The following is a 226,688-nucleotide window of genomic DNA, read 5'->3' as shown; positions in this document are numbered from 1 at the left end:
CGTCGCTGTCTGGCGCGGTGCCACTGCTCCGGACGGTGGGCAGGTCCGGCTCCGTGCACCTGCTCCCTGACGGGATGGCAGGGTCCAGTAGCATGCACCCCACTAATTGAACGTGCTCAAATCCTGGGGGCTTTGGTGGGGGAAGAAACGACGGGCCGCCGGCTCGCCGTCGTGCTGTGGTCGGCGCTCGCGGTGGAGGTCGCGGGGCTGGTGGGGACGTTCGCTTTGGCGGACACCACCAGGCTGGTGCCGGATTTCGACGGGACTCTCGTCTTGGTGTGCGCAATGCTCCTCGCCATGACCCTGGCGGTCCTGCCGATCGTGGTCGTGGTGCTGACGCTGCGCAATGCCCGGAACACCACTGCCGTCTGGCGGGCAGCCGCCTCGTGGATCCTCGCGCTCGCACTCCTGGTCATGCTGGTCAGGGCGGGCTCGGGGCCCTGGGTCGTCTGGTGCGCCGTCGCGATGGCCGCCTCGAGCGCGGCCACTGTCCTGTGCACCGGCAGCCCGACGGGGCTGTCGATCCAGCCGCCCCGCGCCGCAGTCGCAATCGCCGTCGTCGTGCTGGTGGCGTCGGTCTGCGGCTCCTACTCCGGGCCGTACACGGACTATCCGGGAGTGTGGACCGCCTCGAACGACGCTGCGTCTCTGACCCTGGCCGGGCAGATGGAGCACGGGGAGGGTGGTGAGTACACCCTGCGGGTCGGGACGTGCACGGAGCAGGGCAGATGGGTCTTCGACTACCCGCAGATGTCGACTTCGGTCCAGCTGTGGCTACACCGCGAGGGCGCGCTCGCGTGCATCCCGGGCGGACCTGCGACCCAGGTGCACATCGTCGACGGCAACCGGGCGGCTCCGGTCATCGCGCTTCCCGGGCTGCTTCTGACGAAGCAGTGAGCGGGCCGCTCGGGCGGCCCCCGGCCACGGGGCGCGGCGTGGGGGCCGGGTTGCCGATCGGATCAGCGGCGAACCGGCCGAAGCGGGAAACCTGGTCATCAAAGAGGACTGGCAGAACCGGAACGGAGAACCCCTGACCTGGCAATACAGCCCCAGTCACCGAACCGGTATCAAGCTCGCGGATCTACCGCCAAAACCCGGCCGGATCCTCCCCGGGGCCGCTGCGGCGGCCCCCGATGTGCACGGGACCACCTGACTGATGACTCGCGGCTGAGTAACCGGTTGGCCAGGCTGGCCAACTACGAGGTTCTGACCGCTCTTCCGGACGCTGTTGGTGATCTTAGGTGGGCAGGTTGCGGCAGAGCTGCTGGAAGCGGCTCCTCGGCCGCGCTTTGCTGGGCGGTGCGATGCCCGGTGAGAGGTAGCCGCTGAGTCGGATGATGTTCGTTCCGGCTGCCGTCAGCACGTGTTGGACGTGGGTTCTGGCCATGCCGCGGTAGCGGCAGTTCCGCAGGCCGTGGGCATGAACGGTTTCGGACACGGTGGCCTCGCAGCCTGCGCGGATCGCGTATCTCCGGCGCCACTCGGTTGTCGTCTGGTCGGCCCTGTTCTGCGTCTGGATCTCCTGGAGAGGTTGTGGCATCAGGAAGACGTGCCGGCCCTTGCCTTCGACGTTGCCGGTGCATTTGAGCCGGTCGGCGCATTCGCGGCAGGCCTTGCGTGGGAAGAGCACAGAGAGCCGGGGGTGGCCGTCGCCGAGCGTGGGCTTCCATGGCGGACTCGTCACGCCGTTGGGGCAGGTCAGGGTGCGGGCTTGCCAGTCGATGTGAAAGTCCTGCTTGGCGAATCCGGGCCGTTTGCCGGCCTGCGGGTCGTCACGGACTGGTCCGAAGAGAGTGATGTCCCACTGCCGGGCGGCGTGGTGGATGCTGTCCGGCGAGATGTAGCCGCTGTCAACGACGTGTTCGGTGGGCTGGAACCCCTGCGTGGTCAGTCCCAGGTGGATCCGGTCGAGGGCGTCGATGTCCTGCTCGGGCGCCGGCCGAGTGGTGACCTGGACGATCACGTTCGGGCCGGTCTCGTCGCAGGTCTCGGTCTGGTGGTCGCGGTAGCCGATCCAGTCCTGCTGTCCGGCGGCGGTGACTTTCTGGCTGTATCGGGCCTCGGGATCGTGCGGGGTGACGATCTCGAGGCCCGACCATGGCACTCGCGCCGAAGCGGGATCGGGTCTGCCGTCCGCTGATGCCTTGCCCGTGTTGCGACGTTCGGTTGTCCTGCGGCTTGCCCGGTCCCGGCTGGATTTCGGTCCCCGCCAGCACAGTCGTCCGTCCTCGTCGAGCCAGTACTGCTGGACCCAGACCTGCCGCAGAACCTCAACAGCGGGCAATGCACGCAGTCTGGGTGGGGCATCGGCATCATGGACGGCTCGCAGGATGTGCATGCCGTCCCCGCCGACCCGCAGGACGTAGGCGATCAGGGCATCTCCTCCGCGGGGAAGCCGGTCATAGCGGACTGGGCGGCCGTAGCGGTCACCCCAGTCCGCAGTGACGAGCCCAGCCAGCCATTCCTCGCCGTGTGCAACGAGCTCGTCCAGAGCCGCCCGCAGTGTCTCGGCGACCAGTTCACCCCGATTGAGCCGGCGTACTGCCGCCAGCACGTGGGTCGAGTCGGTGCGGACCCGGCCACGGCGTTTGACCAGGCCCGCAGCCGCAAGACGTTCGACCATCACAGCCAGCAGCCGGTCTGCGCGGTCCTCTTCGGCCAGCCGGTCACGGAACTCGCTCAGCACCGAGAAGTCGAAGCCCGCATCGTCCAGCTCCAGGCCCAGGCAGTACTTCCAGTCCAGGCGGCACCGGACGGCCTCTGCCGCCTGCCGGTCGGTCAGATTCTCCGTGTATTGCAGCACCGATACCAGCGCGAGCCGAGCCGGCGACAGACCCCGGCGCCCGTCCGCCGGATACCAAGCAGCGAAGTCCTCGTCGACGAACAACTCGTCCAGGCGGTCACGTATCCACATCGCTGCCGTGCCCCGCGGATTGCTCGCCCGGGCCATCTTCACCGTCAGCGGCGGAATCACCCGACCGGAACCACACCCCATTGCCATCCCGGCCCCCTCCGACCGGCAGAACTACCCCGCTCGACAACAGCAGCACACCAACCGCCAGCACGAAAGCACGTCGAAGGGGGTTCACCCCACCGAGCGAAGATCACCAACAGCATCCGGAAGAGCGGTCAGAACCAACTACGACGCTCCTTACCTTGTTGGCGGGTTGATTCCGGTCCTTCGTACGATCGGGAGACCCAGGGGCCTGGGTGTGGCTGGACGGCGCTCCTGCCGAAGGTGTGGCTTTGACTGATTGGCCGCCCAGTGCCCCGCGACGACACGGCCACTCATTGGGATGAGCGAACAGAGATCGCTTCGTAAGGACACGTCGGCGTGGTCGTCTGCAGGGACCAGTCAACCGATCGACGAGGGAGGCTCGGGTGCCCGAGCTCTGGGCGGGGACGGATGCCGGCAAGGCCGCGCATCACTGCACCGTGATCGACGCGGACGGGACGAAGGTGCTCTCGCGCCGGGTGCCCAACAATGAGCCCGAGCTCCTGGAGCTGCTCGGCGATGTGCTGGCACTGGCTGAGGACGGCCCGGTTACGTGGGCCGTCGACCTGAACGCCGGTGGGGGCGCTCTGCTGATCGCCCTCCTGACCAGCCACGGACAGCGACTCCTGTACATCCCTGGCCGAACCGTCCACCACGCTTCCCGTGGCTACCGCGGGGACGGCAAGACCGATGCGAAGGACGCCTACGTCATCGCCGACCAGGCGCGGATGCGCCGGGACCTGCAGCCTTTGCAGGAGTGGGACGAGATCGCGGTGGACCTGAAGATCCTCACCGCCCGCCGCTACGACCTCGCCGCCGATCGGACCCGCGCCATCAACCGGATGCGTGCCCAGCTCCTGGAGTACTTCCCCGCCCTGGAACGGACCTTCGACTACGCCGCCTCCAAATCCGCACTCATCCTGCTGACCGGCTATCAGACCCCGGCTGGCCTCCGCCGGGTCGGCCCGAGCCGACTCGCGACCTGGCTGAAGAACCGCAAGGTCCGTGGCGCCCAGGCCATGGCCGATGCAGCCGTCGCCGCAGCGCAGGCCCAGCACACCGCCGTGGCCGGGGAGAGCACAGCCGCAGCCGTGGTGAACACGCTGGCCCGGTCGGTCCTGGCTCTGGACGAAGAGATCGCCGCCGTGGATGCAAGGATCGCGGCACGCTTCCGAGAGCACCGGGATGCCGAGGTGATCCTCAGCATGCCTGGCATGGGCCCGTTGCTGGGGGCGGAGTTCGTCGCTTGCACCGGCGGGGACATGGACGCCTTCGGAACCGCAGGCCGACTCGCCGGAGTCGCTGGTCTGGCACCTGTCCCACGAGACTCAGGCCGGATCAGCGGCAACATGCGCCGGCCGCACCGCTACCACCGCCGACTCCTGCGCGTTTTCTACCTATCCGCCCAGATCGCAGCCCGCTTCTGCCTGACCTCGAAGACCTTCTACGACCGCAAACGGGCCGAGGGAAAGAGTCATAAGACGTCGTTTCTTATGGCGTGATCGTTCGTTGAACCGTGCATGACGGACTTGGTTGAGCGGCTGGTGCCGGATGAGTTGTGGGTCCTGTTTCGGCGGGTGGTGCCGCCGACTGAGGTGATACGCCCGCAGGGCGGGGGCCGACGGCGGGCGGGTGACCGCGAGGCGCTGGCGGCAATCATCTTCGTGGCGACGTCGGGCTGCACGTGGCGGCAGCTCCCGCCGGTGTTCGGCCCGAGCTGGCAGACGGTCTACCGACGCTTCGCCCAGTGGAGCAGGGCCCGTGTCTGGGCTCGGCTCCACCGAGTGATCCTCGACGAACTCGGAGCTCGAGGCGATCTGGACTGGTCGCGGTGCGCGATCGACTCGGTCAGTCTCAGGGCTGCAAAAGGGGGCCACTGACAGGACCGAATCCGACCGACCGCGGCAAGCCGGGATCGAAAATCCACCTGATCACCGACCGGAATGGACTGCCGATCTCGCTGGGGATCTCGAGCGCCAACATGCACGACAGTCTCGGCCTTGAACCGCTCGTGCGCGGGATCCCGCCCATCCGGTCCCGCCGCGGCCCACGGCGACGAAGGCCGGCGAAGTTGCACGCCGACAAGGGTTACGACTATCCCCATCTGCGTCGATGGCTACGCAAACGCGGCATCCGCCATCGCATCGCGCGCAAGGGGATCGAGTCCTCAAAGCGGCTCGGCCGACACCGCTGGGTCGTTGAGAGAACCGTGTCCTGGCTCGCCGGCTGCCGTCGGCTCCACCGCCGATACGAGCGCAAGGCCGAACACTTCCTCGCCTTTGTTGGCATCGCCGCTGCCCTGATCTGCCACCGCCGCCTCACCAAATGAAACGATGTCTAAACAGGCGATCCTCGCCCTCGCCCGACGACGCCTCGACGTCCTATGGGCCCTCATACGCGATCAGCGAACCTTCGAGGCTCAGCCTCCCCAACGGGGTCTCGCTGCGGCCTGAGCCTCAGACTGTGAAGAGCGGCTCGTAGGGGTGCCCCTCCGGCGTGTAGATCAAAACGAAGTCTTTCCCCAGCTGAGTGGTCACCTCCCTCAAGCGAGCCAGGATCTCGGCCTGACCCGGAAGATCGAGGCCAAGGGCCGCGGCAGCACGGTCCCTCCTGGCCGCGAGGTCCGGCATGTCCTCCAGATACTCAGCCTCAAGCTCGCGACTCTCCTCGTCCGTGAACGCCTGGCAGTCTTGCCACCACGGGACGACCAGCAGAAGCCGCACCAGCTCGTGCAGGCCGATGGCAACCAGAGCCGCACCTCCTTCGGAGTCGGCATAGAGGATCGGACGTTCCTCGCCGCCTTCACCGCAGAAGAAGAACGTGCCGCCGGCACCGTCGCCGGCGAACCCCTCAAGTGCGGTGCCCGAGGCGAGGTGTACTTCCTCGACATGATCGCCTCGGTCAAGGTCGAAGTCACCCGGCCAAGCGAGAAAACGGGCAGCTTCTTCCTGCTCACGGACTGCAGCGATCAACGATTCCATGGGCCGCAGCCTACGTCCCGCTGCTTGACAACCATCATTGGGAATCAGTCACAGGCGGGCTGCGTCTGCACCACCAACGCGATCGAGTCCGTGAACGCCAGGATCCGGCGGGCGGTCAAGGCCCGCGGACACTTCCCGAATGAGACCGCAGCGTTGAAGTGCGTCTACATGGCGATCATGTCGCTTGACCCCACCGGCAAGGGCCAGGCTCGCTGGACCATGCGCTGGAAGACCGCCCTGAACGCCTTCGACATCACCTTCGACGGCCGACTCTCCGCAGCCCGCCAGTAACCCCAACCACCCTCGATACACCGTTCGATTGACAGACCCGCTTGACATCCTGATTGGGAAGTTATTTGGCGATGATTGCGACCGGGGCGTCCCAGGTGCTGCGGTCGACGGTGAGGGTGACGCCGCCGCGGGTTTCGGTGCTGTTGGCTGCGTACTGGTGGGCGCGGCGGTGGCCGGTGTACAGGTTCGGGTCCCAGCGCCAGTCGTCGGTGGTTGTCTCGTTCTTGTCCCACAGGGCGTACCAGAGAATGGCGGGGAGGTCTCGGCGGTCCGAGGCGTTCGCCACTGCGGCGGCGCTGCTGCTGGTGAACCCGTACATGCCCGGCCAGTAGCGCTGTGTGCGGACAGCTTTGTCCCAGGCACGGACATAGGTGAGGACGGCGTCGAGGCAGGGGGCGTCGGAGAGGTTGAAGGGTTCCATGTCCAGGTAGAGGGCGCTGCCTGGCTTCATGCCCAGGGCCGAGGCCTTGGCGACGGCGTCACTGCCGTTCGCGGTGCCGACGGCGGCGGCATCGGCTGTGGTGAACCGTTCCGGATTGCTGCCGGTCTGGCATGGTGGCTGGGCGCCGACGTAGAGCGGCACGAGCTTCCAGCCGGCTGCGTCCACTGACTTCACCCAGGAAGCGGTCAGTTGCGGCTGGGCGCAGCCTCGGTTCTTCCCTCCGATGTAGACAGCCGCGCCACCGTAGAACTGGTCGGAGCGCCATGCCTTCATCGCGGTGAGGGAGGGTGCGGTGCAGGTGTCGAACACACGCCCTGCGTAGAGGGAAGGAGTCAGGAGGCCGCGCCCGACCACAGCGCCGCGGAAGGTCAAGGCGTTGGCGCTGACTGCCGTCGTCGCGGCAAGTGTCAGCCCTGCGGCCATCCAAATCAGGATGCGGGCGCGCCGTGATCGGCGGTGCTCGGACATGGATGCCCCCAGGTGCTTCGAATCGTTGGTGCCGCAGGCCGTGCCATGCCGACCCACCTTGTTCGGAAGACAGGGGGCCCTGCGGCGAGGTGATCCTAGCGCCACAGGAAGCGGACGGATGCGCGGGGCGGTTCTGTCGCCTCGGGCCGGCGCGCTTGCCTGTCTGCTGCAGGGCATGGCTGTCGTTGTCGTAGTGAGGTGCATTCCGTTTACCGCGACGTTGGAAGCTGTGACGCCGGAAGCCGCGGCGCCTGGCCGGACGACGGCTCAGGGTGGAGCAGCACGTCGGGGGCCATAGGGCGCCCCGCGAACGGTGGGGTGGCCACGCACTTCGAACAGAGGCGGACGGGCATCGCTCCCGCGCATCGTCTCGGCATGCAGGAGGTTCCGCTTCACAGCTCACCTTTACGTAACGCTTAGCGAGTCCGATGTCGGATAGCTAATGGTTCGTCTGTTTAGACGGGCTATGGCCCACGCTATGTTCTGCCTGCGCTAGATGATCTTCAAGCGCTCACGAAATACATCCCATGGGGGGATTGTGTATTTGCGCAGCAGATCGGGGACGTCATGGAGACGTTCCCGTTCGGTGACAGGCACTCCAGGCAGACTCGGAGTGATTGCGGCGGGGCTGGCCGTGGTGATGTCGGTTTCGGTGCTTCAGGGCTCCGACCCGGCGATCGCCGCGCCTCAGCTCGAGCCGCAGGGCCAGGCTGGAGCCGCTACGGCGACCACCGCCGCCGACATACCCTCCGCGCGAGTGGCCGCCCGCCTGTCGGGCAAGCGGGTCGAGGCTCTGTCCGAACGGACCGAGACGTCCACGACGTGGGCCAACAAGGACGGGTCGCTTACCACCGAGGTGTCCGCCGGCCCGATCCGTTTCAGGGATCCCCAAGGGCAGTGGCGCGATGTGGATGTGAATCTGACCAGCGCCGCTGACGGCTCGGTCGTGTCCAAAGCGCACCCGCAGGGGCTGCGGCTGTCGGGCAAGAAGGGTACGAAGGCTCAGTCGCTGGCGGCAGCCCAATCCGCCACCGCCACCGACCTCGTCACGCTGGGGCAGGGCGACGACGCCATTACGCTGCAGTGGCGTGGCGGGCTGCCGGCACCGGTGCTGGACGGCACCCGGGCCACCTACACCGATGCCGTGCCGGGCGCTGACGTGGTCGTCGAGGCCACGCGTACCGGGTTCGAGCAGTTCGTCGAGGTCAAGGCGAAGCCTTCGGCGGGCTTCTCGTACACGCTGCCGCTGAAGACCAAGGGGCTGAAGGTCGAGCAGCAGGCCGACGGCAGCGTGCTGTTCACCGACAAGAAGTCGAAGAAGACGGCGACGATGCCCGCGCCCGTCATGTGGGACGCGACGGTCGATCCGGTCTCCGGGGAGCACACCCGTCGGGCGAAGGTCGGCTTGAAGGTCGTCAAGACCAAGGACGGCGTCGACCTGGTCGTCACGCCCGATGCGGGCTTCCTTGCGGACGCGGCGACGAAGTACCCGGTGACCGTCGACCCGTCGACCTCCTCGCTGGGCAACCTGTTCGACACCTACGTCCAGCAGGGCGAGACCGTCGACTGGTCCAACGACACCGAGCTCGACCTCGGCAACCCGGGCACCAAGAACGCCGACGGCAGCTGGCGCACCGCCCGCTCCTTCATCACCTGGAACACCGCGCCGGTCGCCGACGCGCTGGTCTCCAACGCCCAGCTGTCGCTGTGGAACTTCCACTCCGGCAACACCGACTGCACCGCCCAGCCCTGGGAGGCGTGGACCGCCAACAACGCCTCGACCGCCTCGCGCTGGACGAACCAGCCGGCGATGGTCACCAAGATGGCCACGTCCACCGAGACCAAGGGCAACCCCGGCTGCGCCTCTGCTCCCGACGGCTGGATCAACTCGGACGTCACGAGCCTGGTCCAGCACTGGGCGAACAACAAGTGGGCCTTCTCCGGCATGGGCCTGCGGGCCACCGACGAGAACAACATCAAGCAGTGGAAGCGGGTCAACTCCGCCAACGCGGCCTCGAACCCGCCGAAGCTGACCGTCACCTACAACTACCGGCCCCGTACCGGTACGAAGCAGGAGGCGGGCGCGCCGTTCTTCTCCTACGGCGGCGCCTACGTGGTCAATTCGGTCACGCCCGTCCTGCGGGACACTTTCGTGGACGCGAACGGTGACAAGGTCAATGGCACCTTCCAGATCTTCGACTCCGCCACCGACACCCAAGTCGGCAACGTGCTGGTCTCCCCGTACGTGCCGTCGGGACAGGTCGCCTCGGTGACCGTCCCTGCGGGTGTGCTGACGAACGGCAAGACGTACAAGTTCCGCACCAGCCCGTACGACGGCAGCCACTACAACCTCGGCTGGTCGGCGTGGAAGACCTTCACGGTCGACACCTCCGCCCCGTCCGCCCCGTCCGCCGTCACCTCCACCGACTACCCGTCGAACGGCTGGGTCAAGGGCGCAGGCCAAGCCGGAACCTTCAGCATCACCCCGCCCGCGGCCGACCACAACTGGCTGGAATGGTCCCTGGACGGCGAGACCTGGACCAAGGTCCCCACCGATGGCGCCTCCGGCGCCAAGGCCATCTCCGTCACCCCGCCCAAGGACGGCACCCACACCCTTGAGGTACGGGCCGTCGACAAGGCGGACAACAAGTCCGAGCCGGTCGCGTACACCTTCCACGCGGGCCCGGGCGGTTTCGTCCAGCCCGGCGCCGGCGACCGTACCGCCCGCCGGTTGCCGCTGCTCGCCGAGGCGGACGGCGCCAAGTACGACAAGGCGTCCTTCTCCTGGCGGCGTTCCGAGGCCGACGCGTGGACGCAGATCCCTCCGGGCCACGTCACCACCGGCGGCACGCCGCTTACGGCCTGGCCCGTCCCGCTCACGGGCGGCAAGACCGCGCCGCTGGTGTGGAACGCCACCGACACGGTGGATCCGGACGGCAGCGTCCAGATCAAGGCAGACTTCACCGGACCCAACGCGGCCACCGGAGCGACGGAGCCGCTGACCGCGGTCGTGGACCGCAACGCCTCCGGCGCGACGTCCTCCGAGGCCGGACCCGGCTCGGTGAACCTGCTCACCGGCAACTTCGGTCTATCCGCCGATGACGCCTCGGCCTTCGGCCTCTCCGTCTCCCGCACCGCCTCCTCCCGCACCCCGGACAAGGGCGCCACGCAGGAGGGACAGGCGCCCATCTTCGGCAAGGAATGGGTGGCCGGCACGGTCGCCGAGGTCGGCACCGCCGACTACTCGCACATCCGGCGGATCTCCGACACCTCGGTTGCCGTGATCGACTCCAAGGGCGACGAACTGCACTTCACCGCCAACGCGGCGAAGAACGGCTGGATCCCCGAGCCGGGCGCGGAGGGTCTCGTCCTCACGGGCAGCGTCACCGGGACCTTCACCCTGTCCGACAGCCAGGGCACGGTGACGGCCTTCACCAAGCCCGATCCCGCGGTGCCGACCTGGCAGGTGTCCTCGACCCTGCGGGACGGACTGACGAACACCGAGACCAAGATCGTCTCAGGCAAGACCACCTACCAGGGCAAGGCCGTCGCCTTCCCGCAGTGGATCATCGCGCCCACCTCGGCGGCCCAGGCCGCCACCTGCGCCGCCACGCCGGCGACCAAAGGCTGCCGGATGCTGGAGTTCGTCTACCCCGCCTCCACCACCGCCACCACCTTCACCCTCGGTGACGTCCTCGGCCAGGTGAAGAGCGTCCGCCTGTGGGCCACCGCGCCCGGCGCCAACGCGTCCACCGCCCAGGAGGTCGCCGCTTACGCGTACGACAGCTCCGGGCGGCTCCGCGAAGCATGGAACCCGCAGATCACTCCGACGCTGAAGACCGCCTACGAGTACGACTCCGCAGGCCATGTCACCCGGCTGACCCCGCCCGGTGAACTGCCGTGGACCTTCACCTACGGCAAGGCCGGCAACACCTCCACCGCCGGAGACGGAATGCTCCTCAAGGCGGCCCGGTCCGGCCTGAAGCAGGCCACCGCCGACGTCGAGGAAGGCACCGCGGCAACCGCCGTGGTCTACGACGTACCGCTGACCGGCCCCGCCGCGCCCTACGGTATGGGCACCGCCGACGTGAAGGCCTGGGGGCAGCTCGACGCCCCGACCGACGCCACCGCGGTCTTCCCCGCGGACGCCGTCCCGGCGTCCAACGACGGCGGTTCCTTGACGGCAGCCGCCTACAAGCGGGCCACCGTGCACTACATGGGAGTCTCCGGCCGGGAGTCCAACCTCGCCGCCCCCGGCGGCTATATCTCGACCACCGAGTACGACCGCTTCGGCAACCCGGTCCGTGAACTCAGCGCCGGCAATCGGGCCATCGCCCTCGGCAGCGACTCCACAGCACAGGCCACCCGCGCCGACCTCGGCATCGAAGGGCTCACCACGGCTGAGCGGGCCGACTTGCTGGCCAACCGCACGGTCTATAACGACGCCGGCACCCGCCAGTTGGAGGAGTTCGGTCCGCTGCGCCGGATCGACCTGACCGCCGACCTGAAGTCAGGCACCACGGTGCTCGTCCCCGTCGGCTCCTCGGTGACCGCGCGCTCCTGGACCGTCACCGAGTACGACGCGGGCCGGCCCACGAACGGCACCGCGAAGGTCAGCGACCAGGTCACGAAGGTAACCACCGGTGCGCAGGTGCGTGAGTACCCGACCGTGCAGGGCGAGACGCGCGCGGTAGAGACCGTGTACGACTGGGCCAAGGGCCTGCCCATCCAGACGATCAAGGACCCGGGCGGGCTCGCGATCACCGAGACCACGGAGTACGACGCCCAGGGCCGCGTCACTAAGCAGCTCCTGCCCGGTGCCACCGGCACGGACGCCGCGACCCGAGTGACCGCTTACTGGTCCGCGACCGGTTCCGGCACCTGCCAGGGCCGCCCCGAGTGGGCCGACCAGGTGTGCTCCACCGGACCGGCCGGCACGGTGACGGGCAGCGGCTCCCAGCCCACCCAACTGCCGACCACGACCACCGAGTACGACTGGTACGGCAATCCGGCCAAGACCATCGACACGGCGAACGGCTCCACCCGGACCTCGACCACCACCTTCGACGGCGCCGGCCGCGCGACCAAGGTCGCCATCACCGGCGGGGTCGGCCAGGCGGTCCCGGACATCACCACCGAATACGACCCGGTCACCGGCCGGGCCGTGAAGACCACCTCGGCGACCGGTGGGTCGGTCACCAAGGCGTTTGACAAGCTCGGCCGCCTCATCTCCTACACCGACGCCGACGGCGGCGTCACCACCACCGAGTACGACCTGCTCAACCGGCCGGTCAAGGTCGCCGACAGCGCGCCCTCGACGGTCACGTACACCTACGACCACACCGCCGAGCCTCGCGGCCTGCCGACTGCGGTCTCCGACTCCGTCGCCGGTACCTTCCAGGCCGTCTACGGACCGAACGGCTCCGTGGCCACCGAGAAGTTGCCCGGCGGGTACACGGCCACGGTCAGGCAGGACCCGACCGGGGCAGCCGTGGCCCGCACCTATACCCGTGACAGCGACGGAACCGCCGTCTACTCCGACACGGTGACCGAGACGGTCCACGGCCAGGCCGCATCCCACGCGGGCTGGTCCACCCAGGACTACCGCTACGACAACATCGGCCGCCTGACCGGTGTCGACGACACCTCCGACACCCTGTGCACGCGCCGCGGCTACACCTTTGACGCACGCGCCAACCGCAAGTCCCTGACCACTGCCACCGGGGCCCCCGGAGCGGGCTGCCCCACCACTGGAGGCACCACCACCAACAGCACCCACGACAGCGCCGACCGGCTGGTCGACACCGGGTACACCTACGACGCGTTCGGCCGCACCACGGCTCTGCCCGGCAGCACGCTCGGCTACTACGCCAACGACCTCGCGTACCAGCAGACGGTGAACGGCACTCGTCAGACCTGGGCGCTCGATCCCGCCCTGCGGTTCCGTTCCTGGACGGTGGAGACGAACAACGGCTCGACGTGGACCCAGACCGCGTCCAAGCTCAACCACTACTCCGCAGACGGCGACAATCCCCGGTGGATCGTGGAGAACGTCTCCACCGGCGCCCTGACCCGCAACGTCGACGGCATCGCGGGAGGACTCGCGGCCACCACGGGCAAGAGCGGAAGCATCGTCCTGCAGCTGACCAACGTCCACGGCGACGTGGCCCTGCAGCTGCCCCTGGACGCGGGCCAGGCCCCCGTTGCCCTCGACCACGACGAGTACGGCAACGCCCGGGCCGACCAGGCGGCCACCCGCTATGGCTGGCTGGGCGCCAACCAGCGCTCCACCGAGACCGCCGGCGGACTCACCCTCATGGGCGTCCGGCTCTACAGCCCGGCCGTCGGCCGCTTCCTGTCGATCGACCCGATCGCGGGCGGCAGCTGCAACCGGTACGAGTACGCCTGCGCCGACCCGCGTAACAAGTTCGACCTGGGCGGCACCTACCTGATGGAGCGCGTCCAGACGGACTGCAACTCCTTCAACTGCGTCCGTATGCGCCGCATCTGCGAGAGCTCGTCGCACAAGTGCTCGCTGCAGTGGGACATGTGGTTCCGCAGGGCTTGGAGCGGCGCCTCTATCGAAGCCGGCTGGCGCTGGGAGCTGTCAGTCGGCGGGCACAGGGTTACTTCCAGCAGCTACAACCACACTGAAGTGGGCTGGTACAACTTCCACGGGTACTGGTATGGCAACGGAGCCCGAGGCAAGCACAGCTGTTGGGGCTTCACGTGCTGGAACGATCCGGGTGACTCCGTACAGTTCCATGCCCAGGGCATCGCCAGGTTCGGCTACACCAGATATTGGTGGGACCGGTTCCAGAATTTCGGTGGCGGAGGCAGCTACCGCTAACCACCCGCACTGAGACGCGCTGATCCCTGCTGAGCCGCCCTGGCGACTCCACAGGGAACCCTCGCCTCGCTTTCTCCTCGGATCGCGCGGCGTCGTACCACGTCGGCTGGCCCGGCCGGAGCATCCGGCCGGGTCAGCCGACTCGTTTATCATCGAGAGGTGGAGAATCACATTGGCTGACAGCGAGCTCGAGCGCCGCCACGAACAGGCCTTCGAGCAGTGGCTGAAACGCGTCGAAGGCGAACTGGGCTGGGAAGTCGTCCAGAGCGGGCGGGTCGACTGGATTCGGGACGTCTACCACGAGCACGGGGACCTGCCTGCACACCGATTCGCGCGGATCGCGTTCGAACGGAAGGCGCGGTCCGTCCTAGACGTGCTTCTGCCGTTGACTGGATCCATAGAGCGGGAGACGGACCTCCGCATCGATACCCGACCGGAATTCATCCATCCGTCGACCGATTTTCCCGGGGGGATCGTGACGGTGGCTGGGTCGGCCATCCAATCGTTCGATCCTGTCGGGGTACTCGCTGAAGTCGCCGACGCCATCCAGACCTACCTCGCGGATCGCTACGGACGGCTATGGCCGCTCTGCCCCGAACACGGGACGGGTTTGCATGCCATCACACACGAAGGCGAAGCGCTCTGGTGGTGCAAGGCGAAGGACCACCCGAGCATCCGTATCCTGCTCGGATAGCCATCCCCTACATTTCCCCGCACGCGGACTACCTGGAGCCGATCGTCCTACTGACCTTTCCGTTGAGTTGTCGCGTTGAGCGAGAGGCCGGTTTCGGCGAGGTACCCCTCGATGAGGTGGGGTTGTCGTTGGATGCGACGCAGACCGCTGCGGACTGCTTGGACGAGGTGGTCGCGGTCGGTAAAGACCACGTTGGCGGTAGTGCTGCGTCGGAGCAACGACCAGATGCCTTCGACCGGATTGAGGTCAGGCGCATAGCTGGGCAGCTGGACGACAGTGAGCCAGTCATGCTCCGCCGCGTACTCACGTAATCGACTGCAGCGGTGAACATTCAGATTGTCCCAGATCACCACGACGGGACCGCCGAGCTGAAGGTGAGCTCGCACGAGAAGATCACGGTAGTCCTGCCAGGTGAAGCCTCGGCGGGCACCTCGGTGATGGCCCTGGATGCGAGGACGGTAGATCAGGCGGCTGCGTTCGCCGGCCTTGAAGCACACCAGCGCGGCCATCGAGATGCGGCCGCGGGAAGCGCCGTTGAACCGCACCACGGGCGTGCCCCCTCTGGGCGCCCAGGTGCGTGAGCGGTGCGACGTCATCGAGACGGCGGCCTCGTCCTCGAAGACCAGCCATGCCCCGAGCGCCGCCGCGGTGGCTTTGCCTGGGGCCAGGTCTCCTTCACCCAGCCGGCCACCGCCGCATCGTCCCGTTCCACTGCCCGCCGCGCAGGCTGCTGACACGACCAGCCGTGCCGCCGCAGCAACTCCCACACTCCGCGGATCGACAACGACACCCCCAGCTGGTCCGCGATCAGCATGCGCACCCTTGAGAGCGTCCACCGCTCATCCGCCCAGCCCTCGGCCATCGCGCCATCCAGCAGGAGCGGCTCGAGCACGGCGAAATCACTGTCGTCGACCTTCGGCCGCCCGGCTGGGCCCGAAATGCACAGTGCCTGCCGTCCTCCCTCCCGCCAGGACCGGCGCCACCGTTCCACCGACCGCACACTGACCCGAAGCCGTTTGGCTATCACCACGTTCTTCTCATCCCGCGCAAAGTCGTCGGCGGCGAGCATGCGCACCCGCTCCCGCGCGGCCTGCCTCTGCGGAGTGAGACCACCACCCTGGGCATACCTCATGGTCACGAACTACCGCAGGGATCATGCGATGTCACCCCCGACAACTCAACGGAAAAGTCAGTAGGTCATGTTCCGCCCGGCCGGAGCCCCAGGAACAGGTTCCGATGGCCGGACAGAACAACAGCAGGACAGCCCAACAGGGCGTCAGTCAGACCCTGAGCCACGACCACCGGAACCCGCTACGAGTATCAATGTCAGACCGGCCTCGTAACGTCGAGACGAAAGCTCGGATTGACCGGGTATGTGAGGACGAGGGGAGCAGGCCATGGGCGAGATCCGTGTCGACAAGCAGCACCTTGACCGGCTGCTGGCCGACAGCGCTGGTACGTACGGAGCTCCCTATCAGCGAGCCTTCGCCGCGCTCGCCGAGGCGCATCGAGACCAGCCCGTCGCCAAGATCCTGCCGCTCCTCCGACATGCCGCCAACGAAGCGCTGCTCGGCTTCACGGACGCTGACCTACAGGAACAGGCACGAGCCATCAGCACAGGCGAGCCGTACGTCCTGCGTGTCACCGTCACCTGAACCACGCAGCCGGCCTGAAGGTTCCCAGCAGGGATGAGGTCGTGGTGCGGCGGACCGCCCGAAGCGTTCCCCCGTCGGGCTGTTCGCCGTGGCATCAAGTGCCTGTGTGCGGTAATCCACGCACGAATACCGCGTGGGAACTGACGGCGCTCCCACCGGCGAGAGCGCGGCGCGGCCCTGGCCGGGCTGAGCGAGACGTAGGATCTCGCGGTGGCAATCGAACTGACCGACGAACTCATTCGGCTTCGCCGTACTGCAGACGCAGCCCGGGCCCGTGCGACGGCCAGCCCCTACAGCGTGGAGGGATGGCGGCCGTGGCTTGAGGCTGCGGCCGCGGTACACGATGCGGTCACCGAGCACGCGAAAGCGCCCGGGCAGAACCGCTACGAAGTGGAAAAGGCGCTGGTGACGGCGGCCAAGAGCGCGGAGGCTCCGCACGAGGGCTGACTCGTGGCATCACTCTGGATCTCTGCACAGCCACGCCAGCAGGCAGTCTGACAGCTCCATTATTGACCAGGGGCCAGTTAGCGGCGATATGGCTGGTCGATACGTGGGTTGAGGGTTGCCGCGCCGTTGACACTGTGGTCCGCCCCGTGCGAAAAAGGGCATCTGGCAGTCCGCTTGCCCGAGGGCACCTGGCCGGAGTGCGGGGGCTGTCCGTGCTCTCGCCGCGCCGCCTCCGGCTGAGGCGAGCGCCTTCCCCACGCCGACTTCCGCAGCCGCATCAGCGCTCTTGAGTCATCTGAACGACGACGACGGGAATGCCGACTTGACCCTCATGCCCGGTTCGCGTGTGCCCGGACGGACCTGGTCTGTCCGGCTCACCGGCCATGCCGACCACACCGTGTCCGTCACCTGCAGCACCGAGGCCTGCCGCATGCCGCCACGGTCGAAGGACACCACGACCCTGCGGCGCTTCGCCGCCGAACACGTCAAAGCCCACGCCCGGCTCGCCGTGGTCCGCCCCAACGCCGCCTGCTCCTGCCACGCCGCACAGTGCGCGTTCCACGAGACCAACGTCCAGTGCAGCGGACCCACACTCCTCGTCCTCGTACACAACCCGTCCGTGGGACAGGTCTGGACCCTGGCCGAGGTATGCCAGACCTGCGCCTCGCAGATCCCCCACATCTCCATCCTCGCGCGAGCGCAGAACCCGGCCCGCCCAGGCGCGTCACCGGCCAACGCGACCACGCCGCCAGCAGCCCGGTCGGCGGTGCCGAGCGGGTTCTCCTCCCCACAGGCCGCTCCCGAGGAGCCCATAGGCCGACGCCGACCCCGCCGTCCTGGGCCACGTCGCGTGGCCTGAAAGGCGCCCGCGCCCCTGGGGCCCGCCAGCCTCCCGACCGCTGATGTGGCAGCCGCGGCTTTGAGGCGGGCCTGCGGTCTCGGGCCGTCCAGGACTCGTTGTCAGTGCCGGGCGCGAGGCTGTGACCTGCGGCTGTGTTGCCGTCGAGTGGGGCAGCGAGTGAAGGAGAGACCGTGGCGCTGGTGAACTACCGGGTGAAGTGGGTGCGCCGCCAGGACGGCAAGCGAATGGTTTCCGGGGTCAGCTACGACCTGCCTAGCGCCGAGGACCGGAAGGCGGAGCTGGGGGCCGAGGGCGCTTCGGAGATCGAAATCGTGAAGGTGAAGCCCGGCCAGTAGGCCGGGCCCGTATCGCCAGGGCGGTCGGCAGAAAGAGCCGTGGCGCGCACGGTGGTGCAGCCGCGAACCCCGATCTGATGGCAGCGGTGCCAAACGTTCGTACGGCGGGTCACGGCGCCCGACCTTGACGCCGCCGCGCACGGCGTAGACCGGCCCCGCCACCAGTCAGGCCTTGTGCCGGCCGCGGCCGGTGTGGGCGAGGGCGTCGGCGAGCTGGTCGTGGTTCATGGATGAGCGGCCCGGGATGCCGGCCGCGGCAGCCTTCTCGTACAGCTCGGCCTTCGTCAGTGCCATCAGCTCCTGGCCCTTGGCAGCGGCTCCGGAGCGCGCCCGCTTCTTCGGAGCCGAGGTCTTCTGCCCGCGCGCCGCCCGCGCGCCGCCCGCGCGCCGCCCGCGCGCCGCCCGCGCGCCGCCCGCGCGCCGCCCGCGCGCCGCCCGCGCGCCGCCCGCGCGCCGCCCGCGCGCCGCCCGCGCGCCGCCCGCGCGCCGCCCGCGCGCCGCCCGCGCGCCGGGGGAGGCGGCCCGCGCAGGGCTTCCATGAGGTCGAGGGCGCCGGTGGGCTCCGCCGCCGGTTCGGCCTTCTCCACGGTCTCCCCGGTGGCCTTCGTCTTCACCAGGGCCTCGACCTTCTCGCGGAAGGAGTCGTGGAACGACTCCGGGTCCCACTCCATGGCCAAGGCGTCGATCAGCTGCATGGCCATCTTCACCTCAGCCGCCGTCGCCTCGACCTTTCCCGGCAGGTCGGGCACCTCGGCGTGCGGATCGCGCAGCTCGTCGGCCCAGTGAAGGGTGTGGATCGTGAGCAGGCCCTCCGTTTCCTCAGCTTTCAGCGCGACCAGGTACTCCCGCCCGCGCATCACGAACGTGGCGATGCCCGCCTGTTCGACTCGGCCAGCGCCCGCTCCAGCAGGGCGTACACCTTCCCGTACTGGGCTCCCCGGGGTCCGAGGAAATACGTTTTGTCGAAGAAGACCGGGTTGACGGTGTCCAGGTCGACGAAGCCGGCGATGTCGATCGAACGGGACCGGCCGGGAGCGATCTCGTCGAGCTCCTGCGGCTCGACGCTCACGTACTCGGCGCCGGTGTCGTAGCCCTTCACGATGTCCGAGAGGTCCACTTCGTCGCCGGTGCGTTCGTTCACGCGCCGGTTCCGGATCCGGTCCGCCGTCCGCGCTGGAGCTGGTGGAAGCGGATCGTGTGCTGTCGGTGGCCGTGTAGAGGCCCACGGGCAGGCTTATCTAGATCCCGCGCCTATCTGCCCAGGTCAGAGCGATGTGGATGACTGAGGGACGTGAGGTCAGTCTCGTCAACGCAGACGGTCAACCGAGTGCAGTCTGTCTTCAGGTTGGTTTGTGGTGAGAACCCCGGCCTGCGTTGATCCACAGCCCCGGGGGAGCCCCGTCCCGGGCCGGCTGAACACCGCAAGCGTATTGCTTCTCGGATTCTGTACGGGTCGAACGCTGGGTTGGGGGGCCGGGTCATGGTCGAGAGTGGCCGACTGCCCCAGCGCCTGACACGAGCGGCGTACAACGACAGGTGGTCGGTTGCCCGGGGCGGTCTACTGGGCAGGGCACCAAAACTGGGCGATCTCGGAAGACGCGGCGCCGGGCGAGGTAAGGAGCAGTGCATGATTCTCCAAGTTGTCAGAGCATCGATCAAGCCGGAGCGGCGTGACCACTGGCTCGAGGTGGTTCGCGGCAACGCGGCTCGGACCCGTGCTGAGGAGGGCTGCGAGGGCTATCAGGTCGCCGAAGATCTCGAAGCGCCGAATACCTTCGTGATCATCGAGCAGTGGGCCAACCTCGACGCCGTATACAGGCACTTCCGGAATGAATTTGAGGCGCTCATGGCCGCTTTGGGTGACGTCTTCGCAGCACCGCCTGAGGCCTGGATCCACGACCTGGCCTCGACGCTGACTCTCGATGAAGTTCTTGCGAAAGCTGGACTGAACCGGTAGTCGAGCAAACCAGCGGGCAGCGCGGGCCCGTCTGGGCCAGACCTGCTTCGTGTCTGCCCAGGTCATGGGGGGTGTGACGGTGTGAGGGACGTGAAGTCAGGGCCGTCAACGTCGGGCGTCAACTCTCCGCGTGGACCCTTTCGCTGCTGCCCGCGCCCAAGGTGCTCTCCGCGATCACCCCGGCCGTTCGCCAAAGCCTGCCGGTCCCGCCCCGGTTCAGGAGTCGAGCCCATTGCCCCCGGGGAGAGCCGAAGCGGGAGAAGCGAAAGGGGCTGCATTGGTCGGGTGCGCTGCCTGGTGCCATGGTGGGAGGAGCCGATGTGACCGGTCGCCGCCGCGTCCAGCCCGCGCGGGAGGCACCCTGGTGCGGTGTGTGCCGAGCCAGGGGGCGTATCTCGCAGGCCGTGGCGAGAACGCCTTCCAGCGCGCACTGACTGTCGCGCCGTGTCGACCTCGGTAGCGCACAGGGAGGTGTCGGGTATGGCGATCGACAACGGTGGCGCCCAGGCCAAGACCCGGGGGCAGCGTGTGGCTGACAGTCGCGCCATGGAGGTTGCCTCCAGGGTCGGGCTCTGTGCCCGGGGAGTGATCTACGTTCTGGTCGGGCTCCTCGCCGTGCGGATCGGTTTCGGTGGCGGCAGCGGCAAGGAGGCCGACCGGTCCGGGGCGGTGCGGACCATCGGTGAGCAGTCGTACGGCCAGGTGCTGCTGTGGGCGCTGGTGGTGGGGCTGGCGGCGATGGCGCTGTGGCGCCTTTCCGAGGCCGCCTTCGGGCAGGCGACGGAAGGCGGTGACAAGTGGACCCGCCGCCTGGGCTCCCTGGGGCTGGCCGTCTTCTACCTGGTGATCTGTATCGGCGTGGTGCAGACCGCGCTGGTCGGTGGGTCCGGCGGGGCCCGCGGCGGTGACGAGTCGTCGAAGGACTACACCGCGAGAGTGCTGGAACTGCCCTATGGCCGGGTACTCGTCGGCGTGTTCGGGGCCGTGCTGGCCATCGTGGGCGTGGTGATCGTGGTGCGCAGCCTGATGCGGAAGTTCGAGAAGAACCTCCGCACGGAGCGAATGAGCCGGACGACGCGGCGTATCGTCGCGGGTCTGGGCATCATCGGCGGCGTGGCGTGCGGGGTGGTCGCGGTGGCGACCGGCCTGTTCATTCTCCTGGCCGCGGTGCGCTTCGACGCCGGCGAGGCAAAGGGCCTGGACGAGACGCTGCGCTCGTTCGCTGACACGCCGGCCGGGCCCGTGCTGCTGATCGCCGCCGCGGTGGGCCTTCTGTTGTTCGGCCTCTACTCCTTCTGCGAAGCCCGCTGGCGCATAGCCCCTGACCACGACGCCCCGGCAGAGCAGCAGGTCAGGAGCCGCGGTGCAGGCTGACAGGCCCGTGCGTGGCCATGGCGAGTGTCGTATGGCCATTTGGCCGGTACGGATAACCCGCCCCAACCGTGGCCACCACCAGCGCCATGACGTGGCCCCCTGGCCGGGCCTGCTACGTCCTCACACCGCGCTGAGCATGATGCGTGACTCCCCTCGCCGCCAAGCTGGAAGGCGTCTCCCGAGCGGCCTCACCCCCCGCTGAAGAGCACGCTGTGCTCGTTCACCACACGTCCGGCCGGGACCGACGCTCTGACGTCGTTTACCGCGTCAGTGCACCGCTCCCCCCTTGCGGTGGCCGCGGCTTTTGGCCCCGAGACACCCCCCGGGCCTCGCCGTAGCCTCCCACCAACGCCGTGCCGGTTCCGGTTCACTGCGGCCGCCGGGCTGTGTTTGAGGGGTCAGGTGGTGGGTGCGCCCTGTGCGGTGCACAGGGGGCGGACGACCTCGGCGGCGTGGATGATGCGCTCCCTCGGTGTCGTGGCGCGTAACCTGCGCGACCGGTTCGCCGCGCGGCTCCCTCTCTCCGACAGCGGCGTCTACGACGAGGTCCTGAGCAGTCAGCGCCTGGTGCTGGCCGCGGATGGCGGGCAGGGGCAGCGGGGCCTCGCCCCAGTGACGAACCGCGGCGACACCATCGGTGTCCTGGAGCTGTTCCTCACCGAAGTAGTCACCCCGGACGTGCTCGCCCAGGTCGGGGAGGCCGCGCACGCGCTGGCGTACATCATCGTCACCGACCGCCGCTTCACCGACCTCTACCCCTGGGGCAACCGCACCACCGCCGTCAGCCTGGCCGCAGAGATCCAGCGCCGACTCCTGCCTTCCGCTGCCTCCTGCGAAGCCCCTCAGTTCACGCTCGCGGGCGCCCTGGTCCCAGCCGCCGCCATCGTCGGCGACATTTACGACTACAGCCTCGACACCCACAACCTGCACCTGTCGATCACCGACGCCATGGGTCACGACACAAGCGCTTCCCTCATGGCCACCCTCCTCATCAATGCCTCCCGCGGCGTCCGCCGTGCCGGGACCGACCTTGCCGAACAGGCCCGCCAGACCCACCAGGCCCTCCTCGACCACGGCAACCGCACCTTCGCCACCGGCCAGCTCCGGGGCATCGCCCTCGACGGAAGCGGCGCTCAGCTCGTCAACGCCGGCCACCCCTGGCCGCTGCGGATGCGCGATGGCGCGGTCACCGAATGGCTCTGACCGTGGACATGCCCTTCGGCGTACACAGCCTTGCTTACCTCAGGCCGGGAGAGCATTTCGCCGCACAGCAGGACGGGCGCGGGGCGCTCAGCCCGCCGGCGTAGCACCGGCTGCTTCGGGCAGGCGCCCGGTGAGGCAAGGCAGACCTCGGGGTGGGGGTCGGTATCAGCCGTCACTCATGCCGTAGCGGGGGTGTGGCCGAGCCCACCGCCGACGCCCGGCGGCGTGTGGAGGAGCGGTGCGCTCCTTGCGTCGCCAGGCGGCGAGTGCCTCAGACATGGACTTGGCCCCCACTACGCCACTGAGGGGTGCTGCGATGAGACGCATCGCGACGATCGGCGTCTACGGCTTCACACGGGTGTGAGTGGGGGTGAGACTGACTTACGTGACCGCTGACACTTGCTCGCGGCGGCTTCGCCTCAGCGGCAACGCCGTGTCGGCGGGGGCTGGCATCCGGTCGCCGGGAGTGGGAACGAAGGGGCGGGGCCGAGGCGTACGTCGATTCCGTCATCCCGGGTATACGCGGTATGGGGAGCGCCACCCGCGTGCCGGGTGGAGCCCCGGGTAGGCACCCTTGCCGTGGCCTGCTCTTCTGTCCGGCGGAACGGAAAGTGGCTTATGATCATGAATTCCTCCCAGACGGTGCGTCCCCCTCCCGGACGGGCGGATACGGGGAGCGACTTCGCCCGGCTCTCCCGGAAGATCCAGAAGGCCGGGCTCATGGCGCGGCGCCCCGGCTACTACGCACTGCGCATGGCGGCAGTGGCGGCCCTGTACGCCGCCGGGTGGACGGCGTTCGTTTCGATCGCCGACAGCTGGTGGACGCTGCTGGTGGCCGGCTTTCTGGCCTTCGTCTTCGGGCAGGTGGCGCTGCTCGCGCACGACGTCGCCCACCGGCAGGTCTTCCGGCTGCGCAAGGGCAGCGAGGTGTCCGGGCGCGTCGCCGGCAACCTCGGTATCGGCATGGGGTACGGCTGGTGGCAGGACAAGCACACCCGCCACCATGCCAATCCCAACCACGAGGACCTCGATCCCGACCTCGACCCGGACATCCTCGTCTGGACGCAGGACCAGGCCCGCGCGGCCAGGGGACTGCCGCGGCTGCTCGGCCGCTCGCAGGCGTTCCTCTTCTTCCCGCTGCTCACGCTGGAGGGGTTCAACCTGCACGTGTCCGGGGTGCGGTCGCTGTTCGACCGCTCGCTCAAGCACCGCATGTGGGAAGGGGCCCTGCTCACTGCGCACCTCGCCGCCTACCTCGGCACGCTGTTCCTGGTGCTACCGCCCGGCAAGGCGGTCGTCTTCCTCCTCGTCCACCAATGCCTCTTCGGCGTCTACCTCGGCTCGATCTTCGCCCCGAACCACAAGGGCATGCCGATCCTGCGAGGCGCCGACCGTCCCGACTTCCTGAGGCGCCAGGTCCTGACCTCCCGCAACGTGCGCGGAGGCCGGTTGACCGACATCGTCCTCGGCGGTCTCAACTACCAGATCGAGCACCACCTCTTCCCGAGCATGCCCAGCCCGCACCTGCGCAGGGCCCGGAGCATCGTCCGCGGGTATTGCCAGGAGCTCGGGGTCAGCTACGCGGAGACCAGCCTGATCAACTCCTACCGGCAGACCCTCGCCAGCCTCCACGCGGCTGGAGCCCCCCTGAGAAGGCCGCGGACCACCTGACGCCACCACCCAGCCGTGGCACGCGGGAAGCCAGCCGGTACGTGGGACACCGGCCGGAGTCAGGGGTGCGACCGCCGACGCGGGTCGGACCGGGCGCAGCGGACACAGGTGGGTAATGGCCGTACCGGGATAATTCCCATGCGGCGCCAACGGGCCGCGGTTCCCGATTCGGTGACGCAGGCCAGGATCGGGCGTCGAGCGTGTCCCGGGACAGGACCGCGAGCTGGACGCACTGACGCTGCCCGGCCTGCGCCGACCTACCGGAGCGTGTCTGAAAGATCGTGTAAGTCCGTGATGTGACAGCCTGGCCCGGGGCTCGGCCTCGGGCCTGTGGGCCAGGCGGATCGGACGAGTCATGGCAGACAAAGACGAAGCGGCCGCGTCCGTGGCCGGCGACAAGACGGTCGACGAGGTGGTCGAGCGGCTGCTCGACAAAGCTGACTCCTCGGGAGCGGCCCTGCTCGGCGAGGGCGGGCTCCTGACGGAGATCACCAAGGCTGTTCTGGAGCGGGCTCTGGAAGCCGAGATGAGTGAACACCTCGGCTACGAACGCGGAGATTCCGCAGGTCACGGCTCTGGAAACTCCCGGAACGGGACGTCGCCCAAGACGGTCCTGACCGATGCCGGCGCCGTCACTTTGGCGGTGCCCAGAGACCGCAACGGTGAGTTCGAGCCGCGTCTGGTCCCGAAGAACGCCCGCCGGCTGGCGGGATTCAACGACCGGATCCTCTCGCTCTACGCGCGCGGGATGAGCGTGCGCGACATCCGCTCCCACCTCGCCCAGATCTACGGAGTCGAGGTCAGCCCAGACCTGATCAGCAAGGTCACCGACGCCGTGATCGACGAGCTCGTGACCTGGCAGAACCGGCCCCTCGACGCGGTCTGGCCGATCATCTACATCGACGCATTGTGGGTGAAGATCCGTTCTGGCTCGGTGACATCGAAGCCGGTCTACCTGGCCGTCGGCGTCGACATGGACGGCCGCAAAGACGTCCTCGGCTTGTGGGTTGGAGCCGAGGGTGAAGGCGCGACCACGTGGATGGCGGTGCTGTCGGAACTGCGGAACCGGGGTATCGAGGACGTGTGCATCGTCGTCTGCGATGGTCTGAAGGGCCTGCCCGACGCCGTCACCGCGACCTGGCCCAAGGCCACGGTCCAGACGTGCGTGATTCACCTGACCAGGGCCTCGCTCAGACTGTCGTCCGTGCGGGACCACCCGAAGCTGGTGCCGGCTCTGAGAGCGATCTACACAGCGCCGACCGAGACGGCCGCCGAACAGGCCCTTGACGCGTTCGAGGCCTCTGACCTGGGCGAACGCTACCCGGCGATCGTGCGGACCTGGCGGTCGGCCTGGCCGGAGTTCACTCCCTACCTGGCGTTCCCACCGGCCATAAGGACGGTGGTCTACTCCACGAACATGGTCGAATCGATCAACTCGCGGCTCCGCAAAGCCACCCGCAACCGCGGCCATTTCCCCTCGGAACAGGCAGCGTTGAAGGTCCTCTACCTCGCAGTCCGCGAGCAGATCAACCCCAAAGCGCGCGATGCCAACCACGTCGCCCCACACTGGAAGGAAGCGCTGAACCAGTTCTCACTCTTCTTCGAGGACCGGCTCAGCATCCAATGACACCAACCGACTTACACAAGATCGCTGACACGCCCACCTACCGTCGCCGGTTACTGACTTCCGCTCGTTGGGGTGAACCGTTGTGAAGTCCCTGATGGGTGTGGGTGGGTGCCTGTATCCGTGGTGTGTGAGATATGCGGATGGGGGCGGGCTGACACCTGCGGGGCGTCAGCGCCGGGAGACGGTACGGATGCAAGCGGCCGAACTGTTCGAGCAGCAGATCGCGGTGTCGGAAGTCGCACGTAGGCTGCGGGTGAGCGTGAAGTCGGCGTATCAGTGGCACCAGTTGTGGCGGGATGGTGGCGTTGAGGCTCTGGCCTCCCGGGGGCCGAGCGGGTCACGGTGCCGCCTGTCCCCGCGGTGCCTCGAAAAGCTGGCGGGGTTCTTGGAGGAAGGTCCGGCCGCGCATGGCTGGGTGGAGGACCAGGTGTGGACCGCATCAAGGGTGGCGATCTTGATCGGCAGGAAGTTCCACGTCTCCTACAGCGTCTCCGGTGCCACCCGGTTGATGCACCGGCTCGGCTTCAGCCCTCAAGTCCCCGCCCGGCGGGTCGCTGAGCGCGATGAGCAGGCCGTGACCGCGTGGAAGGTGGCGACCTGGGCGGAGGTAAAAGGGTCCGGGCGGCCTGCGGGGGCTACGTCTGCTTCGAGGATGAAGCCGGCTTCACCCGACGGTCGCCCCGGGGAGGGACCTGGGGCCGGCGGGGCCGCACTCCGGTCGTGACGGTCAGCGGCCGGCGTTCGGGACGGCTGTCGGTGGCCGGGCTGATCGCGATGCGGCCGGGTTCGAGAACCCGTCTGTGTCACCGCCTCCAGACTCACCCAGCCGGCAAAGGAACACGTCGCAGTATGAGCGAGCGGGACTTCATCGCGCTCGTCGACGGAACCCATCACCTGGTCAGGGCGCCGATCGTGCTGGTCTGGGACCGGCTCAACACCCATGTCTCCCGCGGGATGCGGGAACTCATCGCCGAACGCGAGTGGCTGACGGTGTTCCTGCTGCCCGCCTACTCACCCGACCTGAATCCCGTCGAAGGCGTCTGGGCCCACGTCAAGCGCAGCCTCGCCAACCTCGCTGTCATGGCCCTCGACCGACTCGAAGCCCTGGTCCATAACCGGCTCAAACGCCTTCAATACCGGCCCCACACCCTCAACGGCTTCATAGCCGGCACCGGCCTCACCCTCGACACCCCAGCCTCACCTTGAAACGCCGAAGTCAGTAGCGGGTCCAGCGGGGGAGGAGGGCGCGTACGGTTTTGCCGCCTTCGGGCCTGGGGGTGACGACGGTGGCGCGGGCGAGGTCGTTGACCATGTGCCGGCCGAATCCGCTGCTGCCGCCGTCGACGTCGCGGTGTGCATGCGTGGCGGGTGGGGGCTGAGATCGTCGACGGCGATCTCGATGGTGTGGGGGTGGGCGGCCAGGCGGAGCGTGTAGGTGCCGCCGCCGTGGCGCAGGGCGTTGGTCACGAGTTCGGAGACGACCAGGACGACGGTGTGGGCGTGCTCCGGGTCGATGGCCGGCTGCCCGAGGGTTTCGAGGAAGGCCCGGGTGGCCTGGCGCGCCTCGGCGACGGCAGACAGAGAAAGAAGGGGGGCTGTGTGCTCGGCGCTCATCGTGGTCTTCTGGCCCTTGGGGTCCCGTGATGTGAAGTCCGGCTCTGCCTGCCCGGTCGTGGTGCCCCCGCCCACAGCCGTTCAACCCGCCAGCACCCGATTACCTCAGGAGCGGGAACCTGAAAATCTATGTTGGCCCGAGTAGACATTGGGCGGTGGCGTGGATATGGTTTCTCTCGTAGCCCAGAGAGACAGCAGGGCCCGGCAGAGACGAACTGCCGGGCAGTAGTACTCGCAGTAAAGGTAGTTGCAGTTGTTGGACGGTCCGGTGGTGGAGTGTCGAAGCCAGGGTTGTTGCAGGACGGCGACGGGGCTGACGACCGGACCGGGTGGCCCGCAGTGATCAGGGGCCGCCGTGAGCAGTACCGCAGTCAACGCAGTGGTGAAGTTGGCAGTACCCAGCAGTGAAGTGAATGAGCAGTACCTCGGTGAAGGCGTCGGCTGCGGGCGCGCGCGCCGGGAAGTTCGGCAGTGGGGTTCTAAGCCAGAGCAGACGCAGGATGGGCAACGGGGCTGGCTGCCGGAGTCGTGACGCTTGGCCAGGTCGCGAGCAGTCCAAGCAGTTCGCACACCAGCAGTACCAGAAGTAATGAGTGGAGCAGTACCCGCAGTTCGCAGTACCAGCAGTACAGCAGTTCCCGCAGGTAGGCAGTTGTTCACCAGAGGGAAGAACGGAGGAGTTGAGGCGCCATCAGGATCGCCCGGACGCCACGCGAGTCCGGGTACCGCAGGACATCGATAGTGAGGTGGTCTCCGGTCAAGCACCGCGATCCCCGCACCACTCGTCCCCGTTCGGACGGGTAAGCGGATACAGAAGGCCGGCGCAGCATTAGGGCCGGCAGATGGTGTAGCAGTTCCTTCGGGGCCCGGATGCCAGCAGGCATCCGGGCCCCTCCATGCGTTCCACAGAGAGGTGCAATGAGCGCAGACGACATGCTTGACCGTCTCGACGACGACGACTACCCCGCCTATACGATGGGCCGGGCTGCCGAGATGCTCGGCACCACCCAGGGTTTCCTCCGCGCGATCGGCGAAGCCCGCCTGATCACCCCGCTCCGTTCGGCGGGCGGTCACCGCCGTTACTCCCGCTACCAGCTGCGTATCGCTGCCCGTGCCCGCGAGCTCGTCGACAGGGGCACCCCTATCGAGGCCGCGTGCCGCATCCTGGTCCTCGAGGACCAGCTCGAAGAGGCCCAGCGCATCAATGCCAAATACCGCGCCGCACAATCGCCGGATTCCGCGGCCGCGGCTTGAACTCGGGCGCGTGTGCCGGTCTACCAGCGTCGACACCTCCATCGACCGGGGCGGCGTCTACCGGCACCCGATCCGGTGCGTACGCCTGCGCCTGGCGCGAGCATGGAGGACGTGCCCCAGTTCGGCGGGGGCCCGGCCACGCCCGCCGGGTGAGCCGCACGGCCGGACGCGCGTCGTGCGGTCGGCTAGCCTCGCGCTTTCAGCAGAGTGCGACGTCTGCTCATGGAGCGCTCCTCCGACCTGGGAGGATCGGGTATTCCGATGAATCTTCTTGCCTCAAGCTGGGGGCACTTGTCAGGTGATGGAGCCCGGGGTGTCTCCGCGATGCTCCCAGGCTGGGCGGAACGGCCCATGGATCTCAGGTGAGAGCGAGGAGCACTTCGTCGATCTCACCGCCGCGTGCTTGGCCGAAGCCCCTGCCATGCCCGGTGATCACAAAGCCACACTTTTCCAGTACGCGGATCGAGCCTGCGTTATCGGCTGCTGCGTGGGCGTGCAACGGCCGGGTTCTGACGAGATCGACCAGCACCGTGAGCGCCGCTGTGGCGATGCCGCGGCCCCAGTGATTGCGGCCGATCCAGTAGGTGACCTCGCGTTCGTTCGGCGGCCCGTACACCGCAGCATGGCCGACCACCTCATCGTCGGCGAGCACAGTGCGCATCAGGACATCGGGGTTGGAACGGATCCTGGCCCAGTAGCTGTCGAAGAGCGCCCTGTCGTAGTGGTACTTCCTGGTGACTGCGGCCACGTGCTGCGCCTCGGGATCAGAGAGGTGCTCCCAAAATGTGGGCAGATCACTATCGAGTACTTCGCGGAGGGAGATCATTTCGGTGGTGGCTCCTGCGGCTGGTCGAGGACGTGGTACTTCGTCGAGTGCGGCGTCCGATAGCTGATCAAATTCAGTGAGTGTACTCCTGGCCTGGGAGGATGGCACGTGTCGAAGGCTCTGTCCGCAGGAGGAACTAGGCGCGCTCCAGGTGAAGAAGAGTTGCGGGTGCTATCCGTCTGTCCGTGTCGAGGGCAACGGCCGCGGGGTGGTCTCGCAGGCCGGGGCGGCGCTGCTGGTCGAGACGGTCCGCAAGTCCGGGCTGGACGGTGCGATATCGGCGGCATTGGCGCCGTGGCGCAAGAGTCGGGCGGTGCACGACCCGGGCAAGATCCTCCTCGATGTCGCGCTCGCGACGGCGCTGGGCGGAGACTGCCTGGCGGACGCGGCGATGCTGCGGGCCGAGCCCGAAGTGTTCGGCCCGGTGGCCTCCGACCCGACCATCTCCCGACCGGCCGCCGTCCACGCCTGCCGCGGCCGTCTTCTGGCTCGGCGTGCACTTGGTCCCGCTCGTCGACGTCGCCCTCAGTGTCGCCGTCGTACGGCCCGAAGGGCCCGATCTCCCCGGCGGTGTGGGCGCCCAGCAGGAGGGCGGCCCCTTCATGCGGCGGGCCCGAGGACCCGAAGGACGCGCACGGGGTCCTGCTACTGAAGGCGGCCGACGTGGCCTCGGCCGAGCTGATTCTAAAGTGCACTTGAGATCAAGGCGAGGAGGAGACCGTGGGGGTCGAGCTCGAACTGCATTCCGGGCGGCCGGCGCGGAACGACTGGGACAAGTCCAGGGCGACCTTGCTCCGGGGCTCGTACGAGCACGGCAAGGGGCTGGCGCAGGCGCTGGACCGGCTCGCGCCGAACAGTCCGGGCAAGCTGTGGTGGGTGGACCCGTACGGGAACACGGTGTTCAACGAGCAGGAGGCGGAGGCCGCGCTGCGGGAGATCGACGGCTTGCTGGAGAAGTGCAGCAGTCAGGTGCAGAGGGACGCTGTGAAGGATCTTGCGGTGCTGTTGAGGTGCTGTGCGGCGACGCCCGGGAGCTATCTGTGGTTCATCGGGGACTAGCACCGACCAGGGTCGCTGATGTCGTTGGTCGCAAAAGTGTCAGCAGATTGGTCATGAGGAATGTCAGTGCGGCGCCCCCCGGCACGGGATTGGACACTGTTGGCCAATTCGGGCTCTGCATGACGTCGGCTCCCACTGGTAGCCCACCACGCCCAGCAGCCTGAGGGGCCCGCCCCCAGGGGCTTGGCGGCGGCAGTCGGTGAGCCCTGCTAGCTTCCGAGCATGGCAGATTTCACCAACAGGCGACAGATCACTTCGGTGGCGCAGCTCACTCCCATCCAGGCCGAGCAGATCGCGCTCTGCGGTGCCGCCTACGACGATGAGGATCTCCCGGCCGACCGGCGCCTCTCCTCGGACCCCGAGGACGAATCGGTGCTGAGCTTCTGCGAGCTCTGGGACGTGGTGGCCGACCAATCGCCCGTCTACGAGGCCTGGTTCTACCAGTCGGACAGCGGGTCGATTTTCCTGGCCGGGACCACCGAGATGGTCGCGCAGATCATGCAGTGCGGCCTGGAGTGCGACGACGAGGAGCGCGAGCTGGAGCTCGGCGCGGCGATGGTGCGGGCTGGCCTGCTACCGTCAGGGGACTCGGAGTTCGAGCGGTTCTGCCGGGCCGCCGACGAGACCCTGTAGGCCGTCGTCCCGTCCGGAGGCCGACACAGGCTCTGTTGCTTCGCTGACAACGTCAGATCCCAGGACCACAACCGGGTCTACGTAGGGGCTTGGCAGTTGAGCCTCCGGACGGCAGAGCCCGGCACCCGTTTCGCCGCGTCCCGGCCGGTCGTGGAGTCGGGAACCTCGGCAGCCACGTGGACACTCTGGGTGTCCAGGACCACCAGGGTCGGATCCTCTACTGAGCATTTCGGGTTGTCGTCGGGTGGTGACGGTTCATGATCCCTAGGGTATGCCGGTGGTATGCGTTATCCGGAGGGTGGGGGCCTGACCGCTGAGCGTCGGGCGTTTCGTGAGGGGATCCGGGGTCAGGCCGGCGAGCGGTTCGCTGCGGGTGAGAAGACCGCGGTGATCGCGAAGGATCTGCGGGTGAGTGTGCGGTCGGTGGAACGCTGGCGTCGTGCCTGGCGCGAGGGCGGCATGGAGGCACTGCGTTCCGCGGGCCCGGCCAACTCCCCGACCGTAACCGATGACCAGTTCGCCGTGCTCGAGGAGGAACTCGGCAAGGGCCCGGCAGCGCACGGCTTCGACGACGAACGCTGGACTCTGGCCCGGGTTCAGACGGTGATCCGCCGTCGTCTGAAGCTGAGCCTGTCGGTGGCCACGGTGTGGCGGCTGCTGAAACGGCACGGCTGGTCCTGGCAGGCACCCGCCCGCAGAGCACTCGAGCGTGATGAGCACGCCGTAGAGCTGTGGAAGAAGGAGGTGTGGCCGCGGGTAAAAGGCTCGCGGCGGCGTGCGGCGGCTGGATCGTCTTCGAGGACGAGGCCGGATTCTCCATGACGCCGCCGGTCGCCCGCACCTGGGGCCGGCGCGGACACACACCCGTCATCCGCGTCCGCGGCAGGTCCCGCCGACGGACCTCGGTCGCCGCCCTGTGCTGCTACGAACCCGGTGAGAACAGCCGTCTCATCCACCGGCCTCGCAACCATCTCCTGCTCAAGGGGGCCCGCAAAAGCTTCTCCTGGCAGGACTACCGCGACCTGCTGGTGAGGGCCTGTATCCAGCTCGGCGGCCCCATCCTGGTGGTCTGGGACTGTGACACTGGATGGCCACTGGCAGCCGGTCCGGTCCTGGTAGAGGATCGCGTTCACGATCTCCCGCATCGCGTAGGCGCCCTGGTGGCCGCTGACCGAGCGGTGTCGGTTCTTCCACGCCGTGATCACCGGCTCGATCAACGACCACTGCCCGTCCGATAAGTCACTCGGGTACGGCTTGCGTTCAGTCACTTCATCACACCAGCAGATCAGCGACTGCGGACCAGAGAATTCAGCCCGCACCCACACCATCAGGTGACGACAGAACCATCCCAAGAGTCACGAACCGCCCTCTGAGGCGGGTCACAACCTGGGCTGGCGCTCTCAGCTGGCTCTGTTGGGCCGGCCTGCTTGTTCCGCCTCGACGTTGCGGGTCATGCGTTCCAGGACGGAGACCGTGGTGCGGTACTCGTCGGGGGATATGCCAGCCGTTGACAGTTCGCGGAACGCATCGACCCGCCGGGCGGCGTCGGTCAGGCGCCGACGGCTGCCGTCGGTGAGGTCGAGCCTGCCCGGTGCGGGGCGGCGGAGCCAGCCGTCGGTGAGGAGCGTGTCGATGGCGGATGTCAGGGCGGGCACGTCGGCGTTCGCGGAGAGGACCGACAGGACGTCGGTGTCGGCGGCCTCGTGGGTGTCGTCGACCACGTTGAGTACCTGCCAGGCGAGGCGGGTGAGGCCGAAGTCAGCCAGTGCAGCGTTCATGGCGCCGGTCAGGGCTTCGTCGGTGCGGTTTAGCCAGTAGCCAATGGGCTTCATCGGATTTCTCCGGGAGAGTGAGGGACACAGGTGGTGCCCGAGAGTGCGTGGGGTCGCAGGTAAAGGCGGCAGAGGTCCGTACAAGTCAGACGGCGGCGGGCTCGGCAGCGTGCGCAGCGGCAGGCGCGGGCGCGGACAAGAGGGCCGACCAGTCCTGGGCGGCGGTCCAGTTGGCGAAGGACTGCCAGCCGACTTCTGGGAATTCGCGGCGCAGCGAGGGCACGTCGACGTCGAGGCCGACCTGGTTGAAGTATGCGAACATCGCGGCCAGGTCGGTCGAATACCGGCGGATGACATCCAGTGGAACATGCTGGTGCGTGATGGGGCGCCCGGCCGCGGCTGCGATGGCCGCCGCGATGCGGGTGGGGTCGAGCTCGTCGGAGGCGATGTCGATGCGGCGCCAGGCGAAGAGGTCGCGCCGCTCCAGCGCGAGGGCGGCGAAGGCGCCGATGTCGCGGGCGGAGATGAGGGTCAGTGGCCGGTCGGCCGGCATGGGCCAGGCGAATGAGCCCTCGCGCAGGCCGTGGAGGGACCAGCCGCTGGCGTAGTTGTCCATGAAGGCGGCGGGGCCGATCACGGTCCAGGTCATGCCGGAGGCGTAGAGGTGCTGCTCGATGAGGAACTTGCTGTCGTAGTGCGGGATGCCGGTGCCGCGGTCGGCGTGTGCGGCGGAGGTGAACACGACGTGCCCGAGGCGCGCGGCCGCGGCGGCGTCGACCAGGGCCCGGCCTTGGCGGACCTCGGAGTCGATGTCGGTGCCGAACGGCGTGGTGACGGCGAACAGGGAGTCCGAGCCGGCGAGCGCGGCATCGAGGGAGGCGCGGTCGTCGAAGTCCGCGCGGCGGACGTCGGCGCCAAGGGCGCGCAGCGCCTCGGCGGCGGGGCTGGCGGGCTGCCGTGTGAGGGCGCGGACAGTGTGGCCGGCGGCGAGCAGGGCGCGGGCGGTGGCCCCGCCCTGAGCGCCGGTGGCGCCAGTGACAGCGATGGTGGACATGGGACTCCTGGGATGAGGGACGAGCAGTCTTCTGCGTGGCGCACTATCTGCGTCACGCAGTAAGAATAGAGAAGATCTCTGCGCCGCGCAACAATCTGAGCACCGCGGCGTGGTCGACAGCTCCGGCCGGAGCAGCCACCTCGAACGTGCGGCTCTCCACCTCCCTGCATGACGCTGCAGCAGTGAAAGTAAGGAGAAGAGCGCCACTGGCCGACCGAGGCCTGGCCTACGCCGTCGTTTCTCATGGCGCGATCGTTCGCTGAACCGTTCATGACGGATCTCATCGAGCGTCTGGTGCCTGACGAGTTGTGGGTACCGTTGCGGCGGGCGGTGCCGCCGACAGAGGTGATACGCCCGCGCGGCGGGAGCCGGCGTCGGGCAGGTGACCGCGAGGTCCTGGCCGCGATCACCTGCGGGCCACCTCAGGCTGCACGTGGCGACAGTTGCCACCGGACGCATCGTTTTGGGCCCCTGATTTCCCACCGGTCGGGTCCGTTGTGAGAGGGCGGTTCGTAAGTGTTCGGATGGTTCTGTCGTCCCCTGATGGTGTGGGTGCGGACTGAATCCTTGGGTCCGTGGTCGCCGATCTGGTGGTGTGATGAGGTGACTGAACGCAAGCCGTACCCGAGTGACTTATCGGACGGGCAGTGGGCGCTGATCGAGCCGGTGATCACGGCGTGGAAGAACCGACACCGCTCGGTCAGCGGCCACCAGGGCGCCTACGCGATGCGGGAGATCGTGAACGCGATCCTCTACCAGGACCGGACCGGCTGCCAGTGGGCATACCTCCCGAACGACCATCCGCCCAAGAGCGCGACGTACTACTACTTCGCCGTCTGGCGGGATGACGGAACCGACGAGGTCATCCACGAGCTCCTGCGCTGCCAGGTTCGTGAGCGGGCCCGCCGATTAGAGGACCCGACCCTGGTCGTGCTGGACACGCAGAGTGTCCACGTGGCTGCCGGGGTCCCTGCCTCCACGACCGGCCGTGACGACGCGAAACGGGTCCCGGGCCGCAAGCGGGGCCTGGCCGTGAACGTGCTGGGCCTGGTCATCGCAGTCGTCGTCCTCGCGGCGAGCGCGCACGACAACGCCGCCGGCATCGCTCTGCTCGGTCAGGTTGCCGAGACCACCGGCAAGACCGTCGAGAAAGCCCTGGTCGACCAGGGCTTCAAGACCGCCGTGGTCGTCCACGGTGCCACGCTCGGGATCGACGTGGAGATTGTCGAACGCAACCCGCAGGACATCGGTTTCGTCCCGCAGCCGAAGCGGTGGAGGGTCGAGCAGACCTACGGAATCCTGATATTGCACCGGCGCCTGGTCCGCGACTACGAGCACTGCCCGGCCTCCTCGGCCTCCCGCGTCTACTGGGCCATGACCCACGTGATGGCCCGCCGGCTCACCGGAGAGAACGCTCGCACCTGGCGCGACCCGCGAGCGGTAACCGCGTGAACCTGCAGCCCCTCCTCGATGCCCTCGGCATCCAGGAAGACGCCGCCCGGGGCCTGGCGGACGACCTTCGCGGACAGATCGCCGAACTGCAGAACCGTCTCCGGGAAGCCGAGACTCACCTCGAACACCTCGCGATCACCCGGAAGACCGTCACCGCCCTCGCCGACCGGCTCTCGACGGGCCCACCGGACCTGCCCGAGCACCTGGACTACCCCCGCATCCTTAGCGTGTTCAACGATGCGACCGGGCCTCTACGGGCGCGGGACATCTGCGAAGCCCTTGACCTCGAACTGCTGCCGAAGAACATCGAGGGCACCCGCGCAAAGCTGAAACGCCTGGTCAAGCTCGACATCCTCACCGAAGCCGACGTCGGCAGCTTCACCAGGAAGCAGTAGCCGCGAAACCCCGAGACCAGCAACCCGCACCAGCCTCATCAGGAAACGGACATCACATTACGAACCGCCCTCTGAGAGCTGGGCTGGGGAGATCGAGCGTGTCTGAAAGATCGTGTAAGTCCGTGATGTGGCAGCCTGGCCCGGGGCTCGGCCTCGGGCCTGTGGGCCAGGCGGATCGGACGAGTCATGGCGGACAAAGAAGAGGCGGCCGCGTCCGTGGCCGGTGAAAAGATGTGCAGTTTGCGCCGACCAGCAGCCCTCGGGCCAGCTCCGGGATGGGCAGACCGGGTGACAGATGTCCTGGACGTGGTCAGTGGTCGTCGTTGAGCCAGTCGCCCGGGATCAGGTCACGAACGCGGTCGAGGTCTCCTTCCGTCCGGCCACGGGCCAGGACGCCCATGCCCTCGTCGTCGCGGGCTCCCGCGGCTGCTGCCAGAAGGCGCAGGACTCGATGTCACACCCTGCGTATAGCGTCTGGGTTACTGGCATGAGGTGAGGGGTTTTCGGGTGGGGAACATCGAGTTGGCCGCGCTTGCGTCCGCGTACCGTTTGGCGGAGCCGTCGACGGCCGACGTGTTGGTCCGGCGTCTGCGGGGTGAGACGCTCGATCTCCTGCGTCACTGGTGGCGCCTGCCCCGGCGCCTCGTGGACGCGGTACTCGCCTCCGGCGACCGTGAATTGCTCGTGACGCTGGCGCGGAACGCGACGCCCGGTCAGAGTCTGCGCCTGGCGCGGCTGGGCGATCCCGAGGTGGGCCGTGCGCTGTATGAGGCCGAGCGGTGGTCCCGTAGATGCGGGGACAGCGTACGGGCGGCCGTACTGATGGCCGCGGACCCGTCCGACCCGGCATGGCGGGCGCCGGGCGGGCTGGTCGACGAACTGCTCGGCGAGACCTGGTTTGCGCAACTCTCTCCCGCACTCTGCGCGCCCTTCCCCGAGCTGGTGCTGCATGCCCTGCGTCTCTGCGGTCACGACGCACCGCCGCCGATGGTGCTGCGAGCCGCTCGCACCCTGCTCGAGCACGGCGGCCCGGAGCAGCTGGCGGCACTGGCCGCACTCGCCGAGGCGGAGGGCGGGCTGAGCCACCCGGGCCTCGCCGCCCTGCTGCGCCGCGCTGCGGCGGCGCCCGATCCCGGTGCGCTCCTCAACGGCGACATCTCGCCCACCGACGAACTCATGTACTTCGTCCGTCTCCACAGCGGCCGGAAGACACCGGCAGGGGTCCTTCCGGACTGGGATCTGGTCCGCGCCGAGCACGGCAGGCGCCCTTTCGACGCCTCCGCGGTCATGGATCTCAACCAGTTGCCGGGCTGCCCGCAGGAACTGGCTGTCGAGGGATTGCGTGCGGATCCCCGGACGACGCTGGTGCGGGGCAGAGGCCCGCTGCCGCTGTCCGCGCTCACCGGGCCCGAGATCGCGGACGAGCGGTCCTACGTACCCGATGTCCTGCGGCGCGGCCTCGCCGAGGGCTGGCTGTCGGCCGAGCAGGTGTTGACCGACGTGACGCCCGCCGCCGAGGCCCTTCAATGCCTGCCACAGGGCGAGGAACCGGTCCGCAAGGCCGTTAGGGAACTGACGGCCCCGATGGGCGCCGACCCCGCGGCCTGGCTCGCCCTCTATCGGCGGATCAGCCGGTTCGAAGGGACGGCCACCGCACTCGTGGCGGCGGCCTGCGCCGACGCCGCGCGCAGCAGCCGGGCCCCGTCATGGCCCCGTGCGACCGGCGCAGCCTTCCCCTCCCGGGAGCCGGAGGGCCCTCGCGGGCTCTTCCAGCGGTTGTTCGAGTATGCCGAGGAGGAGGCGCAGGAAGCCCTGGTGCCCTACCTGGACGGTCGGGCCGTCCAGCACCTGCTCGTCTTCGGCGCTCCCTCACCGCGGTTGCGCGCACGCATCATCGCCGTCCACGGCAGGTCCGCCCACCTGGCCAACGCCTCCCGCTGGGACCTGCCCGGCGAGATCGTCGAGGAACTCCTGGAACTCGACGATCCGGAGGTCAACGAGAAGCTCTACCTCTACGGTGCCATCGCCTGGCAGGAGCGGGCACGGATCCTGGCGGGCCGGGGGCGGCGGGGCGGCCATGTGCCCGTCACCGACGGACTCCTGGACGAACTCGGCTGGATCGACCTCCGGCACCACCGGAACTGGTTGAGTGCCGGCCTGCTGTCCGGCGACCCCCGGGTGCTGCGGGTGGTGCTGGCCAGGATCAGGACCCATACGGAAGGCGGCCGGCTGCGCATGCTGATCCGGCTGTGGGAGCAGCACGGTCCGCGGGCGGTCCTGTCACTCATGGAGGAGGAGCAGTTCCCCGGCCGCACCAGCGGCGCCAAGCATCCGCTGCCCGCGGCCACGCACAAGACCGTGCACCAAGCTCTGGCCGCGCCCGACGGACTCGCGCTGCTCCGGGCCCGCCTGGCCGCCGAGGAGCAACCCGGACGGCTGGTGTCCCTGCTGCGTCGCACGGCCCCCAAATCGGTTGCCGAACGGGTTCGTCACCTCGCGGACGAGGGAACCACCCTGCCCTGGCCGCAGCTGCTGCAGGCCCACGCCGACGAACCGCTGTCGGCGGACCTGCTGTGCGCCCTCGCCCAGCAGGACGACTGCCCACGGCCGCTCCTCCTGGCCGCGCTGGGCGCCAGGCCCGTGGACGGCGACGCCGACGGCATGCCATGGCTGGCCCGGGCGCTTCAGGACGGCCGCCTGTCTGCCGTCGACGTCGTGCGGCGATGCCGCCCGGCCCCCGGCGTCGTCTCCTTCCTCGTCAGCCTGCACTCGCACCCGTCCGAGGTGGAGCGTCCTTCGTGGCGTCCGCTGTACTGCGCGGCCCGGAGGCTGGCCCGGGAGGAGCTGGGCACCGACCCGGAGGCCTGGGCGACGGCACTCCTCCTGCTCCCGGACTTCACCGGCTCCCTCACCGAACTCCTGTCGACCGCGGCTGCTGTGACTGCCTGACCGCCGACGCTTCCGGCGGCCGGGCGGGCCGGCGCGGCTCCTCCAACAGTCGGCCTTTGGGCGCCGGCAGCGGCTGCCTGTTCAGGAACCGCTCGCTTGCACCGGCCGTTCCTTCATCGGGGGAACCCGGGCGAACCACAGCGTGCGAGTACGCGGAGGCGCACCGCGGGGGCTGGGGCGGAGCCCCCAGGCAGCCGTGGTCTGCGGGAGCTCGTTGCGCTACGGGCTGTCCTGCACCGCCAGCTGCTCCCGGACCTCCGGAGTGTCCGGGTAAACGCGCCATTGGACGACCTTGCCGTTTCGGATCGTGGCGGTCCAGAGGGCCGGCCCGGCGAGGCTTGGTTCCGAGCACAGCGAGTGCCCGACGGCCGTGACGACGTCGCCCCGTGCGGTGAGCTAGGCGAAGACGTTCCGGTCGTCCGGGAACGACTCGAAGAAGCCACGCCATGCACCGAGGCAGTCTTGCTTACCCGAAACGAATCTCCCCTGTGAGTCGATGCCGCTCTGCCGAAGTACAAAGGCGGGCGGCCCCGAATCTTCACGCTGCCCGAGCGCCGCGAGATCAAGAAGACCGCGAAGTCCAAGCCGGCCGAACACGGCCTGCCGTTCTCGACCTGGAGCCTGGTCAAGCTGGCCGACTTCCTGATCGCCGAGGGGGTTGTGAGCGTTCAGAGAATTCCCCACGATCGAGGCCTTGAGCGTTACGTAATTCCCCAGGCGGAGGCTCCTATGGCGGGCCTCCGCTTGCGGGGCCTTGGAGGTGCCCCTCCCGAAGGGCCCACTCCTGCGGGGTGTCACTCAACGCAGTCGGAGCACAGCGCTGACGCCGGCGTGGTCGGAGGGCCACAGGCCTGACGGGGTGCGGTCGGCCTGGGCGTCGCCCACCCGGTTGGTCGACACTGCGGTGACCTTGCCGCGGAAGAGTACGTAGTCGATGCGCTGGGTGAGGGTGGAGGCGGGGTTGCGCAGGTCGGGGGCCTGGCAGCAGGTGAAGCCGGGGTTGCGGTGGCGGGTGGCGGTCCAAGCATCAGTGAAGCCGGCGGCCAGGAGGTGGCTGTAGCTCTGGGTGTTCGTTCCCGGTGTCGCACCGACTCCGCCGGCCGCCGAGTTGAGGTCGCCCAGCAGCACGGTGGGGAGCGTGGTGTTCAGCGGGCCCGCGAGCAGTTCATCGGTCTGTGCTTCCTGGACGGCGGGGGCGGCGGGCTCAAGATGAGTGGTCACCACCCGGGTGGTGCGGCCTCGTAGCGTGGCGTCGGCCCCGACCCAGCCGCGCTCGATCCGTAGCGGCGGGTTGGGCGGGCAGCCCAGCACGGGGCGGCAGATGGGCACGTGGTTTTGGAACCGGGCGGCCTGCGCGTTCGCCACGGAGAACTTGTGTGCGGGCAGGTCGGTGCGGGCCAGGAGTACGTCGCGGTCGGTGAGGCGGATGTCCTGCAGGCCGCTGGGCGTGGAGCGCGGGGCCTCGAAGTCGCTGCCGACGGTGACGCTGGCCACGGCCTTGTAGTGCTTGCCCCGGGCGGAGAGCTCGTCGAGAAGGATCTGCAGGAAGTCGTACTCGACGTGGGTGGCGCTGCCCGGCCCGGCGGGCGTCTGGCTGCGCCACAGCACGGCTTCCTGGAGGCCCACGAGGTGGGGATCGCTTTCGGCGATCTCGTCGGCCAGCGCCTCGGCACGCTCGGGAAAGTTCGTCGCCTGGACGTTCGCCCACACCGCGGTCACCGCGGCGACGAGCCCCTGCGGGGTGGTCGCGGCGAGGACGGGCGCGAGGTCTGCGCCCAGGTAGAGGTTGCGGGTCATGACCCGCAAAGGGGTCCCCCCGCCCTCGGCGGCCGAAGCCGCGCCCAGCGACCCTGGCGCCAGGAGTGCGAGCGCGCACAGGGCGGATGTGAACCAGCGACGAGTCATGCGGGCAGCCTTTCGGTTAAAAACCGGACAACTGACTGCATTCTCACCGAAACCTATGGCGTTCTCGGGGAGGCGGCGATCCAGGTGTAGGCCGGGCAGCCGAAGCGCGTCACAAGGAAGGGCGGCTCCGACGGGCAGCTGGTGCCGACGGAGCCGACTCCGGGATCCCCCTGGGGAAACGCGTGAACTTCTGGCTGGGGAAATACGTGACCGTCCACAGGGGTGGTCGACGACATCAGCCACGAGGGCCTTCGGGCCCTGCTCCGCGAGGAGGGCGTCTCCTTTCAACGCGTGAAACCTGCTTCGCGCCGGACCCTGGAGGCCGTGGCCGTCGCGCTCGCAGGCCGGGCGGGAGCCCGGCTGGCCGTAGCACTGCATAGTGTGGTCAGCCGGATGACGCTGCTGCGGCTGCTGATGGCGCTTCCTGACCCCTCGTGGGAGTGCCCAAGGTGCTCGGGGTCGATGATTTCGCCACCCGCCGCGGGCAGCATTACGGGACCGTGCTCATCGACTGCGAGACCCGCAAACCGCTCGCTTTGCTGCCCGGGCGGGACGCCGGGACCCTGGCTTCGTGGCTGCGTGAGCATCCTGGGATCGAGGTGATCTGCCGGGATCGTGCCGGCTCCTACGCTGAAGGTGCCCACGTCGGGGCACCACAGGCAGTCCAGGTCGCTGATCGCTTTCACCTGTGGCAAAACCTCGGCACCGCGGTGGAGCAATGCGTGCGCCGGCACACAGGATGCCTGCGGTCACCCGGCTCCGACCCGGGTGACCTGCCGGACGTCGAACCGCCGTCGGCAAAGGAGTCGTCGCCGATCGAAGCCCGCATCCGGGAACGTCACGCCATCGTCCACGCACTCCTCGACCAGGGCCACGGCATCCGGGAGATCGCCCGCGAGTTACACATGGGTGGCAACACGGTCCGCCGATGCGCCCGTGCGGCGACCCCTGAGGAGTTGCTCGGCGGTCGGCGGCAACCCCGGCCCAGCCAGCTGGACCCTTACAAGCCCTACCTGGACAAGCGCTGGGCAGAGGGCCACACCAATGCCGTTCACCTGCACGCAGAGCTCAAAGAGCTTGGCTACCGAGGCAACTACCAGATCATCAGTCACTATCTGCGGCCGCGGCGCCGCCGCCGCATCAGCGTCGTCGGGCCCGCGCCACCAGGACTCCGGCAAGTCACCGGGTGGATCATGCGTCAGCCCGACCGACTCTCGGAAAGCGAGAGCAAACAGCTGACCGAAGTCCTCGCCCGCCCGGAACTCGCGGCGGCCCACCGTCTCGTCCACAGCTTCGCCGCGATCCTCTCCACCCGCACCGGCCAGCATCTGAAGGACTGGGTCGTCAGCGCGCGAGCCGAGGAACTTCCCGGCCTCCACTCTTTCGCCACCGGCCTGGAGAAGGACTGGGACGCAGTCGTCCAAGGCCTGACGAGCCACTGGAACTCCGGTCCCGTTGAAGGCCGCGTCAGCCACATCAAGATGATCAAGCGCCAGATGTTCGGCCGCGCCAAGCTCCCGCTCCTCCGCAAACGGGTACTTCTTCTGCCGCCCGGTGATGGCCCTGCTCAGGCAGGACGAAGCCGTCGGAGTACGCACTCCGACGGCCAGCAGAGGGCTCGAACAACCACGTTGGTGACGACGAAGTACCCCGGGCTCACCCAACCGTCTTCTTTGCTCACGAGCCCCGGACGGTCCTCGCGGTAGTAGCGACGCAACATACGGCGGCGCAACGGAGTCCCGGCCACCAACAGAACCGGTGCGACGACGACTGCCCCGACCGTCACGGCGAGCCGGACTGCCTGGATCCTGGCGACGCTCTCTATCCGCATCTCTGCAGTCTGCCGATCAGGAGAGACTCGTCCACCGCTCTCACGGAATATGTGCCAGGACCGTCAACCGACAGCGTTTGTTCGGGGGTTCCGGCGGCGTTCAGTGATCACCGGCACTCTGGATGTTCACGGGAAATATCGGCAGCACCTTGGTCGTCCCGCTCGTCGACCGGTTTCGGAGATCGGTTCGTGATCGTTCGGCGGAAAAGGAGCCGTGCTGTCTGCGACAGAGGTGACACCATGCGGTGTCATGGCAGATGACAGCACCAGGACGTTTCAGGCGGGCCAGACGGGCTGATAGTCCGGATCCCGGAGGCGGAGCCGTCCGTCCGCGGATGGCGTGAACGGCTCGGCCCCTCGGCCCAGGCCGGGGTTCCAGCCCACGTCACCGTGCTTTTCCCGTTCCTCGGTGAGAGCCGAATAGATGCGCTTATCTACTCCGCTCTCGCGGACGTGTTGGGCGGCCCCCAGGCCTTTGACGTGCGGTTCGAGAGATGTGGACGGCTCCCGGAAGTGCTGCATCTCGTCCCCGAGCCTGACACGCAGTTGCGGCAGCTCACGGAGGCGATCGCTGATCGTCTGCCCGTGGCCGACGGACGCTACGTGCAAGGGTTCGCCGCCGGGTCGGTCCTGGCGATGCTCGCCAACTCGATGATGTCCGAGGCATACGAGCGCCGCCCACCTCGGCGTGCCGTTCCACTTCGCCAGCCCCGACACGACGAGGCGCCCCTGACTGCCGGGCGGGGCTGCGCGGGTCGAGGTCCCGATGCAGGTCTCCGAGGCAATGGCGAGGGACCCGTCCGATCGCGGGATCGGACGGGCCCGCTTGACATCCATAGGAGCATCCCGGGTCCCAGCGAGACCGGGGCTCAGGGCGCCACGAGGTCGGGCATTCCTTCGACCAGCACCACCACACCGACCACGTCCCCGTCTGCCGACCGCCCCACCCAGACGGGATGGACCCCGTCCGAGCCCACCGCGAACGCCACCAGCTCGGCGCCGGAGCCGGGCTCGCGGGTGCGGAGGAAGTAGGCGGAGTCGGTGCTGTACTTCCACGCCTCCGGGTCGTTGTCCTCCATCACCTGCCGGGAGAGCCGCTGGAGCGGGCCCCACGCCCCGGCATCGGCGAAGGCGCCCATCGCGCCGTCCGTACCGAACCCGTACGCCTCGCCCTCCCCGAGCAGCCTGGTGTCGTCGCACGGCCTGAGGGCCATCTCCCAGGACACGGCCGGGGCTTCCCCGACGCGCAGCCGGACCGCCGTGGACGACTCGCAGCCGTCGAGGAAGGCGGCCTGCGCCTCGTCGAGCACGTGCTCCCCCGGCGGGACGGCGATGCTGAAGTGCGGCCCGTCATGGTCCAGGGGGCAGTCGACGGCCAGCACGCCGCTCGGCACGCGCAGGGTGCCGGTCCGCCTCGGCTCCACGGCGGTCATCTCGTCGCCGTAGGGACCGGACATGCGCGTACCGGGACGGAAGAGCGCATCGAAGTCGACGGACGAGAACATGCGGGATGACTCCCGACGCCACGGCACGGAAGCCTCGGGCATCCCGACGGTGTCCAAGTGCACCCGCACCCAGTCCGGCAGGTGCTCGCCGCCCGGAAGCGGCCGCCACTCTCCGAACCCTGGGCGGGCCGACCACAGCCGCTCTTCCGGCACCGTGAGCACGGCCTCCAGCGAGGAGCCTCGCATGCCCTCGGGCTGGTGTGAGATCCGTCCCGTACCGTCGGGGAAGACCTCCACCACGGTACGAGGGCAGTCCTGGGCGAATTCCGCCGTCACCGGATCCGGGTAGCGCCAGCTGATCGCGCGCCGGTTCAGCAGCCGCTCCTCGTCGACCAGCAGCCTCAGTTCCGCTTCGAGTGTCCGGCGGCCCTGTTCGTCGTACGCCCACACCTCGACGAAGCCCGCGCCCCACGACACCAGCCGCACCTCGGCCGGCACCTCGCTCCCCGGCACCCGGTGCATCACCGCGTACGGCAGCCCCTCGGCGTCCCGCGCCCGCGCCTCCCCGGCGGACAGCGCCCGCCCGGGGGTACGGGACGCCGGGTCCCAGCCCTCCGCGTACCCCACCTCGACGACCGTCCCCGATCCCCGTTCCATCTGCCACCGCCTGCTCGCGCCCGATCCTGCCGAGCGCAAGATAACGGCTGCCACTGACAGGGGGTGTCGGCGCCTACGTCCGCGCACTCGTCCGGTGGGCCAGCTCGGCCCAGACCGTCTTGCCGATCAGCCGGTCCATGCCCCCCAGTCGGAGGCGAGGGTGTCCACGATGCGGAGCCCGTAGCCGGACTCCGCATCGTAGGCGTGCGGCTGCACCGCGGGCCGTCGGTCGCGGCGGGCGTCGGACACCTCCACTGCTGGTCGAGTGGCCGGTCGGCGATGGTGAGTGTCTTGCCGATGGCGGCTTTGGCGCCGGATTCCTCCCAGGCCTTGCAGTCGTTGCGGTTCCCGGCGAGCGGCCGGCCGACCACGACGACCAGGCGGGTATCGGCGTCGATGACGATCTGGTGGTTGGTGGAGTACCGGTAGTTCTTGGACTGCTCGGCCACGGTGTGATCGCGGGTGGGGACCAGGGTGCCGTCCACAATGAGCACGGTGTCCTTGGCGAACCGCTTGCGGGGCAGGAGCGCGAACATCGGCCCCAGATGGTCGATGATGCGGTCTGCTGCCGACTTGGACACCCCGAACAGCGGTGCGAGTTGCCGCATCGTCAGGTTCGTGCGCCAGTACGCCGCGACCAGCAGCGCCCGGTCCTCCAGCGGAAGGCTGAACGGCAGGGCCTTGCGAATCGCATCCGCACCCTCGCGCCGCAGAACCGTCACCAACTTCCCGAAGGCAGGCGGGCTCAACCCGGTGAACGGGGCTATCCAGGACGGCTCTGACGCCGTGATCACACCAGCCACGTCGAGATCATCACAGTTCACACCGCCTGGCCTGTGGGAGTCAGACTGCTCTGCGACGTCGGTAGTAGGCGTAGGTAAGGGCGAGCACGATCGGGCCCCACAGCATCACCGGGCTGATGCACACACGTGCCAGGACCATCCACCAGCCGTTGCTGAAGGCGACCTCGTGAAAGCCCATCAGGCCGAACCAGGCAAGGGGCATGGTGTCCCACAGCGCGACCAGGCCCAGTCCACCCAAGACCGCCGGGATGATCACGGCGAGCGGCGCGACCCGCCGACCGCCGATCAGCGACACCCAGTCCGGGACCTTCTCGCCCCACCCGCTGACCAGGCCGGTACAGAGCAGGGCCAGTGCCTCGGTGAGCACGCTCAGCCCGAACACGTAGGCCGAGGCCCACCACGGCATGGACGGTGCCGACGGATCTACCAGTCCCATCGAGAAGCCGAAGGCGAACGGCAGCCTCCACAGGCAGTGCGGCAGGACGACGAACGGGAGGGCCTTCGCGAAACGGAGCGCCCAACGCGGAACCGGACGCTCGGTGTCACCCAGAGCAAGGTTGATCGGCATGACTCCACCGTCGCCGAACCTCCGACGACAGGGCGTCGGCCGTGCGGACGATCGTGATCCCCCACACGGGGGAGTCTCCTGTTGATCGCATCGGCGGTTGATGGTCAGAAACGACTCGGGACCCTTCAAAGATCATTTACGGGACTTCCCAATGCTGATGTCAAGCCGTTCCCGCGACCGGGAGTGAAGGCCTGCAGCGCTCTCCGTCACGAATCATTGCCCACAAGACGTTGATACGTCGGCATGCGAGGGACAGGAGAGCTTGCTTGTGGCCCTTCCCTTCGTTCCGTTTCCGCCGGTAGTACGCCTTCGAGGCCGGGCAGGACTTGAGGCTGGCCATCGCCGACAAGTACATGGTCCGAAGCAGGCCGCGATGGTAGCGGCGGGGTCTGCGCAGGTTGCCGCTGACGCGTCCTGAGTCTCGGGGCTGAGAGGCCAGGCCGGCGAAGCCGGCCAGGCAGTCGGCACTCCCGAAGGCGTCCACGTCGCCGCCCGTTGCGGCGATGAACTCGGCTCCGAGCCTGGGCCCCATGCCGGGCAGGCTGCGGATCACTTCGGCGTGTGGATGCTCGTGAAACCTGGCCTCGATGAGCGCGTCGAGCTCCGCGATCTCCTCGTCGAGAGCCATCACCCCCTTCGCGAGGCGGACCACCATGGCGGCAGCCACTTTCTCCCGGGCAGGGCGGTGCCGTGGGCCTGGACGGCTTCCACGACGGTGTGCGCGAGTGTGACGGCGCCTTTGACCGTGCGGTTCTTCAGCCAGGTCTCGATCCGCTTCGCGCCGGCGCGGCGGATGGCAGCCGGAGTCTGGTAGCCGGTCAGAAGCATCACCGGACCCTTGTTGGTCAAGTCCAGCGACCGCTCCAAAGCAGGGAAGAGCTCCAGCAGCTGGGCCCGGAGACGGTTGATCTGCCGGGTGCGGTCGAAGACTACGTCCAAGCGCCGGGTAGTCAGGGTGCGTAGATCGACGGCGATCTCGTCCCCGGGTCTGAGCAGGCCCAGGTCCCGGCGGATGCGGACCTGGTCGGCGATGACACAGGCGTCCTTCGCGTCGGTCTTTGCCTCACCGCGGTAGGTGGCCGAGGCCCGGTGGACTGCCAGGCCGGTCAAATACGCGAACGGCTGGTCATGGGCGGTAAGCAAGCCGATCAGAAGGGCGGCACCGCCATGGTTAAGCTCGACGGCCCACAACACGTCTTCGGATATCGCCAGCACATCGCCTATCAGCACCAGCAGCTCAGCTTCGTCGTTCTGGATCCGGCGAGACAGCAGCCGGCTGCCCGCTGCGTTGATCACCACGGCGTGGTGATGCGTCTTGCCGATGTCCACTCCGGCCCAGATCTCAGGCAAGTTCCCCTCCGGCAGTCGTCTCGAACTGATTTCGCAGACGACCTCGCCGACGTTGTCCTACGGCAGCGATCGAGTCGCGTCTCCCAATCAGCGGTCGAGTCGTCGCGGGGCTCCGGGCGGCCAAGTCCCGTAAGCCATCCAGCGGCTCAGCCTTTACAACCCCTAACGAAATGATCTTCGGGCTGGTTGGATGTCCCTGAGAACGTTGATCTGGGGGTGTGGGGTGGCTCGGCGGAAGCCGTGGGAAGTGGACGATGAACTCTGGGCGGTGATCGAATCGCTCCTGCCGAGGGTGGAGCGACGGACTCGTCATCCTGGTCGGAAGCGGCATCCGGACCGGCTGGTGTTCCAGGGCATCCTGTTCGTTCTGCACACCGGGATCGCGTGGGAACACCTCCCGCAGGAACTGGGGTTCGGATCGGGCATGACCTGCTGGCGGCGCCTGGCTGAGTGGACCGAGGCCGACGTCTGGCCGCGGCTGCACGAGACCCTTCTGGCCCGGCTCCGCGGGGCCGGCGCTCTGGACTTCTCGCGGGCCGTGGTCGACGGCTCCCACATACGCGCGTTAAAGGGGGCTCCAAAACAGGGCGAAGCCCCGTTGACCGGGGCAGGAATGGCAGCAAGCACCACCTGATCACCGATGCCACCGGCATTCCGCTTGCCGCCATCCTGACTGGCGGCAACCGCAACGACGTCACCCAGTTCATCCCCCTCCTCCAGGCCGTCCCACCGGTTCGCGGCAAGCGCGGCCGGCCCCGTCGGCGGCCCGACACGGTGCTCGGGGACCGCGGCTACGACCATGACAAGTACCGACGCCTGGCCTGGGCCCTGGGCGTGAAACCCGTCATCGCCCGACGCGGCGTCCCACACGGCTCCGGCCTCGGCACCGAACGCTGGGTTGTCGAGCGGGCCTTCGCCCACCTCCACTGGTTCCGCCGATTGCGGATCCGCTGGGAAGTCCGCGACGACATCCACGAAGCCTTCCTCAGCCTCGCTTGCTCACTCATCTGCTGGCGACGCCTGAAGTCATTCCGATAGCAGTTCTTACAGCCATACCCGGAGCCCCCGGGTCCTCCGATCCTACGAATGACCGGAGCAGACCCACGCCTGAAAGGTAGGACAGCCCTCAGCGCTCGCTCAACGCTGACGCCCAGCGGCCTTGGCACGCTGGAAGTCGCGGACGCGGCTGGTCTCGCCGGCGGGGAGGCGGTCGACAGGCCGGCGGTAGACCCGCGGCTGACGCGGTGTTGGGTAGGGGCGGTTGCGGGCCGCTGGGGCAGCCCGGCTAGCGTGGGCGCATGGTCCATCTCAAACAGCCGCTGCTGTCCGGGCTGGGGAGAAACCCCGCTGCCCCAGCGGACGTCATGGTGCGCCTGGCTGCGCACGCGGCTGGCCGGCACGGACTGGAGTCGCGCAAGGGGCAGCTACCGGATGCGGTGGTCGAAGCCCTACTGACCAACGGCGGCAGCGATACTGCAGTAAGCCTGCACGGGCGCCGGATCTCCCCGGCGATGCGCCGCCGGATCGCCGCGCACCCCGACCCTGCGATCCGCAGCGCCTTCGCAGACTTCGTCCGGCACATGGTGGAACGCGCGGTACCAATGGGCATCAAGGACCTGGTCGAGGCCTACGACCGTCCGCCGCTGGAACTCGCGGCCACCTCCGACCCCAAGCTGCGTGCGATGGTCGCAGTTGTCTGGCGGGACCGGCCGATGGCCGTGCAGGTGGCACTGCTCACCGATCCGGACCCCGATGTCCGTGCTGCGGCTAGCCGAAGCGAGCACCCGGGGGTTCCGGAGATGCTCTACGAGCGTTGCCTCGCCGATCCGGCCGTCCAGGCCCACGTCGGGCGTTACTGACTTCGGCGTTTCAAGGTGAAGATGGGGTGTCGAGGGTGAGGCCGGTGCCGGCTATGAAGCCGTTGAGGGTGTGGGGCCGGTATTGAAGGCGTTTGAGCCGGTTATGGACCAGGGCTTCGAGTCGGTCGAGGGCCATGACAGCGAGGTTGGCGAGGCTGCGCTTGACGTGGGCCCAGACGCCTTCGACGGGATTCAGGTCGGGTGAGTAGGCGGGCAGCAGGAACACCGTCAGCCACTCGCGTTCGGCGATGAGTTCCCGCATCCTGCGGGAGACATGGGTGTTGAGCCGGTCCCAGACCAGCACGATCGGCGCCCTGACCAGGTGATGGGTTCCGTCGACGAGCGCGATGAAGTCCCGCTCGCTCATACTGCGACGTGTTCCTTTGCCGGCTGGGTGAGTCTGGAGGCGGTGACACAGACGGGTTCTCGAACCCGGCCGCATCGCGATCAGCCCGGCCACCGACAGCCGTCCCGAACGCCGGCCGCTGACCGTCACGACCGGAGTGCGGCCCCGCCGGCCCCAGGTCCCTCCCCGGGGCGACCGTCGGGTGAAGCCGGCTTCATCCTCGAAGCAGACGTAGCCCCCGCAGGCCGCCCGGACCCTTTTACCTCCGCCCAGGTCGCCACCTTCCACGCGGTCACGGCCTGCTCATCGCGCTCAGCGACCCGCCGGGCGGGGACTTGAGGGCTGAAGCCGAGCCGGTGCATCAACCGGGTGGCACCGGAGACGCTGTAGGAGACGTGGAACTTCCTGCCGATCAAGATCGCCACCCTTGATGCGGTCCACACCTGTCCTCCACCCAGCCATGCGCGGCCGGACCTTCCTCCAAGAACCCCGCCAGCTTTTCGAGGCACCGCGGGGACAGGCGGCACCGTGACCCGCTCGGCCCCCGGGAGGCCAGAGCCTCAACGCCACCATCCCGCCACAACTGGTGCCACTGATACGCCGACTTCACGCTCACCCGCAGCCTACGTGCGACTTCCGACACCGCGATCTGCTGCTCGAACAGTTCGGCCGCTTGCATCCGTACCGTCTCCCGGCGCTGACGCCCCGCAGGTGTCAGCCCGCCCCCATCCGCATATCTCACACACCACGGATACAGGCACCCACCCACACCCATCAGGGACTTCACAACGGTTCACCCCAACGAGCGGAAGTCAGTATCTTCCGCTGACGCCCGACCAGTTCGCGCGGCTGCTGGCCACGGGGGAGGAGGCCGTACTGCACGCCGTGGCCGGCAATCCTCACCTGACCGCCGACATGGTGACCCATCTGCTGGACAGCGAGGACCCGGCGGTGCGCGTCGGTGGCCTACAACCGCCACACCGCCCCCCAGACCCGGGACCGGCTGCTCGCGCGGGTGGAGGCCGAAGACGCGGCCGGCAGCGACGCGGCCGCTTTCGCCCTCCACTGGTCGCCCTACAGCCCGAGTTGGCTGCGGGACGCCCCACTCGCCGAGCGGCTGACCTACTTGCAATGCCCGCATGCGGTCTTCCGGCGAGAAGTGGCGGCCGGACGCGACCTGCCGGATGAAGCCTGGTCGCAGTTGGACGCCGACCCCGACGTGTCCGTGCGCCGCGCGGCCGCCCACCGGCCCAGCACACCGCCGCACGTCCTCCTCAAGCTGCTTCGCACCCACGGCGAGGTCTCCCACGTCCGACCGCTGCTGGTGGACCACCCCAACTTCCCCCGCCAGGCGTTGCGCGGTTTCATGGACGAGCCGGACCCAAGAGTTCGCGTCCTCGCGCTGAAGGACCCCGAGCTGCCTGTTGCGGACCTGCGACAGCTCGCAGCCTGCGCGGATTCGTTCCTGCGTGCCGGCACGGCCCGCCACCCCAACATCACCACGGAACTGCTGGAGCTGCTGCTTGCGGACCCCGAACCAAAGGTCGCCGATGATGCGGCGGCCAACCCCGCCCTGCCAAGGGCCCAGATGGATCGGATCCTCGCCCGGGCAGGCCTCTGACAGTTGCCCGGAAAGCGTCCCGGGAACGTGAGGCCATAGCCGATCCGCATCCGGCTGCCATCCTTCACGCGCATCCGCCGCCCTGGCCGCTGCCGCTGCCCAGGGTGGCGGACGGGCGGACGAGGCGACTGAAGGTCTTGTTCGAGGTCATACAGGTGTTCAGTGATGAAGTCCTGGCCACCGCGATCCGCGACGCCTCCTGCGTCACTGCGACGTGATCTCCATCAACGGTCCCAGTTACCGTCTCAATAGCCGACTCAAGGCCATCGAGTGGGACACGGCTGTGGCCTGAACTGCAGAAGAGCCGTGATCGCACAATGTGAATCTCGGGAAGCGGCAGGCGCCAATCGCCCTGAAGGCTGACGAGCAAGTTGCGTGCGAGGGCCCGCCCGTGGGCCGGCTCCCGGTCCGCGTCCATACCGGTGACTGCTGAGATGTCAGGATCCCGCCCCGTCGATGATGGGGCGGGATCCGCTCATTTCGGACTGCAACATCATCCCCGCCTGCCGGATTGCTCACTGGTTGCCGATCTGCACTCCGGTGCGGTGTTCGGTGCCGCCGGTAGGACACGATCCTGGCTGAACCGCTCCGGGTTCGGTAGAGACTCGATTCCATGAAAGGATCGAGTCATGGCGCGCCCTTCCTTCTATCCTCTTGAGCTGCGCAGACGGGCGGTCCGCATGGTCGCCGAAGTCCCCCACGTAGAGCAGCACGGCAGGCCGCTCGTCCCGGGCCGTACACTCGCGCACGACCTGGACGTAGCTCTGGCTGCCGAAGCCGCGGACGACGAGCACGGGAATGCCCGAACGCTCCATCCAGCCCGTGAGCTGGGCCCGCAGGGTGTCCTTCTCGCAGGCCACGTAGAGGGCGGTCGCCTGGCCGGCGGTCCGGTCCAGAGCGAACCAGTCGGGGGCAGCCCGGAGGAACGCACCGGTGTCCGGCCATGCCGGCGGTATGTGGACCTCGCGCAGCGGGTCGATGAGGTCCGGGAACCGCTCCTTGCGGCGGGCTTGGGCGAGGCGGGCGGACAGGCAATCTGATGATCGGGGTTCTGGTTGGCCGTCGAAGTGCGTCAGTAGCCAAGAAGATTGTTGGAAACTACCCGAAGGACCGTTCTCCGACGTTGATTTCCGACGCGGGTTGTCGACGGTGCCCACCTGCGGGTTCGTGATCGCGGGTGTGAGTGTCGGCAGACGGTCGTTTGCCGACACTCACAGCCGTGGACCCAACCACCGCTAAGCTCACGCAATGCAACAATAGTTACAGAGTGCTACTTGTCGCTTGGTGGCGGCTCGGGGATACAGGGCCTCCTCAACCGCCACCGGCTGCGACGTTCCTTCGCCGCAGCCAGTGCCACCACCGGCTCTGTGGCCGTTGGGTGGACATGGCCAGCGCTGTCTCCAGCGCGTTGCGGGTGCTCAAGGTATGCGTGTGCTCGTCGCCCAGGATGCGGACGCGGTCATCGAGGGTTCGGCGCAGCAGGTCTATCGCCTCGGCCCGCTCACCTGCACTGGTCAAAGCGAGAGCGAGGTTGTGGCGACTGGCAAGGGTATCCGGGTGCTCGGGGCTCAGGATGCGGGTGCGGTCCTCCAGGGTCTGCCGGTGCATGCGCACTGCTTGTGCGTGCTCGCCCATCCCGTCCAGCGCGAGACCGAGGCTGTCCCGGCTGGCCAGCGTGTGCGGATGCCCGTCGCCCAGAACGCGGGCGTGGTCGTTGAGCGCCTGCCGCAGCAGCCGTATCGCTTCCGTTTGCTCACCCGCCCTGGTCAGGGCGCTGGCGAGGTTGTGGCGGCTGAGCAGGGTGAGGTGGTGCTCGGGGCCCAGGACACGGATGCGGTCCTCCAGGGAGCTCCGGTGCATGCGCACTGCTTGTGCGTGCTCGCCCATCCCATCCAGCGCGAGACCGAGGCTGTCCCGGCTGGCCAGGGTATGCGGATGCTCGGGGCCCAGGACACGGGTACGGTCGTTGAGGGTCTGCCGCAGCAGACCCACCGCCTCGGCATGCTCACCCGTCCCATCCAAAGCGCATGCGAGGTCATTGCGGCTGGTCAAGGTATCGGGGTGCTCGGGGCCCAGGATGCGGGCGCGGTCCTCCAGGGTCTGCCGGAGCAGGCGTATTGCCTCGGCCGGCTCTCCCATTCCGAACAACGCATTGCCCAAGTTGTTGCGGCTGGTCAAGGTATCGGGGTGCTCGGGGCCCAGCATGCGGGTCTCGACCTCGAGGACCCGTTCATGCAGCAGGCGCGCCGCACCGAAAGCGCCAGCCTTCTGCAGCACCTGTGCCAGGGCGTTGAGAGTGGTGCGGTGGTGTGTGGCGGTGCGCGGGTCCGCGTAGTCGGGCAGCAGCGGCAGGTGGGGGGCGAGGAGCACGGCTGCAGGCCAACCAGCGCGCCCGCGCTGGTTGGCCTCGTGCACAGCCGTGGTCAGCCGCTCGGCAAGAGCCCGGTGCCACACGGCGAGATCGGAGGTCTCGGCCGCGAGGGCGACAGCGTTGATCTCTCGGATCAGGGGATGCAGCACCACCTGCGCCCCCTCACTGCTGCCCGACGCCGGGCCGGTGCTGCCGGGAGAGTCGGGCAGGCTGAGGAGACCGTAGCGGTGCAGGCCGGCGAACGCGGCCTCCAGGGCCACCGCGGTGATGTCGTGTCCGGTGACGACGGATAGCAGGTCCGGGGTGATCAGGGACAGTGGGACGGGGGCCTGAGCCAGCAGGGCCAGCAGTCGCAACACGGGGCGGGCCAAAGCGTTGCCCTCCCCGGCGAGCTGATCCAAGGACACCTCCCAGGTGTGCCGTACCACGGCGCGGGCGACCTGCGGATGGGAGGCATTCGGGTCCGCCGCTCCCAACAAGAACGGCAGTTCCTGTTCCAGGGCCTGGCGGTAGGCGGCAAAGGTGCGGTAGCGGCTGGTGGGTCCGGCCAGATAGGTGCCAGCCGCGTGCAACGCCAGTGGCAGCCCGCCCAGTCGCGCCGCCAGCTCCCGGGCCTGCTCGGCGGTGCCGGCTGCGGGAGCAGCGTCCAGCAGGACCTGCCCCGCAGGCCGCACCGGCAGCGGCTCCAGTGGCAGCAGCTGTGCGCACGGACCCCAGGTCTGCTCGCTGCCATCCCGGCTGGTCACCAGCAACAAGCCCCGGCCGTGAGGACGGATCCAGCCGCGATAGTCCGCCACCGGCTCCCCTGCCGGGCCGATCTCGTGCGGCTCGTCGGCGTTGTCCACCACCAGCAGCCACCGCCGCACCCGGCCCAACTGTCGCCAGACCACATCCGGCAGGCTCGCCTGCCCCGCTCGCGCGGCCGCCAGCTCTGCCTCTGGCAGGCCGCAGGCCAGCGCCGCCTGCACCATCTGCTGCGCCAGCTCGGCACCGTCGCGCCAGCGCACCCAAAACACTCGCCAGCCCGCCGCCTCGGCCTGGGTGGCCAGTTGCGCGGCCACCGTTGTCTTGCCCATCCCGCCGACCGCGCACAGCACCGCGAACCGGCCTTGTGGCCGCCGAAGCATGCCTGCCAGCACGGCGAGTTCGCCCTCACGCCCCCGCACGCGCTGAACATACGGGGGGCGTAACGAAGCCTGCTGGCCTCGGGCCAGTCGGCTCACCGGTGCCAGCCGCGCCGGGGGCCTTGCTGCGGCATCCAGATGCCGGCCCCACAGCACCAGCCCGATGCTGACCGCCACCAGCACGGCGAACACCGGCCAGATCACCCACGCCTGCGCCGCCCAGCCAGGCACCGCCTCACTGGCGTAGTTGGTCACCGGCCCCAGCACAGCCGCCACCACTGCGGCTGCTCCCGCTACCGCCGACCCGGCCCACGCACTCCGTCTACGCCCCATGGTCTGCCACCCCCGTCCACCGATACCAGGATGCTCCCGCCTGGATCACGTCCATGGAAGGTTGCGGGTTCCGCCCTTCCGTGGACTGGCGGGCCGTGCGCACCGTCACGGCCGGCCGCCGCTCCCCGCTCGCTGCGCTTGAGCCGGCCCCGGGGTGGGAGCGGGTGTTGTTGGCGGAGGTGGCGCGCATGACCAGGGTGGGCCGGGCCGCGGTGGTGAACTGGCGCCGCCGGCACCCCGACTTCCCTGCCCCGGTGGCCGGCACGGACGTACACCCGCAGTTCGACCGCCGCCAGGTCGTCGCCTGGCTCCTCGCCCACGACAAGATCGAAGTACCCATGGGGCCGACGGCCGCTTCGCTGGTGCTGGGCGGGGCCGCGGGCGCCACGCACCGGTTCCGTCTCGATGGCCTATGGCTGGCCCTGGCCGACGACGCGGCCGGCGAGGACCAGTTGTCCGGCTTGGTCCACCGACGCCGACTCCGATGCGTTGGCCGAGCTGACGGCCGGAGAGTCGGGGGCGACGGTGCGCCGGCTGACCGCGCCCGGCGCGGGGCCGTTGGCGGTGCTGGGGGAGGAGCGCGTCTGCAAGCCGTACGACTGCGGCGGCCTGGTCCCCGTGTCCTGGTGCACCGAGCACGGGGAGGCGGTGGGCCCGGTGAAGCGGCAGATGTACGGACGCGCTGGCTTCAAGCTCCTGCGCAAGCGGGTACTGCTTGCCTCCTGACCTCGCTGTCGGTGGCCAGCGCGAGGATCCCCAGACGGCCACGCGAGGAGAGATATGGGCACCTGTGGGCTTGATCCGCTTTGACGGACATTCGAGATCTGGGGTTCGTCCCCGGGAGGATGTCCATCATGGAGAGCATGGGGAAGAAGAAGCCTCGCCCTCGCCGTTCGTTCACGTCGGAGTTCAAGGCCGAGATCGTCGAGCTGTGCCGGCGCGGTGACCGCTCGGTCGGTCAGATAGCCAAGGACTTCGATCTGACCGAGACCGCGGTGCGGGACTGGGTCAAGCAGGCCGAGGTCGACGCGGGCGAGCGAGACGGGCTGACCAGCAGCGAGCGTGAGGAGCTGGCCGCGCTGCGGCGGGAGAACCGCCGCCTGCGCGAGGACGTCGACATCCTCAAGCGGGCCACGGCTTTCTTCGCGAAGGAGACCCGGTGACGGTGCACCCGTTCATCGAGGCGGAGAAGCAGAGCAACCACAACGTCAAGCGCGCGTGTGAACTGCTCAAGGTCTCCCGCACCGCCTTCTATGCCCGCCGCAACGGAACTCCCGGCCCCCGCGCGGTCCGCGACCTGGAGCTGACCGAGAAGATCACCGAGGCCCACGAGCACTCCCGTGGCACCTACGGGGCCCCACGCCTCCACGCCGTTCTGCAACGCGAGGGCGAAAGATGCGGACGGCGCCGCGTGGCCAGACTGATGCGGGACGCCGGACTCGAAGGCCGGCACCGCAGGCGGCGACACGTGACCACCGTCCCCGACCCGCGGGCCGCCGCGAGGCCCGACCTCATCGGGCGCGACTTCGCACCCGACCCGGCCGCACTCGACGTCCGCTGGTGCGGCGACATCACGTATATCCCGACCGATCAGGGCTGGCTCTACCTGGCCACCGTCATCGACATCGCCTCCCGCCGTGTCGTCGGCTGGGCAACCGCCGATCATCTGCGGACCGACCTGGTCGCCGAAGCCCTTACGACCGCCTGCCGGCGGCGCCGCCCCACCCGGCCGGTGATCTTCCACTCGGACCGCGGATGCCAGGGCGGATTCAACTGGTCGTCGCAACACCTCATGATCATGGAGGTGTGGGGTGGTTCGTCGTCAGCGGGCAGCGGATCGGGCGGTGCGTCCGAAGCTGAGGTCTCCGGGGCATCCGAAGTACCAGCGACACGTCGAAGTGGCGTTCTGGGCGGAGATCGCGAAGGGCCTCCTTGCCGAGGAGGCCGCGGGCATTGTCGGCGTGGCGCCGGCGGTCGCGACGCGCTGGTTCCGCCAGTGTGGCGGTATGCGGCCGTTCGATACGAAGCCCTGTTCGGGCAGGTACCTGTCGTTTCGTGAGCGGGAGGAAATCGCGCTCCTCAAAGCCCAGGGCAAGGGAGTTCGCCAGATCGCTCGAGACGTCGGTCGTGATCCGGGAACGATTTCCCGTGAACTGCGGCGCAACGCGGCCACCAGAGGCGGCAGGAGTGACTATCGGGCATCAGTCGCCCAGTGGAAGGCCGACATGGCCGCGCGCCGGCCGAAAACGGCGAAGCTGGTTGCCAACCCGCGGTTGCACGCTTACGTCCACGAGCGGCTGTCCGGTCAGATCAGCACGTCACGCGGCAGGGCGATCGCGGGTCCCGCGACAGGCGAGTGGACGGGACGGAACAAGCCACATCGCAAGGATCGGGCGTGGGTCCAGGCATGGAGTCCGGAGCAGGTCGCGAACCGGATCAAGGTTGACTTCCCGGATGATGAGTCCATGCGCATCAGCCACGAGGCGATCTATCAGGCCCTCTACATTCAGGGCCGCGGAGCGCTGAAACGCGAGCTCATCCTGTGTCTTCGGACCGGTCGCGCTCTGCGTGTGCCGCGAGCGCGATCACGGCGGAAGACTTGGGCGCACGTCACGCCGGAAGCGTTGATCAGCGAAAGGCCCGCCGAGGCCGAGGACCGTGCTGTTCCCGGTCACTGGGAAGGTGATTTGATCATCGGGCTGGAGCGTTCCGCGATCGGCACCGTGGTCGAGCGGTCGACCCGGTTCACGATGCTAGTCCATCTGCCCCGCGAGGACGGATACGGCACGATCCCTCGAACGAAGAACGGCCCCGCGCTGGCCGGCTACGGAGCGATCTCCATGAAGAAGGCACTCGCCAACACTATGTCGACGCTGCCCGAGCAGCTGACACGGTCCGTGACATGGGACCGCGGCAAGGAAATGTCGGCACACGCGCAGTTCCGCATCGAGACCGGCATCCCCGTATTCTTCGCCGATCCCCACAGCCCATGGCAGCGAGGCACGAACGAGAACACGAACGGACTCCTGCGCCAGTACTTCCCGAAGGGCACCGACCTCTCGCGCTGGTCCGCCGAAGAAATCGAAGCCGTCGCCCACACACTGAACACCAGGCCACGCAAGACACTCGGTTGGAAGACCCCGGCCGAAGCATTCAACGAGCAGCTACTGTTGCTCCAACAGACCAGTGTTGCAACGACCGGTTGAGTCCAAGCAGTACACCAGCCAGCAATTCGCGTCCCTGGCAGGTGAGTTCGACGTCCAGCTATCGGTCGGCCGCACCGGACAGTGCTGGGACAACGCCCTCGCCGAGTCCTTCTTCGCGACGATCAAACGGGAACTGCTCGGCACGAAACCCTGGCCCAGCAGGGCTCTCGCCCGCACTGCGATCTTCGAGTGGATCGAGAGCTGGTACAACTTGCAACGGCTACACAGCAGCCTCGGCTACCGAAGTCCCGCCGAATACGAGACCGTACTCGCGGCCTGACCACCACACCAATGGTGTCCGTCGAAGCGGAGCAAGCTCAAAGTACTACGCCGACCAGGCAGCGACCGAACAAGTGAACCTGAAACCACGTCAACCCGCTCTGACCAGCTAGTCAGCCACTCCCGCGCTGCGGGGGAACCTCAGATGCATCAACCGGTTCAAGCAGTGGCGCGGCCTGGCCATGCGGACGGACAAGCTCGCCATCGCCTTCCAGGCCGCACTCAACCTCGTCGCCATCCTTGTCTGGGCCCGGCGATAGTCCGCCCCATGGCGCTCAGCTGCGGGGATGGTTCACTGGCTGGACAGCGTAAGGCCGCCGGGGAGGGTGTGTGGAAGAGCCAGGATTCCGAGTTCTGCTCACGGAGTCAGGAGACCGGAAGGCGGAGGCGATCCGTGCGATCCGAACGATCACCGGCCTCAGCCTTTGGAACAGCAAGCTCCTGCTGGACAGTGCGCCCGTAGCGGTCACAGAACCCGACTGGCTCGAAGCCGCCCAGGACGCGGCCGGTGCCCTTGAGGCCGCAGGTGCCCACGCAACGGTGCTTTGCGACTGGTGCGACCGCACCATCACGCGAGAGGCTGGCCCGCTTGACCCGACCCCGTGTAGCGGGCCATGGCCTCCCGAGACCTGTCGAGCGAGTTGCCCACCGGCCACGGACTGGGTACGCCCACTGCTGACGGACTCACAGGCAGCCCTGAGAGACACGCTCTAGCCCCACCGCCCGGTGTGCCAGCGCCTCCACCTGGACAGTGGTCGTAGCCGGCCCGGCTCCCGCCTCGGATACCGTGTTCCTCTACGGGGTGCCATAACGGATGTGACGCCCCCCGCCGGAGGTAGTCAGCGTATGAGTTCAAAGCGCAGCAAGAATCCAGCCCTGCCCGTACTTGACGACGCATTCCGACTCGCGTCGGTCAAGGACGCCGAAGAGTCCACCCGTGACTTGGCCGCGCGGCTGGCCACCACCGAGCTGCGCCGCGTTTCCCACCCGGGCCGGGTCACCTGGGAGCCCACCGATCAGGCCGAGCCCGTACCGGTCCCGCCGACTGTGGTCGACGGTGACGGGGACCTGTGGCTGCGGGACCGGGGCACTGGCACCTGGACCATGCCCGAGTTCAACCCGAAGGAGTTCCCGGCCCGCTGTGGCGAGGTTCTGACGTGGAACCAGCTTGCCCGCGAGTTCGGCCCGCTGACCGCACTGGCCGACGATCGCCGCATCGGCGGCGGCCGGCGCTGACCGCGCAGCCTTCTGGGATGACCGCCCCCTGAAGCGCCCGTTACGGGTAGCTGGGAGCTCCAGCTCACCGCCGACCTCGACGATGGCGGCGAGCAGGTGAGCGTGGTGGTCGGTCACGATGTCTCCATGTTGCAGCCGGATACGTCGTCGCTGTCCGTGGGGTCGGGGTGGAAGAAGCGGGTGTAGCGGAGTCCGGTCTCCGGAGTGATGTTGAACACCGCGCATAGGTGCTGCGGGTCACCTGACCGACTGGCAGGTGGAGGTCAACCACGCCATCAAGGAGACCGGCCTGAGCTTCAACACCGACGCCGTCCTCGCCGTGCCGACCCCGACCAGCGAGGTCCGCCCCTTCGAACTCGACAACGGCACCATGTCCCAGGCCCGCCTCGCCAAGGAGGTCTGGGACTACGAGCGCTACGCCGGGCACCGCGTCTGGGAGGGAGCCCGCTGCACCATCGGCGGCACGTACCCGTTCTGGCAGCGCCACCGCTACACCCGCTCCAAGACCTTCCCGCGGCTGCACGTCGTCCTGGCAGCCCGTCTCAGGCCGGTTGAGCAAGGAGAGCGGTTACGGGATGGAAGAGCGAGGAGTACGGGCCGTCGCATGGGGGCTGGGCGGGCGCCCTGCGCGCGGACGGCAGCGAGCCATGAAGTCGAAAGCCCAGCTCGTCGGTGAGGACCGACCTGACTTAGCGCCAGTTTCCGGTTCGATGTTCCTACCGACGCCAATTGCAGCTGATGCGAACTGGCGACTCCGGACCTGGATGACTGCCCCGCTATCCCGGATTCGGGCGCTGGCCTTGGCCGGACGGTAGGCCGGGGTACCTCTGTCGGACAGTACCGGACCTGGCAGTGGCGGGCGGTTGTCTTCACTCCTTCGAGGTACTGACCTGGGAAAACGCTCCTCGGTCGCATCTGATGCGAGATTCTCGCGTCGAATGCGATGGACGGAGAGTGATCGGATGGGTGGCTACACCCTGGTGCCGGGCTCGGCGCGGCTGCAGCTGGTCGACGGCCTGCCGCTCTTGCGGCCGGAAGAGCAGGTCTTCGAGGCCATGCTGGCCGGCTGGCGCAACCAGCAGCTGGCCAGGAATCTGTCGTTCGGCTACGTCGGTGACCAGGAGCGGACGGTGCGCGCGTTCGCCCGGCACGCGGATGGGCTGCCGTGGGAGTGGGCGCCCCAGCACGTCGAGGAGTGGTCGGTGGACCTCCGCTCGGTGCGGGGCTGCGCGCGGTCGACGGTGCGCAACTACCAAGGCTCAGTACGGCAGTTCTGCGACTTCGTGACCAACCCGGCGTACGGCTGGGCGGAGGAGTGCCTGCTGCGGTTCGGGACGCACCCGGTCCAGGTGGTCCACGACTGGAACGCAGCGGTCCACGCGGACGAAGGCGAGGGCGAACCTGAGCGCCGTGCCTTCACCCGACCCGAGCTGGAGGCGTTGTTCGACTACGCCGACGAGCAGGTGGTACGCGTCCGGGGCAAGGGACGCAAGGGCTGGCTGCCGGCGTTCAGGGACGCGGCGCTGTTCAAGACGGCCTACGGCTACGGCCTGCGCCGCAACGAGACCCGCATGCTCGACGAGATCGACTTCGGTCCCAACCCGCACGGCCGGGAGTTCGGCGACTACGGCACCTTGATGGTGCGCCACGGGAAGGCGAAGAAGGGCTCGCCGCCCAAGCGCCGCAGCGTGCTGACCGTTGGCAGTGGACGCCGGTCGTCATCGAGGAGTGGGTCACCGAGGTTCGGCCTGGCATGCGGCACGCCCACGGGCCCGCGCTGTGGCCCTCCGAGCGAGGGCTGCGGATCGGGCTCCAGCGGCTGGACTCCCGCTTCGCCACCTACCGCGATGCGCTCGGCCTGGACCCGGCGCTGGAGTTCCACTCGCTACGCAGGTCGTACATCACCCACCTGATCGAAGACGGCTACGATCCGCTGTTCGTCCAGCAGCAGGTCGGCCATGAGTACGCATCCACCACCGCGATCTACACCTGCGTCTCCTCTGACTTCCGCACCCGCACCCTTCGCCGGGCCCTGGACGCCACCGTTGAGGCCGCGATGCGGCCGGGAAGGACTTCGTGATGTCCCGCCAGATCACCTACCGGTGGCGCCTGCGCGAGCTGATGGCCGCCCGCGGCATGTTCACCGTCCCCGAACTCATGCCGCACCTGGCCGAACGCGGGGTCACCCTGTCCGCCTCCCAGGTCCACCGCCTCGTCTCCGGAACCCCCGAGCGGCTATCCCTGTCGGTGCTCGCCGCACTCTGCGACATCCTCGACTGCACCGCCAGCGACCTGATCCCCACCACCGCCGAGAACGTCCGCCTCCGTCGCACCGCCGGACAGGACGCACCGATCGACCTCGCCGCCCGCCGGCCGACACGGGTCCGGCTCACCGACAAGGGGTGACCGACGTGACGCCCGAACAGTACGAACGCTGGCACCTGCGCGACTGCGCCCGCTGCGGTCGGCGGGCAGCGAAGTCCGCCAACTGGTCGGACGGACCGATCTGCCGCACCTGCCTGGAGCGGGCCATGCACGTCCGGGGCCGTTGCCCCGGATGCTCCACCGACCGGCTCCTGCCTGGCCGCAACGATCAGGGCCAGCCGCTCTGCCGGGACTGCGCAGGCATCACCCGCGACTTCTTCTGCAGCCGCTGCGGCTTCGAGGGTCTCCTCCTCGGCGGCCGGCTCTGCGAACGCTGCACCCTCTCCAACAGGCTCACCGACATCCTGGAGGACGGCACAGGCCACCCCAACCCGCGCCTGCTCCCACTGCACGACCTGCTGGTCGGAATGGACCGGCCCAAGGGCCGCCTCATCTGGCTGAACAACCCGCAGGTCCCCGCGCTGCTGAGGGACCTCGCCACCGGCAACATCGCCCTCACCCACGAGGCGATCCAGCAGGTGCCGAACTGGCGGACCGCCGCCTACCTGCGCGACCTGCTCATGGAATGCGGCGTCCTGCCCCGGCAGGACCGCCGGCTCCTGCTCTTCCAACGCTGGTTGGCCGAACGTCTCGCGGCGACCACGGACCCCGAACACGAGCAGCTCCTGCGGCACTTCGCCCACTGGCACCAGCTCCGCAAGCTGCGGGCCAAGGCAGATGTCGGCCCGCTGAGCGTCAGCACCGTCAGCGAACACCGCCAGCAGACCACCCAGGCCGCGGCCTTCCTCACCTGGCTCACCCAACGAGGCAGCACCCTGGCGGCGACAACCCAAGCTGATCTCGACGCCTGGCACACCGAGAACTACGCCACCCGCCGCGCGGCACAGCCATTCCTGCGCTGGTGCATGGACACACGCCGCATGCCCCGGCTGGCCATCCCCTACCGCACGACGACCAACCCACAACCCATGGGCCAGCACCAGCGATTGGCAGCCCTGCGCCACGTCCTCGGCAGCGATGCCATCCCGCTGCAAATCCGCGTCGCTGCCAGTCTCGTCCTGCTGTTCGCCCAGCCCCTCACCCGCATCGTCCGCCTGACGACCGACGATGTCCTGGACGACGGCCAACAGGTCCACCTCCGGCTCGGAGACCCGCCCTCGCCCCTGCCCGAGCCCGTCGCCGATCTCGTTCGGGACTACCTCCGCTCACTCCCGGCCCACACGCCCACGGTGAACCTCTCCGCCCACTGGCTCTTCCCTGGCCGCCGCCCGGGCCAGCCGATGAACCCGACCAGCTTGCTTGGCCTCCTCCGTGACATCGGTGTCCCGGCCCAACGAGCCCGCACCTCCGCCATCCGGCACCTCGTTCTCCAGGCCCCGGCGCCGGTCATCGCCAAGGCCCTCGGCTACCACGACAAGACCGCCACCCGGCTCGTCACCGAGGCTGGCGGCACCTGGAGCCGATACGCCCCCGGCGACCACACGCGGTGAGCCGGCACGTTGTATCCCGGTTGGCCACTCTCGTCACTCGGGCAGCGAAAAGCCCAATTCGCGCAGGCGAGGCAGGCAGGCTTCGAGGCACTGCTCCACCTAGGCGGCATCGGTTCGCACGAGGATGTCGTCGCGCAAAGGGGCGCCACTGGCCACGAATGTCCAGGGCTTGCGCCGCTCTGCCATCCGATCGGCGTCGGCCTTGAAGAGCACCGTGATGCCCTGTTCAGCCAGTGCTTCCATGATCGCCACAACGTCCACCGGTGATCTCCCCCTCAGAAGTGCTTCGAACACACCACCGTGAACCTACCTGTCCAGGGCCAGGCCACGAGCACCGACCTCGCTACTCAGAGCGACCAGTCACAGCCCTGGCAGGTGGAATACGTGACACCTCAACATGCGCGCCTACCAGTCTCAGACCCCACGAGTCCCGTGGGTTCAGGGAAACCGAAGTCTGTTCAGCGGGAACTCGCGGGTCGGTCCGTACGGATCAGCTGCGCGAATCCGTGGGTTCGGCGGGAATCGCGGGGTGGGCTGCGAGGCGGCGGGCTTCGGCCGTGACCTCGGTATCGACCTGGTCCACGGTCCTGTCGCCGTATTCGAGGATGTCGTACTCGTCGTCGAGTTCAGCGAGGCGCTCGGTCAGGGGCAGCTCATGTCCGTGGCGCTGGTGGATCCGGAAGGTGAACTCTCGAGGCGTGAGTTCTCCGGCGAGCATGCGGCGGGCGAGGGCGCGGGCGGCGGCTTCCTGACCGGCCTCGCTGCCGACCGAATAGAAGGTGAGGCCGAGTTCGTCGAGTGCTGCGGGAAGCAGGTCGTGGACGTCGTAGTCAGCCTCGGCGCGCGTGCAGGCGGCGAGGATCCGAAGGCAGGGGGTGTCGAGTCCGGCGACGAGCGCATCACAGGCGGCATTCACGACATCGCTTGCGCGGATTTCCCCCATGCTCCAGAGGGCGGCATGGTCTTGTAGAGCGATTGCTGCTGCTTCAGTCGACGTCACTCGTCCATGATCCCTTCACGGTTCGTCCAGGTCGACCAGATTTCATCCAAGGTGCTGTTCAGCGGCCTGTTCCAGCAGAGCTCGTGCGGAGTCCGCGTAGCGCATCGCGGTCTTCTCGTCGAGCCCGAAGACTTCGGCGAGATGCAGTGGGTCAGGCCCGTGGGTCAGGGCCTCTTCGAGCTGCCGGTCAACACGGAGCCGTTCCAGGGTGGCGTCCTGTCCCCGCACCGGAGTACTGATCCAGTGGTTGCTGGCCCGGCTGGTCGTATTGGCGGTCTGGTTGTTGATCAGCAGGTGGAGGTTCGCGGTGCTGGGCCACCGACGGCGCCGGTGGTCCAGCCACTCCGCCATGAGCTTGGGAGTGAGGTCGTCGAGAGGCCGGGCACGTCCGGCGATGGTCAGCCTGCGGTTGCCGAGGTCAAGGTCGTCGAGCATGAGGGCGGCGATCTGGGCGACCCGGGCAGCGTGGACCGCCGCGAGGGCGAGAACGAACCGCGCCGCCGGGGTCGTCGCAGCTCCGACGGAGCGTTCGACATGCTCAGGGAGGAGCGGTTGCAACATGGCGTACTCGTTCTGACCGACCTTGATCCGGCTGGTGGGGTTGCGGAAGATCAGCCCCTGCCTCTTGGCCCAGGTGAACAGGGACCGCAGAGCGACAAGCTGATCACGTCGATGGCGGCCGTCCACGGCCTCGGTGTGCCGGATCACGTCGCCTGCGACGTGGCCGGTGAGGACGACGGCCAGGCCCCGGTTGACGGCGAAGCGGATGTTGCGTCCCCGGCCGCGGGTGGTGAGGAGCCGCTTCCAGTTCGTTGACGACCACCGGAACACCTACGAGGTGAAGCGGCTCTGCGAGGTCCTGGGTCTCAACCGGTCCAGCTACTACAAGTGGGTCGCCGGCCGACAGGCGAGGGCGGCCCGGCAGCACGAAGACCGGCTCCTGGCTGAGCGGATCCGTGAGGTCCACGGTGAGTCCCACAGCGCCTACGGCTCCCCACGGGTGACCGCCGAGCTCCGGGAGAAGGGCTTGCGGGTCAACGGGAAGCGCGTCGCCCGCGTGATGCGGATGTTCTCCATCACCGGTATCCGCCTGCGCAGACGCGTCCGCACCACGATCGCGGACCCGGCAGCCGCACAGGTCCCGGACCTGTTCCAGCGGGACTTCAACGCCAACGAACCCGGCCTGAATTACCTGGGCGACATCACCTACCTCCCCCTGAAAGACGGGGAGTTCCTCTATCTCGCGACTGTGCTGGACTGTTTCAGTCGCAAGGTCGTCGGCTGGTCCATCGCCGACCACATGCGCACCGACCTGGTCGCCGACGCATTGCGGATGTCCGCCCACACCCGTGGCAGCCTCGACGGGGCGGTGTTCCACTCCGACCACGGAGCGCAATACGGTTCCCGGGCCTTCGCCGACCTCTGCACCGAACTCGGAGTCACCCGGTCGATGGGCGCGGTCGGCACCAGCGCTGACAACGCGGCCTGCGAAAGCTTCCACGCATCTCTGAAACGCGAGACTCTCCAGGGCGCCCACGACTACGGCGACGCCACCACCTGCCGCCAGACCGTCTTCGCCTGGCTGACCCGCTACAACATCCGCCGCCGACACTCCGCCAACGGCCACCTCAGCCCCAACGCATACGAACGCCGACACCACACCACCAAACTCACGCTCGCCGCGTGATCAATAACCGCGTGCCCACCTTCAAGGGGGAAGGCCCCCGTCCCGGCGGGGACTGGCACCCCGCCGGGCCCGAAGACACAACCCACAGGAGGTACCCCATGGCCTGGATGCTCGACTTCTCCAGCCCGCATTGCCGGCCCTCGGCTGGCAGGGACTGCACCCCGGCCCGCGACAGCTGGCGCGCTTCCGTCGATGCAGTCCGCCGTACGGACCGACCAGGCCTCGGGCGCGCGGGGCCGACCCGGCACGTGTCGCACCGAGCCATCGTTCACCGGCCTGCCCGACCGGCTCCGGTTCACCCGCAGGAGTGAATTTCCCCCTCGCGTACGCCGGCGGGGACCTGGTGGTGCGCCCCCCAACTGAGGCGCGGGCCGACGTATCGGCTCCTGCTGTCAGCCGACTGCTGGCGGCTCAGGGACAAGTCATGCTCATGTAGAGGGCTTGTTCGCCCGATGAGGGTGTGCCGTCGTAGAGCGCGGTGTCCAGTCCACAGAAGGTGAATCCCATCCGCCGGTAGGCGTGGATCGCCGGGGCGTTGATGTTGGTGACTTCCAGCCAGATGTGCTCGGCACCGCGCTCACGGGCGAACTCGACGACGTGGCCCACCAGGGCACGGCCGACGCCCTGGCCTCGATGGGGCGGAGCGACCTCGAGGTCCTCGATGGCCAGCCGCCGGTTCCATGGAGCGTAGGAGACAGCGACGAAGCCCGCCAGACAACCACCAGTGCCGACGGCGAGGAAGGTACGGCTGTTCGGATCCTCCTCGGTCGCGGGACCGTCGCCGTCGTCGGTGTACTCCGCTGGGAAGACCTTGTGGATAGGCGGGTCCACCGGGATTTCCTGGAGGGCGAACCCGTCCTCGGTGACGGCCACGTGGAAGATGGTCCGGGTGGTGAAGGATCCGTCGAGTGCCTCGATGGCCTCGGTGTCCTCAGGCCGGGCAGTACGGAACTCGTAGTCCATGTCGTCAACGATCGTCATGGCATGAACCTACGACCGGTCCGACCGGCATGGATCAAATTTCGGAACGGCTTGGAACCGGGGCCGCCGGGGCAGGCCGCGATGACTACCGCGCCCGGGAACAAAGCAATGCGTCACGTCCCTGTCAGCGGTCAAGTACTCCGGTTTGAGCGACGACCAGGTCCCTCGATCCCGGACTCCGCGCCACCCATGGCCAATCAGGAGGATTCAGGATAGAGATTCACATGATGCCTGGCTGGGCCACTGGTCGAGGACGGACAGCTCAGTCCCGTAGGGCTGCCTCATCTGCAGATGATCGACGAGGTCTTCAGCGAGATGAGCCAGGCCGCAAGGGGCGGATCTGTGGACAAGGGAGGCATTGTCCACCGCCGCCGGGTGGGAGCGTGCCCGGTAGCTGGCGCGAGAAGTCCTCACCGCGGAAGGCGAAGGGGACGCACCGCTGCCCGGCATCTGCATCATCCGATGAGGGCTGATCAACTGACGAGGATGCCCTGCGCGCGTCCGGTGATCTCCAGGAGGAGCAGCGCGGGCACGAGCCAGTTGGTGACCGTCTGGCTGGCCGAGCTCGGGGGAACTTCGGGGGGCGGCTTGTTCGTAGGGGCGTTGAGCACGTCGGTTCCTGTTTTGTGCTGTACCTGGCAGCAGGGCGTTGGGTCCGGGCCCCGGCGCGGCTGGGCGCCGCGGTGGTCGGCGAGGCTTCAGTGGATGGTGGTGATCAGGGTCGGGGCGTGGTGACTGACGAGGTGAGGGGTGAGGGAGGGGGGGGCCGGGCCAAGGCCCGGCTGCGGGGTCCACAGGCGGCGGGCCGGGCGACGCAGGCCCGGCCCCCGAGCTCGGTCGACGGTGAACAGGTAGACCAGCGACGTCAGAGGAACCACGAGCGGTGGCCACATGCCGTGATCAAGGACCGGGCCGGAACGGTTCGGCCAGCTGGGCGAGGTAGGAGGCCGGGTAGTCGGGTTTGGCGGCCATGCCCAGGTCTTCGGAGGTGAACCGCCGGTCCGGGTCGTAGATGTAGGTGCGCATGGCGTGGTCCCAGACGAGGGTGAACAGGCCGAAGTTGACGTCTCCGATGCCGGCCCATTTCAGGTGGTGGAACCGGTGGCCCTGGTTGAGGGCGAGGACCTTGGTGAGCGGGCCGGTGCGGTAATCGGCGTTGGAGTGCTGGAGCAGTAGCTGGACGGCGACGGCGAAGGCCAGGACGGAGGCGACGTCAAGGGGCATGCCGAGCAGCAGCAGCGGGGTGACGCCCCCGAGGGTTTCGAGGCTCTGGTGGAGGGGGTGCTTCATCAGACCGTTGAAGCCGTAGAAGCGCGTGACGCTGTGGTGGACGGCGTGCAGCCGCCATAGCCAGCCGACGTGGTGGCTGGCGCGGTGTACGAGGGTGATCCCGAGGTCGGCGACGGCGACGGCGAGCAGCACTTGGCACCACAGCGGCCAGCTGTCCGGCCACGCCCCCGGTGCTGGCGCGAGCGCGGCGACCGCGGGCACGACGGCGAGCCCGGCAAGGGTGAACACCTCGTTGACGAACGCGTGGACGGTGTCGCGGCGGCCGTCCCCGCGCGGGGTGTTCCACGCGGGCAGGTACGGCAGCACGCGTTCGGCGGCGAACGAGCAGCCCACCGCGAACGCCAGCACCAACAGCAGCCACAGTTTCGGGGCACCCGCCCCGACCAGCCAGATGGCGGCACCGTTGACGCCGAGCAGCATGAAGGGCACGTACGCGTACCGGACCAGGAATCGAACGAGGGCGACAGCGGGCGCCGCGGCGGTCGTTGTAGGCATACCGGCAGCCTCGCGGCCGCGGTGCCCGGCGAGCTTGAACGGATCCGCTACCGGCCCCGCCGCGTACCCGGGCCGGCCGCCGGCGTCCAGTGGGCGGCGGCCAGGGCCTGGGAGGGGGTGATGCCGAACATGGCCTTGCACACGCGAGTCAGGTGGGCGCTGTCCGAGAACCCGGCGGCGTGCGCGGCCTCGGTGGCGTTCGCCCCACCACGCACCGAGACGATCGCGGCGTGCAGCCGCGCCCACCGCACCGCCGCCGGGAACGACCAGCCCAACTGCTCGGCGAACAGGTGTCCCAGCCGGCTCGCGGACACCCCGGCCCGGGCGGCGACCTCGCCCACCCGCACCGGTCCGTCCGCCACCGCGCCCGGCAGCGCCGCCAGCGCCGCCGCGAGGGCCGGATGCCGGGGCTGCCCGGGAGCGGCGGCGCCGAGCCGGTCCAGGGCCCGCAGCACGCCCGCCGCGGACACGGCGACGGGCGGCGGGTCGGCCTCGGCGAACACGGACGCCGCGGCGGCCCAGCAGGCCACCCCACCACGGGCCGCTGCGTCGTGCAGCGCGCGTCCGGCGGTGGTGTCCGCGTCGAGGTAGACCATCACCCCAATCGGCGCCGGCCCCGGGCCCGGACGCACGCGATGCCTGTGCCCGGCGGGGATGACGGCGGCTCGTACGGGCAGTTCGTCCCGCCCGTCGCTCAGCAGCACTCTGCCGGACCCGCACGCCAGTACTTGTACGGCGGCGTGCACGTGCTCCCGGGCCTTGCCGACCACCCCGGCCACGACCAGGCGGCTCGGCGCCGCATCGACCTCGACCCGCCACGCGTCGGTACCACCCCCGGACGACGACGCGGACCCCACGGTGCCCGTGCTCAAGGCTGCCGCGCCGGCGTGGACACCGGCGGTACCACCCGGCCGGCCGTGACGGGCTTCGGCGCGGTCGCCGGAACCCCGACCGACCGCAGGACCCCGGCCGGTACCCGTCCGCCACCGCCTGCGGCGGCGCGCGTACGGCGGGCCACGGGCGGACGGAGCGACCGCGGGACGCCGTCGCTCCCGCCGATCCGCGGGCGCCGAACGGGGCCCGACGCGTCGGGCCGATGCGGACGGCTGAGGTCCTTTGCCAAGCCCACGTGCGTGATCCTCTCCACCTGTCCTCGTCCGCCCGTAACTGGCCCACCTGCCGAGCCTTGCCAGACAGCGGGGGCCGGCTCGCGAGAGCTGGCGACGGTCACGCACGGACCGGCCCCCCCCGGAACACCGGGAGTATACGGAGGGAGAGAACGGCTGGCGGCGGGGGTGCTGCCTCCCCAGACCAGCAAGATTCACCTGCTGCCGACCGCCGCTGTCGGCCCCTGGCCCTGATCCTGACCGCAGGGCAGGCCGCGGACAGCCCGCAGTTCAGTCTCAAGAAGGTACGGTCCGCGGGCCCGTCGGTCGTCCCCGCACCCGGCCCGGCGCGGTCGCCGGGGACAAGGCCTACTCGTCCCGCGGCAACCGTGCCTGTGCCGCTGACTGACGCTCAGTGGACGAGGATCGGCCCGTTACTCCCAGGTCGGATACCGAAAGGGTGGCCGGTGGCGGCACCTGGGACAGGGTGTGCACTGCGCCGGTCGCCCAGGCCGACGCTGATGTCCGTGCACCGGATCCTGCCGAATCCAGCGGCAGACCCGTATGATTTACTCATGAGTAACTTAACTGGTTCGGGTGAAACCCCGGTGACTTTCGTCCTGGTCCACGGCTCGGGCAGCAACGCGTACGGATGGTCCCCCGTGGTGGCCGAACTCGGTCTGCGCGGGCAGCGGTCGGTCGCGGTCGACCTGCCCGGCCATGGCCCCGGCGCATACTTCCCGCTCTCGTACCAGGCGCCGCAGGACCTGGAGCGGCTGCGTACGGAGCCTTCCCCCATCGCCAAGACGACCCTGGCTGACTGCGCCGCACACGTGGCCTCGGTGGTGCGGCGGGCGCACCGCAACGGCCCGGTGGTCCTGGCCGGCCAGAGCTTGGGCGGCGTCACTCTGAACGCGGTGGCCGACCTGGTACCCGACCTGATCTCACACCTGGTGTACGTCTCGGCCCTGTGCCCGGCGAAACGGGCCTCGGTGAGCGAGTTGATGGCAACCCCAGAGGCAGCCACGAGTTACATATTCAAGATGACTCCCGTCCCGACCCCGCCGGAGCTGGGGGTCACCCGGGTCAACTGGCGGAGCAACGACCCGGAGTTCTTCCAGCTCGCCAAGGAGGCAATGGCCGCCGACTCCTCCGACACCGAAGTCCGGGCGATGCTCAACATCCTCGAACCGGACGAGTCGGCCGCGATCGGGGCCTGCGACGGCCGCGGGCTGCCACACAAGTGGGGCCGCATCCCGCGCACGTTCGTGCGGTTCTCCGAGGACCGTACGCTCCCACCAGCGCTCCAGGACCTGATGATCCGGGAGGCCGACGAGATCACCCCGGGCAACCCCTTCCGCGTACGGTCGCTGGCGGCTCCGCACATCGGCCCCCGCGACCCGGCACTGCTCGCGGACGAACTGGAGCAGGTGGCTCGACTCAGCCCCTGAGCCCGGACAGCAAGGGCCGGCCTCGGGCAGAGGTGTCCGGCCGTGAGGGGCGCCGTTTGGCGGGCTGCTTGGGTCCGCCGGCGCCTCGGCGGCCCGGCTCCGGGGGGACCCCGGTTCCTCGGCTGCGCGGGCTGGTGCAGCGGTTGTGCGGCCTGCCGCCACGCCTGCCGAGGCATGGGTGGTGGAGGGCCGTGGACAGAGGGCTGCCGGGTCACCGCCCGGTGCGGCGCACCTCCCACCGTGAGACGCCGCCGCGTTCCTCGGCAACGTACAGCGTGCCGTCCGGGCCGAAGACCAGGCCGTGGGGCTCACGCTCGGGGGCTGCGAGCGGGTGCTCGGTGATCTTGCCGTCCGGAGTGACGGAGCCGATCCGGCCGGTGCCCCACTCGGTGAACCAGCAGGTCCCGTCTGGGGCGACCGCGACGGCGTGGGGGCGGCAGTCGGACTCGGGCAGCGGGAACTCCGTGATCTCCACGCCTGCCTCGCCCGTCGTGAGCCGCCCGATCCGGCCGACGCCGATCTCGGCGAACCACAGGCTCCCGTCCGGGCCTGCCGCGAGCCCGACCGGGGCGACGCCGGGGGTGGGCAAAGGGTGGAGCCGGACCTCGCCGGAGACGGTGATCCGGCCGATCGCGTTCGCCTGGTTGAGGGTGAACCACAGGGCTCCGTCGTGTCCCGCCGTGAGGAACGACGGGAATCCCCCCTCGCACGGCAGCGGGAACTCGCGGACCTCGCCGTCCGTGCCGATGCGGCCGACGCGGCCGGTGTTCGTCAGGGTGAACCACAGGGCCCCGTCGGGCCCGGCCGCGATCCCGTACGGTCCGCCCGCGCCGCCGGGAAGCGCGTACGAGCGGGCTTCGCCGGCCACCGTGATCCGGCCGATCCGGTGGTCGCGGTACCGGGTGAACCACAGCGCGCCGTCCGGTCCGGCGGTGATCAGAGTGGGGCCGCAGTCGGAGGAGTCTAGAGCGAACTCCTCGACGCGGCCCGTCGACGGGGTGAGGCGGGCGATGCGGCCGCAGTGGACGAGAGTGCACCACAGGTGGCCGTCCGGCCCGACGGCCAGCGCGTACGGGCCGGAGCCGGCGGTGGGGAGGGCGAGGGTGCCGAGCGGGCTTACGGAGGTGGTCAAGCGAGGCGTCCTTTCGACGGCAGGGGAGAGGAGGGGCGGAGCGGCTGTCGGTCGTCACGGACAGATGCCGGTCGCGGCGGCCACCGGGGCGCGCAGCGCGAGTCGGTCACCCGACCAGCGGGCGCACAGCCGCCGGTCGTGGCTGACCACGACCACCGCGCCCGCGAATTGGGCCAGCGCCTCCTCCAGCTCCTCCGCCAGCGCGGGGGAGAGGTGATTCGTGGGCTCGTCCAGCAGCAGGACGTCGGCCGGTTCGGTGACCAGGCGGGCCAAGGCCAGCCTCTGCCGCTGTCCGACGGAAAGGGAGCCGACCGGAGCGGACAGCCGGTCGCGGGCGAACAGGCCCAGCGACAGAAGCCGTTCGGCGTGCTCCTCGGGAGTTCCAGGGCGGCCCTCGGCGTAGGCCGCGAGCAGTGTCCCGCGGCCTGCTCTCACGTCGGCCTGCTGGGCCAGCAGGCCGACCCGGCCGTGCCGTCGAAGGACCTGCCCGAGGTCGGGGGCCAGGACGCCGGCCAGAACCTGCAACAGGGTGCTTTTGCCCGCCCCGTTCGGGCCCGTGACCAGCAGTCGGCCGCCCGCTGGCACGGTCAAGTCCACCGGCGCGAGCCTCCCCTCGACCGCGACGCCCGCTGCGGCCAGCAGCATCCGTCGCGCGTCGCCGGACCGTGCCGGCCCGGCGGGCGTCTCGGGTTCGGCGGCGCCGGCGGTGGCGGTGCGCGGTACTGCGGTGAACCGCAGGGGGTCCGCGGGCGCGGGCACTGGCCGGGCCAGCAGCCGGGCGAGCCGCTCTTCGGCGTTGCGGACCCGGCTTGCGAGGGACTGCTGGACCCGGCCGGCGGCGCGGTCGTACGCCATCTTGTTGCCGTCTCTCATGGCCCGGCCGGGTGCCACCCGTCGGGCGGTGACGGCGGCGGCCTCGCGCAGTCGGGCCGCCTCGGCCCGCCAGGCTGCGTGGGCCTCGGCGCGGCGCCGCTGCTCGGCGGCGCGCTCCGCGAGGTAACCGGCGTAGCCGTTGCCGTACCGCACGGTCCGGTGCATGTCGCCGTCGACCTCCAGGAGGGAGGTGGCGACGCGTTCCAGGAAGACCCGGTCGTGGGAGACGACGACCGTGATGCCGCGTCGGGCGCGCAGGTGGTCCTCCAGCCAGGTCAGGGCGGAGCCGTCGAGGTGGTTGGTGGGCTCGTCGAGGAGCAGTACTTCCGGGGTGGCGGCGAGCAGTACGGCAAGGCGTAGGCGTACGACCTCGCCGCCGGACAAGTCGCCGACGGCGGACTCGCGGGGCAGGCTCAGCAGACCGAGGCCGTGCAGGGACCGCTCCACCCGGGCGTCCGCGTCGTACCCGCCGCGCAGTTCGAAGGCGGTGAGGGTGTCGGCGTACGCGGTGAGGGTCTCGGCAGTGGCGTCGCCGCAGGCCATGCGGGCCTCCAGCCGGCGCAGGAGCCGTTCCGATGCACGCAGCTCGGCGAGGGCGCGGTCGACCACCTGCTGGACGGTCATGTGCGGGGCGAGGTCTTCCTGTTGCGTGAGGTAGCCGACGCCGCCTTCGGCGCGCAGGACGACCTCGCCGCGGTCAGGGCGCTCGGCCCCCGCCAGCAGGCGGAGCAGGGTGGACTTGCCGGAGCCGTTCTCGCCGACGATGCCGAGGCGTTCGCCGACGAGGACGGAGCAGTCGACGGAGTCGAGGATCAGGCGGCCTTCATAGGACTTGGTGAGATCAGACGCGGTGAGCTGTGCGGTCACAGGGCGGCTCCAGGAGTTCGGGGGCGGGGATCGTCGTCGCGACGGTGGAGGGGTGAGTGGGGACGCGGTGAATGACCACGGGAGTTCTCCTTTAAGGCGACGAATGTTGCGTTAAGATGTTGGCATGCATTCCCGTACGCAGGCAAGCGAAGATCCCGGCCGACACGAACCGGCCACGAGGCGGCGCCGGACGGGCGGCCGGAGCGCCCGCGTCCGCACTCAGGTCCTGGAGTCGGTGGGCGCACTGCTCCTGGAGGCGGGGTACGACGGACTGACAGTCGACGCGGTCGCGGAACGCGCCGGCGTCCATCGCACGACCGTCTACCGGCGCTGGCACGACGTCGGGTGCCTGCTCGCCGACGTACTCGACGCCGCATCCGACGACCTGTGGAGCCCCCCGGACACCGGGTCGCTGGAGGACGACCTGACCGCCCTCAACCAGGAGGTGTTCGAGGCACTGGCGGGCGGCGGGCCGAACCTGACCACGGCCCTGATCGCAGCCGGGTTCCGGTCTGCGGAGGCGTCAACGGCGCTGTCGCGGTTCTGGGAGGACCGCTACGCCCGGTGTGCGGTGGTCGTCACCCGGGCGGCCGACCGGGGGGAGCTGCCCGGTCCTGCCGACAGCCGGGCGCTGCTCGTCGCCGCGACCGCCCCGCTCTACCACGAGCTACTGCTGCTCAGAGCATCCCCCGACCCGACGCTGCCGCGCCGCGCCGCTGCGGTCGCCGCCGCGGCGGCCGGCGCCGGCGCCTTCGGCACGCCCCACTGACCCCGGACGCCGCGCCGCCGTGACTGCCGCCGTCGGCGCCTCCGCTGGGCGCGGTGGCCGCTCTTCGAGGAATGTGATTGACCTTGCCTCGCTGGAGCGTATGCCGTCGCTGCACCACTGCAGGCTGGTGCCGTGCAGGACCAGGAGGTGACTGCCCGGGACAGCTGCGGTCTGGGCCGGGTCATGGCTGAGCTGAAGTTGCTGCGGGCGGGTGAGGGCTTCCCGGTGGTCGACGCGGCACCGGCGGTCCCGCCGGAGCCCGGGACGGGGCAGGCCGTCAGCGCAGGTCGAGCCGCATCAGGATCCGCGGATGACCGGCCAGCATCGAGGTGGTGGTGTCGGCGGCGTGGGTGAATCCGGCGCGTTCGAAGTTCTTCCGGATCCCGGCGTACGCCATCGTCAGATCGACCTTGGCGTCGCCGCTGTCGTAAGGAGGCCATCCCCGAGTGGTTCTCACCCCGCCCTTCGAGCCGATGCTCGCTCAGGCCGCCGAGTACGTCCCCGGCTCCGGCGTTCCTGGCGAGCGGCTTCGCGGCGGAGCAGAAGTTATGGACAGGTATGGGCGGCTGTCCGTTGTCCGGCGTTCGGGGTGGTGTGGCCGCTGGCGGTGAAGATGCGGTCGAGGTGGTGGCGGAGTACGGCGATGGCTGACTCTGGTGTCCGTTGGGCGACGAGGATGCTGGTGCCCATGGTCGCGGTCATGGCGAGCAGGCTGATGGCCTCGGTGCGTGCGTCGGTGCCGGGATCGGCCAGGCCTGCCGCCTGGGCTCCTTCGATCAGGCTGGTGAGGGCGTTCTCGGCCGCGTCGGGGTTGTCGATGAAGGGTTGGGCGGCGAGTGCTCCGTCGGTTACGGACAGGATCGAGTAGGAGCTGTACAGGAGGTGGAAGGTCCGGCTCTCCTGGTCGGTCGGCAGGGATGCCAGCAGCAGCGCCTCGATCGTGGCGCGCGGGCCCGGGTCCGGGCCGGCGGCGGCCAGTCGGGCGCCCACGCGGGCGGTGAAGCGGTCGGTCAGGTGCTGCAGTCCGTAGAAGAGCAGCTTCTCTTTGGTCTCGAAGTAGTACTGCACGAGCCGGAGGGATACACCGGCCTCGGCGGCCACGTCGCGCATGCCGACGGCGTGCAGCCCTCGCCGCCCCGCGACTTGGATGAGCGCTTCGGCGATCTGCGTGCGCCGTTCCTCGTGGTCCACGCGCTTTGGCATCAGTGCTGTCTCCGGCCGTGGGTGGGGTGGGTGGCTCAGGGGCTCGCAGTCCGGCTCGGTCCGAACATCTTCATGGTACCGCCGTACCAACAATATGGTACGTTCGTATCACGAAGAACCGATCTTCCCGGAGGTGCCCCGTGCCCGAGAACACGACCCGAGTGCGCCGCGACATCGGCCACTACGTGAGCGACGAACTGCGCGACCGGTACTTCGCCACCTGCGACGTCCTCTACGCGAAGGGAGCGCCCGCTTGCTCCGAGACGGACGTCGAGACGAGCTTCGGCACCACCCACGTCTACCGCTACGGCCCCGCCGACCCGGCAGCCGACTCACGCACACCCGTGGTCCTCATACACGGTTCGGGAGGCTGCTCCGCCCAGTGGTACCCCAACACCCGCGCGCTGAGCGCCGAGCGCCCCGTCTACGCCCTCGACACTCCCGGCGACCCCGGCCGCAGCGTCCAGCGCGAGCCCATGTGGCAGCCCGAGCGCGCGGCGCAGTGGATGGACGAGGCCCTCGATGCACTGGGCCTCGACAAGGTCCACCTGGTCGGCTCCTCGTACGGCGGCTGGCTGGTCATCAACCAGGCCCACCATCGGCCCGGGCGGCTCGCCTCCGTCACCGCCCTCGACCCGGGCGGTCTGGAGAAGGTCGGCCTGCGCTTCTTCGTGTGGATCTTCGCCAGCCTCTTCGCCACATACGCCCCCAAGGCGTGGCGCCCCCGCCTCGCCAAATGGCTGGAGCAGCCGGTGATCATCGTTCCCGAGCTGCGTACGTGGATCCAGGCCAGCGTGAAGGCCTTCAAGATCCGCCGCCCCGCGCCACTGCCGCTGTCGGACACGGAACTGGGCTCCATCCGGACGCCGTTCTACCTGATCATGGGCAAGCGCAGCCTGCTCGTACACCCCAAGCGGCAGCTGGAACGCGTACCGCGCCTGATCCCCGGCGCCCGCGCCGAGATCGTCGCCGCGACCGGCCACGGCCCGCAGATCGACCACCCCGACCTGGTCAACACCCGGATGCTGAGCTTCATGGAGGACATCGACTCCCTCGACCCGGCGGCACGGGGCACCACGGACGCGTAGCCGCGAGAGCCGCAGATTCGAACTGTCCAACAGCGCATAACAGAAGTTCGACGGCCACCGGACGATCCTCTTCACGCCGGCCGCCCCGGGCGGGCGGGTGGTGTTGCAGACCCGGCGGGGGGCTCTGATTCAGGACCGGTTCCCGGATCTGGTGGCCGCCGCCGGGCAGCTGCCCGGCGGCCTGGTCCTCGATGGCGAACTTCTGGTCTGGGACGCCGAGGCAGGCCGGCTCTCCTTCGAGGGGTTGCAGCGCCGCGGCCGCCCGCGCCCGCAGCGCCCCGGGCCTGGCCGGACGGTGGCCGGCCTACTTCGTGGCATTCGACGTCTTGCAGATGGACCGGGTAGAGCTCCTGGCACGCCCGTACCGGGAGCGCCGCGCACGCCTCGAGGACCTGTTCACCGGGCACGGTTTGTCGGCCCCGTGGACCCTCGTCCCGATGACCACCGACCCGGCCATAACGCGCGAATGGCTGGAGTCCTGGACGGATGTGTCCGGAGTCGAAGGCGTCGTGGCCAAGGGCATGAACCAGCCCTACAGCCCTCCGTACGCGGCTGGACCAAGGTCCGCCGCCGCGACACCACCAAAGCCATCATCGGCGCCATCACCCTCACCCGCCCGCAGCTCCTGATCCTCGGCCGCCACGACCCGGCCGGCCGCCTGCGCGCGGTCGGCCGGACCGTCCCGCTGCGCCCGGAGCAGCCCGACAGGTGGGCGAGCATCTGCCCCCACCGGCCCCGGGCACCTGTGGAAGGGTGTGCGGTTCACCTCGACGACGTGGGGAGCCGTGACGTCCTGGATGTCGTGCTGGTCCGCCCGGATCTCGTCGCGGAGGTCAACGCAGACCGCGCCGTCGACCGGGGCGGCGTCCTCCGCCACCCAATGAGGTTCAAGCGGCTGCGCCTGGACGTCACGGTGGAGGACGTGCCTGGGTTCGGCGCCGGGGCCGGTCGCGGCGGCCGGGTGAGTGGTGGCCTACGGGAGAACGGAACATCAAACGCTTTTCGTCATCGCCTACGAAGCCATGGGCCGATTTGCCATCGACGCCATGTGGCGTTCGACTGGTTGTAGGCCAAACAGCTTAGGCGAAGACCTTCGCCTCCCGTTCGCGGGACGACATCACCGATGGCGGTGGCCATGCAAAGCGGTGAAGAGCAACACCTCAAGCGATATTTCGCCTTCCTTGTTCCGTCAATTCTTTCCTCGCTGGTGCTATTGCCCGTTGCATCCGTGGCCGCGACTGTGTCGTCGCCCACAAACGCCGTGTCCTCAGTCACGGACCCTACGCCCCCACCCCCGCCCGGTATCAAAAAATATGACGACCGGATGCATGTCACGCAAGATTACTGGCGGGGATATCGAGAGGGATATGCCCGGGGGCGGGCGGACGCCGAACCGTACGGCTGCCAAAAGTACCCACGTTTCCTGGGTAAAATCAGGAGTGATTATCAACAGGGCTACCGACAGGGCTACCTGGCGGCCTGGAAGAAATATGCCGGGTGTGTGCGTTGAGGTGACTTTCGTGTTGGACGACTACGTCGGCGATGACGAGGAGCACGCCGACAGCCAGGAACGGCATCGACGGCCGCCTGCACACCTGAGTCACGCCAGGGGCGGGTGCCCGCGGCGCCCGATCGGGTCATCCGCCCGGGAGAGGGCCGATGTGCGGCCAGCGGCGCGTGGAGCAGTGGCGGGTGCGGAAGTGCCACGGCAGTGGTGGCATCGGTGGGATGAAGGATCCATTCGGTTGTGATGAGCCGGCGCTGCTGGCGCGGGCGGGGGCCGTGGACCGCGCTGCTGCCCGCCGCGTGCTTGCATCCAGGGCCATCGGTCCTGCGGACCTCAGTGCTCTGCTGGACATGCTGGGTCTGCGGCCCGAGGAGGATCCCCCGGAGGAATGCCGACGCTGATCGGAAGATCGGCCCATGCGCCCCAGCGGCTATGTCGGCCCTCGGCCTGGGCGCGGCCGAGGATGCCGTCGCAGCGGACGCGGCGCCTTGGGCGTCCGGCGGATAGACGATCACGCGTGGAGCGGGGGCTCATCCCCTTCACCGTGCCGTGGTCCGCTCACTCCAGCATGCGGAGGGCGGCGTCGGGCCGGCAGTGCGGGCAGGCGGGGCCAGCTGCTTCTGTTGCTGGAGCCACTTTCCGATGTCGTCGCCGTCCATGAGGACGCCGGGTGCCATGTAGGCAGGACGCCGTCGGTGTCGACCAGGTCCGCCAGGATGCGGTAGTGGCGTTGCCAGTCCAGGGGCCAGGGGCAGTTCCGGTCCTTGTCGATCGCCGGCGAGCTGCGCGGCCCGGGTGGTCGCGGTGTCCTCGTTCTTCCCGAGTCCGTTCTTGGGGTCCTTGCGGCGGAGGTTGGCCATGTACATGCCGATGGGCACCATCCCGTCGTCCTCGCCCCACATCGCGTCCCGGCGAGGTGCCAGGTGACCGGTGGCCCTCCGGTATCACCAGAGTGCGGCGAGCTTGGCCTCCCAACGCCTCCTCGCTCGGCTCCCAGACCATCCCGGTTTCCGGCGCGTCCAGCAGCTCCTTGCGTCGCTCCTCCAGCTCCCCGGCGCGCAGGGCCTTGCGCTGCTGGTGCACCCACCGGCCGAGGGTGAACGCCTTGGTGATGCCGACCTCGCTCTCCGTGTCGTAAGGCACGGCGTAGAGGCCGGTGATGTCGTTCTCGGCCCTTCACCGCAGCAGGGCCTGGTAGCCCTCCAGCCACACCAAGCTCTCCGGCCGGTACACCCTCGTGCGGAGGAACGCGGCGGTGGTCGCGGCGTCCCTCGGGGACCCTCATGACCCGGCGCCTGAGCCGCTACGGTTCCCGCACCGGAAGCGGGACGAGGAGTCCCAGCGCGCCTCTGATCTGCCGAGGGCTCATTTCAGCCCTTCCTCCACCGGACGTCCTGGCTCCCCAGCAGCGGATGGTTGCCGCCGGTCGGTGTCCTCCGCGGGCGGTTGAGACATGAAGTTCTCGAACACATCCATCCCGAGCATGAAAAGCATCATGAACACGGGTACACACACGGCTATCAAGACCACGGTGCCTCCCGAAGGGAGTGCGGACTATCTGCCTGGACGCTCGCTGGGGAGACTTGAGAGCACTCCAAAGTGTGAGGCCGAATAGAGCAGAGCGCTCGTCGAGCGCCATGCATCAGGGCTTCACACAGCCCCGCCGGGACTGGAACAGCCCGCAAACCCCCGCACCGACACCCCCACCGGGTCCGCCGCCGGCCGCTGCGCCAAGCCGCGCATGGACGGCCAGAATGCTGCTGGCACAGCGCGTCCTGATGGGACCGGACCCTATCCGGGCTCCTTTCCGGTGGACGGTGCGGGGTTCCGAGAAGGGGGAGAGCCGCGGCGGGGAGCGGCCGGTGTCAGCGTCAGGCGTCAACCATCGCCGCCACATGTCACCCACGACGCCGAACGCTGTGCTTGTGATACCGGGCGCCGACTTGCCGCGGCTATGGTCGGGCGCAGTCCGCGTCGATAGGGCGTGCGCGGGCGAGGCCCGGTGACCAGAGCGCTCTGGCGGCAGTAGCACCGGGCCGCCCAACCACCCAACGGACCAGGGTCCGGCGTACGGGCACGCGGCTCCTCTGGTGCGGGCCGCCCGTTCTGCCGTACCGGGGGGCGGCCGCGCATTGATGCAGCGCCCCGGCCGGGTCTTCGCCTGTCCCCGTACGGGCAGGCCTTCCCGTCCTGTACTCGCCGCGCCGGCCCGCGGCGCGCGGCATCAGGGTCTGTGCGGGTGGTTGCTGGAGGTGTGGGGCGGGTCGTGGGTGTGCATCGCGGGCGGATCGGGTGGGATGGGGCTAGGCGAGGAACCCGCCAGCCGAGTGGGTGGCGTCCTCCCTCGAGGTGCTGTCGGCCGGGCATCGGCCGCCGTCACACGTTGCCGTCACGCAGCCGGGCCGACAGCACTCGCTTATCCGTCCGCTGGCGTCCGGCACCCGCAGCCCTACCGTCGGCGACCCGACCGCCGCCGTCATGGGCAAGGAGCCCGTCTGTGACGGCGACCGCGGCCTGCCGGATGGCCTGTTCGAAGGCTGCACCGCAACACGACACACGCGCTTCGAGGCCTCGCATGCGGCCGGCGCAGAACAGACACCGCTTCGCGGCGTAGACCGACCACCTGCGCCTTCGCGACGAGCTGACGCCGTAGACGGACACGGCCTGGTGCGCGGGGAAGGGGTAGGTGCGGCGCGAGCCGGTTGGGAACCGCATTTTGCCTGCAGCCCGACGGATGTCCTTGGTTACTGAGGTTGAAGGCGTGATGTCGGGGCCTGAGGATCCCGCCAGGGGGTGTCGGGTAGGTTGGCCGTCATGGCTGAGCTTGGGCCCGTTGTCTGGCCGCCCGCCCCGTTGCGGACCGAGCGGCTCCTGCTCCACGCGTCTGTGGCCCGGGACCGTGCGGCGTTCATCGACCTGTTCGCCTCGTCAGAGGTGCGGACGTACCTCGGTGGCCCCCGACCACGTGCTGAGCTTGAGAATGCAGTGCCCGAAGTACCCGGGCGGCGCCCCGGCGTGTTCGTGCTCGATCACGACGGGGCGATGATCGGCATCGTCACGCTCGACCGGCGGGACGCTGAGCGTCCTGGGCACGTCCATGCTGATGCCGGCGAGGCCGAGCTCAGCTACATGCTCCTGCCGGAGGCATGGGGACGTGGGTACGCCCTTGAGGCATGCACGGCGGCGCTCGGCTGGTTCGCCAACGAGTTTCCCGGCGAGCCGCTGGTGCTCTGCACCCAGGAGGGGCGGGCTTGGGCGGGCACTTGGCAGCTTTCAGAAGTACAGCGATGGGTTCTTGGGGGAGAGGTAGTCGGGGAGGACGCCGTCCATGCATCCTCCCACGAGGGCCTTGAGGTAGCTGCGGTGGGTGGCGCCGAGGTCTTTGGGGAGATGGCTGCTGCACCACCGGCTCGCGTTCTTTTGGTCCGCGGCTACGGCTCCGAACGCGGTGCCGTCGGGGTTCTGGGCGGCGTCGCTGGCGGGTATCCGGGCGGTGTCCTGGTTGGCGCGGCCGAAGGCCTGGCCGGCCTGGTAGGCGTCCCAGGCGGGACCGCTGTACGTGGGTGAGGGGGTGGGGGTGGGACTGGTCGAGGGCGTGGCGGTGCTGGCGTCGGGGTGGCAGGCGCTGGCAAGGGTGAGGGCGGCGGCTGTGGCCAGGGTGCGCAGGGCGGCGTGCCGGTGCATACGGATACTCCTCAGGCAGGGGAGGGCGGCAGGGCAGGAGACGATGATGGGTGAGATCGTGTGCTCGTGCCGCGCCTTTCGGCAGACTGGGCCCGAAGTCTGTATGCCTAGTGCCGGGGGGCGCTGGGACACTGGGCGCATGACCTCCCCGATCTTGATCGTCGTGACTGGGCCGCCCGGTGCCGGGAAGACGACGCTGGCCCGTCACGTGCGGAGGAGACCGGGCTGCCGCTTCCCCGCCGAGAACGACCTCTCCGCCCGCCGCGCCAGGCCCGAGGACCAGATCGCCCGCCAGTGCGTCCCCGCCGCGGCCAGCCCGAGGACGTCGCCGCCGCCATCACCTTCCTCGCCAACCCCAACGCATCACTCATCACCGCCCAGTCGTTGACCATCGACGGCGGCTGGATGCCCCACTGACCCACCACGACCACCAGGGAGAAGCCCATGAAGGAGCGCGTCCGCGCCATCCTGCTCACCACCGACGGCACCATGCTCGTCATCAACCGCATCCGCCCCGGCATCCCCCCGTACCAGGTCCTCGTCGGCGGCGGCGTCGAGCCCGAGGACGCCGACCTGGAAGCCGCACTGCTTCGGGAGGTCCGCGAGGAGATCGCCGGCGAAGCCGTCACCCTGCACCCCTTCTGCCAGCTGGAGAACGACAAGGGCGAGATCGAGCACTTCTACCTCGCCCAGATCGTCGTATGGAACTTCGACGACCGCACTGGCCCGGAGTTCGCGCGCGACGACCGCGGCGAGTACCTGCTCGAGGCGGTCCCGCTCACCGCTGAGGCCATCGAGGCACTGAACCTGATGCCGCCCCAGGTCAAGGGCGCGCTGCTCGACGCGATTCGCGCGGGAAGGCTCACCGCCCCCGTGGCGTAGCCAGTCGCCGCCAGGCCGATCCCACGACGGCGCCCTGTGACCGCGCCGCCTAGACAGTCATGGGATGAGCGCGGTCCGATCGGTGTTGGGGATCCACCGGCGGTCCCGAGGGCCGTTGAACACCTCGCGAGGCAGCGGGACGGCCTCAGTGCTGAGCGTCTCGAAGATTTCCAGGAAGAGATCGTCCCCTTCCGGCGCGCCCTGGCTCGCCTCGGCGAATGCGGCCACCATCGCCTGGGCCTCTTCACCGAACCGCGCCCGGTTCTCGTCGAACCAGGCTCCCGCCCACTGCGCCGCGTGGTCCTTACGGCGTACGACAGCTACGGCGCTGACGTACGGGTGGTCGTTGCGCAGGGTGCCGTTGCGGCCCGCGACGTCGCGGAAGTCGCCCAGCACCCCGTCTGCCAAGACCGGAGCCAGAAGGGTGAGGTTGCCGTACATGGCGGAAAGGATCAGGTGCGGGGAGTCGAACGGGATCGGCCGGCCGCCAGGGTTGTCGAGCACGATGACCAGCGGCCAGCCCCGGTCCGAGGCGCTCGCCCCGATCCGCAAGCAGATCAAGAAGGCTGCCGGCCAGCTCAAGGGCCTCACCTGATCGTCAACATCCCCTCCGCCGAGGAGGCCGAGTTCAACGTCCTCACCGGCTCGCGGCACTTCCGGCACACGATGGGCAACACGCAGGCGGCCAGCGGGAAGAGATCATCGACTTCCTCGCCCAGGCTGCTCTCGCGCCGGGCCTGGACGAGGCGGTGAAGACCGCCCGGAGAAAGGCGTTCGTGATCCTGGACGGCACCCTGCTGCCGATCGACCGGATCGCCGCCGACACCCCGTACTACTCGGGAAAACACAAACGGCACGGCATCCTGCCCAGCGCCATCGGTGTAGAGGAGCATGCCGCCCGGAGCGGTTGACTAGCTGGTCAGGGCGGGTTGCGGCGTCCGGCGTGAGCGGTGCTCGCCAGACGCCGGTGAAGCGGCTCGGCCGGTGATGGCCGGTCAGTGGTCCGCGATATCCGCCCCGGCCCCCAGGGGGCGGCGGTCGGGCCTGTGCGTTCGGCCGGTGGTTGATGGTGCGGTGGAGGGCGGTGCGAGGTCGGGGCGGGTTGCGGGACTAGGCCCGTTCTGAGTTGAGATCACAGGATCAGCCATTTCCGCTTCAGGAGCGTGTCGGTTGCGGCAGACCGGTCGCGTGACGACCGTCCGTTCCAGAGCGGACCGCCACGGCGACGAAGACGGCGACGCCCGGAAGCGAACTGAACACGGCGGCAAGGGCACCCGCGGCCACCAGGCTGGCGCAGACCGCAGTGGACCGGCGCGTCTTGCGCCACTGCCGGTTACCGTCGGTGATCTTCGCGACCGCACCGGGCAGAGGCACCCGGTTCGCCGGGCTGGGCGCTGCGGCATACCCGAATCCATCGGCTGACACTGGCCTGCCCGCTCCGTTGAGACCGATCCGCCATCCTTCGGGTCAACGCACCGGCGGACGAGCTGTTCGGCTGGGGCGAACGGGACGGGTGAGGATCCGGTCGCAGAGGATGCGCGGTCGCTACGGGCAGGCCGGATATCGTCTCCCGTATGAAGATCATATTGAGGCCGTCGTGTTGAGGGGTATCGCGGCCGGGGTGGGGTTCGGGGCGGCCACCTCGCTCATGAACGCACTTTCGTCGCCGTACGTGGCCCTCGGAGTCCCCCTCGCTGGCACCGTCTGGGCCGGTGCCGCGAAGGTCCTCAGCCTGCTGATGGATTCCGGCTGGTCCTGGGCCGCGCTGGCGGTGGCCGTCGGCTGGCGGGTGGGGGCCAGGGCCCAAGGGGCCCTGGCCGGGGCCGTGTCGCTGATCGCGGCCACGGGTGCGTACTACGTGACGGACGCCTTCGTCCTGGGGGACCCGCTCTCCTTCTACGCGATGGACATGATCAGATGGTGGGCGGCAGGTCTGGTCCTCGGGTCGGTCCTGGGTGTGGTGGGCGCGTCCATCAGGCGGCCCGGACTGGTAGGCCTGCTCGCCGCGTTGACGGTTCCGGTGGGCGCCGCCGTGCAGATGGTCCTTCTGCCGCCCCGGCCGCATCTCACCGTGACCCCGGCGATCGTTGTCGCCGAGGCCATCGTCTGGACGGCCGCTGTGCTCAGTGTGGGCTGGGCCGTACACCGTTTCCGGGCTGCGAGGCGTGCGGTCGGGGCCGCGCAGCAGCACCGCCGGGGTCATCCGTACCGGTCATGAGCCACCGCCTCGGGCGGCCTCAGGCCCGGTGGGACGCCAGGACGCAGAACTCGTCGCCCTCAGGGTCGGCCAGCACCGTCCACGACGCGGTCGCGCCCCGGCCGACTTCGCGGGACTGGCGCCGTGCGGCAGGAGTCGGGCCACCTTCCGCTTCTTCAGCGTGCTCGTGGCCGAGAAAGAAGCAGGCACATGCGATTGTCTGCCTCCAGTTCCAGCCGAGTGGTCGCCCTTGCCCTTGGCGCCGTGACGTCACTGGTCGTTCTGTCCGGTACTGCCGCAGCCGCCGGCATGGAGGCCCGTACGCTCGCGCCGCCGCGAAGGTCAGTGGCACCGCGTCGCTTCTCGGATCCAAGAACGTCGACGTCGTGACCCGGGGGACCGGCACCAATCAGGCGGGCGTGTACTGCGTCAAGGTCTCGGACCCCAACATCGACCTGGCCAGCGCGGCGGTCGTCGCGACGCTCAACAACAGCCGGGGCGAAATCACCGCCATCGGCGCACCCCATGGCTTCTGCGGCAGCGCCACCGACACCATCACGGTCGTGACGAGCGACAGCAGCGGCCAGTCCGCGGACAGGCCGTTCACCGTAGCCGTGCTCTGGCCTCGCCGCACTCGGCGGGGCCGTCTCACGCCAGCCTCAGCAGTTCCGTTGGGGGTGTCTCTATGTCTTTCGCCAAGGACCTGGTGCCGAGTTTGAAGCGATTTGAGAAGGTCATGCGGCGAGGGTGACGGTGCAGGTTCTTGACTCGTAGAACGTGCCGTCTCGGAGCATCGCGAACAGGACACGGATGCGTAGGCGGGCGAGGCGGAGGAGGGCTTGGGTGTGGGTTTTGCCCGGGCTCTTTGTCGGTCGTAGTAGGTGCGGGAGGCCGGGGCAGCGTTCATGCAGGCGAAGGCGGAGAGGAACATGGCGCGTTTGAGCTGCCGGTTTCCTCCTCTGGGTGCGGGTTCGCCGTGGATCGAGGTCCCGGACGGCCTGGTCGTGGGGGCGAGGCCGGCGTAGGAGGCGAGGTGGGCGGCGGTGGGGAACCAGGTGACGGCGGGGTGGTCCAGCCGCGGGCCCAGGACCCGCTCGAGGCTGGGGTGGAACTGGGTGAGCAGACCGCGTATCCGATTGGAGGTGCGGGTGGCCTCTGCGGCGAGGTCCTGGTCGAAGCCGGTCAGCACCGTGAGCTCGGGGGTGATCTCGTTGGTCAGCTCCAGCGCGCATCGGTCTTCGCCTCGCCTTGATAGAGGTCGGCGATCCGTCGCATCGCGAGTCCGGGCAGGTAGGCGACCTGGCAGCCGGCGTCGCGGGCGACGGTCAGAGGCAGGGCGCCTATGGATGCGGGCTGGTCCACGATGACCAGGACGGTGCCGAACTTGGCTTTGAGTTTGTCGAAGACGGCCCGCAGCTTCGGTTCGCTGTTGGGCATCGGCTTGTCGAAGACCTTCTTCCCGGCCGGGGTGAGCCCGTGACCGTGGTGGGCGGTCTTGCCGACGTCCATCCCGAGGAAGACGCCCACGCCTTCGGTGTCTAACATCGCGCCCTTTCCAGGTGGTTGACCGTGATGGCCTCGGCAATGGCACCGTGCTGTCGGCGTACACCCGAACATGGCCCTGGCAAGATTTCCGTGAAGCTGGGGTGTGCCACCGTGCGCCCGTGACGCTCCGTCATGGGCAGCGGGACAGTCGGCAAGTGTGATGACCTCGTACGGATTGTGTCTCCGCACCTCGGTGCGGTGCGGGTGGAGCGGGTGTGGGTGGATGGCGGCGTGGTCCGCGTTGCGGCCTGCACGCGCGAATCGACGGTGGTCTGTCCGGACTGCGGCCGCGGTTCCGCGCGGTTGCACAGCCGCTACTGCCGCACGCTGGCCGATGTGGCTGTCGGTGGGCGTCCGGTGCTGATCGAACTTTCCGTGCGGCGGTTGTTCTGTGACAGCCCGGGCTGCGGCCGGCGGACGTTCGCCGAGCAGGTCGAGGGGCTGACCGGGCGCTACCGGCGCCGGAGCCCTCTGCTGCAGCATCTGGTGGAGATGGCCGGCGTGCTGCTCGCCGGTCGCGGCGGCGCCCGATTGCTGCAGATCCTGAAGGTGCCGATGTCGCGGACCAGCGTGCTGTTCCACCTGATGCGTCTACCTCTTCCGCAGGCTGCGACGCCGCGGGTCCTGGGCGTGGACGACTTCGCGCTGTATGCGGACGTCTACGGCACCCTGCTGGTGGATGCGGGGACCCGGTTGCCGATCGAGCTGTGGGAGGGACGCGAGGCGGAGCAACTGGCCGCCTGGCTGCGGACGCACCCCGGTGTTGAGGTCGTCTGCCGGGACGGTTCGCTGGTCTACCGACAGGGCATCACCGAGGGCGCTCCGGAGGCGGTGCAGGTCAGCGACCGCTTTCACCTGTGGCAGGGGCTGTCGAAGCGGGTCGGGGACATCGCCGCCGCCCACCGCGGCTGTCTTCCGGCTGCGGTGCCCGAGCCCGAAGCAGCGCCGTCACAGGCCGAGCCTGTGAGACCGTCCGACGAGGCCGATACCCCGGCCCGACGCCATGCGAAGCGACTGTTCGAGGCCGTGCACGCGGTGACCGGCACCGGCCGATCGCTCAACGCCATAGCCCGCGAGCTGGGCTTGAACCGCCGCACCGTGAGCAAGTACGCCCGAGCAGCCACCTGGCAGGAATGCGTACGAAACACCCGGCCCCGCCGACCCACCAAACTCGACCCCTACCTGGAGCACCTGCAACAACGCTGGGAAGAAGGCGAGCACAACGCCACGGTTCTGCACCAAGAACTCCTCGCCAAGGGCTACCGCGGCCACTACCAGCGGATCAAGATGGCCGTCGCACCGCTGCGTCGAGGCCTGCCGATCGACACGCCGCGCGAGCGACCCCCATCGCCCCGCAAAGTCGCCCGATGGATCACCACCACACCCTCCCGACGCAGCCTGCATGCCTCCGAGGGACTCCGCCGGCTGTTCGAGCACTGCCCGGAACTGGACCGCACCCACGATCTGGTGCGCCAGTTCGCCGCCATGCTCGACACCCGCGACGCCGCCCCGCTACCGGCTTGGCTCGAACACCTCACACAATCACGCCTCCCGCCCCTGGCCAGCCTGGCCAGCGCCATCCGGGAGGACCAGCCCGCCGTCGTGCAGGGCATCACCACCCCGTTCAGCTCCGGCGTCAACGAAGGCCGCATCACCGACCTCAAGCTTCAGAAACGGATCATGGCCGGCCGCGCCGGAGTCCCACTGCTCCGCCACCGCGTCATCCACATGGCCATACTCCGACGCAACTACCAGTAACGGAGTGTCACCGACAGACAGTCGCACACCCCAGCTTCACGGAAATCTTGCCAGGGCCACTTTGAAGCGTACGCCGACACCATTCGCCAACTGAGCTGCGTCGTCACACAAACCGCGCGGACCAGGGGCCATACCGGACCCCCTTCCGGTGCCCTGCCCGGTGGCGGCTTGGGAAGAACGCACCGCCTCAACTCCGGGTGCAGGCCGCGCACTACCAGCGGTACCAGCGGCCGCTGCTCCCCTTCGGACGGGCCGCGAAGCCGAGCAGTCAGATGGCCAGGACGGCGATCGCGACCCACCACAGGATCTTGACCGCGAATCCGGCGCCGAAGAGAATCAGTGTGAGCAGCCGGACCAGAAGCAGGGGGACCATGGCTACGAACCTCCGGAACACCGTGTGCCCGGACGGCCGTTCGATACGCGAGGCGCTTTGACCGGGCGTCGGGTGAGTGCCTTGGCGATGGGCGCATTGCTCGTGCTCACCGGGTGCGGCAGCGGCGGCGACGAGGCGCCCGTCTCGTGGAAACGCCCCTGCGACATGCTGCCCAAGGCCGTGGTGGAGAAGTCGGTCGGCGTTCCGCTCGTGGCGGCGGGCTCGGAAGGACCGAACGGGTTCGAGTGCCGCTACCGGCCCCCGAAGTCCCCCCAGGATTTTTGGACGGTGTCCTTCAGGTCGGACACCGCCGGGACGTACTGCACCGAGCCGAAATCGCAGCCCGCGCCGGAGATCGACGCCGACGCGTACAAGATCGACGACAACGGACGTGTGGTCATCGGGGGTCCGTACCACGGCCACTGCCTGCGCATCGCGGGCTACAGCAACCGGATCGACGGATCGGAGGTCACCGTCGCCTCCGCCCTCGACCTGCTCCGCACGGCCAGGGGCCGCATGGAGTGACGGCGCGGTCGTCGTGTGCTCAGCCCCATCTCACGCTGGCTACTCCGACGTTGATGAAGTCACTGGCGCGCGGTTCCATCCGCGATGAGACTTCCCACGTAACGCTTCACGAGAATGAGATCCCGGTCGACGAGACGCTGGTCCGATCACTGCTGAAGGCGCAGCGCCCCGAGTGGGCCGCCCTCCCGTTGTCGCTGGCAGGCGCAGGCACGGACAACATCATGTAACGGCTGGGCGATGACCTGCTCGTGCGACTCCCACTACCGCTGGATCGACGGTGACGAACCCGGCCGCTGCCCCCTGACCAGGTCGACCCCACAGCCGCGCACTCCACATTTCTCCTTGACCTGCTTTGCGAGGGGCGACCGTTAGACCGCGGCCAAGGGGTACCCCTGCAGGCTCTCCAGCACGGCCCCGGGTCGGGGCGGTTGAAGGAGAGCGAGGAAGATACGACGATGGCGACGATCCGCTGCGGTCCGGGAGTCGGGCTGCGGCCTCCGGCCTGGGCGCGCTCCGAGCTGGACGAGGGCGAGCCCAACGGCCGGCTCAGGGTTCGTGCAGGGTTGGCACCGGCCGCACCGTCACCACCGCCCGGTACCTGGTCCCCATCACCGCCATCACTCGGGCCGGCGTCCTGCCCGCGACCGTGCGGGCCGTCCTGGTGTGGAGGGCACCACCGCCGCGGGAGGGGGTATCTCCCGAAAAGAGTGAGATGTGTGTTGTGCGTCAGCAGTGCCAGCAGTAGAGCCTGAGGTCGCCGGCGCTGCGAACAGCCCGCTGTGCCAGCCCCGCTACGCCAGTGAGGACCCTCAGGGGGTCGTCGTCGGTCATCTCGTCGCCGTCTTCATCCCGAAGCCGCGCGGTCCAGCGGTCCGAGAGCCCGCACAGCTGGCTGGGTGTCGCTTCGGCGAGGTTATGGGTCAGTTGCGCGGAGACGACGAAGACGCCGGAGCCGTCGTTGACCGCAGGCGCGACGTAATGGGGCCAGGACCGCTGGTTGAGTACATCCCAGGGCGGGAGGTCGGGAGAGGGAGCCTCCAGGTACATCTCCCATTCGACGACGGCGTCGTCTGGGTAGAAGTTCTTGCAGACCACGGATGGCATGGTATCCCCGGGGCCGCGATTTCGCGTTGCGGCGGCCGTGGCATCGTCCGGTGCAACGAAGAAGGCTATGGCGATGGTCATCTCCGCATGGTGCCAGGCAAAGGGCTGGCCCGCGGCCATGGCTGGGTCAGGCTCGGATCTCGTTCATGAGCATGCGCAGGGTGAGGCTGTGCTTCTCGGTGGCAGGTCGTCCATGGCGGCGGTGGCGTGCGCGATGCCGCCTGCCCGGTCGCCGGAGCGGGCGAGCATCAGCCCTCGGTGCAGCTCCACGTGGGTGGCGAAGCGAGGCAGGCTGGCGGGAGTTCGGCGAGGGCCTGGTCTTGGGCGTCGGTCGCGGCGTGTTCTTCGCCGAGGCGGGCCAGGAGCAGGGAGCGGAAGACGTTCAGGCGCCACCAGAGACGGCGTAGTCGGAGGTCTGCTCATGCGATCCGGCCGCGTCGAAGATCCGCCGGCCTTCGGCGTCCAGGTCGGGGGCAGGCGCCCGGTCGCCGCGGAGGGCTGCGGCGTGGGCTTTGCCGTAGGTAGGCCCACGGCCGCGTCGTCGGCCTCTACCCTTCCCCGCTGGTGGCGCGCCTGGCGGATACGGCCGGTTTCCAGTGGATCGCCCGCACCTCGCCTGCGATCCGGCCCCACCGGCACCGACTGAGCGAGTCGCGGCTGTGCCCGCTTCACTGAATCTGTGCTGGATACAAAGCACGTTGCCTGGCTTGCTTGATGAGCGGCGTGTGTTCTGCAGTGGTTGGCGACAGGGTTCTGCACTGGGTGCGAGAGGGATCGTCACTGGTCGCAGTTGCTGAGTGGGGGTGTCGTTTTGTTGGTGTAGGTCGGTGTCGTTTTCCGCTGAGGTTTCGGGGCCCTGGCACTGATCTTGTTTGCGCCGTGAGGCGCTGTTGGTTCGACTGGAGGTGGAAGACCTGCACCAACCCGCTGTCGCAACAGTCGGGTTGAAGCTGAGGGCAGCCTGTTCCGGTGATGCCGGGGAGGGTGAGAGCGGCCCTGACAAAGCCGGGTCGTGACCAGTACTGCCAGATGGGGCGGGCCCGGCGAGCGTGATGGAGAGGAGTACGCGAGGAACCGGCGTTTTACGTCTCTTAAAGTGCCTCCGGCTCGAACCTGGCGGATCAGGGCCGGTAGCGGTGCGTATGCAGGTCATCCTTTCGGGTGGTCTGAAAACTCCTGGGCCGGTCTACGAAAGCTGGCCGGGAGGCCACGAGGAAAGCCTGCGGCGTACTCGTGGCGATGCCGCAGGGACACAGTCGGGCTCCTCCTTCATCGAGCGAACCACAGTGAACACGGGAACCGTCCCGCACCTCGCCTTGCCGCCTGTCTCCAGCAGGCTGCCGGGGCTGAGCGCATCGACCGCTGATCGGTCCGGGACGGGGCGGAGCCGCCGTAGTACTCCGAGGCCGGGAGAGCCGGCCGCATGGGGAAGGGCGGCAGCGGTATCGAGAAGGGAACGACGCTGCAATGCCGGAATATGCCCCGCCGGATGGCGGAGCTCCGAGTCCGTGCCACACAGGATGACGGAATCCGATGACGTTGCGTCACGAGACCACAAGATCAGTGCCAGAGCCGGTTTCGGTGTCGTTCGTGTGAGTGTGGATTGGCCGGCCAGGCATGATCTGGGTATGGACATGGTGAATAAGCTGACGCGGGCTGTGGAGGATGGCGATGCGGCTGCGGTGGCACGGCTGCTGGGTGGGGGTGTCGAGGTGGACGCTCCGGACATGGCTCGGCGTACCGCGCTGGAGCTTGCGGTAAAGGCGGGGCATGTCGAGATCGTGCGTCTCCTCCTTGCCGCAGGGGCCGATCCGCACCAGCAGACAGGTGAGTACGAAGAGTTCACGCCGCTGCTCCAGGCGGTGACTTGGGGGCACACCTCGGTGGTGCGTGCCCTGCTCGATGCTGGGGCCCCGAGCTGTGCCCAGGGCAAGATGAGCTGGCTGCCGCTGGTGGTGGTACCGGACGGGGAGCGGGGCCGGGAGATCGTGGACCTGCTTCTGGACCGGGGGGCGGATGTCAACGGTTTGATGAAGGGCTGGACACCTCTGGAGTGGGCGGCCGCGGGCGGACAGGTGGAGATGGTGCGCCAACTGCTTGCCCGCGGTGCGACGTCAACGGCGGAGGCCCTGAGTAGGGCATACGCGCGTGGGAATGAGTCTCCGGAGGGCGTAGCGAAGTACGCTGCCGTCATCAATGCCCTGCGCGCCGCGGATCTTGATGCAGCTGGTCAGTGAAATTGCGTGCTACGCCGGGCTTGGTCCATGGGCCGCAGAGGCTGTCCTCATGAGGCGGTGCTTGGTTTGTACTGGGCAGCTATGACGGGACCGGACTGTCCGGGATCGCTTTGCTTCCCGTCGTTACGCAGTGGACGGCGCCGATTCCCTACGCTCGTGCCGTGCCCACCTTTTCCCTCGAACGCACGCCCCCGCTCGCCCCCGCGGAGGCGTGGCGCAGGCTGACGGAATGGCCCCGCCACGCCGACGTGGTCCCGCTGACCAGGATCGAGGTCCTCACCGTGCCGCCGACCCGCAAGGGAACGCGTTTCGTGGCCCGGTCGGGCGTCGGACCGGTGACCGTCGACGACGTCATGGAGGTGACGGTCTGGCGGCCGCCGGTGGGCGACGAGCCTGGCCTGTGCCGGTTGGAAAAGCGCGGCCGGATCGTCCTGGGCTGGGCGGAGATCGAGGTCCGGCCAGGCCCGGGGGGCCACAGCCGGGTGGTGTGGCGGGAGGAACTGCGCATCCGCTTCCTGCCCCGCCTCTTCGACAGCATCCTGAACCGGACGGCCCGCCTCATGTTCGGCCGCGCGGCGACCCAGCTGCTCAGGAAGGCCTGAACGACGACGACTCTCAGGCGGCCGAGCCGATATGCCGCGCCTGCCGGGTCGCCGTGGCGTAGTGAATCGGGGTGTGAGCACCCGTCAGGGACACCCCGCTGCCGCACCCCGGCGGTGGGCGACGATCTCCGCGCCCTGACCCTCGGCAACGCCCCCGCCCTCACCCGCATCTCAGCGGAGCCTCGGGTCCGTACACCACCGGCAAGCCACCGCCCCTCGACCAGGCCCAGGAGAAGATCTGCAGCGCCCTTGCACGGGCGGCCGAGACACCGAGGGCGCAGTGGAGCTGGGGCATCCTCGCCGCCGACGAGATGATCGGCCTCATCGCCCTGCGGCGACGCTCGCCTGTCATGGGAACCATCAGCTACATCCTGCGCGAGGACACCTGGGGCAACGGCTACGCCACCAACGCCGCCACGCAGGTCGTCGCCTTCGCTTTCACCACCGCTGGCCTGGATGGCTGTCGCCCTGGTCGTGGCTTGCGTCGGCCTGATAGGTGCCCACTGAATGGCCCGCGTCCGCCTGCTGTCCTGACCGGCCCGTAGCGACGGCGCGGAGCAATCCTTCGGATCCGCCGGCCCAGCACCGTGCGATATGACTGATGGCTTCTGCGCATCTCCACCGCCAGCGGCGCCTCGGTGCTGCGGACGAGGTGGCGGTGCCCACAGGCCTGGCGCCCTTGAGGCCGCCTACCGGGGAAACCCTTCGATACGTCGCAGGGGCGGTTCTACGCCCTGATTGAGTGGGTGGAAGGGGTCCTCGTACCCGGCTACCTTGCGGAGCCGTCCTCCGACGCCCGCTGGTGCCCCAGCTAGTTCGAGCATCCTGTAGCGATCGCACGCCTCCAGGCATGCTGGCTGGCGTGGCAGGAGCTCACCGACCCGGCCACCCGACCGGGCTCAGCGTGTGGCACCGCGACCACCTGGACCCCTGCCTGCGGGAACTGCGACCGTCGAACGGCCCGTTCGCGGGCTGCATCAAGGGCGAGCACCAGGTCGACCACCGGATGCCCGGCATCGTGCCCAGCGCTTGGCGATGCGCCCAGAGTGACGGGAGGCTGCCGGGCACGGGTAGGGACCGGCCAGGCCCGCCGTGCGTCCCGTACGAACAGGCCCTCGGGGAACAGCGTCGCCACGAGTAGCGGTTGGGTGTTCAGTTTGCTGAACCCACCTGTGCCGCCGTGGCTGGGCTGGCAGGCTGGGCTGGTGGGGAGTCACTGGCTGGGACGGTTTCGTTGGGAGCGGCGGGTGCTGGCGCGTGTGCGGCGGGCCGCGTGGCGGTTGGATCCTCAACGCTGCGGGCCGGGCAAGCCCGCTTCACCACCAGCGACCGGTCAGTGGACGAGAGCCGACTGGTCGGCCCCGCCGGGGTGCGGGTGGCTTCGGTGCAGGGTGTGGACGCCGCGCACCTGGTCCTGACCGATACCAACCTGGCCGGATGCCTGTTTGTCGGGGCCTTCCACCTCGACCAGCTCCGCCTCGAAGGCCGCTGCACCTTCGCCCCGGCCCCCACCGGCTGGCACCGCCGCGGCATATGGCCGGTGCGGTGGACCCGTCGGCGCACCCTTGCCGAGGAACACCACTGGCGCGCCCTCAGCGCCAATCAGCCCGCCCCAGCCCCGGGCGAGGTGCCCTCACCGCGCGTCTGGCGCACTGGACCGCACCACCCCGACACCGACCTGACCCCTGATCCCGAAGACGTGGCCGCCACCTACCGGCAGCTGCGCAAGGCGTTCGAGGACGGCAAGAACGAACCGGGAGCGGCCGACTTCTACTTCGGCGAGATGGAGATGCGCCGCCACAACCGCCGCCACGACCGCACGGGCACCCCGCCCGCCGAACGCGGCCTGCTGCATGGCTACTGGCTGCTCTCCGGCTACGGCCTGCGCGCCTCCCGTGCTCTGGGCTGGCTGGCTGCCGCAATGCTGGTGACGATCATTTTGCTGATGGGCTTCGGGATCCCCCAGGACTCCCCGAAGCAGAAGGCGACCGGCACCATTCCGGCCGGCGGGGGCAAGGTCGTCTTTGTGATCGACAAGGCGGATCCGCAGAACCCCACCGGGAAGAGGTTCACCAGCAAGCGGTTCGACAAGGCCCTGAGCGTCACGCTCAACTCGGTGGTGTTCCGCTCCAGCGGGCAGGACCTGACCACCACCGGCACCTACATCGAAATGACCTCCCGCCTCCTCGAACCCGCCCTCCTCGCCCTGGCAGTCCTCGCCGTACGCGGGCGCATCAAACGCTGACCACCCCGCCAGGCATTCAGCAAAGTGAACACACAGCCGCTACCAGCCGCACCGGCGATCCCCAAGGGCCGGACACGGCTGGCTCCGGGTGCTGGGCGTGGGCGATCCGGCGGCGAAGGCGGCGTACGTGCGGAGGGTGAGGCCGGAGAAGTTGATGAGCTGGCGGGCTTGAGGCAGGTGAACGCGGCGTGCAACGCGATGCCGGCGGCGACGGCGTAGGCATCGTCTGCTCGATGAGCAGCGCGGGCGGCAACGCGATCACCGCCGCGATGACGGTGGCCGCCAGCATGCGCCACAGGAGGATGTCCCTCGAACATCGCGGTCCGTGTCGCGGTCCGGTGCGGGGTCCCGAGCGTCCACTGAGCGCATGCTCACCCCCGGGCCAATCGCGCCCCAGGACCACAAGGCCGTCAGCGGGGAATATGGCACAACTGGAATGACGCTCCCCGCCAGCTGGCGCCAGTTCGTGGACGGCGTGAGGCCTACGCCAACGACCAGGGCCAGCTGTCCTCCCTGGTCGCGGTCACCGCCCGCTCCAACCGGAGCAAGGCGGATCAGGATCCGGCCGAGTGGCTGCCGCCGGCGCTGGACGCGCTGTGCCGGTACGGAGCGGAGTGGACGGCGACGAAGCTGCGCTGGGGTCTGGCGGTGGACGGTGCGGAGCGGGAGCGGCTGCTGGACATCGCAGCCGGGTGTGGAGACACGGACGTGGAGTTCACCCCTGCCCCGTAGCCGAGCCGTACGCCCTGAAAGGCCCGCACCCCGATTGCCAGTGTGCGGGCCCTTCGCGTTCGGGTGGAGCTCGGTGTGACCGTACCCTGCCACCTATGCCGGTAGACCGACCGGCAAATGGAGGGCGGCGTCGCCTGGCGGCGGACGACCGGGGATGGTTATTCGCCCGTCCACCGATTGCGGTCATGCTCTAATCGCTGGATGACGAAGATCGAATCAGAGCTGATACGACGCTGGCTGAACGGCTGGACCGTAGCTCGTTCCCTGCCCGAGGCCGAGCCGGTCGAGTCCGCCTGGGACGGCTTGCGGTCGAAGTGCGACCAACCCGGCCGCGAGGTCGAGGTGTTCGCGCTGCGTGCGGACGAGGAGCCCGAGTCCTTGGCGCGGCTGGCGGCAGCCGTCGCCGCCGCGAGGCAGACCACCTGGCTCACGGTACCTACGCTGCGCCCAGGCACCGTCGAAGCCGTCGTCGGCGCCGCCGGACTGGAGTTGCTCCACCGATCCGAGTGGTTCATGACGACCGATCTGACCGAGCACCCGCAGCACGCGCCCGCCGCGCCGTACGAGCGTGAGGTCCGCACGGAGGGACCAGTCACGGTCGTCTCCCTCCATGACTCCTCCGGAGAGGTGGCGGCGCGCGGCACCATCGCCGTGGTCGGCGCCGATGCGATCGCCGATCGCATCGAGACGGACGCGGCGCACCGGCGACGCGGCCTGGGCCGCGCCATGATGAGCGCTCTGGCGGAGGCCGCCGTGGCCCAGGGCGCCCGTACCGGTCTTCTCATCGCCAGTGAGGAAGGCCAGCGCCTCTACTCCTCCCTCGGCTGGCGCCACGAAGCCGACGTCCTGATCGCCCGGGGGCCGGTGGTTCCCTCCAACCGATAGGACTGGCTCACGCTGGCCGATCCGCCCTTACGCACGGCTGGCCATCGCCTCGAACGAATCCTTCTCTGGCTGGCAAAGACGTTCACCGCCCCCCGCCTCTGCGCGGCCATCGTCGACCGCTTCACCTTCGGCGGCAACATCATCGAGACCGGCACCGACTCATACCGCCTCGCCACCACCCGCGCCCGCACCGAACAGCAAGCCGCCGGCTGACAACGAGCCGAACACCGACGACATTCGACGGTCAGCTGGCAAACGCTCGCCGCACCTTCGCGAGACGCGCCCGCTGATCATCGATCCAGCCGGTCGCCGGGAAGAGGGGCAAGCTGACCGTCACCTGCGACGACGGGCCGTCATGGACCGACACCGCGATCACACCAGGGCTCAGCGGCTTGATCTTGAACTGGACCGTCCGACCCGAGTTCAGCCATGACACGAACCGACCCCCGGCGAGCTCCTCAAGGGCCTCCCCCCAGTCATCGAGGTCATCGGACGTGACATAGACGGGGAAGCTGCCCTTGACGGTCTCGGTCTCCACGACAAACTCGCAGTCCAGACAGTCTCTGCCAGGAGTTGGCAGCTCCAAAACACGCAGAGAGACAACGTGACCGCTCGTCCCCGGCGGATCCGCCAGATGAATCAGCTCGCCCAGCTCGTCTTCCATGACAGCCTCTCTCCATCTACCTCGAACAGAGGCATCATTCCTGAGCCCCTCGGCATGCATGGTGCCGAGGTGGGCGTTACTGATTCTCACCAACATTCCGCAGCCCGCTGATCACCTGTCGCTGCCGAAACCACTCGACAATCGTTCCTCGTTGTCACCTACGCAGCCGCCGCCCCGCAGGACGGGATCCCGCTGTTGTTCATCGAGGTCGACAACTGCCATGAGATCGCCGAGGAGATCGCGGCAAAGCTGTTGAAGTACCACCGGTTCTTCAAGCGGCAGATCAAGGACACCAACGGCAAGGACAAGCCGATGTGGCGCACCCGCTGGATGGCCCGCGTCGCGGAGCGAGGAGAGGCCCCGCACCCGCCGGTCCTGATCGTCTTCAACCACATCGGCGCCCGCGACCCCAACCGCACCCTCCCGCGGCTGCAGCAGCTGACCCACCCGCTGTGGGAGGGCGAGCCGGCCGACGGGTTCAGCAGCTACGACCGCAAGATCCCGATCATCGCGACCGGACTACGCAACCTGCGCGCAACCTGCGCGCCCACGGCCCGAACAGCCCGGTCTTCCTCTGCTTCGGCCGCACCCACATGCAGCCGCTGCGCGACGCGATCGGCAACCCCCGCCGGGACGCCGTCCTTGCCCGCCGGGCAGAGCGGGCGCGAGCACAGCAGGAGGAGTACCAGGAGCAGCTGCGCCGCGCGGCCGAGCAGACGAGGGCCGAGCGCGAGGCCGCCCGCCCTGCCTGCGTCGGTTGCGGGACGAGTTCGACACCGACCGATGGGAGAACACCCGGCTGTCCCCGGAGCCGGGCCACCGGTGGCACCCGACGCTGTGCGAGCCGTGCGAGGCCACGGCGGTCGCGGCCGCGGACCAGGCCGAGCGTGACCGCCTGGAGGCGGAGGCCGCCGCGATGGCCGAGAAGGTCCGCGGCTGGCGCTCCCGCTTCCGCCCCGGGCAAGCCTCCTGACTTTGGTGACCCTGGGCAAGCCTTCTCTGTCGCTGTCAGCTGGGACGCTGGGACGCATGGACAGGGATGAGGAGCTACTGCGCGGTCGGGTCTACGGCACGGACCACGACGACCCGAACCCGGGCCCATGGCCCGGCCGCACCTACGCCGAGCTCGTCGGCGGCCCGCTCGACGGCCTGCTGCTTGACATCACCGGCTGGACAGCAGACGAGATCCAGACCGGCGCCGCGTTGATGACCGAGCTCGGCCAGTTCGGCGCCGGCGGCCGGGCCCTGTACGACCCGCGCCCCGGCGAGCGGAACCGTTGGGACTGGTCCGGCGACACTCCCTGAAGGCTCACCAGGAGTTGGCGGGGGCGCCTTGTTGGGGAAGTTCTAGCCAATGGTTCGGTTAAGCGGGGGTGCGAAAATCAGCGATGGGTTCCGTTTCTCCGGAGTATGTTGATCGGCCGGGGTCGTGAGGTACCAGGCGTGGGTATCGTCCCACTCGGAAGGCCGGCTGAATGCGGAGCGTTCGGCCTCGGCCGCCACCTCGGTGAACCGCTCCAGCTGCGCAAGCCGTTCCGCGCGCCGAACCTCTGACAACGCACTCTGCTGCCAACCGCCGTCCACGGCACAGCGGGCCAGCCTCAGGCATGCGTTGCGGTCGAGGGTGGAGGCCTGGTCGTCGGTTCCCCTGTCGGCCAGGAGGCTGCGGTACTGGCGGGTGGAAACGGCCGAGGTCGAGTCGTGAGACGGTGCTCGGCTCGGTTATCGTCCAGGCAACGAGACTTTACCGGGGGGATGGGATGAAGGCGGAGACCGTTACAGCGATATGTGCCGTCGTGATTGCTGTCGCGTCGCTGGTCGTGTCGATCTACCAAACGCGCGCGATGCGCCAGCACAACCGGCACTCGGTACGCCCGGTACTGCAACTCCATCGGGGCTGGCCGGTAGGGGGAAGAGCGGGGATCCGGCTCATCAACTCCGGGCTTGGCCCTGCGGTCGTCGTCGACAGCGTGCTGACAGTCGATGGCGAACCGATCGGTGCCTGGTGTGAATCCAGTGTTGACCGCGTCCGCGAGGGCCTGCCGGTGAGCCCGTCCGCTGTGACCTTCAACCGGGGAGAGGTGCTCGCCACCGACTACGAGCAGTATTTGTTGAGCGTCGCAGGCTACGACCCGCACGGCCACGCAGACGTCGAGGACTTGATCAACCGGCGCGTCACACTCAAGATCCGCTATGAGTCCTTGTACGGCGGAGAGGACTACACAGCGGTTCTGCACCCCGTCCGCTGAAGCCTGCTGCCGAGTTCACATCGGCCGAGTGCTAGGCACCGGCGCTTTTCGGACGAATGTCAGCCCCGTCGGATGGCGGGCAGCTCCGGACTCGGGGTCGGGGAGGTGGGTGCCGTGGAGCCAGCCGCGTGCGTTCGCTCCCTCGGTGAGCGGCGGGGTGCAGATGACGCCAGCGCCGCCCTGCTGCTGGTCCCGGGTCAGCCCGTATTCGTGGGGCAGGCGGCCGCGCGAAGATCACGGCGCCGTCATGGCCGTGCGGCCCCGGCTGCTGCCGGCGCGGGAGGAGGCCTCGCTGTTCCCTATATGGGCGCGCATACATGCAGCAAGACGGGGACCGCTGGTACGAGCCGCGAGCTGCCCGGTAGAGCAGGCTCGTGGACACAACAAGTTCCCATCAGGAGACGTCAGTTAAGGTTGCATCAGACCATGATCCTGTAGAGCGGCTGCTGGACGCCTCCCAGCGTCAGGGTCTGAGTAAGCGAGGGGAGCGAAGGCTGTGGAGAGCATCGCGGAGGCTGTGGGATCGCAGATATTCAGTGCGGTGGTTGCTGCCGTGCTCACCGGTCTCGGCGGGCTGGTGCGTTGGTTCGTGGTCAGACGGCTGCCAGCCCGCCGCACATGGCGATATTCAGGAGCGGCCGAGCTCTCCGTCGTTTTGGACACAGCCCACATAGATACGGGCCGTTACCAGCGCCCTGTGGCGGGTCTGGGCCAGATCAGAGCTCTGTCCCTGCTCGTACCCTCCCTGACACATGCCTACCGGGACCTTGATCTGGAGAAGGTCTGGCTGTCGGGCCATCTGCCAGGTCGCGAGATGGAACATGACCTGCTCGTCCTCGGTGGCCCGAAGAATAATGAGGTGGCCCGCCGCCTCCTCGCCGCCATGGCGGAGTCGCTGCCCTTCCAGCTCGGCGGTGGAGAGATCACCTGGGATGGCACCGCGTACCAGGGAGAAACCACGGACGGCGAAATCACACGGGACTGCGGCTACATCGTCAGAGCCACGAACCCCCTCAACCCGAACAAGCGCATCCTGCTCATCGGCGGTTGGTCCACCTATGGCACGGTCGCTGCGGCCCGCTGGCTGACGGAAGAGGGGGCCGACCGCTCACTGGCCGCCGATATCGCAGTTCTCGTAGAGGCCTCGGTTATGCGCGACGGTCATGTCTCCCAGCCTCGCGTTCTACGGCGAGCAGCACTGAGCGTCTGAGCTGTCGCATGGCGGACTCCCGCCTTGTGACGTTGGTGCGGTCCCGCGGCGTGCACGGGCGAGGCCCGGTGCCCGGTTTCTGGGGGCAGTATCGCCGGGCCGCCCCAAGCGGTCGGCCGACCACGGCCGGTGACGAGTGGTCAGTGCGCGGCTGTGTCCGGGCCTGTGCCAAGTTGGCGGCGGCCGGGGGAGCAGGGTGCGGCCGCGGGCCCCTCGGCCCCCGCACGTGGCGCCTCGGCCGGCTCGGAGGCGAGACGGGCCGACGGCCGGCCGTTGGCTGTGTGGGGGAGTGGCGGGGCGCGGGCCGGTGCCCAGGACGCGACGTTCGGTCATTCGCCCGGTTTCCCGGCTCGGGGCCGGGGCCCGGATGATCGAGGGTGACGTTCAGGATGGGCGTCGTGTGATGTGCACTGGATGTGCGTCACGGGTTTCTCACTGGTGGTGGGTGTGGCGGGCTTGGGTACCGCGTTGCTGGTGTGCCATTCGGTTGGTGAAGGCTTTTGTCGCTTTCCGGCGAAGGTTGGTTGTCGTGCGTGTAGGGCGTGGCGGTCCTGTTGCCGAGTGGGCCTGGCCGGGGCGTGGGGTTCCGTGAGGATGTCTTCGTCCAGCGTTCGGTGGTGTCCGCTGTCGTGTCGAGGGGGGCGCCGGCCGGGGGAGCGGGGCGGCGTCGTGGGTGTCGCCGACCCCCCTTGCGGGGGCCGATGGGTGGAGCACGTGAGGCTGCCTCGACCGTCGGCGGGCCGTCAGTCTTCGTCTGGTAGTGGGACGTGGCCTGCCGCTTTCTGCACCGTGGCCTCCAGCGCGTCGCGGTTCAGCCCGAGCGTTTCCGCGTAGTGGTCCAGGGCCGTATCCAGCAGCCACCAGGGCTCGCGTGCGTCTTCCCAGGCGTCCCGCCAGGTCACGTGCTGCTCGTCGGTCCACTGGGCGGCGTCGCCGAGTTCCTCCTGAAGGCGTGTCAACTCGGCGTGCGCTTCGTTGGTCGCTTCCTGCAGCTCGATCAGTTCGTCCAGTACGTCATCAGACAGTTCGATTTCCATTCCGGGATCTTAAGCGTCAAGATCTGCCCCGGCTCGCAGTGCCGCCGGACCGTAGGGACGCAGGGAGTGTCAGACGAACACGACAGCGCGACGGGGAATCGGTCATCTGCCTTCACTGATCGGCGTCACCTCGGTGTCACCGAACCGGGCCGGTAAATTAACAGCTCACAAGGGGTATGAGGGACAGTCAGTGACACGCGGCGACGCCGCGGGTGAGTGTCCCTCGCGTCCTTCCGAGGGAGCTACGCGCACGCCGGAGCCAACTGCTGGAGCGGGTGAACGTCGATTCCTGTTGGCGTTCGGCGATCACGAAATCATTGTCAGCACGATCTTGCCTTGAAGGTGGCCCTGCGCGGCTCGCATGTGTGCGCTGCCGGCCTCGGGCAGCGGGTAGGTGCTGTCCACCCCGACGTGGAGCCTGCCCTCGTGGAGCAGGCGCGCGATCTCGGCGAGCTGAGGGCCGTTGGAACGCACCTGAATGTTCGAGACTGTGATGCCCAGACTCGCCGTCTCTTCCGGGTCGTACTGGGCGAAGAACACCGGAAGCATGGTGCCGCCGCGCTTGAGCGCGGTCAGGAAGCGTGAGCTGTCCGGGCCACCGACGGTGTCGATCACCAGGTCGACGCCGCTGACCACGTCCGCGGCCTGCGTGCTGGTGTAGTCGATGAACTCGTCGGCGCCGAGCTTGCGCAGGAACTGCTCGTGTCGGCCCGAGGCCACCGCGATGACGTGTGCCCCCTTCGATTTCGCCAGCTGCACCGCGAAGTGGCCCACTCCGCCAGCGGCCCCGTTGACGAGCACGGTCATACCTGGCGTGATCGGCACGGGCTGGTGCACCTGGCCGGTGAAAGGAGACGGCACGTCGTGGCCGAGTTCAATCAGGTACTGCCAGGCCGTGAGCACGGCCATCGGCGCCCCAGCCGCTTGCACGTGGTCGATACCGGCCGGCTTGTGAGCAAGGTCCGAAGCCGGCGCGGCCACGTACTCGGCGTACGTCCGGCCGTCGAATCCGGGGAACCGCAGCATGCCGAAGACCTCGTCACCGACGGCGAACCCCTGCACGTCCCGAGCGACTGCCTTGACCACGCCCGACATGTCCGTTCCAGGGATCAGGGGGAACTCCAGCGCGGGCCTCATCTCGGCCGGCATGACCTTCAGCCCCTCACGCAGGTACCAGTCCGGCGGGTTGATACCGGCCGCGTGTACCCGGACGAGGACCTCGCCCGGGCCGATCTCGGGAACCGGCACCTCGTGATACTGCAAAACTTCCGGTCCGCCCGCTTTGTGGAACTGGATCGCCTTCTTGGGCCTGTCGCTTTCTTGGGGAAACGTTGGTCCTCAGTCAAGGCCCACGACGGCCGGCCGTCCAAGACCGGTTCGGCAACCTAGTCATCCCGAAACGGCATGACGCGTACGCTGGAAGGGTGAACGATCTCGGACCGGACCTGGAACTGCGGCTGGTGCGCTACTTCACCGTGGTGGCGGCGCATCAGCACTTCGGACGGGCCGCCGCCCACTTGCATGTGGCCCAGCCGGCGCTGAGCCGCCAGATCCAACGGCTCGAGAAGTATCTCGGCGCACGCCTGTTGGACCGTGTACCTCAGGGCACCCGGCTCACTCCGGCCGGCCAGAGCTTCCTCCCCCGGGCCCAAGCCCTGCTGCAGGCCGCCCGCCAGGCCGAGCTGGCCGTGCGTGAACAAGCCGAGACCGAACGAATCGCCATCGGCTACGTTGAAGACCTGGTGATCACTGCCACGTAAGGGAACTGAGCCGCCGTTACCCGGACGCCGAGATCACCACCCGATACCTGAGCTGCCGCGACGTCGGGGCGCTGTCCGACAAGCGCGTCGACGCCCTGATTGCTCGGGCCCCGCTGCCGCTCGCTGCCGACGACGTGTTCACCACCCCGCTGTACGAGGAGCCCCGGATGCTCGTGGTTCCGCGCGGCCATCCCTTGGCAGACCGCGCGTCGGTGACCGCGGAAGAACTGGCCGGCGAGGAGGCGGCGCCATGCGCGTTCGAGACCGCGGACTGGAGTTCCTACCGGATCCTCGGGGCCGGCGTGGCCCCGATTGAGAGCTACGAGGACAAGCTCGAACTCGTCGCGAGTGGCAGGGCGATCGCCGTGCTACCGGTCGGCGATCGGCGTAGCTCACTGCGTCACAACCTCGTCACCCTCCCGATCGAGGGAGCTCCCCCCGCCCAGGTCGTCCTGGTCAGCCGCAAGGGCGACCCGAATCCGATGATCAGGAATCTCCGGCTGGCGGCCAAAGCCGTCCTGACCAGAGTGGCAGCCTGACCGGGACCGGCCGACCCGCTTGGCGCTGAACTGCACCATTCCCGGTGGTGCGCTCGCCTCACGCACCCGTCATTCGTGACGGCGGGGGTACGGCGCCCGGCCCCAGTCGGGCCCGGCAGTCGGCCGGCCTTGCGCACGAGGCCACCCCTCCCTCGCCGCTGGCCGTCTTTTCGTACCCTGTCCGGGCCGCAGTCGTCGGTGCTCCCGGCCACGCATGCCATGTGACGGTCGCCGCGTCTGAACGCCCGCTTGAACCGTGTCGGGCCGGGATGGACAACCTCCGGCTGGGTGGAGGGCATGTGCTGCCTCCTCGCGTTCGGCCCGCTCGACCAGTCAGCGGCCACCGAGTTCTTCCGCACCTACGCCCTGTCGGGCTGGGACGTGCCCCAGATGCTGGCCGCCTTGTCGGCCACGAAGCTGGTGAAGGGCACCAGCGAGCTTGTCGAGTCCATCGCCGGCCAGGCGAACCTTGCCGAGATCCGCCTGAACTCCACCGTCCGGCGCGTCGTCCAGAACGGTGGCGGGGTGCGCGTCGAGCTCGAAGGCGGCGACACCCTCGAGGCACCGGCCGCGTTGATCGCCCTGCCCATGAACGTGCTGAACAGCGTGGAGTTCGAGCCGCCCCTGTCCCAGGCCAAGCGGACCGCATCGCAGGAGCGGCACGCGGGCGCCGGCAGAAAGTCCATCGTGAAGGTGAAGGGCGACATCGGCAACGTCAGCGTGCTCGCCCCCGAAGCCCAGGCCGTCAACTGGGCGGTGACCTACCACCGCGGCACGCAGGGGACCTGGCTGATCGTGTTCTCCGCCAACCCCGACCGCCTACACATGACCGCCTTCGACGACACCGACGGCATGCAGGAAGCACTCCAGCCGCTCCTGCCCGGCGTCGAGGTCGAATCCATCGCCGGATGGGACTGGAACGACGACCCCCTCGCCCTGGGCACCTGGTGCATCTACCGGCCCGGACAGCTCGCCAAAGTCCTTCCCGACCTGCGCACCACCGAGGGACGGCTGTTCTTCGCAGGCGCCGACTCCGCGAAGGCGTGGCGGTCCTTCATCGACACCCGATTACCTCACTGTCGAACACGCGAATATCTATGTCGACCGGAGTAGACATTGGGCGGTGGCGTGGTTATGGTTTCTCTCGTAACGCAGAGAGACCGCAGGGCCCGGCAGGGACGAACTGCCGGGCAGTAGTGCTCGCAGTACCGCAGTTCCCGTAGTTGCAGTGCGCAGGACGGTGCGGTGGTGGAGTTTCGAAGCCAGATTTGTTGCAGGACGGTGACGGGACTGACGACCGGACCGGGGGGCCCGCAGTGATCAGGGGCCGCCGTGAGCAGTACCGCAGTTGACGCAGTGGCAGTACCCGTAAGTGCATTACGCAGTACGCAGTACCCAGCAGTGAAGTCAGTGTGCAGTACCTCGGTGAAGGCGTCGGCTGCGGGCGCGCGCACCGGGAAGTTCGGCAGTGGGGTTCTAAGCCAGAGCAGACGCAGGATGGGCGACGGGGCTGGCTGTCGAAGAGTGGCGCTACTGCAGGCCACTGAGCAGTTCGCATCACCAGTAGTACCGAGTGGAGCAGTACCCGCAGTCCGCATTACCAGCAGTACAGAAGTTCCCGCAGGTAGCAGTTGATCACCAGAGGGAAGAACGGAGGAGTTGAGGCGCCATCAGGATCGCCCGGACGCCACGCGAGTCCGGGTACCGCAGGACATCGTTAGTGAGGTGGTCTCCGGTCACGCATCCGCGATCCCCGCATCCCCGACGAAGCTCAGGTCGGGCAGGCGGAAACAGAACGCCGGCGCAGTATCAGGCCCGGCAGATGGTGTAGCAGTTCCTTCGGGGCCCGGGTGCCAGCAGGCACCCGGGCCCCTCCACGCGTTCCGCAGAGAGGTGAAATGACCGCAGAAGACATGCTTGGCCGTCTCGACGACGACGACTACCCCGCCTACACCATGGGCCGGGCCGCCGAAATGCTCGGCACCACCCAGGGCTTCCTGCGCGCCATCGGAGAGGCCCGCCTGATCACCCCGCTGCGCTCCGCCGGCGGGCACCGCCGTTACTCCCGCTACCAGCTGCGCATCGCGGCCCGCGCCCGGGAGCTCGTCGACCAGGGCACCCCGATCGAGGCGGCCTGCCGCATCGTCATCCTGGAAGACCAGCTCGAGGAAGCCCAGCGCACCAACGCCGAGTACCGCCGCGCCGCCGGTTCGGCGAACCCGGCGGCCGCGGCCTAAGACCGCATCCCCGCCCGCCGGACACCGGCGGGCCCCGCGGCCCGGTGTGCCGAGTCGTTTCCTCTGGTGACAGGGTGTGCGGGCGTGTAACGTTTGGGTCAGCTGTCGTGGTTCGGAAGTTCCCTTTGCCCACGCCTTCGGCGTGGGTGTTTTGCTGTGCTGTGCCGCAGGAACCAGGGCGATCACCTCCGCTTTCCGCACATCGTGGGAGGCGTTCATCGACTGGAAGGCATGGATATGGCTACGGGAACTGTGAAGTGGTTCAACGCCGAGAAGGGCTTCGGCTTCATCGCCCAGGACGGCGGCGGCCCGGATGTCTTCGCCCACTACTCGGCGATCAACTCCTCGGGCTTCCGCGAGCTCCAGGAGGGCCAGGTTGTGACGTTCGACGTCACCCAGGGCCAGAAGGGCCCCCAGGCCGAGAACATCACCCCGGCCTAACCCTCCCCACCTCCGCCTGCGGGCACCGAGATCGGCCCGGCTTCCCAACCACCCGGTAGCGGGCGACCCGAACGACGGAACCCCGGTCGGCGCCCCAGAGGCAACGGACACGCACCGGACGATGGCTGCGCGACTGCGCGCGGCCCTCGTCCGTGGTGCACCGCCACCTCCCGCGCGGTCGCCCCATCGAGCAGGGGACCGGGTACCGCGCCGTGCAGAGGCGCTCAGCCTGCCTGACTGCTCGGCCGCTTGGGCAGGAAGAACATCAGGGTCCACATCAGGGCGAGGGTGCCGCTGATCCACCAGAGGGTGCGGTGGGCAGTCAGCGCGGTGCCCAGCGCGATGCCCAGGCTGGTCTGTAACCGGCGTTCCGGGGTTTACCTGACCTCGGGGGAGCGCAGGATCGGTCCATGATTGAGCAGCGGCAACTCGTGGTCGCAATCATGCGTGCAGGTTCGTCGGGACCTTGCCCGTGTGTGACGAGGTGACGGTGCCGTCCGCAGGGGCCCGCCCCGGTTTCGGCGGGCACGCAGCCGGTCCTGCCCGGCTGTCTCCCGCGGTACGGGAGACAGCCGAGGCGATCGTGCGGGCGGTGGGAGCCGGCGACGACATCCTGATCGACCGCCTGCTGACCCGCTTCACGCACCTCGCGGACTTCCACGCCCTCATACACCTGCGCACCCGCCTGCACACCACACTCCGAGCAACGACGGGCCTACGCCCGAACACCACGCTCCCGTTTGCGCCTGGAAGTCGCAGTTCGCTTCGCGCTGCTGGCTACGCCAGGGTGCTGGGCCAGCAGGCCGACTCTCTTGTGGAGGGGTGACGTGGAGGCTGCCGGATCGTTTCAGCTGATGTGAATTATGCATTCCGCCTTCTCGTTCCGGGCTTCCGCCGTCCGGTCCACACCAGCATGCCGGTCCGGGGCCGAGCGTCCACGGTGGCAGTCGTGGCGCGTCCGCGTGAGGGGCGCCGGGGTGAGGGGGCGGTCGTTCTACTGGTGTCGCTCCTGCCGCGGGCCCCTCTACGCCACCAGTTTCCACGCGATTCCGGCCGGCTGGGACTGGGAGATCGACCATCAGCAGCCCGGCGACTGCGCCAACGGGCACCTGATGCCTCTGACCGGCACCGCCACCGTCCCTGAGGACCTGCCCAACGCACCCCGCGTGCTGCTCGTCCTCGGATCCTGACCCCGAACCGCCGGCACCCAAGGCAGGCATACCCGTCACCCCGTTGCGGGTCTCCTGGTGACGGTCGGGATACGGGCCGCCACGGCGCCCGGCGTGGGGCCGCTGGGCTGCTTGTGGACCACAGGAACGCTCCAGTGCAGAGAAGTTTCGCCGACGTGCGGGCGGGCGGCGGGTGGGTGTCGGATTCTCCGAACTACGACGCCCTCGAGCGGCAGTGGGGCCAGGAAGGCCGGGAGGTTCCCGGCGGCGAAGGAACGCGCCAAAAGGAAGGCACCGGTCGGCAGGCGCAGACCTGTTCCACCGCGGCTGACCGTACCGGCGGTGCCGCTGGTACGGCCGAAAGGTCTGACCCAATACCGGGAATCAGGCCGCGACGAGCTCCTGCTCGCGGTCCGGCGTTTTGACCTTGGGCTTCTTGTTCGGCAGTGAGAGCCGGAAGACCTTGCGCCACGCGGAGAACACCTGCTTGGGGAGCGGCCCGGTGACGTACTCCAGCTCGTACTTCTCGAACAGCGCGCGCACCTTCACCGCGACCTCGGCGTATCGGTTGCTGGGCAGGTCTGGGAACAGGTGGTGCTCGATCTGGTGCGACAGGTTGCCGGTCATGAAGTGCATGGCCCTGCTGCCGCTGATGTTCGCCGAGCCCATCATCTGGCGCAGGTACCACTGGCCGCGCGTTTCGTCCTTGATCGACCGGCGCTCGAAGACCTGTACGCCCTCGGGGAAGTGCCCGCACATGATCACCGAGTGGGTCCAGACGTTGCGGACCAGGTTGGCGGTGAACGTGGCGGCGAGGGTGGTGAGGAACGACGGGCCCGACAGCAGGGGGTGGATGACGTAGTCCTTGAGGACCTGCTTGCGGATCTTGCGGCCCACGGCCTTGGCCCGCGCGCGGAACTCCGGGTTCTTGCGGCGGCGCTTGTGCAGGTTCTTGCCCAGCTCCAGGTCGTACGCGGCGATGCCGTACTCGAAGAAGCAGGCGTTGATGAAGTTCCACAGCGGCTGGCCGAGGTGGAACGGGTGCCACTTCTGGTCCTCGTCGACGCGCATGATGCCGTAGCCGAGGTCGTTGTCCTTGCCGAGCACGTTGGTGTACGTGTGGTGCAGCTCGTTGTGCGAGTGCTTCCACTGGTCGGCCGGCGAGACGTGATCCCAATCCCAGGTGGAGGAGTGGATCTTCGGGTCTCGCATCCAGTCCCACTGGCCGTGCAGGATGTTGTGACCGATCTCCATGTTGTCCATGATCTTCGCCACGGACAGCCCGGCGGTGCCGAGCAGCCACGCGGGCGGGAAGAACGAGAACAGCAGCACGCCCCTGCTGGCCAGCTCGAGCTTGCGCTGTGCCGAGATGACCTTGCGGATGTAGGCGGCGTCCTTCTCGCCGCGGTCGGCGATCACCTCGTCGCGGATCGCGTCCAGCTCGCGGCCGAGCTCCTCGATCTGCTCCGCGGTCAGGTGGGCGGTGGGGTCGATAGCGGTCAAGGTCTTCCTATCGTTCGATGTCGCAGGGGCCCGCGGCGGCGGACACGCAGGTCTGGATGAGGACGCCCGGCTCGGCCTCGGTGATCTCGCCGGTGCGCAGGTCACGGACGGCGCCCGCCTTGAGCGGCGTGATGCAGCCGAAGCAGATGCCCATGCGGCACCCGGAGGGCATGAGCACGCCGGCCTCCTCGCCGATGTCCAGCAACGGCGTGGCGCCGTCCGCGTCGACCGTCTTGCCCGTGACGCTGAACGTAACCTCGCCGCCGTCGCCGGCGACGACGATGCTGGGGCGGAAGCGTTCGGTGTGCAGGCGCTCTGGTACGCCGTGCTCGGTCCAGTGCTCTTCGGCGGCGTCCAGCAGGCCCGCGGGCCCGCAGGCCCAGGTCTCGCGCTCGGCCCAGTCGGGCACGAGTGCGTCGAGACGGGCGATGTCGAGCACGCCGTCTGTGTCGGTGTGCACCTCGGTGAGCCGCAGCTTCCTGTCCGCGACCAGGCCGTGCAGTTCGTCGCGGAAGATCACGTCGTGCGGCCGTGGCGCGCAGTGGACCATGACGACGTCGTCGAGCTCGTTGTCGCGCAGCATGCCCATCACGGGCGTGATGCCGCTGCCGGCCGTCAGGTAGAGCACCTTGGCGGGCTTGGCCTGCGGCAGCACGAAGTCACCGGTCGGCTGGTCGAGCTGGACCAGCGTGCCCGGTTTCGCCCTGCGGACCAGGTGGTTGCTGACCTTGCCGTCCGGGATCGCCTTCACGGTGATCGTGACGCGGCCGTCCCGGCGGTTCGTCGGCGAGGTGAGGGAATAGGCACGCCACAGGCGCACCCCGTCGACATCGACCCCGATCCGCATGTACTGACCGGCTCTGTGGCCGCGCCAGCCCCGTCCCGGCCTGATCACGATAGTCGCGGCGTCACTCGTCTCGGGGTGCACGGCCTCGATGCGCCCACGCAGGTCAGCGCCCGCACGCAGCGGGCTGACCAGGTCGAGGTAGTCCGACGGCAGCAGCGGCGTCGTGACCATCTCCAGCAGTTTCCACGCCCTGCTGCGGAGGGCTGCACTCGTCATGACTCCAGCTTGCTGCGCCTCAAGGGGTAAAGTCCTGACCGCAGGACGTAAATCTGATCGGCTGAATTGTTCGCAGGGAACAAAACCGTGAGCCATGCAATCCGGAGGGCCAGCGAACTGGCCCTGGATGAGACGACGGTCACCGCACTTCGGGCCGCGCTGAAGACCACCGCCGACGAGGTCGTCCAGGCGATCATCGACGAGGTCCCTCCCTACGCCAACGCCCTTTCGGGCCGCATGGGCGCCACCATCCGCCGAGCCGTCCGTACCGCCCTGGGGCACTACCTGGACCTCGCGAGCGGGAACGCCACAGGCGGCGACGCCGGTGACGCAGCCTACGAGCTGGGCCGCGGCGAGGTGCGCGACGGCCGTTCGATGGACGCCCTGCTCAGCGCCTACCGCGTCGGCGCCCGCGTGGCCTGGCGATGCCTGGCAGCTGGTGCCGTACCCGTAGGTCTGCCCGCCGCCGAGGTCGCCAAGTTCGCCGAGCTGACCTTCGCCTACATCGACGAGCTCTCTGCCGCGAGCGCCGCGGGCCACGCCGACGAACTGGCCGCCCGGGGCAGGGCCCACGAGCGCCAGCTGGAACACCTGGCCCGCGACCTCCTCGCCGGCGCGAGCCCGGAGGTGCTGCTGGCCTCTGTTCAACGGGCCGGGTGGCAGCCTCCGGTTTCGCTGACCGCGGTCCTGCTGCCCGCCGACCAGGCCCGGCCTGCCTACCGTGCGCTCGACCCGAGCACCCTCGTCCTCGACGATCTGCCGGACGCCACCGGTGTGCTGCTCGTCCCCGATGCCGACCGATCACATCTCTTGCGGCAGCTGACCGACCGCAACGCCGTGGTCGGCCCGGCCCGGCCATGGACTCGTGCGTCAGCCTCGTACGCACGAGCCGTACGCGCGCGCTCCCTCTCCTCGGATATTCGCGACACCGAGGACCACCTGCCCGAGCTGGTGCTGAGCGCCGACGTGGACGCGTTCGCAGACCTGCGTGCCCGAGCCCTCGCACCGTTGCGGACCTTGCCTGTCGCGACGGCGCGGCGGCTGGAGGAGACGTTGCGGGCGTGGCTGCTGCACCAGGGCAGGCGGGACGAGGTGGCGGCGGCGTTGTTCGTCCATCCCCAGACGGTCCGGTACCGGATGTCGCAGCTGCGGGAGCTGTTTCCGGATCTCGCATCGCCGCACCGGGTCCTTGAACTGACGCTGGCGGTCGGTCTTCGGGTCAGCTGACGCGTACTTCGACCGTCCACGACCGCGTCCGCGAGCAGTCCAGGAATCGTGCCTCGTTCTCGGTGCCATCAGTTGGCTCATGCGGCCCGGGGGAGAGCTGTATTGGCCAGCTCAATGGGGGTCGGTGGCCACTGGTGTCCTGGGCGTGGTGTGGGTGTGCGGCAGGTAGAAGGTGGCGTGGGGGGTGAGGATGACGGTGGTGTCTCTCTTGCCGTTCCAGGTGTGGCCGAGCCCGTTGTAGCGGGGGTGAGGTAGGACCATTCGAGGTTCCCGGCCAGCATCGCTTCCAGCGCGTCGAGGCAGGCGTGAAGGCTGCTGTCCTGGCCTGCCGCGGCTTTCACCCGGTGGACGGTCGCGGCGATGCGGTCGACGGCGGCTTGGAGGTTGCCGCCGTTGTCGGCGAGCGAGAGGTGGATTTTCTTTCATAGAGGGTTTTCAGCGGTAGCTCTCCAGGGTGAGGACGGCTTTGGCTGCCTGGGTGAGCCAGGTGGGGCTGCGGCGGGCATGGCGGAAGATCTTCCAGGTCTTCAGTCGTGCGATGCCGCGTTCGACGGGGTAGCGGAGCCTGGCGTGGGCCCGGTTGATCGACCGCTGGCCAGCGAGGTCCTGGCGGGGCCGTCGTCGGTGGGGAACAGCGAACGTGCCGCCGGCCCCGACGTAGCCGAGGTCGGCCAGGACCGGGGTCCCGACGCGGACGCAGGTGGCGATGATGCGGTGCCGGCGGGCGGCCGTGAGGTCGTGGGTCCGGCCCGGCAACGCTCGCGAGACCCAGAGGATTTTGCCTGTGGGGTCGGTGATGACCTGCAGCGAGTTCGGTGCGGTGGCGGACTGGCTCGGGGGCGGGTGCACCTCCGTGCCGGCCACCGGATCGGGGAAGCCAGGGTACCCCCACCTGCCCCGGGCCCTGGCAGCCCTGTAACCTCTCCCGCCCCGTCAGTTCGACCGCCGCGCGGTCGTCCTGGCTCCTCGCCCACGACAAGATCGAAGTACCCATGGGGCCGACGGTCGCTTCGCTGGTGCTGGCCGGTGCCGGGGGCGCCACGCACCGGGTCCGTCTCGATGACCCGGGGCTGCCCCCGGCCGACGACGCCGAGGGCGAGGACCAGTTGTCAGGCTGGTCCACCGACGATGACGCCGACGCGCTGGCCGAGCTGGCGGCATGGAGAGCTTGGGGCTTCGGTGCGCCGGCTGACCGCGCCGGGCGCGGGGCCGTCGGCGGTGCTGGGGGAGGTGCGGGTGATCAAGCGGTTCCGGTCGGGGTCGGGCGGCCTGCGGATGACGCTCGCGTGGCCGGCTGGTCTGCGAGGCGCCGCCTCGGTGGGCTCGGTGGGGGTGGTCCGTCACGGGGTGACGTACGCCAGCCCGGGGCCGGAGTGCGTGTGCAAGCGGCACGACTGCGGCGGCGTCGTTCCGGTCGACTGGTGCCGGGAGCACGGGCGCGCGCCAGGGCCCTGTACGAGCGGCGCAGCTTCACGGCCGTGCGGACCGAGCACACGTCGCCGAGTTGGGTTCCTTTGAGCACCGCAGACCCTTTGGAGGGGTCACAGGCTCGCTCCCACAGCGCGCGGCGGCAGCATGCGCGCCATGTGGGTTTTCCCGGCTCCCTACGGGCCCATCACGTACAGGGTGACCGGGTCGTCCTGCGGGGTGATGGAGCTCAGGTACATCGGACGATCAGCTCGTGGAAGATCCACGTGTGCTCGCTGGCTGAGAGGCGGTGGTAGTCGACGCCGGGCGGGACCGTGAGCGGTACCCGGTCCGGCGGACCGGCTCGGCCAGCGCGGCGGCGCGCCCAGGCCGCCGGCCACCGCCAGGCCCCGCTCCGGCGTGAGCACGGCAGGGTGCAGCCGCTGCTCCGCGCCCCTCACCGAGAACTTGAAGCCCTAGTACTGCAACGGTGCTTGCCGTGACGGTTGGGCAGGGACTGTAAAGAGAACGGCCCTGTCTGACATTCGGTGGTGACGGAGTGTGTCGCTATCCGAGAAGGATGCGGTGACGGAGGAGGTTGAAGCCTGCGCGTCCGTGCATCTGGCGTGAGATCCGCTTGGTCTTGGTGTTGACGCCTTCGGCGGGGCCGTTGCTGTACGGAAGTGTGACCGCGGCGATCACGGCGTCGTGGTCTCGCTCGAGGCCGCGGGTGAAGGCGTGCAGGTGTGGCAGGTCCGCTGCGCGGACCTGGGTGATCCAGTGATCGAGCGCGTCGACGTTCTCGGGCCGAGGCTTCAGGAGCTGGGCGAAAGTCCGGACGGCGGTGGCCAGGTCGGTCATCTCGGGGCAGGCGGCGGTCAGCTGATCGAGGAGATCGCGATGTCCGGTCTTGAGGTTCTCGGGCCTGGTCAGGAGCATCCGGGCCAGCCTGCGCGGGGAGATGTGGCTGCGGTCGGCGTCCGCGCGGCCTTGGTTGATGTACTTGTGCAGGAGGTTGAGGCAGCCCGTGAACCCGAGGGCCTTGATCTCCTCGAAGAGGTGCTGGACGGGAACAGCAGGGTCATCAGCTCGGCGTCTGCGCAGGTGCTCGCGATAGGGATCGACGAGACTGGCCCGGTACTTGGGGACGCGGAGCATGCGCTCGGGTCGGTCGGCGCGGGCATAACGTTTGACAGTGTTCAGGGACAGTTGCAGTCGACGGGCGCATTCCAGCAGGCTCACACGCTGCTGGAGGAGGCCGTGGACCTGGTGCCAACGCTCGAGCGTAGTCTCGGCTCGTGGTCCTTCGTAAATTGGAGTGTCCAGCACGGCGGCCCAGCAGGCGCTGTGTGCCTTGACCTCACTCAGGGCGGTTTCGCAGAGGTTGTGCCACAAGTGCCACCGGTCGGCGACCTGCACTGCGTCGGGCAGGGCACGGCGGATGGCCTCCGCGTAGGTCGCTGAACCGTCACGGCACACGACCTCGACGCCCGGATTCTCGCGCAGCCACGTTTCCAGCGTGTCGGCCGTGCGGTCGGGCAGCACGTCAATCCGCTCATGCGTTTCCGCGTCGATCACCACGGTGGCGTATCGGTGCCGCCGGCGCAGAGCGAAATCGTCGACACCGATCACGCGGGGCACCCGCCCGGTGGGCAGCGCAATGCGCAGCAGGGTGCGCAGGGCCGTGTGACGCGACAGGCCCATCGCGAGTACCGCCAGCAGACGCGATCCCGCACGGCCCGCTAACTCCTTGACCACAGCCTTGATCTGCCTGGTCAGGCGGGTTGTGCGCCGCTGGTATCGCTCCAGCACCCCAGGCAGCTGCTCGCGAAAAGTGTGGCGGCAACCGCGGGTAGGACACACCAGACGCCGAACCCGGACACGGACCACGACCCGCCGGCCGTCGATCGGCAGGTCGGCGACCGTCCGCCAGTGATAGCCGTGCACCCGCACCGACAACACCCCGCACACCGGGCAGACCGCGGTCGATCCCGGAGTCCGTGCCCTCACGACCACGCGCTCACCCTCGTCGACCACATCCTCGATGACCAGCGGGGATATCCCCGAAAACACCGTCGCCACCAGCTCGTTGAGATTCTCCACGCTCACATCAACGACCTACACCACTCTGCGTCACCACCGAATGTGAGACAGGGCCGTTCTCTTTACAGTCCCACGCGGACACACCCCATAACTGTGATTGCAGTATTAATGAGGCCTTCGACTCTGAGGGTACTGACGGTCTTCACTGCCACCCCATTGACGTCCCCGCGGACCGTCAGGATGTCGGCGGACTCCACGTAGATCGAGTTATGGCTGCCGCTGACGGTGACGGTCCCGCAACCTTGCTGTAACCGGTGTCTCCTGCCTCGGTACTGGGATAGACCGCTCCCTATGGTGCCGCAGGCATCAGGAGAGACTGCTCACTCACGCCGGCTCTCACTTTCCATGGGTAATGTGGTGCGGTACGTACTGCCGTCGGGCAGGTCAACGGGATTGCAAGCGGACAGGGTTGGTGTCGCGCGATCGCTCGCGTTGCGGACCGGGGCGCAATCAGGCTCCGCAAGACCACCGGCCGTTCGTTCGGGTTGAGTGATTGATCGACTCGGAGCTACTGTGCCGATCGGCCAGCACTTTTTCTAGCGCAAGTTTCCGATCATTCATCGTCGAGAGAATCGAACGTTAGCCTCAAGTCAGGTTCAGACGCTGACGGTTTCCGTGAGCGGCCCGTCGCGACCGCCACGTTACTCACGTTGATCCACAGCTTCGAAGAGTTCCACGGATGCCACGGAGTTGGGCACGACGCCGGTTGTCACACCGGCGACGCCACCGACCGTGACGAGTGGTCCGCCACCTTGTCGCCCTTCAACCAGCCCGGCCGCGCCCGGCCTCCAGCACCATGCGGCAGCCCGCCGTGCTCACCCGCCCGCTGTGGGAAGGACAGCCCGTAGGTGACGGCCGCCCCCACCTGTGACAGGGAAGATCCCGATCGTGGCGAGGCTTGATCTGCGGCGCAAACGCGGCCGGCCCGGCGTTCCTGGCGCTTCAGCTGTGACCACCTCCAGCCCCTTGACAATCGCGACGGGGCACCCCGCGGGGAAGCAGCCGATGCCCGAGCCCGCGCCGGATCGTCAATGCACGCTGCCCACGGTGAGAGCCAGCTTCGGCCCTGGCCTGCGGGCTGGTGTATCCCGTTGATGCGGCTGAGGTGATACCTCGGTGGTGGGCGGTCGAGAGGCAGGTCATGCGGGATAACGTGTCGACGTACCGCGGATGTTCAGGTAGAAGTCGATGAGTTTGACCGTGGCGAAGGCTGTGGCCCCGATGCGCAGAGCGTTGACCCCGAACCAGGCTCAGGCAAGTGTGTCGACGCGCGCCGGGTCGTTGATCGGAGGCCCGAAATACAGCGTGCCGTTGATTTGTGTGACGGCGACGAAGGTGAGCGCTCCCTCGGGGACCTCGGAGCCGCCGCCCTCCCCGCCATGCGCATTTTGCTCCCCACCACCGAGGGCCGGCTCCGCATCGAGGTGTGTCGCTGCTCGCCCGGTGCGCTGGCCTCGCCGACCTTGACACCCTGACCGCCCTCGCCGTTGAGGACGACACGCAGGCCGCGGTGCACGCGGTCCACGGCATCGCGCGCCTGCGCGACCCGCGCACCATCGACGCCCTGTGCCGGATCCTCGAACGACCGGACGAACTGGGCTCCCACCTCGCCTTCCACCTCCATGCCGCCGCCTTCCGCGGACTCTCCGGAATCGACCACCCGGCAGCCACCGACGCCGTCCTGGACCACTACATGCGGGAGGCCGGCCACTTCGCTCACAGCGCGGCCCGCGAAGCCGTCAACGCCTTGGCCGACCGCCAGCCACCTGGATGACGTCCGGCTGGTCGCTGTCTGAGGTCGCCGCGCGGACGGCGTTCCGCACCGCGCGGGCCAGCTGCTCCGCGCCAGACACCCGGGCCTGCCGCTCATGGAACGGGCGGCCCGGGGTGGACCGGCCCGACGTCAGCCGGGCGCGTCGTGCGACTCGGTGATGCGGGGCCGTGAGCCCGCCTCAGTTGCCGAGGCCGGAGCTACCGAGGCCGGAGTTTCCGATGCCGTGGCTGCCGATGCCCGTGTTGCCAAGGCCCGCGTGGGCGCTATTCGCGGCCGCCAGCGCCCGCGTCGCCAAGGTCCTGTGCGCACTGCCGCGTTTCGCGTTGCAGGCCCCCTGTGTTGAACGGCTGGACCTTGACGCAAAGTGAGGTTCGGCTCCGTCAGCAGGTCAACAAAAGCCTCAAACTCCGCAAAGGAACTAGGCCTGTGCTCCCGGTTACCGCGGGTAGTGGGGGCTGGCCCCACCCCCGATCGGCCGGACAGCCGGATGGCCCGGTGGATCCCGTGTCGGCGACGGTGGGGCGGTATACCCAGCAAGTCGCCTACAGAGAAGACAAGATCGTGCGCATCGTCACGGCCACCGCCGTAGTCCTGGCCCTCGTCGGCGCAGCCGCACCGGCCGTAACCGCCCGCCAGCCGGCCACCGACGGAATCTGGCGCACCGACGGCTACGGCACCGCGTTGTCCATCCGGAACGGAACCCTCCAGGAGTACCAGACCACCGCCGTCAGCTGCATCGCGGGCGACAGCGCGCAGCGGACCGGCCCCGGCGCCTACACCACGCCTGGAGGCACCGTCCTCACCGTGCGCACCCGCGGGGACCGGGACCGCGCTTCCGTACGGATGGACGGTGACGTCGGCGAACGGAACCTGCGCCGGATGACGGAACTGCCCGACGCCTGCACGCGTTCCGCCCCCGGGAGTCCGCTCGCCTCCTTCGACGTTTTCTGGCAGTCCTTCGAGGAGAACTACCCCTTCTTCGCCGCCAAGGGCATCGACTGGCACGCCGTACGCGACCGGTACCGGCCCACGGTCCACGACAGGACGACCCCGGACGAACTCTTCGCCGTCTTCAGCAAGATGGTCGAGCCGCTCCACGACGCGCACGTCGCCGTCTTCGACGTCGACGGCGACGGAGACCCCGACCGGGCCTTCGCGCAGGTCCGCCCGGGCACCGTCCGGCCCGACGGGACGCTCGACGCCAAGGTCAAGAAGTTCGTCGTGGAGCGCGACCTCAAGAACGCCCGGAACCTGCAGGACTTCGCCGCCGGGCGGATCACCTACGCCGACCTCCCCGGCGGGCAGGGCTACCTGCGGATCTCCGGTTTCGGCGGCTACACGGGCGGCAAGGCCCCCTACGCCGCCGAGCTGGCCGAGCTCGACAAGGCGCTGGACACGGTCCTCGACCAGGAACGCACCCGCCACCTGAAGGGCCTGGTCATCGACCTGCGGATCAACGGCGGCGGCTCCGACGCCATGGGGCTCCACATCGCCGGGCGGCTGACCGACACCCCCTACCTCGCCTACGCCAAGCGGGCCCGCAACGATCCCGCGGACCCCACCCAACACACGCGCCCCCAGCCCCTGTACGTCACGCCCGCCCAGGGCCCCCGCTATTCCGGACCGGTCGCCGTGCTGACCGGCGGCTCAACCGTCAGCGCGGGAGAGACCTTCACCCAGGCCCTCATGGACCGGCCCGGCCGGACTGTGCGGATCGGGCAGCCCACGCAGGGCGTCTTCTCGGATGTCATGGTGCGCAAGCTCCCCAACGGCATGTCGGTCTGGCTGCCGAACGAGGAGCTGCTGACCCGGTCGGGCAGGACCTTCGATGGCGCGGGCATCCCGCCGCACCTCACCGATCCGGTCTTCACCACAGAGGAGTTCGACCAGAACAAGGACTCGGCCTTCGACCGGGCTGTGAAGGTCCTGCGGGAGTAGGTCGGCTCCTCGCGGAGACGCCCCGGCCCCGTCGGCCTAGGAGTTGTCGTGAACATCGTCGATCCCGTCGAAAACCAGCGAGTCCTAGTGTCCTGCGCCGGAGATCCGTCGTTAGTTTGTGTATGACTGCTTCTGCGGATGTGTCGGTGCCTCGTCGTGGTCCGAAGTTGGAACCGTTGTTGTTGTCGCCCGATGAGCGTGTGGTGTTGGAGCGTTGGGCCCGCAGGGCGTCATCTGCGCAGGCAGTGGTCTTGCGGGCTCGCATCGTGTTGGCGTGTGCCGGTGCTGATGTGCCGCCGATTGTCGTGGTGGCGCGGGAGTTGCGCATCGCTGCCGACACGGTCCGAAAGTGGCGTCGTCGGTTTCTGGCGGCTCGGCTGGACGGACTGGTCGACGAGCCGCGGCCGGGCCGGCCACCGACCATCAGCGTTGATCAGGTGGAGGCGGTCGTGGTCAGCACGCTGGAGGAGATCCCGCAGAACGCCACTCATTGGTCGCGTTCATCAATGGCCGACCGCAGTGGCCTGTCGAAGTCGACAGTGGGCCGGATCTGGCGAAAGTTCCAGCTCAAACCGCATTTGAGTGACACGTTCAAGCTGTCGACGGGCCCGCTGTTCGTGGAGAAGCTCTACGACGTGGTGGGGCTGTATTTCAACCCGCCTGAAGGAGCGGTGGTGCTGTCGGTGGACGAGAAGTCCCAGATCCAGGCTCTGGACCGCTCTCAGCCAGTGTTGCCGTTGATGCCCGGCATGCCCGAGCGCCGCACTCACGACTACGTCCGCAACGGTCTGACCACCTTGTTCGCGGCCTTCGATGTCGCGACCGGTGAAGTCATCACCTCACTGCACCGCCGGCACCGGGCCGCGGAGTTCAAGAAGTTCCTCATCAAGATCGACAAGGAGGTCCCCGAGCACCTTCAGGTCCACTTGATCTGTGACAACTATGGCACCCACAAGACACCGGCCATCAAGACGTGGCTGGCCAAACATCCACGGTTCCACCTGCACTTCACACCCACCGGCTCATCCTGGATCAACCAAGTGGAGCGATGGTTCGGCTTCCTCGCGGATCAGAAGATCCGCCGCGGCGCCCACAAGAGTGTGCGCTCCCTGGAAGCCGACATCCGCGCCTGGGTCAAGCAGTGGAACGAAAACCCGACCCCGTTCACCTGGACCAAAACAGCCGAAGAGATCCTCGAGTCCCTCGCCCGCTTCTGCCAACGGATCTCCGGCGCAGGACACTAGCTCGCGTACCGCTCGGCGCGCACGGCCGCCGCAGCGACGGCCCCGCTCATCAGAACCCTGTATCCGGCAGCCGAAAATGGGGACTTTGTGGGCTCTGGCCGCAGTTCCGTGAAACCTGGCTATGACGTGGGTGATCGCAGTCGCGGAGTCAGACTTGTGGACCGCACACTCCTCGCCCTTCTGGGGGAGGTGGATCGTCCGCGGAGTTGATCCAGGTCCGTGGGCTGCCCAGACATAGTGAGGGCATGACAACCCACACGGCGCACATCGATACGACAGCGACAGAGTGGCCCGTTCCCCGGTGGGCAGTCGGCGCCGCCCATGCGATGCCATTGGTCGCGCTGCCTGTCTGCCTGTGGCGTCTGCCCATCGCCTTCGGCTACGGCATGGGCGGGGAGGTCCTGCCGCCGTCACCCTGGAACATTCCCTACGTCGTCGGACTCAGCATTATGTCCGAGGCGTTCGCACTGCTCAGCTTCGGCTTGGTCCGCAAGTGGGGAGAGGTTGTGCCCACCTGGGTTCCCAAGCTGGGCGGCAAACGCATACCGCCCTTCGCAGCGATCCTCCCCGCGACAATCAGTGGCCTCTTCTTCACGGCCCTGATGGTCCATTGGGCGTTCGGGGCCTTCCGCATCGGCGGTGCGGACGGCTTCCCGTACGCCGAGGGTTGGGACGTGCTGGCGATGACGGTCAGCGGTCTGTTCACCCTCTGGGGCCCCCTGCTGCTGGCCCTGACGTTCGCGTACCACCGCCGACGTCGCTCTCGCTGAGCTGATACCCATGCGTTTCACGGAATCGCGGGCAGAGCCACTTTGTGCAAGCGTTTGGGAAACGGTCGCGGTGACCGTTCCCCAAACGGAAATGTCGAGGCCGGGGTGACAGGGCCCGGCCGTGTTTGGCGGGGTCAGAGCACGGCGACGGTGAACGGCCTGTCCGCGGAGTTGCCGCTGCTGTCGCTCGTCACGATCGTGATGGTGTCGGTGGGGTTGCCGCAGTAGCCGTGGGATCCGCCGATCGCGGTGATTTCGCCCCGGCTGTTGTTGAGCGTCGCGAGGATCGCCGCGCTGGTCAGGCCGATGTTGGAGTCCGAGACCTTGATGCAGTACACGCCCGGCTGGTTGGTGCCGGTTCCCCGGGTGACGGTGTCTACGTTCTGGATCCGAGGAGGGAGGCGCTGCCGCTGACCTTCGCGGCGGCGCGGGCGTACGGGGCGTCCATGCCGGCGGCCGCAGCAGTGCCGGACAGAACGGCCAGTGACGTGACGGCGCCGAGGGCGAGCGCGACGACTCGGCTGGAACGGGAGGCAGAAGATCGCATGTGTCTGCTTCTTTCTCGGCCACGAACACGCTGTTGAGCCAGCGTAGGCCGGGGAGAACGATCGGGATGGTCGTGCCGTCAACGAGGTCTTCCCCGAAACCCGCCACCAAAGGTACTGGGTTCACAAAACGGCCAACTGCCTCGACAACCTCCCGAAGTCAGCTCAGCCTGCGGCAAAGAAGGCTATCCAGGCCATCTACAACGCCGAGGACAAGGAGCACGCGGCCGCCGCGGTCAAGGCGTTCGCCAAGCAGTACGGCGCGAAGTTCCCCAAGGCCGTCAAGAAGATCGTCGATGACGAGGATGAGCTGCTGGCCTTCTACGACTTCCCCGCCGAGCATTGGATCCACCTGCGGACAACCAACCCCATCGAGTCGACCTTCGCGACCGTCCGTCTGCGGACCAAGGTTACCCAGGGCGCCGGATCCCGGGCCGCCGCCCTGGCGATGGTCTTCAAGCTCGTCGAGTCCGCCCAGGCCCGCTGGCGAGCCGTGAATGCACCCCACCTCGTTGCCCTCGTCCGCGTGGGGGCCCGCTTTGAACGCGGGCAGCTCGTTGAATGGCCGCAGACGACCGCGGCGTGAATAGGGTGGCGGACCTGCTTCGAAGTTCGAGAACATCCGGTCATGTTGGATGGCATGGCAGGACAGGACCTTCCGGTCGGCTTCGGGTTCCGGCCGTATCGCGGCGACGAAGACCACGGCGCCATGGCCGCGGTGCGGCTGGGGTGTGTTGAACGGGACCGGGTTGATGTCCATTCGGTTGTGGAAGGGCTCCCGACAGCGGCCGAGATCGCCGAAGCTTCTGCCAAGTTGGAGGAGCCGTCCAAGAACCAGATCCTGGTGGTGCTCGACGGGAGCGTCGTCGGCTACTCGACGATCCGGTGGTGGCAAGAGCGGGACGATACGTGGCTGTACCTGCACCGCGGCTACCTCTTGCCCGAGCATCGCGGACAGGGCATCGGCTCAGCCATGCTGAGCTGGGCCGAAGAGCGGATCCGCCAGCTCGTAAAACAGCATGGAACGGCGCGGACGGCAGTGATCGGCGCGAACGCCATGGCCTCCGAGCAGGACGCCACGGCACTTCTGCGCGCAGCCGGCTACCGACATGTCTTCAGCCTGGTCGAGCTGGAGCTGGGCGATCTGCAGCAGGTGCCCGAGCCGGGCAGCGAGCTGCCAGCCGGGATACGGACAGGGCCGATCGGGACAAGCCACTACCGTGCAGCCTGGAGGACGGTCGTCGATTCGTACGCGGACCCCGGTTTCACTCAGAGATGGCCTTTCCAGGACTTCGTCGACACCGCCGACCCGGCATGCTGGAGGGCTGCCTGGAACGGGAAGGACATGGTCGGCGTCGCCCTCTGCTCCATCCACCGTCACGACCACGCCGTGGGCGAGGTGGAAGAGCTGAGTGTCCGGAGGGACCAGCGACGCCTCGGAATCGGCCGGGTTCTGCTGCTGGACGGGCTGCGGAGCCTTCGCGAGCAGGGTGCAACGACCGCTCGGCTGTTCACGGGCACGGCAAATCCGCACCGGTCCTACGACCTTTACGAGAGTGTGGGGTTCCGGCGGCAGAACGAGTACGTCCGTTACCGCAAGCCGCTTGCTTGATCGATCGGCCATTGGGCTGTCGGGTCAGTCCACAGGGTTTGACAATGCGCGTGAACGACATCAACACCGAAACCCTTGGGTGGGACCTCATCGGCTGGGATAGCGACGAGCAAGAGGGGCAGAGGGCTGCCGTGCGGCAGCGCAGTACCAGCTCGGTGCGGTTCAGGCGGGCCCGATGATGCTGCTGGCCTCGGGCGGCGACAGCCCGGTCTCCCGGTCGTCGCACGCCTGGTCCAGGCGTACGGGGACCCCGTCCGCGACGTGACCAGATCACATTGCCGTATCGCTACAACGGGGACACCGCGGGCGGGCGGCGCTGCCGCTGATCGGGCGGTGACGCCGACCGGCCCGGGCAGATGGCGCCGCAGCGGCCGCACCATCTGCCCGCTGGCCGGGTCAGTTGGCCAGTTGCGCGATCGGGCCGTTCAGGTCGCCGGTGACGACGAGGGCGAAGTCCTGCGGCCCGGCCAGCAGGTTGCGGGCGAAGACCTGGATGAGGTAGGTGCCGGCAGGTGGCGCATCGATGCGGACGACCTCGACATTGTTGGTGCAGTCGCTGCCGATCAGCAAGTTGGGCAGTCCCGTGTTCCCGGCATGCTTGGTACCGTCGGGAGCCTGCACGATCACGCTGATGTCGTTCTGGAGACCGCGGCCGGGCAGGTCCGTGTACGCGAGGCAGAGCCGGAAGGGCGTGGCTGATCCCGCGGTCACGTTGAAGCGCTTGCGCTCCCCGGTGCGCCGGAACTGCTTGGCCGGCTTCTGCCACGTGTCGACGAACTCGAGCTCGAAGTTCGCCGCCCCCTCGTGGGGAAGGGTGGTGGGCATGTGGATGGCGCCGAAGCCCTGGTGATAGTGCGGGTCTTTGGCCGTCGAGTCAGGCCCGGAGAGCGTGCGTGCGCCGTTGATCAGGGTGGCCTTGACGAGGGCTGCGCTGGGCTCGGCATCGCGCCGGTCGACGTAGTACTGGCGTACGAGTGCGGCGCAGCCCGAGACGAGTGGGGTGGCCATGCTGGTCCCGCCCATGTAGGCGTACCGGGGGTTCTGGGGGTGCGGGGGGCCCCAGAAGTGGTTCGAGGGGGCGAGGGAGGACCGGGTGGACAGGATGTCGGTTCCGGGGGCCACCACCTCCGGCTTGATGCGGAAGTCGTCACAGGGGCCGCGGCTGCTGAAGGCGGCAAGGGACTCCGGGTCACCGGAGACGCGTTCGGCGCCGATGGGCGGGTCGGGGTAGTCGCCCGGCCACAAGCTGTTGTAGGTGGCCTGGGAGAAGCCGCCGCTCGTGCGGTCACTGCGGCCGGCTCCTACGGTGAGGGCGTTCTTGCAGGAGCCGGGTGAGCCGATGGATGCCCAGTCGACGAAGCCCTTGGGCGAGTTCAGGCGTACGCCGGCGGATCCCTCGTTGCCGGCGGCGATGACGATGAGCATGTCGCGGCGTTCGTGGACGTACGAGTCGACGTCGTCGGAGTCGATGGTGTAGGCGGATTGGGTGGCGGCGCCCCAGCTGTTGCTGTGGATGCGGGCGCCGGCCTGGTAGGCGGGCTCGAAGAGATCAGCGAGAGAGAGGGGCAGTCCGCCGAGGTTTCCCGCCGCATCCATGATCGATTGGAAGTAGAGCTTCGCTTCGGGAGCGGCGCCGCGGATCTGGCCCTGGGAGGCGGAGCCGTCTCCCAGTACGGAGCCAGCGACATGGGTGCCGTGCCCGTCTGGATCGTCGCTGTCGCCGGGGCGGCCGAGCGCGACAACGCCGACGATGCGGCCCTGGAAGTCGGGGTGCGTCTGGTCGAGGCCGGTGTCGGCGACCGCCACGATCTGTCCCTTGCCGGTGAACGGCGCGCCGCTGCTGCCCCCTCCGTCGGGGACGATGCCCATCAGGCGGACGGCGAGGTCGTTGCACAGCTTCGGCGGGACGTACTCGACCATGTCGAGCACGTCGGGGAGTTGGGGAATCTCCGTCTCCAGCGGGGACCCCTCGGAGATCTTGAGCCGGATGCGGTGTGAGGCGGAGGCGATGAGCCGCAGGCCGGAGGAGTCCTCGTGGTCCTCGAGCCATGCCATGACCGATTCGCGGGCGGCGGGCGTATCTGCCAGCCGCAGATCCCAGATGCGGCCGCCAGTGGCCGTCTTCGGCTCGCCTGCGGTGGGCGGGGCTGGGGATTCGCCCGCGCGGAGCCGGACGGGGGCTGCCACTTGGGGACCGTAGCGGTCGACGGAGACCACGAAGTCGAGATTGGCCAGTTGGGTGGCCTGGGATTCGGTGGCGGCCGCGATGTAGGCGTTGACCGGGACGCTGCGCTGTAGCTCGACGCCGGTGGAAGCGATCTCGTCCCGGTGCCGTTCGACGAGCGGTTCGCCGAGCTGGACGATCCACGAGGCGCGGTCGCCGGGTGCGACGGCCAGGACCTCCGCGTCGCCGTCCCCTTCGGCGAAGGCGGATCTGCCAGTCACACGCCCGCGGGCCACGGCGGACATCTCGCTGCGGACGTCGTCTAGTCTGTCGACGGTGAGTCCGGCGCTCTCGAGCTGGGGAATGGCACTTTCGGTGATGTCTCCGATGACATAGCTGTCGGTGACGGTGGGGTTGCCGAGGATGTTCAGCGCTGCCTGTTCCTCGTGCTCGTGCATGAAGTATGCGATTACCCGCATGGCGGTTCCGTTTCCTGGGCACGTTCGCGCGCCCGAGCAGGGAAGCTGGGTGAAGGGGAACGATCGCGGATCCACGCGGAGGACGCCGCGGCTGGTCCGGGCACCGGACGTCCGAGCCCAATCTAACTGCGGAGAGTGACGAGGGGTTGGGGGGGACACGCCTCCGTCCGGTGATTTGAGCGGAAGGTGCCCGAGGTATCGATTCAGCACCCGCCCAGACATGGCCGAACTCTCGGGCCCCCACCGGGCGAGCAGGCAGCATAGGGCCCTGCTCGGACAGCCCGCGAACCCTGACCGGTGACTCTATGCCGGTCGAAGTCGCCACACCCCAGCGAGCACAACGACCAACCCGGCAAACCTTCCAGGTCACAGCACTTGGTGAGATCCTGCATGAATGAACGATCTCGGCGACGCGCACCTGCGCACCTGGACGCTGCACTTTATGGCCCTCCTGGCAGCCGACACCCAGGATCAACTTGCCTGGCTGGGCAAACGTGAGCTGGAGACGAGGGAGGTTGTTGAAGAGGTGGAGCTCCTGTGCCGCGTCTCCGAAGGACTCGCGGCGCGCGGAGTCTTCGAGTCCGAGGATCTGCGCGGTCTTCGGCCCATCGGCCGTCGCCTCTGCGAGATCGATGTCACCTGCCGCGTCGGACTCTGGCACAACGCCCTGGCCACGGACTCGGCGTGGAACGATATACGTTCTCTCGCCCGCCGGTTCCTCCTCACGAGACTGGGCGACTGGCGTCAGCCACTGCCACGTCCCGTGCGCCCACATACGGGCGATCACTGAGCTGGCCAGGCCGCCTGTACGACTGTGACGCGGTCGGCGCCGCACACAGCCTGCCAGACCTCGGCAGCCGCCTCTCGGGTCAAAACCCAAGCAGCGCGCGAATCATCGGTGTGCTCTGGCCCTCCCGAAGTCGTGGAACATCCGCTGCCCGTTCTCGTTCTCATGAACAAGGCCAGCGGGCGGGCGCTCGGGGCGATCAGCGATGTCGTGCTGACAAGCGAGCGAGACGGCCTCCACGCGCCGCAGAAGGATGAGGCAGTGAGTTGGCGCCCCGGCCGTGGGGCAGGGCCTTCGAAAGCTGGTGGCGGGCGGCCGCCTCGAGCGACATGATGCGGGCATGCACCATGCTTATGCGTCCGTCGGCAGGCAGTGACGTGCTGCCCCATGTTTACCGCATCACCAAGCACGATCCTGCCGATCGCGATGAGCACGGTCGCTACACAGGTACCGAAGAGGTGCACAGCGATTGTGGGCCGGTCGAAGGTGCTTATCTGGAGGCTGTTGCCGTCTTCGCGGCGGAGACCGGAATCGACTGCCTTGTCGTACGCGAACCGCAGGTAGCGGCGGGCTTCGTCGGTTTCGGGGCGGAATCGGCTGTTGAGGGTCACGGCCTGGCCGGGCTCTTCCCGCCCGGCCGTGCGGGCTACCACGATGGCGCGCGGGTCTCGCTCAGCGTCGCCCTGGAGCTGGTTCGGGCGATGCTGCGCGGCAGTGGCGCCTGGTGCCGCCTGGAGGTGGAGGGCACGTTCACGATTCACGTCGGATGGGACCAGTACGTCTACGTCGGCAGTAGTGATCCCTGCCCGGTGGCGGTGGCACGTACCCGCGCACTGGGACTGTTCCCCGAGCGTCTGGACGCCTCTCCCCACGACGCCGAGCTCGACGGGCCGGGGGTACAGCGGCCCGCCGATGACGTCTTCTGGGCCCGCGTGCGCTGGTGCGTCGCGACGCGCCAGGCGGCGCTTCTCGAGGAGAACCACGTGGGCAACGCCGCTCGCTGGCACCGACTCGAGGCCGACTCGCTGGACGCGGTTCGCGCCCGGCTGGCTCCTCGCTCCCGTTTGGCCGTCTGGCCCGACCTTTCCGCCGATGTGGGCGCCGTCCTCGCCGATCTGCCGGAGGAAGGCCTGATCGAGTTCGTCTGGGAGGACGAGGACGGCCGGATCGCGAGCATCGTCGCCGACGAGAGCCAGTTCGCGGAACTGGCGGCGCATGTCTGCGGCGCCCGTGCAGCATCGGCCCTGTCCCTCTGCATCGACGGAAGGCAACCGCTCATGACGGCCGTCCTGCCCGACGAGGACGGCGTCCTGCGGGCGCGCTGGAGGACCGAGGCGACCTCCGACGATCGCCACTGGGCGTTCCTCACCACCCTGCACCGAGGACAGATCTGCACCGGCACCGTCGTCGCCATGCCCGATTTCGGCGTCACCTTCGTCGACATCGGCGGTTTCACCGCGATGATCAATCTGCCCGAGGTGTCCTGGCGCCACATCGACCACCCCTCCGACGTACTGACGGTGGGCCAAGAGGTCACCGCTGAGATCCTCGACGTCGACCTCGTCCGGCAGCGGGTGCCGTTGTCGCTCAAGGCGCTGGAGGAAGACCCGTTGTCGGTGCTTGCGCAGCAGGTCGGCCGGATCGTCAGGGGACCGGTCACCCGGCTCACCCCGTCCGGTGCCTTGGTCCGCATCGAGGACCGGGACCACGGCTTGGAGGGACTGCTGCACCGCACCGAACCGGCCGAGATGTCGGTGGACGAGCCCGAGGAGGGAATCCAGGTCGGTGACATCCTTACCGTCGAGATCATCGATGTCGATCCGGGGAGCCGTCGCATCAAGCTGTCGCGTGTTCAGGCCCGGTCGGCAGACGCTCAGTAGCAAGCCCCCGCGACATGGAAGGGGCGTTGCTACTGGATGTTCAGGCGGAGCGGGTGCGAGGCGTCCACGGGACATGTGAAGATGCGCAGTTCACCGAACCGGCCGACATTGAGATCAGGGTCACGGCCGCTGTCGACGGTGAGGAACAGACGGGTCGTCGCACCGCAGGCGCAGTCGATCGGGACCTGGTCCGTGAGGTGCCAGCTCGGCCAGCCTCCGGCCTTCCATCCCTCCAGGCAGGCCAGAGTGCGGTGGTACTCGATGCCGTGCTGCTCGGCCCAGGCCTTTGCTTCGCCGAAGAGGTCCGCGGGCAGTTCGTCCTGGGCCGGGAGCTCCGTGACCTCAACCGGATCGAGCAGGCAGGGCCGGGGCACGTACGAGGCCACGGCGTCGACCGGCACGGGGACATCCCGTACGGCGGCAAGAGACGCGGCCGAACGGTAGTGCACCTCGACGGCGGGTCCCCAGTAGTGCGCCTGCCCCGGCAGTTCGGAATGCTCCTGGGGGCACCACAGAACCTGCAGCACGTCCCTGCCCTCCGGCCAATCGGCCACGGGTACGTCCTGCTTGAGGAGCTGCAGGACCCCGATCAGCGGTACGCCGGGGACGCTGGACACCGGCACCTGCCGGATACGCTCCCACGTGACCTTGTCGAGCACGTCGGCACCGTCCATGATCCGGGAACGGATTTCGGCTTCCTTCCGAATGGCGTCGTACGCATCATGGGCCTTCCCAGCCCGCCGGGCTCGCCAGTCCCGGTCGATCCGCTGCAAAGTCTCCCGATCCGCATCGGAGAGCTTTTCCCGCACCTCGACCATGTGCGGCCCCTGACACCGGGGCCACTCCTCATCGCCGGGCCACAGCATCGGACCACCGATATGACTGGCGTCCGATGATGGCTCACCCGCCTTGGGACGCAGCAGCACGGCCTTCCGGGCGTACGGGGCAAGGGCGGGTATGCCGGCGAGCAGCGCCTCGACGGTCGGATCCACGGCTGTCATACGGACGACGGTAGTAGCTGTTGCCGGCAGCCCGTTTGAATCCGCATGCGACAAGCCCGCCCCACCGTTCCCGGCTTGCCGAACACTTTTGCGGACAGCAGGACTATCAGCAGGGGCCGGAACGGTGGGCGACCGATTCCGGCGTACCCTTGAGGATCCCCGCGGACGGCAATTAGGGCAACGGCGATTCGGCAGGACGGGTGGTGTCGCACAACGGCGGGAGCGCCTTGTTCGGAAACCCCCTGCGGCACGGGAATCCACGGCCGGGCCGATTTCGCCTGAGGCCGGTCTAAAGGTTCTCGCCTGCCCGCGTCGACAGTACTCGCGATATGGGTTGAATGCCGGTTTCGGTGAAAGTCCTCGAGAACGGCTCGTCGACGGCATAGAGTCCCAGGTCAAGAAGCCTGCTCCCCGCGCACGCGGGGGATGACCCGCGATCGCAGCCGTGTCAGCCTCCGCCGCGACTGCTCCCCACCCGGATTGGAAGCCTCCCGAGGGTCTGAACCCGCAAATACCATCCCCCCTCCTCCGCAATCAGGAGTAGGGGGCGGGGTGCTGCTCCTGTTCGGTAGGGTGCTGCCCCTGCTCCAGGAAGGGCACGACCGTGGAAGACGAACCCCTCGACCGGTGGGCCGCCCGCCGCGAAGGCCGCCTGCGCAAGCCGGGCGAACTGAAAGCCGTCACTCTCAGCAGCGGCCCCCAGCGCGCCGCCCACCTCGACCCGGACGCCCCGCGCCTGATCCTTAAATGGGACGGCTTCGCCTGGCAGGCGCTGACGACGGTGGAGAACTACGCGGCGGCTTGCCAGGTCCTCAACCCCTCAGCCCAAGCAGAAGCAGCGCAGCTACCCGGTCATACGCCACGCCTAGGCAAGGGAAGCGGACGGCACCGCAAGCCCTGAGCCACGCACCTATGTCCCCATCTCCAGCAAGTCGGGGAACGGGGCGTGGCGGTGTCCAGTGCTGTGACCGGGAAAGTTCGCCGGGTTACTCGTTGGACTGGTGCGGACTAGGAGAACCGGGGCGGCAAGCTGCTGTCGATTCTCTTCCTGTCGAAGATTGTCGGACCTCTCGCGCTACAAGAAGGACCCCCTGCTGGCGCCAGCGGGAGGAGGCCGAGTCCCTGGTGGCCCGAGCTTCAGTTCTGACGGTGCCCATGAAAGGCGCGCAGGTACCGAATCGGTGCTTCGGATCGTTAGCCCTCCCCTTGCAGGTTCCTTCAGCTGAGCCTTCCTGCGGTCAGCGAAGCGATCCGGTCCTCGCGACGAAGCGGGCGAGCTCCTCGGCGCTGGCCCCGGGCAAGCCGTTGACCACTGCCTTCGGCAATGCCGCGATCACGGTGCACAGGCGCGCGCCGAGGTCTGGCAGCAGGGACCAGGCTGCAGCGGGGACATTGACGGTGACAAGCAGCAGGTCACCCTCGTAGAAGTAGGCATCAATCAACGGCTCCTCAAGCAACAAGCGCACTGCGAGCGGAAGGACGTACGGCAGCGCCACCTGCTGAGGGATCAGGGTGCGCAGCTCCGCCGGACCGAGTTCGCCCAGCGGAATACGCCGCAACTCATGCACCCTGCGGATCAAAGGGGTCACGTCAGAGGCAGGAGGCGCCCAGCGGGGTGGATCCAGCTCATCGAGCGTACGGTCGAGATGCAGAAGACGGTCCATAGGTTTCATTCTCGCCAGAACAGGCAGGAAATCTCAGACTCGGGCCACTAGACTAGAACGCTCATAGGCCAACTACGAGGCTCCTTACCTTGTTGGCGGGTTGATTCCGGTCCTTCGTACGATCGGGAGACCCAGGGGCCTGGGTGTGGCTGGACGGCGCTCCTGCCGAAGGTGTGGCTTTGACTGATTGGCCGCCCAGTGCCCCGCGACGACACGGCCACTCATTGGGATGAGCGAACAGAGATCGCTTCGTAAGGACACGTCGGCGTGGTCGTCTGCAGGGACCAGTCAACCGATCGACGAGGGAGGCTCGGGTGCCCGAGCTCTGGGCGGGGACGGATGCCGGCAAGGCCGCGCATCACTGCACCGTGATCGACGCGGACGGGACGAAGGTGCTCTCGCGCCGGGTGCCCAACAATGAGCCCGAGCTCCTGGAGCTGCTCGGCGATGTGCTGGCACTGGCTGAGGACGGCCCGGTTACGTGGGCCGTCGACCTGAACGCCGGTGGGGGCGCTCTGCTGATCGCCCTCCTGACCAGCCACGGACAGCGACTCCTGTACATCCCTGGCCGAACCGTCCACCACGCTTCCCGTGGCTACCGCGGGGACGGCAAGACCGATGCGAAGGACGCCTACGTCATCGCCGACCAGGCGCGGATGCGCCGGGACCTGCAGCCTTTGCAGGAGTGGGACGAGATCGCGGTGGACCTGAAGATCCTCACCGCCCGCCGCTACGACCTCGCCGCCGATCGGACCCGCGCCATCAACCGGATGCGTGCCCAGCTCCTGGAGTACTTCCCCGCCCTGGAACGGACCTTCGACTACGCCGCCTCCAAATCCGCACTCATCCTGCTGACCGGCTATCAGACCCCGGCTGGCCTCCGCCGGGTCGGCCCGAGCCGACTCGCGACCTGGCTGAAGAACCGCAAGGTCCGTGGCGCCCAGGCCATGGCCGATGCAGCCGTCGCCGCAGCGCAGGCCCAGCACACCGCCGTGGCCGGGGAGAGCACAGCCGCAGCCGTGGTGAACACGCTGGCCCGGTCGGTCCTGGCTCTGGACGAAGAGATCGCCGCCGTGGATGCAAGGATCGCGGCACGCTTCCGAGAGCACCGGGATGCCGAGGTGATCCTCAGCATGCCTGGCATGGGCCCGTTGCTGGGGGCGGAGTTCGTCGCTTGCACCGGCGGGGACATGGACGCCTTCGGAACCGCAGGCCGACTCGCCGGAGTCGCTGGTCTGGCACCTGTCCCACGAGACTCAGGCCGGATCAGCGGCAACATGCGCCGGCCGCACCGCTACCACCGCCGACTCCTGCGCGTTTTCTACCTATCCGCCCAGATCGCAGCCCGCTTCTGCCTGACCTCGAAGACCTTCTACGACCGCAAACGGGCCGAGGGAAAGAGTCATAAACAGGCGATCCTCGCCCTCGCCCGACGACGCCTCGACGTCCTATGGGCCCTCATACGCGATCAGCGAACCTTCGAGGCTCAGCCTCCCCAACGGGGTCTCGCTGCGGCCTGAGCCTCAGACTGTGAAGAGCGGCTCGTAGGGGTGCCCCTCCGGCGTGTAGATCAAAACGAAGTCTTTCCCCAGCTGAGTGGTCACCTCCCTCAAGCGAGCCAGGATCTCGGCCTGACCCGGAAGATCGAGGCCAAGGGCCGCGGCAGCACGGTCCCTCCTGGCCGCGAGGTCCGGCATGTCCTCCAGATACTCAGCCTCAAGCTCGCGACTCTCCTCGTCCGTGAACGCCTGGCAGTCTTGCCACCACGGGACGACCAGCAGAAGCCGCACCAGCTCGTGCAGGCCGATGGCAACCAGAGCCGCACCTCCTTCGGAGTCGGCATAGAGGATCGGACGTTCCTCGCCGCCTTCACCGCAGAAGAAGAACGTGCCGCCGGCACCGTCGCCGGCGAACCCCTCAAGTGCGGTGCCCGAGGCGAGGTGTACTTCCTCGACATGATCGCCTCGGTCAAGGTCGAAGTCACCCGGCCAAGCGAGAAAACGGGCAGCTTCTTCCTGCTCACGGACTGCAGCGATCAACGATTCCATGGGCCGCAGCCTACGTCCCGCTGCTTGACAACCATCATTGGGAATCAGTCACATCCGTTGTGACTGAGCGCTCGACTTGGCCCGTCTGGCCAATCAGAGCGCTCAGCTGGAGCCCGCATCCAGAGCGATCCGGTCGGAAGCTAGCGACCCACCGTGCTCCAGTCAGCGGGGGCAGGCGGCACCGTACGGCCTGCGATGTGTTCGCGGAGGCGCCGGGTCAGTTCCGGCAGATCGTAGGCAGGGAAGCTGACCTGCAGGGGCGCAGGGCGAAGTCCGACGGCTGGTCACCCTGAAACATTGCCGCATCCATCGGCTTGATCTTCACGTCCCAGGCGTCGGGGGCGGCCCAGTGCGTCATCCGCACGTAGAAGGCATCCCGCGGTCCGGCATTTGCTACGGCCGAGAGGAAGGAGAGTCCGCTGTCGACCGGGAAGTCGATAAGCATCCAGCCGCGACGGGACTCCACCCACTCCGCGGCTCCGCTTCAACCAGCCGCGCACCCGCTAGCCGGACACCCCCTGGGAGCGCTCAGCGCCTCAACGACTGCACCACGACCGCCGCCGACAGCAGGAGTCCGGCACCGGCCATCACCTTGGCGGCGGTCGGGCGTTCGCGCGGGTCCGCCCCGGTGGCCAGCAGGAGCTGCAGCGCCGAGGGGAAGAACAGGAACATCCCGGCCATGGCGCCGATGAATGACCACAGCACCAGCAGCGCCGCGATGGTGCCCGCGACGTAGACGAAGCCGGACGGCCGGGCGTACAGGAACAACGGCACGGAGACCACCGCGGCGGTCGCGAAGGCGAGCGCCGTGATGCCGGAATCCGCGAACCACACGATCAGCACCGGTAGGGGGGTGATCACGGCGCACAGCACGAGGCCGAACTGCCATGGATGAATACTCGCTCGCGCAGCGGCCTGCATGACCAACCCCCGGACCCGATGACTTGAACGCGTTCAAGCTACCGGATCGCCGGGGGCGTGCTACGTCAGCGGGTGCACTGGCCAAGCTGGCAGAAGCACGCGTCGCTGCGTTCGAGGCCGAGCACGACATCGCCCTGCCCGACGCCTACCGGCGGTTCCTCACGCACATCGGCGGCTCAGGCGCGGCGCCGTTTTACGGCCTCATGCCGCTGGAGCGGTGTTCCCTGCTGGTCATGAACCCGCGTGAGGAACCGGGGACACCCCGCGGATTCGACGACGCAGAACCCGGGGGTCACGCACGCGACCTCTTCCTCCACGTCATCGAAATGGGCTGCACCGACGTATGCGTCATCGCGGTGACCGGTCCCCTCACCGGCCGCGTTCTCGTCGGCAACAGCGACGGGTTCTGGGGCCCCAACGTCTCCTCCGCCACCGACTTCCTCGACTGGTACGAACGCTGGCTCAACCACATGAGCGCCGGACGCGACAACCGGGCCCTGGAACTCACCTCACCCCAGCTTCGTGCCCATCCCGACAGGCATCGCATGGCACCGAAGATTGACTCTCCGTAACCACTCCACGGAAAGTGAGTCAGAACCCGTTCTCGTGAACATCGACTATTCGGGCGAGCGTGCGACTCCCAATCGCGTGACGAAACGGCGTCGCTACTCAGGCTCTGGCTCAAGGTCTGTGAGTGTCACTCCCCGTGGCGCAGGACCCTTGACGGCCGGTGGGCTGGGAGGCGTTCTCATGGCTGGCCGGGCCCGTCGAGGCGTTCCGTGGGACCGGCGAAGGAGAGGAAGAGGGTTCGCGTGGTGAGCAGCCAGGTGTCGTCCACCTTGCGGAATGTGTCTTCGTAGTGCCCCACCTGAACCGGGGGCCGCGGCGGTACGAGGCCCTCGCTGTAGCCGTCGACCCGGTACGTGGTGAAGTAGGTGGTGGCGGCGGCGGTGTCTGCAGAGGTCACGGTAACCAGGATGTTGGTGCATATGCGGCGTGACAGTCGGTCTGCGGGCCGGTTGCCGAAGTAGATGCGCAGGGCGTCGTGACCCGCGATGCGGCGGTCGCCGGCGGGCCATTCCCAGGTGCCGTCCTGCGTGAAGAGGTCCGCCACCGAGCCCGGGTCTCCGAGGTCGAGCCGGTGGACGAACTCAACGACCAGCCGCTCACAAGCCCGCTCTGCGAGCAGGCGCTCCATCGGTTCAAGAGTTTCAGCATTCATGATCAACTCATATCAGGTCGCCCTTGGCTGAGGCAGCCTCAGCCGAGCTGCGCGCCGGTTACGGGCATGCTCCCCAGCGCCGTGCCCGTCCGTGACTCAGTGTGGCCAGTCCACAGAACCTGGGCCAGAACTCGGGTTTCGACAGCGCCGGGCCTTCGAGCACGTGGGTCGTGAGTCGGGTCGAGCGAAGGTTCAGCCGTGGCAGCGCAGCCGGACCAGAATCGTGTCGCCCGGCAGGGATGCGAGGTACGCCTCACTGCCCGGCCACTCGGTGGGCCCCGGAGGTTCGTGGGGGCACAGGGCCGGGTCGCAGGTGGCGTGCAGGGCGCTGTTCTGACCCTCCACCCACCAGCCGTCGAGGGTGACCACGTCCGTGTCTGACGGATATCGCTCGGCGAACTCGCGGACATAGGCCTCCCGGTCGCCGTCGTAGTTGATGACAGGGTGTTCCGAGGAGAATGGGAATCCCAGGAAGCCCATGCCGAAGCTGAACGGGTGGTCAAGGAACGCCTGAATCACCGGCTGGGCTCGGTAGGCGGCGAACATGGCGTCACCCCAGCGGTCGTCCGGGAAGGCGGTGGGGTCGTTGTGCCAGCGATCCACGAACTCCGCGAGCGGCCGGGCCGTGGGGTATACGGCGGACAGGCTGTGCCAGAGGTCCCAGGAGGCTGCGATTCTGCGCTCGGACGCAGCGAGCGGCCGCGAGAAGTCGAGCAAGGCACGCGGCCCCCCGGCGCAGACGCCTGGAGCGCTGGGCCAGGGTGTGCCGTCGTTCGCAGGGTCGTCATGGATGAGCCTCGGGTCGTTCTCATGGCCTGGGGCGATCGCGAATCCGGAGCCGTGGCTGCCACCGAGGATGCGGCGTGAATCCCACATGCGACGGTCGACAGGGTTCTCATCCGTGTCGAGGTAGAACGGGGCCAAAGCCTCGTCGAGGGCACCCGCGATGTCGCCTTCGACCTCGGCCGGCAGGCAGACCGTCACCCGTATGCCAGCCATCCGCCCCTCCTCTGCGTCCACGATGCCAGCCGTGCTGGCGGACAGCATTGCACTCGGGCAGGCGCGTCCTGCAGGGCGGGCCCTCACAAAGTTCGGCAGGGTGGTGTCAGTCACTGAGAGTCTGCGGTGCGTTGCGCCGAGCCTGCGCAGGGCGCCCGACGGTGTACGTTCGGCAGGGGCGCTCTTGCGATGTCGGGGTGCGACCCCCGTCGCGGCCTCGGTGGCCAGGGCCGCACGCCGTACTTCCGAACGTACTCGGCGGCCGAAGCCCCCGGTGCGTCTGTCCGTGCGAGGCCGCGAGCCGCTTCACTGGGCGGGCGTCACCCGTTCGCGCGCGGCCAGGTGCCGGCGGGGAGCCATCGATCGTGAACCTGAGGTTCCACTGTGGTGCAGAGAAGCCATGGTCGGTGGGACTCGCTCTGTCAGGAGTGCCGGGCCCGGCTTGTGGAGTCGCAGCAGTAGCCGGCCCGCCCCCCAAGGGCATGGGCCAGCCCTACCGGCCCGCAGTGCGCGGCTGGATCAAGGTCCGCCGCCGCGACACCAGCGAAGCGATCATCGGCGCCATCACGGGCACCCTCGCCCGCCCGCAGCTCCTCGTCCTGGGCCGCCACGACCCGGCCGGCCGCCTGCGCGCGGTCGGCCGCACCGTCCCCCTGCGCCCGGAACAGGCCCGCCAGGTGGGCGAGCACCTGGCCGCCACCGACCCGGGGCACCCCTGGGATGGTGTGCGGTTCACATCGACGTGGGGCAGCCGTGACGTCCTGGACGTGGTGCTGGTCCGCCCCGAGCTGGTGGCGGAGGTCAGCGCAGACCGGGCCGTAGACCGGGGCGGCGTCTTCCGGCACCCGAGCGGGCCATCCGGCACAGTGTCCGCAGAGCTCCAGGTCAGCGCCTCCTCCTGTGTCACATCCGGTGGGTTCCCGTGGTTCTTGCCGGAACCCTGAGCCCCTGGCCTGGGGCTTCTCTCTCGTTCACGTGATCGGCCGGTCAGTGACGTGACTTCGGGACCTGAAGCTTTCTCGTCCGATTTGATCAGTCTGCAGTCTGGTCGAAGACGAGGAGGCGCATGCTGTCGGCGCTGACGGTGGTGAGAAAGCTCGGCAGAGCTCTGGAGAACTCGCGGGATGTCGCACTGAGGCGCTTGAGTCTCCAGCCGCCGGAGGGTTCAGGATCTTACTCATGGACGACGAACGCCCCGACGTGCTCACCATTGGCCGGCTCGCGCACCGCACCGGACTTCCGGTGCGTACCCTGCGCTTCTGGTCGGACGAGGGGGCGGTGCCGCCTGTGGCCCGCTCCGCGGGCGGCTACCGGTTGTACGACGCCGAGTCCGTGGCCCGCGTCGAGCTGGTCCGCACCCTGCGGGAGCTGGGCCTCGGGCTCGACGACGTTTGCCGCGTCCTGAGCGGCCGCACCACGGTCGCCGAGGTCGCCGACGCGCATGTGGCCGCGCTCGACGCGCAGATCCGCTCACTCAAGGTGAGCCGGGCCGTCCTGTCCACCGTGGCGAAACGAGGTTCGACCGTTGAGGAGACAGCACTGATGAACCGGTTGGCGCGGCTTTCCGCCGCCGAGCGCAAACAGATCATCGACGAGTTCAAGGAGGAGGTGTTCGGCGGCCTCGACGACCCGCGCCTGCGCGAGCGCATGCGCACCTTCAGCATCGAATTGCCCGACGATCCCACACCTGAGCAGGTCGACGCCTGGATCGAACTGGCCGAATTGGTGCGGGACCCCCGTTTCCGCGCCCGGTTGCGCACATGGATGGAGCTCAACACGCCCGTACCGGGGCAGAGCCGTCCCCCCGGGGCGTCCATCTGGTGGGCCAGGCACATCGTGCAGACCGTCGCGGAGGTCAGAAAGGGCGGGGTCGCTCCCGAGGGGCCGGCAGCGGCTGAGGTGCTGTCCGAGCTGTTCGGTGACGCCGACCGGGCCGCCGTGCTGCGCAGCCTGGACGCCGGGATCGAGGCAGGAGCGGAGCACTACCGCAGGCTCGTCGACCGTGTGCGCGGGCAGGATTCGTCGCCCGACGCGACCGAGGAGCTGGAATGGCTGGCGCAGGCCCTGCGCGCCGCGGATCAGACCTGACCTGGTGCTCGGCCGCGGCACGGAGCAGGCCGCCGACCTCGCGGTGCCGCTCGACCGGGACGAGCTGATCGCCTACGGCTGTCCGACAACGGCGCCACCCGGCTGGGGGCGGCGGCGTTGTCTGCTGCTACAAGCGACTCATCCGCCGGACCACATAGGACACGGTCTTGAACGGTAAGCTACTGAGGATTTCGCGTTGTCGTCGGGTAGTGACGGTTCATGATCCCTGCGGTATGCCGGTGAGGTGAGGTATCCAGAGGGTGGGGGCCTGACGGCTGAGCGTCGGGCGTTTCGTGAGGGGATCCGGCTTCAGGCCGGGATGCGGTTCGCGGCGGGTGAGAAGACCGCGCTGATCGCGAAGGATCTGCGGGTGAGTGTGCGGTCGGTGGAACGCTGGCGTCGTGCCTGGCGCGAGGGCGGCATGGAGGGCTTGCGCTCGGCGGGTCCGGCGAACGCCCCGACCGTCACCAACGCCCAGTTCGCCGTGCTCGAGGAGGAACTCGGCAAAGGCCCCTCGGCGCACGGCTTCGACGACGAACGCTGGACGCTGGCCCGGGTCCAGACGCTGATCCGCCGCCGGCTGCGGCTGACCCTGTCGGTGCCGACGGTGTGGCGGCTGCTGAAACGGCACGGCTGGTCCTGGCAGGCACCCGCCCGCAGAGCCCTCGAGCGTGACGAGCACGCGGTGGAACTGTGGAAGAAGGAGGTCTGGCCACGGGTAAAAGCCTCGCGGCGGCGTCCGGGGCATGGCTCGTCTTCGAGGACGAGGCCGGCTTCTCGATGACTCCGCCCCGGGCCCGCACCTGGGGCCGACGCGGACAGACCCCCGTCATCCGCGTCCGCGGCCGTTCCCGCCGCCGGACCTCGGTCGCCGCGCTGTGCTGCTACAAACTCGGCGAGAAGAACCGCCTCATCCACCGACCCCGCAACCATCTCCTGCTCAAGGGCGCCCGCAAGAGCTTCTCCTGGAAGGACTACCGCGACCTCCTGGTCCGCGCGCACATCCAACTCGACGGCCCCATCGTGGTGGTTTGGGACAATCTCAACACCCACCTGGCCGCCGGGCTGAAGCGGTACGAGGCGGAGCACGACTGGCTCACCACCATCCACCTCCCGGCATACTCACCAGACCTGAACCCGGTCGAGGCCATCTGGTCACTCGTGCGCAGAGCGATGGCCAACACCGCCTTCGACACACCCGACGACCTCGACCGCACACTCCGCCGCGAGCTACGCAGAATCCAACTCCGGCCCCACCTTGTCGACGGCTGCCTCACCGCCACCGGTCTGGCCATCAACCCACCGACCCCACCCTGAAATCTTCAGTAACAACCCCTAACGAAATGATCTTCGGGCTGGTTGGATGTCCCTGAGAACGTTGATCTGGGGGTGTGGGGTGGCTCGGCGGAAGCCGTGGGAAGTGGACGATGAACTCTGGGCGGTGATCGAATCGCTCCTGCCGAGGGTGGAGCGACGGACTCGTCATCCTGGTCGGAAGCGGCATCCGGACCGGCTGGTGTTCCAGGGCATCCTGTTCGTTCTGCACACCGGGATCGCGTGGGAACACCTCCCGCAGGAACTGGGGTTCGGATCGGGCATGACCTGCTGGCGGCGCCTGGCTGAGTGGACCGAGGCCGACGTCTGGCCGCGGCTGCACGAGACCCTTCTGGCCCGGCTCCGCGGGGCCGGCGCTCTGGACTTCTCGCGGGCCGTGGTCGACGGCTCCCACATACGCGCGTTAAAGGGGGCTCCAAAACAGGGCGAAGCCCCGTTGACCGGGGCAGGAATGGCAGCAAGCACCACCTGATCACCGATGCCACCGGCATTCCGCTTGCCGCCATCCTGACTGGCGGCAACCGCAACGACGTCACCCAGTTCATCCCCCTCCTCCAGGCCGTCCCACCGGTTCGCGGCAAGCGCGGCCGGCCCCGTCGGCGGCCCGACACGGTGCTCGGGGACCGCGGCTACGACCATGACAAGTACCGACGCCTGGCCTGGGCCCTGGGCGTGAAACCCGTCATCGCCCGACGCGGCGTCCCACACGGCTCCGGCCTCGGCACCGAACGCTGGGTTGTCGAGCGGGCCTTCGCCCACCTCCACTGGTTCCGCCGATTGCGGATCCGCTGGGAAGTCCGCGACGACATCCACGAAGCCTTCCTCAGCCTCGCTTGCTCACTCATCTGCTGGCGACGCCTGAAGTCATTCCGATAGCAGTTCTAAGAGATGTCCTGGCTGACTCCCACACTCATCGACGAACGACTCGCGTGAGCATCGGCGTAACCAGTCGTGCCGGGTTCAGAGAAGTCTCCGCGTCATCCGCCTGACGCAGAGGGAGTCTCATCGGGTCGTGCAGGGCCGGATCGCGACGAATTCGGCGTAGTGGTCGCGGTAGGTCTCCGTGAAGGTGGACGGGGGGCACAGTTTGGCGCGGCGGCTCATGTCACGGGCGTCCTGCGGCAGGATGAAGCCGGCCTTTCGGTAGTCGCGGAGTTTGTTCTCGAAGGCCTTGGCGTAGGCCTGGTGGCTGCTGAAGCCGAGTTGCTGCACGGTGCGTACGTTGTCGTAGCTGCCGGTGAAGCCGGTGATGAAGCGGGCCTCGCCGAGTTCGACGAACGGCAGCCGGGGCACCAGCCGGCCGGTGCGGTCCTCGGTGATCGCGTTGCCGTTGGCGTCCCGGGCGATGGTGTTGTCGCTCGCCGTGCGCAACTGCGTGCTCGTCGGCGGCGGTGACCCCTTGCGGACCCAGTTGTGCCCTTGCAGGAAGTGCGCGCGCAGCGCGGGCACGAAGCTTGCCGGGGTCGTCCCCCTCACCGGGAACGGCACGTCCAGCGGCGCGTCCAGCGGGTCCGGGGTGTGCGGGCTTCCCGCGACGACGTAGAACCGGTACCGCTTGGTCACGATGCCCCGGTCGGTCAGATTCGTCGAATCGTCAAATTCTGAATTGACGATGAGGACCTTGCCCTTGTAGAGGCCGGCGGCGATGTCGGCTTGGGGGTCGAAGCCCTCCGTGGTGATGGGCAGCACCAGGTCGAGCGCGCCTGTGGCGTCGCCGGAATGGACAAGGCGCAGGAGGGGGTCCGAGCTGTCAGAGAAGCCCGTGCCGTACCGTCGGGACACCTTGCCGACCAGTGGACGCGCGCCGGAAGAGCGGGAGGAGAGTGCCTCGGCGAAGTCCGTGACGATCTCGTCGTCGACCTTGGCTCCGTCCTCTTCGACTCCGCCCTCGATGAAGGTGCCGGGCACCGAAGGGTCGAGGATGCGGTTGCCGAGCGTGCTCCAGCCGATACCGGCGTGCACGAAGCCCTGGCGGAACAGGAAGTCCCTGCGCAGATAGACATTGAGTGCGCCGAGCCCCACCACGAAGTGTGATGGCTCCACGACGGCGGTGCCGTTGGTGCGGTGCGGATCGGCAGGAGCGCTGATCCGGTAGGGGACGCGGAACCGCCCGGTCGACGTCTCGCCCTCGAACACACCGTCGTACTGCACATAGCGGATTCCACCGAACGAACCGAGGGGCGTGACCACCGGGTCGCGGAGTCGGTCTTGGGTAGCGTCCGTCGGGATGGTCACCGCGTGGCGGGGAGCCTGGCCGGGATGGTGGTCGTGGGGAACGGCCTGTGCGGCGGAAGCCGGAAGGGCCGGCGTCAGCGCGGCCATCAGCAGCGCACCTACGCGGAGAAGCCGCGCTCGCCGGAAGCGGGGATCGGGATCTGTGGATCGGAAATTCAGCCGGAACATCGGGTGCTTCTCCTTCCGCGCCAGGAGGTATTCATGCGACTGGCGCTGAGTCAGCCGATCACCCGGGGCCCGCGTCGGCCTTCCGGCATGCCCGAAGGAGCGAGGCGTCTCACTCGCCTAGCCGATCGGCGCCTGGACTGTCGCCCTCGTGCCGGCCAGGGTTCAAAAACACCCTCTGCTAAGAAGGTCATGGTCGGGCCGGGGCCTGCCTCCTCCCCTGGACAGGCATAAAACTGGCCCGGGCCAAGAACCCCGGACACGCTTCCCCGGTCCGCTGGGTCCGAACTCCGCCCGTGTACGAACCCGGATTCCGTCGGTGCCACCGTGGGGGGCTACGCAGATCAGGGACCCCGGGTGGCCGGTCAGCAGGGAGCGGTGATGTTCGTGCAGTAGATTCCCGAACGCGGATAGGCGACCTGGTACCAACGGCTTCCGGCTGAGTTGACGACGGATTTCGTCGCGATCGATACCGTCAACGGCTGCCCTTGCCTCCGGCCTCCAGCCTCCCGGTGGCTCCGGGCCTCCTCGCACGCGGGTCAGCTGCGGGCGGTGCGGCGGTCACGGTCGATGGCGAATGCCTCCGCGGTGTTCAGCGCGGTGGTGTCGATCTCGCCGCCGAGGGCATACACACAGGTGTCCTTGGCGTACCGGCGGTCGCTGTCGAGGTCCTTGGGGCAGGGCGCCGCTGAGGCCGTCAGGAAGTCGCGGGGCGTCGGCAGCGAAGGCAGGGTCGCCCACCTATTCGTGACAGGGCTGTACTCCTCCACCGTGCCCAGGACCTCCGTAAAGTTGCGGCCGCCGATGGCGTACACGCAGGTGTCCTTCGGCTCCTCGGTGCACGGTGCCGCTGTCCCCGCCAGGAAGCCGCGGGGAACCGACAACGAGGGAAGGACCACCCACCGGTTGGCGGCGGGACTGTATGCCTCGACCGTGTCCAGGACCGCGACTCCGTTGAACCCGCCGGCGGCGTACACGCACGTACCGCGCAGGCCCTCCACATCCTTCGGGCACGGCGCGGCCGCCCCCGCCAGGGTCCCGCGGGGCGTCGGCAGCGAGGGGAGGGTCGCCCACCGGTTGGTGGCGGGACTGTATGCCTCGACCGCGCCCGTGGAGCCGGCTTCGCTCAGGCCGCCGATGGCGTACACGCAGATGCCGCGCAGGCCCTCGACGTCCTTCGGGCACGGCGCGGCCGCCCCCGCCAGGCTCCGGCGAGGAGTCGGCAGCGAGGGCACGGACTCCCACTCGTCGACGGCCGGACGGTACACCTCCACCGTGTCCAGGAAGCCGGACTCCAGGTTGGACCCGCCGATGGCGTACACGCAGCCGCCCTTGGCGGGCCCGCGGTCGCCGTCGCGCTCCTCGGGGCAGGGCGCCGCCACGCCGGCCAGCCGGTCGCGGGCGGTGGGCAGCGGGGACAGGGTCTGCCATTCGTTCAAGGCTGGGCGGTACGCCTCCACCGTGTTGAGGACGGTGAGACCAGGCGAGTGCGTACTCCCGCCGAAGGTGTACACGCAGGTCTCCTTCGCGTGCGCCCGCGTGTCGTCCGACTCTTCGGGACAGGGCGCGCTGGCCCCCGCCAGAGCCGCGCGGGCGGTCGGTACCGGGGGCAGGGTGAGCCATGCGTCCTGAGCGTTGGCCGCAGTGGCCGTCAGGGCGAGCAGCGGCGCGAGCGCGGTGACGGCGAGCCGCCGGCACAGCGAGCGCCGACGTGACGGTTTTCGGCTGCCCGTCATTGAGTCCGGCCCTGGACCGGCCGGGACGCCGCGACAACGTCGCAGCAGGACCTCCGCAGCGCTCTTCCGCCGGCCGGGCTGGTTACTGCTTCCCATCGGATACCTCTTTCGTGGCACGCCGCAGCTATGCGCTGCGGCGTGAAATCAGAGCTTTGCGCCCCTCTATATCCGGACTTTGGCGAGTACCCGTCACCGACGCCGCCGAACGGTCCAGACCACACCCACACGCAGCAACTGCATCACCCGCCCGCCCGTGACACGCACCCGCAGGTCTCGCGGCTCGTCGACCAGCACGGTCAGCGGCGCGTCCTGATCGACACCTTCCAGACGACGGTGCTGCGAGACCGCCGGGTCATCCGTCGGGCGGAGCCGGCGGAGGCCCTGTCCGCTCTGCAGTGGCGCCCGGGATGCACGCAGTCCCCACAAGAAGAAGGGCGCGAGAGGCGGCCCGCCCGTCAGCCACGACGCCGATCTTTACAAAGAACGGAACACCGTCGAACACCTGATCAACAAACCGAAGGCCTGGCGAGGGAGCGCCACCCGCTACGACAAGACGCCCGAGAGCTACCTCTCAGGCCTCCACCTCCGCGCCGCAATGATCTGGATCGACGACCTCCTGAGGGCCGCCGACTGATCAGAGGCAGAGGGTGCATGCGCAGTCGAGGGCCTCTTCGGGTGAGCCGGAGGGCAAGCCGCTGGGCAGGATGTTGTCCTCGTAGCGGCCGCTGCTGGCGAGGTAGAGGGCGAAGCCCCAGGCGGTCGCCAGTGAAGCGCAGACGGCACAGCGGCAGCGCCTCGCCGCCCTTCAATTCGCCGGCCACGTAGACGAATCCGGCCCGATAGCGGACCGTCACGCCGGTCAGCTGCGGCCAGTTCTGGCGGGCGTGGTCGTTCAGGCGCTGACGCAGGGAGTGCTGCATTGACTCCGGCGGGTTCTTCAGCACGGCTCCCAGCCTGCAGGCTGCCGGGCCTCCTCGCCGTGAGCACCGTCGGATCGCAGGTAGGAGCGGCGGGATTGGTGCTGGTGGCGGAGGCGGTCGTGATCGTGTTGGAAGAAGGGGTGCGGGGGCGGCTGGAGCGGTAGGTGTCCTCGGCCAGGCAAGGAGATCCACGTGGTGCTCGACAACGGGTCCTCGCACACCGCCAAACACACCAAGAAGTGGCTGGCCGACCACCCGCGCTGGCACGTGCACTGGGGCCTTGACCCCGGATTTTGAACACGTCTATGCGGCTTGGGCCAGGGTAGTTGCTGCTGGTCGGAGGGTGTTCTCGTAGGCGATCGGAGACCGCTGACCGAGGCGGGAGTGCCGGCGCCGGGTGTTGTAACGGGTCAGCCAGCGGAAGGCGTCGAGCCTGGCCTCACGCTCGCTCGACCAGGCCTTCCGGCCTTTGAGCGTCTCCCTCTTGAAGGCGGCGTTGAAGCTTTCCGCGGCGGCGTTGTCCGCGCTGGACCCGATCGCGCCCATGCTCTGCAGGACCCCTGCTGACCTGCAGGCTTCAGCGAAGGCCCTACTCGTATATTGCGAGCCGTGATCGGTGTGCATGATCGCTCCAGCCAGGCTCCCGCGGGTTCGCTCGGCGGCCGCCAGGGCATCGGTGACGAGCTCGGCTCGCATGTGATCGGCGATCACCCACCCGGCCAGCCGGCGTGAGGCGAGGTCGATGACGGTCGCGAGGTAGAGCGGCTTCGCGCCACTGACCGGCAGATACGTGATGTCTCCTACGTACTTCGTGTTCACTACGACCGCGGTGAAGTCACGGCCGATCAGATCCGGCGCCTTCGCCGCGGCCTGGTCCGCGACGGTGGTCTGGTGCCGGCGGCGCAGACGGACCCCCTCAAGTCCGATGGTCCGCATGATCCTCGCGACGCGCTTGTGGTTGACCGCCGGGCCGCCCTCGTCACGGAGTTCGGCAGTGATTCTGGGGGCTCCGTAGGTGCCGTCGGAGTCCTGGTGAACCTTGCGTATCCGAGCCGCGAGCCCGGCCTCGACGTTCTGCCGGGCCGCCCTCGCGGCCGCGGTGCGGCGCCAGTAGTAGAAGCTCGAGCGGGAGAGGCCGAGGATGTCGCAGAGCCGCTTCACGCCGTGACGGCGCTGGTGATCTTCAACGAACTGGCAGCGGTTCACCAGCGCGTCTCCGTCGCGAAATACCGGGCCGCCTTGCGGAGAATGTCGCGCTCTTCCTCCAGCTCACGGATCCTCTTGCGTGCCGCGGCCAGCTCCGCCTGAACGTCGTCACCGCCATCCCGGGCAGCGGCCGGCGGTGCGGAATGGGCGCCGGGCCGGCGCCCGTCGGCGGCCCGGATCCAGTTTCGCAGTGTCTCGGTGTTCACCCCGAGATCAGCCGCGACCGACTTGATCGTCGCTCCCGGCCTCGACCGGTACAACGCGACCGCGTCCGCCTTGAACTCGGCGGGATAGTGCTTCATCCCCACGGGGACTCCGTTCTCCTGGACCATCAAGATCCAAGTGTCTCCGGTGTCCAAAACCCGGGGTCAAGGCCCCTGGACGCTACCGCACGCGTCCTGGCTCAACGAGGTCGAGCTGTTCTTGTCCACCCTGGCCCGTCGGGTACTGAAGCACGGCGTCTTCTCCAGCCGCGACGACCTGATCGACAAGCTGGACGCCTACGTCATCGGCCACAACGAAACCGCCAAGCCCTACCGCTGGACCTACGACGGCACCCCACTCAAGACCACCTGATCAACACCCCTCCACGAACTTCTGCGGAGCAGCGCTAGTGTCCTGCGCCGGAAATCTCAGGGTTAAGTCTGTAGCCTGTTGCCATGTCGCCGGGTCCTCGTGCCGTTGAAGTCCGCCTGTCCGATGAGGAACGCGCGGAGTTGTCTCGTTGGGCGAGTGGGGCGGTGGCGCCGCGGTTCGCGGAGCGGGCGCGCATCGTGCTGGCGTGTGCGGGCGGGGCGCCGAACGCGCGGGTGGCGGTGGAGGTCGGCGTGACCGCCGCGACGGTGAGGAAATGGCGTGGGAAATTCGCCGCTGAGGGGATGGCCGGGCTCGAGGATGCCGCGCGCCTCGGCCGGCCGAAAGCCAATCTGGTTCTGAGCGAGGCCGAACGGGACCAGCTGATCCGGTGGGCCAGGCGCGCGAAGACCGCCCAGTACCTGGCGCTTCGCGCGAGGATCGTGCTGCGTTGCGCGGAAGGCGGGACGAACAAGCAGGCTGCGGCCGAGCTTGGTGTCGACACCTCGACCGTGGATCGCTGGCGCGGTCGTTTCATCGCTGACCGTTTGGACGGTCTGGCCGATGAGCCCAGGCCGGGCCGGCCGTCCTCGATTCTCCTCGACCAGGTCGAGGACGTGATCGTGGCGACGCTGGAGTCCACTCCGGGCCGGGACACCCACTGGTCACGGGCCTCGATGGCCGCCCGCACCGGGCTGTCGAAATCGACGGTCGGCCGGATCTGGAAGCGGTTCGATCTCAAGCCGCACCTGCAGGATTCCTTCAAGCTGTCCACCGATCCGCAGTTCGTCGACAAGGTCGTCGACGTCGTCGGGCTCTACCACAATCCGCCGGAACGGGCAGTGGTGTTATGCGTGGATGAGAAGAGCCAGATCCAGGCGCTGGACCGTTCACAGCCGGTGCTGCCGATGATGCCGGGCATGCCCGAACGACGCACCCACGACTACCTGCGGCACGGCATCACGAGCCTCTTCGCCGCGTTCAACGTCGCCGACGGAACCGTCATCAGCGAACTCCACCGCCGCCATCGCGCGATCGAGTTCAAGAAGTTCCTGGTCACCATAGACAAAGCCGTGCCCCGCGAGCTCGACGTGCACCTGGTCTGCGACAACTACGCCACCCACAACACTTCTGAGATCAAGAGGTGGCTGGCCAGGCACCCCCGCTTCCACGTCCACTTCACGCCCACAGGCTCCTCCTGGATCAACCAGGTCGAGCGGTGGTTCGGTCTGCTCACCGACAAGCTCATCCGCCGCGGAGTCCACACCTCGGTGAAAGCACTGGAAGACGACATCCGGGCCTGGATCGAGACCTGGAACGAGGACCCGAAACCCTTTACCTGGACGAAGACCGCCGACGAGATCCTCAAGTCCCTCGCCGACTACCTCACCAAGATCACCCCATCCGACCCGAGCAACCAGGCGCAGACTTAGCCCTGAGATTTCCGGCGCAGAACACTAGTGTCCTGCGCCGGAAATCTCAGGGTTAAGTCTGTAGCCTGTTGCCATGTCGCCGGGTCCTCGTGCCGTTGAAGTCCGCCTGTCCGATGAGGAACGCGCGGAGTTGTCTCGTTGGGCGAGTGGGGCGGTGGCGCCGCGGTTCGCGGAGCGGGCGCGCATCGTGCTGGCGTGTGCGGGCGGGGCGCCGAACGCGCGGGTGGCGGTGGAGGTCGGCGTGACCGCCGCGACGGTGAGGAAATGGCGTGGGAAATTCGCCGCTGAGGGGATGGCCGGGCTCGAGGATGCCGCGCGCCTCGGCCGGCCGAAAGCCAATCTGGTTCTGAGCGAGGCCGAACGGGACCAGCTGATCCGGTGGGCCAGGCGCGCGAAGACCGCCCAGTACCTGGCGCTTCGCGCGAGGATCGTGCTGCGTTGCGCGGAAGGCGGGACGAACAAGCAGGCTGCGGCCGAGCTTGGTGTCGACACCTCGACCGTGGATCGCTGGCGCGGTCGTTTCATCGCTGACCGTTTGGACGGTCTGGCCGATGAGCCCAGGCCGGGCCGGCCGTCCTCGATTCTCCTCGACCAGGTCGAGGACGTGATCGTGGCGACGCTGGAGTCCACTCCGGGCCGGGACACCCACTGGTCACGGGCCTCGATGGCCGCCCGCACCGGGCTGTCGAAATCGACGGTCGGCCGGATCTGGAAGCGGTTCGATCTCAAGCCGCACCTGCAGGATTCCTTCAAGCTGTCCACCGATCCGCAGTTCGTCGACAAGGTCGTCGACGTCGTCGGGCTCTACCACAATCCGCCGGAACGGGCAGTGGTGTTATGCGTGGATGAGAAGAGCCAGATCCAGGCGCTGGACCGTTCACAGCCGGTGCTGCCGATGATGCCGGGCATGCCCGAACGACGCACCCACGACTACCTGCGGCACGGCATCACGAGCCTCTTCGCCGCGTTCAACGTCGCCGACGGAACCGTCATCAGCGAACTCCACCGCCGCCATCGCGCGATCGAGTTCAAGAAGTTCCTGGTCACCATAGACAAAGCCGTGCCCCGCGAGCTCGACGTGCACCTGGTCTGCGACAACTACGCCACCCACAACACTTCTGAGATCAAGAGGTGGCTGGCCAGGCACCCCCGCTTCCACGTCCACTTCACGCCCACAGGCTCCTCCTGGATCAACCAGGTCGAGCGGTGGTTCGGTCTGCTCACCGACAAGCTCATCCGCCGCGGAGTCCACACCTCGGTGAAAGCACTGGAAGACGACATCCGGGCCTGGATCGAGACCTGGAACGAGGACCCGAAACCCTTTACCTGGACGAAGACCGCCGACGAGATCCTCAAGTCCCTCGCCGACTACCTCACCAAGATCACCCCATCCGACCCGAGCAACCAGGCGCAGACTTAGCCCTGAGATTTCCGGCGCAGAACACTAGGCCGTGTTTTAGATCGGGGTTCCGGACCGCGAGGACGGATACGAGATCGTCCGCCGCGACACCACCCGTGCGAGCACGACGTCACCGTCGAGAACAGCCGCGACCGTATCGCGGGCGACCTCACCAAATGGCTGGCCGCCCGCGCTTCCTAAAAACACGGCGGCGCGGGGCCCGTGTAGCGCGCCGCAGCCGTCGGGCACAGGCTGGAGATGAATGGAGGTCCCCAGGTCCCTCGGTGGACCGGATGTGGAGGAGTCATGGTGGCGACGACGCGCGACGACGCTCCGGTCGCGATCGAAGACGGTGGCGTGGAGCTGCGCATGCAGGAGCTCGGTGGCGACATGACCGCCGCCTTCGTCCGCTTTCCCAAGGGCACGGACATGGCACCGGCTGTCAAGGGCCTGCCCGGCGACCAGTGCCGATGCCCCCACTGGGGATACCTGTTCAAGGGGCGGCTGAAGATGCGGACGGACGACGGGGACGAGATCTACGAGGCGGGGCAGGCGTTCTACTGGCCACCGGGTCACGTTCCGGAAGCGCTTGAGGACTGTGAGTACGTCGACTTTTCGCCGACGAAGGAGTTCAACGAGGTCATCGACTACGTCAAGGCGCACATGGGGTGACCCTCGCATCCGCACGGCCGGGGCGCCTATGGCCGTCTTTTAGAACTCGCTGTCGGATCTCGTCTCATGTCGTGATGATCACGGTGTGGGACGAGGGGATCTCTCTGATGAGCAGTGGTCGGTGCTGGAGCCGTTGTTGCCGGTGGTGGGGTTGGGCCGCCGGTCGCGGAACCGTCGGCGGTTGATCGACGGGGTGCGATGGCGGGTGCGGACCGGTGTTCCCTGGCGGGATCTGCCGTGCGAGTACGGGCCCTGGCAGACCGTGTACGGGCTCTTCCGCCGCTGGCAGCGCGAGGGAGTCTGGGCCCCGGTGCTGTTGACCTCGTTGCAGGCGCGGGCGGACGCGGCCGGGCTGATCACGTGGGAGGTGAATGTCGACTCCACGGTCTGCCGGGCCCATCAGAACCTGTGTCTGAACCTCAGCTGCTGCAGCTCTTTGTGGCGTTCGGCCCAATGGTCGACGTCAATGTGCCACTGCGCGGGTCGCGATGCGTACGTTGCCGGGGAGAGCAGGAGGCGCTTATGACCGATCACCCGCACATCGCAGTGTTTCACCGTGTCCTGGCCGCCTTCTCGGTCGGGGACATGGATGCACTGGCGCAGGAATTCCACTCCGATGTGGTCTGGCACATCGGGGGCCGGAACCTGCTGACAGGTGACTACCGGGGACGCGAGGACACCTTTGCGTTGCTCGGCAGGGAGTTCCAGCTGACGGGTCGCACGTACCGCGCGCAGCTCCATGACGTCCTCGCAAACGATGACCACATGGTTGCTCTGCTCCAGGTCACGGCGTCACGTGAAGGCAAGGAGCTCGACCTTGGCCTCGCCCTCGTCCTCCACATGAGGGACAACAGGATCAGCGAGGGCTGGGTCCTGCCTGCCGACTCCCGCGCGTACGACGAATTCTGGTCGTAGGACTGCCCCACCGGATTCCCACTCAGGTCCCTTCAAGCGCCCCAAACATCTACTACTGGATCTCGTCCAGAAGTAATCCCAGGGCTCTGGCTCAACTTCGGGGGCAAACCAACAGTCAGCGGCTTTGGCCGTCGCAGACGCAAGAGCCCCATCTGATGGCGGCGTTGTGTACCAGTCAACTGCCCTGGTCGCCATCTGCTTGGGGGCGCATCCGATCAGGTGGCGTCGCTGGCCCAGCCAGTGCGCTCATCACGCTGCTGGTTGGCTTGGGGCGGGGTTCCAGCCGGAAAGGAAGGAAGCGATGACCGACCACCCGCACATCGGTGTGTTCCGGCGCGCTATGGAGGCTTTCTCATCAGGCGACATGGAAGTGCTGGCGGAGGTTTTCCACCCCGAGGTCGTCTGGCACAACGGGGGGCAGGGGCCACTGTCGGGGGACTTTCACGGCCGCGAAGCCACATTCGAGATGTTCGCTCGGGACTTCGGGATTTCGGGTGGCACCTACCGCCCTCAGCTCCACGACGTTCTCGCCAACGATGCCCATACAGTCGCCCTGCTCCATGCCACAGCGTCGCGCGAGGGCAAGCAGCTCGACATGGACTACGTCATTGTCTTCCACATCAGCGACGGCAGGATCGTCGAAGGGTGGGAGCTCTGGGCCGACCAGGCAACATACGACGAGTTCTGGTCGTAGGGACGCTCGGCCTGGCGGCAGCGGTGCCGCGTAGGGATTCCAGCTCAGGCAACCGGCCGGGACGTCCTCGTCCACCTGTCAGTCGAGACACCCGCACGGGCCAGCCGCCTGGTCATCAGGGTGATGGCGGCCCACGTGATCAAGGCTTCGGCGTGCTGGACGAGCCGTTCGTAGTCGCGTGCGTGTCGGCGGGCGTGCATCAGCCAGGCCAGCGTCCGCTCGACAACCCAGCTGCATGGCAGGACTACGAATCCGGAAGCGTCCTTGGGCCGGCTGACCGTTTTGACGGTGAGCCGCAGGTCCTTCTTGGCCCTTCGACGAGCTGGCCGGCGTAGGCGGAGTCGGCCCAGACGATGGTGATCTCGGGGTGCAGGAGGCGGAGCCGGAAGAAGACTTCCTTGGCCGCGTCGCGGGCGGGCATGTCGGCGGGGGTGACCATGACCAGCAGAGGGAGCCCTCGGGTGTCGACGACGATGTGCCGCTTCCTGCCGTTGATCTTCTTCGCGGCGTCATAGCCGCGTGAATCCTTGCCGACGGTCTCTGCGGCCTTCACGCTCTGGGAGTCGATCACCGTGGCGACCGCTCTTGGGCCTTGCCCATGTCGCGACGGATGCGTCCGCCCAGGTGGTCGCGGATCTGCCCGACGACGCCGACGGCGGTCCAGCGGGCCATAAACCCCCAGACCGTGCGCCAGGGCGGGAAGTCAGCTGAGAGAGCCCTCCACTTGCAGCCGGTATCGAATCGACGACGTAGCGGATCGCGTCGACGATCGAAATTCTCCTTGAAGACTCACGGCTTGCCGGTGGAATCCAGCTCGGGCGACGCACCCCACAACCGCCCGGGCCGCCTGGCCGTTACGGGCACTGGGCCGAATCGGTGACCTGAAACCGGGGTGTGCCTACGAGCTCTGCCCTGACCGCTACGACACCCGCGACGCCTGCCCCGGACCGCGGCCCGGCGTACGAAGGGCAGGGGGAGTGGAGGTGTCGGCTTCGGGCGCCAACGCGCACCGTTCGATGTCACACAGGGTGCCGAAAGCTGTGCTGGTGATGCGGGGCGCCGGCCGGCTGCGGCTATGGTCGGGCACAGTCCGCGCCGATAGGGCATGCGCGGGCGAGGCCCGGGGACCAGAGCGCTCTGGCGGTAGCAGTACCGGGCCGCCCCCACACCGGTCCGGGCCGCGTCCGCGCTCGGCCTGAGTCCGGCTACGGCGGGAAAGTCCTGTGGCATGACCTGTCGGAGACCGACCCCGGTTCAGCGCCGCATGAGCCAAACTCCCGTCGACCCCGTCGCGCACAACCGCCTGGCCTGGGACCGCGAGGTGGAGGAGGGCAACGAGTGGTCGCGCCCGGTCGGGCCCGAGGCGATCGCGAAGGCGCGGGTCGGCCAGCGGTCCATCGTCCTGATCGGGACGAGCCGATCAACCCGACCTGGTTCCCGCCGGAGATCGCCGGTCGCGACGTGCTCTGCCTCGCCTCTGGCGGAGGGCAGCAGGGTCCGGTACTGGCCGCGGCGCGCGCGGATGACCGTCTTCGATAACTCGGGGAAAAAGGGGCCTCCGACGGACCGAATCCGACCGACCGTGGCACGCTGGGATCGAACATCCAGTTGATCACCGACCGGCACGGACTGCCGCTCTCGCTGAGTGACTGCTCCCGTTCCTGGTCGCTTCGCGGCTTTCCCGCCCGAATTCACCGACTCCCACCGCTGAGGGCGGAGGCGGGGTTTAGCACGGTGCGCGTGGCGGCATGGGCGATGAGGGCCTGGGTGCGAGGGGTGAGCCCGAAGCGGTTCCAGTGGAAGATCACATGGTGCGCGAGAACCTGCCGTAGTCCGCGTTCGAGGGTCCCGGCTGTTGCCGCCTCCCCGAGGGCGCGTCCTGTGGTCTCGAAGGCGTCCAGCCACGGGGCGACGGCTTCCAGCGCGCCGCCGGGGGCGAGGAGGGGGGAGGGATCGGCGTTCATCAGCGTGCGGAGACCGTGGCTGAGTTCGGCGAGCTGGGTGGTCGTCACGTCCACCGGAAGAGGCCGCAGGCGAGAGACCTTGTCCCAGACGTCGCCCTGTTCGAACCACTCCTGTCTTGCGGCCCGGAACAGTGCGCAGAGCAAGAGGACGGACAGTTCGCGGCGGCCCATGGGGGGCTCGGTGTTCTGGATGTGGTCGAGGACGTGGGCGCTGTCGGCGTGGAACAGGGCGTGTGCGACTTCCATGACGGCCGGGCCGCCGAGGGCGGGGATCTCGGGCTCGTAGACGGTCTGCCACCAGCTGGTGATCGTCCGATGTTTCACGAGGGCGTTGAGGATGCCGGCGAGGACGTGGCGTAGCCGGTCGGGTCCGTGGGGTCCGGGCAGGGCGCGCAGCCGCCAGTGGGGGGCCTTGCGGACGAACCACCAGGCGCCGATGAGCCCGGCTGCTTTGGCGTTGGCGAGCCTTCGGGCGAGGGGGGCGGCCGTGTCCTCGCAGCGGCTCCAGTCGGGGAACTCGATGCGGACCTGGTACCAGTCGAGCCGGGCGGCCTGCCCGGCGAGGGCGTCCCGTCCGGCGGCTCGGTAGAGGGCGACGGCGTCGCCCAGTTCCTCGGGGGCGATGCCCGTACGGGCGGCGACGTCGGGGACCGGCTGTCCGGCCAGGACGGCGAGGACCGCGTCCTCGGTCTGTAGGGAGGGGTAGAGGATGTTCATCGGGGCTGGGTCCTCTCCGCGGAAGGGTGTCGGGAAGCATGCGACCGACGGGTGTGGGCTGAGCTCATGTGCCGGCTGTGGGTCGGGTCAGTCGATGAGGAGGCACGCGTCCCAATGGGAGGCGGGGGCCCGGTTGTAGAGGGCGGTGGCCTGGGCGAGGGCCTGCCCGGCGGCGCCCTCAAGGAACGCGATGTCCTCGAAGGTGTGCTGGCCGGTGAGGGTGTCGGCGAGGCGGCGGGCGGCGGTACCAAGGACGGGCGTCTGGGCGTCCTCGGCGGCCCGCCATACGGTCTGGAACAGACCGCCTATGCCGTGGCAGAGGCCCGCGCCGGGTAGCTGGCCGAGCTGGCGTCCGTCGGCGAGGCAGGCAGCCAGTGCGTTCTCGGCGGCCTGCTGGCGGCCGGTGTCGGCGGTGGCGATGGCTGCGAGCTGGAGGGCGCGGGTGATGCCGGGCGAGCCGTAGCACCAGGACGGCCGACCTGGGCCGGTGCCGCGCGGCCGGCCGGCGGCGGCTTCCTCGCGGGTGATCGTCTCCGGCCACCACGGGCCACGATCACCGTGCTGCTGCCACCGGTCGAACCAGGCGGCGACGGTGGCGACGGCCTCGCGCTGGCCGTCCACGACTGCGCCCCGACGCAGGGCCTGGGCGAGGAAGGCGAGGGGGCCGGTGATGCCGTGGGCCATTCCGAGGTTCGCGTGCCCACCTGGGGTGTAGAGGCGATGGGGGTCGTGGGCGCACCACCAGCCCGGCAGCGTCTCGCCGTCCACGGTCAGCGGCCGGGTCAGGGCGACGAGGTAGGACAGGACGGCGGCGAGGGCGTCATCGCCGGGGATGTGGTGGAGCAGGTGCACGCCGATGCCGGTGAGTCCGTGCAGGAGGTCGTACTCGGCGAACGCTGGAGCTTCGCCGCGCCGGATACGAGCGCGGGCGGCCTTCACCCGGCGGTGCGCGAGGGCGGCGGTGGCCGCGTCGAACTGGTCGCGGGTCGCCCGGTAGCGGTCCTGTCCGTCGGCCCCGGCCGCGTGAAGGACGAACGCCAAGGCCGGGACACCGTAGGTAAGGCAGGCGGAGTCGGCTGCGGTCACATCCGCCCGGGTCGCGGCCGCCAGCCACACCTTCACCGGCTCCCAGTCGCTGGAGCCGGTGAGTGCCCGCTCGATGTGCCACAGGGCTACCCCGGCCGGGCCCCTGGCCAGCGACTGCGCGAGCTCCGGGTCCTGTCCTTCGTCGGGGGCGTGCAGGTGGCGGTATCGGGCCTGGAGAACGGTTGCCGCGTTCACGGGCGGGCCTTTCGATGGTGGGTGTGCCCGAGGGCGACGGCACGGGCGAGACGGTGGGTTGTCCGCTCGGTTTCGGGACCGCTGCCGAGGGCGCGCACGTGGTGGAGCTGGAGCAGCACGCGCAGCACGGTCATCGGGTCGCGTTCGGCGGCCAGCGCTTGCCGGTAGGCGGTGAGCGCTTCGGCGCGGGCCGCCCACGCAGCCGTGACAGCGTGACCGTCCGGCTGGCGGCACCAGGCGGCATCTGCCGCTGCGAGGGCCAGGGCCTGCCGGGACAGCCCGGTGTCCACGGGGCCGCTTTCGCGCGGCAGGTGCGCGGCCAGCCAGGACCATCCATCACCGGGGGTGGGCGCGAAGGCGGTGGCGAGATCGGCGAGGGAGGCGGCGGTGAGCGTTTCGGCTGGGGTTGCGGTGCGCACCGCGTAGGTGATCTGGGCGAGCGCGGCGACAGTGTCGGCCGCGAAGACCCGCTCCGCGCTCTCACGGGCCGGGCCGTGGCCGAAGCGGGCGCTGTGCGGATGGTGGGCGGTCAGGTCCAGGCGGGGGGCGAGCTGGTGGCGGCGCAGCTCGTCGGCCCAGCCACCGAGTCGTTCGGCGGCCTGCCCGTATGCGGCCCGGTCGGCGAGCCGCAGGACAATCCTCAGGTGGGGGTCGTCGCCAAGGTGGCGGGTGAACCACCACAGCGGGGCCGACTCCCAACCGGCCAGCAGCCGGGGCAAGTGTTCGGTGAGGATCTCGTCCTGCCGGCGAGGGTGCCCGTACAAACGGGCGCACACCGTGCAGGAGGCGCCGGGTAACTCCGCCACCGGCGCCGGGACGGCGAGCGCGACCGGCCGGGCAGGTATGGGGACGGTGGCGTGCAGGACGGTGAGGAACTCGTGGGCGCGGCCCATGAACCCGCCCGCGGAAGGTGAGGTGGAGCCTGCGGCCGGCGAAGGCGCCTCGCGCACTTCCACCTCCCGGGCCTTGGCGAGGCGGGCCCGCAGCAGCTCCCGGTGCAGTGGCACATTCAGGTCCAATGGCAGCCGCATTTCCGTCTCCACGAGCACGACGCGGGCCGGGAGCTTCTGCCGGGTACGCCAGCGGTCGAATGCCTCCTCCCACACGGGCCGCTCGGCGGACGGGCCGGGCAGCTGGGCGGCGGCCAGGAGCCAGCGGGCAGGGGCGAGGACGGTCCGGCCGTGCCGGAGCCGGGGCAGGTAGGGCAGCCGGGCGGCGGCGCCCCAGTCGGGAAGCCGCCAGAAGGTGCGGCGGGCTGCGGCGACTTCGGCGAGGAACCGTGCCAGCGGCGGTGTCAGCACGCGTGGCTCCAGCGCGTGCAGGACGCGGGGCTCGACCAGCTGCCCGGTGGAGGCCCGGATCAGGTAGAGGCGGTCGGGGTCGCAGGTGACGGCGAGGTCTTCCAACGCGATGCTTCCGGGCCCCTGATCGGGCCAGCCGAGCGTGATGGTGTGCTCCAGCAAGCGGGGAACACGGGTGACGTTGGCGCTGCGGCGCCGGCGGGCCGGGAAGAGCAGCTGCGCGGGGAGCGGGCCGGGCGGCCCGGCGAGGGCGGCGGCCAGCCGGTCGGTGTCAGGGCCGGGCAGGAGGTCGGCGAACCGTCCGGCCATGGAGGAGGCTGGACGGGCCGCCGAGGCCAGCCACACCTCGAACCGGCCCCGCCGTACCTCGTCCGCGTTGTCGGCGTGGAGCTGGAACGCCATCTCCACGCACGGCGGCGGGACCAGCTCGGCCACGTCCACAAGGGCCAGTTCGGTGATGAGCTCCTCGGTGAGGACCACCTCCCGGACCCCGTCGAGGGCAGCCTGCTGAGCGAGAGCGAGGAAAGCCTCGTCACGGGCGGACAGCATCCGGGCCGGGGCCGGGCGGTCGGCGCCGAGGTAGCCGGACGGCCAGCCGAGTCCGGCGTCGCCGACCAGCTCGGCCACCGGCACGGCCGCGCCGTCCCCGTACGTCTGCCGGAAGCGCTGGTGGTAGTCCCTCCACGCCGGAGGACCCGACGGATACGGCGAGAGCCGTGCCAGCACGGACGCGGCCCTCGCGACCTCGGACAGGACCCCTTCGGGGATGGTGATGCGAGCGTCGAGGGCGGTGTCCGGCCAGGACGGCGAGGGACTTCCGGTCACCTGCCCCGTGGGGACGGGCACCGGCGCGGAGGTGACCGCAAGAGCAGTCACCTCGCGCAGGACGCCGATGGGGTCGGTGGCGGTGGCCACCTCGTCCAGAGCCGACAGCAGCACACCGTGCTCCAGGAGCTGGGCCAGGAGCCCGCGGACGGTGGCGCTGTCGGCATGGGGGAAGTCGATGGAAACGGCCTTGGCCACGTCGGCGAACGTGGCGGGGCCCGAGGCGGCGGCGAGCGCGGAGTACACGGGGCCGGTGGCCGCCACCGACACCTCCAGCGGGGCCAGCCCCTTGGCTGGCGTACGGCCGGGCGCGACAATCCGCCCGCCCCGGGTGACGGCGGCCGGGTTCGCCGCGACGGGCAGCCCCTCCAGGACCTCGGGATTGGCGGTAAGCTGATCAGCGACCGCCCCCAGCCAAACGGCATCCGGACGCAGTACGGCGCGGTGCCCGCTGCCCCACCGGGCTTGGGGCTGCGGACCGGTGCGTGCGGGAGCCACTCCGGCGAAGTGCCCGAAGGGGGTTGCCCGACCCTGCCAACGCAGCAGGTAGGCGGCGGTGGAGTGCACCAGCCGCCGCACCTCCTTCACGCCCGGCGAGTCGGCGGCCAGCATGGCGGCGGTCTGTGCGGCCAGGACGGGGCTCGCGGCCTCGAGCGCCTGGCGGGCCTGCGGGTGCTCCCAGACGGCCGCCAGCCAGGTCCGGCCGCGCTCGGCGGCCACGGGCCCGGACAGGTCTACGTCCGCTTCCGGGACGCCCGTCCCGGGATGGGTGGTGGCCCGCACAAACAAGGCCCCCGTGTACCGGTACAGCCGCGCTCCGCCTGCCATGACCTGTGCCCCCTCGCTTTCGTCGTGGTGCCGCCGGGCACACGACCGTGTGCCCGGCGGCGGGTGGTGGGAGGCGAGGTGGAGCACCGCGGCCAGCGCTGGTGCTCTACCTCACCTCGCGGCGGCACGGATCAGGCGGCGTCGCCGCTGAGGGAGACGCAGGCGGTGGCGCCGTTGGCGCAGGTGCTGCCGCAGCCGTCGCCGGTGTCCTGCAGGAGGCTCGCGATGGGCGCTCCGGACTCGACCACCCGCACGTCGAGGTGGAACTCATCCATGCCGGTCGTGGCGTGCTTCACCTGGTGAGTCATGATCACTTCTCCTTCTCGGTGATGATGCTCTTGCTGGCCTGGCCCTCCTGGGGCCAGGAGATGACGATGCGGCGGTGCCGCTTGGTGATGACCCGCCCGGCGGGCAGGTCGGCCTCGGGGGTGCTGGCCGAGTAGGCGTAGATGACCGGCTCGTCCTGCCGGTGATCGCGGTCCCACCTCTGGAGCTCCTCCACGAGGGCGTCGGCCACCGCTGCCGCGTTCGGCCCGTAGCCGTGGACGCCGAACTCGGCGCCGTCCGCGGTCCGGCGGATGGCCAGGTAGGCGAGGGAGTCACCGTCGAGCAGGGTGATGTTCGCCCGCTTGTTCTGCGGGGCGACGAGGCCGGTGTCGAGCTCGGCGTCCACCGACATCAGGCAGAAGCCGTCGAGTGTGGTCGCCAGCCACATCTGCATGCCCTTGATCGGCTCTGCCGGCGCGACGGTTACACCGGTCCACTTCTCCACCCGGTCGGTGTCGAACACGCCGTTCAGAGCGTCGGGGTCGGCGGGCCATTCCTCATCGAAGCGGAGCCCGATCTCCTTGCCCCGAATCAGCAGTAGACGTTCGGAGTGCTCGCCCTCGCCCTGCATGGTGACGAATCCGCAGACCTCGGCCGACCTGGACACGAGGCGGTCGCCGTCGCGGTCGAAGGCCACCGAGCGCGTCAGTCCGCGCATGCGCAGCGGCACGACCAACCGACCATCCCCTGCGAGCTGATCAGTCCACGCAGGGGGGATGTCCCAGGCCCCGACGGTCACGATCAGCCGGTCAAGAGTGCCAGCGTCCGGGAGGCCCTGCTCGGCGTCTGCAAGGACGACCCGAACCCGCTCGTACCCGGTGGCGTCCAGCAGCTCTCGGGCGCGGTCGGTGACGTTGGGGTCGATGTCGACGGTGACGACCGATCCGTCCGGGCCCACGACCTCGGCCATCAGGGCCGCGTTGTAACCACCCGAGCCGATTTCGCCGACCCGCATCCCCACATGGGCCTCGGCCTGCTCCAGCATCATCGCCTGGACGTCGGGGGCTGAGACTGAGCTGATCGTGATGCCGTGCTCGTTCTTCTTCGTGGGCACGGCCTCGTGCGCGGCGTACGCCTTAGAACTGCTATCGGAATGACTTCAGGCGTCGCCAGCAGATGAGTGAGCAAGCGAGGCTGAGGAAGGCTTCGTGGATGTCGTCGCGGACTTCCCAGCGGATCCGCAATCGGCGGAACCAGTGGAGGTGGGCGAAGGCCCGCTCGACAACCCAGCGTTCGGTGCCGAGGCCGGAGCCGTGTGGGACGCCGCGTCGGGCGATGACGGGTTTCACGCCCAGGGCCCAGGCCAGGCGTCGGTACTTGTCATGGTCGTAGCCGCGGTCCCCGAGCACCGTGTCGGGCCGCCGACGGGGCCGGCCGCGCTTGCCGCGAACCGGTGGGACGGCCTGGAGGAGGGGGATGAACTGGGTGACGTCGTTGCGGTTGCCGCCAGTCAGGATGGCGGCAAGCGGAATGCCGGTGGCATCGGTGATCAGGTGGTGCTTGCTGCCATTCCTGCCCCGGTCAACGGGGCTTCGCCCTGTTTTGGAGCCCCCTTTAACGCGCGTATGTGGGAGCCGTCGACCACGGCCCGCGAGAAGTCCAGAGCGCCGGCCCCGCGGAGCCGGGCCAGAAGGGTCTCGTGCAGCCGCGGCCAGACGTCGGCCTCGGTCCACTCAGCCAGGCGCCGCCAGCAGGTCATGCCCGATCCGAACCCCAGTTCCTGCGGGAGGTGTTCCCACGCGATCCCGGTGTGCAGAACGAACAGGATGCCCTGGAACACCAGCCGGTCCGGATGCCGCTTCCGACCAGGATGACGAGTCCGTCGCTCCACCCTCGGCAGGAGCGATTCGATCACCGCCCAGAGTTCATCGTCCACTTCCCACGGCTTCCGCCGAGCCACCCCACACCCCCAGATCAACGTTCTCAGGGACATCCAACCAGCCCGAAGATCATTTCGTTAGGGGTTGTTAGCGAGGGGTGCCTCCGGGGCGAAGACGTGTCGGGGGACGGTCCGAAATGCGGCCTCGACCTGCTTGCTGCGGATGGTGCCCGCCCTGACGAGCTGCTCCGTCATCGCGGTGCGCAGAACCCCGGGGTCGGCAGTTTCAAGATCGGTCATGCGGTCACCTGTCTCTTGTCGTGGTGTAGCGGATGGGGACCAGCCGGCCGCACCGAGAAGGAGTGCCAGCCAGGGCGCTGTACGTAGAACTGCCGCGTGGTGTGGGACGGTATGGGGCGACGACGCTAGCCAGACCGCGGTCCCGCGACCGGGGTATGCGCCGCGGGGCACCGGCGGTGCCGCTCTGGCAGGGACGCTATCGGCGGTGTTTCTCGGTTCTGGCCGACTTCTTGCGAGCTGGCCGAGTTCTTCTGTTTCCCGTCCGGTGTCAGGCGCTGTTCCCCGGCCGGAGCGGTCATATGTTCGGTTGACTGCGGGTTCGACGCGCCTGGTTGACGCTGTACGGGTGTCCTGCGTGGCTGCCGAGCCGGATCGAGCAGCCACACAGGCGCCTAGACGATCGCGAGGGCTATGCGGCAGCGAGCTTGGTCAGGAAGTCGGCCGCTCGGTCGTGGTCGTGTCCGAGGGTGAAGGCGTGGTGGGGGAGGAGGCGCAGCAGGCCGCGCACGTGGTCGCGGGCATCAGCGTTGCCGCCGGCCGTGACGCCGCGGGCGAGGCCCAGGATGTCTGGGTAGCGGTCCTCGGTGGCGCCCTGCATGAAGTCGCTGTCGCCAAGCGACGGCGAGGTGTCGTGGACGGAAGGCTCGGCCCCGGCGGCGATCTGCGGGAATAGCAAGTCGGTGGCCATCCCCTGCGTGGCGAGGGTCAGCCCGAACCACGACTCGAACTGGTCGGGAAACACCTGCGCCTTGAGCTCCCGCCCGCCGTCCCAGAGCGGGCTGAGGTTGCCGGTACACAGAGCGGCTGTGACCCGCTCGTCCTGGGTGGGGTGGAGGGACTCACCTGCGTCGAGGCGGGCGGTGACCTTCTCGTACAGGCCGAGGCCGTCGAGCAGCCCGAGACCGACGGCGGCGGCCGCCGGCCAGGGCAGGACCGTCACGTTGCCGAACGCGTCCGCGCGGGCGAACACCCGGTCGTTGGCGAGCAGGTGTGCGCCGCACCGGGTCGCCAACGTGAGGGCGGTGGTGGTCTTGCCGGCGCCCTTGCCGCCAAAGGCCAGCCAGGTCCGGTCGCCCATTACGACGGCGGAGGCGTGCAGCACGGTCCAGCCGTCGCGCAGGAGCTGCCCGCGTACGGCGTCGCGGGCGATGCGGGCGGTGGCCAGGGAAACCTGAAGCGGGTCCGCTCCAGCGACCTTGATGCGGCCGGTGGCCGGCTCGCTGAGGTAGGCCAGCTGCTGGCCAGGGGCGACGGCGGTGATCGTGCCGTCGGCGGCGGTGGCCACCAGGGCGGGGGCCTTGGCGTAGATGTGACTGGTGTGGGGCCGGGCCCGAACGTGTTCTTCCAGGCGCATGTAGGCGTCGAGGTCAACGTCGGCGGCGATGACGGTCCCCGCGCACACGGTGGCGGGGTCGACGCTGGCGGCACCCCACCAGGGGCCGAAGTAGCGGGAGGCCCAGTCAGTAACGGTCCGGTCGGCCGAGATGATCGTGACGGCCGCCGGGGCGGCGGTGATGCGGGTGGCGGTGATGCTCACCTGGGGTGCTCCTCTACTGGATGGTTGCGAGTGCCTGGTAGGCGGTGTCGAGCTTGTTGCCGGACGCGGTGAAGCGGTCGGCCTCGGTGGGGTCGAGGACGGGGAGGGTGGGCTTGCCCTGGCCGGCGGTGAAGGTCATGGGGACGCCGAGCCAGTGGCCGATCCATTCGGTGCAAAGCTCGGTGGTGCCGTCGGCCTGCCCGAGCACGAGGCGCAGCGTGGTCAGGACGGCTCCGGCGGGTCCTGATCGGGTGCGGCCGACGCCGCTGCTGATGCTGCCGGGCCGGTCGGCCAGCGTCTTGCGGATTTCCCGGACGGGGACGGCGAGGGCGCGGCCGTTGACGGTGGTGGTCGACGCGCAGATGACGGCGCTGTCTCCGTGTTCGCCGATGACGTGCCCGCGGATCTGGTCCGCGGGCACGCCCGTCAGCGAGGACAGAGCGAGCCGGTAGCGGGCCGTGTCCAGGTTGGAGCCGATCCCGTAGACACGGGTGCAGCCGGACGATTCGGCGAAGAGACGGGCCATCAGGTCAACGGGGTTGGTGACGATGAGGACGGTGCCGGTGTAGCCGCGCAGGCGGCGGCCGAGGTCGCGGATGGCGCGGGCGTTGGCGGCGCCGCCCATGCGGATGTCGTGCTGGTGGGTGTTGGTGAAGCGCTCCCGGATCGCGATGACGAGCGCTGCCGCGGTGGTGGTGTCCTCGGGCCGGCAGCCAAGCAGCGTGGTGAAGGCGCCGGTGGAGGTGCGCATGTCGTCCAGGTCGTCCGTCAAGGCCTGCGCCTGGACGAGTGTGCGGGAGGCGAGCAGCAGCTGGTCGGCGATGCCGGAGGCCAGGATCGTGTTGGACACGGTCTGGCCGATGGCTCCGGCGCCGATGATCCCGATCGTGGTGGTCACGCGGCGGCCACCACCCTGACGGCCGCGAGCGCGTTGTCCCAGACCTGTCGAGCGGGAAGACGGCGCTCGAGCTGGCCGGCCAGGGAGTCGACCACGGTGAGGATGGCGGAGGCACGGGCAGTCAGGGCCTGGCCGGTATGGGGCAGGGCCAGCCCGAATGGCGCGGCCAGGTAGGTCGTGAGGATGCTGGTGGTGTCCATCAGCCACCACGTCAGCAGCTGCCGCAGGATCGCGGGCTGGTGCACGCGGGTGGTCCTGTCGAGGTGGCTGTCGACGTGGCGGCCCAGCCCATCGATGACTTGCCCGGCCCCGGAGGGGCGCACTGCGGCGAGGAACAGCACCGTTCTGCTGATCAGCTTGGCACGGTCGCTGTCGGGACTGGCGAACATCAAGCCGGGGTCGATGAACACCGGACGCTGACCCGAACCGGCAGGAAAGATCACATGCTCGGGCTTCAAGTCGCCGTAGCAGAAGGACCGGCGGCCCGTCAGAACCGACAGGCCGGCGGCCAGCAGCCGGTGCACGATGCGGTGAAGAACGGGAGCCAGGTGCACGGGCTCGTGGCCCGAGGTGAGTTCATCGATATAGCTGTGGGCATCCGGCTGACCGAACTTGCGCGCGAACGTGCTGGTAATGCTGCGATCGGTTCCGATCACGCCAGGGTCCGTGACGCCGGGACCCCGGCCGTGCAGCGGCCGCAACTCGTTGAACGTCAGATCGAGGAAGTCCGCGGTGCGGGCAGGCTGCGTGAGAAGCGCCTGAGACAGCGGCGTTCCGGTGACCGGGGTGGTGAACAGGACACCGTCGTGCAGTCCAGCGAGCAGCCCAGGACGCGGGCCGGGCAGACGGGACAGGAACGCGAGCTGGGCGGCCTCCCGTCGCATCAACGAGTCCGGGCGCTGCACGTAAAGCTCCTGCGCGGCAAGCACCTGGGGCCACGTTCCGGCCGAACCCCGCAGGAGGGACACGAGGGACATGCCGACAAATGAGTACTTGGCGTACACAGTCCGGTCGTCGACCCGCATGCGGCGCACGTACGTGGTGGGGCTGGGGACGTGCAGGCCAAGTTCGATGCGGGCGGCCGGCCAGAGGGCGGCGGCAGCGGCCGCGATGCGCCGGTCGGCCTGATCGAACACTTGATTTGGATCGGGTACTGCGTTCAAGGCAGGTGGGGCCGGTAACTCGGTCGTAGTCATTGGGCCTCCAGGGCGGTCGTTTCTCGGATGGTGGGACGGCAGGTCAGACGGGGCGCAGTCAGCGGGGTGTCAATGGCTGTCCCTCACCGCGACCAAGTCGGGCGTCCGTGATCAGCGCGCGGCCGAGCATCGCCTGGATGTGGCGCCGAACCCGGCGCCGGTGGATCGCCACAGTGATGGCGCTCGCGATCGGCCCGACGAGAGGAGTACCGGTTAGCGGACCAAGAGCGCGTAGCAGTCGGCCGGAGCGGGGTGCGGTCATGGAGTCCTCCGACAGGCGTAGGCCAGAAGCCCCCGAATGCCCATGGCGAGGCAGGCCGTGTGCCACAGGCCGTACAGCGCAGCGTCGGGAAGCGGGGCCGATGCCGCCTCCAGTACCAGGGCCGCCGCACGTTCCCCGCGGCGCATGGGATGGGGACTCCCGGGCCGAATGGGTGGCAGGACCTGCGCCGCGATGACGCGCATCTCCTGCCATGCCCTCTCGACGTCCTCGGGCGGCAGGAACTGCCGGCTGCGCCAGCGGGTGTACGCCAACCTGACGGCATCCCGTACTTCGTCCTCGCTCAGCCCAGCGGTGCCGGTGGCTCGCCGTGGAAGGTCTGCCGTTCGGGGCGGGGTGAGCAGCCATCCTGAAGGCAGGACCACACGACCCAGCCCCGGCCTTCGACCTAGCCATCCTTCGTCTTCCAGAAGGTTGAGGGCCTGACGCACGAGCGATGGTTCGGCGACGCGATCACGGGCAAACTCGCTGATCGCCGGGAGCGTCCCACCGGGAGGGTAGAGCCCGCCTGCGATCTGATCGAGAGATCGGTCGGCCAGGTGACGCGCCCGCGAGAGGCGCTCATCCAATGCATGAGGTACTGAGATGTGGGGGCCCTTACGAATCAGCGCGCCGGCCGCTGTCAGGTCCCGCAATGCGCGCGGCAGCAGGGCGGCGGGCACACCGAGATCGGCGGCGACAACCTTGGCTGGCAGGACCATCCCCGGCGCGTATCGGCCGAGGGCGATGTGGTGGGTGATCTGCTCGCATAACTCCGCCACAGTTGCTTCCCGGTCCGCGGCCTCACCGGGGGAGGCGTCCGGAGCACCCGTCAACAGTGCAGCTGTCGGCATCACGCCGGCCCTCCTTCAGCACGGACGGTGAGCGTCGCGTGTTCGGCTAGCCGAGGGGGACGCTGGAGCAGATGGTGGGAGTCTCCGTAAGGACTACTGACTTCGCGGACCTTGATCCAGCCACAGGCCTCTTCGAGATACTTGGCCAGTGCGCTCGGACGGACCGCGCAGCGGATCCAGACCGGCGGATCGGACTTACGCGCTGCGTAGTCGCAGAGCCCGGACACGAGGATCGCGCCCACCCCCGGCTCCCTCGGAAGGGTGTGAGCGAGGGAGAGCACCCAGCTCGGCTCCTGCCGCTCATCGAGCGTCCAACCGGCCATGGGCGCCGCGGACTGCACCGCGAGGGCAGCGACGAGCCTCTTGCCGTCCCACATTCCGACCGGCACCATGCCGGGCTCGGGGAGGCGTACGAGCTGCATCAGGTTGGAACTCTCCCCGCGCAGCGGGAGGCTGTTCTCCGTCAGCCAGTGCATGCGCAGGGCCAGCAGTTGGTTGAGCGCCGGAACATGATCGGGCGTGAGCGGCTTCGTCACATACATGGGTGTGGGCCTTGGTGTGGAGGGGATGAAGGGGACAGGACGGAGGTCGGTAGGACGCGCAGGGAGGCTGCCTTCCGCGGAGGCGTGCGGTGGCGCTGGCCTCGCCGCGGTGGGGCGCAGCGGATTGCCGGTGTTGGAACCGTCCGGCTGTCCGGGCTCAGGGCAAGCGGATCGCCGGACGGATATCTTGGGAACAGGATGTGGCTGCCACAAGCTCTTCGAGGTCGACGGTCGTGCGGCCGCGCAGGGCTATGACGCTTCGGGCCGCGAGTGTCCACCGAATCCGTGGATCCGTATGGGCGACGAACGGGGGCTACGCGGCCATCAGCCCCAGCACGATCAGAGCCTGCAAGATCTACTGACGGCGGCCCACCCGATAGCGCCTGTCGACCCACCGTTGGCGGTCCATCCACGCTCATAAGCCGTTCACCGACTGATCTCGGACAGTGCCATCGCGCGGATGCGAGCCATCAGGCGCTCTTCCGCGTGAATGACAGCCGGCACCAAGACCTGCCGGCCTCGACGCCCCAGTCCTGGGCGATGGCAGCGACAAGCAGTAAGCCACGTCCGCTCTCGTCGTCCGGGGTGCTGACGCGAGGGACAGGACACGCGGTGGATCCGTCGTGAACTTCCACGTGCAGATAGCTGTTGGTGAGGCGGAGCAGGACGCGGATTTCACCGTCACCGTGCTGGAGGGCGTTCGTCACGAGCTCCGTCACCACTACATGCGCGTCGTCGATCAAGCTCGTACATCGCCACTGAGTCAAGGCAACCCGAGTGGTGCGGCGCAGTCGCTGCAGCCACATTGCGTCCGCCCCCTTGACGGCCCCGGCGTGGCCCTCCCGGGCAGGAGAGATGGCCACGTCCAATCCCTGAGTGCTGATGGTCTCGGTCACGGACACATCACACTGCGTTCAGCCCGCGACATCCAGCGGGAACTGAGAGGGGGAAATGAGGGCCGAAAATCGCGTCAAGGGGGAATTGAGAGGGGGAAATTGGGGCCATGATGCTCCCAACCGAGAGACTGGGGCGACACTCATGGCTATGCGGCAAGATCCGTTCGGTGAGCTGCTCGCGAAGCTGCGCAGGCGCGCCGGGCGTACGCAAGAGCAACAGGTCGACGCCATTCACGCAGTAAGCGGCCGGAACGCGATGACGCGGCGCGAGCTGAGCAGGTACGAAAACAACGAGACCATCCCGACAACACCCACTATCAGGGACATGGCTGCTGCTTACGGCATGCTGGCCGAAGACCTGTTACAGGAGGCACAGCACGCTCGTGCTCGGCGGCGACGAGATCGGGCTGCCCTCGACGAAAGGGACGATCAGAACGTGAAACGGCGAACGCTGCTTGAAGGCGCGGTAGTCGTAGCGGCAGGGTCTGCGGAGCCCTGGACCCGGTTGACTCACGCCATCAGCGGGGCTGGAGGCATCGACGAACAGGCAACCCGGGTACTCGTGGATGAGACCCGCCGCCTCCACACCAGCGAAATGCAGGTTGAAGCGGCGCACCTTCGATACAGGGTGAATACCCACCTGGACGCCATCACCTCCGTGCTGCCCCGGGCCGGTAGGCAGCAGCAGGCCCTGACCATCGCTGCCGGTGAGACCGCCGCTTTGGCTGGTTGGCTCGCCTGGGACCTGGGAGACCACCGCACAGCGCGGAGCTACTATCAGGTGGCCGCGGAGTGCTCGTCTGCCGCCGGCCACCCACCCCTGAGAGCCCTTTCCTTGGCCTACACCAGCTACGGCTGCGTGCCGAATGAGGCGATCACCCTTCTCAGGGAGGCCGAGCAGTGCGTTCGCGGACCAGGGCACGCGACGGCCGCCGCATGGATCCACGCACGTCACGCCGAGGAGGCCGCGCGCCTCGGGGACGAACTTCAAGCTCTTCGCGCACTGGACCGGGCCCGGATCGCGTACGAGTACGCCGACCACACGGCAGAGGAAGCCTGGGTCCAATTCATGACGCCATCTCGCCGGGACTCCCTAGTGCTGTCGGTATACGGACAACTGCGACACCCTGAGCTGCTCGACGCAGCTAACGAGGCCACCCAGAGACTGGGCGACGACCTGTCCGACGCGGGGGTGGTGGTTCTTGGTGATCTGGCCGTTGCGCACCTTCAGGGGGGATCCCGGGAACAAGGCGTCCACGTCGTCCAAGAGTTCGCCACCGCGGCCGCGGCCCGGACGACGACAATGGGACGCTCGCGGGCTTCGGCTATCGCCAGCCTGCTCCCAACTTCGGAACGCGATCTGGCCGAGCATCTGAAGGAGCTCGCAGCGTAACGACGGAGGCTCGACCCTATCGAGCCCCCGCCGTTCAGCCTCAAAGCTACTGGGGCCTGGTCTCGTCAGCTACCCACTTGAGGTAGGCATCCGAGCCGCCAGCCACGGAAAGCACAATGAACTCTGGTACGTCGTACGGGTGATTCTCGTGCACCCACGCCCGGAGCTCCGGCACGCGGTCCACCGTGGTCTTGTACGAGATTCGCCACTCCGTGGCCTTCTCCAGCTTGCCCTGCCACCAATAGGTGGCTTCGAACGGCGCGTCAAGGTGTGAGCACGCGGCCAGTCGCTGTTTCACTGCCTCCTCAGCCAGCTTCCGGGCGCCCTCCTCCTGATCGATGGTCGTGTGAACAATGACGATTTCCGTTGTCACGGTGCCCCCTTGCGCTTGCCGACTTGGACCTTGAGCCTACGACTCGCAGGCAGGGCAGGACCGCCATCCCAAGCGACGCCCGGCCCGGTCCTGGGCCGCGCACCACGCCGCGACGGCTTTACAACCCCTAACGAAATGATCTTCGGGCTGGTTGGATGTCCCTGAGAACGTTGATCTGGGGGTGTGGGGTGGCTCGGCGGAAGCCGTGGGAAGTGGACGATGAACTCTGGGCGGTGATCGAATCGCTCCTGCCGAGGGTGGAGCGACGGACTCGTCATCCTGGTCGGAAGCGGCATCCGGACCGGCTGGTGTTCCAGGGCATCCTGTTCGTTCTGCACACCGGGATCGCGTGGGAACACCTCCCGCAGGAACTGGGGTTCGGATCGGGCATGACCTGCTGGCGGCGCCTGGCTGAGTGGACCGAGGCCGACGTCTGGCCGCGGCTGCACGAGACCCTTCTGGCCCGGCTCCGCGGGGCCGGCGCTCTGGACTTCTCGCGGGCCGTGGTCGACGGCTCCCACATACGCGCGTTAAAGGGGGCTCCAAAACAGGGCGAAGCCCCGTTGACCGGGGCAGGAATGGCAGCAAGCACCACCTGATCACCGATGCCACCGGCATTCCGCTTGCCGCCATCCTGACTGGCGGCAACCGCAACGACGTCACCCAGTTCATCCCCCTCCTCCAGGCCGTCCCACCGGTTCGCGGCAAGCGCGGCCGGCCCCGTCGGCGGCCCGACACGGTGCTCGGGGACCGCGGCTACGACCATGACAAGTACCGACGCCTGGCCTGGGCCCTGGGCGTGAAACCCGTCATCGCCCGACGCGGCGTCCCACACGGCTCCGGCCTCGGCACCGAACGCTGGGTTGTCGAGCGGGCCTTCGCCCACCTCCACTGGTTCCGCCGATTGCGGATCCGCTGGGAAGTCCGCGACGACATCCACGAAGCCTTCCTCAGCCTCGCTTGCTCACTCATCTGCTGGCGACGCCTGAAGTCATTCCGATAGCAGTTCTTAGGCATCGGAGGCGGCGAGGGCGATGTGTACTATCCCCTCGTACTTGCCGTCGCGGGTCTCGTTCACGCCCGCCGCGTAGACCGCCGCGGCGATCCTGGTGCAGTTGAGAGCCTGCTGGTGATCGGGTACCGCGTTCTGGTCCATCACTCCCGCAGTGATTCGCGGGCTCGTGCCCAGGGGCTCGGTGCGTGCCGTGATCTTGGCGCTCATGGAGGTTCCCTTGATCTCGCGTCGCTTGGATGCCGAGACGAACGTAGGGCGGCTGCGAGTCAAGATGGCGGCAATCCGCTGGAGGGTGCCGACCTCGTTGTTGGCGTGCATGACGGAGACGAGGACGCACGGGCTGGCGGCAACCCACCCGAAACCGCGCCGCGCCCGGCCGTCGTCGGGCCCGCCGAGGACGTAACGTAGTCCATGCGCCGGCAGCGTGTTCGGGGTTGTGTCGGTCATATTTGTTGTTGGGCGTAGGCGGCGAGTTCGGGGTGCTCCCGTATGAGTTGTTCCTGCAGCCGGCGTACATCCTCGACCTCGGTGGCGGCGCGTTGTTCGGCTTTGGTCTGGTCCTGTGCTGAGCGGGACCGCTCGGCATGCTCGGCATGGGCTTCATCGAGCATGTGTTCCCACCGGATTGCCTGTCGTAGCCGTTCGGCTTCCTGCGCTGTCTCGGCCTCGGCGGCAAGTCCTGCCGTCGCACGCTGGATCTCAGTCTGTTCTGCTTGGTTCCGGCACTGCTGGCACAGCCCGTCGTCGGGTCGTGGTCCTTTGCCGGCCGCCGAGCAGTCCTCGCCGTCGCATTCCCACCACCGGAGCTCCGCGGCGTTCCCCCGTTGTGCGGTCACTGGGCGCTGGCGGCGGTCTGCCCGGCGTTCTGCGCATTTGGGGCATGCGTCGTCCAGGTGGAGGGTTGTGCCGTCCTCGCACATGGGGTCCGGGCAGTCCGTGGACGGGCGCACCAGCCCGACCGCGGCCCCGACGGGGGAGGCGAGTTCCCCTTCGGCCAGGGCGCGGGCGTAGCCGTGCGTCCACCAACGGCGTTGGATCCGCTCGAGTAGCTGCTGGGGGGTCCGTCCTGCGTCCAGGGCGCGCAGGATCGCCTCACGCAGCGCGGCCGGGGGGTGGGGCGGCAGCAGAGGTGCCAGCTCCCGCGGCCATCCCGCTTCAACGGCTCTGACCGAGTCAGCCAGTCCCGGAGACAGTCGCAGCCGGGTCGTCTTCGGTGACCTGGCTGCCGGGATGGGCGCGCCAGCGCCCGGGGACGCGGCGCAGCCGCTGGCCCCTCGCGGGCTACTACCTGTTGTGGCCCTGCGGGCGTCATCGGCGCTACGCGCCGCAGGCGCTATCGGGGTTTCTGGAGAGGGGAGGGTTATAGGGGAGGGTTGGGGGATTGTCAGTCCCCCCTGCGGGGATTGACAGTCCCTCCTTCCCCGGGACTGAGAGTCCCCCCGTCCGCCGGATTCGAGGGGTTTTGCGGGAGGGGACTGAGAGTCCCCTCCCTTCTGGCGTGGCTTTCCCTTGTCGCTGCGCTCTGTTCGCGGTGGGGCGGGTGGCAGTGTGGGGCGGGTGTGCTGTGTGAGTGGGGGCAGGCCGCGGTGTGCCCGGTCCTCGTTGACCCGTGTCAGTCTTTCGGGGCCGTACCAGGCTGCCGGGATCTGCAGGTCGTAGACCTTGGGGCGGGCGTGCGCGGGGATGTACCGGGCGGCTTCCTGGTCTCCCAGGGTGATTACACCCCGCTCGGCGAGCGAGGCCAGACGCCGCTGCACGGTCTTGACGTCGCAGAGCGCGATCCGGGCCAGCGTCCGCCGCGACGGGAAGGCATTGGTGCCGTCCGGATCCGCTTTCTCTGCCAGGCCGGCCAGCAGCATCCGGTCCGTCGTACTGTTCACGGGGCTGTCATGCAAGGCCCACAGGATTGGCTCAAGCGCCACCGTGCACCACCACATCCAGGGCGAACCCGTTGATGCCGTGTACGGGGGCCTGTGGCGCCCTCAGGATGATTCCGCATAAGCTCATGGCTCAGCGCACCTCTCAGTTCACGCAACTAGGTGCTCTTCCCCGCGCAGGCGGTCCAGGCCTGTACGAGGACCTGCGAGCCCCGCCACTCGTGGCGGGGCTCGTTCGGTTCGGGCGAATCCTCACGCCCTACAAAACGGCGCCGATGCCACCGGCCTGATCACCGATGCGCCCCGTGTGGCATCACAACCGGGCAACGGCGCAGCCGGTGAGTCACCGTTGAGGTTCCGCGACCCGCTACGGCACCCCGCCGGCCAGCGGCAACTCCCCGTAGTGCAGCTCCAGACGGTCGGCAGCGCCCACCACCCGCAGGGCTTCCAGCGCGCGGCCGCTGCCGCTGCGCACCACGCGCTCGATACACATGACCGGTACCCGCTCACCGATGCCGAGTTCCGCGGCCTCGGCCTTCGTCGGCGGCCGGGCTGTCACCGTCTCGCTCGCGGTTTGGGGATCCAGTCCAGCTGCGGTCATGGCCCCGAACACGCCGCCGACAACCTTGCCCGGCTCGTCGAGTCCCGCTGCGGCAGCCACTTCGGCCGGATAGTAGGCGTTCTGGACCTGCACGACATCCCCGTCGATCACGGCATGCCTGCTGCGGCGAACAGCAGGAGAGCCCGGTTCAACTTCGAGCAACGAGGCAATCTCGGTCGGGGCGGAGATCCGCTCGACGAACAAGGCAACGACGCTGCCTTCCAGACCCACCGCGGCCGTTGCCGTCTCCCATGGCCCCTTGTCCCCACCCGGGCGCAGTACAGCACCGTAGCGGCTCAACGGGACACGAACGCGAGAGCGGTCGCGAACAACCGTCCCAACTCGCGGCTTGCGCAAGACGAGACCACGGTCGACGAGCTCCCGGTAGGCCCGTTCAATGGACGGCTTTGACTCACCAGCTGTGTTGGGGGAGCAGGCCATGGAGGGGTCCGCAGATAGGGATGAGAGCCTCGTCCACGCGCTGAACCTGGACCCCGCACATGACGAGAAGGGTCAGGACCACCCCCACGGTCCCGAATTCCCCGGAGCGCCGCCTCCGGTACAGCCGGCCGTTCCGGTGGCCTCCGAGCCGGCCCGTATGACGCAGGCGGAGCTCTGGGAGGCATGCCGCTCGTACGCGGCGCGCACCGGCGCGCCCCCTGATGCTGCCGCTTTCGTCGTGCACCCGGCCGAGGCGTACGGGCTGGTGGACCCGGTGACCGGCGGGCCGCTGCCCGCGACAGAGGTGGAGGAGCTGCTCGCCCGGTTCCCCGAAAGCCGGATGGCTGCTTCGGTGACCGGTGGCGTTGAGGCCTCCGGACCCCACCCCTTCTTTGGACCCCCCTCGGCCCGCCGCGACGTTCATCCACCGGCCGCGCACGCCTCTGTGCCCGGTCACGTGCCCGCGCCCGCGGCTTCGGCCGGGGACTTGTTGTCGGCCCCGGAACGTCAGCAGATGTCCCCCAGCGCGCTGACCGGCCCAGCCACAGGCCCGGCCGGAGAGATCGAGCGCGGGGAGGGCGAGGGTCAGTGATACCGGGGTGTCCGCTGCTCGGCTACCCCAGCAGCAGGCCGAGGAGCCGGCCGAGACCTGATCCAGCATCAAATCCTCACCGTCGCCGGCTGGCTCGCCGAGGCCGAAGAGAGCGGCGTGAAGCTGTCCGGAGCAGAGGTCGCCCGCCGGCTGGGAGTTTCACCGAAGACAGGTCAACGCCGCGTCATCGATGCAGGCAAGCACCTCACCGAGCAGCGCCGCCAGCAAGGACGCGCTCACCTCCGCTCCGTCTGAAGATGATCATCAGCTCGTTGCCAATGGCCAGTGACCGATGTATGCACAGGGCGCGTAGCAGCCGCGCAGGGGGCCGACGCACGCTGATATTCTCGGCCAGCGTCGCGCGTCCCCCAGGGCGAGTACGTCGGCGACTGGGGGCCCGGTTGTTCCGCGCGGGTTGCTTCCTCTTCAGGCGAGGTCAGGCCTCGCAGTTGAGCTCGGAGTCCGTGCCGCCTTCGCCGTCGCAGTCGTCGATGCCTGCGTTGCCATTGAGTGTGTCGCTGGCGGGGCCTCCGCGCAGGAAGTCGTCGCCGTCGCCGCCGCGGATGAAGTCATTGCCTCCTGCGGTGCCGAGTGTCTGGCTCCAGTCCGTGTTGTCGCCGAAGATGTGGTCGTCACCGCCCCGGCCGTCGATCACATCGTTGCCCGCTGTCGATCCGGCCGGGTCGACAAGGCTGCTGTCTCCCGCGAGCACGGTTTCGCCCGCGCTGCCCCCGGTGATGCGGTCGTTTCCGGAACCCACGGCCGTGCCGCCGGCGAAGTGGTCGCCCCAGGCGCCGAAGGCGCCGTCCACGCCGAGGTCGATGACGTCGTCGCCGCCCGCGCCTGTCACGTTCCCGAAGGGAGACTGACTGTCGCCCGTCACATCACCATTGACTCCCTCCCCTTCGAACAGGATGTCGTCCGCCGCGCCGGTGGCTCCGTACCAGCCGAACGCGTCGCCGGTGAGGGTGTCGTCCCCGCCGCCGCCGTCGAGGCGGTCGGCCGCCGCGCCGTTGGCGTAGTCGCCCGAACTGTCGCCGATCAGGGTGTCGGGATCGGCCCCGCCGAGAAGGATGTCTGTCGAGGCTCCCGTAGCCGTACCCTGAACGGCCGAGTTGTCGCCCACCAGGACATCGAAGCCCGCCCCGCCCGAGAGGTAGTCGCGCCCGGTCGGGCCGGTGACGTCTCCGGTGAACGCCCGGTTGTCGCCGACGAGCCGGTCGTTGCCGTTGCCCGCCTCGAGCCGGTCGTCACCCTCCCCGCCAGAGAGGCTGTCGTCACCCTCCCCGCCTGTGAGGATGTCGTTTCCGCCAAGGCCGCAGATTTTGTCGTTACCGCCCAAGCCGTCGATGACGTCACGGCCAGGGGTGCCGATGATGACGTCGTCGCCTGCGGTACCAGTGGTTCCGGTGACGGTGGCGGCCAGATCGAAGCAGGTGGTCGCGGCGATGGCATTGCTGGCGTCGAAGCCGACGAAAGCGGCCGCGGTGAGTGCCGGGGTGCAGATGGCCGCCACGATCCGGTGGGCGGATCGGGACGGACCAGTACGGCGTCTTGGGGTACCGAGCATGGCGGTGTTCCTTCCGGAGACGGCGATCATGATGCGCGATACCTGCCAGCGTCCGGCCTCGGACTCGTCACCGTGCCGATACTTTCATCCGATCGATTGGTGACGATGTACCAGGCGAAGCGCGGAACCGATGCCACCGCCCGTGACTTGAGCGCCGCCAGGCGGGCTCTTCGTTGAGAAGTCATTGTTCTATCGATCATGGTGGACATGCGTTCGAGTGTGCTGCTCGGCCGGGTGATCCTTCGGCAGTCTGGGCATGAAGGCAGAGCTTCCCGAGCAGCTCATGGGTGTCGTAGCGCACCGGCACGCCCTGGGACTCCCGCAGGACTTCTCCGATTTCCACCCGGCACGCCTCCGCTGCTCCCTACGATGCGCGGCATGGATTGGTTGGCGGCCGCAGCCGTGGGCGGGCTGGGTGGAATCGCGATCGAGGCCTACGACATCATCACCGCGCTCAAGTGGCACGGCGTTGCGCCCTGGAAGGTCGGTCCGGACACCGTCAAGCGACCCGCTCGCCGACCGGACCTGCGGCCGGGCGAGGAGAAGCTGCCAGCGCCCGGTCGTGCCGCCTACACCGTGGCGGTCGTTCTCAGCACGCTCGTCAGCGCCACGCTGGCCGGCGTCCTGGCGGCCACCTACGATTACGCGACGGTTCCGGCGGTGTCGTTCGCCGTCGGCATGGGCGCTATCGGCAGCCTGCAGCGGCTCGCCAAACTCGTCCCGCTCCTCGTGGCGAACCTGGTGAACAGCTCGCTCCAGGCCATGGTGGCCACCCGCCGCCCGGAGGACAAGCCTCCCGCGGACACGAAGGAACCCTCCGTTGAGCCTGAGCCCGCGTCCGAGCCAGCCCCGACCGAAACGCCCGCCGAGCAGGGCGAGCACGTGACGGAAGGCACCACTCCGTGATCCGCGGTGAGTCCTTCGGCGGCCGGGTGCTGGCCGTGCTGTCCCGGCGCTCACCGGGGTTCCGCCCGCCCGATTCCGCACCACCGCCCACTCAGGAAGTCGAAGTCGCTGTCCAGGCCCGAGCGCTGGACTACGTGGTCGCCCTGGTGGCACGTGCCCACACCGGTGAAGTGACGGCCTTCGGGGCGTTGGTCGACCACTACGCGGACACCGTCTACCGCTACATCTACTACCGGGTCGGCAGCAAGGCCACCGCCGAGGACCTCACCAGCGAGACGTTCCTCCGCGCGCTGCGCCGGATCGGCACGTTCACCTGGCAGGGCCGGGACTTCGGCGCCTGGCTGGTCACCATCGCGCGCAACTTGGTGGCCGACCACTTCAAGTCCAGCCGCTTCCGGCTGGAGGTCCCCACCGGCGAGATGCTCGACTCCAACGAGTGCGAGCCCAGCCCGGAGGACTCCGTCCTGGAGTCGTTCTCCAACGCCGCCCTGCTGGACGCCGTCCGGCGGCTCAACCCGCAGCAGCAGGAGTGCGTGGCGCTGCGCTTCCTGCAGGGCCTCTCGGTGATCGAGACGGCCCGCATCATGGGCAAGGACGAACAAGCCATCAGGACCCTCCAGTACCGCGCTGTCCGTGCCTTGGCCCGGCTGCTCTTCGGGCCCGTCCCGCTGTCCGCCATCTCGCCCGAACAACCCGCTTCGGCGCCCCCGGCGTCCGGTCGGAACGGCCGGACCGCCATTCTGGAGCGCATGGTGCCGGGCCAGTTGCTCGGGCTCGCATTCGACCGGATGCTTGTCCTCCACGACAGCTCCGCCGCCGAAGCCGACAGGCTTGCCACCACGATGCTCCTATCCATCGTCACACAGCTGCGTGACGTCGCCGCTCGCGGCCGGGGCATGGACCCGATCTGGCGCAACGTCATGCGGGCCCAGCTTATGGTGGCGTTCGAGCAGCAATGGGCCGGAGGCTCGCCGGCCACCGTCCCACCCCAACGGCGTCGCCGACGGCGCTGACCGCCAGAGAGGGAAGTCGGGAGTCTTCTCCTCAGAGCTTCAGAGGCCCGAACGTGCCGTCCTGGAAGGTGATGGCGTTGGTGCCCGCCGTCATCGGGCACCAGAAGAGGAAGCCGGGATGGCGTGGCATACAAGGGAGACGGTTCGGCCTGCGGCTCTTGGGTGGCCAGGGCCTCGGCCAGTTCCAGGCGGGCGATGGCCCGCCGTTCCAGTACCGCCTCCGCCTCCGCAAGCTCGGCCAGCACCCGCTCCGCCTCCTCGCTGGAGCTCTTCGACCCGAACCTGCGCAGCCGTCTCGCGTGCATCCAACACCCCGTAGCCGAAGCCATCGACGACCTCCGCGTCATCCCGACAGACGTGACGGCCTGAAGCTCTTCCTCGATGCCACGGAGTGCATGCATGACCAGTGGAAACTCGCCGATCATGTCCGGAAAGACAACGGCTACTGGGATCAAGCAGATCGCTGAGCTGGCGATGCCCATCCCGGCGGTGCGGGCGAGACGATCACAGCCCCTATGCGATGGCGAGCCATCAATGCTTGGCCCTCGATTTCTTCGAGTACGACGTCCATCAGTGCCTGGACGAGTTCGCCATGGCAGCTGCCCGGCAGGCTCGCCTCGGGCTTTCGGCCGTCAGCCGGGACGAGCTCATCGACTGGTCACCGCTGACCGATGCCTCCGTCACCGACGCCCGGTGTCGTGACATATGCCTGGCGACGGGGCCACCGGTGACTGGTGACGTGACTGGGCATCGGTCATGGCCTGACGGACCCTGGTGGCGATGCGACTGGTGATTGATTCGGTGACCAGTCCGGTGACGGAATCGGTGGGTGACCGACTATCACCTCACCGGTGCGAGGTCACCAGCGGGCCGAGTCTGGAGCCCCATTCGAAGCGAGCGGCCCGCGTGGGCGAGGCGGCACCTGGTCGTGCTCGGCTGTTTCCGCCGTGACCGGTCCAACAGCCCGCACGCCTTTGACCTGCGGTTTGACCGATGACCGGTGACCGATCCGATCTGCATCGGTCATGACCGATCTTGCAAAGTCACCAACCCCCTACATCGGTGCATGTGTCCCATCTCATTTGACCTGGTCCGATTCGCTCGGCGTCTCAGATGATTTGGTCCCTATCGAGCGTGCCGCCGGGACTGGCCCCGCCAGGGGGCCGCGCTATGTCAGCGAGCGAACTTCTCGATGGCCGCCGGCGTGACGGGGGTGAAGAAGTTGACGAGGTTGCCGTCGGGGTCACGGAGCAGGAGGGACCGGTTGCCCCAGGGCATCGTGGTGGGCTCGGTCACGAAGTCGGCGACGAAATCGGCCAGGTTCCGGTGCACGCCGTCCACGTCGGCGACGAGGAATTCGATGATCACGGTGTTGTTGTCGGCCGGACGGGCGGAGCCGGGTGCGAACAGTGCCACGGTGCGGGTGCTGCCGATCGCGAGGGTCCCGCTGGCGGTCCGCAGTTCGGCGAAGTCCTCGGTGGACCAGTCCGCCCGCACTCCGGTGGCTCGCTCGTAGAAGTCGACGAGGCGCGCGACGTTGCCTGTGATGATCCGGGTCGAAACGAAGTCCATGGTGCTCTCCTCGGGGTTGGTGGAGCCGTTGCGCTTCGGACGCTAGAGCAAATAGTGGACAGAATCCGTCCGGTATTAGCGCTAGGCTGGTGGACATGGCTCGACCTACTGGCCGCGTGCTCGCTCTCCTGGAACTCCTGCAGTCGGGCGGCATCAGAACGGTGACCGAACTCGCCGACCGGCTCGGCGTCGACGGGCGCACCGTGCGGCGGTATGTGGGCCACCTGGTCGATCTCGACATCCCCGTCGAGGCGGTCCGTGGCCGCTATGGCGGGTACCGGCTCGCCCCCGGGTACCGCTTGCCTCCGCTCATGCTCAACGACGACGAGGCGCTCGCCGTGCTGCTCGGGCTCGTCGCCGGCCGCAGGACGGGGTTGCTGACGGCGACCGAGACCGCGGGTGAGACGGCAGCGGCCAAGATCCGCCGGGCTCTGCCCGAGAGGCTGGCCCGTCGGCTCGACGCTGTCATGGAATCCCTCGCCTTCACGACTCCGCCTGGCGAGTTGGCCACCCCGGAGACCGGGATCCTGCTCGCCATTGCCGATGCGGTACGCCATCGCCGCCCGATCTCGATCAGGTACACCACCCGAGACGGCCGACGAAGCGAACGCACGCTGCACCCGTACGGGATCGTCACCCATGCGGGCCGGTGGTACGTCACGGGCACCGATCCCGGGATCGGCCAGGACCGGACATTCCGGCTCGATCGCATCGCGGACGCGAGGACCCTGCCCGGCTCCTTCGAGCCGCCCGCCGGACTCGATCCGGCACAGCGCGTCCTGTCAGGGCTCGCCAAGGCCGCGTACCAGCACGAAGTGACCCTGCGGATCCACGGGACGGTCGAACAGATCCGCACCCGGCTTCCCGCCAGCGTCGCGAGCCTGGAGGAGCCCGCGCCCGTGGAAGACACCGATCCGCACACCGAGCGTTGGATCCACGTTGAATTGCGGGCAGAGCGGCTCGACTGGTTGCCTCCTGTACTCGCCTCGCTCGACCGGCCGTTCGTCATCGAGCAGCCGGACGAACTCCGAGACCTTGTGATCGCGCTCGCCGACCGTTTCGCAGCCTCTGCCCGCCAGGCCTGACGTCGCTGTCTACTGCGAGAGTCCCAGTTGCGGATTCCCAAGTCACTGGCCGCGGGTCCGTACACAACTGAGATAAAACCCAACATTCAGGCTTCCAGGACCAGATCGCTTGCGATTGTCGGCGGTTCGGCGTCTCAGTTGATCTGATCGCCGCAGGTCACGGCCCTGGATCCGGACCAGATCATTTGAAACGGACAGCATGCCCGGTGACTGGCAGCGTGCGCACCGGTCGACGGAAGCGAGGCGCGGCTGCGCCAGGGCTGGTGAGCTATCCGGGGGCTTCGTTGCTCCCCATTCGTCGGTCAATGCCAGCCGATCACTTCTAGGCTGATGGCTGACTTGATGATGAGGAGGGTGACGTGGGCACGGTCTTACGGATCGATGTGGATGGCGCGGTCGTCGTGCTGCCCTGGCCGGGTGAGGATGCGGGTCGGTGGCAGGTGGTGCGTACTGCTGTGGGCGGTCCGGCGGATGCGGCGGTCTATCACCGCAGGACGCAGCTCCATGTGCATGGGAATGGGCAGTCTGAGCGGCTGCCGATGAATCTGTCGGTGTGGGTGCTGGCGTCCGTGTGGCGGGGGATGGAGATCCCGTACGGCTTCTACGGGCCGGTGGTCGTTACGGGGCCGCAGCTGGATGCCTTGGACGAAGCGATGGCTGAGGAAGTACAGGCGGCATGCGTGGCGGTGGCGGAAGTGCGGGAGGAGTGGGTGACGCGGCAGCCTGCCGGTGAGTGGCAGGCTCGTGCCGAACTCCTCGCCGCGGCCCGTCACCGGGTAGCGGCGCTCGCCTGAACGCTGGACCGCCAGCCCGCTCTGAAATGGGTGTGGGCCCCTGCAGCTGCAGGGGCCCACACCCATTTCAGAGCGGGCTGGGTATCAGGTTGCCGTGGTCCCGACTGCCGTGGGGGAGGGCCGGCCGGACAGGACGAGGTCGATCGTGTCCTCGGTGAGGCTGTCGAGGGTGATGTCGTAGGTGCGGGCCATCTGCTGCACTCGGGCGACCGTCCTGCGGATGGCGGCTTGGTTGTCCGCGGCCCATTCGATGTGGAGCAGGTCCCGGTAGAGGACTTCCGAGGTCTCCTCGACGTCGAGGCCTTGCTGGACGGTGCGGCGGGCGGCGTCGAGGTCGGGGGCGGTCCCGTCGGTGTGCCAGCGGGCGAGAGTATGGGCGGTGTCGGTGATCCGGGACAGCATGTCCTGAATGACAGGGTCAGCCCAGGGCAGGGTCCGCCCGTCGAACGGCTTGCCCCGCACCAGCCCCATCGCCGTTTCCAGATCCGCGATGCCGCCCTCGGGCCCGGCGGCCAGCCCGCGCGAGGCCAACTGCTGGAAGCGGTCCCAGTCCGAAGTCACCGCCGGGTGGAAGACGTACCCGCTGCCGCTCTTGGGCCGCGGCAACAGCGGGTACCCGTCGTCGGTCAGGCCGATCTGATTGCGGAGCTCGGACAGCCGTGAATGCAGCGTGCGGGTGGACCACGGGTTGACGGGGTCCATGGCCTGGCACAGGTACTCGGCGCTACGCCCGGGGCGCAGGTGGATCAAAGCCGCGATGGCGTTCGTGCGAGGGCTGTGCGCGGATCCGAGGCCGCCGGTGATGCGCAGGGGGCCCAGCATCTCGATACAGACCGTGTCCTCGTCGCCTTGGCCGGCTGTGGTTCGGGCCGCAGGGATGAGTTCGCTGGGCTGGCCCGGGCGGGCGTGTTCGCCCGGCGTACCGGCGGAGGGTTGGCCCTTGGCGCCGGCGGCTTCGGCGGCGTCCGCGGCTTCGGTTTCAGCGGCCGCGGGGTCGCCTGGGGCGGTGGCCGCAAGGAGGGCGGGGAAGGGGTTGCCCGGGTCGTGAGCGCCCTCGCTGGTCACCCGCACGGTCAAAGGCGCGCTGGTGGCAGCTGGCTGGTCGTGGTCCTCGGCGAACTCCCACGCCCCGGTCGCGGTCGCGGGTTCCTGCACGGATACCTGAAGTGCGTGGACGTACTGCAGGTACTGCTCGTCGGTGATCCGCTGCAAGGTCACCGGCTCGTCCAGCAGCGCGAGGCGGACATCTTGATCGCGCGTGGTGTCGAGGATTTCGGCGTGGGGGAACGCGCGCCGGGTGGTGTCGGTGGCGGGCAGGACGACCGCGGTGTGCAGAGTACGGGCAGCGGCGAGGGCGTCAGCGAGCTGGGTGACGTGTTCCTGGTCGCTGTCGCCGGCGCCGATGAGTAGCCACGGCAGCACCTGTTCGCCGCTCTGGTGGGCTTCGAGGAGGAGTTCGCCGAGGTCGGCGGCGACGGCGGGCAGGTGGGGCATGGTGCGGATCCGGCCCTGGGGCAGGAGCCCCGCCAGGCGCGAGCCGAGCCCGGCGGTGAGGATTTCGCTGTAGTCGGTCCAGGCGCAGGTGCCGAGCTCGAGTGCGAGGGCGCGGGCGACTTCGAGGACCTCGTCGGCCTTGCCGTCCAGGAGCAGTACTCGGCATGTCATGAGATCGGCCAGCAGCAGACCGGTCTCGGTCGCTCCGAGGGTGACCAGCCCCGGATAAGGGGCTTGGACGTCGCCCGCCTGGTCGGCGGGCAGCAGCACAGCCTGGCCGTCCAGGATCCATGATCGAGGGTCACCGCCCATGTTGAAGGGGGTGAGCAGCTCGGCAGGTTCGTCAAGCAGCAGGGTGATGCCGGCGGCATCGATGCGGGCACCGCGCAGCGCAGGCAGTTCGCGCTCTGCCTCGGCGGCGTGGTGGGCGAGAGTGCGCAGGACACGGTCGAGGAGCCCGACTGCGTCCGGCTCGCCGGCCGCGCCCAGGACCTGCTCCACGGTGGTGGGGTCCGGGTCTTGGGCGATGGTCTGCCCGGCGCGGCGCTGGCGCTGTTGGAGGATCCGGCGGACTCCGAGGGCGCCGGCCAGGGAGGCGGCCAGCAGGGTGCCGATCCCTGCGACCAGCGCCCAGTTGATGTTCGCGGGGCTCTGGGTGCTTGGGGTGGTGGTGTCACTGGGGGACGGGGCGTCCGGCGTGGGGATGGTCTGCTGCGGGCCGCCGGCCGAGGGAGCCGCAGTTGACGGCGCGGGTTCGGGTGTCGCGGGTGAGGATGCTGATGGTGCGGGGGCGGCCGGCGACGGTGTTGCCGGGGGCGCGGCGGGCGCCGGGGTCTGCGGCGGGGTGGGTGTTGCGGTGGCGGGCTGGGGGAGAGTGAGCCGCTGGCCGGGGTAGATCAGGTCCGGGTCCGTGAACACGTTGCCGTCGGGCAGGGCCTGGCCCTTGTTCAGGTCGAAGATCTCCTGGTATCGGTCGGCGTTGCCCAGCGTGGTCGCGGCGATGCCGGACAGGCTGTCGCCCCTCCGGACGGTGTACGTCGCAGGAGCCGCCCCGGTTTGCTGCGGCGTTGCGCCACCCGTTGCAGCCGGGCGGGCGTCGGCGGGGAGGCGCAGGCTCCATCCTGGCTGGATGGGCTGGTCGGCGTGGAAGACGGTGCCGTCGCCCATGGTGCGGCCTTCGTTGAGTGCGGCGATGTCGCCCCACCGCTCGCCGTCGCCGAGGCGTTCGGCGGCGATGGACCACAGGCTCTCAGCGGGGCGGATGTCGCGGACGGTGTGGGTGACGGCCGTGCTGGCCGCTTGTTCGGAGGCTTCTGCTCCGCCTACTGCGCTGGTTTGCGTGCCCGCAACGGGGGCCGCGCTTGCGCTGATGTTCGGGGTGCTGGCGGGTGCTGCGGTGGCAGGGGCGGCGAGGGCGGTGCCAGCGGGCAGGGCGAGCATGACGGCGCCGACGAGTGCGGCGGCGGCTCGCTGCCCGAGCAGTCCGCGGATCTGCGGTGCGGTGCGGCCGCGGAGCTGGGCGGGGATCTCGAGCAGGACCGCGCAGGCGAAGCATGCCCATCCCGCCCACCCGGCGGCGGCGAGGACGAGGAGGAAGACCTGGCCGGAGTCCTCCGTGGACAGCAGGCTGGTCAGGGCGGCGAGTCCGGGCGGTCCGACGAGGGTGGTGGCCCACCACAGCAGGGCCGGCAGACCGGCCAGCAGCGCGGCCAGCACGGTCAGGGCCAGCAGGCCGCGCAGCATTGCGGCCGCGGTCTGCGCGCCGGCGCGCCGCCGCGGCGGGGTGGGGGCGGGGGTGGGCTTCGGCATCGGCCGGTCCTTCTCGCGTTGAACGGTGGGCTATTGGGGCTGGGTGGTGCCGTAGAGCAGGTGGGCGGAGCCGTGCCCGGTGACGTCCATCGATCCGAGGCCGATGAGGGCCAGGAACTTAGTCGGGTAGGTGTCGTGGACGGTGACGGTCAGCTGGGTGCCGTCGGCGGAGAGGGCGGCGCTGCCCTGGGTGCCGGCGCGGGCGAGGTAGGCCTGCGCGGCCGCCTGGGCGGCTGCGGGATCGACACGGACCGCGGCCCCAGTAACGGCAGCCGCGGGGTCGATGGCCTGCCCGGCCGCCCTAGCCGCCTCCATCGCCACGGCGTCAGCGCGCTCGGTGGCGCGGAGCTTGCCGCCGCCGTCGATGGCCAGCCCGATGATCGCCAGCAGGGCCACGGTGACGATCGCCGTGTAGATGGCGATCCCACCCCGGTCCTCGTGCAGTCGGCTGTGCCACCAGGTACGCAGGTGTCGCATGGTCAGCCCTCCCGGGAGCGGTAGGCGTCCACCACGGAAGTAAACCGACTGGTCATGGTCTTGGATCCCGGAGCGCCGGGCAGCAGCAGGTCGCTCATGGTGACAGTGCAGGAGATGGTCACGGTGACGGTGCCGACCTGCCCGACCGGTACGGCGAGCCCGGAGGCGTCCACGCTGGTGCTGGTTGAGGCGCAGGTGATGCCCTGGTCGTTAAGGGAGCGGGCAGCCGCGGCCGAGGCTTCGGCCTGCGCGCTGCTGTAGGTGCGGGAGATGGACGCGGCACGGGCCGCGTCCTCGGCGGCCGCGTCGATTTTCGCGCCGGCAGTGACGATCCGCCCGCCCGCGATGGCCAGGCACAGCAGCATGAGCAGCAGCGGGGTGACGATCGCGGCCGCGATCGTCTCGCTGCCCCGGTCACCCCCCGCGGTGCGCCGCCGTAGCCACGTCATGATCCGAGTGGATTTCACGGTGTCGTCCACCTTTCGCGTGGCGCGCCGGCCGACTGCGACACGGACAGCCCGCCCACTCCGGGGATGAGGGACGGCGCGCTGCCGCTGACCGTGACCCGCACGTTGGTGGCGGAGCTCCCGGAGGTGGTGACGGAGGTGGCGGTGAGGCTGTCGCCCGCGATCCGGCCGAGGGTCTCCTGCGCGCGTGCTGCGCCTGCGCCGTCGGGAGCCTGGTAGACGCGGGCGGCGGCGACGCCTTCGCGGGCAGCGGTCAGCGCGATGCTGCGGGCATGGACCCACATCGCGGCCTGGACCACCGCGACGGTCACCAGGATGACGAACGGAAAGATGATCGCCATCTGGATCGACGCCTCACCCCGGTCCCCGGCCAGCCGTCGCCGCAATGCCGTCAGCCGGCTTCCGGACCGCCCGCTGCGGACCGGTCGTCCCCGCGCCGTAGGCGTCACTGCGTACCCCTCTCCCCCCTTTGCGCTGCTGCTAGATGCCGGACAGCTTGCCGTTGTACTTGGTGACGACGAGGCCGATGGTCCCGGCGATGGCGAGGGCCCCGGCGACGGCAGCGACCCAGATGATGATGGTCGTGATGGAAATATCGCCCCGGTCCTCAGAGGCGTGCGCCTGGACCTTCTCCCAGTGCGAGCGCAGGGCGACGTTCAGGCGGACGAGCGTCTTCATGGCGTGACTCCCTCATGTTTGGGTCGGGTCAGGTGGTGAGCATGCGGATGATGGCCGGGAAGGCGATCAGGAGCATGACCAGGACGGCGAGCAGCGCGCCGGGGGCGGTCATCTTCTCGCTGTCGCTGTTGGCGTCCGCGGCCTGCTGGGCGAGGAGTTCGGTGCGCAGGTTGCGGGCGCGCGAGCGCAGAGTGGTGTAGACGGAGGCGCCGTCGTCGGCGGACTGCCGCATGATGGCTGCGAGGTCGTCCATGACCGGCAGGTCCAGCTCGGCGGTCAGACGGGCCAGGGACTCCCAGTGCGCCACCTTGTCCACCCTCGACTGCGCCAGCGCCGCCTGGATCCGCTGGAACGCCCACCCCTGCCCCACCGTCGCGGCCTGCTCCATGGCCTGTTCGGCCGACACGTTCCCGGCCCGGCGCAGGGCGACCAGGTCGAGGTAGGCGGCCATGGCGTGCGCGAACTCCGCCCGCGCCCGCTTGGCCTTGTCCCGCAACGCGAGGTCGGGCGCGAACCACAGCACGACGGCGGCGAGGATGCCCACGATCGCTGGCAGGTACAGAGGCAGGCCGAGGAGCAGCAGCGGCACCGTCGACAGCGGCGGCAGCAGCAATCCGGCACCCGCCAGCGCCACCTTGGTCAGGACGAACCGTGCGGGCGTGGACCCGGTCAGAGCAAGGTCCCTATAGGGGGTCCGGACGCCGGGGACATCGGCCAGGCGCTCCAGCAGCCACTGCCCCCACCGCTCGTCCCGGTCCGGCCCGGCCTCCCCGGCCGGTGTGCCGGCGGGTGCGGGTGCAGGCTGGTTGAGGCGGCGCAGCGCGGGCCCAAGGGCGGGTGCGGGCCGCAGGACTTCACGGATGAGCAGGGCGCCGCCGGCTCCGATGGCTGCGCCGGACAGGATCGCCGTAAGGGGCATCATGCCGTTACCTCCACGGTGGGCTCCTCGGCGTTGTCCCCGCCTGTGAGGGTGACGGCGCTGCTGGGGTCGGCGATCAGGAAGCGGGGGACAGGCTTGATGTCGGCGATCTGCCGCATCAGCGCGAGGACTCCGACGAACCCGGCCAGCAGGACAGCCAGCACGAGCTGCCCGAGCAGGGTGCCGTAGGGGGCGGTGTACGAGGGGATGAGGAACCCGCATCCGATCACGCCTAGGGTGATGATCGTCATCCACCGCATCGTGGTACGCGGCTTGGCACGGTCGGCCTCGATGGCCCGGCGCCGGGCGACTTCCTCGTGGACGGACTCCGCGAGGTCCTCCAGCGCCTGCGCCAGACCGGGCCCCCGGTCGGCGGCCGACAGCACGAGGGCGGCCACCACCTTGTCCGCGGTCACGTCGCCCAGTGCGTCGCCGAACTCGCGCAGCGCGTCCACCGGCCGCCATCCGACCTGCAGCCGGTCGACCAGGTCGGCCACCTCGCCCGTGATGTCCTCGGGGCAGCCCCTGCGGGAGACCTGCAGGGCCTCGTCCAGCCCGCGGCCCAGCCGCAGAACGTTGGCCAGGCGCTGAGTCCAGTCGCCGAGGGCTTCCAGTTTGGCGATTCGGGCGGTGGCCGACTTCGTTGGCGAAAGCAGCCACGGCACTCCGATGACCGCGAGGAACACCATCACCCCGGCGATGAACACCCCGCTGATCAGCCACAGTAGTACCCCGGCCAGTGCTCCGCCGGTCAGGCGGGTACGGCGGGCCATCTGCTCATCCCGGGTGGCCAGATGCCGCCCGGCCCGAAGCCGGGCCGCGACACCGGGCCCCTTGGGCGCGGTGGTTCCGGCGATTCCGGCAACCAGTCCGACCAGCCCGCCCGCCACGGCGAGGCCGGCCAGCACCCACAGCAGCACGCTCACAGTGCCGCCCCCTCGGTAACCAGCAGTGGCAGGGGCGCGCCCCACGCCCCGGACGGGTCGTTCAGCAGGGCGGCGTCGAATCCGGCGCGGCGCAGATCGGGAATGCAGCGGGGGTGCATGAGCGGGACGGCGCGGTGCTCGCCCCATTCGGGGCGCGGGCCGAAGATGGTGTTCGTCTCGGGGCGTCCGCCTTCGCCGATGCCGGTGACTTCCAGGACGTGGGAGATGAACCGGTGGCGGTGGCCGCCGATCTTCGTCTCGTCTACGGAGGAGACGAACACGATGAAGTGGAGCCCGTTGGCGGCCTGCCGGTAGGCGAGTGACTCCGACATGTTGGCCTGGGCCAGCAGGTAGAGCTCGGCGATCCGGTCGAAGACCACACTCGGGTGGATGGCGTGCAGGGTGCACAGGTTGCCGCCCGCGCCGTTGGTCATGGCCTGGAGCATCGCGACGATCTCCGGGCCGCGGACCTCACCGACCACGATCCGCGTCAGCGTCATGCGCAGCGCCCGGTACATGAGGTCCATGAGCGTGATCTCACCTGCGGCCTGCCCGGCGACCACTTCGCCGTTGGACTCGCGGGCCTCCATCGGCACCACCTGCCGGTGATGGCCGTTCTCGTGGGCGAAGAGCTCGTACTCGGTCTCGAGCGTCGCGAACCGCTCGTCCGGATCGATCTCTTTGAGCAGAGCCCGCAGCAGCGTCGTCTTGCCCGCCGCCTGACCGCCCACGATCATCACGTTCTTCTCCGCGCGCACACACGCCCGCAGGAACTGCTCAAGGGTGGTGTCGAGCATGCCGCGGCCGACCAGTTCGGGCAGGTCCGCATGGCGCATGCTGTGCCGGCGGATCGTCACATACGTGCCCGGCGTGACGTCGATGACCGCCTGCAGACGCGACCCGTCCGCGAGCCGCAGCGCCAAAAACGGATCCGCGGTCGAGAGACTGCGCTCGGCCTGGCCGGTGGTGCGCCTAGCCAGATCCCGCAGCAGCTCGCGCAGCTCCTCGTCGGAGTCCGCGACCGGCGCCACCCGCACACGGCGCCCGTCGGTGAAGTCCAGCCACACATCCGCGAACCCGTTGATGAAGATGTTCTCCACGCCGGTGTTGTCCAGGTGCTGCTGCAGACGCCCGGCCCGGAACTGCAGGTCGAAGACCGCTTGCGCGATGGCTGCGTCCTCGGCCGCAGACGTTGCAACGCCACGCTTGACGGCCTCGGCATCCGACCACACCGCCACCTGCCCATTGATCAGATGACGGCCCTGCTGCTCCTGTGCGGCCACACTCATGCCCGGCCGGGCCCGCAGCAGCTCGGTCAGCCGTTCCCCGACCTCCTTCTTGATCAGACGTACCGCCCCGTAATCGAGGACCGGCACAGACACCGCCGCGGGAGCGGGCGTGGCCGTGGCAGGCAGTGTCACCCGCGGATTCACCGGATCGGCGCCAGGGCGCCCGTTTGATACGGGGGCCGCGGGAACGGCGCGGGGGCCGGCCAGCCGGGCCTGGAGCGAGCCGGCGGGCACCTGGGGGTTGGGGTTGTTGTGCAGGGGGTTAGCGCGCACCGGTCACCACCCGTCCGCCAACCGGCCCGGCAGGCGGGGCCAGGCGCGTACGGCGCACAGCCACAAGCTCCTGGATCCGCACGGCGGCCGACCGGGCTGAGCGCATCAGCTCCCCGGACTCGAAACGGCGGGGCTGCTCGGCACCGTCCGACAGCACCGCGGCCTCCTTGGGCCGCCAGGGCAGCACCGCCGTGACCCCGACACCCAAATGCTTGCGGACCTCCTCCTTCGAGAACGGGCCCTCGTCCACCAGCAGCATGCCCAGCTCGGTGGTCCCGCCGAGCGACTCGCGCAGCGCCTCCAGGCGCACCTGGGCGCTCTGCAGCGAGCGCAGCGTGCTGCGTGCCACCACCAGGACCACATCCGCGCTCTGCGCCAGCACCCCCGACGGGCCGAACGCCCCACGACGCCCGAGGTCCACGATCACGTCGTGCCCGTGAGCCTCGATCCCCGTGAACAGAGCGGCCAGCGGCCGCCACACCGGTTCCATCGCCGACGCGTGCGCCGGGTCGTACAACCCGGGCAGGACCAGCCGGTCACGGCTCCCGGCGTCGGTGACGTCCACCAGCTGCCGCCAAAACGCCTCACTCAACTGCCCCTGACGCGAGGCCACCGCAAGGTTGCGCAGCCCGTGGGAGTTGTCCAAGGTGCCCTGCAGCGCGCCGGGCAGGATCGCCCCGCCGTCCGGGTCGGCCTCGGCCAGCACCACCCGGTGATCCTGCGGCATCGGCCACGTCATCAGCAGCGCCATCGCCGCCGTGGTCACCCCCGGGGCACCCAGCCCGCCAGCCAAAGCAATGACCGTCATCAGCTGGCCCCGTCCTGCGCGGCCACGATCAGCGCCACCGCCCCCGTCGCCACCCGCGCCGCCAGCGTCGGCCCGCTCGCCGCGGGCACCGCCACGTCCACCACCACAACCCCCGTCGCAGGCGCAGCCACACCCACCGCCACCACCGTCGCCGCGAGCGTTTGCGGCGCCGGCGAATCAGGCGGCTTGCCGGCACCTGCTGCCGCACCGGCCTGAGCCAGGTCAGGTGTCGAGACGATCAAGACCTTCTGGCCCGGCGACAGTCGCGACGCCGGAAGCTGCGACGGCTTCAGAGCCACCCCCACCAGCTGTTCGCCTGCTTTGACCAGGGAGGCGGAGGTGACCTGACCGGGGGAGAGCAGCGAGCCCGACTTCAAGGCCACGGCCGCACGCTGCCCGACTAAGGCGGCCTTCTTCTTCGTGGGGACCGCTTTGACCGCAGGGTCCAGGGCGAGTGAAGCCGAAGCGAGATCGGCCTCCGTGATCGCATTGCCCACCGGCACATCCCGGGCCACGACCAGCACACTGGACCGCTGCCCCGACGCCGTGAACAGCAATGCCCCCGACAGCCCCCCGGCTGCGATCAGCGCGACGGACAGGGCGATCAGACCGGGGCGGCGGCGCCGCTGGCGCACCACGCGGGGAGCAGTGGCCGGAGCGGCCGGCGGACCGGCAAGCCCGGGCAGCGCCGTGCGGGGTGCCGAAGGCTGGATGGACGTGCTCACGTGCTGTGCCTCCAGAAGACAAGAGCAGAGAAGAGAGAAGCAGTGGGGAGAGGTCGGGCCGTTACTGGCCGACCACCTGTACCTCGCCCACCGACACGGTGAACGGCGACTGGCGGACCTCGGTCAGCTGGCCCGTGCGGCCGCCACCGGTCACCGCCCAGTCCACGCTCCACGTGGACGTCGCCGTGCCCTTGTAGACGCCGCCTGGCTGCCCGGCCGACGTCGTCCGGTACAGATGCCCGCAGTCCGGCGACGGCGACATCCCCCGGCCCGCCGTGTACGGGGTACCGGGGCCCGTGCAGGTCACGCTGGATCCGTCACCCATGGCCCAGACGACGGATGACACCTTTGCCGTCGCCGTCACCGTGATCCCGCCCGCCGACGCGGAGGCCGTGTTGGGCCCCCAAGTGGTGGGGCTCTGGCTCGCCCATAGCCACATCGGCACACCCACCGTGTAGCGGCCATTCGCCCGCGGACTCACGATCGCCGGGCCGGCAAGCAGCATGCTGTCTACCGCCCGCTGAGCAAGGATGGCCGGATCAACGGCCGGTGCGGGAACGTCCTTCGACCAGAACGTCATGCCCAGAGTGTCGATGTTGGAAGTTCCAGTGCCCTGCCAGACGCACGGGTTGACGTATATGGCTCCGTCACCAGGTTCGTGCCCTTCCCACAGTGGGCTGCCAGCGGGCGGTTGAGGTTCAAGACGACGGATCGCGCAGCGGACTCCGTCGACGATCGGCTCGCTGGTGCCGCTGGCTCCACCGCCACCACCTTTGCCCTGCCCGCCACCTCCGGGCCTTTCGCCCGGCTGATCGACACATATGGTGACGTACTGATCAGCACCGTCGCAGATGCCTCCGTCGGCATGCGCGGAGCCTGGCAGGGCTAGGGCTGTAAACAGAGCGAGCGGAATGACCGCTGAACGTCTCAGCATTTGTTGTCGCCGTTCGGAGTCATCTTGACCACCATCCATCGTCCAGCCCACTGCTCGATTTCAGCGACGGCGACATAGCGCATGGGTTGTGCCGAGGGATAGGGCCGCACAGTGCCCGTGGCGCGCTCGACCGTCTGCCACGTGGAAAGGTCAAGGCAATCCGTGACTGTGGCCGTAGGCCGTTCGCCAGACAGATTGAGGGCCGTTGTTTCTGGCCTGTGCCCGGGGCCGCCCTGCTTTGCGATACCTGCCTTCTGCATGCTCGCGATGTCAGCCAGAGTCCGGTCCAGAGCACCCTTCGCGGCGAAGTCCACCAACCTGGTGCCTTTCTCGGTGCCCGTTGCATATGCCTTAACCGACTCAGCCCAAAAGCCGTCGTAGGCTGCGAGGACGTTCTTTTTCTCGGCGGCTTGGGGGTCGGCGGAAGCGGTGGGCGAGGCACTAGGGCTCGGGCTCGTGGGCGCGGCCTTGTTGTCCTTGCTGCTCTTGGAACAGCCGGCTCCGGTGACGACGATCGCGGCGGTTGCTGCGAGAGCGAGGAGCTGGCTGTAGCGCCGTGCGGTGCGGGTGTGGTGCTGTGGTGCCGTTGTCACGTGGATACCCCCGGTTGTCACCTCGGCGGGAGTGCGGTCTAGGTCGCCATCCCGAGCCCGATCATCGCTGGTGCAACGCTTTGCTCGTCGCGGTGCGTTGTACGGCGCACCATACGACGTCAATGCTCCAGTGCCTACGGGATTCTTGGGTTCAGGTGACGCGTCGTCATGCTTTGCCCATAATTGCCGGTCATTCATGTGTCAGTTCCCCCTTCGAGGGGCTCCTGGTGTCTCGTGCTGTGGGCGAGTCTGCGGTCGGCGGCCTCTTCGATCGGCAAGAAGGTTAGATCTAGCCATGTGGCTTGTTCTTTGCTTTCAGCAAGGCTTGGTGGATGCGGAGGAGGTGCATTGTCTGGTGGGCTCGCATCCGTGTCGAGTCTCATCGCTGCTGCTTGCCGCACCGCTAACCCTCTGGGCAGGGTGCGGTATCGGTCACGTTCCGAGGGCACCGGTGAGTGACCGACTGTTGCTGGGGCAATCACGGCTGAGGCGGTCGGTCAGCCCGTGCTGCTGGGATCTGAGTCAGCGAATCTCGATCGACGAACCCATCAGCCAGGTCCGCGATGTGGGGCGTTCAAGCGCCTCCGGCTGTTCCCTGCTGCCGCCCGGCCCGTGACCATCGGACACCGTATGACAGGCCCTTGCCCCGGTAGAGAGAATGGCCACTCTTGACGTGAGCCGCCGCCGGTCCGGAGCAGTGGATCCGGTGCCTACCTCATGGGCAGTGAAGCCCCCACGAGCACAGACCTTTCAGTTGTCGGCTCGGGCCGGATACGGCTCCGCGCTGGGCGGCGCAACCGTTGCCCCGCGTTGGCCTACAGCTGTGTCCATCCCCGGGGTTCGGCAGCCCCGGTCAGTGGCGTCCAGACGGGCCCTGTGGGGCTGTGGGTTTCGAGGTCCTCGAGGATGGCGGCGCCGAGGGGGACGTGGGCGGCGAGGCGGGTCACGAGGCCGTGGTCGGCGGTCATGTGCCGCAGGTCCTCGATCCGGCGGGCGAGCGTTACGCGTGGGGCGCCGGTGAGGATGAACAGGATGCGGGGGAAGCGGGGGTAGAACCTCTGCCAGGTGAGCAGGGCGCTTTGGTCAGCGACGGTGGTGCGCCGGCCTGCCGGCTGGGGGGTGTAGTCGTGGAAGCGTGCGTAAGAGATGAGTTTGCGGGCCAGGCGTTCGCTGCTCATGGTGGCGCGGTCGACTTCGACGAAGGCCCGGTACTGGCGGCGGCGGGGGCTGGCGGTGGTGTAGTGGAAGACGGCGTCGGCGATGATCTGGTCCTCGCCTCCGGTGTCGGGCAGGCGGTGGGCGATCTCAGGTACCCAGTCCAGCGGTCCGTATTCGTCGCCCCGGTTGCGTGCGTCGGTGAGGAAGGCGATGTGGGCGCGGACACCGGTGAGGGTGTGCGCGGCGCGCAGTGACGCTGCTGCGTCGGCGAGGACGGCGGGAGCGCGGCCGCGCATCTCGGGCCAGTCTCGGACGGTCTGCGCGCCGGCGGGGGTGAGGAAGTGGGCCTGCAGGTGGTTGCTGCTGCCCAGCACCGTATGAGCAATGAGCCCTTCGGCGCGCAGCGGTGCAAGCACCTTGTAGATCTTCCTGGCCGGGGTTTCGGGGGCGAGTATCTGGTGGAGCTGGGTGGTGGTGACCATGCGGTGCTGCGCGATCAGGGCGAGCGCCTGGTGGGCGCGGGTGTCGCTGGTCGGCGGGTGAATCGTGGTGGCGCGGGTCATGCGTACTGCTCCTCGGAGTCATCGGTTCCGGTTCCGCTGGCGGCTGGTGAAGCCGGCAGGGTGGTGAGGAAGGAGCGGACCGTCTCGGTCTGCTCGAGGGCCTGCGCGGTGAGAACACGCAGGGGGCGGGCCCCGGCGTTCTCATGGGCGGCGCGCAGCAGGGCTTTGGTCTTGCCCGGGCGGGCGAGGTGGCCGAAGACGTCGGTGAGTGCGGGGCCGCGGACCAGCAGCGGCCCGATGCGTTTCCCGGCGACGGTGAAGGAGGCGTAGTGCCACCACCGCTCCAGCTCCGCGGCATCGGCAACGGTGACCTTCCCCGCCCACTCACCGGTGATCTGCGCGATGGCCTCCGCGGATCCGGCCGTGGTGGAAAGGCAGCTCGCATTCTGCAGCAGCGCGGTCCGGGTCGCACCGGAGAGGCGGTGCATCAGCTGCGTCATCCCGTGCAGTCGGCACCCGAACTTGCGCAGCTGCTCGGTGATCTCCGCGACCGTGGACGCGGCGCCGTCCAGTGAGATCAGTTCGTCCAGGTAGAAACGGAAAGGGGACCGGTCACGCTCGGGGAGGTCCCGGCGTGAGAGCCCGGCGCGCAGGAAGTCGCGGACGATCAGGGAGATCAGCAGCCGGTCGGTGGGCCCGGTCCCGGGCGGGCAGATCCACAGGACGTGGCTCTCGTTCATGGCCTGGCGGATGTCGTAGCCGCTGAGCGGGCACCCCAGGAACGCGCGGATCACCGGGGAGGCTGCGAGGCGGTCGAGCGGGTTGAGGACGGTCAGCAGAGCATCCTTGGGTAGATCAAGGAAGCTGGCGGTCCACCAGCGCCGCGCATCGGCGTCCAAGGCCTTGAGGACTCGGTGGCGAAAGCCAGGCTCGGTCAGCAGCGGCCGGATCTGGAACAGCGTCGCCTGCTGCTCTCCGGCGTCGGCGGCGATGGCTGCGACGTTGACGGTGACCAGGGCCTCGACCGTTTTGGTCAGGATGGTGAGTGCGCGGGGTGCGGTGATGTCACTCCAGCCCAGGGCGGTGGCGATCGCGTCGACCACGGCGGCGGTCGCCTCGTGGGGCTGTGAGCCGCGGGTCATGTCGAGGGGGTTCCAGCAGGCCAGCATCGCGTCCGGCTCGCGGATAGTGAGGTCGAACAGGCGGATCCGCGCCGTGATCTCGTCGTGGGCGAGGTAGCGGGCGACTTCGTGGAAGGAGTCGCCGTGGGGGTCCACGAACGCGAGTCCGTGTCCGTTGTGGGCGCTGGCCACGGCCTGGACCTGGGCCCGCATGGTCTTGCCCCATCCGGCTTTGCCGGACTGGACCTCGAAGAGGGTGTCGTCCTCGTGGGTGGCGAGCAGCCGCTCCCGGCCGTCCGGCCCCCGGTACCAGCCCTGCGGAAGCAGGTCCTGGCCCGGCTCGTAGGTCGGCATCTGAGCCTCGAGCACCGGCAACCGCGCCGCAGAGGTGGGCGGCTTGAGCAGGCCGGCCATCTCGTCGATACGCGCCCAGCCGCCGCGGGCGGGCCGCATCAGCGCCTTCGCCCACCGCTCATCGAACCGGGCCCGCCACGGCCCCCAGTCCGGCCCGATCCGCCACGGCCCCAACGAGATACCCCGGGAGCCGATCCGGGAGGCACCCGCATACAGGTCCATAGCCGCGTTGATCAGGGCCAGCTGCTGCTCGGCGCGCCCCTCGACGTTGGAGGCGCAGCGCACCAGGATCTGCACCCGCATCAGGCCCGCGTCCTGGGCGAGCTTGCCCAAGGCACCTTCGCGGTCGACGCGTTGAGCGTGCGGGGGCAGCAGGACCGGGGCCCGGCCCGGGTTCCGCCACTCGGAGGGGTCCAGGAGCCGGCCGATGGCGCGGGGCAGGCTGGTGGTCGACTCCGCGCCCAGCCAGCGGGCTTCGCGGGCTGCTTCACGCCGGGCCTGGGCGCGGGCCTGCTGGAGGATCTGCATGCGGCGGAGGGCCAGATGCCATCGGGGGGCGGGGGAGAGGTCCACGCACACCTCGGCGAGGTCGCCGAGACCGGAGCGGATGCCGGCGACGGCGTCGACCAGCGGCTGCAGCGGGTCGGGATCCAAAGGAACCTCCCGCAGCCGTGAGCCGGGCTTGCCGTGCAGGGTCAGCACCGCCCGCACCACGTGGGTGCGCATCTTGTCCGCGACCGGCCCAGACTCGCTGACCTGCACACGCGGCCCGAAGGACGTCAGCTTCAGCAGAGCGCGGGCGGACGCTGGTGCCTCGACCCGGTAGGCGAGGGGCCGGCTTCCGTCGGCGCGCAGCCGAAGCCGCACGGTGCGGGCCCGGCGCGGTGTCCACCACGGCCCCGATCCCGCAGCCCGGATCACCTGCATGCCCTGGCGCCAGATCTCCTCATCCCCCGGCGCGAACTGAGCACTGGGCACCAGCTCCACACAGGTGCGCTCGGCGAGCGCCCGAAAGGCCAGACGCTGCTGCAGCACCTCCCACCCGGCCAGCAGCAAAGCCGCGATCAGCGCCAGCCGCCACAGATGCGCGTACGCCCAAGCGGCGAGCCCACACAGGGCAGCGAGGACTTCTCCGGCCGAGCCGAAGGCTCCGGCCGCGGACGCGGTCACGGTGTGCGGTTCCATGATCCATCTCCGTTCTGGGTGAAGTGGACGGCGGCCGTCCGGTCGTCCAGGAGGGTCCCGGCCGGGTCGGCGCCGGCCCACACCAGCCGCACCACCGCCCGCGCCCGCCCACCCGCATCCGGACCGGTCTCGGCGACGCGGCGGGCGGTCGCTGCCTGGATCCGTACCTGTGTGTAGTCAGCCGTCTCGGCCAGCCACGCTGTACGGCCCTGCTGCAGCAGCAACTCCTCGTCGGCGGGCTGGAGATCCCGTCGGCCGGCCTGGTCCATCGCCTGCTGGATGAAGCGGTCGGCGGCCTCGCCGGATCCGGGGTGCGGCAACAGCGAAGGACCATGCCGCGCACCAGCAGGCGACGAGGGCGCTGCAGAAGTTGCCGCGGCCATCGGACCGGCGCTGCCGGCCGCGCTGCTCCCGGACGGTCCGTCCGGCGGGCCCGGCGTTGGTGTCGGAGGGCCGTCCACGGCTGGAACTGGCGAGCCCGCGGCCTCGCCCGGCGCCGCAGTGTGCACCGCTGCCGGCCTCGGCCTGGACGCGGGGGCGTGGGCCTGCGGCCGCAGGCCCGCATACAGCAACAGGACTCCGGCGCAGGTCAGGGCGGCGCTGGCAGCGATCAGGCGGCCGCCCGTCCGCGGTAAGGACGTCACAGCAGCCTGGCCCCTCCCGCGTAGTCGGGCATCGCGGTGACCGGGTCGATCCGCACGACCTTGCCCGGCCGGGGCGCGTTGATCATCTGCCCGTCACCGAGATAGATCCCGACGTGATGAATGGTGGAATCCGAGGCGGGGTTGTAGCCGTAGAAGATCAGATCGCCCAGCTGCAGCGCGCCATACCCGGCTGAGGCGGGGATTCGCTGGCCGGTGCCGGCCTGTTCCGCTGCGGTGCGGGGCAGGTTGATTCCGGCTTTCGCGTAGGCGTATTGCGTCAGGCCCGAGCAGTCGAAGCCGTTCACGGTGCGGCCGTCCTGGCCGCCGGGGGAGCAGCAGATCCCGGTGCTGGGGCCGCCGGGGCCGCCGCCGCCCCAGGAGTAGGGGATGCCCTGCTGGGCGAGCGCGGCTTCGACGACGACGCCGGCGTTGCCCGTCGGGGTGGCCGGTTTGCTGCCCAGCACGTCGTAGCGGTCGATGCCCGCCAGGACGTCGTCTACGTAGGCCTGCGAGTGGTTGTAGGTGTAGATCGCGGGGCGGAGCTGCTGGCGGTCGGAGAGGTCGCGGCCGTTGCCGCAGAGGTAGGCGGCGGCCGAGGCTGCGGCGTCGTCGGCATTGTGCGGGGAGATCGTGCCGTCGCTGTTGCCGTCCTTGCCGTACGAGCGGAAGGTCTCGGGCAGGAACTGGAATGGTCCGACCGCCCGTTCGAACTGGGGGTCGCCGTCCCAGGCACCGCCGTCGGTGTCGGTGATGGCGGTGGTGTTGCCGCCGGCTCCGGATCCGTCCAGGCGGGGGCCGGTGATCGGCGGGCTGATGTCCCCGTTCGCGGCGATCTGGTGTCCGGCGGCGTGGTCGGATTCCACGCGGGCGATCCCGGCGAGGATCTGCCAGCGCATGCCCGGGCAGTTGCCGGGCTGGGCTGCGCCGGTGAGGTAGGCGGCAAGCATCCGCTCGGGGATTCCGGCCGCTGCGGCGTCCACCGGTCCGCCACCACCGGCTGCCGGTCGGCTTCCGGCAGCCGCGGACAGCAGCGCGGGGCCGGTGCAGCACACCGCGGTGGCCAGCAGCAGCACGGCCAGGCATCCCATTTTCCGCTTCTTCACAGAGCTTCACCGCCGGGGGAGCGGGCGCCGGTGTGGCGGGCGTTGATGACGGCACGCAGTTGGTCGGCGTCCGCCTGTGCCCGCGCCTGGGGGCTGTCCTTTGGCAGGGGAGCCATCGTGCGGGTGGGCTGCGGCCAGCCGGTGACCTGCCGGCCCGGTCCCGGCGGGTGAGCGGCCGGGTTGGGGGTGAACACCCCAGGCGGGGCAGTGGCGTCGGCTCCTCCTGTCGGAGACGGCGTGGGGCGGGCAGCGCTGGCCGATGATGTCCCAGTGCGACTGAACCCGTCCCGTACGGAGCGCCCAACCAGCTCCCACCGGGCGCCGTCTTCCCGGACCTGGTTGGCCGCGACTCTCAGCTGGGTGTGGGCGTCCTGGGTGAACTCCGATGCCTTATCCCGCCCGGTCTGCAGGGTCCGCGGCAGGCCGAGCGTCGCCCCGTACGCCATCTGTGCGGTGCGGTGAGCGATGCGGTAGCCGCGCAGCCGTTGGGCGCGGGCGTGGATGCGGGAGCCGAGCAACGGGCGATCGGTGGAGGGGTCGTGGAGGATCTCGCCGGTCCACTGGTCCACCTTCATCTCGCCCGCAAGCTGTGCCGGAGCCGCCGGGCCCCGGCCTGCGGCCGCGCGGTGGAGGGCGGCCGTGGCCGGGTGCCGGCCGGGCTTGGGGCCGATCAGGGCGGCGTGTGCGCCGCGCAGTGCCATCGCCACGGGGGCGAGGCCGCGGCGTCCTTCGGCAAGGGCGTCACCGATGAGCCGGCCCGGGGTGAACGGCATGCCGGTGCCGTCGCTCATCGCGGCGAGCCTGCCCAGCGAGCGCAGCCGCGCGCCGAGCACCCCGTGTGCCACCGACGTTGCGCCGCCCCTCATACCGCCCCCACCGCCTGCCTGGCTGTGCATGGCCAGGGCTGCGCCGAGTGCGCTGCTATCTCCGGGCAGGTGGGTGCCACCGATCTTCGCGAACCGCATCCGGGTGGCCATCCGCTGGCCGAAGTTGGCGGTCGAGGCGAGCAGGCGGCGGTGGAAGGCGAGGAAGGCGAGGGCGATGGCGTCCAGGATGATAAGGCGCTCGACCATCAGGTCGGGGCCGCTGCGGGAGAAGACGACGTCCACGGTGATCCCGAAAAGGGGTAGTGCCATCGCGGTGACGAAGCCGGTCGTGACGGAGACGATGAAAACACCGAACCAGCGCCACATCGACATGCGGGAGGGGCCGGGCAGCATCGCCCATACCCACGCGATGCCGCCTGCGGCGGCGGCTGCCGCGTCGCCGGCCTGGGAGCCGAGCATGACCAGGGACATCGACACCACCATCATCGCGACGATGCAGACGGCGACCAGTAGCGCTGCGGCGGCGCCCACCCGGTCCCAGGTCGGCTCTTTCGCATACGCGGCGGCCGACTTCCCCCGCTCACCGGCCTTGTCCAGATCGGTGAGGAGCTTTTCGAATTCGGGATTGGCGACGGCCTGCGCCCACGGCATGGGGCTGTCGGGTGTCGGGATGACGGAGCTTGCGGGGGGCCTTCGCTCGCAGTAGGCGCGGGCCGGGCCGTGCACCTTGCGGCACACGTTCTTCTTCCCGGCCTTCTCGTCCTTCGTCACGCCCGACACCCACTCGAGGTGCGCCGCGTATGCGGCCTTGTCGCCGGGGTCTGCGGGGTCGAGGACCGTGCCGTACTGCAGGAGCATGTACGGCTTGACGACGAGCGCGCTGGTCAGTGCGTCCTGGATCGGCTTGGCCACGGAAGCGGCCTGGACATCGGAGTTGCGGCAGGTGTCGTGAGCGGGACCGACGACCAGGTCACACGGCTCCCCGGCGGGCGCGGTCTTGCCGAAGTAGCTGCTGGTGGTGATCTGGGCGACTTCGACGGCGGCCTGGTGGGCTTGGTCGAGGGGTCCGTCGCGGCCCAGCAGGTAGTCGGGGCGGATGAACGCGCTGGCGGCGAGGGCGGCGATCACCAAGGTCAGCGCGATCTCGCCGAGCCCGGTCCCCACCTTTCCGCGCACGAACAGGACCAGCCCGAAGACGAATGCCCAACCAAGCAGCAGCCCTTTGAGGCCGAGGGCGTCGACGACGTGGGTGTTGTAGGCGGTGGCAAGCTCCTGCGCGGGCCCGGTCAGCAGACGCAGCAGGGGGAACTCGAATACGAAGCCGATCAGCCAGCAGCACAGCCCGACCAGCAGCCGGACCAGGCAGAAGAGACTGCCCATCACAAGGACCTGGGTCTGACCGACGACGTTGGCCAGCATCCCGCCCTTGGCCTCGAGCTGGTAGCCCTCCAACGGCACGCCCTCTGAGCTGGGAATGTTGAGGGGGGCGAGCAGCCCGCCGCCGTCCGTCGCGTTCCCGTCGGCTGCGGCAGCGACGGCGGTGTTCGTCACGAGGAACACGGCGGTGAGCAGGGCGACGAATCCGGCCGCGCGCAGCGTGCCGCGGTCGAAGCGGAACCTCGTCATCGGGACCGCCGCTCGAAGGCCAGGACTAGCCCTAAGGCTCCGCCGATCGCGGCAGTAGCGAACAGCATCAGGCCGATGCGCCCGTCCATGCCGGTGGGGACGACGGTGGCCGCTGCAAAGGGCCCAGCTACTGTGGCGGCTGTGCCGGGGCCGCGAGTGCAGTAGTCATGGGCGGGGCCGATGACCAGGTCACAGGGCTCGCTGCTCACTGCTGCCCCGGCGACGGATGGCGACGTGGTCCCCGATGGCGAGGCGTGGGGCGCTGCCCATGCGGCGACGGTGCAGGTGAGGAGGAGCAGGGCGAGGGCGCCGCTGAGCAGCAGCCGCAGGTGAGCGTTCATTGAGAGGTCCCCCCGTGGGTCGCGGCTGCGGGCTCGCGGCCGGGCGTGGTGAAGATCGTTTTCTTCAGGCGGGCGACGGGCGGGACGACGACCTTGATCCGGCCGACCTGCATGCGGGGATCGCGCAGCAGCATCTCGCCCTCACGGCCGGGCTGGCCGACAGGGGAGAGGCCGGTGGTGACGAGCCTGATCAGGTCTTCGTCGTCGCCGTCCAGGCCCAGGAAGCGCAGGCCCTTGGCCGCGCGTGCCTGGTCGGTGGTGCGGGTCAGGAACCGGTAGGCGATCAGTCCGGCGTCCTTGCCGAGCTCGTTCACGTCGTGGGCGCCGAGGAAGACGCCAGCGCCGTGCTTGCGGCCGTCGTGGAGGATCTCGTGGACCAGCGCCGAGCCCTCGGCGGAGGAGGTGAGCCAATAGCACTCATCCAGCGCGACCAGGCAGAACCGTCCTGGCTCGGTGAACGCCGCCTGCCTGGCGATGGCCGCGATCAGATACAGCACGGCCCGCCCGATGAGTGCCTCGAGGGGCTGCTGGCGCAGCACCTCGACGTCCGCGAATGCCTCCTTCGGCGGCAGCGTCAGCCCGGCGGTGGTGACCACCACCATGTCCGCGCCCAGATCACCCTCCAGCGTGACTGGCGGCAGGTCTGGGTCGAACACCATCGCGGCGAGGGGATTTGCGCGCACGATCCGCAGCAGGTCGGCCATGGTGGCCGCCGCGTCAGCGCGTGTCGTGCCCGAACCCTCGGCCAGCGCGGCGAGGACGTCCAAGACCTTCGCCATCGACGGCTCGGGACCGCCGGACACTTCCTCGACGGCGTGGTGGAGCACGGCGCCGGCAGCGCTCATCGCCCCAACCCCCAGCTGCAAGGTCAGATACGACAGGGCGTAGTGCGCGCCGACCGGCCCGCCGAACACCCGCAAAGGGTCGATGGACAACTCGGCCCGGGCAGCGTCGATGACCTGACACCGCTCACCCATCGCGGACTGCGCGAAGCTGGCCCATTCCCGGATCGGGGTGCGGTCGATGACAATCGCCCGCCCGCCCCGGTCCACTACCCCCGCGGTGACCAGTTTCTCCAGCACGCTCTTTCCGCCGCCCAGATCGCCGATTGCGGCGCTGGACGCCGAGGCGTTGACCTGCGGGGCGTCGGCGGGGTTCAGCAGGACGGGGCGGATCGTGCCGCTGTCGAGGTCGTGGCCGATCATCACCCCAGTCGGGTCACCGACCTTCGAGAGGGTCAGCGCCCCGCAGGCGGCCCAGTCTTCCGACAGCTGGTGCTGGGTGAACTGGCTCAGCTTCGCCGGCCGCACCGTACCGGGAAGTCCCAGGGCGAAGAGGTCCTCCTGCATGCCGATCGGCCGGACAGCCCGGTAGTCGGCCCCAGACAAAGCCGCGGACAGCTCCCGGGCCCGGGCGTCGCACGTCGCAGCATCTGGACCCCAGACCGTCAGGACGGTCACGGACTGGACTTCGACCTCGACCGAGGTCCGTGCCATCCGGGCGTCCTGTTCGGCCAGATCCCCGGCGGCATCGGGCAGCGAATGCGGCATCCCGGTGGGCTGCGCCCCGTACTGCTCGGCCTGGTCCAAAAGTTCGCGCTTCTTGCGCTGGACCTGCGCGCGGGCCTTCTTCGCCGGCACCACCCGCAGATCCGCGGTGACGTCCACCGGGAACGGCAGGCCCTCCAGCTGGGCCAGGACATCCGCGCTCTCCACCGACACCGCCGGCGGAATTTCCGCGAGCACCAGGTGCGCCTGGTAGCCGGTCCTGGCTGCTTCGGTTTCGACCTGCAGCCACTTGCGGCCCACCGGCGACGCCGTCGCGACCGAACGCCACCACGAACGCGCACCACCAGCCTTGCGGGTCTCATCGTCAGCGGTGGACTGCTTGTCCTGGCCGCCTTCGGCGAGGCGGACCTGGCCCAGGTCCGCGTAGGAGGGGGAGTGCAGCTGTCCGTCGTGGATGCGGCTGGCGAAGAGGGGGCTGTGCTCGGCGTCGGTCAGGAGCGGCTCCGCGAGCCCCCGGTGCAGGGCGTGCTGGAGCATCCATACGATCTCGGCAGGCGACGCCGGCCGCAGGCTCAATCCGCCGCCCAGCGACGTCTGGACGCGGTCGGCTTCAGCCTGCGCAGCCCGCACCTCTGCCTGCGGCACCGGTACCGGGGCGATGCCCAGAGCCCCCGAAATCTCTGCGTACAGCGCTCCGAGGGACGCCGCGGTCGTACCGCCCTTGTCGGGCAGCGGAACGGCGAGCCACACCGTCCGCTCGTGCATCTCCTGGCCGGTCAGCAAATCCACGGTGGCCGCGCAGGTCTGCGCCCACGCAGGCAGCCGCTGCCAGTTGAGGCCCTCCACCATTCGCTCGGCGACCTCGCCCGGATCGGTGCGCGCGGCGAGGACGAACAGCCGCGGCTCCATGGCGGGCATCGACCGGACCAGCGAGGTGATCTTGCCCAGGAGTTCCTGCCGGACGCGGGCAGGCAGATAGCCGCCGGGCAGGGGCGTCACCCGCCACACCGCCCACACGGTGCCGGACGTCGACCACAGCAGATGACCTGCGATGTGCCGGAAAGGAGTGAGCATCACGCCGCCTTCCGCCCGGCCCCGGCCGCATCCGCCAGGAGGCGGGCCAGGCCCGAACCGGCCGCTGCGCTCTCCGCAGCCGGCACCGGCACCAGCGAGACCGGCCTTGCACCCGACGGGGCCAGAACCCGGGCAGGGGCGGCGGGGGCGGGAGCAGCCTCGATGACGAACTGCCCCCGCAGCTGGGTTGGCTGCTTGTCGCGGGCAGCCCTCCCGCCGATCCGCCCTGCCGGGTGCCGCAGCAGCAGGACCAGCACGCCGAGCAGGGCGGTGAACGGGTTCTGTCCGGCGATCTGCGCCCCGCGCATGGCCCATACCGCGCACAGCCATAGCGCGACGGGCACGGGCCCGGCCCACGACCACCACGCGAATGTCTTGATCAGCGCGAAGGCTCCGCCACCGAGCACGACCAGCTGTGCGGGCGTGTACGGGCCGAACGGCACAGTCCAGTCGCCGAGCTTGCCCAGCACCCACGGATGCCGGCGCGCACTGGTGTAAGCCCTGGCGATGCGCGGCTGCGCGGCCGCGCTCATCAGAGGACACCGTTCTGACCGGCTGTAGGGCCGGGGGAGACGACGACGGTGACGGCACCCGCGCCCTTGGCTGGGTTGTTGATCTCATCGGAGAACATTGCGGCGAGCGAGTCCCGGGAGTTGTAGATGCCCAGCGCGATGACCAGGGCGATCAGCGCTCCGATGCCGGCTTTCATGGAGAACTTCTGGCTGACCGTGACGACCACCACGGCGAGCAGAATGACTCGGAGGCCTCCATCGCTCCAGTGGGCGAGCGTCGCGATGAAGGAGTCGCCCATGTCACGGAACTTGCCTGCGAGCATGACCTCATTCATCGGGCACCGCCCGAAATCGGCGTGGAGGAGGACGCAGCCGCGGGCGGCGTTGTGGTTCCGGCTTCCAGAGCGCTGACTTCCCACCGGCCGGCCCGCACGGTCACCTCCAGCCGGTACACCAGCGGCCAGCGCACCCCGCCCCGGTCTTCAGCGCTCACCCGGACTCGCGCCCGCGCCTTGGTACCGTCCGCCGGCACGGTGGCGCCCAGGGCGGCGTCGGAGTCCGCGGCGACGTCCTCGACGTCCACCCGCGCATACGAAGCAGTCCGCGGCGCCGAGACGCGCAGCCCGGGCGAGAGGTAGCGCTCTACCCCGGTTCCCTGGCCTCCGCCGAGGTAGGCGCGGACGAACTCGCCGAGCGTCGTCGCCAGCACGCCGGTGGAAGAGGCCGAGTGGGCAAACGGAGACGGGGCACCCGCGGCCGCATCGGGGGCGGCGACCTCCGCAGGCGCGCCGGTCACCGTGAACTGGCCACCGTCCTTACTGCCGGTCCCGGACACCGCGAAGTACCGCACCACCGGTACCGCCGCGCCTGTCCGGTCGCTGATCGCCGCGACGACCACCGTCCATCCGCCATCGGCCCCGTACGCCGTGCGCACCGCCACGGCCCTAACGGCCGAGGGCCCGGTGCTGTCGGCGCGAGGCCGTCTGGGGAGATCGACCTCAGGAGCCAGGGCACGAACTGCGGCCGTGATGCCGTTGTCTTCGGGTGTGGTGGCGTCGGCGCGCAGCCACAGATCCATGAACATCTCGGCGACGCCTTGCGGGTCGGCCGGGGTGCGGGCGGTGTCGGTGGCGCGCGGGGCGGGAGCGGCCTGGGCGATGGTGGTCCGCGGCACAGCGAGCGCGACAGCCAGGGCGAGGGGACCAGCCGCGAGCGCGGTCCAGATCCCGAATCGGGCGAACCGGGGACCGCGGGATACGGCCCTGCGCACGGGCACCGTCTCCGGCCGTGCCGTGCGCAGGGGCTTCGATACCGGCGCTACCGCCGGGGGCCGGGACACGCGGCGCCGGCCGGGTGGGGGAGTGGTGGTCATCAGACGCCTTCCGTGGGAGAGGTTTTCGCTCTGCCCCACAAAACGGCGACGCCCTCACCAGTCGGCTCACCGCGGCAACCCCTGCCGCATCACGGGTCGACAACGCCGCGACCGGTGACTCACCGGTGAGTTCGCGAAACCTCCCCACCGCAGGTCACAGCCCTGCGCGTGGGTTTCTCACCGCCCGCCGGTGACATCAGCGGTGAGTCCCGAACGCATTCACCAGCTGCGGACCAGGGCATGCACGATTGCCCCGGCCACCCACTGCACAGCGCTCTCTTGACTGACCAGCGGCGCGTTTCGTGGTGGCGCGGGCTCGGAGGTCTATAAGGGTGGAGTGGAAGGCGATCGAATCAATGGAGCGAGCGATGCGCCGCTGGCATGAGGAACCTGGCGCGACGGAGTGGCGGGACGCCGCGGACGCAGCAGACAGCAAACGGCTGGGTGTCATCTCGGCGGAAGATCTGCCCGGGCTGGCGCAGGGTCGAGAGGAGGCGTTGCTGGCGTTGCGACTGATGGACGATCCTACGGCTCCTGGTGCGTTGACGCAGGCGCGGGCGGCCCTTCGCCGGGCCCTACGAGTCGTCCCTCAGTCGACCCCCGACCAGTACTGCTACGAGACACGCTGGCGCGGGCGGACGGCGTGGGGCCGGCAGGGCTGCCCGCTGGAGGTATGTGACCGTCCTACCTGTGGTCGGTGCGTGCCACTGAGACAGATGGGCTTGGCTCCGTGACAGCCCGCGGGCTGTTAGCGTGATGCGCCGTTCGGCCACACCACGCGCACAGGCATGCCCGTGCGCTGGGCGTAGGCGACGACGTCGGCGGTGCCGCCGAACCCCCACGCCGGTTTCCCGTCCCACACGGCGAGCAGGACGCCTGACAGCCGGACCAGGATTTCGCTGCCGGTCATGTGTGCCGCCGAGTCCGACGCGGTCATGCCGGTGTGGTGGACCTCGGCTGCCGCTGCGTACAGCCGGTCGTAGACCGGCCAGTGGGATGCGGGCAGGCTCTCCCGGTACTCCTGCGCGGGCACGACGACTTCGACCTGGCCGCCGTGGGCGAGGACGGTTTCCGCCCACCACGCATCGGGGCCGTCCGCGATACACGACACTGCGACGAGTTCACCTGCGTCGTACTCGGTGACGGCCTCGGTGAGTATTGCCCGGACCCGCTGCTCGACTTCGGTGCTCAGTCCCCGGTGTCCGGTGATCCCAACCCGCATGCTCAACCCCTCTTCTATCTCTGCTTCACAGGTAAACGTCGCGCAATCGCGCATCGAACTCCCGCACCACCTTGGGCGGAGAGGTAAGCGCGAGGGAGCGGCGGACCGCCCGCGCCCGGTCCACGATCCGCCCCGACCGGTACTGGAGTCCCGTCTCCACCGCACGCCCGGCGACCTTCTCTTTTGCCGCCCTGCCCGCCGTAGCGAGCCGTATGCCAGGGAGGTCCTTCCTGCGAGCAGTCAACTTCCTCGCCGAGGTCTAGCGGCAAGCTCAGACCCGCAGCGGCTTGGCCAAGGTCCGATAGACCGGCGCGCCCTCCCAGGGCCGTGTGTGTCCTACGGGCTCGTACCCGAGCCGTTCGTACCAGGTTGCGGCCGGGGCTTCGGGGCGGACGGTGAGTGTGGCTCGTTCCGCGGTGATCCCGTTCAGCAGGTCGGCGTGCAACGTGCTGCCGACGCCATGCCCGCGTTGGTCGGCGAGGACTGCGATCTCCTTCACGACGAACGTGCGCCGGCCATCTTCGCGGGTGAATTCCTGCGCTGGTGTCGCATCAAGGAAGCTGTCCCACCACGCGGTGGTCGAGGCGAGCGGTAGCCCATACGCGAACCCAACCAGCCTCCCGTCGGCAGCGCGGGCTTGGACTAGCCGGAAGCCGGGGGTTTTGTGCTCGAGTTGGTAGGCCTCCAGGAACAGCGCAAGGTCACGGGGCCCCTCCAGGTATGGGGGTTCCGCGAACACGGCCTCGTACACGGGGGCGATGTCGTCGAGCGCCCGCGCGGCGTCGGCGGGGTCGGTGATCAGGGTGTAGTCCACGGGTTTCCTCATCGGGTGGGGCGGATGCGGTCGAGCTCGCGGCGGGCGACAGCCAGTCCCTCCCGTGCCCGGCCGGATGACACTTCCGTGAGTAGTGCCTCGCCCTGCTCGATGTGGTGTGCCGCCTCGTCTGCCTCACCTGAGCGGGCGAGGGCGCCGGCGAGGCGGCCCCGGTGCAATGCCTCGTTGCGGGCATAGGTGACCTCTTGCCGCTCCAGGGACCGGCGTAGCCATGTCACCGCGGCTCTGTGGTGGCCGGCGGCGGTGAACAGCTCGGCTTGCGCGGCGGCGAGCTCAGCCGGGCCGTGGAACAGCGTCCAGTCCGGGGCCGGGCGGCTGCCCCGGTCCTTCTCGTACAAGCGGGCCGCGCTCGCCAACGTGGTGCGCGCCGACGCAGAGTCGCCGAGCATCGCGAGCGCCCGCGCCTCGCGGGTGGCAAGGATGGACATGAGCGACGGCGGCGCCCACGGCGCGGCCAGGGCAGCGGCCCGCCGGGCGTGGTCGAGTCCGTGATGGGGTTGCTCCTCGCGCAGCTCCAAGAGCGAGAGGGAGGCGAGGACCAGGACGGCGAGGCTGTCATCGCGCAGTTCCGTCGCGGTGTCCCTGGCTTGCGTCCAGTACTGGCGGGCGCGGGCGTGGTCACCCGCATCGAAGGCCAACCAGCCCACGTGTTCGGCGGTCTCGCCGCTGATGAGCCGGAGCTGGCGGCCTATCGTCTCCGGGTAGCTGCCGGTGTCGATGAGCCGCTGCACGCGGGAGAGGTGGGCGGCGGCGAGCGGGCCCACGGTGGCGCCGCCGAACCGGTCGTCGAGCCCGTAGAGGCCGGAAAGGCCGGCCCGCAGGTCGGTGACGGTGTCGGTGCCGACCCTGGGACCCTCGAACGCCGCGGCGGGCGCGGATCCTATCCCGGCGATGCCGAGGGCTGCGCTGCCCACGGCGGCGAGGATGGTTCGGCGTTCCACAGAATCGGCCCTCTTTCGCAGCTCGGGGATGGGGGCGAGCACCGGCACGGGGGCCGTGACCGGGTTGCGTCGGTGCGGAGGGACGCGGAATCCGCACTGTTCCAGAGGCACGCCGAGCATCGCCTCTAAGACGCGCTGACGGCCGGGCTGCGGGCACGGTGGCGAAGGTGCCCGCCACCGCCTCACCTGCCGGTCTGTTACGTCCTCGCGCTCCCCAATCCGGACGGCGACCGCCGCGTACACGCGGATGAACTCCGCGGGCGAGCGCCATCCGAACCCGTCGACAAGGTCAGCGAACGGTGTGGCTGGCTCTTGAAGTTCGGGCATCGAACCCCCTCGTGCTGCGGTGATGTGGCCTCTCCTTTGCACGGTAGTTGCACGGCGCCCGGACTTTCAGGAAGACGGCGGTACGAAAGTCCGGCGGAAAGTCCGGCCAGACCCGCGACCGGGCCTGGCGTGACGAGTTGACTACCGACTGCACACCTCGAGGGGGTGTGGACCGGCGTACTGCTCGGACCGTACCCCCGCCGGTCACGAGCCTGAGGAGCGGCATGGACACCAGGAGCAAGATCCCCCGCGAACGAGATAGCGATGAGGGTCACGAACACCCCGCGTCGCACGCCTGCCGAAAATGCAGCGGCCAAGGCCTTCGTCCTCGCCGCCCAGGCCACGGTGATCAAGTGGTACCTCCACGACCACGCGAGCGTCGCCCAGCTTGCTCGGGCGTACAAGGTCAACCCTGACTGGCTCCCTGACACATTGGAGCTCTGGGATGTCGCCCTGCGCGACCGCTCGCCGCCCGGCGGGTCCGAGTAGCCTCCGGGCCTCGCGACGGCGCTACGGATTCTGACAGGCCGCCGCCTCCCCGCCCAGCACGCACCGTTCCCGTTGCGACCTCCACCAAGGAGATAGTCCATGAACAGTGCACACCCCGCCCAACAGGCGTCCACCTCCGACTCCTTGATCAGGCCGTTTCACCCCAACTGGGTCCCCGCGGGCGGACACACCTCGGTCCGCACGGGTATCTACTTCGACGTCGTCGCCATCCCTGGCCCTCGCGGCCAGGAGCTCGCCGACAAGCTGATCCGACTCTTCGACTGCAACCCCGGCGCGATCTACCAGCAGGGTACCGCCGCCGACGAGCTCGTCTACTTCGTCACCGCGCCGAAGACCACGGATCGATTCAGATGGCCGCCTGGCGTTCTCCACTACGGAGACGGTGGCACACAGTCCGTGGAGGTGCCGGCGCTGGACTGCGCCCCGATCTCGTGGTCGTGGCTGTCCTACCCGACTCACCGGCGTGAGTTCGTGGACTGCGCGAGGCTGCACGAACTGGTCCGGCAACTGTGGGACTGAGAGGCGCCGCCCCCGCCAGAGACCCCACCATCCCATCAGTACGAGGAAGAGCATGTGCTTATACACCCTGGGGCGCCCGCCCGCCAGCTCCCACCGCGGAGGCGCCGCGTGAGCAGGACAACTGAGCAAAAGGCAGCCCGCGCGGATTCCGTGGCTCGGGCGCGTCAGCGGCAGTTCGTGACGGACCGAGAGGCGGTGAGGCGGAACCTTCGGTCCGCCTGGAATTCCGGGCAGCGGATGTTCAGCAGCGGGAACGCCGAGACCCTGGCCAAGCCCCTGGCGACCCAGCTCGGCATTCCCGCGCTGCGCATCGCGGTCGTCCTCAAGGCCCTGGACTCCGAGGGCGAGATCGCCCTCCGTCCGGATGGCCGGGGCATGGTGGTGCTGGACAGTCCGAGGCAGCCGCATCCGGACGACCTTGAGCTGCAGGCCAGGGTCCGGGAGCGCGTAAGGTCCGGGCACTACACGGAGGGCCAGGCCGTACCGACAGGTCTGCTCGGGCACGAGTTCGGCCGGACTACGGCGCAGGTAAGGCGAGCGGCCCGGCAGCTGATCGCGGACGGCACGCTGTACGAGGACGTGTTCGGCCCCTACGGTCCCGGCCTGTATGTCGGTCGGCGCCGTGGTCGCCGAAGGAGCGGGGCCCGATGACCCTGTCCGACAGCACCGGGTACGACGGCCCGCTGCAGGGTGGATCGGCCACCGAGTACGACGACTGCAACCCGTATGAGGGCCTGGTCTCTGGCGACGAGTTCCAGTCGCAGAGCGTTGCCGGGCCGCCCTCACCTGCCCGCGGCTGGGGCGAGTTACACGGCCCCACCCACCTCAGCCCGCCCCGGAAGCGCAGGCACGCCAGGCCGGACTGCAACACGATCGGCGGATTGCTACTGACGACAGGCAACGTGCTCGGCCTGGCCGTCCTCGCCCTCTCCTGCGCCGACCAAGCCGACGGCGCCACCTGCATCGGCCCCTCGATCACCATCCCGCACCAGACACCCGCCGAAGCACAGCCATCCCACGGGCGGGCCAACGACACGGCGGACACCCACCCTCCGGACCGGCAGCCCGCACCGCAGATACGCGGTGCCGGTGCGGATCCCGCACCCGCCCCACCACCTGAACCCCGGTGGCAGCGCGGCGGCTCACGGACCGCGCCGTCACCGGCCCGAATCCCGGCCCGGCACCCCGAACGACAGCACCGCCGGACCGGGCACGCACCGTCCCCGGCTGAAACAACCCTGGACAGGTCGAGCAGCCGCGGACGGGCACAACCGCACACGCCCGCCGGTCAGCCTCGCTGCGGCATCTTGCCCGCAGGCCACCGAGCCAGCACCGTACGGAAGTTCACCGCATCCATCCCCTGACCGGATAGAGGGCCCCTCGGCCTGCCAGCACACCGCGTGAATCCCACACCACCACCGACTTAGAACTGCTATCGGAATGACTTCAGGCGTCGCCAGCAGATGAGTGAGCAAGCGAGGCTGAGGAAGGCTTCGTGGATGTCGTCGCGGACTTCCCAGCGGATCCGCAATCGGCGGAACCAGTGGAGGTGGGCGAAGGCCCGCTCGACAACCCAGCGTTCGGTGCCGAGGCCGGAGCCGTGTGGGACGCCGCGTCGGGCGATGACGGGTTTCACGCCCAGGGCCCAGGCCAGGCGTCGGTACTTGTCATGGTCGTAGCCGCGGTCCCCGAGCACCGTGTCGGGCCGCCGACGGGGCCGGCCGCGCTTGCCGCGAACCGGTGGGACGGCCTGGAGGAGGGGGATGAACTGGGTGACGTCGTTGCGGTTGCCGCCAGTCAGGATGGCGGCAAGCGGAATGCCGGTGGCATCGGTGATCAGGTGGTGCTTGCTGCCATTCCTGCCCCGGTCAACGGGGCTTCGCCCTGTTTTGGAGCCCCCTTTAACGCGCGTATGTGGGAGCCGTCGACCACGGCCCGCGAGAAGTCCAGAGCGCCGGCCCCGCGGAGCCGGGCCAGAAGGGTCTCGTGCAGCCGCGGCCAGACGTCGGCCTCGGTCCACTCAGCCAGGCGCCGCCAGCAGGTCATGCCCGATCCGAACCCCAGTTCCTGCGGGAGGTGTTCCCACGCGATCCCGGTGTGCAGAACGAACAGGATGCCCTGGAACACCAGCCGGTCCGGATGCCGCTTCCGACCAGGATGACGAGTCCGTCGCTCCACCCTCGGCAGGAGCGATTCGATCACCGCCCAGAGTTCATCGTCCACTTCCCACGGCTTCCGCCGAGCCACCCCACACCCCCAGATCAACGTTCTCAGGGACATCCAACCAGCCCGAAGATCATTTCGTTAGGGGTTGTTAGACGGCATGGCCGCCCTCGCCGCCCGCTACGGCGGGCCCATCGAGGACACCTTCCTCATGCCGATTAACCCTCACGGCATCAGCTCGCCCCTGAACCGGTAACGCGCTCGGGTCCTGATCCGTCTGGCCTCGGCGCCCCCGGAATCTGCCATCCCCGACCCCTACGCCGAGGCCAGCCGCGAGCTCCAGCCCATCCACCAGCGGGAGCGGGCGGCAATACGGGCGGCACCCGAACGACACTCCGAAAACCCCAAGAGACAGGATGCTCCGCGTGTTCATCGACATCCCCCGCAAACTCGAAGCCGCTCTGATCGACCTTCCTCTCCCGCCGTGGGAGCTGGACGGCTCGTTCCTGGCGAAGTCCACCATGGAGGAGTACCGGACCGAGCTGACGGCCACCCGGCGCTTCGAGGAGACCGCCGCGACCCTGCGCCACGCACTGACCGGGGAGGGCGGCGGATACGCCGTGCTGCGCCTGGGGAACCTCGCCAAGGCCCTGGGAACCGAGGACCGGTTCCTGCGGCTGGCGACGGCCTTCGCGGCTGAGGTAGCCGTCCCCTTCTCGCCCTTCCCGCGGTGGCCCCTCTGGAAGGACATCGGGGTCAAGGTCGACAAGGACCCCGGCAAGTCCAGCGGCATCGGATACAACGCGTTCCACATGGACCTGGTGAACGGCACTCGGCCCCCGGACTACACCACGCTCCTGTGCGTCCGCCCAGACCCGCTCGGCGGCGGCCCCAGCATCCTCTCCGACGCCCACGCGGCGGTGGCGCGCCTGTCGGCGAACAGCCGCGCCCTCCTGACCGAGACCGCCTACAACTACGGGACGTTCTTCGACCTGCACAGTGTCGGCGAGGAGTGCAACCCGTTTCCGATCCTGGACGGCTCGGACCCGGGCCAGGGGTTCGTCCGGTTCACCGCCAAGATGCTGGAGCGGTCCGAGCTTGGCCAGGCGCACGCCGACGCCGCCCGCGAGCTCGCCGAGGAACTCGTTCGGGGTCAGGTCTCTTTCATGCTCGAGCCCGGGGACTACCTCATCGTGAACCAGCGCCGCTTCCTGCATGGCCGGGAGGCGCTCCACAGCGGGCAGGAGGCCGTTCCCGCCGCGGACCGGCGGCTGCTACTCCAGCTGTTCCTGCGTGCGCCGGTCAGTGCAGGCCCGGTCGCGTAGCCGGACGACGGCACCTGTGATCCACCGAGCCCCGCCCCCGGGTCCAGCCGCCGAGCACGCGGCACGGCCATGGGGCGGGGCCCGGGTCGGCAACTACCCGGAGAACGTTCGCGCACCGGGGCCGCCGGGCCCGTGTACGGGACTAGATGCGTGAGTTGCGTAGCGACTGCCACACAGCGCCGGCCAGCGCCCGCGTCGCCCGCGGGACCGACAGATGCTCGTGCTCGCGGTACAGGGCCCAGTTGTATTGCACGAGCGAGAGCTTGTTGGAGGACAGCGATCCCGCCTGGTGGGCTCTGTACACCGCAAGCGGCTCAGCCAGGCCCCGGGCGTCGAAGCCGTCGCGCATGATTGACAGCCAGAGGGCATAGTCCTGGCGCTTGCGCATCTCCGGCATCAGCCTCGTGCCCAGGACATTGCGGTCGTACATGGCGGTGAGAGCACCGATGTGGTCTTGGAGCAGCATCGCGCGGTAGTCCACGTGCTCCCGCGCGCGGACCACCCGGCCGTTCGGGACCCAGTCGGTGCTCTCGCCGTCGTATTCGGCGTCCATCTTGAAGTACGAGGTGAAGGTCAAAGGCGCATCGCCTTCCGCGGCGAAGGCGAGCTGCTTCTCGGTCTTCTCCGGAAGCCACATGTCGTCGCTGTCGAGAAAGGCGATGTAATCCCCGCGGGCCCGCTCCATCGCGAGGTTGCGGGCCAAGCCCGCACCGCCCCGCTCGGGGGCCGACTCCGGCAGGACACGCTCGTCCCGCTTGGCGAACTCGCGGAGCAGGTCCATGGAGTCATCGGAGGACTGATCGTCAGTGATCAGCAGCTCCAGGTCGCTGTGGGTCTGCGTGAGAACCGACCGGACCGCTGCGCTCAACGTCGCTGCCGAGTTGTACACGGGCATCACGACAGACACCAGGGGCACAGCGATCTCCTTGCCAGATCAGGAACGACGGTCCATTCAAGCACCGCAATCGAGTAGGAGCTGCCATGCAGATAGTTGTCGCTGGTCAGGGCTACGTAGGGCTTCCGCTGGCCGTACGTGCCGCAGAGGTGGGGCACCGTGTCGTCGGCTACGACGTGGATGCGCACCGCGTCCAGCAGCTCGCCGCCGGCGATTCGTACGTGGAGGACGTGGCCTCCTCGCGGCTCCGCGAGGTGCTGGATACCGGCGCGTATGCCGCGACCGCCGACGCTGCCGAGCTGGCCGGCTATGACATCGCGGTGATCACGGTGCCGACCCCGCTTCGGGACGGCGTGCCCGACCTGACCTACATTGAGGCCTGCGCCCGGACCCTGGGCGAGCACCTGCGCCCCGGTGCGACTGTGGTCCTGGAGTCCACGACCTATCCCGGCACCACCGAGGAACTGCTGCTGCCGATCCTGGAGGAGACCTCGGGCCTCAAAGGCGGGGCGGACTTCCGGGTCGGATTCAGTCCCGAGCGCATCGCGCCGGGGAGCGTGCGGTGGTCGTTCGAGGGGACACCGAAGGTGGTGTCCGGAATCGACGCCACATCACTCGAAGTGATCAAGGAGTTCTACGACGGCATCTTTCACACCACGGTGCCGGTGTCTGGGCCCAGGGTGGCCGAGCTGGCCAAGCTGATCGAGAACACCTTCCGGCTCGTCAACATCTCCATGATCAACGAGCTGGCGACGCTGACCGACCGCCTTGGCGTGAGCATCTGGGAGGCGATCGACGCCGCCGCGACCAAACCCTTCGGCTTCACGCGTTTCACCCCGGGGCCGGGAGTCGGCGGGCACTGCCTGCCCGTCGACCCCCTGTTCCTCGCGTGGAAGATCCGGGAAGACCTGGGCGTCCCCTTCCGCTTCGTAGAACTCGCCACCGACGTGAACGGCCACATGCCCGACTACGTCGTCCAGCGTGTCGTGACAGCACTCGAGAAGCGCGGCGTGGCCGTAACGGGGGCCCGGATCCTGCTGCTCGGGCTGACCTACAAGATCAACGCGACCGACCTCCGCAACTCACCGTCGGCACGTGTCGCCGAACTCCTGACCAGCCTCGGCGCCGACGTCCGAGGCGCCGAACCCAACATCCCGGACAACGCCGGTACCGAGCTAACGGTTCGCCGGGTGGACGCGACGCTGGAGGAGGTCGCGGCCGCCGACGCCGTGGTGCTCCTCATGGACCACGCACGATTCGACCTCGCCATGATCCAGCAGCACGCGGCCTGGGTTCTCGACTGCCGAAACCGCATGTCCGGAGCGAACGTCGAGGTCCTTTAACCTCTCGCGGCTCCCCCTGACCGGCTGCCAATCCTCCATCCCCAGGAGTTCTCTTGCGCGACGAATGGGAACACGCCCACACGGACTACACCGTGCCCTCGCAGCGTCGCACCCCTGCCTCGCTCGCCGACAGCGAGGGCGACTGGCGCCACTACCTGGAACGCTCAACCCCCAACGGCTGGCTGATGCGGAACAATTCGATGACCGAAGCGCTCGTCAGCGGGAAGCCGATGTACCTGCTGCATGTCACCAGGGGCATCGACGCCATTCGCGCCAGCCGGCAGTTACACGTCTCCGCCGGCTGCCTGGTCGGGGCCTTGTACTGCTCGCCTCTCGCCAGTCAGCGCGAGGGCCTGCGCCCACACAACCTCGGCGCCTACCTGATACGGACGAAGCCGTCCACCACGCCCATGATCTTCGAGGTCACCCCGGATGCACCGATCCGGCCCAAGGGCGTCGACTACCTGCATCTCGGTGCCATCCACCTGCGTACCTACCTGCGCTACCAGAGCTTCCTCACCCAGGCCGAGAACGACCAGCTCGAACGCGCCATGCTGGCCGGGCTGCGCGCCGCGGCCGTGTTCCTCGACCTCGCCCTGGGCAACGCCACCGGCCGTGCCACTCCGGCGCCCGAGTTCGTCGACCAGTTGTCTGCCGCCGTGGCCCACGTGCCATTCCTCGGCTACCTGTACTTCGAGGTTCTGTCCGAGTACCTGATGCTCCACTCCGTCACTCCGGAGACCAAGACCTGCGCCCAGGCGGGAGAGCTGAACAACTGGCTCTACAAGCGGCTCGCGTTCGCCGCCGTGGACGGCATGGACCAGCTGTTCGACCTGTCCCGTTTCAGTCCGCGCCATCATCGGCTCGTCCAGCTCATCGAAGGCATAGAGCCGGCTCTCGGCCAGGGAGTCGCCGAGTACGTCCGGCGAAGGCTGTCCCATTTGTTCGCCCGGGCTGCGCTGCACCCGACCCAGGATGCGGCATCGGTCACCTTCCAGAGCGCCGATCTCAGCACGCTGCGGATAGCCGCGCCTGGACTGATCGGCCAGATGGTCTTCCGCGAGATCCGGTACATGGCCCGCTACCAGCAGCTGTACCACTGCTTCGAGAAAACCAAAGCCCTTGAGGCATGGGACTACTGGAACAACGAAGGAATCCCCACCCCGTTCAACGGAGTCATCCCCAAGGGAGAAATAGGGATCAATCCCGCCTACCCCCGATCGGTAGTCAGAGTATGGACGGCACGACAGGACAGCAAGGGCTACCTGCACCCGGACGAGGAGATCATGGCCGCCCTCACCCCGCACCTCGCGTCCTGGTGGGCACCACCCCGCCAGCGCGAGACGTACAACGCCACCGACGAATCACCAGTCGAGCTGGCCCCGGTAGCCCGATCGCCGATCCCCACCCGACGGTCACCCATGAACGGGGTACCCGCATGACCACCAGGCTCCTGAACATCCTGACCGGCATCAACCGCCCCTGCGAACCCTCGTCGGGGAGCATGATCCTCGCCAACGACCTCTACCACGCGATGCCCAAAACCCACACGACCTTCCTAGGCAGAGAACCGGTCGATCAGGCGTGGAGCGCCGCGTTTGATCAGCTGATCACCCTCTCCACGACCAAACGACCCCATGGCCCGGACTTTGACCCCTACCTCGAGGAGCTGACGCGAGAGGTCGGTGCGCTCATCGAGAAGACCCGGCCGGATGCCATCCACGCCCAGTACCTCGGTTTCGCTCTCAGCTTGGCCTTCACCCGAACCGCCGGCAGCATCCCGATCATCTCCATTGCCCACGGCCCCGACGTGATGGCGGCCGAGCGCAACGAGCAGGAACGCGAGACCCTGCATGAAGTTGCCGCCGCAAGCACCGCGATCGTCGCCCCGACCTCCGCCCTCGCAGATCGCATCGATCGTCTCACCCGACGCCGATTTACCGATCGGCTCACCGTCATCCCGTGGGGCATCCCCTTGAGCTCCGCCCGGGTACGCGACCAACCGCCTGACGGAACCGGACCACTGTCTCTGGTCCACGCCGGTCGGCTCGACGACAACAAATCCACGATCACCGCAATCGATGCCCTCTCCCTGACCGACCACCCACACCACCTGACCGTGATCGGACAAGGAACCCTGCGAGAGCACCTGGAACAGCGAGCCATCGAACTCGGGCTCCGAAACCGAGTCCAGTTCGAGCCGTTCCTACCCCGCCCCGAACTATGGCGCCGCCTGCCGAACTTCGACGCCTTCGTCTTCACGACCAGGGGTCTGGAGGCCTTCGGGCTCGTCCTCATTGAGGCCCAAGCCCACGGACTTCCGGTTGCCTACTCCGATCTTCCCAGTGTGAGGGAAGTCCTCGGGAGCGCTGGCGTTCCATATACTCCCGGCGACCCGAGCTCACTGGCCATGGTCCTAGACGAGATGGGCCGGGAAATCCACCGGCACAAGGACCTGACCAAGGCGGCTCTCAATAACGCGCGCCGATACGACATCACTACCACCGGCCGCCAGCTTCGCGAACTGACGCTCCGCGTTACCTCCTAACCCGCTCTGGTGCAACTGCACCGGGGCGGGGAGTGCCAGCGGGTCGGCCACCTCGTTCCCGGCTGCCAGTGCCATCTCCTCGACGCCGAGGCAATGATGCCGCCGCCCACGCGCGAGCGTTCGGGAAGGCCCCCCAGGCCTTCACCGAGGTCGTCAACCTGGTCGAGCACGGTCGCCGAGCTCCTCCGGTAGCTGCTGCGTGGGGACAGGTTAGCTGGCGGCCGCGGTCAGGAGCACGTCCACGAGCCGGTCGGCGGCGTCCGGCCTCCCGTGCGCATGAGCCCGCTCTGCCCTGGTCGCCCGTCGGGCGGGGTCGGTCAGGAGCGGTTGACGGCGTTCTGCAGGTCTGCGGGGTGACCTCGCCGAGCAGGGCGACTGCGGCCCCCGCATCAGCAAGGTGCTGGGCGTTGTGCGCCTGTTCGTTCCAGGCCGAGGCGGCCAGCGGCACGAACACGGCGGGCTTGCCCAGCGCGGTGAGCTCGGCCAGAGTCCCGGCTCCGCTGCGGGACACCACGACATCGGCCAGTGCCAGGACGTCGGGCAGCTCAGCCCCGACGAACCCGGCCAGGCGGTACCGGTCGGCGAGTACCGGGTCCAGGCCCGCGGCGGCTGCCTGGAGTTCGTCCACGTTCGCCGGACCGCACTGGTGGATCACATTTGCATGGCCTAGGAGCCATGGGAGCACATCCCGGACGACAGCGTTGATCTGCTGGGCGCCCTGCGCTCCGCCGGTGACGTAGACCGTCGGCAGCCGACGGTCGAAGCCGTGCAAGGCCAGCGCCTCCACCGCTTTGTCCGGGTGACCGGTCAACACCTCCGGCCGTGCGGGGTTGCCGGTGACGACTGCCCGCCCGCGTACTTCGGCGGGTAGCAGCGCCAGCGAGGACTCCGAGGACACCGCGCGCGTCGCGGAGCTCGCGAGCTTCCGGTTGGCCAGGCCCAGCCGGACTGTCTGCTCGTGCAGGACCAGAGGACGCCTACTCAGCCGTGCGGCCAGCCCCGCCGGTACCGCTACGTACCCGCCGGTCGCGAGCACGACGTCCGGCTGGGAATCGGACACGATCGACCGCGCCTGGGCGACGCCGAGCGGCACCCGGGCCATGTCCTTCACGTTTGCCGCCGACAGCATCTTGAGAAGGTTCGCCGAGCGACGGATCTTCCCTGTTACCACCGTCTTGAACCCGATCCCCTCCGCCGGAGCGACCCGCGCCTCGAGCCCGTCTGCTGTCCCGATCCACAGGACGTCCAGCGTGCTGCCTGCGGCCGTGAGACGCCCTTGCAAGGTACGGATCGCGGTCAGGGCCGGGTAGGTGTGACCACCGGTTCCTCCGCCCGTCACGAGCAGCCGGAAGGAATGAGGAAGCGAGGAGATGTCCACCTGGCTAACCTACTGGCTGCGGGTGCGCGAAGACGGCGTGACGAAGATCAGCCAGCCAATGTCTGGAGCGTTCGCCGCGGGCAGCGCGTCGGTGGGGTCGGTAGTCCCCCCAGGGGGGGAGCCGGTGGGCGGCGCTTGGACCGTTGCCTGCGGTCTGGGACGCGCGTGCACCTCGGGGGGTAAACAAAGGGGGGAGACATGGGGGAGAAAGAGGGGGGAGACATGGGGGTAAACAAGGGGGTAAGCGGTTTCTGGGGTCTGGCTGCATCGTGCCTGGTCAGACCAGCAAATGCAGCCGGTGACTAGCCGGACTTATAGGTAGGAGGGGGAGGAGAGAGTGAGGGAGGAAGCGGGTTGCACGAGGTGCGAGGGCTGGGGGTAAGGGGCTGACGAGAGGTGGGGAAGGGAACGGAGGAGAGGGGGGATCGAACGGAGGGAGGGGGAAGCAGGGGAGCGCAGGGGGGAGGGTGTCGGTCGTTGAAGTGAATGTGCCCGGCGCCCACTTCCGCGGTGGCGGGTGGCAAGGGCGTTGGCCTGGAAGGCTCACGACTGTGGAGGACAGCTGGCGGAGTCACGTTGTCAGGTTGGCCGTTGCGCCCTGACAATGACAGTCATGTCGTTATAGTTCTCTCCTGTGCTGCGGCTTGGTTCCGTGGCTGAAGCCGTTCTGGGAGGGGTTCCGGGTGATTCGTGCTGGTCGTCGCGAGCGTGTGCAGTCGGTTGTCGGCTTGGCGCAGGCGCTGGGGGTGTCGGTGGGCACGCTGAGGAACAACAGGCCTTATGCCGAAGAGGGGTTTCCTGATCCGGTCAGCTCGCCGAAGGCGCAGACGCTGTTGTGGGATGGGGAGCAGACGGCGGCGTACTTGGCCGGCGAGGAGGTGCTGGCGCTCCCTGCAGGTGAGGATGATGAGGATCTGCTGGACCGGCATGAGGCGGCGCAGGAGCTGAATGTCGGGGTGAGTACATGGAGCACCTACAAGCGCGATCCGGCAGTGGCTGAGCACCTGGTGGTGGTCGCGGGCGTGGAGCACTGGCCGCGGGGGGTGGTGCGCCGTTTCCGTGACTCGCGTCCGGGGCGCGGTGTGCGGCACGGCAGCGGCCGGCCGCGGGGTAGCGGCGACATGGTGCCGCGTGATCAGATCCTGCTCCGCACCGAGGACCTCCTGGATGCCGACCCGGCTATTACTGCGGCTGCAGTTGTGGAGCAGTTGGGGGTGGCGATGACCACGGCGATGAAGAGCCTCGCGGTGCTGCGCGGCCGCCGCATCGCTGATCTTCTCGAGCGCGATCCGCGCCTGGATCCGCGGCTGGCCGCCGAGCGCCTCGGCTACCCCCAGATCGTCCGGCGCCGGGCGCTGGCCGCGGCGGAGACGGAGCTGCGTATGCGGGAGGTGCGTCCGTACGTCCAGGCGGTCGCAGATGCTCTTGCGGTGGACGGCCTTGCGGAGGCGGTCGAGGTGGAGGTGGTGGAGCTGGAGGGCGGGGTCTTGGCTGCCGCCGTTCAGCTTGCTCCCGGCCGGGCGGCTGTGCCTGCGCTGGTGTGGGATGAGCGGTACGGCTGGCGTACGGCGACGAGCCGGCGCCACCCCATCGGCAAGGACACCGGCGCGCGCCCGGCGGGGGAGGGTGTCCACTACCTGGCATCCGGACTCCGGCCGGAGCCGGCCCGGGTGCCTGCGTTGCTCCGCGGCCTCGGCTTTTAGGCGGCGCCCGACCTGTGCGGGTTGCGGGATGTTCTGCGGTGGACCGCCGCGGCGGGCAGTTCTTCCCGGGGGCTGGGCTCGGTGGGCACCGTGCCGGCGGTGGGGGTGCGGTCCGCTTCGCTCCCCGCACCCCCAGTGGCAGCGGGGTCGGCTTCGCTCCCCCGCTGCCACGCACGCGTGCCGGGACCCCGCTTCGCGGCGTCCCGGACCGAGCGCTGCGCGCTCTCACGCGCTGCGGGACACGGCAGGCGGGCGCGGTCCGCTTCGCTACCCGCGCCCTCGCTTCGCGCTGCCGTATCCCTTGCCTCTGACGCGCAGCGTCAGAGGTGCGCCAGCACGGGACCCACCGTGCCCAGCTCCCGGGCTTTTACACCCTCTGGCCTGCGGAAACCTCCTTTTCTGAGAGGCTTCAACCAGTGGTGATCATGGTGAAGCGATTGATATAGTTGTCTTGTTGGTGATGGTGGCAGTCGGCCACCGGACCGAGAAATCACACCCCCTGATGAAGGGACAGCCATGTCTTTACGTCCGGATCGTTTCGCTGTGGAGGTCTCGCCTGCGGGCGGGTTCCATGTCCTGGGCTGGTACCTGGCGATGACTCCGCAGGGTGTGCTGGCCGCGGATTCCGTCGCGCACGAAGTACTGACGGAGTCGCTGGTGATGTGGAGCGACCACTACGCCGCGCAGTGCGGTCACGGCGTGAATTGCCCGGTTGAGGGCTTGCTGGCACGGTACCGGCGCCCGCAGGCTGTGGTGGGCCGAGCGCTGTTCACCGGTCCGGCTACGTCCCGCGGCGTGGAGGGACTCACGTTCGATCAGGCTTTGGTGCTGCTGGACCGCCTGTTGGCGCACGCGAATGCGTCGGACCTGGACCGCCAGGTTTTGGCCGCGTCGTCCTGACCGGTGTTGCCCACCCTGCGGGGTGCGGCGAGCGGGCCGCACCCGGCCACGCACATGGAGCGTGAATGCCGATGTCGCGCACCCTGATCGTCTCTCTCAAGCGAATGTCCGCCTGCTGCGCGCTTTACACCGCGCGGCCGGGGTGGGCATGCACGGACTGTCCGTCACCTATCTGCGCGACGGCGACACCCTTTGGCACGCCTGCAACGTGGCGGGGCCGGACCTCGACGATGACAGCGAGGACCCGGACCTGCACCACGTGGCGATGTTGTTGCTGCGGACTGCGTTGAACGGCGGTATGGCGGTGGTGGTTTTGCGGACCTCGCTGGCCAGCGGCAGGACGGTTGTCAGGACGTGGCGCGTTCTTGATCTGGTGGCCTACCCCCTGACGGCGGGGGAGTCGTTCAGCGCGTACTGCTTCGGCCCGGACGGGGAGCTGCAAGGCCCCGAGCCCGGCATGGAGAACTACGACGCCCCGACGCTCACCGTCTGACCTTCCCAGGCCGTGCACGGGCTGGCCCCTGCACGGCATCCGGACCGCCTCAGACCCGGGGCGGCCGACCAGGCCGGGGGCGTGGCACTCCCGGCCCAGACCGAAGACTCCGAAAGGACCCGACCATGGGTTATGACATGTACGTCGAGGACGGCCCCGGTGAGGCGGAGCGCATAGCCGTCGAGGAGGCCCATGAGCGGCTGAAGCAGGCTCGTGCGACCGGTACGGGCGTTCTGGAGGCTTACCAGAGGATCGATGTCGCCACCCGCTCGTACTACCGCTTTAACGTCTGGGACATGGGTACGGCGCGCGAGCTGATGGGCGCGTTCGGGATGCTCACTTTCGAGGACGAGCCCACGTGGCCCGACGTGGCCGAGTACACGGAGGCGCGCGCGGCACTGGAGAAGGAGCCTGATGACGAGGCCGTCCGCCAGGCCGAGGAGGCGGCCCGTGCGCGCGTGAGCGCTGCTGTGGAGGCGGTCCGTACCACGGACCGAGGCGGGCCCGGGATCGCCCACTACAAGCTGTGCAGCAATGACGCGTGGCTGGTCAGCCCGCGGGAGATCGAGGCCGCCTTAAGGGCCTACGCGGGCGCGGTCTCGGAGGATCGCGAGGAGGCCGGGCGGGACTTCGGCCCGTGGGAGTCCTGGATCCAATTTCTAACGCAGGCCCAAACCCGGGGCGGATTCCGCGTCTGCTGACCCCACCTGACCCATGCCCAGTGCTGTGCCAGGGCCAATCCCTGGCACAGCCCCGAGGCCGGCATGCCATGCCAGCCGACTGTGGGGCGGGGAGTGGCACCCCCGCCCCGGCCGAACGTACGTATCACACCGCATCGAAGGAGAGTCATGGCACACGAGATCGAGCAGTTCAGCGACGGTACCGCCGCGTTCGTGAGCGCGCGGGAGAGTGCCTGGCACAACCTGGGGACCGTGACCACCAGCGCAATGACGGCCGAGGAGGCGATGGGTCTGGCCGCCCTGGACAGCTGGAACGTCCGGCTGGTCGGGCTGCACGCTACCGAGATGACGGCCGAGGGGACGACCTTGCTCGACGTGCCGAACCACCGGGCCAGCGTGCGCACCCACCCCAAGACCGGACAGCCGGAGACACTCGGTGTGGTCGGCCCCGATTACACCCCCATGCAGAACGAGGAGCACGCCGAGTTCCTCAACCACCTGGTGGACGAGTCGGGCGCGCACTTCGAGACGGCCGGATCACTCAAGGGCGGCCGACAGGTGTTTCTGACGATGAAGCTGCCCCAGAACATGACGATCGGCAGCGATGACGCGGTGGACCTGTACATTGCCGCGTTCAACTCCCACGACGGCAGCACCGCGTTCCGCATCGTGGTGACCCCGGTACGGGTCGTCTGCGCGAACACGCTGCGTGCGGCCCTGCGGAACACCAAGAGCAGCTACACCGTCCGCCACACCTCGGGCGCCCGCGCCCGCGTCGCGCAGGCTCGCCAGGCCCTGGGGCTGACGTTCCGCTACGCGGAGGAGTTCGAGAAGGCGGCGCAGCGCATGCTGGACGTGGAGATGTCCACACCCGGCCTGCGGAAGATCGTGGATGAGCTCTGGCCGCTGGAGGGGAGCGACAGCGCCCGGAAGAAGACCAACCGGGACACCCGGTGGGCCAGCATCCGGAACCTGTTCGAGCAGGCGGACACGCAGGCCGGTATCCGGGGCACGGCGTGGGCGGGGTACAACGCGATCACGGAGTACGCCAACCATGTGGCCCCCGCACGCGGAGCGGATCCCGCCGCGAAAACCGCAGTCCGCGCCGAGCGGGTGATCACAGGAACCGCTGACGACGTGATGGAGCGGGCCTTCCGCCTTCTGGCCGTCTGACGGCCCAGCAAAGACCGCGCCCGGCCCCGGACTCGCGTCCGGGGCCGGGGAAGTCCCGCCTCCGGCTCACCGGGACTTGTGATCATCTCCATTTTCAATCCGGCTAGTAGAATGAAGCATTCGCATGGGAACCTTCATCGTCGACTACCACGGAAGCCAGACGCAGGCCCATGGCCGCTACCTCGCCCGGCCGGAATGGGAGTGCCCCCACGGGCGGGATCACGAGGGTGACCACTGGTTCCCAGACGAGCGGCTCATCCTCACCAACACCGAAACCGGCGCCGATGTCCTGTTCTGCGTCCGCCGCACCTCTGTCACCGAGATCGCCCCCGACGGGCAGCCACTGACCATTCAAGCCGTCGACGGCGATTGGGTTGAACTGAGTCATGGACGACTGGTCGTCTTCGCCTACCAAGAGCGCGCCTACCGCTACGGAACCGACCCGTACGACGAAATCCACTACTACGCCCGCTCCGCCGGACGCTGGTACATCCACACCGCGCTGCTCCCGCTGCACGGCGCGCCCATCAGCCGCGCCCGCTACACCTCCGCCCACGACCGCCAACACCGCCTGCTCGCCATTAATCAGGAAGACCACATCACCTCCCTGCGAGAGCTCCGGCACCACCCGGACGGGCCCGCGTACGAGGGCGAGGCCGACGACCTGGAGCGCATCACCCAACAGCTTGAAGCCCTGACCCCATGACAGGCAGTCACCCACCACCGGGTGACTGCTGCCAGCAGGGCCACGGCAGGGGGGAGCGCAGCGGACATGGCCGTCCAGGGCGCGAAGCGCCCGCTGTCATCCCCTCAAGCAGTCAAGGAGCCACCGGACGTGGCCCGTTCGATGGCTCGCATGCTCCACGCTGCTCGTCACCCGGCTGGCAGGAAGGCATACAGATGACAGTGGATTTCGTCATCCGCTACAGCAGCACCGGTAAGCCGCGGGCGGCGTTCAGCCCCGGCCTGGCCAGCACCGGGAGCTCCGCAGACCACAGCCGACCGTGGCACCATCCCACCTCCCTGCTGCTGGCGCCCGCGGAGCGGGCTGGTCCTGGAGGCGGAGCCGGAAGGGCCTGGGGCGGGGGAGCGGAGCGGACCCGCCCAACGGGCCGCAGGCCCGGACCCCGTGAAACGGGGTCACCCGGGCCCGCGGAGCGGGCCGTTCGGGGTGGAGCGCAGCGGAACCCCGAACCCGTCCGGAGCGAAGCGCAGGACCCCGGCCCGAAGGGCCGGCTCTGGCTCGGCGAAGCCGAGCCCCGTCGAGCGCAGCGAGGCGGTTCTCTCCTGAGCGCGCAGCGCTCAGGTACCCGCTCCGCGGG

The 226,688-nt window shown here is 68.9% G+C and carries 205 protein-coding genes and 34 pseudogenes (1 of these 239 running past the window's edge); 123 read left to right on the top strand and 116 right to left on the bottom strand.

Translation table 11 applies throughout. The annotated features are described in order from the left end of the window. Positions 1 to 70 carry the end of a hypothetical protein gene (locus AB5J51_RS01195; protein ID WP_159047386.1) on the top strand. The gene continues 86 nt to the left of window position 1, outside the view, so 70 of the gene's 156 nt are visible here — the last part of the coding sequence; its start codon lies off the left edge, out of view; it ends in the stop codon at positions 68 to 70. A 62-nt stretch (positions 71 to 132) separates the two neighbouring features. Continuing rightward, positions 133 to 897: a hypothetical protein gene (locus AB5J51_RS01190; protein WP_159047385.1), complete on the top strand. Its 765-nt coding sequence runs from the start codon at positions 133 to 135 to the stop codon at positions 895 to 897. A gap of 340 nt (positions 898 to 1,237) precedes the next feature. Here AB5J51_RS01190 and AB5J51_RS01185 read toward each other — a convergent pair whose 3' ends face one another. Beyond that, the gene (locus AB5J51_RS01185; RefSeq protein WP_369776444.1) at positions 1,238 to 2,974 is read right to left on the bottom strand and encodes an IS1182 family transposase; all 1,737 of its coding nucleotides are present in this window, start codon (positions 2,972 to 2,974) and stop codon (positions 1,238 to 1,240) included. A gap of 407 nt (positions 2,975 to 3,381) precedes the next feature. Between AB5J51_RS01185 and AB5J51_RS01180 the strand changes: the two are divergent. Both AB5J51_RS01180 and AB5J51_RS01175 read left to right on the top strand, forming a co-directional pair. Beyond that, positions 3,382 to 4,488 (top strand): annotated as a pseudogene (locus tag AB5J51_RS01180) (IS110 family transposase); the annotation flags it as partial. 27 nt (positions 4,489 to 4,515) lie between these two features. Continuing rightward, a protein-coding gene (locus AB5J51_RS01175) for an IS5 family transposase (RefSeq protein WP_369776443.1) occupies positions 4,516 to 5,324 on the top strand; the annotation gives its coding sequence in 2 pieces (ribosomal slippage) (positions 4,516 to 4,863 and positions 4,866 to 5,324; 807 coding nt in all). A 127-nt stretch (positions 5,325 to 5,451) separates the two neighbouring features. Here the strand turns inward: AB5J51_RS01175 and AB5J51_RS01170 are convergent. Next, on the bottom strand, positions 5,452 to 5,976 hold the full coding sequence (locus AB5J51_RS01170; protein ID WP_369776340.1) for a hypothetical protein: 525 nt from the start codon (positions 5,974 to 5,976) through the stop codon (positions 5,452 to 5,454). Between the two features lie 63 nt (positions 5,977 to 6,039). Between AB5J51_RS01170 and AB5J51_RS01165 the strand changes: the two are divergent. Continuing rightward, positions 6,040 to 6,267: pseudogene (locus AB5J51_RS01165) on the top strand (transposase); the annotation flags it as partial. A gap of 61 nt (positions 6,268 to 6,328) precedes the next feature. On the opposite strand, the gene AB5J51_RS01160 reads toward AB5J51_RS01165, so the two are convergent. Continuing rightward, complete coding sequence (locus AB5J51_RS01160; RefSeq protein ID WP_369776442.1) at positions 6,329 to 7,132, bottom strand: DUF1906 domain-containing protein; 804 nt, start codon at positions 7,130 to 7,132, stop codon at positions 6,329 to 6,331. 802 nt (positions 7,133 to 7,934) lie between these two features. Here AB5J51_RS01160 and AB5J51_RS01155 point away from each other — a divergent pair. Then, a complete protein-coding gene (locus AB5J51_RS01155; RefSeq protein WP_369776441.1) occupies positions 7,935 to 14,027 on the top strand; it encodes an RHS repeat-associated core domain-containing protein in 6,093 nt (2,030 codons plus the stop codon). 172 nt (positions 14,028 to 14,199) lie between these two features. After that, entirely contained in the window at positions 14,200 to 14,721 is a 522-nt protein-coding gene (locus AB5J51_RS01150) for a hypothetical protein (protein ID WP_365957134.1), read from the top strand. Positions 14,722 to 14,768: 47 nt separating this feature from the next. On the opposite strand, the gene AB5J51_RS01145 is transcribed toward AB5J51_RS01150, so the two are convergent. Further along, complete coding sequence (locus AB5J51_RS01145; RefSeq protein WP_369776440.1) at positions 14,769 to 15,317, bottom strand: transposase; 549 nt, start codon at positions 15,315 to 15,317, stop codon at positions 14,769 to 14,771. Next, a complete protein-coding gene (locus tag AB5J51_RS01140; RefSeq protein WP_369776439.1) occupies positions 15,314 to 15,853 on the bottom strand; it encodes a winged helix-turn-helix domain-containing protein in 540 nt (179 codons plus the stop codon). Before AB5J51_RS01140 ends, AB5J51_RS01145 begins: the two co-directional genes overlap by 4 nt. 265 nt (positions 15,854 to 16,118) lie before the next feature. On the opposite strand from AB5J51_RS01140, the gene AB5J51_RS01135 reads away from it, so the two are divergent. The 4 genes from AB5J51_RS01135 to AB5J51_RS01120 all read left to right on the top strand — a co-directional run bounded on the left by AB5J51_RS01135 (position 16,119) and on the right by AB5J51_RS01120 (position 18,020). After that, positions 16,119 to 16,376 carry a hypothetical protein gene (locus AB5J51_RS01135; RefSeq protein ID WP_369776438.1) on the top strand — a complete coding sequence of 86 codons (258 nt, stop codon included), beginning with the start codon at positions 16,119 to 16,121 and terminating at the stop codon, positions 16,374 to 16,376. Positions 16,377 to 16,586: 210 nt separating this feature from the next. After that, positions 16,587 to 16,823: a hypothetical protein gene (locus AB5J51_RS01130; RefSeq protein WP_369776437.1), complete on the top strand. Its 237-nt coding sequence runs from the start codon at positions 16,587 to 16,589 to the stop codon at positions 16,821 to 16,823. A 331-nt stretch (positions 16,824 to 17,154) separates the two neighbouring features. Continuing rightward, positions 17,155 to 17,682, top strand: coding sequence for a hypothetical protein (locus tag AB5J51_RS01125; protein WP_369776436.1), 528 nt, complete (start codon positions 17,155 to 17,157; stop codon positions 17,680 to 17,682). A 173-nt stretch (positions 17,683 to 17,855) separates the two neighbouring features. Further along, positions 17,856 to 18,020: a hypothetical protein gene (locus tag AB5J51_RS01120; RefSeq protein WP_369776435.1), complete on the top strand. Its 165-nt coding sequence runs from the start codon at positions 17,856 to 17,858 to the stop codon at positions 18,018 to 18,020. Between the two features lie 165 nt (positions 18,021 to 18,185). On the opposite strand, the gene AB5J51_RS01115 is transcribed toward AB5J51_RS01120, so the two are convergent. Beyond that, on the bottom strand, positions 18,186 to 18,314 hold the full coding sequence (locus AB5J51_RS01115) for a hypothetical protein (protein ID WP_369776434.1): 129 nt from the start codon (positions 18,312 to 18,314) through the stop codon (positions 18,186 to 18,188). Next, positions 18,314 to 19,137 (bottom strand): annotated as a pseudogene (locus AB5J51_RS01110) (Ku protein). The gene AB5J51_RS01115 and the pseudogene AB5J51_RS01110 overlap by 1 nt, the downstream one beginning before the upstream one ends. Before the next feature lie 510 nt (positions 19,138 to 19,647). Here AB5J51_RS01110 and AB5J51_RS01105 point away from each other — a divergent pair. The 7 genes and pseudogenes from AB5J51_RS01105 to AB5J51_RS01075 all read left to right on the top strand — a co-directional run bounded on the left by AB5J51_RS01105 (position 19,648) and on the right by AB5J51_RS01075 (position 27,058). Then, positions 19,648 to 19,977, top strand: coding sequence for a putative quinol monooxygenase (locus AB5J51_RS01105; RefSeq protein ID WP_369776433.1), 330 nt, complete (start codon positions 19,648 to 19,650; stop codon positions 19,975 to 19,977). A gap of 480 nt (positions 19,978 to 20,457) precedes the next feature. Further along, the gene (locus AB5J51_RS01100; protein WP_369776431.1) at positions 20,458 to 21,351 is read left to right on the top strand and encodes a DUF1206 domain-containing protein; all 894 of its coding nucleotides are present in this window, start codon (positions 20,458 to 20,460) and stop codon (positions 21,349 to 21,351) included. A 459-nt stretch (positions 21,352 to 21,810) separates the two neighbouring features. Continuing rightward, positions 21,811 to 22,631, top strand: a pseudogene (locus tag AB5J51_RS01095) (PP2C family protein-serine/threonine phosphatase); the annotation flags it as partial. 547 nt (positions 22,632 to 23,178) lie between these two features. Continuing rightward, positions 23,179 to 24,225, top strand: a complete 1,047-nt coding sequence (locus AB5J51_RS01090; RefSeq protein ID WP_369776430.1) for a fatty acid desaturase — start codon at positions 23,179 to 23,181, stop codon at positions 24,223 to 24,225. 355 nt (positions 24,226 to 24,580) lie between these two features. After that, a complete protein-coding gene (locus AB5J51_RS01085; protein WP_369776429.1) occupies positions 24,581 to 25,852 on the top strand; it encodes an IS256 family transposase in 1,272 nt (423 codons plus the stop codon). A gap of 94 nt (positions 25,853 to 25,946) precedes the next feature. Further along, positions 25,947 to 26,429, top strand: a pseudogene (locus AB5J51_RS01080) (transposase); the annotation flags it as partial. A 5-nt stretch (positions 26,430 to 26,434) separates the two neighbouring features. After that, entirely contained in the window at positions 26,435 to 27,058 is a 624-nt protein-coding gene (locus AB5J51_RS01075) for a transposase (RefSeq protein ID WP_369776428.1), read from the top strand. A 10-nt stretch (positions 27,059 to 27,068) separates the two neighbouring features. Here the strand turns inward: AB5J51_RS01075 and AB5J51_RS01070 are convergent. Continuing rightward, positions 27,069 to 27,466, bottom strand: a pseudogene (locus AB5J51_RS01070) (ATP-binding protein). Between the two features lie 918 nt (positions 27,467 to 28,384). On the opposite strand from AB5J51_RS01070, the gene AB5J51_RS01065 reads away from it, so the two are divergent. Then, positions 28,385 to 28,720, top strand: a complete 336-nt coding sequence (locus tag AB5J51_RS01065) for a MerR family transcriptional regulator (RefSeq protein ID WP_369776427.1) — start codon at positions 28,385 to 28,387, stop codon at positions 28,718 to 28,720. Positions 28,721 to 29,078: 358 nt separating this feature from the next. On the opposite strand, the gene AB5J51_RS01060 is transcribed toward AB5J51_RS01065, so the two are convergent. After that, on the bottom strand, positions 29,079 to 29,546 hold the full coding sequence (locus AB5J51_RS01060; RefSeq protein ID WP_190109197.1) for a GNAT family N-acetyltransferase: 468 nt from the start codon (positions 29,544 to 29,546) through the stop codon (positions 29,079 to 29,081). A 151-nt stretch (positions 29,547 to 29,697) separates the two neighbouring features. On the opposite strand from AB5J51_RS01060, the pseudogene AB5J51_RS01055 reads away from it, so the two are divergent. The 4 genes and pseudogenes from AB5J51_RS01055 to AB5J51_RS01040 all read left to right on the top strand — a co-directional run. Next, positions 29,698 to 29,997: pseudogene (locus tag AB5J51_RS01055) on the top strand (transposase); the annotation flags it as partial. 269 nt (positions 29,998 to 30,266) lie between these two features. Then, positions 30,267 to 30,605, top strand: coding sequence for a hypothetical protein (locus AB5J51_RS01050; protein ID WP_369776426.1), 339 nt, complete (start codon positions 30,267 to 30,269; stop codon positions 30,603 to 30,605). Between the two features lie 222 nt (positions 30,606 to 30,827). Then, positions 30,828 to 31,238 (top strand): hypothetical protein, encoded by a 411-nt coding sequence (locus tag AB5J51_RS01045; protein WP_369776425.1) that lies wholly within the window; start codon positions 30,828 to 30,830, stop codon positions 31,236 to 31,238. Positions 31,239 to 31,520: 282 nt separating this feature from the next. Next, a complete protein-coding gene (locus tag AB5J51_RS01040; RefSeq protein WP_369776424.1) occupies positions 31,521 to 32,060 on the top strand; it encodes a winged helix-turn-helix domain-containing protein in 540 nt (179 codons plus the stop codon). Between the two features lie 269 nt (positions 32,061 to 32,329). Here AB5J51_RS01040 and AB5J51_RS01035 read toward each other — a convergent pair. From AB5J51_RS01035 to AB5J51_RS01025, 3 genes and pseudogenes are all read right to left on the bottom strand, one after another. Further along, positions 32,330 to 32,506 (bottom strand): annotated as a pseudogene (locus AB5J51_RS01035) (transposase); the annotation flags it as partial. A gap of 132 nt (positions 32,507 to 32,638) precedes the next feature. Then, entirely contained in the window at positions 32,639 to 33,070 is a 432-nt protein-coding gene (locus tag AB5J51_RS01030) for a MarR family winged helix-turn-helix transcriptional regulator (protein ID WP_369776423.1), read from the bottom strand. Positions 33,071 to 33,155: 85 nt separating this feature from the next. Continuing rightward, complete coding sequence (locus tag AB5J51_RS01025; protein ID WP_369776422.1) at positions 33,156 to 34,064, bottom strand: NmrA/HSCARG family protein; 909 nt, start codon at positions 34,062 to 34,064, stop codon at positions 33,156 to 33,158. A 270-nt stretch (positions 34,065 to 34,334) separates the two neighbouring features. Between AB5J51_RS01025 and AB5J51_RS01020 the strand changes: the two are divergent. The 5 genes and pseudogenes from AB5J51_RS01020 to AB5J51_RS01000 form a co-directional block, all read left to right on the top strand. Further along, positions 34,335 to 34,516: pseudogene (locus tag AB5J51_RS01020) on the top strand (transposase); the annotation flags it as partial. Between the two features lie 151 nt (positions 34,517 to 34,667). Next, positions 34,668 to 35,516, top strand: coding sequence for an IS5 family transposase (locus AB5J51_RS01015; protein WP_369776421.1), 849 nt, complete (start codon positions 34,668 to 34,670; stop codon positions 35,514 to 35,516). Next, entirely contained in the window at positions 35,513 to 35,911 is a 399-nt protein-coding gene (locus AB5J51_RS01010) for a hypothetical protein (RefSeq protein WP_369776420.1), read from the top strand. The genes AB5J51_RS01015 and AB5J51_RS01010 overlap by 4 nt, the downstream gene beginning before the upstream one ends. 507 nt (positions 35,912 to 36,418) lie before the next feature. Further along, complete coding sequence (locus tag AB5J51_RS01005) at positions 36,419 to 38,860, top strand: hypothetical protein (RefSeq protein ID WP_369776419.1); 2,442 nt, start codon at positions 36,419 to 36,421, stop codon at positions 38,858 to 38,860. A gap of 495 nt (positions 38,861 to 39,355) precedes the next feature. After that, positions 39,356 to 39,523, top strand: a pseudogene (locus AB5J51_RS01000) (IS630 family transposase); the annotation flags it as partial. Positions 39,524 to 39,658: 135 nt separating this feature from the next. Here the strand turns inward: AB5J51_RS01000 and AB5J51_RS00995 are convergent. Further along, the gene (locus tag AB5J51_RS00995; RefSeq protein WP_369776418.1) at positions 39,659 to 40,765 is read right to left on the bottom strand and encodes an endonuclease/exonuclease/phosphatase family protein; all 1,107 of its coding nucleotides are present in this window, start codon (positions 40,763 to 40,765) and stop codon (positions 39,659 to 39,661) included. Positions 40,766 to 41,205: 440 nt separating this feature from the next. Here AB5J51_RS00995 and AB5J51_RS00990 point away from each other — a divergent pair, with 440 nt between their 5' ends. Next, positions 41,206 to 42,471, top strand: coding sequence for an ISL3 family transposase (locus AB5J51_RS00990; RefSeq protein WP_369776417.1), 1,266 nt, complete (start codon positions 41,206 to 41,208; stop codon positions 42,469 to 42,471). A 419-nt stretch (positions 42,472 to 42,890) separates the two neighbouring features. Further along, positions 42,891 to 43,127, top strand: a pseudogene (locus tag AB5J51_RS00985) (2'-5' RNA ligase family protein); the annotation flags it as partial. 338 nt (positions 43,128 to 43,465) lie between these two features. Here AB5J51_RS00985 and AB5J51_RS00980 read toward each other — a convergent pair. The 5 genes and pseudogenes from AB5J51_RS00980 to AB5J51_RS00960 all read right to left on the bottom strand — a co-directional run bounded on the left by AB5J51_RS00980 (position 43,466) and on the right by AB5J51_RS00960 (position 47,419). Next, the gene (locus tag AB5J51_RS00980; protein WP_369776416.1) at positions 43,466 to 44,698 is read right to left on the bottom strand and encodes a DUF4241 domain-containing protein; all 1,233 of its coding nucleotides are present in this window, start codon (positions 44,696 to 44,698) and stop codon (positions 43,466 to 43,468) included. Positions 44,699 to 44,824: 126 nt separating this feature from the next. Further along, positions 44,825 to 44,947, bottom strand: a complete 123-nt coding sequence (locus tag AB5J51_RS00975) for a hypothetical protein (RefSeq protein WP_369780414.1) — start codon at positions 44,945 to 44,947, stop codon at positions 44,825 to 44,827. 23 nt (positions 44,948 to 44,970) lie between these two features. Continuing rightward, a pseudogene (locus AB5J51_RS00970) lies at positions 44,971 to 45,501 on the bottom strand (transposase family protein); the annotation flags it as partial. Positions 45,502 to 45,541: 40 nt separating this feature from the next. Continuing rightward, a complete protein-coding gene (locus AB5J51_RS00965; protein ID WP_369776414.1) occupies positions 45,542 to 46,069 on the bottom strand; it encodes a hypothetical protein in 528 nt (175 codons plus the stop codon). 160 nt (positions 46,070 to 46,229) lie between these two features. Then, positions 46,230 to 47,419 (bottom strand): annotated as a pseudogene (locus tag AB5J51_RS00960) (IS110 family transposase). 190 nt (positions 47,420 to 47,609) lie between these two features. Here AB5J51_RS00960 and AB5J51_RS00955 point away from each other — a divergent pair. Both AB5J51_RS00955 and AB5J51_RS00950 read left to right on the top strand, forming a co-directional pair. After that, positions 47,610 to 48,457, top strand: a protein-coding gene (locus AB5J51_RS00955) for an IS5 family transposase (protein ID WP_369776274.1) whose coding sequence is annotated in 2 segments (ribosomal slippage) — positions 47,610 to 47,985 and positions 47,985 to 48,457 — 849 coding nt in all. Because the reading frame shifts where the segments join, the coding sequence is not laid out codon by codon here. Positions 48,458 to 48,717: 260 nt separating this feature from the next. Further along, positions 48,718 to 49,278, top strand: a complete 561-nt coding sequence (locus AB5J51_RS00950) for a hypothetical protein (RefSeq protein ID WP_369776413.1) — start codon at positions 48,718 to 48,720, stop codon at positions 49,276 to 49,278. A gap of 10 nt (positions 49,279 to 49,288) precedes the next feature. Here the strand turns inward: AB5J51_RS00950 and AB5J51_RS00945 are convergent, their stop codons facing one another. The 3 genes and pseudogenes from AB5J51_RS00945 to AB5J51_RS00935 form a co-directional block, all read right to left on the bottom strand. Continuing rightward, positions 49,289 to 49,912 (bottom strand): transposase, encoded by a 624-nt coding sequence (locus AB5J51_RS00945; RefSeq protein ID WP_369776411.1) that lies wholly within the window; start codon positions 49,910 to 49,912, stop codon positions 49,289 to 49,291. A 53-nt stretch (positions 49,913 to 49,965) separates the two neighbouring features. After that, positions 49,966 to 50,049 (bottom strand): annotated as a pseudogene (locus tag AB5J51_RS00940) (winged helix-turn-helix domain-containing protein); the annotation flags it as partial. Continuing rightward, positions 50,037 to 50,303 (bottom strand): helix-turn-helix domain-containing protein, encoded by a 267-nt coding sequence (locus tag AB5J51_RS00935; protein ID WP_369776410.1) that lies wholly within the window; start codon positions 50,301 to 50,303, stop codon positions 50,037 to 50,039. The gene AB5J51_RS00935 and the pseudogene AB5J51_RS00940, both read right to left, overlap by 13 nt. A gap of 282 nt (positions 50,304 to 50,585) precedes the next feature. Here AB5J51_RS00935 and AB5J51_RS00930 point away from each other — a divergent pair, with 282 nt between their 5' ends. Beyond that, positions 50,586 to 51,245: a hypothetical protein gene (locus AB5J51_RS00930; protein WP_369776409.1), complete on the top strand. Its 660-nt coding sequence runs from the start codon at positions 50,586 to 50,588 to the stop codon at positions 51,243 to 51,245. A 64-nt stretch (positions 51,246 to 51,309) separates the two neighbouring features. Here the strand turns inward: AB5J51_RS00930 and AB5J51_RS00925 are convergent, their stop codons facing one another. The 3 genes from AB5J51_RS00925 to fxsT form a co-directional block, all read right to left on the bottom strand. Continuing rightward, positions 51,310 to 51,453 (bottom strand): hypothetical protein, encoded by a 144-nt coding sequence (locus AB5J51_RS00925; protein ID WP_369776408.1) that lies wholly within the window; start codon positions 51,451 to 51,453, stop codon positions 51,310 to 51,312. Positions 51,454 to 51,760: 307 nt separating this feature from the next. Next, the gene (locus AB5J51_RS00920; RefSeq protein WP_369776407.1) at positions 51,761 to 52,402 is read right to left on the bottom strand and encodes a hypothetical protein; all 642 of its coding nucleotides are present in this window, start codon (positions 52,400 to 52,402) and stop codon (positions 51,761 to 51,763) included. A gap of 154 nt (positions 52,403 to 52,556) precedes the next feature. Continuing rightward, complete coding sequence (gene fxsT / locus AB5J51_RS00915) at positions 52,557 to 54,995, bottom strand: FxSxx-COOH system tetratricopeptide repeat protein (protein WP_369776406.1); 2,439 nt, start codon at positions 54,993 to 54,995, stop codon at positions 52,557 to 52,559. A 567-nt stretch (positions 54,996 to 55,562) separates the two neighbouring features. Between fxsT and AB5J51_RS00910 the strand changes: the two genes are divergently transcribed. The 12 genes and pseudogenes from AB5J51_RS00910 to AB5J51_RS00855 all read left to right on the top strand — a co-directional run bounded on the left by AB5J51_RS00910 (position 55,563) and on the right by AB5J51_RS00855 (position 63,669). Next, entirely contained in the window at positions 55,563 to 55,799 is a 237-nt protein-coding gene (locus AB5J51_RS00910) for a hypothetical protein (RefSeq protein WP_369776405.1), read from the top strand. 128 nt (positions 55,800 to 55,927) lie between these two features. Then, positions 55,928 to 56,236 carry an IS3 family transposase gene (locus AB5J51_RS00905; RefSeq protein ID WP_032759650.1) on the top strand — a complete coding sequence of 103 codons (309 nt, stop codon included), beginning with the start codon at positions 55,928 to 55,930 and terminating at the stop codon, positions 56,234 to 56,236. Then, on the top strand, positions 56,233 to 57,132 hold the full coding sequence (locus AB5J51_RS00900; RefSeq protein WP_369776404.1) for an IS3 family transposase: 900 nt from the start codon (positions 56,233 to 56,235) through the stop codon (positions 57,130 to 57,132). The genes AB5J51_RS00905 and AB5J51_RS00900 overlap by 4 nt, the downstream gene beginning before the upstream one ends. Next, positions 57,080 to 58,279, top strand: coding sequence for an IS30 family transposase (locus tag AB5J51_RS00895; protein ID WP_369776403.1), 1,200 nt, complete (start codon positions 57,080 to 57,082; stop codon positions 58,277 to 58,279). Before AB5J51_RS00900 ends, AB5J51_RS00895 begins: the two co-directional genes overlap by 53 nt. Continuing rightward, on the top strand, positions 58,263 to 58,559 hold the full coding sequence (locus AB5J51_RS00890; protein WP_369776402.1) for an integrase core domain-containing protein: 297 nt from the start codon (positions 58,263 to 58,265) through the stop codon (positions 58,557 to 58,559). Before AB5J51_RS00895 ends, AB5J51_RS00890 begins: the two co-directional genes overlap by 17 nt. 142 nt (positions 58,560 to 58,701) lie before the next feature. Continuing rightward, a pseudogene (locus tag AB5J51_RS00885) lies at positions 58,702 to 58,818 on the top strand (IS5/IS1182 family transposase); the annotation flags it as partial. A gap of 70 nt (positions 58,819 to 58,888) precedes the next feature. Next, complete coding sequence (locus AB5J51_RS00880) at positions 58,889 to 59,272, top strand: ribosomal protein L7/L12 (RefSeq protein WP_369776401.1); 384 nt, start codon at positions 58,889 to 58,891, stop codon at positions 59,270 to 59,272. Positions 59,273 to 59,404: 132 nt separating this feature from the next. After that, a complete protein-coding gene (locus AB5J51_RS00875; RefSeq protein WP_079403197.1) occupies positions 59,405 to 59,794 on the top strand; it encodes a hypothetical protein in 390 nt (129 codons plus the stop codon). Positions 59,795 to 60,017: 223 nt separating this feature from the next. Continuing rightward, a complete protein-coding gene (locus AB5J51_RS00870) occupies positions 60,018 to 60,470 on the top strand; it encodes a replication-relaxation family protein (protein ID WP_369780184.1) in 453 nt (150 codons plus the stop codon). A 1,077-nt stretch (positions 60,471 to 61,547) separates the two neighbouring features. Beyond that, positions 61,548 to 61,874, top strand: coding sequence for a tyrosine-type recombinase/integrase (locus AB5J51_RS00865; RefSeq protein WP_369776400.1), 327 nt, complete (start codon positions 61,548 to 61,550; stop codon positions 61,872 to 61,874). Next, complete coding sequence (locus tag AB5J51_RS00860; RefSeq protein ID WP_369776399.1) at positions 61,874 to 62,200, top strand: helix-turn-helix domain-containing protein; 327 nt, start codon at positions 61,874 to 61,876, stop codon at positions 62,198 to 62,200. The genes AB5J51_RS00865 and AB5J51_RS00860 overlap by 1 nt, the downstream gene beginning before the upstream one ends. A gap of 5 nt (positions 62,201 to 62,205) precedes the next feature. Continuing rightward, complete coding sequence (locus AB5J51_RS00855) at positions 62,206 to 63,669, top strand: hypothetical protein (protein ID WP_369776398.1); 1,464 nt, start codon at positions 62,206 to 62,208, stop codon at positions 63,667 to 63,669. 99 nt (positions 63,670 to 63,768) lie between these two features. Here the strand turns inward: AB5J51_RS00855 and AB5J51_RS00850 are convergent, their stop codons facing one another. The 3 genes from AB5J51_RS00850 to AB5J51_RS00840 form a co-directional block, all read right to left on the bottom strand. Beyond that, complete coding sequence (locus AB5J51_RS00850) at positions 63,769 to 63,930, bottom strand: hypothetical protein (protein WP_369776397.1); 162 nt, start codon at positions 63,928 to 63,930, stop codon at positions 63,769 to 63,771. A 229-nt stretch (positions 63,931 to 64,159) separates the two neighbouring features. Next, the gene (locus AB5J51_RS00845; protein ID WP_369776396.1) at positions 64,160 to 64,669 is read right to left on the bottom strand and encodes a hypothetical protein; all 510 of its coding nucleotides are present in this window, start codon (positions 64,667 to 64,669) and stop codon (positions 64,160 to 64,162) included. A 42-nt stretch (positions 64,670 to 64,711) separates the two neighbouring features. Further along, a complete protein-coding gene (locus tag AB5J51_RS00840) occupies positions 64,712 to 65,500 on the bottom strand; it encodes a hypothetical protein (RefSeq protein WP_369780413.1) in 789 nt (262 codons plus the stop codon). Between AB5J51_RS00840 and AB5J51_RS00835 the strand changes: the two genes are divergently transcribed. Next, positions 65,436 to 66,356, top strand: a complete 921-nt coding sequence (locus AB5J51_RS00835; RefSeq protein ID WP_369776395.1) for an IS3 family transposase — start codon at positions 65,436 to 65,438, stop codon at positions 66,354 to 66,356. The genes AB5J51_RS00840 and AB5J51_RS00835 overlap by 65 nt on opposite strands. Positions 66,357 to 66,767: 411 nt before the next feature. On the opposite strand, the gene AB5J51_RS00830 is transcribed toward AB5J51_RS00835, so the two are convergent. The 4 genes from AB5J51_RS00830 to AB5J51_RS00815 all read right to left on the bottom strand — a co-directional run bounded on the left by AB5J51_RS00830 (position 66,768) and on the right by AB5J51_RS00815 (position 69,994). Further along, a complete protein-coding gene (locus tag AB5J51_RS00830) occupies positions 66,768 to 67,337 on the bottom strand; it encodes a GNAT family N-acetyltransferase (RefSeq protein WP_369776394.1) in 570 nt (189 codons plus the stop codon). 473 nt (positions 67,338 to 67,810) lie between these two features. Then, on the bottom strand, positions 67,811 to 67,948 hold the full coding sequence (locus AB5J51_RS00825; protein WP_369776393.1) for a hypothetical protein: 138 nt from the start codon (positions 67,946 to 67,948) through the stop codon (positions 67,811 to 67,813). A gap of 289 nt (positions 67,949 to 68,237) precedes the next feature. Further along, on the bottom strand, positions 68,238 to 69,122 hold the full coding sequence (locus AB5J51_RS00820) for a sterol desaturase family protein (RefSeq protein WP_369776392.1): 885 nt from the start codon (positions 69,120 to 69,122) through the stop codon (positions 68,238 to 68,240). A 47-nt stretch (positions 69,123 to 69,169) separates the two neighbouring features. After that, entirely contained in the window at positions 69,170 to 69,994 is an 825-nt protein-coding gene (locus AB5J51_RS00815) for a helix-turn-helix domain-containing protein (protein WP_369776391.1), read from the bottom strand. A gap of 438 nt (positions 69,995 to 70,432) precedes the next feature. On the opposite strand from AB5J51_RS00815, the pseudogene AB5J51_RS00810 reads away from it, so the two are divergent. Next, positions 70,433 to 70,622 (top strand): annotated as a pseudogene (locus AB5J51_RS00810) (IS5/IS1182 family transposase); the annotation flags it as partial. A 181-nt stretch (positions 70,623 to 70,803) separates the two neighbouring features. Further along, positions 70,804 to 71,679, top strand: coding sequence for an alpha/beta fold hydrolase (locus AB5J51_RS00805; RefSeq protein ID WP_369776390.1), 876 nt, complete (start codon positions 70,804 to 70,806; stop codon positions 71,677 to 71,679). Between the two features lie 211 nt (positions 71,680 to 71,890). On the opposite strand, the gene AB5J51_RS00800 is transcribed toward AB5J51_RS00805, so the two are convergent. Beyond that, positions 71,891 to 72,811: a virginiamycin B lyase gene (locus AB5J51_RS00800; protein ID WP_369776389.1), complete on the bottom strand. Its 921-nt coding sequence runs from the start codon at positions 72,809 to 72,811 to the stop codon at positions 71,891 to 71,893. 54 nt (positions 72,812 to 72,865) lie between these two features. Continuing rightward, positions 72,866 to 74,551: an ABC-F family ATP-binding cassette domain-containing protein gene (locus AB5J51_RS00795; protein ID WP_369776388.1), complete on the bottom strand. Its 1,686-nt coding sequence runs from the start codon at positions 74,549 to 74,551 to the stop codon at positions 72,866 to 72,868. A gap of 124 nt (positions 74,552 to 74,675) precedes the next feature. On the opposite strand from AB5J51_RS00795, the gene AB5J51_RS00790 reads away from it, so the two are divergent. Next, complete coding sequence (locus AB5J51_RS00790; RefSeq protein ID WP_369776387.1) at positions 74,676 to 75,320, top strand: TetR/AcrR family transcriptional regulator; 645 nt, start codon at positions 74,676 to 74,678, stop codon at positions 75,318 to 75,320. Positions 75,321 to 75,597: 277 nt separating this feature from the next. Here the strand turns inward: AB5J51_RS00790 and AB5J51_RS00785 are convergent. Further along, positions 75,598 to 75,753: pseudogene (locus AB5J51_RS00785) on the bottom strand (GNAT family N-acetyltransferase); the annotation flags it as partial. A 113-nt stretch (positions 75,754 to 75,866) separates the two neighbouring features. After that, complete coding sequence (locus AB5J51_RS00780; RefSeq protein WP_369776386.1) at positions 75,867 to 76,523, bottom strand: TetR/AcrR family transcriptional regulator; 657 nt, start codon at positions 76,521 to 76,523, stop codon at positions 75,867 to 75,869. A 140-nt stretch (positions 76,524 to 76,663) separates the two neighbouring features. Here AB5J51_RS00780 and AB5J51_RS00775 point away from each other — a divergent pair, with 140 nt between their 5' ends. Together AB5J51_RS00775 and AB5J51_RS00770 are read left to right on the top strand one after the other, a co-directional pair. After that, the gene (locus AB5J51_RS00775) at positions 76,664 to 77,611 is read left to right on the top strand and encodes an alpha/beta fold hydrolase (RefSeq protein ID WP_369776385.1); all 948 of its coding nucleotides are present in this window, start codon (positions 76,664 to 76,666) and stop codon (positions 77,609 to 77,611) included. 191 nt (positions 77,612 to 77,802) lie between these two features. After that, entirely contained in the window at positions 77,803 to 78,240 is a 438-nt protein-coding gene (locus tag AB5J51_RS00770) for a hypothetical protein (protein WP_369776384.1), read from the top strand. Here the strand turns inward: AB5J51_RS00770 and AB5J51_RS00765 are convergent. Both AB5J51_RS00765 and AB5J51_RS00760 read right to left on the bottom strand, forming a co-directional pair. Next, entirely contained in the window at positions 78,144 to 78,488 is a 345-nt protein-coding gene (locus tag AB5J51_RS00765) for a hypothetical protein (protein WP_369780412.1), read from the bottom strand. The two genes, AB5J51_RS00770 and AB5J51_RS00765, sit on opposite strands and share 97 nt — an antisense overlap. A gap of 1,244 nt (positions 78,489 to 79,732) precedes the next feature. Continuing rightward, positions 79,733 to 80,396, bottom strand: a pseudogene (locus AB5J51_RS00760) (helicase associated domain-containing protein); the annotation flags it as partial. Between the two features lie 1,536 nt (positions 80,397 to 81,932). Between AB5J51_RS00760 and AB5J51_RS00755 the strand changes: the two are divergent. Continuing rightward, positions 81,933 to 82,358, top strand: a pseudogene (locus tag AB5J51_RS00755) (GNAT family N-acetyltransferase); the annotation flags it as partial. A gap of 33 nt (positions 82,359 to 82,391) precedes the next feature. Here the strand turns inward: AB5J51_RS00755 and AB5J51_RS00750 are convergent. After that, the gene (locus tag AB5J51_RS00750; RefSeq protein ID WP_369780411.1) at positions 82,392 to 82,802 is read right to left on the bottom strand and encodes a hypothetical protein; all 411 of its coding nucleotides are present in this window, start codon (positions 82,800 to 82,802) and stop codon (positions 82,392 to 82,394) included. A 294-nt stretch (positions 82,803 to 83,096) separates the two neighbouring features. On the opposite strand from AB5J51_RS00750, the gene AB5J51_RS00745 reads away from it, so the two are divergent. Further along, positions 83,097 to 83,219 (top strand): SDR family oxidoreductase, encoded by a 123-nt coding sequence (locus AB5J51_RS00745; RefSeq protein WP_369776383.1) that lies wholly within the window; start codon positions 83,097 to 83,099, stop codon positions 83,217 to 83,219. 27 nt (positions 83,220 to 83,246) lie between these two features. Then, entirely contained in the window at positions 83,247 to 83,684 is a 438-nt protein-coding gene (locus tag AB5J51_RS00740) for an NUDIX domain-containing protein (protein ID WP_369776382.1), read from the top strand. 57 nt (positions 83,685 to 83,741) lie between these two features. Here AB5J51_RS00740 and AB5J51_RS00735 read toward each other — a convergent pair whose 3' ends face one another. Then, on the bottom strand, positions 83,742 to 84,188 hold the full coding sequence (locus AB5J51_RS00735; RefSeq protein ID WP_369776381.1) for a hypothetical protein: 447 nt from the start codon (positions 84,186 to 84,188) through the stop codon (positions 83,742 to 83,744). A 215-nt stretch (positions 84,189 to 84,403) separates the two neighbouring features. On the opposite strand from AB5J51_RS00735, the pseudogene AB5J51_RS00730 reads away from it, so the two are divergent. Together AB5J51_RS00730 and AB5J51_RS00725 are read left to right on the top strand one after the other, a co-directional pair. Continuing rightward, positions 84,404 to 84,547 (top strand): annotated as a pseudogene (locus AB5J51_RS00730) (IS5/IS1182 family transposase); the annotation flags it as partial. A 734-nt stretch (positions 84,548 to 85,281) separates the two neighbouring features. Next, complete coding sequence (locus AB5J51_RS00725) at positions 85,282 to 85,902, top strand: hypothetical protein (protein WP_369776380.1); 621 nt, start codon at positions 85,282 to 85,284, stop codon at positions 85,900 to 85,902. 388 nt (positions 85,903 to 86,290) lie between these two features. On the opposite strand, the gene AB5J51_RS00720 is transcribed toward AB5J51_RS00725, so the two are convergent. Continuing rightward, positions 86,291 to 86,488 carry a hypothetical protein gene (locus tag AB5J51_RS00720; RefSeq protein WP_369776379.1) on the bottom strand — a complete coding sequence of 66 codons (198 nt, stop codon included), beginning with the start codon at positions 86,486 to 86,488 and terminating at the stop codon, positions 86,291 to 86,293. Between the two features lie 127 nt (positions 86,489 to 86,615). Beyond that, positions 86,616 to 87,426, bottom strand: a pseudogene (locus AB5J51_RS00715) (IS110 family transposase). Positions 87,427 to 87,603: 177 nt separating this feature from the next. Here AB5J51_RS00715 and AB5J51_RS00710 point away from each other — a divergent pair. Continuing rightward, positions 87,604 to 89,184 (top strand): ISL3 family transposase, encoded by a 1,581-nt coding sequence (locus tag AB5J51_RS00710; protein WP_369776378.1) that lies wholly within the window; start codon positions 87,604 to 87,606, stop codon positions 89,182 to 89,184. Positions 89,185 to 89,455: 271 nt separating this feature from the next. On the opposite strand, the pseudogene AB5J51_RS00705 reads toward AB5J51_RS00710, so the two are convergent. Next, positions 89,456 to 89,557, bottom strand: a pseudogene (locus tag AB5J51_RS00705) (hydrophobic protein); the annotation flags it as partial. An 87-nt stretch (positions 89,558 to 89,644) separates the two neighbouring features. On the opposite strand from AB5J51_RS00705, the gene AB5J51_RS00700 reads away from it, so the two are divergent. Continuing rightward, a complete protein-coding gene (locus tag AB5J51_RS00700) occupies positions 89,645 to 90,082 on the top strand; it encodes a hypothetical protein (RefSeq protein WP_369776377.1) in 438 nt (145 codons plus the stop codon). A 53-nt stretch (positions 90,083 to 90,135) separates the two neighbouring features. Continuing rightward, the gene (locus tag AB5J51_RS00695) at positions 90,136 to 90,309 is read left to right on the top strand and encodes a hypothetical protein (protein ID WP_369776376.1); all 174 of its coding nucleotides are present in this window, start codon (positions 90,136 to 90,138) and stop codon (positions 90,307 to 90,309) included. Between the two features lie 499 nt (positions 90,310 to 90,808). On the opposite strand, the gene AB5J51_RS00690 is transcribed toward AB5J51_RS00695, so the two are convergent. Then, positions 90,809 to 91,267: a hypothetical protein gene (locus AB5J51_RS00690; protein WP_369776375.1), complete on the bottom strand. Its 459-nt coding sequence runs from the start codon at positions 91,265 to 91,267 to the stop codon at positions 90,809 to 90,811. A gap of 1,547 nt (positions 91,268 to 92,814) precedes the next feature. Here AB5J51_RS00690 and AB5J51_RS00685 point away from each other — a divergent pair. Both AB5J51_RS00685 and AB5J51_RS00680 read left to right on the top strand, forming a co-directional pair. Continuing rightward, positions 92,815 to 93,423: an ankyrin repeat domain-containing protein gene (locus tag AB5J51_RS00685; protein WP_369776374.1), complete on the top strand. Its 609-nt coding sequence runs from the start codon at positions 92,815 to 92,817 to the stop codon at positions 93,421 to 93,423. 161 nt (positions 93,424 to 93,584) lie between these two features. Next, a complete protein-coding gene (locus AB5J51_RS00680; RefSeq protein ID WP_369776373.1) occupies positions 93,585 to 94,025 on the top strand; it encodes an SRPBCC family protein in 441 nt (146 codons plus the stop codon). Between the two features lie 13 nt (positions 94,026 to 94,038). Here AB5J51_RS00680 and AB5J51_RS00675 read toward each other — a convergent pair. Then, positions 94,039 to 94,157: pseudogene (locus AB5J51_RS00675) on the bottom strand (XdhC/CoxI family protein); the annotation flags it as partial. Positions 94,158 to 94,261: 104 nt separating this feature from the next. Here AB5J51_RS00675 and AB5J51_RS00670 point away from each other — a divergent pair. The 6 genes and pseudogenes from AB5J51_RS00670 to AB5J51_RS00645 all read left to right on the top strand — a co-directional run. Beyond that, positions 94,262 to 94,570, top strand: a complete 309-nt coding sequence (locus AB5J51_RS00670) for a GNAT family N-acetyltransferase (RefSeq protein WP_369780183.1) — start codon at positions 94,262 to 94,264, stop codon at positions 94,568 to 94,570. A gap of 317 nt (positions 94,571 to 94,887) precedes the next feature. Further along, complete coding sequence (locus AB5J51_RS00665; protein WP_369776372.1) at positions 94,888 to 95,166, top strand: DUF4913 domain-containing protein; 279 nt, start codon at positions 94,888 to 94,890, stop codon at positions 95,164 to 95,166. Between the two features lie 225 nt (positions 95,167 to 95,391). Further along, positions 95,392 to 96,270: pseudogene (locus AB5J51_RS00660) on the top strand (pentapeptide repeat-containing protein); the annotation flags it as partial. 471 nt (positions 96,271 to 96,741) lie between these two features. Further along, positions 96,742 to 97,002 (top strand): annotated as a pseudogene (locus AB5J51_RS00655) (HNH endonuclease); the annotation flags it as partial. Between the two features lie 201 nt (positions 97,003 to 97,203). Continuing rightward, on the top strand, positions 97,204 to 97,887 hold the full coding sequence (locus AB5J51_RS00650; protein ID WP_369776371.1) for a GNAT family N-acetyltransferase: 684 nt from the start codon (positions 97,204 to 97,206) through the stop codon (positions 97,885 to 97,887). Between the two features lie 37 nt (positions 97,888 to 97,924). Further along, positions 97,925 to 98,100, top strand: a pseudogene (locus AB5J51_RS00645) (ATP-binding protein); the annotation flags it as partial. 31 nt (positions 98,101 to 98,131) lie between these two features. On the opposite strand, the gene AB5J51_RS00640 reads toward AB5J51_RS00645, so the two are convergent. Further along, complete coding sequence (locus AB5J51_RS00640; RefSeq protein ID WP_369776370.1) at positions 98,132 to 98,551, bottom strand: DUF5959 family protein; 420 nt, start codon at positions 98,549 to 98,551, stop codon at positions 98,132 to 98,134. Positions 98,552 to 98,662: 111 nt separating this feature from the next. Further along, the gene (locus AB5J51_RS00635; protein ID WP_369776369.1) at positions 98,663 to 98,998 is read right to left on the bottom strand and encodes a hypothetical protein; all 336 of its coding nucleotides are present in this window, start codon (positions 98,996 to 98,998) and stop codon (positions 98,663 to 98,665) included. Between the two features lie 310 nt (positions 98,999 to 99,308). On the opposite strand from AB5J51_RS00635, the gene AB5J51_RS00630 reads away from it, so the two are divergent. From AB5J51_RS00630 to AB5J51_RS00615, 4 genes are all read left to right on the top strand, one after another. Beyond that, the gene (locus tag AB5J51_RS00630; RefSeq protein WP_369776368.1) at positions 99,309 to 99,524 is read left to right on the top strand and encodes a hypothetical protein; all 216 of its coding nucleotides are present in this window, start codon (positions 99,309 to 99,311) and stop codon (positions 99,522 to 99,524) included. 56 nt (positions 99,525 to 99,580) lie between these two features. After that, positions 99,581 to 99,856: a hypothetical protein gene (locus AB5J51_RS00625; RefSeq protein ID WP_369776367.1), complete on the top strand. Its 276-nt coding sequence runs from the start codon at positions 99,581 to 99,583 to the stop codon at positions 99,854 to 99,856. A 455-nt stretch (positions 99,857 to 100,311) separates the two neighbouring features. Next, a complete protein-coding gene (locus AB5J51_RS00620) occupies positions 100,312 to 100,800 on the top strand; it encodes a hypothetical protein (protein ID WP_369776365.1) in 489 nt (162 codons plus the stop codon). A 496-nt stretch (positions 100,801 to 101,296) separates the two neighbouring features. After that, on the top strand, positions 101,297 to 102,010 hold the full coding sequence (locus AB5J51_RS00615; protein ID WP_369776364.1) for a hypothetical protein: 714 nt from the start codon (positions 101,297 to 101,299) through the stop codon (positions 102,008 to 102,010). Positions 102,011 to 102,753: 743 nt separating this feature from the next. On the opposite strand, the gene AB5J51_RS00610 is transcribed toward AB5J51_RS00615, so the two are convergent. Both AB5J51_RS00610 and AB5J51_RS00605 read right to left on the bottom strand, forming a co-directional pair. Then, positions 102,754 to 103,047, bottom strand: coding sequence for a hypothetical protein (locus AB5J51_RS00610; protein WP_369776363.1), 294 nt, complete (start codon positions 103,045 to 103,047; stop codon positions 102,754 to 102,756). Between the two features lie 306 nt (positions 103,048 to 103,353). After that, positions 103,354 to 104,343: an NADP-dependent oxidoreductase gene (locus AB5J51_RS00605; protein WP_369780182.1), complete on the bottom strand. Its 990-nt coding sequence runs from the start codon at positions 104,341 to 104,343 to the stop codon at positions 103,354 to 103,356. A gap of 128 nt (positions 104,344 to 104,471) precedes the next feature. Between AB5J51_RS00605 and AB5J51_RS00600 the strand changes: the two are divergent. The 5 genes and pseudogenes from AB5J51_RS00600 (at position 104,472) to AB5J51_RS00580 (ending at position 109,214) form a co-directional block, all read left to right on the top strand. Further along, positions 104,472 to 105,346 (top strand): annotated as a pseudogene (locus AB5J51_RS00600) (LysR family transcriptional regulator). Between the two features lie 297 nt (positions 105,347 to 105,643). Continuing rightward, a complete protein-coding gene (locus AB5J51_RS00595; RefSeq protein ID WP_369776362.1) occupies positions 105,644 to 106,459 on the top strand; it encodes a flavin monoamine oxidase family protein in 816 nt (271 codons plus the stop codon). 785 nt (positions 106,460 to 107,244) lie between these two features. Beyond that, on the top strand, positions 107,245 to 107,583 hold the full coding sequence (locus AB5J51_RS00590) for a MerR family transcriptional regulator (protein WP_030303410.1): 339 nt from the start codon (positions 107,245 to 107,247) through the stop codon (positions 107,581 to 107,583). Positions 107,584 to 107,820: 237 nt separating this feature from the next. Then, positions 107,821 to 108,024 carry a cold-shock protein gene (locus tag AB5J51_RS00585; protein ID WP_030303412.1) on the top strand — a complete coding sequence of 68 codons (204 nt, stop codon included), beginning with the start codon at positions 107,821 to 107,823 and terminating at the stop codon, positions 108,022 to 108,024. A 977-nt stretch (positions 108,025 to 109,001) separates the two neighbouring features. Then, positions 109,002 to 109,214 carry a hypothetical protein gene (locus AB5J51_RS00580; RefSeq protein WP_369776361.1) on the top strand — a complete coding sequence of 71 codons (213 nt, stop codon included), beginning with the start codon at positions 109,002 to 109,004 and terminating at the stop codon, positions 109,212 to 109,214. A 363-nt stretch (positions 109,215 to 109,577) separates the two neighbouring features. Here AB5J51_RS00580 and AB5J51_RS00575 read toward each other — a convergent pair whose 3' ends face one another. Further along, a complete protein-coding gene (locus AB5J51_RS00575) occupies positions 109,578 to 110,696 on the bottom strand; it encodes a fatty acid desaturase (protein WP_369776360.1) in 1,119 nt (372 codons plus the stop codon). A 7-nt stretch (positions 110,697 to 110,703) separates the two neighbouring features. Continuing rightward, positions 110,704 to 111,759 (bottom strand): ferredoxin reductase, encoded by a 1,056-nt coding sequence (locus AB5J51_RS00570; RefSeq protein ID WP_369776359.1) that lies wholly within the window; start codon positions 111,757 to 111,759, stop codon positions 110,704 to 110,706. Between the two features lie 87 nt (positions 111,760 to 111,846). Between AB5J51_RS00570 and AB5J51_RS00565 the strand changes: the two genes are divergently transcribed. After that, positions 111,847 to 112,986 (top strand): PucR family transcriptional regulator, encoded by a 1,140-nt coding sequence (locus AB5J51_RS00565; RefSeq protein WP_369776358.1) that lies wholly within the window; start codon positions 111,847 to 111,849, stop codon positions 112,984 to 112,986. Positions 112,987 to 113,097: 111 nt separating this feature from the next. Here AB5J51_RS00565 and AB5J51_RS00560 read toward each other — a convergent pair whose 3' ends face one another. From AB5J51_RS00560 to AB5J51_RS00545, 4 genes are all read right to left on the bottom strand, one after another. Continuing rightward, positions 113,098 to 113,247, bottom strand: coding sequence for a hypothetical protein (locus AB5J51_RS00560; RefSeq protein WP_369776357.1), 150 nt, complete (start codon positions 113,245 to 113,247; stop codon positions 113,098 to 113,100). A gap of 174 nt (positions 113,248 to 113,421) precedes the next feature. Further along, positions 113,422 to 113,850, bottom strand: a complete 429-nt coding sequence (locus tag AB5J51_RS00555; RefSeq protein ID WP_369776356.1) for a transposase family protein — start codon at positions 113,848 to 113,850, stop codon at positions 113,422 to 113,424. 1,110 nt (positions 113,851 to 114,960) lie between these two features. After that, the gene (locus AB5J51_RS00550; protein WP_369776355.1) at positions 114,961 to 116,502 is read right to left on the bottom strand and encodes an ISL3 family transposase; all 1,542 of its coding nucleotides are present in this window, start codon (positions 116,500 to 116,502) and stop codon (positions 114,961 to 114,963) included. A gap of 56 nt (positions 116,503 to 116,558) precedes the next feature. Then, on the bottom strand, positions 116,559 to 116,789 hold the full coding sequence (locus AB5J51_RS00545; RefSeq protein ID WP_369780181.1) for a DUF3060 domain-containing protein: 231 nt from the start codon (positions 116,787 to 116,789) through the stop codon (positions 116,559 to 116,561). Positions 116,790 to 117,922: 1,133 nt separating this feature from the next. Between AB5J51_RS00545 and AB5J51_RS00540 the strand changes: the two genes are divergently transcribed. From AB5J51_RS00540 to AB5J51_RS00525, 4 genes are all read left to right on the top strand, one after another. Then, positions 117,923 to 118,270 (top strand): hypothetical protein, encoded by a 348-nt coding sequence (locus AB5J51_RS00540; protein WP_369776354.1) that lies wholly within the window; start codon positions 117,923 to 117,925, stop codon positions 118,268 to 118,270. Between the two features lie 561 nt (positions 118,271 to 118,831). Beyond that, entirely contained in the window at positions 118,832 to 120,208 is a 1,377-nt protein-coding gene (locus AB5J51_RS00535; RefSeq protein ID WP_369776353.1) for a S41 family peptidase, read from the top strand. A 122-nt stretch (positions 120,209 to 120,330) separates the two neighbouring features. Continuing rightward, on the top strand, positions 120,331 to 121,452 hold the full coding sequence (locus AB5J51_RS00530; RefSeq protein WP_369776352.1) for an IS630 family transposase: 1,122 nt from the start codon (positions 120,331 to 120,333) through the stop codon (positions 121,450 to 121,452). Between the two features lie 245 nt (positions 121,453 to 121,697). Then, positions 121,698 to 122,222 (top strand): hypothetical protein, encoded by a 525-nt coding sequence (locus AB5J51_RS00525; RefSeq protein WP_369776351.1) that lies wholly within the window; start codon positions 121,698 to 121,700, stop codon positions 122,220 to 122,222. 134 nt (positions 122,223 to 122,356) lie between these two features. Here AB5J51_RS00525 and AB5J51_RS00520 read toward each other — a convergent pair whose 3' ends face one another. Together AB5J51_RS00520 and AB5J51_RS00515 are read right to left on the bottom strand one after the other, a co-directional pair. After that, on the bottom strand, positions 122,357 to 122,560 hold the full coding sequence (locus AB5J51_RS00520; RefSeq protein WP_369776350.1) for a hypothetical protein: 204 nt from the start codon (positions 122,558 to 122,560) through the stop codon (positions 122,357 to 122,359). Positions 122,561 to 122,598: 38 nt separating this feature from the next. Beyond that, entirely contained in the window at positions 122,599 to 122,769 is a 171-nt protein-coding gene (locus AB5J51_RS00515) for a hypothetical protein (RefSeq protein WP_369776349.1), read from the bottom strand. A 71-nt stretch (positions 122,770 to 122,840) separates the two neighbouring features. Here AB5J51_RS00515 and AB5J51_RS00510 point away from each other — a divergent pair. Beyond that, positions 122,841 to 123,353, top strand: a pseudogene (locus AB5J51_RS00510) (transposase); the annotation flags it as partial. A 54-nt stretch (positions 123,354 to 123,407) separates the two neighbouring features. Further along, complete coding sequence (locus AB5J51_RS00505; protein WP_369776348.1) at positions 123,408 to 124,379, top strand: GNAT family N-acetyltransferase; 972 nt, start codon at positions 123,408 to 123,410, stop codon at positions 124,377 to 124,379. Positions 124,380 to 124,775: 396 nt separating this feature from the next. On the opposite strand, the gene AB5J51_RS00500 is transcribed toward AB5J51_RS00505, so the two are convergent. Next, on the bottom strand, positions 124,776 to 127,022 hold the full coding sequence (locus AB5J51_RS00500; protein WP_369776347.1) for a S8 family serine peptidase: 2,247 nt from the start codon (positions 127,020 to 127,022) through the stop codon (positions 124,776 to 124,778). A 394-nt stretch (positions 127,023 to 127,416) separates the two neighbouring features. Here AB5J51_RS00500 and AB5J51_RS00495 point away from each other — a divergent pair, with 394 nt between their 5' ends. Further along, entirely contained in the window at positions 127,417 to 127,812 is a 396-nt protein-coding gene (locus AB5J51_RS00495; RefSeq protein ID WP_369776346.1) for a hypothetical protein, read from the top strand. A gap of 344 nt (positions 127,813 to 128,156) precedes the next feature. Further along, positions 128,157 to 129,689 (top strand): S1 RNA-binding domain-containing protein, encoded by a 1,533-nt coding sequence (locus AB5J51_RS00490; protein ID WP_369776345.1) that lies wholly within the window; start codon positions 128,157 to 128,159, stop codon positions 129,687 to 129,689. Positions 129,690 to 129,718: 29 nt separating this feature from the next. Here the strand turns inward: AB5J51_RS00490 and AB5J51_RS00485 are convergent, their stop codons facing one another. Then, positions 129,719 to 130,690 carry a hypothetical protein gene (locus tag AB5J51_RS00485; RefSeq protein ID WP_369776344.1) on the bottom strand — a complete coding sequence of 324 codons (972 nt, stop codon included), beginning with the start codon at positions 130,688 to 130,690 and terminating at the stop codon, positions 129,719 to 129,721. Between the two features lie 604 nt (positions 130,691 to 131,294). Between AB5J51_RS00485 and AB5J51_RS00480 the strand changes: the two genes are divergently transcribed. Then, entirely contained in the window at positions 131,295 to 131,591 is a 297-nt protein-coding gene (locus AB5J51_RS00480; protein WP_369776343.1) for a DUF6087 family protein, read from the top strand. A gap of 337 nt (positions 131,592 to 131,928) precedes the next feature. Here the strand turns inward: AB5J51_RS00480 and AB5J51_RS00475 are convergent, their stop codons facing one another. Next, positions 131,929 to 132,354: a contact-dependent growth inhibition system immunity protein gene (locus AB5J51_RS00475; protein WP_369776342.1), complete on the bottom strand. Its 426-nt coding sequence runs from the start codon at positions 132,352 to 132,354 to the stop codon at positions 131,929 to 131,931. Between the two features lie 314 nt (positions 132,355 to 132,668). Between AB5J51_RS00475 and AB5J51_RS00470 the strand changes: the two genes are divergently transcribed. Further along, the gene (locus AB5J51_RS00470) at positions 132,669 to 133,874 is read left to right on the top strand and encodes an IS110 family transposase (protein WP_369776341.1); all 1,206 of its coding nucleotides are present in this window, start codon (positions 132,669 to 132,671) and stop codon (positions 133,872 to 133,874) included. 3 nt (positions 133,875 to 133,877) lie between these two features. Here the strand turns inward: AB5J51_RS00470 and AB5J51_RS00465 are convergent, their stop codons facing one another. The 3 genes from AB5J51_RS00465 to AB5J51_RS00455 all read right to left on the bottom strand — a co-directional run bounded on the left by AB5J51_RS00465 (position 133,878) and on the right by AB5J51_RS00455 (position 135,263). Further along, positions 133,878 to 134,402, bottom strand: a complete 525-nt coding sequence (locus tag AB5J51_RS00465) for a hypothetical protein (RefSeq protein ID WP_369776340.1) — start codon at positions 134,400 to 134,402, stop codon at positions 133,878 to 133,880. A gap of 217 nt (positions 134,403 to 134,619) precedes the next feature. Then, positions 134,620 to 134,847 carry a hypothetical protein gene (locus AB5J51_RS00460; protein ID WP_369776339.1) on the bottom strand — a complete coding sequence of 76 codons (228 nt, stop codon included), beginning with the start codon at positions 134,845 to 134,847 and terminating at the stop codon, positions 134,620 to 134,622. Between the two features lie 83 nt (positions 134,848 to 134,930). Next, a complete protein-coding gene (locus AB5J51_RS00455) occupies positions 134,931 to 135,263 on the bottom strand; it encodes a hypothetical protein (RefSeq protein ID WP_266385549.1) in 333 nt (110 codons plus the stop codon). Between the two features lie 83 nt (positions 135,264 to 135,346). Between AB5J51_RS00455 and AB5J51_RS00450 the strand changes: the two genes are divergently transcribed. Continuing rightward, on the top strand, positions 135,347 to 135,895 hold the full coding sequence (locus AB5J51_RS00450) for an SMI1/KNR4 family protein (protein ID WP_369776338.1): 549 nt from the start codon (positions 135,347 to 135,349) through the stop codon (positions 135,893 to 135,895). Between the two features lie 176 nt (positions 135,896 to 136,071). Here AB5J51_RS00450 and AB5J51_RS00445 read toward each other — a convergent pair whose 3' ends face one another. Together AB5J51_RS00445 and AB5J51_RS00440 are read right to left on the bottom strand one after the other, a co-directional pair. Further along, the gene (locus tag AB5J51_RS00445) at positions 136,072 to 136,545 is read right to left on the bottom strand and encodes a nuclear transport factor 2 family protein (RefSeq protein ID WP_369776337.1); all 474 of its coding nucleotides are present in this window, start codon (positions 136,543 to 136,545) and stop codon (positions 136,072 to 136,074) included. Between the two features lie 192 nt (positions 136,546 to 136,737). Then, on the bottom strand, positions 136,738 to 137,544 hold the full coding sequence (locus AB5J51_RS00440; RefSeq protein WP_369776336.1) for a hypothetical protein: 807 nt from the start codon (positions 137,542 to 137,544) through the stop codon (positions 136,738 to 136,740). Between the two features lie 482 nt (positions 137,545 to 138,026). Between AB5J51_RS00440 and AB5J51_RS00435 the strand changes: the two genes are divergently transcribed. The 5 genes from AB5J51_RS00435 to AB5J51_RS00415 all read left to right on the top strand — a co-directional run bounded on the left by AB5J51_RS00435 (position 138,027) and on the right by AB5J51_RS00415 (position 141,843). Beyond that, a complete protein-coding gene (locus AB5J51_RS00435; protein ID WP_369776335.1) occupies positions 138,027 to 138,488 on the top strand; it encodes a hypothetical protein in 462 nt (153 codons plus the stop codon). Positions 138,489 to 138,723: 235 nt separating this feature from the next. Then, entirely contained in the window at positions 138,724 to 139,632 is a 909-nt protein-coding gene (locus tag AB5J51_RS00430) for a MerR family transcriptional regulator (protein ID WP_369776334.1), read from the top strand. Positions 139,633 to 139,876: 244 nt separating this feature from the next. Then, positions 139,877 to 140,416, top strand: a complete 540-nt coding sequence (locus AB5J51_RS00425) for a winged helix-turn-helix domain-containing protein (RefSeq protein ID WP_369776333.1) — start codon at positions 139,877 to 139,879, stop codon at positions 140,414 to 140,416. Next, the gene (locus AB5J51_RS00420; RefSeq protein WP_369780180.1) at positions 140,413 to 140,949 is read left to right on the top strand and encodes a transposase; all 537 of its coding nucleotides are present in this window, start codon (positions 140,413 to 140,415) and stop codon (positions 140,947 to 140,949) included. The genes AB5J51_RS00425 and AB5J51_RS00420 overlap by 4 nt, the downstream gene beginning before the upstream one ends. Before the next feature lie 46 nt (positions 140,950 to 140,995). Continuing rightward, positions 140,996 to 141,843 (top strand): IS5 family transposase gene (locus AB5J51_RS00415; RefSeq protein ID WP_369776274.1). Its coding sequence is split into 2 segments (ribosomal slippage): positions 140,996 to 141,371 and positions 141,371 to 141,843, totalling 849 coding nucleotides; the frame shifts between segments, so codons are not numbered across the junction. A gap of 126 nt (positions 141,844 to 141,969) precedes the next feature. Here AB5J51_RS00415 and AB5J51_RS00410 read toward each other — a convergent pair. Next, positions 141,970 to 143,289, bottom strand: coding sequence for an alpha/beta hydrolase domain-containing protein (locus AB5J51_RS00410; RefSeq protein ID WP_369776332.1), 1,320 nt, complete (start codon positions 143,287 to 143,289; stop codon positions 141,970 to 141,972). A gap of 617 nt (positions 143,290 to 143,906) precedes the next feature. Beyond that, complete coding sequence (locus tag AB5J51_RS00405) at positions 143,907 to 145,103, bottom strand: kelch repeat-containing protein (protein WP_369776331.1); 1,197 nt, start codon at positions 145,101 to 145,103, stop codon at positions 143,907 to 143,909. A 421-nt stretch (positions 145,104 to 145,524) separates the two neighbouring features. On the opposite strand from AB5J51_RS00405, the pseudogene AB5J51_RS00400 reads away from it, so the two are divergent. After that, positions 145,525 to 145,737 (top strand): annotated as a pseudogene (locus AB5J51_RS00400) (hypothetical protein); the annotation flags it as partial. A 589-nt stretch (positions 145,738 to 146,326) separates the two neighbouring features. Here AB5J51_RS00400 and AB5J51_RS00395 read toward each other — a convergent pair. After that, positions 146,327 to 147,537, bottom strand: a protein-coding gene (locus AB5J51_RS00395; protein ID WP_369776330.1) for an IS3 family transposase whose coding sequence is annotated in 2 segments (ribosomal slippage) — positions 146,327 to 147,246 and positions 147,246 to 147,537 — 1,212 coding nt in all. Because the reading frame shifts where the segments join, the coding sequence is not laid out codon by codon here. Between the two features lie 43 nt (positions 147,538 to 147,580). On the opposite strand from AB5J51_RS00395, the gene AB5J51_RS00390 reads away from it, so the two are divergent. The 7 genes from AB5J51_RS00390 to AB5J51_RS00360 all read left to right on the top strand — a co-directional run bounded on the left by AB5J51_RS00390 (position 147,581) and on the right by AB5J51_RS00360 (position 152,915). Then, positions 147,581 to 147,805, top strand: a complete 225-nt coding sequence (locus AB5J51_RS00390) for a hypothetical protein (RefSeq protein ID WP_369776329.1) — start codon at positions 147,581 to 147,583, stop codon at positions 147,803 to 147,805. A gap of 83 nt (positions 147,806 to 147,888) precedes the next feature. Next, positions 147,889 to 149,235, top strand: coding sequence for an IS630 family transposase (locus AB5J51_RS00385; protein WP_369776328.1), 1,347 nt, complete (start codon positions 147,889 to 147,891; stop codon positions 149,233 to 149,235). 73 nt (positions 149,236 to 149,308) lie between these two features. Further along, positions 149,309 to 150,655 carry an IS630 family transposase gene (locus AB5J51_RS00380; protein WP_369776328.1) on the top strand — a complete coding sequence of 449 codons (1,347 nt, stop codon included), beginning with the start codon at positions 149,309 to 149,311 and terminating at the stop codon, positions 150,653 to 150,655. 285 nt (positions 150,656 to 150,940) lie between these two features. Next, on the top strand, positions 150,941 to 151,306 hold the full coding sequence (locus tag AB5J51_RS00375) for a hypothetical protein (RefSeq protein ID WP_369776327.1): 366 nt from the start codon (positions 150,941 to 150,943) through the stop codon (positions 151,304 to 151,306). 85 nt (positions 151,307 to 151,391) lie between these two features. After that, complete coding sequence (locus tag AB5J51_RS00370) at positions 151,392 to 151,832, top strand: transposase (protein ID WP_369776326.1); 441 nt, start codon at positions 151,392 to 151,394, stop codon at positions 151,830 to 151,832. Further along, the gene (locus tag AB5J51_RS00365; protein ID WP_369776325.1) at positions 151,829 to 152,221 is read left to right on the top strand and encodes a nuclear transport factor 2 family protein; all 393 of its coding nucleotides are present in this window, start codon (positions 151,829 to 151,831) and stop codon (positions 152,219 to 152,221) included. Before AB5J51_RS00370 ends, AB5J51_RS00365 begins: the two co-directional genes overlap by 4 nt. Positions 152,222 to 152,522: 301 nt before the next feature. Then, positions 152,523 to 152,915, top strand: coding sequence for a nuclear transport factor 2 family protein (locus AB5J51_RS00360; protein ID WP_369776324.1), 393 nt, complete (start codon positions 152,523 to 152,525; stop codon positions 152,913 to 152,915). Positions 152,916 to 152,962: 47 nt separating this feature from the next. Here the strand turns inward: AB5J51_RS00360 and AB5J51_RS00355 are convergent. The 14 genes and pseudogenes from AB5J51_RS00355 to AB5J51_RS00290 all read right to left on the bottom strand — a co-directional run. Further along, positions 152,963 to 153,694, bottom strand: a pseudogene (locus AB5J51_RS00355) (IS5 family transposase); the annotation flags it as partial. 912 nt (positions 153,695 to 154,606) lie between these two features. After that, positions 154,607 to 155,596, bottom strand: a complete 990-nt coding sequence (locus tag AB5J51_RS00350) for a thiopeptide-type bacteriocin biosynthesis protein (RefSeq protein WP_369776323.1) — start codon at positions 155,594 to 155,596, stop codon at positions 154,607 to 154,609. A gap of 87 nt (positions 155,597 to 155,683) precedes the next feature. Beyond that, complete coding sequence (locus tag AB5J51_RS00345) at positions 155,684 to 156,877, bottom strand: lanthionine synthetase C family protein (RefSeq protein WP_369776322.1); 1,194 nt, start codon at positions 156,875 to 156,877, stop codon at positions 155,684 to 155,686. After that, positions 156,874 to 159,831, bottom strand: coding sequence for a lantibiotic dehydratase (locus AB5J51_RS00340; RefSeq protein WP_369776321.1), 2,958 nt, complete (start codon positions 159,829 to 159,831; stop codon positions 156,874 to 156,876). The genes AB5J51_RS00345 and AB5J51_RS00340 overlap by 4 nt, the downstream gene beginning before the upstream one ends. Before the next feature lie 131 nt (positions 159,832 to 159,962). Continuing rightward, a complete protein-coding gene (locus AB5J51_RS00335; RefSeq protein ID WP_369776320.1) occupies positions 159,963 to 160,139 on the bottom strand; it encodes an FxLD family lanthipeptide in 177 nt (58 codons plus the stop codon). 2 nt (positions 160,140 to 160,141) lie between these two features. Then, a pseudogene (gene fxlM / locus AB5J51_RS00330) lies at positions 160,142 to 161,227 on the bottom strand (methyltransferase, FxLD system); the annotation flags it as partial. 16 nt (positions 161,228 to 161,243) lie between these two features. After that, positions 161,244 to 162,091, bottom strand: a protein-coding gene (locus tag AB5J51_RS00325) for an IS5 family transposase (protein ID WP_369776274.1) whose coding sequence is annotated in 2 segments (ribosomal slippage) — positions 161,244 to 161,716 and positions 161,716 to 162,091 — 849 coding nt in all. Because the reading frame shifts where the segments join, the coding sequence is not laid out codon by codon here. 24 nt (positions 162,092 to 162,115) lie between these two features. Next, entirely contained in the window at positions 162,116 to 162,277 is a 162-nt protein-coding gene (locus AB5J51_RS00320) for a hypothetical protein (protein WP_369776319.1), read from the bottom strand. A 409-nt stretch (positions 162,278 to 162,686) separates the two neighbouring features. Then, positions 162,687 to 163,814, bottom strand: coding sequence for a hypothetical protein (locus AB5J51_RS00315; RefSeq protein ID WP_369776318.1), 1,128 nt, complete (start codon positions 163,812 to 163,814; stop codon positions 162,687 to 162,689). A gap of 13 nt (positions 163,815 to 163,827) precedes the next feature. Beyond that, entirely contained in the window at positions 163,828 to 164,712 is an 885-nt protein-coding gene (locus AB5J51_RS00310; RefSeq protein WP_369776317.1) for a lactate dehydrogenase, read from the bottom strand. Next, a complete protein-coding gene (locus AB5J51_RS00305) occupies positions 164,709 to 165,848 on the bottom strand; it encodes a hypothetical protein (protein WP_369776316.1) in 1,140 nt (379 codons plus the stop codon). The genes AB5J51_RS00310 and AB5J51_RS00305 overlap by 4 nt, the downstream gene beginning before the upstream one ends. Before the next feature lie 318 nt (positions 165,849 to 166,166). Then, positions 166,167 to 167,021 carry a GntR family transcriptional regulator gene (locus AB5J51_RS00300; protein ID WP_369780179.1) on the bottom strand — a complete coding sequence of 285 codons (855 nt, stop codon included), beginning with the start codon at positions 167,019 to 167,021 and terminating at the stop codon, positions 166,167 to 166,169. Then, on the bottom strand, positions 167,021 to 167,557 hold the full coding sequence (locus AB5J51_RS00295) for a hypothetical protein (RefSeq protein WP_369776315.1): 537 nt from the start codon (positions 167,555 to 167,557) through the stop codon (positions 167,021 to 167,023). The genes AB5J51_RS00300 and AB5J51_RS00295 overlap by 1 nt, the downstream gene beginning before the upstream one ends. 476 nt (positions 167,558 to 168,033) lie before the next feature. After that, positions 168,034 to 168,459, bottom strand: a complete 426-nt coding sequence (locus AB5J51_RS00290) for an ATP-binding protein (protein WP_369776314.1) — start codon at positions 168,457 to 168,459, stop codon at positions 168,034 to 168,036. A gap of 148 nt (positions 168,460 to 168,607) precedes the next feature. On the opposite strand from AB5J51_RS00290, the gene AB5J51_RS00285 reads away from it, so the two are divergent. After that, entirely contained in the window at positions 168,608 to 169,852 is a 1,245-nt protein-coding gene (locus AB5J51_RS00285; protein WP_369776313.1) for a helix-turn-helix transcriptional regulator, read from the top strand. A 46-nt stretch (positions 169,853 to 169,898) separates the two neighbouring features. Here the strand turns inward: AB5J51_RS00285 and cutA are convergent, their stop codons facing one another. Further along, the gene (gene cutA, locus AB5J51_RS00280) at positions 169,899 to 170,225 is read right to left on the bottom strand and encodes a divalent-cation tolerance protein CutA (RefSeq protein WP_369776312.1); all 327 of its coding nucleotides are present in this window, start codon (positions 170,223 to 170,225) and stop codon (positions 169,899 to 169,901) included. A 155-nt stretch (positions 170,226 to 170,380) separates the two neighbouring features. Between cutA and AB5J51_RS00275 the strand changes: the two genes are divergently transcribed. Further along, a protein-coding gene (locus tag AB5J51_RS00275; protein ID WP_369776274.1) for an IS5 family transposase occupies positions 170,381 to 171,228 on the top strand; the annotation gives its coding sequence in 2 pieces (ribosomal slippage) (positions 170,381 to 170,756 and positions 170,756 to 171,228; 849 coding nt in all). 6 nt (positions 171,229 to 171,234) lie between these two features. On the opposite strand, the gene AB5J51_RS00270 is transcribed toward AB5J51_RS00275, so the two are convergent. From AB5J51_RS00270 to AB5J51_RS00255, 4 genes and pseudogenes are all read right to left on the bottom strand, one after another. Beyond that, positions 171,235 to 171,687, bottom strand: a complete 453-nt coding sequence (locus AB5J51_RS00270) for a hypothetical protein (protein WP_369776311.1) — start codon at positions 171,685 to 171,687, stop codon at positions 171,235 to 171,237. Beyond that, positions 171,684 to 172,076 carry a hypothetical protein gene (locus tag AB5J51_RS00265; RefSeq protein WP_369780410.1) on the bottom strand — a complete coding sequence of 131 codons (393 nt, stop codon included), beginning with the start codon at positions 172,074 to 172,076 and terminating at the stop codon, positions 171,684 to 171,686. The genes AB5J51_RS00270 and AB5J51_RS00265 overlap by 4 nt, the downstream gene beginning before the upstream one ends. An 894-nt stretch (positions 172,077 to 172,970) precedes the next feature. After that, positions 172,971 to 173,177: pseudogene (locus AB5J51_RS00260) on the bottom strand (helix-turn-helix domain-containing protein); the annotation flags it as partial. A gap of 307 nt (positions 173,178 to 173,484) precedes the next feature. Continuing rightward, positions 173,485 to 174,018 (bottom strand): UTRA domain-containing protein, encoded by a 534-nt coding sequence (locus AB5J51_RS00255; RefSeq protein WP_369776310.1) that lies wholly within the window; start codon positions 174,016 to 174,018, stop codon positions 173,485 to 173,487. A 139-nt stretch (positions 174,019 to 174,157) separates the two neighbouring features. Between AB5J51_RS00255 and AB5J51_RS00250 the strand changes: the two genes are divergently transcribed. After that, the gene (locus AB5J51_RS00250) at positions 174,158 to 174,751 is read left to right on the top strand and encodes a hypothetical protein (RefSeq protein ID WP_369776309.1); all 594 of its coding nucleotides are present in this window, start codon (positions 174,158 to 174,160) and stop codon (positions 174,749 to 174,751) included. Between the two features lie 436 nt (positions 174,752 to 175,187). Here AB5J51_RS00250 and AB5J51_RS00245 read toward each other — a convergent pair whose 3' ends face one another. Then, positions 175,188 to 176,351: a calcium-binding protein gene (locus tag AB5J51_RS00245; RefSeq protein WP_369776308.1), complete on the bottom strand. Its 1,164-nt coding sequence runs from the start codon at positions 176,349 to 176,351 to the stop codon at positions 175,188 to 175,190. A 348-nt stretch (positions 176,352 to 176,699) separates the two neighbouring features. Here AB5J51_RS00245 and AB5J51_RS00240 point away from each other — a divergent pair, with 348 nt between their 5' ends. From AB5J51_RS00240 to AB5J51_RS00230, 3 genes and pseudogenes are all read left to right on the top strand, one after another. Further along, entirely contained in the window at positions 176,700 to 177,227 is a 528-nt protein-coding gene (locus AB5J51_RS00240; RefSeq protein WP_369776307.1) for a hypothetical protein, read from the top strand. A 143-nt stretch (positions 177,228 to 177,370) separates the two neighbouring features. Further along, positions 177,371 to 177,880, top strand: a pseudogene (locus AB5J51_RS00235) (ECF subfamily RNA polymerase sigma factor, BldN family); the annotation flags it as partial. A 483-nt stretch (positions 177,881 to 178,363) separates the two neighbouring features. Beyond that, the gene (locus AB5J51_RS00230; protein WP_369776306.1) at positions 178,364 to 178,609 is read left to right on the top strand and encodes a hypothetical protein; all 246 of its coding nucleotides are present in this window, start codon (positions 178,364 to 178,366) and stop codon (positions 178,607 to 178,609) included. An 804-nt stretch (positions 178,610 to 179,413) separates the two neighbouring features. Here the strand turns inward: AB5J51_RS00230 and AB5J51_RS00225 are convergent. Continuing rightward, positions 179,414 to 179,812, bottom strand: coding sequence for a VOC family protein (locus AB5J51_RS00225; RefSeq protein ID WP_369776305.1), 399 nt, complete (start codon positions 179,810 to 179,812; stop codon positions 179,414 to 179,416). Between the two features lie 95 nt (positions 179,813 to 179,907). Between AB5J51_RS00225 and AB5J51_RS00220 the strand changes: the two genes are divergently transcribed. Further along, complete coding sequence (locus AB5J51_RS00220) at positions 179,908 to 180,897, top strand: helix-turn-helix transcriptional regulator (protein ID WP_369776304.1); 990 nt, start codon at positions 179,908 to 179,910, stop codon at positions 180,895 to 180,897. A 359-nt stretch (positions 180,898 to 181,256) separates the two neighbouring features. Continuing rightward, complete coding sequence (locus AB5J51_RS00215; protein WP_369776303.1) at positions 181,257 to 181,691, top strand: hypothetical protein; 435 nt, start codon at positions 181,257 to 181,259, stop codon at positions 181,689 to 181,691. Positions 181,692 to 181,775: 84 nt separating this feature from the next. On the opposite strand, the gene AB5J51_RS00210 is transcribed toward AB5J51_RS00215, so the two are convergent. From AB5J51_RS00210 to AB5J51_RS00160, 11 genes are all read right to left on the bottom strand, one after another. After that, positions 181,776 to 184,994, bottom strand: a complete 3,219-nt coding sequence (locus AB5J51_RS00210; protein ID WP_369776302.1) for a LysM peptidoglycan-binding domain-containing protein — start codon at positions 184,992 to 184,994, stop codon at positions 181,776 to 181,778. Between the two features lie 30 nt (positions 184,995 to 185,024). Further along, the gene (locus AB5J51_RS00205; protein WP_369776301.1) at positions 185,025 to 185,471 is read right to left on the bottom strand and encodes a pilus assembly protein TadG-related protein; all 447 of its coding nucleotides are present in this window, start codon (positions 185,469 to 185,471) and stop codon (positions 185,025 to 185,027) included. 2 nt (positions 185,472 to 185,473) lie between these two features. Beyond that, a complete protein-coding gene (locus AB5J51_RS00200; protein WP_369776299.1) occupies positions 185,474 to 185,920 on the bottom strand; it encodes a TadE/TadG family type IV pilus assembly protein in 447 nt (148 codons plus the stop codon). A gap of 14 nt (positions 185,921 to 185,934) precedes the next feature. Then, positions 185,935 to 186,333, bottom strand: a complete 399-nt coding sequence (locus AB5J51_RS00195; RefSeq protein WP_369780178.1) for a TadE/TadG family type IV pilus assembly protein — start codon at positions 186,331 to 186,333, stop codon at positions 185,935 to 185,937. An 85-nt stretch (positions 186,334 to 186,418) separates the two neighbouring features. Continuing rightward, complete coding sequence (locus tag AB5J51_RS00190; protein WP_369776298.1) at positions 186,419 to 186,616, bottom strand: hypothetical protein; 198 nt, start codon at positions 186,614 to 186,616, stop codon at positions 186,419 to 186,421. Between the two features lie 28 nt (positions 186,617 to 186,644). Next, a complete protein-coding gene (locus tag AB5J51_RS00185) occupies positions 186,645 to 187,538 on the bottom strand; it encodes a type II secretion system F family protein (RefSeq protein ID WP_369776297.1) in 894 nt (297 codons plus the stop codon). Further along, on the bottom strand, positions 187,535 to 188,449 hold the full coding sequence (locus AB5J51_RS00180) for a type II secretion system F family protein (RefSeq protein ID WP_369780177.1): 915 nt from the start codon (positions 188,447 to 188,449) through the stop codon (positions 187,535 to 187,537). Before AB5J51_RS00180 ends, AB5J51_RS00185 begins: the two co-directional genes overlap by 4 nt. An 8-nt stretch (positions 188,450 to 188,457) precedes the next feature. Further along, on the bottom strand, positions 188,458 to 190,023 hold the full coding sequence (locus tag AB5J51_RS00175; protein ID WP_369776296.1) for a CpaF family protein: 1,566 nt from the start codon (positions 190,021 to 190,023) through the stop codon (positions 188,458 to 188,460). Continuing rightward, on the bottom strand, positions 190,013 to 190,831 hold the full coding sequence (locus AB5J51_RS00170; RefSeq protein ID WP_369776295.1) for a hypothetical protein: 819 nt from the start codon (positions 190,829 to 190,831) through the stop codon (positions 190,013 to 190,015). The genes AB5J51_RS00175 and AB5J51_RS00170 overlap by 11 nt, the downstream gene beginning before the upstream one ends. Then, complete coding sequence (locus tag AB5J51_RS00165; protein WP_369776294.1) at positions 190,831 to 191,556, bottom strand: SAF domain-containing protein; 726 nt, start codon at positions 191,554 to 191,556, stop codon at positions 190,831 to 190,833. The genes AB5J51_RS00170 and AB5J51_RS00165 overlap by 1 nt, the downstream gene beginning before the upstream one ends. Positions 191,557 to 191,617: 61 nt before the next feature. Beyond that, positions 191,618 to 191,881 (bottom strand): hypothetical protein, encoded by a 264-nt coding sequence (locus AB5J51_RS00160; RefSeq protein ID WP_369776293.1) that lies wholly within the window; start codon positions 191,879 to 191,881, stop codon positions 191,618 to 191,620. Between AB5J51_RS00160 and AB5J51_RS00155 the strand changes: the two genes are divergently transcribed. After that, positions 191,880 to 192,014, top strand: coding sequence for a hypothetical protein (locus tag AB5J51_RS00155; RefSeq protein WP_369776292.1), 135 nt, complete (start codon positions 191,880 to 191,882; stop codon positions 192,012 to 192,014). The genes AB5J51_RS00160 and AB5J51_RS00155 overlap by 2 nt on opposite strands. A gap of 469 nt (positions 192,015 to 192,483) precedes the next feature. Here AB5J51_RS00155 and AB5J51_RS00150 read toward each other — a convergent pair whose 3' ends face one another. From AB5J51_RS00150 to AB5J51_RS00085, 14 genes are all read right to left on the bottom strand, one after another. Continuing rightward, positions 192,484 to 193,281, bottom strand: a complete 798-nt coding sequence (locus tag AB5J51_RS00150; protein ID WP_369776291.1) for a hypothetical protein — start codon at positions 193,279 to 193,281, stop codon at positions 192,484 to 192,486. A 617-nt stretch (positions 193,282 to 193,898) separates the two neighbouring features. Continuing rightward, positions 193,899 to 194,804 (bottom strand): replication-relaxation family protein, encoded by a 906-nt coding sequence (locus AB5J51_RS00145; protein ID WP_369776290.1) that lies wholly within the window; start codon positions 194,802 to 194,804, stop codon positions 193,899 to 193,901. Then, positions 194,801 to 197,404 (bottom strand): ATP/GTP-binding protein, encoded by a 2,604-nt coding sequence (locus tag AB5J51_RS00140; RefSeq protein ID WP_369776289.1) that lies wholly within the window; start codon positions 197,402 to 197,404, stop codon positions 194,801 to 194,803. Before AB5J51_RS00140 ends, AB5J51_RS00145 begins: the two co-directional genes overlap by 4 nt. Then, a complete protein-coding gene (locus AB5J51_RS00135; protein WP_369776288.1) occupies positions 197,386 to 197,724 on the bottom strand; it encodes a hypothetical protein in 339 nt (112 codons plus the stop codon). Before AB5J51_RS00135 ends, AB5J51_RS00140 begins: the two co-directional genes overlap by 19 nt. Before the next feature lie 320 nt (positions 197,725 to 198,044). Beyond that, positions 198,045 to 199,136, bottom strand: a complete 1,092-nt coding sequence (locus AB5J51_RS00130; protein WP_369776287.1) for an NlpC/P60 family protein — start codon at positions 199,134 to 199,136, stop codon at positions 198,045 to 198,047. A gap of 11 nt (positions 199,137 to 199,147) precedes the next feature. Beyond that, the gene (locus AB5J51_RS00125) at positions 199,148 to 201,604 is read right to left on the bottom strand and encodes a hypothetical protein (RefSeq protein ID WP_369776286.1); all 2,457 of its coding nucleotides are present in this window, start codon (positions 201,602 to 201,604) and stop codon (positions 199,148 to 199,150) included. Continuing rightward, a complete protein-coding gene (locus tag AB5J51_RS00120; protein ID WP_369776285.1) occupies positions 201,601 to 201,945 on the bottom strand; it encodes a hypothetical protein in 345 nt (114 codons plus the stop codon). The genes AB5J51_RS00125 and AB5J51_RS00120 overlap by 4 nt, the downstream gene beginning before the upstream one ends. Continuing rightward, positions 201,942 to 204,527, bottom strand: coding sequence for an ATP-binding protein (locus tag AB5J51_RS00115; protein WP_369776284.1), 2,586 nt, complete (start codon positions 204,525 to 204,527; stop codon positions 201,942 to 201,944). Before AB5J51_RS00115 ends, AB5J51_RS00120 begins: the two co-directional genes overlap by 4 nt. Then, positions 204,527 to 205,060: a hypothetical protein gene (locus AB5J51_RS00110; protein WP_369776283.1), complete on the bottom strand. Its 534-nt coding sequence runs from the start codon at positions 205,058 to 205,060 to the stop codon at positions 204,527 to 204,529. Before AB5J51_RS00110 ends, AB5J51_RS00115 begins: the two co-directional genes overlap by 1 nt. Beyond that, the gene (locus AB5J51_RS00105) at positions 205,060 to 205,362 is read right to left on the bottom strand and encodes a hypothetical protein (RefSeq protein ID WP_369776282.1); all 303 of its coding nucleotides are present in this window, start codon (positions 205,360 to 205,362) and stop codon (positions 205,060 to 205,062) included. Before AB5J51_RS00105 ends, AB5J51_RS00110 begins: the two co-directional genes overlap by 1 nt. An 8-nt stretch (positions 205,363 to 205,370) precedes the next feature. Next, on the bottom strand, positions 205,371 to 206,309 hold the full coding sequence (locus AB5J51_RS00100) for a conjugal transfer protein (RefSeq protein WP_369776281.1): 939 nt from the start codon (positions 206,307 to 206,309) through the stop codon (positions 205,371 to 205,373). Positions 206,310 to 207,159: 850 nt separating this feature from the next. Then, entirely contained in the window at positions 207,160 to 207,633 is a 474-nt protein-coding gene (locus AB5J51_RS00095) for a hypothetical protein (RefSeq protein ID WP_369776280.1), read from the bottom strand. A 271-nt stretch (positions 207,634 to 207,904) separates the two neighbouring features. Next, on the bottom strand, positions 207,905 to 208,447 hold the full coding sequence (locus AB5J51_RS00090; RefSeq protein ID WP_369776279.1) for a GNAT family N-acetyltransferase: 543 nt from the start codon (positions 208,445 to 208,447) through the stop codon (positions 207,905 to 207,907). 8 nt (positions 208,448 to 208,455) lie between these two features. Further along, the gene (locus AB5J51_RS00085) at positions 208,456 to 209,409 is read right to left on the bottom strand and encodes a hypothetical protein (RefSeq protein ID WP_369776278.1); all 954 of its coding nucleotides are present in this window, start codon (positions 209,407 to 209,409) and stop codon (positions 208,456 to 208,458) included. 591 nt (positions 209,410 to 210,000) lie between these two features. Between AB5J51_RS00085 and AB5J51_RS00080 the strand changes: the two genes are divergently transcribed. The 3 genes from AB5J51_RS00080 (at position 210,001) to AB5J51_RS00070 (ending at position 211,416) form a co-directional block, all read left to right on the top strand. Then, positions 210,001 to 210,225: a hypothetical protein gene (locus AB5J51_RS00080; RefSeq protein WP_369776277.1), complete on the top strand. Its 225-nt coding sequence runs from the start codon at positions 210,001 to 210,003 to the stop codon at positions 210,223 to 210,225. A 99-nt stretch (positions 210,226 to 210,324) separates the two neighbouring features. Then, positions 210,325 to 210,765 carry a hypothetical protein gene (locus AB5J51_RS00075; protein ID WP_369776276.1) on the top strand — a complete coding sequence of 147 codons (441 nt, stop codon included), beginning with the start codon at positions 210,325 to 210,327 and terminating at the stop codon, positions 210,763 to 210,765. Positions 210,766 to 211,002: 237 nt separating this feature from the next. Further along, complete coding sequence (locus AB5J51_RS00070) at positions 211,003 to 211,416, top strand: hypothetical protein (protein ID WP_369776275.1); 414 nt, start codon at positions 211,003 to 211,005, stop codon at positions 211,414 to 211,416. A gap of 781 nt (positions 211,417 to 212,197) precedes the next feature. Here the strand turns inward: AB5J51_RS00070 and AB5J51_RS00065 are convergent. Beyond that, a protein-coding gene (locus AB5J51_RS00065) for an IS5 family transposase (protein WP_369776274.1) occupies positions 212,198 to 213,045 on the bottom strand; the annotation gives its coding sequence in 2 pieces (ribosomal slippage) (positions 212,198 to 212,670 and positions 212,670 to 213,045; 849 coding nt in all). 308 nt (positions 213,046 to 213,353) lie between these two features. Here AB5J51_RS00065 and AB5J51_RS00060 point away from each other — a divergent pair. Beyond that, entirely contained in the window at positions 213,354 to 214,253 is a 900-nt protein-coding gene (locus AB5J51_RS00060; protein ID WP_369776273.1) for a TauD/TfdA family dioxygenase, read from the top strand. Positions 214,254 to 214,395: 142 nt separating this feature from the next. Here AB5J51_RS00060 and AB5J51_RS00055 read toward each other — a convergent pair whose 3' ends face one another. Next, the gene (locus AB5J51_RS00055; protein ID WP_369776272.1) at positions 214,396 to 215,169 is read right to left on the bottom strand and encodes a glycosyltransferase family 2 protein; all 774 of its coding nucleotides are present in this window, start codon (positions 215,167 to 215,169) and stop codon (positions 214,396 to 214,398) included. A 65-nt stretch (positions 215,170 to 215,234) separates the two neighbouring features. Between AB5J51_RS00055 and AB5J51_RS00050 the strand changes: the two genes are divergently transcribed. Genes AB5J51_RS00050 through AB5J51_RS00040 form a run of 3 tightly spaced genes read left to right on the top strand, consistent with a single transcriptional unit; the run spans position 215,235 to position 219,039 of the window. Further along, the gene (locus tag AB5J51_RS00050) at positions 215,235 to 216,491 is read left to right on the top strand and encodes a nucleotide sugar dehydrogenase (RefSeq protein WP_369776271.1); all 1,257 of its coding nucleotides are present in this window, start codon (positions 215,235 to 215,237) and stop codon (positions 216,489 to 216,491) included. A 53-nt stretch (positions 216,492 to 216,544) separates the two neighbouring features. Then, a complete protein-coding gene (locus AB5J51_RS00045) occupies positions 216,545 to 217,933 on the top strand; it encodes a hypothetical protein (RefSeq protein ID WP_369776270.1) in 1,389 nt (462 codons plus the stop codon). After that, a complete protein-coding gene (locus AB5J51_RS00040) occupies positions 217,930 to 219,039 on the top strand; it encodes a glycosyltransferase family 4 protein (RefSeq protein WP_369776269.1) in 1,110 nt (369 codons plus the stop codon). The genes AB5J51_RS00045 and AB5J51_RS00040 overlap by 4 nt, the downstream gene beginning before the upstream one ends. A 210-nt stretch (positions 219,040 to 219,249) precedes the next feature. Here the strand turns inward: AB5J51_RS00040 and AB5J51_RS00035 are convergent. Beyond that, positions 219,250 to 220,378: pseudogene (locus tag AB5J51_RS00035) on the bottom strand (glycosyltransferase). Positions 220,379 to 221,061: 683 nt separating this feature from the next. On the opposite strand from AB5J51_RS00035, the gene AB5J51_RS00030 reads away from it, so the two are divergent. From AB5J51_RS00030 to AB5J51_RS00005, 6 genes are all read left to right on the top strand, one after another. Then, positions 221,062 to 222,120, top strand: coding sequence for a DUF6292 family protein (locus AB5J51_RS00030; RefSeq protein WP_369776268.1), 1,059 nt, complete (start codon positions 221,062 to 221,064; stop codon positions 222,118 to 222,120). Between the two features lie 516 nt (positions 222,121 to 222,636). Beyond that, the gene (locus AB5J51_RS00025) at positions 222,637 to 223,020 is read left to right on the top strand and encodes a hypothetical protein (RefSeq protein WP_369776267.1); all 384 of its coding nucleotides are present in this window, start codon (positions 222,637 to 222,639) and stop codon (positions 223,018 to 223,020) included. Between the two features lie 61 nt (positions 223,021 to 223,081). Continuing rightward, positions 223,082 to 223,513: a hypothetical protein gene (locus AB5J51_RS00020; protein ID WP_369776266.1), complete on the top strand. Its 432-nt coding sequence runs from the start codon at positions 223,082 to 223,084 to the stop codon at positions 223,511 to 223,513. A 125-nt stretch (positions 223,514 to 223,638) separates the two neighbouring features. Further along, the gene (locus tag AB5J51_RS00015; protein ID WP_369776265.1) at positions 223,639 to 224,214 is read left to right on the top strand and encodes a hypothetical protein; all 576 of its coding nucleotides are present in this window, start codon (positions 223,639 to 223,641) and stop codon (positions 224,212 to 224,214) included. Positions 224,215 to 224,361: 147 nt separating this feature from the next. Beyond that, positions 224,362 to 225,366, top strand: coding sequence for a DUF932 domain-containing protein (locus AB5J51_RS00010; protein WP_369776264.1), 1,005 nt, complete (start codon positions 224,362 to 224,364; stop codon positions 225,364 to 225,366). 124 nt (positions 225,367 to 225,490) lie between these two features. Beyond that, on the top strand, positions 225,491 to 226,072 hold the full coding sequence (locus tag AB5J51_RS00005) for a hypothetical protein (protein ID WP_369776263.1): 582 nt from the start codon (positions 225,491 to 225,493) through the stop codon (positions 226,070 to 226,072). Positions 226,073 to 226,688: the final 616 nt, after the last annotated feature.

The sequence above is a fragment of the Streptomyces sp. R33 genome (genome assembly GCF_041200175.1).
Lineage (GTDB): Bacteria > Actinomycetota > Actinomycetes > Streptomycetales > Streptomycetaceae > Streptomyces > Streptomyces katrae_B.
This window is presented reverse-complemented; position numbering and strand designations above follow the sequence as displayed.

Excerpts from the sequence above, each read along its gene's own strand:
- AB5J51_RS01170 (WP_369776340.1), bottom strand. The coding sequence starts at position 5,976 with ATGGAATCGTTGATCGCTGCAGTCCGTGAGCAGGAAGAAGCTGCCCGT.
- AB5J51_RS01160 (WP_369776442.1), bottom strand. The coding sequence starts at position 7,132 with ATGGCCGCAGGGCTGACACTTGCCGCGACGACGGCAGTCAGCGCCAAC.
- AB5J51_RS01145 (WP_369776440.1), bottom strand. The coding sequence starts at position 15,317 with ATGACGTCGCACCGCTCACGCACCTGGGCGCCCAGAGGGGGCACGCCC.
- AB5J51_RS01140 (WP_369776439.1), bottom strand. The coding sequence starts at position 15,853 with ATGAGGTATGCCCAGGGTGGTGGTCTCACTCCGCAGAGGCAGGCCGCG.
- AB5J51_RS01135 (WP_369776438.1), top strand. The coding sequence starts at position 16,119 with ATGGGCGAGATCCGTGTCGACAAGCAGCACCTTGACCGGCTGCTGGCC.
- AB5J51_RS01125 (WP_369776436.1), top strand. The coding sequence starts at position 17,155 with ATGCCCGGTTCGCGTGTGCCCGGACGGACCTGGTCTGTCCGGCTCACC.
- AB5J51_RS01115 (WP_369776434.1), bottom strand. The coding sequence starts at position 18,314 with ATGGCACTGACGAAGGCCGAGCTGTACGAGAAGGCTGCCGCGGCCGGC.
- AB5J51_RS01105 (WP_369776433.1), top strand. The coding sequence starts at position 19,648 with ATGATTCTCCAAGTTGTCAGAGCATCGATCAAGCCGGAGCGGCGTGAC.
- AB5J51_RS01100 (WP_369776431.1), top strand. The coding sequence starts at position 20,458 with ATGGCGATCGACAACGGTGGCGCCCAGGCCAAGACCCGGGGGCAGCGT.
- AB5J51_RS01090 (WP_369776430.1), top strand. The coding sequence starts at position 23,179 with ATGAATTCCTCCCAGACGGTGCGTCCCCCTCCCGGACGGGCGGATACG.
- AB5J51_RS01085 (WP_369776429.1), top strand. The coding sequence starts at position 24,581 with ATGGCAGACAAAGACGAAGCGGCCGCGTCCGTGGCCGGCGACAAGACG.
- AB5J51_RS01065 (WP_369776427.1), top strand. The coding sequence starts at position 28,385 with ATGAGCGCAGACGACATGCTTGACCGTCTCGACGACGACGACTACCCC.
- AB5J51_RS01060 (WP_190109197.1), bottom strand. The coding sequence starts at position 29,546 with ATGATCTCCCTCCGCGAAGTACTCGATAGTGATCTGCCCACATTTTGG.
- AB5J51_RS01045 (WP_369776425.1), top strand. The coding sequence starts at position 30,828 with ATGGCAGATTTCACCAACAGGCGACAGATCACTTCGGTGGCGCAGCTC.
- AB5J51_RS01040 (WP_369776424.1), top strand. The coding sequence starts at position 31,521 with ATGCGTTATCCGGAGGGTGGGGGCCTGACCGCTGAGCGTCGGGCGTTT.
- AB5J51_RS01030 (WP_369776423.1), bottom strand. The coding sequence starts at position 33,070 with ATGAAGCCCATTGGCTACTGGCTAAACCGCACCGACGAAGCCCTGACC.
- AB5J51_RS01025 (WP_369776422.1), bottom strand. The coding sequence starts at position 34,064 with ATGTCCACCATCGCTGTCACTGGCGCCACCGGCGCTCAGGGCGGGGCC.
- AB5J51_RS00995 (WP_369776418.1), bottom strand. The coding sequence starts at position 40,765 with ATGACTCGTCGCTGGTTCACATCCGCCCTGTGCGCGCTCGCACTCCTG.
- AB5J51_RS00980 (WP_369776416.1), bottom strand. The coding sequence starts at position 44,698 with ATGGAACGGGGATCGGGGACGGTCGTCGAGGTGGGGTACGCGGAGGGC.
- AB5J51_RS00965 (WP_369776414.1), bottom strand. The coding sequence starts at position 46,069 with ATGCCGATCAACCTTGCTCTGGGTGACACCGAGCGTCCGGTTCCGCGT.
- AB5J51_RS00950 (WP_369776413.1), top strand. The coding sequence starts at position 48,718 with ATGGTCCATCTCAAACAGCCGCTGCTGTCCGGGCTGGGGAGAAACCCC.
- AB5J51_RS00935 (WP_369776410.1), bottom strand. The coding sequence starts at position 50,303 with ATGCAAGCGGCCGAACTGTTCGAGCAGCAGATCGCGGTGTCGGAAGTC.
- AB5J51_RS00905 (WP_032759650.1), top strand. The coding sequence starts at position 55,928 with ATGGAGAGCATGGGGAAGAAGAAGCCTCGCCCTCGCCGTTCGTTCACG.
- AB5J51_RS00895 (WP_369776403.1), top strand. The coding sequence starts at position 57,080 with ATGCGGCCGTTCGATACGAAGCCCTGTTCGGGCAGGTACCTGTCGTTT.
- AB5J51_RS00875 (WP_079403197.1), top strand. The coding sequence starts at position 59,405 with ATGAGTTCAAAGCGCAGCAAGAATCCAGCCCTGCCCGTACTTGACGAC.
- AB5J51_RS00865 (WP_369776400.1), top strand. The coding sequence starts at position 61,548 with ATGCGGCACGCCCACGGGCCCGCGCTGTGGCCCTCCGAGCGAGGGCTG.
- AB5J51_RS00860 (WP_369776399.1), top strand. The coding sequence starts at position 61,874 with ATGTCCCGCCAGATCACCTACCGGTGGCGCCTGCGCGAGCTGATGGCC.
- AB5J51_RS00835 (WP_369776395.1), top strand. The coding sequence starts at position 65,436 with ATGTTGCGTCCCCGGCCGCGGGTGGTGAGGAGCCGCTTCCAGTTCGTT.
- AB5J51_RS00830 (WP_369776394.1), bottom strand. The coding sequence starts at position 67,337 with ATGACGATCGTTGACGACATGGACTACGAGTTCCGTACTGCCCGGCCT.
- AB5J51_RS00820 (WP_369776392.1), bottom strand. The coding sequence starts at position 69,122 with ATGCCTACAACGACCGCCGCGGCGCCCGCTGTCGCCCTCGTTCGATTC.
- AB5J51_RS00805 (WP_369776390.1), top strand. The coding sequence starts at position 70,804 with ATGAGTAACTTAACTGGTTCGGGTGAAACCCCGGTGACTTTCGTCCTG.
- AB5J51_RS00790 (WP_369776387.1), top strand. The coding sequence starts at position 74,676 with ATGCATTCCCGTACGCAGGCAAGCGAAGATCCCGGCCGACACGAACCG.
- AB5J51_RS00780 (WP_369776386.1), bottom strand. The coding sequence starts at position 76,523 with ATGCCAAAGCGCGTGGACCACGAGGAACGGCGCACGCAGATCGCCGAA.
- AB5J51_RS00770 (WP_369776384.1), top strand. The coding sequence starts at position 77,803 with ATGGCGAACTTCTGGTCTGGGACGCCGAGGCAGGCCGGCTCTCCTTCG.
- AB5J51_RS00750 (WP_369780411.1), bottom strand. The coding sequence starts at position 82,802 with ATGCACCGGCACGCCGCCCTGCGCACCCTGGCCACAGCCGCCGCCCTC.
- AB5J51_RS00740 (WP_369776382.1), top strand. The coding sequence starts at position 83,247 with ATGAAGGAGCGCGTCCGCGCCATCCTGCTCACCACCGACGGCACCATG.
- AB5J51_RS00700 (WP_369776377.1), top strand. The coding sequence starts at position 89,645 with ATGGGCGCATTGCTCGTGCTCACCGGGTGCGGCAGCGGCGGCGACGAG.
- AB5J51_RS00695 (WP_369776376.1), top strand. The coding sequence starts at position 90,136 with ATGAAGTCACTGGCGCGCGGTTCCATCCGCGATGAGACTTCCCACGTA.
- AB5J51_RS00690 (WP_369776375.1), bottom strand. The coding sequence starts at position 91,267 with ATGACCATCGCCATAGCCTTCTTCGTTGCACCGGACGATGCCACGGCC.
- AB5J51_RS00685 (WP_369776374.1), top strand. The coding sequence starts at position 92,815 with ATGGACATGGTGAATAAGCTGACGCGGGCTGTGGAGGATGGCGATGCG.
- AB5J51_RS00650 (WP_369776371.1), top strand. The coding sequence starts at position 97,204 with ATGACGAAGATCGAATCAGAGCTGATACGACGCTGGCTGAACGGCTGG.
- AB5J51_RS00640 (WP_369776370.1), bottom strand. The coding sequence starts at position 98,551 with ATGGAAGACGAGCTGGGCGAGCTGATTCATCTGGCGGATCCGCCGGGG.
- AB5J51_RS00625 (WP_369776367.1), top strand. The coding sequence starts at position 99,581 with ATGGACAGGGATGAGGAGCTACTGCGCGGTCGGGTCTACGGCACGGAC.
- AB5J51_RS00620 (WP_369776365.1), top strand. The coding sequence starts at position 100,312 with ATGAAGGCGGAGACCGTTACAGCGATATGTGCCGTCGTGATTGCTGTC.
- AB5J51_RS00610 (WP_369776363.1), bottom strand. The coding sequence starts at position 103,047 with ATGGAAATCGAACTGTCTGATGACGTACTGGACGAACTGATCGAGCTG.
- AB5J51_RS00595 (WP_369776362.1), top strand. The coding sequence starts at position 105,644 with ATGTGCTGCCTCCTCGCGTTCGGCCCGCTCGACCAGTCAGCGGCCACC.
- AB5J51_RS00590 (WP_030303410.1), top strand. The coding sequence starts at position 107,245 with ATGACCGCAGAAGACATGCTTGGCCGTCTCGACGACGACGACTACCCC.
- AB5J51_RS00585 (WP_030303412.1), top strand. The coding sequence starts at position 107,821 with ATGGCTACGGGAACTGTGAAGTGGTTCAACGCCGAGAAGGGCTTCGGC.
- AB5J51_RS00570 (WP_369776359.1), bottom strand. The coding sequence starts at position 111,759 with ATGACGAGTGCAGCCCTCCGCAGCAGGGCGTGGAAACTGCTGGAGATG.
- AB5J51_RS00560 (WP_369776357.1), bottom strand. The coding sequence starts at position 113,247 with ATGGTCCTACCTCACCCCCGCTACAACGGGCTCGGCCACACCTGGAAC.
- AB5J51_RS00530 (WP_369776352.1), top strand. The coding sequence starts at position 120,331 with ATGACTGCTTCTGCGGATGTGTCGGTGCCTCGTCGTGGTCCGAAGTTG.
- AB5J51_RS00525 (WP_369776351.1), top strand. The coding sequence starts at position 121,698 with ATGACAACCCACACGGCGCACATCGATACGACAGCGACAGAGTGGCCC.
- AB5J51_RS00515 (WP_369776349.1), bottom strand. The coding sequence starts at position 122,769 with ATGCGATCTTCTGCCTCCCGTTCCAGCCGAGTCGTCGCGCTCGCCCTC.
- AB5J51_RS00505 (WP_369776348.1), top strand. The coding sequence starts at position 123,408 with ATGGCAGGACAGGACCTTCCGGTCGGCTTCGGGTTCCGGCCGTATCGC.
- AB5J51_RS00500 (WP_369776347.1), bottom strand. The coding sequence starts at position 127,022 with ATGCGGGTAATCGCATACTTCATGCACGAGCACGAGGAACAGGCAGCG.
- AB5J51_RS00495 (WP_369776346.1), top strand. The coding sequence starts at position 127,417 with ATGAACGATCTCGGCGACGCGCACCTGCGCACCTGGACGCTGCACTTT.
- AB5J51_RS00490 (WP_369776345.1), top strand. The coding sequence starts at position 128,157 with ATGCTTATGCGTCCGTCGGCAGGCAGTGACGTGCTGCCCCATGTTTAC.
- AB5J51_RS00485 (WP_369776344.1), bottom strand. The coding sequence starts at position 130,690 with ATGACAGCCGTGGATCCGACCGTCGAGGCGCTGCTCGCCGGCATACCC.
- AB5J51_RS00475 (WP_369776342.1), bottom strand. The coding sequence starts at position 132,354 with ATGGACCGTCTTCTGCATCTCGACCGTACGCTCGATGAGCTGGATCCA.
- AB5J51_RS00465 (WP_369776340.1), bottom strand. The coding sequence starts at position 134,402 with ATGGAATCGTTGATCGCTGCAGTCCGTGAGCAGGAAGAAGCTGCCCGT.
- AB5J51_RS00460 (WP_369776339.1), bottom strand. The coding sequence starts at position 134,847 with ATGCTTATCGACTTCCCGGTCGACAGCGGACTCTCCTTCCTCTCGGCC.
- AB5J51_RS00445 (WP_369776337.1), bottom strand. The coding sequence starts at position 136,545 with ATGAATGCTGAAACTCTTGAACCGATGGAGCGCCTGCTCGCAGAGCGG.
- AB5J51_RS00440 (WP_369776336.1), bottom strand. The coding sequence starts at position 137,544 with ATGGCTGGCATACGGGTGACGGTCTGCCTGCCGGCCGAGGTCGAAGGC.
- AB5J51_RS00435 (WP_369776335.1), top strand. The coding sequence starts at position 138,027 with ATGGGCCAGCCCTACCGGCCCGCAGTGCGCGGCTGGATCAAGGTCCGC.
- AB5J51_RS00430 (WP_369776334.1), top strand. The coding sequence starts at position 138,724 with ATGGACGACGAACGCCCCGACGTGCTCACCATTGGCCGGCTCGCGCAC.
- AB5J51_RS00420 (WP_369780180.1), top strand. The coding sequence starts at position 140,413 with ATGACTCCGCCCCGGGCCCGCACCTGGGGCCGACGCGGACAGACCCCC.
- AB5J51_RS00410 (WP_369776332.1), bottom strand. The coding sequence starts at position 143,289 with ATGGCCGCGCTGACGCCGGCCCTTCCGGCTTCCGCCGCACAGGCCGTT.
- AB5J51_RS00405 (WP_369776331.1), bottom strand. The coding sequence starts at position 145,103 with ATGACGGGCAGCCGAAAACCGTCACGTCGGCGCTCGCTGTGCCGGCGG.
- AB5J51_RS00385 (WP_369776328.1), top strand. The coding sequence starts at position 147,889 with ATGTCGCCGGGTCCTCGTGCCGTTGAAGTCCGCCTGTCCGATGAGGAA.
- AB5J51_RS00380 (WP_369776328.1), top strand. The coding sequence starts at position 149,309 with ATGTCGCCGGGTCCTCGTGCCGTTGAAGTCCGCCTGTCCGATGAGGAA.
- AB5J51_RS00375 (WP_369776327.1), top strand. The coding sequence starts at position 150,941 with ATGGTGGCGACGACGCGCGACGACGCTCCGGTCGCGATCGAAGACGGT.
- AB5J51_RS00365 (WP_369776325.1), top strand. The coding sequence starts at position 151,829 with ATGACCGATCACCCGCACATCGCAGTGTTTCACCGTGTCCTGGCCGCC.
- AB5J51_RS00360 (WP_369776324.1), top strand. The coding sequence starts at position 152,523 with ATGACCGACCACCCGCACATCGGTGTGTTCCGGCGCGCTATGGAGGCT.
- AB5J51_RS00350 (WP_369776323.1), bottom strand. The coding sequence starts at position 155,596 with ATGAACATCCTCTACCCCTCCCTACAGACCGAGGACGCGGTCCTCGCC.
- AB5J51_RS00340 (WP_369776321.1), bottom strand. The coding sequence starts at position 159,831 with ATGGCAGGCGGAGCGCGGCTGTACCGGTACACGGGGGCCTTGTTTGTG.
- AB5J51_RS00335 (WP_369776320.1), bottom strand. The coding sequence starts at position 160,139 with ATGACTCACCAGGTGAAGCACGCCACGACCGGCATGGATGAGTTCCAC.
- AB5J51_RS00320 (WP_369776319.1), bottom strand. The coding sequence starts at position 162,277 with ATGACCGATCTTGAAACTGCCGACCCCGGGGTTCTGCGCACCGCGATG.
- AB5J51_RS00300 (WP_369780179.1), bottom strand. The coding sequence starts at position 167,021 with ATGCCGACAGCTGCACTGTTGACGGGTGCTCCGGACGCCTCCCCCGGT.
- AB5J51_RS00285 (WP_369776313.1), top strand. The coding sequence starts at position 168,608 with ATGCGGCAAGATCCGTTCGGTGAGCTGCTCGCGAAGCTGCGCAGGCGC.
- AB5J51_RS00270 (WP_369776311.1), bottom strand. The coding sequence starts at position 171,687 with ATGACCGACACAACCCCGAACACGCTGCCGGCGCATGGACTACGTTAC.
- AB5J51_RS00250 (WP_369776309.1), top strand. The coding sequence starts at position 174,158 with ATGGAGGGGTCCGCAGATAGGGATGAGAGCCTCGTCCACGCGCTGAAC.
- AB5J51_RS00245 (WP_369776308.1), bottom strand. The coding sequence starts at position 176,351 with ATGATCGCCGTCTCCGGAAGGAACACCGCCATGCTCGGTACCCCAAGA.
- AB5J51_RS00240 (WP_369776307.1), top strand. The coding sequence starts at position 176,700 with ATGGATTGGTTGGCGGCCGCAGCCGTGGGCGGGCTGGGTGGAATCGCG.
- AB5J51_RS00225 (WP_369776305.1), bottom strand. The coding sequence starts at position 179,812 with ATGGACTTCGTTTCGACCCGGATCATCACAGGCAACGTCGCGCGCCTC.
- AB5J51_RS00220 (WP_369776304.1), top strand. The coding sequence starts at position 179,908 with ATGGCTCGACCTACTGGCCGCGTGCTCGCTCTCCTGGAACTCCTGCAG.
- AB5J51_RS00210 (WP_369776302.1), bottom strand. The coding sequence starts at position 184,994 with ATGCCGAAGCCCACCCCCGCCCCCACCCCGCCGCGGCGGCGCGCCGGC.
- AB5J51_RS00205 (WP_369776301.1), bottom strand. The coding sequence starts at position 185,471 with ATGCGACACCTGCGTACCTGGTGGCACAGCCGACTGCACGAGGACCGG.
- AB5J51_RS00200 (WP_369776299.1), bottom strand. The coding sequence starts at position 185,920 with ATGACGTGGCTACGGCGGCGCACCGCGGGGGGTGACCGGGGCAGCGAG.
- AB5J51_RS00190 (WP_369776298.1), bottom strand. The coding sequence starts at position 186,616 with ATGAAGACGCTCGTCCGCCTGAACGTCGCCCTGCGCTCGCACTGGGAG.
- AB5J51_RS00185 (WP_369776297.1), bottom strand. The coding sequence starts at position 187,538 with ATGATGCCCCTTACGGCGATCCTGTCCGGCGCAGCCATCGGAGCCGGC.
- AB5J51_RS00170 (WP_369776295.1), bottom strand. The coding sequence starts at position 190,831 with ATGACGGTCATTGCTTTGGCTGGCGGGCTGGGTGCCCCGGGGGTGACC.
- AB5J51_RS00155 (WP_369776292.1), top strand. The coding sequence starts at position 191,880 with ATGGCCCAGACGACGGATGACACCTTTGCCGTCGCCGTCACCGTGATC.
- AB5J51_RS00160 (WP_369776293.1), bottom strand. The coding sequence starts at position 191,881 with ATGGGTGACGGATCCAGCGTGACCTGCACGGGCCCCGGTACCCCGTAC.
- AB5J51_RS00150 (WP_369776291.1), bottom strand. The coding sequence starts at position 193,281 with ATGAATGACCGGCAATTATGGGCAAAGCATGACGACGCGTCACCTGAA.
- AB5J51_RS00145 (WP_369776290.1), bottom strand. The coding sequence starts at position 194,804 with ATGACCCGCGCCACCACGATTCACCCGCCGACCAGCGACACCCGCGCC.
- AB5J51_RS00140 (WP_369776289.1), bottom strand. The coding sequence starts at position 197,404 with ATGGAACCGCACACCGTGACCGCGTCCGCGGCCGGAGCCTTCGGCTCG.
- AB5J51_RS00130 (WP_369776287.1), bottom strand. The coding sequence starts at position 199,136 with ATGGGATGCCTGGCCGTGCTGCTGCTGGCCACCGCGGTGTGCTGCACC.
- AB5J51_RS00125 (WP_369776286.1), bottom strand. The coding sequence starts at position 201,604 with ATGACGAGGTTCCGCTTCGACCGCGGCACGCTGCGCGCGGCCGGATTC.
- AB5J51_RS00120 (WP_369776285.1), bottom strand. The coding sequence starts at position 201,945 with ATGAACGCTCACCTGCGGCTGCTGCTCAGCGGCGCCCTCGCCCTGCTC.
- AB5J51_RS00115 (WP_369776284.1), bottom strand. The coding sequence starts at position 204,527 with ATGCTCACTCCTTTCCGGCACATCGCAGGTCATCTGCTGTGGTCGACG.
- AB5J51_RS00110 (WP_369776283.1), bottom strand. The coding sequence starts at position 205,060 with ATGAGCGCGGCCGCGCAGCCGCGCATCGCCAGGGCTTACACCAGTGCG.
- AB5J51_RS00105 (WP_369776282.1), bottom strand. The coding sequence starts at position 205,362 with ATGCTCGCAGGCAAGTTCCGTGACATGGGCGACTCCTTCATCGCGACG.
- AB5J51_RS00095 (WP_369776280.1), bottom strand. The coding sequence starts at position 207,633 with ATGCGGGTTGGGATCACCGGACACCGGGGACTGAGCACCGAAGTCGAG.
- AB5J51_RS00080 (WP_369776277.1), top strand. The coding sequence starts at position 210,001 with ATGAGGGTCACGAACACCCCGCGTCGCACGCCTGCCGAAAATGCAGCG.
- AB5J51_RS00075 (WP_369776276.1), top strand. The coding sequence starts at position 210,325 with ATGAACAGTGCACACCCCGCCCAACAGGCGTCCACCTCCGACTCCTTG.
- AB5J51_RS00070 (WP_369776275.1), top strand. The coding sequence starts at position 211,003 with ATGTTCAGCAGCGGGAACGCCGAGACCCTGGCCAAGCCCCTGGCGACC.
- AB5J51_RS00050 (WP_369776271.1), top strand. The coding sequence starts at position 215,235 with ATGCAGATAGTTGTCGCTGGTCAGGGCTACGTAGGGCTTCCGCTGGCC.
- AB5J51_RS00040 (WP_369776269.1), top strand. The coding sequence starts at position 217,930 with ATGACCACCAGGCTCCTGAACATCCTGACCGGCATCAACCGCCCCTGC.
- AB5J51_RS00025 (WP_369776267.1), top strand. The coding sequence starts at position 222,637 with ATGTCTTTACGTCCGGATCGTTTCGCTGTGGAGGTCTCGCCTGCGGGC.
- AB5J51_RS00015 (WP_369776265.1), top strand. The coding sequence starts at position 223,639 with ATGGGTTATGACATGTACGTCGAGGACGGCCCCGGTGAGGCGGAGCGC.
- AB5J51_RS00010 (WP_369776264.1), top strand. The coding sequence starts at position 224,362 with ATGGCACACGAGATCGAGCAGTTCAGCGACGGTACCGCCGCGTTCGTG.
- AB5J51_RS00005 (WP_369776263.1), top strand. The coding sequence starts at position 225,491 with ATGGGAACCTTCATCGTCGACTACCACGGAAGCCAGACGCAGGCCCAT.